Raw genomic sequence first — 177,360 nt, 5'->3', positions numbered from 1 at the left:
CTGCGCCAGTGCTGGTCTGCCATCCGCGACAGTCTGCGGGAGGGGACGTATCGGCCACAGCCGGTACGTCGCGTGATGATCCCGAAGCCTGGGGGTGGCGAGCGCGAGCTCGGCATCCCCACGGTGCTGGACCGCCTGATCCAACAGGCGCTCCTGCAAGTCCTCCAGCCGATCCTTGATCCGACCTTCAGCCAGCACAGCTACGGCTTCCGTCCTGGACGCGGTGCGCACGATGCCGTCCTTGCGGCACAATCGTTCGTGCAGTCCGGGCGTCGCGTCGTTGTGGACGTTGACCTGGAAAAGTTCTTCGACCGGGTTGACCACGACATCCTGATCGACCGTCTGCGCAAGAAAATCCCCGACCCCGGCGTGATCCGCCTGGTGCGGGCCTATCTGAACGCCGATATTGTCGATGGGGATGCGGTCACCAAGCGGAGCCGAGGCACACCGCAGGGCGGGCCGCTGTCGCCGCTTCTGGCCAATGTGTTGCTGGATGAGGTGGACAAGGAACTTGAACGGCGGGGCCATGCCTTCTGCCGCTATGCCGACGACTGCAACGTCTATGTGCGGTCGAGCCGAGCGGGCGAGCGGGTGATGGCTCTGCTGCGGCGCCTTTATGGCCGACTTCACCTGACGGTGAACGAGACCAAGAGCGCCGTTGCCAGCGTCTTCGGCCGCAAATTCCTCGGCTATGCCTTCCGCCAAGCCGGGGGTGTCGTCAAGAGACGGGTGGCCGGCAAGGCCATCAAGGCGTTCAAGGAGCGCATTCGCGAACTGACACCGCGCGTAACGGGGCGCTCCCTCAAAGCGGTGGCGGAACGGTTGCGCATCTTCGTGCGCGGATGGAAAGCCTACTTCCGGCTGGCGCAAACGCCTCGGGTCTTCAGCGACCTGGACGAGTGGATGCGCCATCGTTTGCGGGCTATCCAGCTCAAGCAATGGAAACGAGGCAGGACGATCTTCCGGGAACTGATGGCAAGAGGAGCAAAACTCGATGTGGCTCGGCAAGTGGCAACAAATGCCGGTCGCTGGTGGCGCAACAGCGCCAAACTCCTCAACGCCGTCCTCACGATCAAATGGGCAGACCAACTCGGAATGCCCAGACTTGCATAAACCTCAATCTCTCGAACCGCCCGGTGCGGACCCGCATGCCGGGTGGTGTGGCAGGGGTGCGATCACAGCGATCGCCCCCTATGCCGATTCTGACCAGTTTGGCTGGCTTTGGCTCAGTCGACGAACTCGACCGTCACGCCCGGCTTGACCATCTTGGCAAGCTCGGTGGCATCCCAGTTGGTCAGGCGGATGCAGCCGTGGCTCTGGGTGCGGCCGATCTTGGAGGGCTCGGGCGTGCCGTGGATGCCGTAAGTCGGCTTGGAGAGCGCCATCCAGACGGTGCCGACGGGGCCGTTCGGGCCGGGCGGAATGTTGAGGATCTTGTCGTTGGCGCCCTGCTGGAAATTGATCTTCGGATTGTAGGTATAGCCGGGATTGAAGGCGACGCGCTCGACCGTCACCGTGCCAGAGGGCGAGGGCGTGTCGGTGGAGCCGATCGATGCCGGGTAGGCTGCGAGCAGATTGCCGGCGCTGTCATAGGCGAAGACCTGTTTGCGGCCCTTGTCGGCGATGATGCGGGCAACCTCGCCGCTCTTCGGCTCGCCCGGATTGACGACCTTGATGATCGTGCCGGCAACGCTGAAATCGGCGCCGGGGTTCATCTCCTTGAGGAAGGCCTCGTCCATGTGGAAACGCTCGGCCAGCATTTCAGTGGTCGAGGTGTAGGCAAGCGACGGCAGCAGCGCCTTATGCGAATAGTCTTCCGGGATCTCCGCGACGAAGGGGCCGGCGGCATCGGCGGGCGTGATCGTATAGCTGACGACCGGCAGACCGCCGTTCATGCGCAGCTCTTCCAGAATGGCATCGGTGTCGTTGGGATCGAGCTTCGACCCGGTCATCTGGTCATAGGCATAGATGCCCTTGGTGACGTTCGAGCCCATATGGCCGTCGATGACGCCGGGAGAAATGCCGGCGCGGTCAAGGAAGACCTGCAGCGCGACGATCTCGGGCTTCGACTTGTTCTTCAGTGTGATGACGGGCTCTTCCGGCGCGGCCTTCGGCGCGTCGGCGGGTGGAATCTGCTGGTCGGGATCGATCGAGGCATAATCGTCGCCGGGTTGCGGATTGCCGATGCTGTTATCCTCGGGATAAGGCTGGCCATCGAGCGGCTGGCGTTCGATCGCCGCATCGCGCGGGATGCCCCCGGTGACAGCGCCGCGCTCGGAATAACGCGTATCGCCATCCTCAGCATAATAGGGGTCGTTGGCGCCCTGGTCGGCATAGACACCGCGGCCGGGCCGCGGCGGATAGTAGCCGCGGGCGCGCATCTCGGTGGCGACGATGTTGCCGTAGTCGTCGATCAGCACGCGGTTGCCGCTGCGGTCGCGGGCATAGATATAGCCGCGCGGGACGTAATCGAGGATTTCGCCGCTCGGCGTCACCAGCACGACATCGCTCTGACGGCGGTCGCGGAATTGCTGCGCGCCTGCTTCCGGCGCTGCAGCCGCAATGGCTGCCAGCACGGCCGCAAGCGAAAATGCCGACTTCAAAAAGCGATTCACGTCTCAAAACCTCGAACAGTGACTGGCAGACACACACCTGCGAATTTTGACGCTAGTGTGGAATTTATGAAAGCGTGCTGAACAAAATATGAAAATCCCTAAGATTTCCTTTTACTCATAAACGTTTGCGCCTCCGTGTCAGTTCCCCAAAATCCATGGTTGCGGCAAAAACACAAGATGCAGATGGTGCGGATTGACGAAGAGCGTTGGGAAACCTAACCCTAGCGCATCGCGCTGTCCGAAAATCGGGATCGATTTTCGGACAGCACGATGCGAGGATTGAAAGTGTGAGAGCGTCCTTTGTGCGGCCGAAAGGACGCACGGCGCTCCAGCGCCGCCGACAATTCCCTGAGGAGACCCCAGATGATCGAATTTGCCGCCGCAAGCGGGCCGCGCCTGATGCTCGATGAAACATCGGTGCTGGATGTCGGCGGATGCCTCGTCGAGGGCGTCGATATCGCACCGAAGCGCGCTATTCCCGACGATGGCGATCCACGAATCGATCACTCGCTCGAAGGCTTCCTCTTCACTTGCGGGCCGGACCATATCCGCCATCGCCAGCCGATCGCCGGCCGTGCCGACGGCAAGGTCTATCCGCTGCACGGATCGGCCTCCGGCCATGCGGCCAAGCTGTTGTGGACGAAGTTCGAGAACGGCAATGCCGAATGTCGCGCCGATGTCGACATCGTGACCGTCGAGGGATTGCCGCAGCGCATCGAGCGGCTGTGGCGGATCGACGGGGCGACCGGCGCGGTGCGGCTCGAGGACCGGGTCGTCAATACCAGCGACCAGACAGTGCCGACCTTTCTGATGTATCACATGAATATTGGCGGCAAATGGCTGGACGAGGGCACGCGGCTCGAAGGCCGGATGCTGGAAAACGGCGGCTTCCCCTGGACATTCGGCGAGGAGCCGGGCGGTATCTTCTGCGTGGCGGCGCCGGCGACGGAGGAGGGATTCGCGGAAATCCGGCTCGGGCCGATTGCCGCGATCGGCGGCAGGACGCTCAGCGTGCGCTTCCGCGCCGATACGCTGCCTTATCTGCAGGTGTGGCGGAACCAGAAGGCGCCGGCCCATATCATCGGCATCGAGCCGGTTTCGCATCGCTGGGTGTTACGTGACGAGCTTGAGGCAGCCGGCGAGTTCAACATGCTGGCGCCCGGGAAAAGCCGCAGCTATGCGCTGACCTTCGCCTTCCTGTGAGCGAAGTGTTGTTGACGCTCGGCGGCCTCCCGTCGTAGACCTTCAGCCCACGATTTTTGAGGAGACAAGACGATGGATATTCGCCAGATCGACGATGAATATTCGGTTTCGGGTCAGATCACGCCTGAAGATCTCGACGAGATCAAGGCGCTAGGCTTCAAATCGATCGTCTGCCACCGCCCCGACCATGAGAGCCCCGATCAGACGTCGTTCTCGGTCATCGAGGCGCGCGCCAAAGAACTAGGTCTCGAGATCACCCATGTGCCTGTCGGGCCGATGGGCGTGACCGAGGAAGCGGTGCAGGGCATGGTCGATGCACTCGATGAATTCCCGCGGCCGATGCTCGGTTATTGCCGCTCCGGCGCCCGCTCGACGGCAATCTACCAGAAGACCCACCATATCCGCAGCTAGACCCATTCCGGCTGCCGATTTCACGGCGCTGCGCCGCAGCGCCGCTACCGCCCATTCACTCAGGAGACTATGATGAGCATTAAGCGTATCGACGTCGGCGCACGCATGAGCGGCGCTGTCATTCACGGCAACACGGTCTATCTCGCAGGCCAGGTCGGCGAAGGCGAAAGCATTACCGATCAGTGCAAGTCGGCGCTTGCCGAGGTTGATCGTCTGCTTGCCGCTTCCGGCAGCAACAAGTCAAAGATCCTGCAGACCCTCGTCTATCTCTCCGACATTGCTTATTTCGCCGAGATGAACGCCGCCTGGGAAGCCTGGATCGACCCGGCCAACCCGCCGGCCCGCGCCACCAGCGAAGCCAAGCTCGCTGCGCCGAAGTACAAGGTCGAGTTCATCGTCACGGCTGCGCTCGACTAAGGTCGCGGCGGTTATGTCTCTGAAAGCCGGTGGGGGATCCTACCGGCTTTTTGTTTGTGCGATTTCCGACAGCGTCCGGGTCGGCGTGATCGCTTCCGGATCGAGCTTCACCTCGATGATCGCCGGCTTGCCGCTGGTGCGCGCCCGCTCGAAGGCCGGGGCGAATTCCTCCGTGCTTTCCACCGTTTCGCTGTGGCCGCCATAGGCGCGGGCAAGGGCTGCGAAGTCGGGATTGGTCAAATCGGTGCTGCTGACGCGGCCGGGATATTCGCGCTCTTGATGCATGCGGATCGTGCCGTACATGCCGTTGTTGACGACGACAGCGATGATCGGCAGGCCGTAGCGGATGGCGGTGGCGAATTCCTGGCCGTGCATCAGGAAACAGCCGTCGCCGGCAAAGCAGATGACCTCACGCTCGGGAAACAGCCGCTTGGCGGCGACGGCCGCGGGCAGGCCGTAGCCCATCGAGCCGGAGGTGGGGGCGGCCTGGGTGTTGAAGCGGCGGAAGCGATGGAAGCGGTGCAGCCAGGTGGCATAATTGCCGGCGCCGTTGGTGAAGATCGCGTCCGGCCCGGTATTGGCCTCCAGCCACTCCATGATCGGCCCCATATGGACGGCGCCCGGACCTGTCGCCGGCGGCTTCGACCAGGCGAGATAGGCCTGGTGCATGCGCTGCGTGCGCTCCGCCCAGTGCGGCTCGGCCGGCGCTTCCAGATCGGCCAGTGCCGCGACGAAATCGGCCGGTGCGGCGCAGATCGCCAGATCCGGGCGGTAGAGACGGCCGAGTTCGGACGCGTCGGGATAGACGTGGACCAGCGATTGCTGGGGGTAGGGGATGTCGATCAGCGTATAGGACGAGGAGGGCATTTCCGACATGCGGGCGCCGAGCAGGATCAGCAGGTCGCTCTCCTTGATCTCCGTGGCCAGCGCCGGATTGATGCCGATGCCGACATCGCCGGCATAACAGGGATGAAGATGATCGAACAGCATCTGCCGGCGGAAGGAGCAGCCGACGGGCAGTTGGAAGCGTTCGGCGAAGGCCTGGAAATCGGCAACCGCATCGGCATCCCATCGCGTGCCGCCGAGGATCACCATCGGCCGCTCGGCCTTCAGGAGACGCAGATAGAGATCGTCGATCTGGCTGCGGCCGGGATGCGCCTCGACGCTGGCATAGTGCCTGGCGCGGGGCGCCTCGACTTCGTCGCGCAACATGTCTTCCGGCAGCGTCAGCACGACGGGGCCGGGACGGCCGGAGGTTGCAATCGCAAAGGCGCGGGTGACGAACTCGGGAATGCGGGCGGCATCGTCGATCTCGCCCACCCATTTGGCGAATTCGGTGAAGGCGCGGCGGAATTCGACTTCCTGGAAGGCCTCGCGCTCGCGCGCTTCGCGCTGCACCTGGCCGATGAAGAGAATCATCGGGATCGAATCCTGCTTTGATATATGCAGGCCGGCGGAGGCATTGGTGGCGCCGGGGCCGCGGGTGACCATGCAGATGCCGGGTTCGCCTGTTAGTCTGCCCCAGCAATCCGCCATCATCGCCGCCCCGCCCTCCTGGCGGCAGACGAGAACGTCGATCTCGCTGTCGCGCAGTGCGTCGAGGACGGCGAGGAAACTCTCGCCCGGCACGCAGGACAGACGCTTGACGCCGTTCGCCTTCAGCGCCTCGACGATGAGTTCCCCACCCGTCTTTTTCATGACGATGCCTTTCTCTCGCACGCAGTGAGTTCCGCCAGAATTTCTGCTTGATGCTCGCCCAGACGTGGGCTCGGCCTGGTGTAATGCAAGGGCGTTTCCGACAGAACCACCGGCGTTCTGACCCCCGGAATGACGGTGCCGGCGGCATCGGCAAGGTCGATGCGCAGGCCGCGGGCCTCGATCTGTGGGTCGGCGAACATCTCCTCGATCGTGTTGATCGAGCCAGCAGGAACGGCATTTTCCTCGCAGGCCTTCAACAGATCCGCCTTCTGCCATTTCAGCGTTTCGGTGGCCACGAGGCGACGGACTTCGCCGCGGTTGGCGACGCGGGCCTTGTTGGTGGAAAAACGCTCGTCGCCTGACATCGTCTCCAGACCGAGGATGGTGCAGAGGCGGCGGAATTGGCCGTCGTTTCCGACCGCAAGAATGAGATAACCGTCCGCCACCGGCACGACCTCATAGGGCGAAATATTCGGGTGGGCGTTGCCGAGGCGGGAGGGTGCGGCGCCGGAGACCAGGTAATTCATGTTCTGATTGGCGAGCACGGCCGATTGCACGTCGAGCAGCGCCATGTCGACGAGCTGGCCTTCACCCGATTTAAGCGCGTGGACCAAGGCGGCCTCGATTGCCGCGACGGCATAGATGCCGGTGAAGATATCGGCGATCGCCACGCCCGCCTTCATCGGTTGTCCGTCCGGCTCGCCTGTGATCGACATGAAGCCGGACATGCCCTGAACGATGTAATCGTAACCGGCGAGGCTGGCATAGGGGCCGGTCTGGCCGAAGCCGGTGATCGAGCAATAGACGAGCTTCGGGTTCAGCTTACGCAGGCTGTCGTAATCCAGCCCGTATTTGACGAGGCCGCCGAGTTTGAAGTTTTCGATCAGCACATCGGCGGAGGACACGAGACGGCGGACGAGATCCTGGCCTTCGGGAGTCTTCAGATCGGCGGTGATCGAGCGCTTGCCGCGATTGGCGGCGTGATAATAGGCGGCCGAGAGGTTTTCGCCATCGGCACCTTCGACGAAGGGCGGTCCCCATTGGCGGGTGTCGTCGCCGCCGTCGGGATTTTCGACCTTGATGACGTCGGCGCCGAGATCGGCGAGCATCTGCCCCGCCCAGGGACCGGCGAGCACGCGGGCTAGCTCGATCACCCGGATGCCGGCAAGCGGCGGCTTTTTCGTCGTCTCCGTCATATTCCCTCGTCCGGTTCTACGGCGCCAGCGTCACCTCAGATGTATCGGATACCGGCTTTGAAGCAAAGCGGCGCTCGCGCCAGAGGATATAGAAGCCCGATGCCATGATGATCATGATGCCGAGCCATTTGATCGCATCCGGAAAGTCGCCGAAAACAAGCCAGGCAAAGATCGTTGCCGATACGATCTCGAAATATTGCAGCGGCGCCAGCGTCGATGCCGGTGCCGCGCGATAGGCATAGACGCCGAAGATGCCGGCGATCGCGGCCATGGCGCCGACGCCGGCGACGTAGAACCAGGCGCTGCCCACCGGCATGACCGGGTCGAAGAGATCGGAGCCGCTTCCTTCGCCGATAAAAAGCAGGAGGGCGCAGAAGAGCAAACCCCAGATGCCCATCTGGAACTGCATCGCCCAGGGATCTTCCCGGTGCGCGAGGACGCGGGTCATCAGCACGAAGACCGCGATGCAGAGTGCGCTGACGACGGGCAGGAGCGCGATGTAGCCGACCTCCTCGAAACTCGGCTGGATAATCAGCATCGCCCCGAAGAAACCGACGCCGCAGGCGGTGTAGCGGCGCCAGCCGATGGTCTCCTTCAGGAAAATGCCGCCGAGGATCGTCACCATGATCGGCTCGACGAAGAAGATCGCAATCGCATCTGCAACCGCCATATATTTCAGCGTGGTGACGAAAGAGATCATCGAGATGGTGATGATGGCGCCGCGGATGGCATGGAACAGGCTCTGGCGCCAGGAGAAATCGGCAAAGCTGCGCCGCCATATCACGATCGGCAGCATGCAGAGCGCCTGCACGACGAAGCGGCCGGCAGTGACCTCGGCAGAGGGGACGGTGACGACGGCAAGCTTGGCGAAAATATCGATGAGCGGCGAGAACATCACCGAAAGAAACATCAGCGCAAGTCCCGTCGTCACCTCGGAGGTGGACGAAGCGGGGCGGGCGGAGGTGCTGCTCATGATGGAATCTCTCTGGCTCAGGATCTGGCGACGGCCTTGTCGCACCAGTCCGCGAAGGCTGCGATCGCCGCGTCGGCGCCGATCTCGTTCAGCGTTTCGTGTCGCATATCCTGATATATCTGAGTGCTGATACGAGAGAAGCCTTGGGCTTTCAAATGGTTTGACAGCCAGAGGATGGCTTTTCCACGCTCGGTCGCCGGATCCTCTCTGCCGCCGACAAGATGGATCGGCATGTCGCGCGGCAGCCGGTCGAGATGGGGTTTTTGCGGCGCTCGAAAGGTCAACTCGAAGAGATCGAGCCAGAGCGAGACCGAAGCGTCGAAGCCGCAGAGCGGATCGGCGACATATTTATCGACTTCATCGGGGAGGCGGGACAGCCAGTCGAACTCGGTGCGGTGGCCCGAAATCGATTTGCCCCAGGCGCCGAAGGTGAGCTTCGGCAACAGGCCGCTCGGCACGTCGGAGCCCTTGAGCATGCGCTCGGCAAGCAGGATCGCCTGGGCGGCGCGGCCGGCAAGGCCGACGGCGAAATTCGAATTCCAGACGGCGACGGCGTCGAAATCGGCCGGCGCCGTGACGGCTGCATTGAGGGCGATAAGGCCGCCCATCGAATGGCCGAAGAGGATCACCGGCAGGCCTGGATGACGGGGAGCCGCATAGTTGCGCATGGCAAGGACGTCGCCGATCACTTTTTCGACGCCGTCGCGCCGGGCGAAACGGCCGATCGGCGCGTCGGGCGCCGTCGTCTCGCCGTGCCCGCGGTGATCATGGGCATAGACGTGATAACCGCGCGCCGACATTGTCTCGGCAAAGACGCGATAGCGTTTCGAATGTTCGGCAAGACCGTGCGATATCAACAGGATACCGCGTGGCGGGCCGGCGGGCTCGGCATGGTGATAGGCGAGCGACGCTCCCGGTACGGCAAGCCTCTGCGTTTCAGAAAACATGTGGGTCCTCCTTGCCGCAACAGACCAGATCGGCGTCCAAAAGCAACCTCGGTTCCCGGTTTATCCGATAACAAATTGCGTTTCTGTTGCGATTCAGGGTTGCGGTCTTTCGATCTTCGTGCTTATTTGTTCCTGTATTGTTCTTTTTTTGGGGGTTGAAATGAGCAGCATGCAGTTGCGTACCTTGACGTTCGCCGTGTCGATGGTTCTTGCCGGCGCCGCCGTGGCGCAGGAGGCCGGCGGGCGCACCCGTTTTATTCTTGCGGCAAGCTGGCAGCCCGCCTTTTGCCAGACGAACCAGAAGAAGGCCGAATGCGCCAGCCAGACCGGCGAGCGCCCCGATGCGACGAATTTTTCGCTGCACGGGCTCTGGCCGATGAGGCAGGACTATTGCGGCGTGAGCGCCGAGCAGAAGGCCGCCGACAAGGACGGCAACTGGAACACATTGCCCGAGGTGACGCTTTCGGCCGAGACGAAGGCGGCGCTCGCAAAGGCGATGCCCGGCACGCAATCCGGCCTGGAACGGCATGAATGGACGAAACACGGCACCTGCACGAAAATGAGCGCCGAGGATTATTTCGGCGTTGGCGTGCATCTTCTCGGCGCACTCAACACATCGGCGGTGCGCGATCTCTTCGCCGCCAATATCGGCAAGCCCGTTAACGCCGAGGCGATCAAGGCGGCTTTCGACAAGAGCTTCGGGCCGGGTGCCGGCGACCGCGTCAAGATGAGCTGCCGGCGGGTCGGCAATGTCAAGATGGTCAGCGGGTTGACGATCGGGCTTTCGGAGGCAGCCGGGACGGCGTCAGCGAAAAGCGCCGGCCTTGCCGATCTGATCCAGGGGGCGGGAAAAACCTCCTTCGGCTGCGACGAGGGTGTCGTCGACGCTGCGGGCTTCTGACCGGAAATCCTGCGTAAACCGGGTTTCGGCGTTGCCCGAAGGCGCTGTTTCGCCTACATAGCGGCACAATCGAAGTTTCCCGCCCGGAGCAGCGCAGCATGGCACGTCAGTTCATCTATCATATGTCCGGCCTCAACAAGGCCTATGGCAACAAGAAGATCCTGGAGAACATCCACCTTTCCTTCTACCCGGATGCCAAGATCGGTATTCTCGGGCCGAACGGCGCCGGTAAATCCACCGTGCTGCGCATCATTGCCGGCCAGGACAAGGAGTATACCGGCGAAGCCTGGCTCGCCGAAGGAGCGACGGTCGGCTACCTCGAGCAGGAGCCGCGCCTCGATCCCAACAAGACGGTTTTCGAGAACGTCATGGAAGGCGTTGCCTCGAAGACGGCGATCCTCGATCGCTACAATGAACTGATGATGAACTATTCCGACGAGACGGCGGAAGAGGGCGCCAAGCTTCAGGACGTCATCGACAGCCAGAACCTCTGGGATCTGGAAAGCCAGGTCGAGATGGCGATGGAAGCCCTGCGGTGCCCGCCGCGCGATGCCGAAGTCACCAGCCTGTCCGGTGGTGAGCGTCGCCGCATCGCGCTCTGCCGCCTGCTGCTGTCGCAGCCGGATCTGCTGCTGCTCGACGAACCGACCAACCATCTCGACGCCGAGACCATCGCCTGGCTCGAAAAGCACCTGCGCGACTATCCCGGCGCCGTGATGATGATTACCCACGATCGCTACTTCCTCGACAACGTCACCGGCTGGATCCTCGAACTCGACCGCGGCCGTGGCATTCCCTACGAAGGCAACTACTCCGCCTATCTGCAGGCGAAGGCCAAGCGCATGCTGCAGGAAAATCGCGAAGAGGCCTCGCGCCAGAAGGCGATCAGCCGCGAACAGGAATGGATCGCGTCAAGCCCGAAGGCACGTCAGGCCAAGTCCAAGGCGCGTATCAAGTCCTACGAGCAGCTGGTGGATGCCGCCGAGAAGCAGCGTCCCGGCGACGCGCAGATCATCATCCCGGTCAGCGAGCGCCTCGGCCAGGTGGTCATCGAGATGGAAGGCATCACCAAGGGCTTCGAGGGCCGCACGCTGATCAACGACCTGTCGATCAAGCTGCCGCCGGGGGGCATCGTCGGTATCATCGGCCCGAACGGCGCCGGCAAGACGACGCTGTTCAAGATGATCACCGGCCAGGAAAAGCCGGACAGCGGTTCGATCCGCATCGGCGAAACCGTGCATCTCGGCTATGTCGACCAGAGCCGCGATGCTCTTGCGGGCGATAAGACGGTCTGGGAGGAAATTTCCGGCGGCGCCGAAGTCATCAAGCTCGGCAAGTTCGACATGAACTCCAGAGCCTATTGCGGCGCCTTCAACTTCAAGGGCGGCGACCAGCAGCAGAAGGTCGGCAATCTCTCGGGTGGTCAGCGCAACCGCGTCCACCTCGCCAAGATGCTGAAGGCTGGCGGCAACGTTCTGCTGCTCGACGAACCGACGAACGATCTCGATACGGAAACGCTGGGTGCGCTCGAAAACGCGCTGGAGAATTTTGCCGGCTGCGCCATCATCATCAGCCACGATCGCATGTTCCTCGACCGTCTGGCGACGCACATTCTGGCTTTCGAAGGCGAAGGCCATGTCGAATGGTTCGAGGGCAACTTCGAGGATTATGAGCAGGACAAGATCCGACGTCTCGGCCCCGATGCCCTCAATCCGGGCAGCCAGGCCCATAAGCGCCTGACGCGCTGATCGCTCTTCTTTTCGTTTGAAAAAGCCCCGGTTCCGCCGGGGCTTTTTCATGTCCGGCCCTGTCGCAATTTGAGTAGGCAATTTCGCTTAAGTGCGAATTGCCGCTTGTCATCGCAGCCCAACTCACATAAAGATATCTTTATATCTTGATTGGATCGAAGATGAGCGAACCCTTGAAGCTTGGACTGGATGCGCTGGTGGACGTCTTGAAGGCGGCCGGTGAGCCCACGCGCCTGCGTCTTCTCGCGCTTCTCGACGGCGGTGACCTGACGGTGACCGACCTTACCGAAATTCTCGGCCAATCCCAGCCTCGCATCTCGCGACATCTGAAGCTGCTCGGCGAGGCCGAACTGATCGAACGTTACCAGGAAGGCGCCTGGGCCTATTTCCGCCTCAAGCAGGACGGCAAAGCGGCCATGCTGGTACGGGCATTGCTGAAGCATGTCTCCGAGAACGATCCGACCATCCTTCGCGACGGCGAGCGGCTGTCGTCGGTCAAGCGCCAGCGGGCCGAGCGGGCGCAGGCCTATTTCAGCCGCAACGCGGCGGAATGGGACGAGCTTCGCCGCCTGCACGCGGCCGACGAGGAGGTCGACGCCGCCGTCATCCGGCTGCTCGGCAGCCAGCCGATCGATTCGCTGCTCGATCTCGGCACCGGCACCGGCCGCATCCTCGAACTTCTTTCCGGGCTCTACCGCCGGGCGGTCGGCGTCGATGCCAGCCGCGACATGCTGAGCGTGGCGCGTGCCAATCTCGACAAATCCCGCATCACCAAGGCCACCGTGCGTCACGCCGATATCCTGAACCTGCCCTTCGAGGGCCAGGATTTCGATGTGGTGACGATCCATCAGGTGCTGCATTTCTTCGACCAGCCGGAGATTGCGATCGCCGAAGCGGCACGCATGCTGCGGCCGGGCGGCCGGCTCGTGGTCATCGACCTTGCGCCGCACACGCTGGAATATCTCCGCGACGAGCATGCGCATGTCCGTCTCGGTTTTTCGCACCAGGCGATATCCGACTGGCTGCACAGGGCCGGGCTCGACGTCGAGCAGGTCGTCGATCTTCATCCGGGTCAGCAGAGCGGGCAGGGGTTGACGGTCACCGTCTGGCTTGCGCGCGATCCGAGGCGCCTCATGGCTTCGCAGACCAGCGAAGGCGCCGAACCTACATTTGCCGGGAGAGTATGACATGGCTTTGAATAATGAGGCACGCGGCCGCAACATCGGGATTTCCTTCGAATTCTTCCCGCCGAAATCGGAAGAGATGGAAGGCCAGCTGTGGCAGACGGTCAGCGAGCTGCAGGACTGGGATCCGGATTTCGTCTCGGTGACCTATGGCGCCGGCGGCACCACCAAGGCGCCGACGCTCACCGCCGTCACACGTTTCCTGTCGCAGACGCCGCTTGCCACTGCGTCGCACCTGACCTGTGTCGGCGCGACGAAGGAAGAGACACATCAGATGATCGAGACCTTCCGCAAGGTCGGCGTGACGCATTTCGTGGCGCTGCGCGGCGATGCGCCCGGCGGCGCAGGCGCGCCCTATCAGCCGCATCCCGGCGGTTACGCCAATGCCGCGGAGCTGGTGGCCGGCCTCAAATCGGTCGGCGATTTCGAGATTTCGGTCTCCGCCTATCCGGAGAAGCATCCGGAAAGCCGTGATACGGCCGCCGATATCGAGATGCTGAAGCGTAAGGCCGATAATGGCGCCGACCGGGCGTTGACGCAGTTCTTCTTCGATAACGACAATTTCGAGCGCTACCTGGAGCGGGTGCGTGCTGCCGGCATCTCGATCCCGATCGTGCCCGGCATCATGCCGATCCAGAACCTGACGCAGCTGAAACGTTTCGCAGGCGCCTGCGGCACGATTATCCCGGCCTTCCTCGATGAGCGCTTCGCCGGCTTCGACGACAAGCCCGAGGAGCGGGCGAAGGTCGCTGCCGATGTTGCCGCCGAGCAGATCGAAGATCTCGTCCGGCGCGGCATCGACGAGTTCCATCTCTATACGATGAACCGTTCGCCGCTGGTTTCCGCCGTACTCGACAATCTCGGCCTCTCCCGCCGGCCAGCCAAAAGCGCCGGCGCGGCCGCCTGATTTTCTCTCGATCAAAAGTGAAAAAGCGCATGTCGGGCGGGACATGCGCTTTTTCATTGGCGGATTGATCAGGGGAGTTCAGGTACTACCAGTCATTACGTCTTCGTATCGGCTGCTCAGATGAAGAGCATGGACAAGACGAAAGCAAATGCTGCACTGACCAACAGAACATTCAAGGATTGCGTGAGTCCCATGTCTGTCTCCTCGCGTTAACCGGCCGATAATATGTCTGAAATATGTCGGTTGGAAAGAAGATTCGATGCTGCGCTGCGGAAGAGTCGGGCGGACAGGTTGAGCGCTGTGCTAGCAAGCTATTGAAGTAACTCGATAATTTTCGATAAATTTTTGTTCACAGATTTTAACATGCCGTTAAATCCGGCGAGTGTGCATTTACCTATGCGCCCAAAACATGGCCGGCCCGCAACTGGTTGAAAATATAGGGAAACTGCAACCGGCTTTCAGGCGGTGCGTATCAGCCGGCGATAGGCGCGGCCATCGAGAATGACGAGGCCTAAACCGATCAACGCCATGCCGATACATTCGCCGACGGCTAGTCTCTCGCTGAGGAAAAGCACGCCGAGGAGAATGGCGCTCGGCGGCACCAGCAGGGTGACCAGCGAGGCGTTGGTGGCGCCGGCCGCCGCCATGATGCGGAAATAGAGAATGTAGGCGAAAGCAGTCGATACCAGCGCCAGCGCCAGGATGGCGAGGAGGATATCGAGCCCCGGCAAGGGGAGCGTCCAGGGGCGATCGGCCAGGAGCGATAGCGGCAAAGTGATCAGTGAGGAGGCGGTCAGCTGGCCGGCTGCGGTGACGGGCGCGGGAACATTCTTGAAGCGTTTGCCGTAAGTGGCGGCGAAACCGTAGGAGATGGCCGCCAGCACCGGAAGCAGCAACGCCCAGAGCGGCGCCTCGCCACCGGCCGAGATGCCGGGGCCGATCAGCACGATCGTTCCGGCGAGGCCGACGAGGCAGCCGGCGATCTTTGCCGAGGACAGCTTCTCGTCCGACGTGAAATAATTGGCGATGAGCACGGTCCAGATCGGCGTCGTCGCGTTCAGGATCGCCGCAAGGCCGGCGCCGATGCGGGTCTGGCCGAAGAAGATCAGCGCATGCGGCAGGGCATTGTTGATCAGGCCGAGGATCAGGAATTCACGCCAGCGAGCCTTGAGGATCGAATAGATGTCGAAACGGCCGGCGATATAGAGATGCAGCGCCAGGGCCGCGAGCAGCAGCCGGAGGAAAACGAGGGTCAGCGGCGGCACATGCTGCACGGCGATGCGGGCAAAGAAGAAGGAGCCGCCCCAGATCAGGCCGAGCAGGACCAGCAGGCCCCAGGTCCAGGCATTCATTCTGCTTTCCACGCCGTTTCCTCCACCCCAAATCGTACCGCCGCCGGATCGTTGGTCGAAAACCGGCGGCGGCTCTTCATTGGGAGTTTTAGCGCAAGCGGGAAGCGTCGCCACCCGTTTCTTGCGAAGCGGGCGGCTGCGGCCGTCAGCTTATATCAGAGAGCGTTGAGAAGGGCGGGCGTAGCCCAGCCGTCGGCCGGCATGCCTAAGCGCTGCTGCTCCTTCTGGATCGCCACACGCGTACCGGAGCCGAGAATGCCGTCGATCTCGCCGACATCATGACCGAGCGACTGCAGCTTGGTCTGCAGCGTCTTCATCTGGTCGTTGGCAAGGCCCTGTTCAGGGGTTCCCTTGAGATAGGTCGGAGCGCCGGACAGGCGGGTCGCGAAATAGGCGGCCGAGGTCGTGTAGATGAACGACTTGTTCCATTCGAGATAGATCTTGAAATTGGGATAGGCGATGAAAGCCGGTCCCATGCGGCCCTGCGGCAGCACGAGATCGCCTTCGAGATTGCCGAAAGCGGTGTTGCCGTCGCGCGGCTTGACGCCGAGCGCGAACCATTCGCCGGCCTTCATCGTGCCGCCCAGGCCGGATTTCTCCCAGGGCAGGTTATCGGGCACGGTGACTTCCTGCAGCCAGGGCTGGCCGCGCTCGAAGCCGAGGTGCTGGATGAATTTCGCCGCCGTCAGGACGGCGTCCGGGCCGCTCTGCTTCACGTGGATATGGCCGTCGCCGTCGCCGTCCATGCCATAGGCGATGATATCGCGCGGCAGCATCTGCACCTGACCGATCTCGCCGGCCCAGGCGCCGGTGTTGGTCGCGGGGTCGAGATCGCCGTGCTCGACCATCTCGATGAGGGCGATCAGCTGCGGGCGGAAGAGTTCCGGGCGGCGGCAGTCGTGCGACAGCGTCACCAGGGCGTTGCGAGTGTTGAAATCGCCCTGGACGGCGCCGAAATCGGTTTCCATCGCCCAGAAGGCGGTGATGACGCCGGAGGGAACGCCGAATTCCTGCTCGGCGCGGGCGAAGACGTCGGCATGTTGCTTCATCTTCTGGCGGCCAATGTCGAGACGGGCCTGGCTGACGGTGCGCTGGGAGAATTCGAGGAAGGTCTGCTTGAAGACGCCCTGGGCGCGATCCCGGCTCAGGACCTTGGGATCGATCTCGGCTCCGGCAAGGGCCTCGTCGGCGGCTGCGGCGCTGGCGCCCGCGGCAACCGCATCGGCCTTGACGCCCTGGAGGAAGGCGGAGAGATCGCCGCCGCAAGGGGCTGCCGGGGCCGAGGCCGCGGGCGCCTGTTGGGCGGCTGCGCCGCCGGCAAGGGCGAGGGCAAACAGGAGGGCGAGTGCAGAGCGGCTTGCGAGCGAGCGGTGCATGAATGCGGTCCTTATATCAAACGGATGTCCGTCGCTTTCCCAGAGGAATGTGACGGAAGCAAGAAACATTGAAAGACGTTACTAAGAATTTCTATCCTTGGAAACGGCCGCGACCCAATTGTTCCAGTTCTTTGCGCTGCCGGCAAAGACGTTGATGTCGGTCGGCCCCTTGATGCCGGGAATAACGCCGGTCGAGGTATATTGCCAGAAGGCCCAGCGGCGGTCGGTATAGGTGACTTCGGGATGTTTCGCCACCGAGCGGACCCAGAAATGATAATCCTGGAAATAGCCGGCGAGATTGTCGCGGTGGAAATCCACCGAAGTGTAGATGATCGGGCGCTTGCCGTAGTAAGCCTCCAGCCGGTCCATGAAACGCTGCATTTCGGAGCGCACCGTTTCCGGGTCGGGACGATAGCGGCAAGTCTTCGATTCGCCGTTCCATTCGACGTCGAGCACCGGCGGCAGGCGCATGGCCTCCTTCGGCACGTTGCGGATGAACCAGTCGGCCTGCTCGTCGGCCGAGGAGCAGAAATAATAGAAATGGTAGGGGGCATGCGGGATGCCGGCGGCGCGCGCCTCGCGCCAATATTCGTCGAAGCGGGGGTCTACCCTGTCCTTGCCTTCCGTCGCCTTGATGAAGGCGAAGCCGACGCCGGAATTCCTCACCGTCGCCCAGTCGATATCACCCTGCCATTTGGAGATGTCGATGCCGTGGATCGCATTCTGCTGCGGATGCTTCGGGCCGAAATCCTGCGGATCGGTGTCCTGGAAGCGCGTCTTCGGTTTTATCGATGCTGTTTCGAGATAGTCGTGACCGGAAGAGGAACAGCCAGCCAACATGATGGCCAAAGGCAGAACGCAAAACAAAAGCCGGCGCATGGGTATCCCGTCGTGAACCGAATGATCTCTTTGCCCCACAGCCTGACCTTCGAGAAAAACGAGTCCAGCAGAGGAATAACCCTCTTTTCACCATATCAACGTAAAAAATCGGTTAGTTTCAAGCGAATTATGAGCGCTTGCTGATAATAGCCGCCCGCCAGGCATAACCGCCGCCGACAGTTTCAAACACCAATCTCGCGTTGTTTTCATGGGCTTGGGCTTCCACGACCTCGCGCAGATCAGCGCGCGGGGTGACGTGGAATTTCGTAAGCCAGGACTGCAGCATGCGGCGGAACCAGCGCGGCAGGCCTTCCTGCTGGCCGAAATCGACGATGTGCAACTGGCCGCCGGGATTGAGTGCGGCGATCGAGGCATCGACGGCGCGTTCCCAATCGGGGATCATCGACAGGGCATAGGAAATCAGGATGCGGTCGAAGCCGCTGACGCCGAATTCGCGCGGCGTGTACGCCGTGGCGTCGGCGACGCGGAATTCCGGGATTGTCGCCTTGGTGGCGAAGGTCTTGCGCGCCGAGATCAGCATTTCCTGGGAAATGTCGAGGCCGAAGAGCTTGGCGGTCGGGAAATGCCTATGAGCGAAGGCCATGTTGCGGCCAGTGCCGCAGCCGACCTCGAGCAAAGTGCCGCCGTCCGGCACGTCCAGATTGCGGATCGTGCTGTCGCGGCCGAGGAGGTAATATTTGCGGGTCAGGTCATAGATATGGCGCTGGTAGCGATACATGCCATCCATCAGGCTGGCATGTTCGTTGCTGTTTCCTACCGTCTCGGTCCCGACCTTGCTCACGCCTTCTTCCCGTAAATGTGGAAGCCGCCGTAGATCGCCGAACGGTCGAGCGCCGTCAGCTCACGCGACTGCTCCTCGAAATAATCCCACTGATCGCGGATCGAAGGAGACAAGCGGCCTTCGATGATGCTCTTTTCGGCGGCGGTGCGGAAGATCACGCGCGCACCTTCACGCGCCGTGCGGGTGATTTCCCGCCAGACGTCGTTCAGCTGCGCGTCGGTCATCCAGTCCTGCGCGTCGAGCAGGATGTAACGGTCGCGCGAGGCGGCCGGCTCGTGGGCCAAAAGCTCGGTGAAGCTTGCGTGGTGAACGTTGACGCGGTCGACATTGGCGCGGATCACCTCATAGTGCTCCGACTTCAGATAGGTCGGTAGCGGGCCTTCCTCTTGCGTGCCGTAGCGGCGGCCGAAGGCCTGCCAGGCGAAATAATTGTCGCGCATCGGGAAATGACAGGCGAGCTTTTCCAGGCGATGCTTCAGCACCGGTGCGATCGAATGATCAGCGGCAAGGCTTGCGAGCTCGTCATATTGCTGCGGCGGAATGCCGAGGCCGAAGAGTGAGCTCTTGCGGCCGGTGATCCAGCGCACGACCGGCTTTTCGAACAGCGGCGCGATCTGCTCTTCGAAGAACTGGCGCTGTTCGCGGATCGAGCGGGTCTTGGTCATTTCGCGCAGCTTGACGCCATGCAGGCGGGCCAGAAGATGGGCTGCGCCGATGAAGCGGCCGAGCAGGCCGGTTTCGTAAATGTTGCGGTCGAAGACCGTGACGCGGCGGCGGCCGAACTTGCGGCCGTTCCAATAGCTGCGGGTCGCTTCATCGAGCTTGGCAGCGAGATGCTGGTCATAAGCGCGGCTGTTCGACTTCTCGTTCGGCATCGCCAGGAAACGGACGAGATCGGTATGGCCGGGGAGGTGCTTGAAGGCGGCAAGCTTCAGGCGGTTCAGCGCGATGTGGTGCGGGTTGAGGTCGACGACATCGATCGAGGCCGGCGCTTTGGAGAGATAGGCGAGCATGTTGCAGCCGCCGGAGCCGATGGTGACGATGCGATGATTTGGCTTCAGCTCCATCGCCTGCATATCGAGATCCGGATCTTCCCAGATCTGCGGATAGACGAGACCGGAAAAGAGAAGGCCGAAGAGACGCTCGGAGAAACCTTCCTTCGAAAAAGCCTTGTGGCGGAGAAGGGCGTCCTTGAGTTTCCGGTTCTTGCGGAAGCCGGCATCCGGTGCAAATTCTGACATGAGTCTGTCACCTTTTTAGCGTTCAGGGCGTGTAGCGCGCCACTGCTACAGTTTGATGACGTGGGCTGTGGGCGCCGTTCTCCGGAGAGATCGTCCTCCTGGTAAAGTGATCGCAACGACGGCCCTTCTTCGGTCCGGCCCCTTTCCGGCGTGTGCGATTCCTGCTTCTCTCCCGCCATGGAGGAATGCCATGCGATTTGTCCTGCGTATTCTGAAGGCGTTTGCTCTCGTCCTTGTTCTCGTCATCATGGCCGGCGCCGGCTGGCTCTACGTATGGCCGCCGGAACTGCTGCGGGTCGGTGACGGCTATGCCGCCAAGATCGTCTGCTCCAACGTCTTCATTGCCGGCCGGGACGCCGACGATGTGCTCCATGACGATGTCCAGGCGCCCGGAAATCCGCTGCTGCGGCTGATGCGCGTCAGTGTCGATCGCGACAACGACCGTGTGACGGCGCGCTTCATGGGGCTGTTTGCGCCGAGTTATGCGCTCTATCGCGGCGCCTTCGGCTGCACGAGCGTACCGGACGGCAATTTCGAGGCGGCGGCGAATGCGGTGCCTTTCGATGCGCCGGCCAGAGTGGGGGCGACCGATGCGGTGTGGCCGCAGGGTGAGGGCGCCGGCGATCAGCCGGACGCTGAGATCGCTGCGCTGCTTGCCGATGCCCGACTTGCTGGCCCGGCCATGCGGGCGATCGTGGTCGTGCACCACGGCCGTATCGTCGCCGAGGCCTATGGCCCCGGATTTTCGGCAAAGACGCCGCTGATCGGCTGGTCGATGACGAAGACGGTGAATGCTGCGATCCTCGGCCGGCTGATGCTCGACGGCAAGATCTCCTTCGACGACGATCATCTGCTGGCGCAGTGGAAGAACGATGCGCGCGCCAAGATCAGGGTATCGGACTTGCTCGGCATGGAGAGCGGCCTTGCCTTCAACGAGGATTATGGCGACGTCGCCGATGTGACGCGTATGCTCTATCTCGATCCCGATATGGTATCGCTGCCGGCCAATGCGCCGATGGAGGCTGCGCCCGGCCAGCGTTTCCGCTATTCGAGCGGTACGGCGGTGCTCCTGTCACGCATCTGGATGGACAGGGTCGGCAATGCACAGGCCGCCTTCTCCTATCCGCACGATGCGCTGTTTGCGCCGCTCGGCATGACGAGCGCCGTGTTCGAGCTCGACGCGCGCGGCACGTTTGCCGGAAGTTCCTATCTCTATGCGACGGCGCATGATTGGGCCCGCTTCGGGCAGTTCCTGCTGCAGGATGGCGTGTGGAACGGCCGGCGGCTGTTGCCCGAAGGTTTCGTCGGCGCCATGCGTACGCCGACGGTAGCGTCGAACGGGCGGTATACGCAGGGCCAGGCCTGGCTCGCGCCGGGCGGCTCGAGCGCTCGGTTCGGGCTGCCCGAGGATACGTTCTGGCTGACGGGGCATGACGGGCAGAGCATGGCGATCGTGCCTTCAGCCGATCTGGTCGTCATCAGGCTCGGCCTGACACCGGGCTGGCTTGGTTATCAGCCGCAGACGCTTCTCAAGGCGATCCTGGCGGCCTTGCCGCAATCGGGGGCGCCGCAACAGCAGGCCGGGTCGCAGCAACAGGCGCAGCCACAGCCATAGGCTGGAGCCTCGATCGCCATTTTCAGCAATTGTCTGGCGTCAGTAGTTGCCCTGGGCGACGTCGGTCATCCCCTTGCGCTTGGCATCGTAATAATAGCCGCGCGCGTAGAGGCGGACGGCATCGTCTTCCTTGTTGTCGGAGACGAGCCAGGCGCCGCGCAGATATTTCGCGGCATATTTGATATTGGTTTCGGCGTCGAAGAGGCCGCCCGGGGCGCCATCATAACCCATGGACTTGGCGGTGTTGTACTTGATCTGCATGAGGCCGAAATAGCCGCGCTTGTTGTAAGCCTTCGGATTGTAGCGGCTCTCGCGATGGACGATTCGATGGAGCAGCGTTTCGGGAATTTCGTAGATCTTCGAATATTTCTGGATAAGCTTGGTGACGAAGCTCTTTTCGACCGTCGGCGCATCGTCTTTGTCGTCGTCGCTGAACATCGGCGGTGCCGTCGGCGGATCGATCGGCCCGGATTCGTCGAAACCGTAATCCATGCTGGCACGCGGCGTGGTGTCGACTGCGGCAAGTGCCGCAAGCGCGCTGTTTTGCGGTGTCGCTGCAAAGGCAAGCTGCGTTGTCGGCTGTGCCGGGATTCCCGGGCGCGGCGTCGGCACCACGGATTGGATGGCCGTCATCTCGGGCGTCAGCGGGATTTGTGCATAGGCGGCCGGCTGAATGCCTGCCTGCATGGTCAGATCGGCCGGCTGAGAGCCTGTGACTGCCGGCATCGCCGTTGCGGTCAGAGAGGGGGATGCCTGGGCAATGGCGGTGCCTGCCGGGCCAACTGCACCTTCGGCGGTCGGGATCGCCGCGAGGGTTGCATCCTCGCCCGGTTTCGGCATCGGCACTACGGTCTGGGCGGCTGTCAGTTCGGTCTGCGAGGTGTATTCGACGCTCGCGCATCCCGTCATCACACCGCAGAGTATCGTCGAAACGACAAGACTGCGTTTCAGGCCGGATAATCCGATCGCTACCATTCCGCCACTTTCGTGAAATCGCGCCGCCCCGGCAGCGTATAAAAGTTACTAAATACCTTAAGCCCTGACGACCCCATTAACCTATTCGTGGCATTCCGGCAACCACGGAATATTTTTAGAGCCTTTCCCGGTCAGATTGCAGCATTCTGTTGGCTCAAACGGAGTCGGATGGTCGACCGGCCGGCGCGCGTCGTAGCCCAGTTCTACGGCCAAGCCGGCCGGTCGGTCAGCCGGCCCGTTTCAGCCAACCCGAAGGGCCGGGCATCTTTCCGCCAGGATCAAAGGCGATCGGCTCGGACGTACCTTGGGGTATGCCCATCGCCAATCGCCTTTGCCCTGACGAAAACCTGCTCCGGCAGAATGCTGCAATCTGACCGGGAAAGGCTCTAAGCTGCAATACGGCGATACCCGGCCGTTACGGCGCCTGCAGCGATCAGCAGGGTGCCGCCGGTGCGGTTCACGGCGCGCTGGATGCTTGCCTTGCGAATCAGTCCGCGCGCGGTATGGGCGAGAAACGCATAGGTGGAGGCGTTGAGGATCGCCAGCACGAGGAACGTCGCTTCCATGATTGCCATCTGCCCGAAGAAGGGCAGGGCCGGATTGAGGAACTGCGGCACGAAGGCGACGAAGAAGATAATGCTCTTCGGATTGAGGGCGGTGACGATATAGGCGTGGAGGAAGATCTTGAGCGATTTTTCTTCCGGCAGGTTGTCGTTGTCGGCAACCGGTTCGCCAATCACCGGAGCCCGCCAGAGCTTGATTCCCAGCCAGATCAGATAGGCGCCGCCGATCCACTTCAAGACGGTGAAGAGGGTGGCGGAGGCGGCAAGGACGGCGCCGAGTCCGAAGAGAGACGCCGTCATCGCGGTGAAGTCACCAAGCGCCACGCCGCTGACCGTCGCAAGCGCAGTCCTGCGTCCATGACCGAGCGCATAGGAGACGACGAGCAGTATCGTCGGCCCCGGTATGGCCAGCATGATGGCGGATGCGGCCGCAAAAGCGAGCCAGGCTTCAACTGACATGGTGTCTCCTCCTATTCCTCAGGAACAAGCAAAGACATCATATTAACCATCCGTCAATCACGCTTCTTTGTATTTCTGGCCTATATTGTCCATGACTTCGGCAAACCATGCCGTAGAAAGGTCAAAAGCCTTGCCACCTTTGATGCGCGGGAATTCTATAGTGCGCAATTTACCATTCTGCGCTTCATCGTGACCGGTGACGCCGGAGACTTTGTTGAGCGCGCTTTCGACGGCGAGATCGACCATGCTCTGGATCAGCCTGAGGTCGTCGGTGTTGGCAGGCGCCGAGCGGGCGAAGTAGCCCGATTTCTGCACGAGAGAGCGTTCGGCGTTCAAGAGGCTGGCGAACTGCTTCTGGAACCAGGCGCCGACATTGATCGTATCGATTTTCACATGGCCGAAGGCATCGCGCTTGACGGTCTCGCCGGCGGCTTCGCGCTCGGCGACGATGGCGTCGAGGCAGGCGCCTTCGGAGACGAAGACCGTGGCGTGGCCGTTGCGGTCCATGCTCTCCTTCAGGCGGGCGGCCTCGGCGTCGAGGTCGAAGGCCATCTCCGGCAGGTAGACGGCGTCGATGCTCTTCAGATGCGCATCCATCATCAGGCCATCGACATACTGGTTGCGGCTGGTGCGCTGGAGATAGGCGCGGGCGGTCGCAGCCGTCAGCCAGCCGCAATGGCGGCCCATGACCTCATGGATGACGAGCGTGCGGGGGGCGGCGGTCTGTTCGTTGCCGACGTTGTCGAAGAAATGCGCGCCGACTTCGGCGGCCGTCCAGGCGCCGAGCGACTGGCGGATCGGCACGACGTCGTTGTCGACGGTCTTCGGCAGGCCGACGACAGTCAGATTGTAGCCGTTGGCGGCGAGATAGGCGGCGAGGTCGGCGGCCGTGGTATTGGTGTCGTCGCCGCCGATCGTGTGGAGAATGGTGATGCCGTCATTGGCAAGGCGTTCGGCGGCGATCCTGAGCGGGTTCTCGCCTTCCTTGACCAGGCCGCGCTTGACGCAGTCGGCGGCATTGGTGAGCTTGACGCGGCTGTTGCCGATCGGCGAACCGCCGTAACGATGCAGCAGCGGCGCCTTTTCGCGCATGGCGCGGGAGATCTCGATGCTGTCGCCGAGCAATACGCCCTGGTAACCGGACTTATAAGCGATGATATCGATCTCGGGAGCGACGTCGCTGTAGCGTTCGATGAGGCCGCCGACGGCGGAGGAAAGACAGGGCGCCAGGCCTCCGGCGGTCAGCATTGCAACTTTCTGCTTGGCCATGATCCCTCCTATGGCGTTTCGGTGCGGCGGCGTCGATGAAGGCGCATCACATCAAGCTTTGATTCAAGCGACGCGCTTTAGCCCTTTGTTTTTATGCATATCGTCATCCCGGAACCGCTGCACACTTCCGGTCGACATGCATTAGCGCATGGATGCGGCAGGGAAGTGGCCCTGTAAAGTAAAGAATTTACGAAAACGCGCCTTTCTGCCGGGTTGAACGGCAAAGGCGGCGCGAAGCGTCGATATAATCGTTTCAAGCCGGATCTGCTTATCGGGAACAGTTGTGGAAATCGATGGTTAGGCGTTGAGGAGGAGGGAGCGGGCGGTCCTCCCGCAGCCGATCAGGCGAAGCGGATCGATCGCTTGTTGCGATGCAATAATTACAGAATCGTGAAAACTGTGTTCGGCCCTACGACCAATAGTCGCCTTGCAAAGGCTACGATTCTTTGGTCAAGCTGTTTGCTATAAGTTGACAAGCATGTGCGAGATTTTCGATGTCCTTCTGGGAAAAACTGTTGAACGCCATTGGCAATACCGCGGGCAATGCGCTTTCCGCGGTGGTCGAGGCTATCCGAACGGTTTTCGAAGGCGATCCCGAGACCCGGCGCAAAGTGGCTTTCTCCGTGGCGATCATCGCGCTGTCGGCAAAGATGGCCAAGGCCGACGGCATCGTCAGCGAGAAGGAGGTCGAAGCCTTCCGCGAAATCTTCGAATTTCCCGAGGACCAGGCCAAGAACGTCGCCAGGCTCTATAATCTCGCACGCCAGGATGTGGCCGGCTACGAAGCCTATGCAGAGCGGCTCTCGACGCTCTGCATCACTTGTGCGGCCAATTGCACGGTGCTGGAAGACGTGCTCGACGGCCTCTTCCACATTGCCAAGGCTGACGGGCTGATCCACGAGAAGGAACTGATTTTCCTACGCCATATCGGCGAGATCTTCGAGATGAGCGAGACCCGCTTCGAGCAGATCGCCGCCCGCCACGTCTCGTCCGGCCGCGATCCCTATAAGGTGCTCGGCGTTTCGCCTTCGGATGATTTCCCGACGATCCGCCGCCGTTATCACGGCCTCGTCAGCGAGCATCATCCCGATCGGCTGATCTCGCGCGGGGTGCCGAAGGAATTCCATGTGATCGCCAATGAACGCATGGCGGCGCTGAACGACGCCTATGCTGCGATCGAGAAGGAACGCCGCGCCGCATGACCTCTTTCGAGGCCGACTTCAGAAGCGCCCGTGTGCAGCCGTCGCCGAACCATGGCGAGCGGGCGGACGGGCGCCGTCCAGACATGGTCCTGTTGCACTATACCGGCATGCCGACGGCAGATGGCGCGCTCGACTGGCTCTGCCGCGCGGAGAGCCAGGTCTCCAGCCATTATTTCGTGCATGAGAATGGTGAAGTGGTGCAGCTTGTGCCGGAAACGCGCCGAGCGTGGCACGCGGGAAAGAGCAGCTGGCACGGCGAAACGGATATCAATTCCCTGTCGATCGGCATCGAGATCGCCAATGCCGGTCATCCAGGCGGGCTTCCGGACTATCCGAAAGAGCAGATCGCCGCGGTGATCGAATTGTGTCGCGACTGTGTCAAACGTTGGTCGATCGCGCCGGAACGGGTCCTTGGGCATTCCGATGTCGCCCCTGTTCGTAAGGTCGATCCGGGCGAAAAGTTCCCCTGGGCCGAGCTCCACCGGGCGGGCATCGGACACTGGGTCGAGCCGGCAACAATCGCCGGCGGGCGCTTCTTCCAGCGGGGTGACGCCGGCCAGCCCGTCGAAGCGCTGCAGTCGATGTTGTCGCTCTATGGTTATGGCACTGAGATCACAGGCCAATTCTCCGAAAAGACGGCGGGCGACGTAGAAGCTTTCCAGCGCCATTTCCGGCCTGAACGGGTCGATGGAATCGCCGATTTCTCGACGATCGACACGCTGCACCGGCTGCTGTCGGCGCTGCCGCGTTATTCCTGAGCGATAGAGCCGGATATCCGGGCGGATTTCTCCCGGCCGGCGAGAAATCCCTCCCGCCACATCATTTCCCTATTATCTCCTCATTGCGATGGTCTAAGAACGCCCGCTGAACAGCGCTCGCGGCTTTTTCAAGTGTAACCATGAGCGCCAAATGAAACGATAAGAATTGCTGCGGAATACGATCAGTCCTTGATCGCGTATGACCGGATGACGGCGAGGCGCGCAGTCATGCAATCCTTTGGGTCGGAGTGAAGAGACTTTATGAAGAATATGATTGTTGGTGCTGCGGCATGCGTTGGCATGTTGCTGGCGGGATATAGCTTTGCCTCGGCAAATGATGACTGGGGCGTCAGGGCGCAAACCATCCCGCTGAAAACCGTCGATCGCCAGAGCGGCTATGCCATGCCTGATTTCTCCGCCAGCATTCCCTATGCTGCACTGATCAACAAATATGCGGCTGAATACGACGTGCCGGTCGCACTCGCACAGGCCGTCGTGCGGGTCGAGAGCAATTTCAATCCGAAGGCACGCGGCAGCGCCGGCGAAATCGGTCTGATGCAGATCAAGCCGGCGACGGCGCGGATGATGGGTTATGCCGGCACGCGGAAGGGCCTGTTCGATCCCGAGACCAACATCAAATACGGCATGAAATACCTGGCGGCCGCCCATCAGCTCGGCGGCGGGCAGACCTGCAACACCATCCTGAAATACAATGCCGGTCATGCCGCAACCCGCATGAACCCGGTGTCGAAGACCTATTGCGGCAAGGTCCTGGCGATGCTCGACTGAGCATGGCCTGATGCATCCGGGTGAAAATCCTTCCCGGGATTTTTGCGATATGAATCAGGACGCTTGCCGTGATATCCACCTTCGCGAAACGAGGTGGCCACCTCGATACGAGGTGGGGCCATCTCGAGACGAGGCGGGACATGGCAGTCGATTTCAGGTTCATCATCCTCGGACGCGGCATGATGGGTGCCGCTGCCGCACGACACCTCTCGTCGATGACCGACGGCATTGCGCTGATCGGCCCGCGCGAGCCGGAAGAGCGAAAGGCCCATCACGGCGTCTTCGCCAGTCATTATGACGAAGCCCGCATCACCCGCACCTTCGACGGCAATCTGGCTTGGGGAACCTTCGCCGCCCGCGCGCTCGAGCGCTACCGCGAGATTGAGGCGAGGAGCGGCATTTCCTTTTATTCCGAGGTCGGATGCCTCTTTGCCGGTCCGACGCCAAAGGATGAGCAGGATTATATCAACCGGGCGCTGACGGTCAGCCGGACGCTCGGCAGCGATATCGAGATCATCGCGCCGTCGAAACTTCGCGAACGTTTTTCCTATCTTGCCGTCGATCCCGATTTCACAGGATATTTCGAGGCCGAGCGCGCCGGCCACATCAACCCGCGGGCACTGGTGCAAGCGCAGGCAAGGCTTGCCGAACAGGGCGGCGTCTCGCTGATCGAGGCAACCGCGACATCGGTGCGCGACCTGGGCTCCCATGTCGAGGTGACGGCCGGCGACAGACGCTACAGCGCCGAGCGCGTGCTGGTCGCTGCCGGCGGTTTCAGCAATTTCCATGAACTGCTGCCGCGTCCCGTCGATACCAGGGTCATGGCGCGCACGGTGGTCTTTTATGAAATCGGCGAGCGTGAGATGGCGGTCTTCGGCGACATGCCGTCGACCATCGTGCTCGGCGACCGGGAGGAGGATCATATCTATATCCTGCCGCCGGTGCGTTATCCCGACGGCAAGACCTATCTGAAGCTCGGTGGCGACACCGAGGGGCTTTCCTTCGGCAGGTTGGAGGATGCCGGCGCATGGTTCCGTTCGGACGGCAGTGCCGCCGAGCGCGATCATCTCTGCCACATCGCCCTGCAATTGATGCCGGCGCTTGCCGGCTGCCCGGTCACGTCGGCGCCGTGCGTGGCGAATTTCACTTCGACCGGCTATCCCTATATCGGGTTCACGCAAGCGCCGCGCGTCGCGGTGCTGACCGGCGGTAATTTCGTCGCGGCGAAATCCTCCGACGAACTCGGGCGGCTGGGAGCGGTGCTTCTGGCGGAGGGCGCGCTTGAAGACAAGGACTTCGGCGGCGAACTGACGCCCGTTTTTTCTTGAGAGGAATATCATGGCAGTCGATTTCAAATATATCGTCGTCGGCCGCGGGTTGATGGGGGCTGCGGCTGCGCGGCATCTGGCGCGCCAAGCGGATGGCGTGGCGGTGATCGGCCCGGATGAGCCTGAGGATCGCAAGGCGCATCAGGGCGTCTTCGCCAGCCATTACGATGAGGGGCGCATTACCCGCACCATCGATCCCGACCGCAACTGGGCGCTGCTCGCCAACCGTTCGATCGGCCGGTACGGCGAGATCGCGAGCGACAGCGGCATCGACTTCTATCGGGAGGCCGGCTGCGTCGTCGTCGCGCCTGATGGAAGCGACTATCTCGAGAGAACCCGGCGGGCGGCTATTTCGCTCGGCGTCGAGACACGCTTTCTCGATGAGGCCGGTCTGAAGAAGGCATTTCCTTTCTTCACCTTTGCTGTCGGCGGCGCTGGCGTCTTCGAGGCAAAGGGGGCCGGGCATGTCAGTCCGCGCAAGCTGGTCAAGGCGCAGTCGCTGCTGGCGGAAAAGGCGGGTGCCGCCGTGATCCGCGACCATGTCGTCTCGATCGGCAGCGAGGGCGGGTCGGCTGTGGTCAGGACCGCCGGCGGTCTCAGCTATCGCGCTGAAAAGGTGCTGCTGGCAGCTGGCGGATTTTCCATTGCGGAGAATCTGTTGCCGCGTCCGGTTGCCATGACGGTTTATGCCCGGACCGTAACGCTTTTCGAGGTGAGCGAGGCCGATGCTGTCGGCCTTGCCGCCATGCCGTCGCTCATTCTCGATGTGCCCGGCACTCACATCTACCTGCTGCCGCCGATCCGTTATCCCGACGGCAAATTCTACCTGAAGATCGGCGGCGACCCGGACGATCTGGCGCTCGGCGACGAGGCGGCGATGCGTGCCTGGTTCAAGACCGAAGGGCGTGACAGCGTGCGCGCGCATCTTACCCGCATCGTTGAAGATCTCGTGCCCGACATCGTGCCGCTCTCGATTTCGACGGCTGCCTGCGTCGTGTCGCAGACGCAAAGCGGCTACCCGATGATCGGCTATACTTCTTCACCTGAGATCGCCGTGCTGACGGGCTGTGCCGGCACATCGGCGAAGAGTTCGGATGAAATCGGCCGGCTTGGGGCCGAGCTGCTTTTGGCAGGCGGAATCAGCCACCAGGGCTACTCCACGGATTTCACACCGCAATTTCGCTAACTCATAATCATTTATTCGATAGCAATTGCCATCTCTCTCGTTTATGGGAGCCCTGCCAGTTGGCTGGGCAGCCGCGCTTTACCAATGCCGAAAGGCGGTAGGGTGAGGAAAGTCCGGGCTCCACGGAAACACGGTGCCGGATAACGTCCGGCGAGGGCGACCTCAGGGAAAGTGCCACAGAAAGCAAACCGCCTGTCATGACAGGTAAGGGTGAAAGGGTGGGGTAAGAGCCCACCGCATCTCCGGCAACGGAAATGGCACGGTAAACCCCACCGGGAGCAAGACCGAATAGGGATGACGCGGCGGGCCGAAAGGCCTTCCGGCCGGTTTCCAGGCCAGTCATCCGGGTGGGTTGCGTGAGGCAGCGTGCGAGCGCTGTCCCAGAGGAATGGCTGCCACGTTCCGGTTCACGCCGGAGCCATACAGAACCCGGCTTACAGGCCAACTGGCGATTAACATCTGTGGCGCGATCAACCGCCGAATTACGGGATAATTTTCATATAAGCCGCTGAAATAAAACGCTTTCAAGCGGATGCTGATGCGTTCCTTCGGGCGAAAATTCTTTTTGTGAAAGTGCTATCTTCGCGCCTCTTGCGGGTGGTGATCCTAACCCTTTGTTAAACTTAACAGCTTATAAATTTTTGATCATGCGTCCATTGCAAACTGGGCGTATCCCATTGACGCCCATATGGTCCCATGCTATCCCAAATGTGCACTGCACCGGGGCAATCACCTGCCCACTCATCGCAAAGCAAAGGCGTCTTCCTCTCCGGAAGCGTCGGAGGGGTTTTTGCTCGTCCGGCTTGCGAAGCTGTGCCTGATATCGGGAGTTTCGGGCGTCTTTTGGTCCGGATCCCTGCGGGAACGGATGTTTCGTGTGATGAGCCGCTTCCTTTCGAACGCGACCAACAGGATCGATGCCAAGGGCAGGGTTTCCGTGCCCTCGGCATTTCGTTCTGTGCTGGCGCAGCGCAATGTTCAAGAGCTCTATTGCTTTCAGGACTTTGTGTTTCCGGCGATCAGCGTCGGCGGTCCGGATCTTCTCGAAAGATTCGAACGGCAGATTGCTGCGGGGGATCCGTTTTCGCCGGATGCGAACGAGATGTCGCTTCTCATTCACGGAGGCGGGGTCTTCATGAAGCTCGACGCCGAGGGGCGGCTGATGGTCACGGATTTCATTCGCGGCTTCACCGGCATCTCGGACGAGGTGACCTTCGTCGGTCGGGCGGATCATTTTCAGCTTTGGCAGCCGCAGGCTTTTGTGGCTGCGCAGGCGCAGGCACGAGGGGAGCGCAAGCTGGCGGGCAAGCGTTCCTGAAAGAGCGAGGGAACGGAATGGTGGCGAATCCTGGCGGAGGTTCAGCTGATGCCGGTGGTGGACCGGTTCGTCACATTCCGGTTCTTCTCGATGAGGTGCTTTCGGCGCTGGCGCCTGCACCCGGCAAGCTCATCCTTGATGGCACATTCGGCGCGGGCGGTTACAGCTCGGCCATTCTTGCGGCCGGCGCCGAGGTGATTGCGCTCGACCGCGATCCGAGTGCCATTGCCGCCGGCCAGGCGATGGTCGCCGCCCATGGCGGCCGTCTCAGGCTCGTTCATTCACAATTTTCGCATCTTGCCGATCATGCGCCGCAAGGCGGACTGGACGGCGTCGTGCTCGATATCGGCGTTTCTTCCATGCAGATCGACGAGGCCGAGCGTGGTTTCTCTTTCCAGAAGAACGGGCCGCTCGACATGCGCATGTCGGCGACAGGCGTTTCGGCCGCCGATGTCGTCAATCGCGCCAAGGTGGCCGACCTCATCCGCATCTTTCACTTCCTCGGTGAAGAGAGCCAGTCGCCGCGCATCGCGCATGCGATCGAGAAGCGTCGCGAGGAAAAGCCGTTCGAAACGACGCGCGATCTTGCCGGTCTCATCGAGCTCGTCACGCCGCGCAAGATGAAGGACAAGATCCATCCGGCAACGCGCGTCTTCCAGGCCTTGCGCATTTTCGTCAATGATGAGCTCGGCGAACTGGCGCAGGCGCTGTTTGCGGCGGAAGCGGCGCTGAAACCGGGCGGCCGGCTCGTCGTCGTCACCTTTCATTCGCTGGAAGACCGCATCGTCAAGAAATTCTTCTCCGACCGCGCCGGCAAGGCGTCGGGGTCGCGGCATCTGCCGGTCGCGCACGAGCGGGCGGCAACTTTTGCGGCGGTCGGCAAGCCGATGGTTTCGGCAAGCGAGGCGGAGGCGCAGATCAACCCGCGCGCCCGCTCCGCGAAGCTCCGAGCAGGTCTGCGGACGGATGCCGCTGCCGAGGCTGCGGATATGTCGCTCTTCGGGTTTCCCAATCTCGCCAGTCTCGGAAAGCTTGGAGGTTGATATGCTGAAAACGTTCGATCTCGTGCTCATCGGCGTCATGACGGCCACAGCCGCCGTGACCTATACGATCAAGCATCGCGCCGAATTGAAGCTTGAGGAGGTCCATCGCCTCGAAGCCGAGATCAAGCTCGAGGAGGATACGATCGACCTTCTCAAGGCCGACTGGGCGCTGCAATCGCAGCCGAACCGTCTGGAGCGGCTGGTCAACGCCTATAGCGACGAGTTGCAGCTGCAGCCGACGGATTCGACGGCGCTCGTGCATGCCAAGGAATTGCCGATGCTGAAATCCGAGGTTCCCGTGCCTGATGTAACGGAGGCCAAGGCCGGCGGCGCTACCGCAACCGGTGCCAAGGGCGCGACCGTCGCCAGCGCCAAGGGTGCGACCGCTGCTTCCAAGGCGCAGCCCGTTCCGACGCCTGCGTCTCGCGGCGCAGTGGAACCGCACGGCGCGGTGGCGCCCGACGGCGGAGCGGAGGATGACGCAGACGCAGACGAGATCGAAACGGGGTCGGTGGAATAATGTCGTTTCTTTCCCGCATCATGGTTTTGAAGAGCCAGGCGCATTTTTCCGCCGGCGTTTATAATCGTTTCGGCGGTCCTTCCGCCGGCGTGGCAATCGAGGGAACCCGCAAGAAGAAATCGGGGCAGGCAAAAAGCCGCGTCGGCCTGCTGATCCTCGGTTTCATGGGCGTCTATGTCATCATCGGCGGCCGTCTCGTCGAATATGCGATGAAGGATCAGGAGGTCGTCTCCAGCATCCTGCCCCCGGACCGGCTGATGGCTTCGCGCCCCGACATTCTCGACCGCAACGGCGAGGTGCTGGCGACCGATATCCGCACGGTCTCGCTGTTTGCCGAGCCGAACAAGATCGTCGATGCCGACGAGGCGGTGGAGAAGCTCGCAACTGTTCTGCCCGAGCTCGACGTCAGGGACACCTATAAGAAGCTCTCGGTCAAGACCTCGCATTTCGCCTGGCTGCGCCGGCAGTTGACGCCGAAGCAGCAGAGCCAGATCCTGGCGCTTGGCATTCCCGGCATCGGTTTCCGGCCGGAGAAGCGCCGCTTCTATCCGGGCGGGTCGACTGCCGCGCATATCCTCGGTTACGTCAATATCGACAACCGTGGCGTCGCCGGCATGGAGAAATATATCGACGACCAGGGACTTGCTGATCTCGCTTCGGTCGGCATGACCAGCGACCAGCCTCTCGAGCCGGTGCGGCTTTCGATCGACCTGCGCGTGCAGAACATTGTCCGCGACGCGGTCGTCAACGCCGTCAACAACTTCCAGTCCAAGGGGGCAGGTGCCGCTGTTATCGACGTGCATACGGGAGAAGTGCTGGCGATGGCGTCGGCGCCGGATTTCGATCCGAACGAGCCGCAGCAAGGCGCCAAGGACGGTTGGCTCAACCGGATGACCAACGGCACCTTCGAAATGGGATCGACTTTCAAGACCTTTTCGCTGGCCATGGCGCTCGACACCGGCAAGGTGAAGATGACCGACAGTTTCGATGCCAGCAAGTCGATCTATATCGGCGGCTTCACCATCCACGATTTTCACGGCCAGCGCCGCTGGCTGACCGTTCCCGAGATTTTCCAGTATTCTTCGAATATCGGAACGGCGCGCGTCATCGACATCGTCGGCATCGACGCGCAGAAGGATTATCTGACCAAGTTCGGCCTGTTGACGAAGATGCAGACCGAACTGCCGGAAGTGAAGATGCCGAGCCAGCCGCGCGTCTGGAAGAAGATCAATTCGATCACGATCTCCTTCGGCCACGGCGTCTCGACGACGGCGCTGCAGACAGGGGTGGCGGCCGCCGCTCTCGTCAACGGCGGCAAGCTGATCGAGCCGACATTCCTGCCGCGCACGCGCGAACAGGCCGATGAGATCGCGACGCAGGTGATCAAGAAGACGACCAGCGACGAGATCCGCTATCTGCTTGACTTCAACGGGTACAAGGGGTCGGGCCGCGTCGCTCGCGTGCCGGGCTTTGCCGTCGGCAGCAAGACCGGGACGGCCGACAAGGTGGTGAACGGGCGTTATTCGGCGACGCTGAACTTCAACTCCTTCATTGCCGCATTCCCCATCAACGATCCCAAATATGCCGTGATCACCTTCTGCGACGAGCCGAAGACCGGCGAAAAGCAATATGGCGGAACGATCTCGGCCGGCACCGCCGGCCCGATCGCCCGTGAGATCATCCGCCGCGCGGCCCCCATTCTCGGCATCGAGCCGAAATTCGGGGAGGGGGGCTCGGCCTTGCTGGTGTCTTATTGAGTGTGAATGAATAGCGGCACCGATTCGCGAGGGGTGAACCGGTTTCAACAGAGAAAAGTGCATTCGATGAAATTGCGAGACCTGGCCGGAGATCAGTTTCCGGAACTTGAAGCACAGCTCGAAGGCCCGGCAGGCTTGCTTGATATTTCAGGCCTGTCGTCGGACAGCCGCAAGGTGGAGCCGGGCAACGTCTTCGTCGCAGTCGCCGGCACCAAGGCTGATGGCGCGGGCTTCATCGCGGACGCGGCCGGCCGGGGTGCTGCCGTGGCGATCGCCTCCCAAGCCATCGATGCCCCCATTCCGGTGCTTGTGGTCAAAGAGCCGCGCCGTTTCCTGTCGATCGCCGCTTCGCGCTTCCATGGCAGGCAGCCCGAGATCATGGTTGCCGTCACCGGCACGGCGGGCAAAACCTCCGTCGCCTCCTTCGTCAGGCAGATCTGGGCGCATGCGGGCCATGCGGCGGCGATGATCGGCACGACGGGTGTCGTCTCGCCGACACGCAACGAATATGGCTCGCTGACGACGCCCGATCCGGTGTCGCTGCACAAGCTGCTTGCCGAACTTGCCGACGAAGGCGTTACCCATGCCTCGATGGAGGCTTCCAGCCACGGTCTCGACCAGTGCCGGCTCGACGGCGTGAGGCTGGCGGCGGCCGCCTTCACCAATCTCGGCCGCGACCACATGGATTATCATCCCACCATCGAGGACTATATGGCCGCCAAGATGCGGCTTTTCGATACGCTTTTGCCGAAGGGCTCGCCGGCGGTGATCTTTGCCGACGATCCATGGTCGGCACAGGCGATCAAGGCGGCGGCCGATGCCGGTCATGATGTGCGCACCGTCGGGCGCAAAGGCGATTATCTCACGCTGAAGCGCGTCGAGCATTTCCGCCACAAGCAGACGGCCGAGATCCATATCGGCGGCGAGATTTTCGAGGTGGATATTCCGCTGGCCGGCGATTTCCAGGTCGCCAACGCGCTTGTCGCGGCAGGGCTTGCGATGTCGACCGGCATCGAGCCGAAGGTCGCGATGGCCGCGCTCGAGAAACTCATCGGCGCGTCCGGCCGTCTCGAACTCGTCGGCCACACCAAGGACGGCGCGCTCGCCTATGTCGATTATGCCCATAAGCCGGATGCGCTGGAAAACGTGCTGAGTTCGGTCAGGCCATTCACGACAGGCCGCGTCGTCGTCGTCTTCGGCTGCGGCGGCGACCGCGATCGCGGCAAGCGGCCGATCATGGGCGAAATCGCCTGCCGGCTTGCCGATATCGTCATCGTCACCGACGACAATCCGCGTTCGGAGGAGCCGGCTTCGATCCGAGCGGAGATCGTGGCGGCAGCAAGCTGCGCCTCCGAGATCGGCGATCGCGCTGCGGCGATCCGCGAGGCGGTCGGCATGCTGAAATCGGGCGATACGCTGATCGTCGCCGGCAAGGGGCATGAGGAAGGGCAGACGATCGGCAGCGTCACACTGCCGTTCTCCGATCATGCGGAGGTGCGCAAGGCCTTGGAGGAACTGAAATCTTGAGCTGGCTCTGGACGACCGAAGACATGATCGCGGCGATGGCGGGGCGCCCCTTCGGCACTCTGCCCGAGGGCATCACCGGCATTTCCATCGACAGCCGTTCGATCGCTCCAGGCGAGGCCTTCTTTGCGATCAAGGGCGATCGCGTCGACGGTCATGATTACGCATCGATGGCGATGGCGAACGGCGCCGCGCTGCTCGTCGTCAGCGAGGCGAGGCTTCCCGCCATGGGCCGCCTGACGGTGCCGATGATCGTCGTCGAAGACGTGCTCGCCGCGCTCGGCCGGCTCGGCCTTGCCTCGCGCGAGCGCTCGCAGGCCCGGATCATCGCGGTGACGGGTTCGGTGGGAAAGACGACCACCAAGGAAATGCTGCGGCATGTGCTGTCGCCGTCGGGCAAGGTGCATGCCTCCGTCGCCTCCTTCAACAACCATTGGGGCGTGCCGCTAACGCTGGCACGCATGCCCGGGGATACGGATTACGGCGTCTTCGAAGTCGGCATGAACCATCCGGGCGAGATCCGGCCGCTGGTGGCGATGATCCGTCCCGATGTCGCCGTCATCACGACGATCGCGCCGGCCCATCTCGGCAATTTCAAGAGTATCAAGGAAATCGCCGCCGCCAAGGCGGAGATATTCGAGGGGCTGGAACCCGGCGGCCATGTCGTGCTCAACCGCGACAACGACCAGTTCAATTTCCTCGACCGCACGGCGCAGTCGCTCGGCATCCAGCATATCCACTCCTTCGGCCAGCATGCCAAGGCCGAATTCCGGCTGGCGGAATTCAACGGCTCGGATGAGAATTCGACGTTGTGGCTGACGATCGGCGGCGAGACGCTGGAGGTTGCGATCGGCGCCCCCGGCCGCCATATCGCCGAGAATGCTCTCGCCGCACTCGGCGTCGTCAGGATCGTCGGCGCGGACATGGAAAAGGCGATCGAAGCGCTTGCGACCCTGAAGCCGGAAAAGGGCAGGGGCAAGCGCCATCGGCTTTCGATCGGCAACGGCAGCTTCACGCTGATCGACGAGAGCTACAACGCCAATCCGGCTTCGATGCGCGCGGCGATCGCACTGCTGGCGGCCTCCGAACCGACCGGCCGAGGACGCCGTATCGCCGTGCTCGGCGACATGCTGGAGATGGGCGAGTATGCGCAGAAGGTCCACAGCGATCTCGCCGTGCCGCTGCTTGCGGCCGGCATCGAACATGTCTGGCTCACCGGAGCCGAGATGGCTGCGCTCAAGGAATCACTGCCGGAAAGCGTCCATGTCGAATATCGCGAGAACACCCGCGAATTGACGGACTATGTACTGGACTCGGTCGTACCAGGCGACGTGTTCATGGTGAAATCGTCTCTGGGCATCGGTTTCGGCAAGATCGTCGCCGCGCTCCTTGACAAGTTCCCACCATTTTCCGACACGCAACGCGAACTTTGATCGGGTAAACAAGGGGCCCTGAATGCTGATCTGGCTTGTCGAACTGTCGGAATATTTCAAATTTCTGAACCTGTTCAGATATATTACCTTCCGCACAGGGGCCGCTCTCTTCACCTCGGCGCTGATCGTTTTCCTGTTCGGGCCGACGATCATCAATTCGCTGCGCATCCGCCAGGGCAAGGGCCAGCCGATTCGCGCCGACGGGCCGCAGACGCATTTCAAGAAGGCCGGCACGCCGACCATGGGCGGGCTGATGATCCTTGCCGGCATCGTCGGGGCATCGCTGCTGTGGGCCGATCTTTCCAACGTCTATGTCGTCGCTACGCTGCTGGTGACGCTCGGCTTCGGCGCGATCGGCTTCTATGACGATTATCTCAAGGTGACCAAGCAGAGCCACAAGGGCTTCTCCGGCAAGGCGCGCCTCGGCATCGAATTCGTCATCGCCGGCATCGCCGTCTATTTCATGATGCGCACCGCCCTTGCCTCGGGGACGGCCGGTTCGACCTTCGGTTCCTCGATCGCCTTTCCCTTCTTCAAGGACTTCCTGATCAATCTCGGCATCATGTTCGTCGTCTTCGGCGGCTTCGTCATCGTCGGCGCCGGCAATGCCGTCAACCTGACCGACGGCCTCGACGGGCTTGCCATCGTGCCTGTCATGATCGCCGCCGCTTCCTTCGGCGTCATCGCCTATCTCGCCGGCAACGTGGTGTTTGCGAACTATCTGCAGATCAATTTCGTGCCCGGCACCGGCGAGCTTGCCGTCGTGCTCGGCGCCGTCATCGGCGCCGGCCTCGGCTTTCTCTGGTTCAATGCGCCGCCGGCGGCCATCTTCATGGGTGACACCGGTTCGCTGGCACTCGGCGGCACGATCGGCACGGTCGCCGTCGCCACCAAGCACGAGATCGTCATGGCGATCATCGGCGGCCTCTTCGTCATGGAGACACTCTCGGTGATCATCCAGGTCGGCTTTTTCAAGATGACCGGCCGGCGCGTCTTCCTGATGGCGCCGATCCATCATCACTTCGAGAAGAAGGGCTGGACCGAGAGCCAGGTGGTGATCCGCTTCTGGATCATCGCGGTCGGCCTTGCCATGCTCGGCCTGTCGACGCTGAAGCTGCGGTGAGGCGGCGATGATCCCGGTCACGACGCTCAAGGACAGGAAGGTTGCGCTCTTCGGGCTCGGCGGCTCCGGCCTCGCCACCGCCCGGGCGCTGGTTGCCGGCGGCGCCGATGTGACGGCCTGGGACGACAATCCCGACAGCGTCGCCAAGGCTGCGGCCGAGGGTATCAGGACCGAAGACCTTCATACGATCGACTGGAGCCAGCAGGCTCTGTTCGTGCTGTCGCCCGGCGTGCCGCTCACTCATCCGAAGCCGCACTGGACCGTCGATCTTGCACGCGCCGCCGGCGTCGATATCGTCGGCGATGTCGAGCTCTTCGTGCGCGAGCGCCGCGCCCATGCGCCGGATTGCCCTTTCATTGCCATCACCGGTACCAACGGCAAGTCGACGACGACGGCGCTGATCGCCCATATCCTGAAATCGTCAGGCTACGATACGCAGCTCGGCGGCAATATCGGTACGGCGATCCTGACGCTCGATCCGCCGAAGGCCGGGCGTTACTACGTCGTCGAATGCTCCTCCTACCAGATCGACCTGGCGCCGACGCTGAACCCCTCCGCCGGCATCCTGCTCAACCTGACGCCCGATCATCTCGACCGTCACGGCACGATGCAGCATTATGCCGATGTCAAGGAACGGCTGGTCGCCGGCAGCGATACGGCGATCGTCGGCATCGACGACAGCCATTCGGCGCTGATCGCCGACCGCGTCGAGCGGGCAGGCGTCAAGGTGGTGCGCATTTCGCGCCGCAACGTGGTGGCATCAGGCATTTATGCCGAGGGCAGCAAGCTCGTTCAGGCCGGCGGCGGCGCCATGCTGCCTTTCGCCGATCTCGACGGCATCCAGACGCTGCGCGGCAGCCACAATGCGCAGAACGCGGCCGCCGCGGTTGCCGCCTGCCTTGCGGTCGGCGTTTCCGCCGACGACATTCGCGCGGGCCTTGCCTCGTTTCCCGGCCTCAAGCACCGTATGCAGCCTGTGGGCAAACGCGGCCGCGTCGTCTTCGTCAACGATTCCAAAGCGACGAATGCCGATGCGGCAGCACCCGCGCTTTCGAGCTATGAGCGCATCTACTGGATTGCAGGTGGTCTGCCGAAATCAGGCGGCATCACGACGCTCGCGCCCTATTTCCCGCGTATCGCCAAGGCCTATCTGATCGGTGAGGCGGCGGCGGAATTCGCAGCTACCCTTGGCGAGGCCGTGCCGTACGAGATCTCCGGCACACTGGAGCGGGCGGTCGCGCATGCGGCAGCCGATGCGGAGCGTGACGAGAGCGGCTCTTCGGCGGTGATGTTATCCCCGGCTTGCGCAAGCTTCGACCAGTATAAGAACTTCGAAGTCAGGGGCGATGCCTTCGTCGGCCACGTGGCGGCACTTGACGGAATGACGATGCTGATCGGTCCTGTAGCAGGAGAGAAATGACATGGTAAGCCGCGCGGAACGTGGGCCTCTGGCCGATTGGTTCTGGACCATCGACCGCTTCTTCCTGGCGATGTTCATCTTCCTGATGGGCATCGGCTTCATGCTGTCCTTCGCGGCGTCTCCCGCGGTTGCCGAGCGCATCGGGCTCGAGCCCTTCCACTTCGTCAAGCGCCATGCCGCCTTCATGATCCCCTCGATCGGCGTGATGCTCGGGCTGTCGTTCCTGACGCCGCGCCAGGTGCGGCGAACCGCGATCCTGCTCTTGATCATCTCGCTTGCCATGATGGTGCTGGTGCTGTTCGTCGGCCAGGAGGTCAAGGGCGGCAGGCGCTGGATCTGGATCGCCGGCCTCTCCATCCAGCCTTCGGAATTCATGAAGCCCGCCTTCGTCGTGGTCTGCGCCTGGCTCTTTGCCGAACATGCGCGCCAGCCTGAAATCCCCGGCAATCTCTTCGCCATCATTCTGTTCGGCATTGTCGCCGCTCTTCTCGTCGCGCAGCCGGACCTTGGTCAGACCATCCTGACGACGGCCGTCTGGGGCGGGATGTTCTTCATGGCCGGCATGCCGTGGATCTGGATCATGCTGCTCGGCGTTGGCGGGGCCGGCGGCCTTGTCACTGCCTATTACGTCTTCCCGCACGTTGCGCTCAGAATAGACAAGTTCATGACCGGCGAAGGCGACACGTTCCAGATCGACACGGCGCGCGAGGCGATCATCCGCGGCAGCTGGTTCGGCCAGGGACCGGGTGAGGGCATCGTCAAGCGCATCATCCCGGATGCGCATACCGACTTCATTTTCTCCGTCGCGGCCGAGGAGTTCGGCATCGTCTTCTGCATGGCGCTCGTCGCGCTGTTTTCCGTCCTGGTGCTGCGCGGCCTCTCGCATGCCTATCGCGAGCGCAACGATTTCAACCGCTTCGCCGTCGCCGGCCTGGTGCTGCAGATGGGCATCCAGTCGATCATCAATGTCGGCGTCAATCTCGAACTGCTGCCGGCAAAAGGCATGACGCTGCCGCTGATTTCCTACGGCGGCTCGTCCATGGTGGCGATCTGCGTCACAGCGGGCTTCATTCTGGCGCTGACGCGCCATCGGCCGGAAAAACGTGCGCAGGACCGGAGCCTCTTCCGCGTCCCGCACGGCATGCCGGCGGAGTAAAAGATATGAGCAAAGGCATCGTGCTGCTTGCCGCCGGGGGAACCGGCGGCCATGTGTTTCCGGCGGAGGCGCTCGCCTTCAAGCTGAAGGAGCGCGGCTATTCGGTGCATCTCGTCACTGACAGCCGGGCCGAGCGTTATGCCGGCAAGTTCCCGGCCGAGGAGATCCATGTCGTGCCGTCGGCAACGATCGGTTCGAAAAAACCGATCGCCGTCGCCCGCTCGCTGTGGACGCTCTGGAGCGGTATGCGGGCGGCAAAGAAGCTGGTCCAGCGGCTGCGGCCGGTCATTGTCGTCGGTTTCGGCGGTTATCCGACAGTGCCGCCGCTGCTTGCCGCTACGCGGCTCGGCGTGCCCTCGATGATCCACGAGCAGAATGCGGTGATGGGCCGCGCCAACAAGGCCTTGGCCACCCGTGTGCAGGCCATTGCCGGCGGCTTCCTGCCGGAAGGGGGCGCTGCCTTCGCGGACAAGACGGTGACGACGGGCAATCCCGTCCGCCCGGCAATCATCGCAGCCGCCGAGGTGCCTTATACGCCGTCGCATGCAGGCGAGGCCTTCAATCTCGTCGTCTTCGGCGGCAGCCAGGGCGCGCAATATTTCTCCACGGCGCTGCCGACGGCGATCAGCCTGCTCGACGACGCGCTTCGCCTGCGCCTGCGCATCACTCAGCAGGTGCGCCCCGAGGACATGGAAAGGGTCAGCGGCTGCGTTGCCAAGCTGGAGATGGGCGCCGATATCGCCCCCTTCTTCACCGACATGGCCGAGCGGCTGGCGAAGGCCCATCTCGTCATCTGCCGCTCGGGCGCCTCGACGGTTTCGGAAATCTCCGTCATCGGCCGGCCTGCGGTGCTTGTGCCTTACCCGCATGCTCTCGATCACGACCAGGCGGCGAATGCTGCCGCACTGGCGGCCACCGGCGGGGCGAAGGTGATTGCCCAGTCGGAGCTTTCGCCCGAGAAGATCGCGGCGATCCTGACGGCTGTGATGAACGATCCGGAAAAGCTTGCGCATATGGCGGCGGCGGCGAAACTCGCCGGAAAACCCGATGCCGCGAACTTGCTTGCCGACATGGTTGAGGCTATTGCCGCCAAACGGACAATAGCGGAATTCAAGAGGACACGCGCATGAAACTGCCGAAGGCGATCGGTCTCGTCCATTTCATCGGCATTGGCGGCATCGGTATGAGCGGTATCGCCGAGGTGCTGCACAATCTCGGCCACAAGGTGCAGGGATCGGACCAGTCCGACAGCGCCAACGTCCAGCGCCTGCGCGACAAGGGCATCGAAGTGTTCGTCGGCCACCGGGCGGAAAACCTGGGTGACGCCGAAGTCGTCGTCGTTTCCACCGCGATCAAGAAGAGCAATCCGGAACTCATCGCCGCCCGCGAAAAGCTGCTGCCGGTGGTGCGCCGCGCCGAAATGCTCGCCGAGCTGATGCGCTTCCGCAATGCGATCGCCATCGGCGGCACGCATGGCAAGACGACGACCACCTCGCTGGTCGCGACATTGCTCGAAGCCGGCGGGCTCGACCCGACCGTCATCAATGGCGGCATCATCAACGCCTACGGCACCAATGCGCGCATGGGCGAGGGCGAGTGGATGGTGGTCGAGGCCGACGAATCGGACGGCACATTCCTGAAGCTTCCGGCCGATGTCGCCGTCATCACCAATATCGACCCGGAGCATCTCGACCATTACGGCAATTTCGATGCCGTGCGCGCCGCCTTCCGGCAGTTCGTGGAGAACGTGCCGTTCTACGGCTTCGGCGTCATGTGCCTCGACCATCCCGAAGTGCAGTCGCTGGTCGGCCGCATCGAGGATCGCAAGATCATCACCTATGGCGAGAACCCGCAGGCCGACGTGCGTTTCACCAATGTGCGCATCGACGGCACGCGCTCAATCTTCGATGTCGCAATCCGCCGCCGCCGCACCGGCCAGTTGATCGAGCTCAAGGGTCTGGTCATGCCGATGCCCGGGCGCCATAATATATCCAACGCGACGGCGGCGATCGCCGTTGCCAACCGGCTCGGCATTTCGAACGCCGATATCGCCAAGGGGCTTGCCTCCTTCGGCGGCGTCAAGCGCCGTTTCACGCTGACCGGCGAATGGAACGGGGTGCAGATCTTCGACGATTACGGTCACCATCCCGTCGAAATCAAGGCGGTGCTGAAGGCTGCCCGCGAAGCCTGCAAGGGCCGGATCATCGCGGTCCACCAGCCGCACCGCTATAGCCGCCTGGCGAGCCTGTTCGAGGAATTCGCCGCCTGCTTCAACGATGCCGACAGCATTTTCCTCGCGCCGGTCTATGCGGCGGGCGAAGATCCGATCGAAGGCATCGATTCGGTTTCACTCGTCTCGCGGATCAAATCCGGCGGCCATCGCGATGCCCGTTTTCTCGCCTCGGCGGAACTTCTGCCGCAGATGGTTGCCGAGGTTGCAAAGCCTGGCGATTTTGTGGTTCTGTTGGGGGCTGGGAGCATCACATCCTGGGCGGCGGCGCTGCCCAAGCAACTGGAAGGCCTATCGGGAAAGTCCGCATGAAACAGGTGAATGGGGAAAAGCTTCTCGCGTCTCTCGGAGACGGTGTAAAGGATATCCGCGGCCGTATCACGCCGGATGCTCCCATGGACCGCGTCACCTGGTTCAGGGCCGGGGGCCTGGCCGAGTTGATGTTCCAGCCGCATGACATCGATGATCTCGTCGCCTTCCTGAAGATATTGCCGGAAGAGGTGCCGCTGACGGTGATCGGGGTCGGCTCCAACATCCTGGTGCGCGACGGCGGCATTCCCGGCGTCGTGCTGCGCCTGTCGGCCAAGGGGTTCGGCTTTGTCGAGCTTGCCGGCGAAAACCGCATTCTGGCCGGCACCATCTGCCCCGACAAACATGTGGCGGCGATGGCGATGGACAATGGTATTGGCGGCTTTCATTTCTTCTACGGCATTCCGGGCAGCATCGGCGGTGCGGCGCGCATGAATGCCGGGGCCAACGGCGTGGAGACGCGCGAGCGGCTGATCGAGGTCAACGCCGTCGACCGCAAGGGCAACAAGCATGTGCTTTCCAATGCCGAGATGGGCTATTCCTACCGGCATTCCACAGCTCCCGCCGACCTGATCTTCACCTCGGTGCTGTTCGAAGGCTATCCGGAGGAGCGCGCCCAGATTCGCGCCGAGATGGACGCCGTTCGCAATCACCGCGAGACGGTGCAGCCGATTCGCGAAAAGACCGGCGGCTCGACCTTCAAGAACCCGGAGGGCCATTCGGCCTGGAAGCTGATCGACGAAGCAGACTGCCGCGGCCTCGTCATCGGCGGTGCGCAGATGTCGTCGCTTCACTGCAACTTCATGATCAATATGGGGCAGGCGACCGGCTACGATCTCGAATATCTCGGCGAACAGGTACGCCGCGAGGTCTTCGAGAAAGAAGGCATCAAGCTCGAATGGGAAATCAAGCGCCTAGGCGTCTTCATGCCCGGCCGCGAAGTGCGCCCGTTCCACGGCGTCACCAGCGAATAGGTTTACTTCACAGCAAGCTTCAGACCTTCGCGCGACGTGACGATGGGCGACCAGCCGAGAACGTTGCGGGCATGGGATATATCGACCTGCAGGGAGCCGCAAAGACGCTGGTAGACGGCGTCCTTGCCCGTGACTCTGGCGCCCAGCCGTAGCAGGGCGGGAGGGAAGGGGAGCAGCATCGGCTTGACACCCAAGCCTGCGGCAATCCCCTCGATGAGCCCGGGCGTTGAGAGATCTTCTCCGTCGCCGGCGAGAAAGGTCTGGCCGGCAGCGCGCGGATGCGTCATGCAGGTGATGATCAGATCGACGAGATTTGGAAGTGCAACCAGTGTCCGGCGGTTCTTCAGCGACGCGAAGGGGAGAGGTATTCTCTTACGGACAAGCCCGACGAGCAGGGCGAAGTTGCCCCTGGCGCCAGGCCCATAGACGAGGGGCGGTCGAATGACGACGACTTCGATGCCTGTTCGGGCGGCGATTTCATGCAGCCCGATTTCGCTTTCCAGCTTCGAAATGCCATAGGGATCAAGCGGCATCGGCGTGTCGTCGTGGCGGAAAGGCCGGTCGTTCTCTTCGCCATTGACCTTGATGCTGCTGATGAAAACGAGCCTTTTTACCCCCGCGCGAGCAGCCTGCTCGGCGAGGTTCAGCGTGGCGGCGGTGTTGATCCGGCGGAATTCGCTCAGCGGATCGGCTGCGCGGTCATTCATGATATGGACGCGGGCCGCGAGATGGACGACGACATCGACGCCGCCGAGCGCTGCCGTCCAGTCCGTTTCGCTTGTTATGTCGATAGGGAAATGCCGAATGTCTGCAGGGAAGCTTGCGGCTTCCGATCGCGTGGTGACCTGAAGCTCCCAGAGTCGCTCCTTCTGCAGTCTGTCGACGAGAGGCCCGCCGACAAAGCCGGCTGCGCCGGTAATGAGGCATCGCATGATCGGTTCCCCGGTTTACCTTCAAGTGCTCCGGTTAGCCGGAACTGCGCACCGCATCAATAAAAAAGCCGCGACGGTGGCTGTCGCCGCCTCAACTCCGAGAAAGCCTCCTCTCGTGTCGCCGATATCACAGCTCGAACCCACAGTTTCTCGATTCGGAGACGTGTTCGCTCTGACATTCCCGAGACGTGAGGAGAGAAAATGAAGTCCGCGGCCCGGACAAATGCCGCGCCTGGGCACGGACAAATCCCGCGCCTGGGAAGACGAAGTTAACGAAAGTAAACACTTCATTAACCATAATGATGCTCTAATGCATTCGCGTCGGACAAAGGCCCGAAACGGTGCCGACAGCTTCACGCAAGCCTCGATTTCGAGAGTGGAAGTTATTTTTGGGGGTGTTGATGAGTCGCAAGCATGTTGCTGTCCTGATGGGCGGATTTTCCTCGGAAAGGCCTGTCAGCCTTTCCTCGGGAAAGGCTTGCGCAGAGGCCCTCGAAGCCGAAGGCTTCAAGGTGACATGCATCGACGTGGCGCGCGACGTCTCCGAGAAGCTTGCGGCGCTGAAGCCCGACGTCGTCTTCAATGCGCTGCATGGGCCCTTCGGTGAAGACGGCACCATCCAGGGCATCCTCGAATATCTCGAAATCCCCTATACGCATTCGGGCGTGCTTGCCTCGGCTCTGGCGATGGACAAGGACAAGGCGAAGCTTGTTGCTGCCGCCGCCGGCATTCCGGTCGCCGAATCGCAGGTCGTCAATCGTTTCGCTTTTCCTTCGGTGCATCCGATGAGGCCGCCCTATGTGGTGAAGCCGGTGCGTGAGGGGTCGAGCTTCGGCGTCGTCATCGTCACGGAAGATCAGGCGCATCCGCCGCAGGTCGTCAGTTCGCCTGAGTGGCATTACGGCGAGGACGTGCTCGTCGAGCGCTATGTCTATGGCCGTGAGCTTACCTGCGGCGTCATGGGCGAGACGGCGCTCGGCGTCACGGAGGTGGTGCCGCAGGGACACAATTTCTATGATTACGATTCCAAGTACGCGGCAGGCGGTTCAAAACACGTCATCCCGGCGAAAATTTCACCGAATATTTACCAAAAAATACAAACATTGGCCCTAAGGGCGCATCAGGCAATCGGTTGTCGCGGCGTCAGTCGGTCGGACTTTCGTTACGACGATCGTTTCTCCGAAGACGGCGAAATCATCTGGCTGGAGGTCAATACCCAGCCAGGCATGACTCCAACCTCGCTCGTGCCCGAAATGGCCGGTCATGCCGGCTATTCCTTTGGTGAGTTTCTCCGGTGGATGGTGGAGGACGCGTCTTGTTTGCGTTGACGGTCAAGAAGATAGGGCGACCCAGCCATCATGCTGCGCTTCCGATGGTGGAAGCCGAGGAGCGATTCGTGCTGCCGCGCCCGCTGCGCCGCGTCACCCGCTTCCTGATCAGCCTCGGCAGCGGCCGTATCTACATCCCCGCCCATACGGGCACGGTTTCGGCGCTGGTTTTCCTGGCTGCCACCGGGCTTTACGGCATGTCGCTTGGCGGTCACACGGAAGCTGTCGCCCAGGCAACGACGACGGCGGCTGGTTTTGCCATCGAGGACGTGAAGGTTTCCGGCAATTCGGAGACCTCCGAAATCGAAATCCTGCAGCTGATCGGCCTCGATGGTACGACCTCGCTGGTCGCTCTCGACGTCGATGCCGCCCGCCGGAAGATCGCGCATCTCCCCTGGGTCGAAAGTGTCGAGGTCCGCAAGGTCTATCCGAAGACGATCGAGGTGAAGCTCAAGGAGCGTCAGGCCTATGCCATCTGGCAGCATGGGCAGGAGCTTTCGCTGATCGAAAAGAACGGCAGCGTCATTGCGCCTCTGCGCGACAACAAGTTTTCGGCGCTGCCGCTCGTCGTCGGCCGCGATGCGGAAACGGCAGCAGCCTCGCTCGACGATGCCTTCTCGAAGTGGCCTGACGTGAAGGCCCGCGTGAAGGCCTATGTCTGGATATCGGGCCGTCGCTGGGACTTGCACATGGATAACGGCGTCGTCGTCAAGCTGCCGGAAGACGGTATCGACCAGGCGCTGGCGACGCTGTCGAAGTTCGACAAGGAGCACCAGCTCCTGGAGCGGGACATTGCTGCGGTCGACCTCAGGCTGTCGGATAGAACCGCGATCCAGCTGACGCCGGAGGCGGCGGTCCGCAGGCAGGCGGCGGTGACGGAGCGTACCAAGGAATTGAAGAAGGCGGGGCAGAATATATGAGCTTGTTCGGTTCATCCCATTTCGGATTGCCGCGCCTGAAGCCGCTTTCGTCGAAGCGGTCGCATGTCGTTTCGGTGCTCGACATCGGCTCGACCAAGGTCGTCTGCATGATCGGCCGGCTGACGCCGCGCGAAGAAAGCCAGATCCTGCCGGGCCGCACGCACAATATCGAGATCATCGGCATCGGCCATCAGCGCTCCCGCGGCATCAAGACCGGCGTGATTGCCGATCTCGACGCGCTGGAAGGCGTCATTCGGCTGGCGGTCGACGCCGCTGAACGCATGGCCGGGCTGACCGTCGAGAGCCTGATCGTCAATCTGACGGCTGGCCGTCTCGGCAGCGACATCTACACCGCGACGATCGATCTCGGCGGCCAGGAAGTCGAACTCAACGATCTGAAGAAGGTGCTGTCGGCGGCCTGCCAGCAGTCTCTGCGCCAGGACCGTTCGGTGCTGCATTCGCTGGCGACCGGCTTTTCGCTCGACGGCGAGCGCGGCATCCGCGACCCGCTGGCAATGTACGGCGATGCGCTCGGCGTCGACATGCATGTCGTGACGGCGGAGCGCTCGGCGCTGAAGAATCTCGAACTCAGCGTCAACCGCGCGCATCTGTCCGTCGAGGGCATTGTTGCGACGCCCTATGCATCCGGCCTTGCGGCTCTCGTCGACGATGAGGTCGAACTCGGCTGCGCGGCGATCGACATGGGCGGCGGCACGACGACGATTTCGGTCTTTGCCGAAGGCAAGCTCGTTCATACCGATGCCGTCGGCCTCGGCGGCCATCACGTCACCACCGATCTGGCGCGCGGCCTTTCGACCCGCATCGAGGATGCGGAGCGGTTGAAGGTCGTGCATGCCACGGCGCTTTCGAACTCCTCCGACGAGCGCGAACTGATCTCCATCCCGCCGATCGGCGAGGATGATCGCGACCAGCCGTCGCAGGTGCCGCGGGCGCTGGTTTCGCGCATCGTCTCGGCTCGAATCGAAGAGACGATGGAACTGATCCGCGACCGCATCCAGCGCTCCGGCTTCAGCCCGATCGTCGGCAAGCGCGTCGTCTTGACCGGCGGCGCGAGCCAATTGACCGGCCTTGCCGACGTTGCGCGGCGTATCCTTGCCCGCAACGTCCGCATCGGCCGTCCGATGGGCGTCTCGGGACTGCCGACGGCGGCCAAGGGCCCGGCTTTTTCGACGGCGGTCGGCCTGATGATCTATCCGCAGGTCGCGGACATGGAAACACATGCGTCACAGAGCGGTCTGCTCATGTCGCTTGGGGGAAATAACAGCCGCATAGCCCGGATGGGCCAGTGGCTGAAGGAAAGCTTCTGAAATTTGCGTAATTGGCCGGCGTGGCGATGCGGCCAGAGAGAGAAGGAACAGGTACCATGACCATCAAGCTGCAAAAGCCTGACATCACAGAGCTGAAGCCGCGCATCACCGTATTCGGCGTCGGCGGCGGCGGCGGCAACGCCGTCAACAACATGATCACCGCCGGCCTCCAGGGCGTCGACTTCGTCGTTGCCAACACGGACGCCCAGGCGCTGACGATGACGAAGGCCGAACGAGTCATCCAGCTCGGCGCCAACGTCACCGAAGGCCTCGGCGCCGGTTCGCAGCCGGAAGTCGGCCGTGCAGCCGCCGAAGAATGCATCGACGAGATCATTGATCACCTGAACGGCACGCATATGTGCTTCGTCACCGCCGGCATGGGCGGCGGCACCGGAACGGGCGCTGCGCCCGTCGTCGCACAGGCCGCCCGCAACAAGGGCATCCTGACGGTCGGCGTCGTCACCAAGCCGTTCCATTTCGAAGGCGGCCGCCGCATGCGTCTGGCCGAGATGGGCATCCAGGAACTGCAGAAGTCTGTCGATACGCTGATCGTCATTCCGAACCAGAACCTCTTCCGCATTGCCAACGACAAGACGACCTTCGCCGACGCCTTCGCGATGGCCGACCAGGTTCTCTACTCGGGCGTTGCCTGCATCACCGACCTGATGGTGAAGGAAGGTCTCATCAACCTCGACTTCGCCGACGTCCGCTCGGTCATGCGCGAAATGGGCCGTGCGATGATGGGCACCGGCGAAGCTTCCGGCTCCGGCCGCGCGCTGCAGGCCGCCGAGGCTGCAATCGCCAACCCGCTGCTCGACGAAACCTCGATGAAGGGTGCCCAGGGCCTGCTGATCTCCATCACCGGCGGTCGCGACCTCACCCTCTTCGAAGTCGACGAAGCCGCGACGCGCATCCGCGAAGAAGTCGATCCCGACGCCAACATCATTCTCGGCGCCACCTTCGACGAATCGCTTGAAGGCATCATCCGCGTCTCGGTCGTCGCGACCGGCATCGACCGGGCGGTGAACGAAGCCGCCGAGCGCAATTTCCAGCCGGCCGCAAAGCCTGCTATCCGTCCTTCCGCGGCTGTTGCTCCGGCAGCGGCCGCTGTCCAGCCTGCCCCCGTGATGCAGGCACCGAAGGCCGTGGATCCGATCGCGCAGACCATCCGCGCAGCCGAGATGGAACGCGAGCTCGAAATCCCGGCCCCGCGTGCCGCCGCACCGCTCCAGCAGCCGGTGGTACAGCAGGAAACCTTCCGTCCGCAGAGCAAGATCTTCGCGCCTGCACCGGAAGCTCCGGTCATGCGTCCCCAGGTGCAGCAGCAAGCTCCGGCACCCGTGATGAGCCAGCCGGTCGTAAGCCAGCCCGTCCAGCAGCAGCCGGTTCGGCAGGAGCCGATCATCCGCCAGGCGCCTGAGCCGATGCGCATGCCGAAGGTCGAGGATTTCCCGCCTGTCGTTCAGGCCGAACTCGACCACCGCACGCAGCCGGCTTCCGCTCATGCGGCGGAAGAGCGCGGTCCGATGGGCCTGCTGAAGCGAATCACCAATTCGCTTGGCCGCCGCGAAGACGACGCCGTTGCCGCCGACATGACGGCAGCACCGCCGGCCGCTTCGCAGCAGCGCCGTCCGCTGTCGCCGGAGGCAAGCCTCTACGCACCGCGTCGCGGCAACCTCGACGACCAGGGCCGCGCGGTTCCGCAGGCCCGGATGATGCAGGAAGACGACCAGCTGGAAATCCCGGCATTCCTGCGTCGCCAGTCGAACTGAGGGGCTTCTTCAGCACCATTCATGCCCGGGATCGAGGTCCCGGGCATTGCTGTTTTTCAGCCTGTGATTCGCGAGCGATTTCAATCGCCTGACTTCGTAACAAAGCGAAAGAAACAGTGATTTGGATTGGAGCGCCGGCGCACGTAAGTATGGTGCAGGAAAACTGCCGTCGGAGTCCTCTGGATAAAGCTCCTTCTGCAGAATGAATGATAACCGCGCCGTGGCACCAACCACTGGAGCGGAAAAATAAAGGCAGATTTTATGGCTATTGGCTTGCTGGGTTTTCAAACGACGGTATCGCGTCCCGTGACGCTTTCGGGCATCGGGGTGCATTCCGGCGCTGATGTTTCGATCACCCTGAACCCGGCCGAATCGGGCACCGGCGTCGTTTTCCAGCGCCTGCATGACAATGGCGACATTACCGAACTCAAGGCCGTCTCCTCGCAGGTCGGCAATACCGACCTCTGCACCGTGCTCGGCTTCTCGCCGGCTCATTCGATCGCGACGATCGAGCATGTCATGGCCGCCATCTATGCACTCGGCCTCGACAATGTAGTGATCGAAGTGCAGGGTTCCGAAATGCCGATCATGGACGGCAGCTCGCTGCCCTTCGTCGAGGCGATCGAGCAGGTTGGCCTCGTCTCTCTGGGCGTCAAGCGCCGTTATATCCGTATCACCAAGCCTGTGCGCATCGAACACGGCGGCTCCTGGAGCGAATTCCGTCCCTATGACGGTACGCGCTTCGAAGTCGAGATCGATTTCGATTGCCCGCTGATCGGCCGGCAGAAGTGGGCCGGCGACATGACCGCCGCCGTCTTCAAGGCCGAGCTTTCCCGCGCCCGCACCTTCGGCTTCATGCGCGATGTCGAGCGGCTCTGGGCTTCGGGCCACGCGCTCGGCTCCTCGCTCGAAAATTCCGTCGTCATTTCGGACGACAATACCGTCATCAACGTCGAAGGGCTGCGTTACGCCAAGGACGAATTCGTCCGCCACAAGACGCTCGATGCCGTCGGCGATCTGTCGCTTGCCGGCGCCCAGTTCATCGGCTGCTACCGTTCCTATCGCGGCGGTCACAAGATGAATGCCAATGCGCTGAAGGCGCTGCTCGCCGATCCCTCCGCCTACGAGGTGGTGGAGACGTCGACTCGGCGCCAGCGCGTCGCTGCCCGCGAACTGATTGCGGTCAGCGCTTCGGAATTCGCTCCCTGGTCGGCATGACCTCCAGCATATTCTCAAGACCAGGCCGCCTCTTTCCCGGAGGCGGTTTTTTTATGTCGGCCCGAGGCTGCGGCGGCAGGTGTTTTATCGCAGTTGCTGAGTTGCCACAGCTTGCAGAGAAGAGGAAAAGCCGGCCATTCTGGCGGCTGCTGCCACAAAAATGCGTTAATGCCTTATCATTGCGTTGCTCTCGATGCACATTTGTGGATAGAAACGCCAGCGAGGCGTGGCTGCCGTGGAGCGAGCGGCGGCAGTGGGGTTCTTTCGAATGGGTTATGCAGGATCTGAAGGTATGATGAAGACAGCGCGCGCTTTGTTCGCATCGCTTCTGGTGCTCAGCGCAGGCGCCGTGATCTCGGGCTGCCAGTCGGACCCCGATATCGACATCACCAAGCTCGGCCTCGAAACCGATCCGCCCGACGTGCTCTACACCCAGGGCCTTGCCAACATGAAGGCCGGCAACATGGCGGAAGCGGCGCGCAAGTTCGACGCGATCGACCGCGAGAACCCGTTCTCCGAATGGGCGCGCAAGGCGCTCGTGATGAGCACCTTCGTCAAATACCGCCAGGGCCGCCTGGACGATGCGCTTGCATCAGGCAATCGCTACATGTCGCAATATCCGAAATCCCAGGATGCCGCCTATGTGCAGTATCTCATCGGTCTTACCTATTCCAAGCAGATCGTCGACGTGACGCAGGACCAGCGCGCCTCGGCAAAGACGATCGAGGCGATGCAGGCCGTCATCGACAATTATCCGAACTCCGAATATGTCGACGACGCGCAGGCGAAGATCCGCTTTGCGCGCGACCAGCTCGCCGGCAAGGAAATGCAGATCGGCCGCTACTACATGGAGCGGAAGGAATATCTCGCTGCGATCTCGCGCTTCCGCATCGTCGTCGAGAAATATCCGAACACGAACCAGATCGAAGAGGCCTTGGCGCGCCTCGTCGAGGCTTATTACTCGATGGGTATCGTCGACGAGGCGCAGACGGCCGCTGCCGTTCTCGGCCACAATTATCCCGACAGCCAGTGGTACGCCGATTCCTACAAGCTGCTGCAGACCGGTGGCGCCGAGCCACGGGAAAACAAGGGCTCTTGGATCGCTGCGGCAGGCAAGAAACTCCTGCTCGGTTCATAAGTCCAATGCTGATCCAGCTTTCGATCCGCGATATCGTCCTGATCGAGCGGCTGGATCTTGCCTTCGAGACCGGTCTTTCCGTGCTGACGGGCGAGACCGGGGCGGGCAAATCCATCCTGCTCGACAGTCTGTCGCTGGCGCTCGGTGGGCGCGGCGATGGTGGCCTCGTGCGCCACGGCGAGGACAAGGGTCAGGTGACGGCGGTGTTCGACGTCGGCATGGACCACGGCGCCCGCGCTTTGCTGCGTGAAAACGGCATCGACGACGAAGGCGACCTGATCTTCCGCCGCCAGCAATCGGCGGATGGGCGCACCAAGGCCTATGTCAACGACCAGCCGGTCAGCGTGCAGCTGATGCGCCAGGCCGGTCAGTTGCTGGTCGAAATCCACGGTCAGCACGACGATCGCGCCCTGGTCGACACCAATGCCCATCGCACCCTGCTTGATGCTTTCGCCGGCCTTGCCGATGAGGTTTCGGAGGTTTCCCGGCTGTATCGCCTGTGGCGCGACAGCGAGCGGACGCTGAAGAAGCATCGCGAGAAGGTGGAGGGTGCAGCGCGCGAAGCCGACTATCTGCGCTCTTCCGTCGAGGAACTCGAGAAGCTCTCGCCGCAGGATGGCGAGGAAGACGAACTCGCCGATCGCCGGCAGAAAATGATGAAGGCCGAGCGAATCGCCGGCGATATTGCCGAGGCGTCCGAATTCCTGAACGGCAATGCCTCGCCTGTGCCTCATATCGCTTCGCTGGTGCGCCGGCTGGAGCGCAAGAGCCATGAGGCGCCGGGCCTGCTCGAAGACACTGTGACGCTGCTTGATGCTGCGCTCGATCAGCTCTCCAACGCGCAGATGGAAGTCGAGGCGGCGCTGCGCAAGACCGAATATGATCCGAGGGAGCTGGAGCGGGTGGAGGAGCGGCTTTTCGCGCTCAGAGCCGCCTCGCGCAAATATTCCGTGCCGGTTACCGAGCTGCCGGCGCTCGCCGCCCGGATGTTTGCCGACCTTGCCGACCTCGACGCGGGCGAGGAGAAACTTGCGCGGCTCGAAGCCGAGCTCGGCCTGGCGCGCGAAAATTACGATGCGGCGGCCCGTTCGCTCTCCGACAAGCGCCATCACGCCGGCACCGCATTGGCCGCCGCTGTCATGGCCGAGCTGCCGGCGCTGAAGCTCGAACGCGCCCGTTTCATGGTCGAAATCACCACGGATGCGCAGGAGGCGCTCGCCGAAGGCATCGACGTCGTCGAGTTCCATGTCCAGACCAACCCGGGCACGCGGCCGGGCTCGATCATGAAGGTCGCCTCGGGCGGCGAACTGTCGCGTTTCCTGCTGGCGCTGAAGGTGGCGCTCGCCGATCGCGGATCGGCCCCGACGCTCGTCTTCGACGAAATCGACACCGGCGTCGGCGGCGCCGTGGCCGATGCGATCGGCCAGCGGCTGAAGCGGCTGTCCGAGCGGGTGCAGGTGCTCTCGGTCACGCACGCGCCGCAAGTGGCGGCACGGGCGGCGACGCATCTTTTGATTTCCAAGGGACCGGCGGCCGAGGGATCGGAAAAGATCGCCACGCGCGTGGCGGCGATGGCACACAAGGATCGCACCGAGGAGATCGCCCGCATGCTGGCCGGCGCTTCGGTGACCGAAGAGGCGAGGGCGGCGGCAAAGCGGCTGCTGGCCGGCAACGGCTGAATGCCCCGACCGTCCGCAAAGCGACGACAAACATTGCGCTTCGCGCTATGCGCATCATTCCGATCAGCGGCGATCCGTTGCCATGCGCCTTTTTCATTTCAGCGATGATCCCGATATCGCAGCCTTCGAGCCGCGCCCGGTCCGTATTCGCTCGGTCCGACAGGCGGGCTTGGAATGGCTGAATGGTCCGCTCGTCTGGGCGATCGATGGCGACCATGATTTCATGTATCTCTTTCCGCGAGACTGCCCGCGCATCCTGATATGGGCGACACCCGAGACGCCGCAGACGGAGCGGCGGCGCTGGCTCGGCGATTGGCGGGCAGCGGCTTTCATCGAGCGCCATTGGCTGGAAAGGCTCGAAGCGGAGACGATCCATCGCTATGAAATGCCGGCCGAGGATTTCGAAGACCTTGAAGATGCGGGCATGTGGGTGTCCCGCAGACGCGTCATTCCGATGGAGCGGATTGCCATGTCGTGGCTCGATCGGGAATTCGCGCCGCGCAAGGTGGATCTTCGGGTGGTCGACAGCCTCCGGCCGTTGAAGGGGCTTTGGAGTACCGGGCTGCATGTCAGCGGCATCCGGCTGCGCAATGCGCGGGATTGGGAGTAGACAGGTAGCCAATCTTCCCGATGCGAGGTGCGCCGGCACTCTTTTCATCCAGCAATTTTGCTCTAAAAACAATCCAGATTTCTTGGGCCAGATTCTCTGGAGTGATATTCCATGTCCACCGAAGGTGCCGCCGTCGACACGTTGACGATCGAAGAGGCTGCCGCCGAGCTTGAGCGGCTGGCAAAGGAGATCGCGCATCACGATGCGCTCTATCACGGCAAGGACCGGCCGGAGATTTCGGATGCCGATTACGATGCGCTGAAGCGCCGCAACGATGCGCTGGAAGTGCGGTTTCCGGAACTGATCCGTGAGGACAGCCCGTCGCGGCGTGTGGGGGCTGCGCCCTCCGTCACCTTCTCGCCCGTTGTCCATGCGCGGCCGATGCTGTCGCTCGACAACACGTTTTCGCAGGAAGACGTGCAGGATTTCGTCGCCAGCATCTATCGCTTTCTCGGCCGCCTGCCGGACCAGTCGATCGCCTTTACCGCCGAGCCGAAGATCGACGGTCTGTCGATGTCGATCCGCTACGAGAATGGCAGGCTGGTGACGGCCGCGACGCGCGGCGACGGCACGACGGGGGAGAATGTCACCGCCAATATCCGCACCATTGCGGAAATTCCGAATGAACTGCCGAAGGGCGTTCCGGCGGTGGTGGAGATCCGCGGCGAGGTCTATATGGCCAAGAGCGATTTCCTGGCGCTGAACCGGCAGATGGAGGCGGAAGGCAAGCAGACCTATGTCAACCCGCGCAATACGGCCGCCGGATCGCTGCGCCAGCTCGATGCCAAGGTCACGGCGAGCCGCAAGCTGAAGTTTTTCGCCTATGCCTGGGGCGAGATGTCTGACATGCCGGCCGATACGCAGTTCGGCATGGTACAGACCTTCAAGGATTGGGGTTTTCCGGTGAACCCGCTGATGAAGCGGCTGAATTCGGTCGCCGACATCCTGGCGCATTATGACGAGATCGGTCTGAAACGCCCGGATCTCGACTACGACATCGACGGCGTCGTCTACAAGGTCGACAGTCTCGAACTGCAGGCCCGCCTCGGCTTCCGCTCGCGTTCGCCGCGCTGGGCGACGGCGCACAAATTTCCGGCCGAACAGGCTTTCACCGAGGTCGAGAAGATCGAGATCCAGGTCGGCCGTACCGGCGCCCTGACGCCGGTGGCGCGGCTGAAGCCGATCACCGTCGGCGGCGTCGTCGTCACCAATGCGACGCTGCACAACGAGGATTACATCAAGGGTATCGGCAATAGCGGTGAGCGCATTCGGCCGGAGGACCACGATATCCGCGAGGGCGATACCGTTATCGTCCAGCGCGCCGGCGACGTCATTCCGCAGATCCTTGATGTGGTGATGGAAAAACGCACCGCAGAGGCTGGCTCCTACGCGTTTCCGAAGACCTGCCCGGTCTGCGGTTCGCATGCGGTGCGCGAGGTCAACGAGAAGACCGGCAAGACGGATTCGGTGCGCCGCTGCACCGGCGGCTTCATCTGCCGGGCGCAGGCGACCGAGCATCTGAAGCACTTCGTCTCGCGCAACGCTTTCGATATCGAAGGGCTGGGCTCGAAGCAGATCGACTTCTTCTTCGAAAACGAGGATTCGTCGCTGCAAATCCGTACGGCGCCCGATATCTTCACGCTGGAGAAGCGCCAGCAGCAATCGCTGACCAAACTCGAGAATATCGACGGCTTCGGCAAGGTCAGCGTCGGCAAGCTCTATGCGGCGATCAACGAACGGCGCAGCATTGCGCTCCACCGCTTCATCTACGCGCTCGGCATCCGTCACGTCGGCGAAACCACGGCAAAGCTCTTGGCGCGCTCCTATAACACCTACGAGGCCTTTGCGACTGCGATGAAGGAGGCGGCACCGCTTTCCGGCGAGGCTTGGAACGATCTCAACGCCATCGAGGGAATCGGCGAGGTCGTGGCGCGCGCCATGGTCGAGTTCTACAAGGAGCCTCGCAATATCGAGGTGATCAATCGCCTGATCGACGAGGTGACGCCGGCGGAGGCCGAACAGCCGGTGACGACAGGCAGCCCGGTCGCCGGCAAGACCGTGGTCTTTACCGGTTCGCTGGAAAAATTCACCCGCGACGAGGCAAAGGCGAGGGCGGAAAGCCTCGGCGCCAAGGTGGCGGGATCGGTCTCCAAGAAGACCGACATCGTCGTCGCCGGCCCTGGCGCCGGTTCCAAGCTCGACAAGGCCCGCGAACTCGGCGTGCAGACCATGGACGAGGACGAGTGGCTGGCGCTGATCAGCGGGTGATACATGCTTGATTTGTTCCCAAAATGGGAATATTCTCTTCCATGCAGGTGATCGCCAAGTCGACATTGCGCGCCTTTTGGGAGTTGCACCCGCAAGCCAGGGTGCCTCTTGGCGTTTGGCATGGCGTCGTCAGCAAAGCGGAATGGACGGGACCGGCGGATATCAAAAGGATGTTCGGTGCCAACGTGGATTTCGTTGGCGATAACAGGATAATTTTCGATGTCGGCGGCAACAAGTATCGCCTCATCGCGCATGTTGCATATGCTTACCGGCGCGTATTGATCAAGTTCGTTGGTACGCACGCCGAATACGACAGGGTCGATCCGGAGACAGTGTAATGGACATACGGCCGATCAAAAGCGATGGCGATCTCGAATGGGCGCTTGGCGAAGTCGCTCCATATTTCGACAATCCGCCGCCGCAAGGCTCAGCGGATGCGGACAGGTTCGACGTGCTCTCCGATCTGATTGAAGCCTATGAAAACCGGCATTTTCCCACGGCCGAACTGGAACCGGTTGATTTTCTGCAGGCCTTCATGGAGATGACCGGCCGCAGTCAAACTGACCTCGGCGAGGTCCTGGGTTCGCGCCCTCGCGCCTCGGAAATCCTGCACCGCAAGCGTGCTTTGACGGTCGATATGATTTTCAAGCTCAACGAGGCATGGGGCGTTCCCGCCGAATGCCTCGTCAAGCCTTATCGCTTGGCTGTCGCTTAAGCTCTCAGCCGTGCCATGGTAAAAGCGTCTACATATTCGCCGGCGCGGTAGCCGAATGCGCGCAGAAGCCCTTCTTTCTCGAAACCGAACTTCTCATAGAGACGAATAGCAACTGCGTTGTCGGTGTAGACGGTCAGTTCTAGACGTTTAATATCGAGCCAGTCGTCGGCGGCATCTACCATGGCGGCCATCAGGAAGGTTCCGAGGCCGCGGCCGGTGAAATCGTCGTGTACGCCCATACCGAGGCTAGCGGCGTGCTGACGCCGTCCTTCGAAGCGGTTCATGCCACCATTGGCGACGATCCTGCCGTCGAGTTCGACGACGAGGTTGAGCGCGCTAGGCGAGGGGGATTCCATGCGCTTGCGCACGGCATCGATACTTGTGAAGGGCGGTCGCAGGGTACCGGCCCGATAGCCCGGCAAATTTATGAGATCCGTGATCTCCTCGGCATCGGAAAGTCGGACGGCGCGGACGACGACGTCGTCCGGCAGGCGCGCTCGGTCGCGGGGTTCATTCTGTTCGTTTTCAGACCTGGGATGCTCTCCTTGGGTTTCAGGGAGGAGAGCCGGATTTTTCGAAAACCCTGCTCGCCTCGGCAGGGTTTTCGGGGATGATCGGACGGCTAGTGACGCACCATCGCTCCCGCGTACCCTGAAAGGGTCGTGGCGATATGATGCATGGTTGATGTCACAGAGTTGATCATGCGCAGAAGTTTCCCCATCCGCGTGCAGATGTCAACAGGCAGCAATTTGCCTTCGCCTGCGGCTATGATTATTCCGGTAGGGCAGACGATTCGGATTTTACCCTTGAAGACCATTGCCATCGATTTCGAGACAGCCAATGAACAGCGCGGCAGCGCCTGTTCCGTCGGGCTTGCCTGGATCGAGGAGGGCAGGGTTACGCGCGTCGAGGAACGGCTGATCCGGCCGCGGGAGATGCGCTTTTCCGGGATGAACATTGCGATCCACGGCATCCGGCCGGAGCATGTCGAGGATGCGCCGGAATTTCCCGAGGTGATGGACGAGTTCCACGAGGATATCAGCGGCGCGACGATGATCGCGCATAATGCCGCCTTCGATTTCAGCGTCTGGCGGGCGAGCCTCGATCACTACCGGCAATCCTATCCGGAACTGACCTATCTCTGCAGCCTGAAGATGGCGCAGCGGATCTGGCCGCATTTCCTTTCGCACCGGCTGAACCTGATCGCCGAGCATCTCGGCCTGCGTTTCGTGCACCACAATGCCGCCGAAGACGCCGCCGTCTGCGCAGCCGCGGCGATCGAGATGGCGAAGGCGGTCAAGGCCAACGCCGTCCACGCCATACCGGCGCTGATCGGCATGAAGCCCGGGCGGCTGACGGCGAGGGCCTACGAGCCCTGCACCTGCCGGAAAGGCTGATCGCTTCCGCCGGGGCGCCATTTCTTGCAAAGCATCGGCGCGCACTTATCTAGAATGCGGATCATTCAGGGAGCCGCCATGTCCAAGCTGCGCAATCTTTTCCTCGCTGCCTTTTCTTTCGCCGCCCTTTCCGCCGGCACCGTTTCGGCCGAAGTGGTCGGCAAGGTCGGGGTCGACTGGATCGGCAACGACATCATCGTTGAGGCGCTCTCTGATCCCGAGGTCAAGGGCGTCACCTGCCACGTCACCTATTTCGACCGCAGCTTGATCGATCGGTTCAAGAACGGCAACTGGTTCGAAGATCCCTCCAACAATTCCATCGCCTGCCGGCAGACGGGGCCGATCGAGATCGGCAATATCGACCTGTCCAAAGATGGCAGCGAAGTGTTCCGCCAGGGCATGTCGCTGATCTGGAAGACGCTGGTCGTCAACCGCATCTACGACAAGGCCAACGACACGCTGATTTACCTCGCCCATTCCAGGGAACTGACGGACGGCTCGGCGAAGATGTCGATCTCGACGATACCGCTCTATGGGCAGAATGTGACCTGGAAGAATGGGAAGCCGTAGGGCGGGATTCTCATCGTAAAAGACCGCCCAAAACCCCTCCCGCAAGGGTCCCTTGCGGGAGGGGTTGGGGAGGGGTTTTGCAAAGTCTGAACCATGCCCGCTCGCGCACAGTACGAACGAAAAAGCCCGGACGAGCCGGGCCTTCGCAATCTCTTTGGCGATAAAATATCAAGCCGCCTGATTCAGTTCGTCGGCGATGACGGTGTCGAGGTTCAGGAAGCAGACCATGGTCTTCTCCAGCGCGACGATGCCGCGGCAGAAGGCGCGCTGGGCTTCCGGGATGATTTCCGGCGGCGGCTGCAGGTCTTCGCTCTTGATGGTCATCATGTCGGAAACCTGTTCGACCAGCAGGCCGACCAGTTTGCCGGCGATGTCGGTGACGATGATCGCCGAGCGCTCGGAGGGCTCGGTCATTTTCATGCCGAGGCGGCAGGCCATGTCGATGACCGGGATGACCGCGCCGCGCAGGTTGATCAGGCCCAGCACGTAGGGCGGGGTGTGCGGCATCGGCGTCACCGGCGCCCAGCCGCGGATTTCGCGGATGGCCATGATGTCGATGCAGAATTCCTGATCGCCCAGATGGAACGAAACGATTTCGAGATAAGCACCCGACTGCTTGATGGCATTGTTGTTGTTCATGATCAGAATTCTTCCCAGTTGTCCCCGGCGGCAGAAGTGATGGCTTTCAAATATAGATGTGACGGCTTAAGTCTTTCCTAACGATATGTATTTTGCGATTGCCCGTCGTTCGAACGCCCGTCGCCCGGACATGCGCAGCGGAAGACAACGACGTGCAGGAAAACAAAACGCCAAAACTTGTCGCACGAGGCAAGTTCGATACGACGCGCTTTGAAGGCAAGCCATTGAAGCGCATGGCATTTTGGGTCCGTGCCGATTCCTTCAGGGATTTCGTCGCCCTGGCAATTTCTAGCGGCGAGACGATTCATCACAGCTTGGGAAACATATTCTTGAATTGCGCGCGTGCGATCGGAACTATAATCACGCGAGGCAAGGGGCGGACGGCAGATACCCGCCTGGATCGAGGATCATGCCAATGAAGACATTCCGCATCGCCGTCTGGGTCGGTGTCCTGATACTTGCCGGCATTCTCGGCGCGATTGAGTTCTTCCCCACTAAGTCCGGGGACGTCGTGGCGGAACCGCCCTTCGGCGTACCCTTCACCCTGGTTTCCCAGAGCGGACAGCCGATCACCGAAGAGGCGCTGCGCGGCAAGCCGACGGCACTGTTCTTCGGCTTCACCCATTGCCCGGAAGTCTGCCCGACGACGCTTTTCGAGTTGAACGGCTGGATGGAGAAGGTCGATCCCAAGGGTGACAAGCTGCAGGCCTATTTCGTGACCGTCGATCCCGAGCGCGACACGCCCGAGATCATGAACGAATATGTCTCCAATGTTTCCAAGCGCATCACCGGCATTTCCGGGCCGCCCGATAAGATCGCCGAGGTGATCAAGGGGTTCCGCGTCTACGCCAAGAAAGTGCCGGTCGACGAGAAGGATCCGAACGGGGATTATACGATGGATCATACCGCCTCGGTGTTTCTGCTCGATTCGGCCGGCCGGTTTTCCGGAACGATCGCCTATGGCGAAAACCCGGACACGGCGGTAAAGAAGCTGGAGAATCTCGTCAACAAGGGATGACGGCTTGCGCATGACAGGGCGTTGGCTCGATCGGTGGCGGGCAACGGCAACGGGAAAGACCGCCTATCGTGAGTGAAATCCGCCTTTACGTGACGACGACCGAAAGCAAGGCCGAAGAGATTCTCGACCTTCTGAGCGAAGTCTTCGGCGAAGAAGACTTTGCCATCGGCACCACCGAAATTGATGAGAAGAAAGATATTTGGGAAGCCTCGATCTATATGATGACCGAGGACGAGGCCGATGTGCGCTCCCGCGTCGAGGCCGCTCTCAAGAGCGCCTTTCCTGATGCCCGGTTGCAGCGGGAAGTCATTCCCGATGTCGACTGGGTGGTGAAATCGCTGGAGGGGCTGAAGCCCGTCAGGGCAGGGCGCTTTCTGGTGCATGGCTCGCATGACCGCGACAAAGTCCGCCCCGGTGATATCGCCATCGAGATCGATGCCGGCCAGGCCTTCGGCACCGGCCATCACGGAACGACGGCAGGCTGCCTCGAGGTGATCGACGCCGTCGTGCGTTCACGCCCGGTCCGCAATGCGCTCGATCTCGGCACCGGCAGCGGTGTGCTGGCGATTGCGGTGCGTAAGCTTAAGAACATTCCGGTGCTTGCCACCGACATCGATCCGATCGCAACCAAAGTCGCCGCCGAAAACGTGCGCCGCAACGGCATCGCCTCGGGTATCGTCACTCGAACCGCGCCGGGTTTCCATTCGACGGCCTTTTCCGAACACGGTCCTTTCGATCTCATCATCGCCAATATTCTCGCCCGCCCGCTGATTAAGATGGCGCCGAAGCTTGCGATGCATCTGGCACCCGGCGGATCGGTGATCCTTTCGGGCATTCTCGCCGCGCAGCGCTGGAAGGTGATTGCCGCCTATAGCGGCGCGAAGCTCCGTCATGTCAGGACGATCTGGCGGAATGGCTGGGTGACGATCCATCTGGATCGGCCTTGACGAAGGAGAGAGTCGGTTGATGGTCCGGCTCGCTCCCTCTTCGCCCCAGCAGGAGAAGAGGGAGAGCAGCAGACCTCAGTCGTTCCGACACTTCCAAAAACAAAAAGGCGGCGCCGATGGCACCGCCTTGGACCGGTCTATCCGGTCAATGCCCGCGAGCTCAAGGGGAGGAGGCTCAAGCGGGCTCTACTGCATTCCAATAGGCCGGTCCGGGAGGGAGGAAACGGACCGGCTTTCAGGCTTAGAACGCGTAGCTGGGGACGCCCTTGTGGCGTGCGGCGCGCTGTCCGGCGCCGAGCAGCTTGAGGCTGTCCTCATTCTGCGGGCGGCGGGCGCCGATCACGTGACGTACGGTCTGGCGTTCGCCAGCCTGCACCGGGCTGCCATATGCGAAGCGCGAGAGAGAGGCGGTCATTTCAAAAATTCCTTTGTTGCCGGTTCATCGCGAACCGTTCGATGGCGTCTATATAGCTATTCTGAAATGCGGAGGCAGAGGGTTTCGCTCATGGGAGCCATGCGGCTAATGCATAAAGCGTGCCAAATTAACTTTTGGCGTCACAGTTCTGTCAAAATGTTGAGGGGGCCAAGGGGTTTCGACTCGTTTCGTCGCTTTTTCTCCCCATCGGTTGAAATTTCGATAACATGGCCGGCATCCCATTAACCGGATTCGTCTCAACCATTCGGGTTTTCCAGCATGTTCCAGTCTTTCGAGGTCACTTCCACGCCGCATTTCGGCAGGGATCGCGTATCGGCGCTGCGCGCTGCTTTCGATTCGCTCGGCATCGACGCCTTCCTTGTGCCGCGCGCCGATGAGTTCAATGGCGAATATGTTCCGGCATGTTCGGAACGCCTGGCATGGCTGACGGGCTTCACCGGTTCGGCCGGCATTGCGCTGGTTCTGCGCACGCAAGCAATCGTCTTCGTCGACGGGCGCTATGTGACGCAGCTTGCCGAACAGGTCGACGGTTCGGTCTTTACGGGCGGCGATCTCGTCAACGAGCCGCCGCATCTCTGGCTGGGCGCCAACGGAGCCAAGGGCCTGCGGCTCGGCATCGATCCCTGGCTGCATTCAGGTGCCGAGGTGCGTCGTCTGGAAAGGGCGCTTTCGCAGATTGGCGGCACGCTGGTCTTCCTGCCGCACAACCCGCTCGACAGGCTCTGGAGCGACCGGCCGGCCGAGCCGCTCGGCGCCGTCGGCATCCAGAACGTCGCCCAGGCAGGCGTGCTGGCGAGCGACAAGATCGCGACGATCGCAGCCGATCTCTCGAAGAAGAACCTTTCTGCAGTGCTGATCGCCGATCCCTCCTCTGTCGCCTGGACCTTCAATATCCGCGGCGCCGATGTGCCGCACACGCCGCATCCGTTGGCGCGCGCCATCATCCATGCCGACGGGCGGGCCGAGCTTTTCCTCGACAAGCGCAAGACCGGCATCGAGCCCGAAGCCTATCTCGGGCAGATCTCTACGCAACTGCCGCCCTCGGCGCTCGAGGAGAGGCTTTCTGCCGTTTCCAGGGACGGCGGCCGCATATTGATCGATCCCGATATCGCCTCCTATGCGCTTGGCGAAATCATCCGCAAGGCCGGCGGCGAGGTGGTGGAAGGCGCCGACCCCGCCAAGCTGCCGCGCGCGGTGAAAAACGACGTCGAGATCAACGGCTCGGCGGCCGCGCACCTGCAGGACGGGGCGGCGATGGTGGAATTCCTCTATTGGCTGTCCCAGACGAAGCCCGGCACGGTGAGCGAAATCGCCGCCGCCGAACATCTCGAAGCGACGCGGGCCCGCGTCGGTCAGAGCATGCAGAACCCGCTGAAGGATATTTCCTTCGACACGATTTCGGGCGCAGGCGAACATGCCGCGATCATGCATTACCGGGTGACGACTGAGACCAATCGGAATATCGAGGCAGGCGAACTCTTCCTGATCGATTCCGGCGCGCAATATATCAACGGCACGACCGACATCACCCGCACCGTCGGCATCGGCGCTGTTTCGGAAGAGCATCGGCGCTTCTTCACACTGGTGCTGAAGGGGATGATAGAGATCAGCACGGCGCGTTTCCCGAAGGGCACGCGCGGCTGCGATCTCGATCCGCTGGCGCGCATCGCTCTGTGGCGGGCCGGCGCCGATTTCGCTCATGGCACGGGCCATGGCGTCGGTTCCTATCTCTCGGTGCATGAGGGGCCGCAGCGCATTTCCAGGCTTTCGACGCAGGAACTGCTGCCCGGCATGATTCTTTCGAACGAGCCGGGTTATTATCGGCCCGGCAGCTTCGGCATCCGCATCGAGAACCTGGTCTATGTGCGCGGGGCCGAGGAGATCGATGGCGGCGATGCGCCGATGCTCGGTTTCGAGACGCTGACCTTCTGCCCGATCGACCGCAGTCTCGTCATTCCGGAGCTTCTGACCCATGACGAACTGCACTGGTTCAACGACTATCATCGCCGCACATGCGAGGCGCTGATGCCGCTGATCCACGATCGCGATGTCAGGGCATGGCTCGAAAACGCCACGCTGCCGCTGGAGTATTAGGAGAATACTGGCTCAGAAGCCGCCGGCATGGCGCCAGATCATCACGACGATCCAAGCGGCAACCAGCATCCATGTATGACTGAAGCGCAGACCGACGAAGAGAGCGACGATCAGCGCCAGCTTCGATTCCCACCCGCCGATGAAGACGGCGGGTGCGACCAGCGTCGTCAGCACGGCGGCCGGCACGGCGTTCAGCGCCGCTTCCATGCGCGGCGGAATGTTCTTCATTCTGGTGATGAGGATATAGCCGCCGATGCGGGTGGCGAAGGTGGCGACCGCTGCGGCGAGGATGACGAGCGCCATGTGAAGATCGAATTCCATGGCTCAGACCTCGTGCATCTCGGATTGAAGGGCGTCGGCTTCGAGATCCAGCTCTTTCGGCGGCAGCAGGGCGGCGAGCACGATGCCGGCAGCAGCCCCCAGGCTGACATGCCAGGGCGAGCCGACATAGCGATAGGCGAGCACGGATGCCACGGCACTGACGAGCGCCACCGGCAGGAAATTGTCGCGCTTACGGAAGCCGAGGACGATGCCGAGGAAGTAGGCCGGCAGCAGGATATCGAGACCAATCGCCCTGGGGTCGCCGATGAATTTGCCGAGCATGCCGCCGGCGATGCTGATGAGAATCCAGGGAATGTAGATGATGATGCCGAAGCCGAAATACCAGGCAAAGGTCAACGGCCGGCCGCTTTCGCTGCGCTTCGCCGCTTCGGCAAATTGCGGATCGACGAGCAGGAAGAAGGTGAAGAACTTCTGCAGCGGCGTGAAATGGCCGATGTAGCGCGCCAAGGCCGCCGAATAGAGCACATGACGGAAATTGACGGCGAGGATCGATAGCACGATCAGCCAGGCATGAACATTGTGGCCGAAGAGCTCGATGCCGACCATCTGGCTGGCCCCGGCATAGACGGTGGCGCTCATGAAGGCGGCTTCTGCGAGCGACATGCCGTTTTCGACCGCCAGCGCCCCGAACAGCGCCCCAAAGGGCGCCGATGCCAGCGCAACGGCTGAGCCGCCCCGCAAACCTTCAACAAAGTCGGCGCGATTCATGTGGGTGATCCTGTTGGAAATTCAGGTTTTCCTTATGATCTAAGGCCCGCGGCGGCAATTGAATTTCGTTGATTGACCAATCGATTTCGCTGAAGCATCAACGTCCTGATCGCATCCGGCAAAGAGGCACGCATGAAGAAGATCGAATTTTCCAAAGAAGAAAAGGCTGAGCTCGTTTCGCGCATCCGCGCTTATTTCGACCGGGAACTCGATCCCATCGGCGCATTGCCGTCCGAATTCCTGCTCGATTTTTTCACCGAGGAGATCGGGCCGCACTTCTACAATCGAGGCTTAAGGGATGCCCAAGCCGCCTTGTTGGCGAGGATGGAAGACGTCGCCGAGGATATCGATCTTCTTGAGAGGGAGAAGAAAATCTAGCTCCCTAAAATCAACTCGGGCCTGCATTTAACGCCAAATTATTTCCGCGCCGATACGGTCGTCATGCTTTCGTCACTGGGGTGTGCGCTGCTTGGCCTTGATTGTGTCTACTATCGGTGAATCTCGATCCGCCAAGTTCGGCAAGGCGCTGATCTTTATGGCCTGGCTTGCGGTGGCGTCCGCGCTTTGCTGGTCCGAAACGGTCTGGCGTGACGAGGTTCGTGCATTGTCACTCGCCCTTCAGGGGGACAATTTCATCGATATGCTTCGCCAGATGCATGGCGAGGGTCATCCTGCTCTCTGGTATATCCTGCTGCGCGCCGGCTATGTCGTGGTCGGCTCACCTGTCGTCCTGAAGATCCTCGCGCTGACGATTGCGGCGGCTGCGGCTTATCTTCTTGTTTTCAGGCTGAAACTGCCGCCTTCCATCATGTTGCTGTCGTTGTGCAGCAGTTTTTCGATTTTCGACTATGCCGCGATGTCGCGAAATTATGGCATCAGCATGCTTGTCGTGTTCCTCATCGTGCTGAGTTGGGAGAAAGCGACACGCCACGGGTTATTGCTCGGTCTGTTGTTTGCCCTGCTGGCAAACACCAACGTCCATTCGGTCGTCCTCGTCGGTGGTTTCCTTGCCTATTGGTTTTTCGATTTGATTCTGGCGCGACCAAAGTCTTCCGTGACGGGATATCGGGCCTTGGCAACGGCCGCTGCCATCGCCGCGGTTGGAATTGTTCTATGTTTCCTGACGGTCTATCCGACCTTCAACGATACGGGGCAGAACGATCTCGCCGGCAAGAGTTTCGCTTTGCTTGCCCTTGGTGCTCTTGCCGCGCCCAGTTCGCATTTTATGGGGTTCTATCCCGACAGTATCCTTGGACTGATCGTGGCGTATCCGTTGGCTTACGGTATTTTCGCGACGTTGATGTCCGTGCTTGTCTACGGCAGTCTGTTGGCGCTGGCGAACCGGCCGCCGGCGATGATCGCAGCGGCACTGGTTCTTTTAGGGCTTTCGCTGCTTTTTACGCTGGTTTATCCCGGCGGATACAGACATCAGGCGCTCTGGCTGGTTTTCATGATCGCGATCACCGCCACTGCACACGTCCAGCGCGAAAAGGCGGGCGTTACCGGCGTGACGAATGCTGGCGGCATCGTAAAGTTGGGGCGTCTATGCTTCCTGATATTGTTGGCGCTACAGGTTGTGTCCGGTCTCGAGAAATTCAATCGGGCCTTCGTCGCCGAAATTCCCTTGAGCCGAAGCAAGGATTTCGGTGCGTTCATTCAATCGCGCCCCGATCTCAAGGATGCGATCATCATGGCCGATCCCGACTATCTCGTGGAAGCCTTGCCTTATTATATTTCCAATCGCACTTATCTGATGCGGGAGGAGCGGTTCGGCGCCATCGTGCGATATACCCGCAATGCGCGGCTTTCGCTCAGCCTGGCCGATGTTCTGCAGGCTGCACATCGATTGCAGCAAAGTGAGCACGTGCCCGTCGTTATTCTTCTTTCGCAGCGGCTTGATCGGGTTACCGCGCCCGTCGCAGTACATGAAAGCTATGTCTGGCAACTGTCCCTGACGCCGGAAGACATTTTGGCTTTCCAAGGTGCGACGACCCTGGTCAAGCGCTTGGGTCCTGTTGTCGGGAGCGATGAGACGTACGATGTCTACGTGCTGAAATAAGACCGCTTGTCAGCAGCCTATTCCCGCAACACGTCCATGCTGTCGATCACTGCGATGCCATGGGCGCGCATCTCCTCGATCGCGGCGGCAACACCTTCGGGCGAGATGCCGCGGCTGGCATCCTGGATGAAGCGGACGCGCACATGGGGCATCATTTCCAGCGCGTCGAGCGCAGAGAACTTGACGCAGTAATCGGTCGCGAGACCGCAGACGTCGAGATCGGTGATGCCCTGATCCTCGAGGAAGTCAGAAAGGCCGGTGGAGGCATCCCGGTCATTGTCGCGGAAGGCCGAATAGCTGTCGATCCGGGGATCTTCGCCCTTCTGCTGGATCAGGTCGATCTCTGCCGATTTGAGCGCGGGATGCAGTTCTGCATCGAGCGTGCCCTGGATACAGTGGTCCGGCCACATCATCTGCGGTTTGCCGGCGAGTTCGCCCATCTCGAAGGGAGCAGCGCCCTGGTGGGCGGAAGCGAAGCTGCCATGGCCCGGCGGATGCCAGTCCTGCGAGGCGACGATCAGGTCGTATTTGCCGCTGTCGATCAGGCTGTTTGCGATGGGGACCACTTTGTCGCCATCCGGCACCGGCAGATTGCCGCCCGGGCAGAAGCCGTTCTGAATGTCGACGAGCAGCAGCGCTTTCATCAAGGCCAATCCCTTCGCTTATTTCAGTGAGACGCCAAGCACATTGAGCGCATCAACTAGTGAATTTCCGGACGCGCACATGCAAGTGCTAATTCTGGTACTGGCGGTAGCAAACGGCTGAAAAAGCACATCCTAATGCAACCATTGGGTGATTTTGAGGCTGCTCTCGTGTCGGAATGGAGGGCAATGTTCGTATGGTGAGGGATCGCAGGCAGCGGCAAGCCGGCGACTGCCGCCACAGTCGGCTGCCTGACAAGGCGCTTTTCGCGGTATCGATGGGATCGAGGCTCCCCCGGCGGAGCCTCATCTCGGCCGGTTAGGCCGCGCTCACATCGTCGGTTGCCGTATCGGTCGCCGCGGCTGATGAGCCGTAGGTATTGTTGTAGGCCTGAAGGGCTGTCTGCATGTCGCCCAACACCTTGGTGAGCAGCGGATCGCTGTCGCCTGACGTTTTGATGCTGCTCGTATCGGCGGCGAGGAATTCGGACTCGGTCAATTTGCCGTCGCCGTTCGTATCCATCGAGGCGAAGACGCCCTTGGAAGAGTCGTCGCTCTGATCGCTGCCGTCGCTTTGATCGTCGCTGCCGTCGGTTTTCTGCATGGACAACATCAGCGAGAGGATGTCGGCGGTGATCTTCTTGACGATATCGCTGCTCTTGTCGTCGCTGTCGCCGGTCGAGGTCTTGCTCGCTGTCGAGGATTGGGAAGCGGCGGCGAGTTCGTCCGCCGAAATCACGCCGTCGCCATTTTTGTCGAGACTTGAAAGCGGAGACTGGTATTGGGTTAATGTGCTGCCGAGAGATGAAACACTGGTCACTTGAACCTCCTTCAAAAAGTTCGTCGTGAAGCCCGCCTTTCATGGACGGACAGTCTTCGGGCTAAGCTGATTTGCGGAAAGCGTCAAAGCGACGTTTTGACAGGGGAGAAGTGCGATTGACGAGGCCGGGCGACGCACGTTAACCTTCCGGTTACCAAAATTTTTTCATTGAAAATATTAGATTTTTTGGCTGTCTCCGTGTTCGCGGCCGTGCAAATTCATGCCTTTTCTCGGCTGAGATCGTGCCGGCGCCGCGGGTGGGACGAGCGATGGAGGATGCAGCCTGTCTTGTGCGGCTGCGGCATTTCGTCCGCCTTCTCAGCGGGCAATGCCGGATCGATCTTGCTCGCCGCCTCGATTTCTGCCTTTCTTGCGCAAAAGCAAGTCGGAACCGAAGCCATGTCCGAGCCTGGGCCAGACGAAAAGATCGATGCGACGTTCCGCAACGGATCGCTGACGGCGACCGGGATCATCCTCGGTTTCTCCCTCAACTTCATCAGTCTCTGGGTGTCCAATCCCAATGACTGGAGCCGTGTCGATCTGCTGCCGATGGCGTTCCTGACAGTCGGTATCGCCATTCAGGTGAAGGTTTTTGCCGACCTCTTGGCGCGCGACTCGCTGCTTGCGCTCAAATATGACAAGGCTCGGCGGCTCTTCCTGATCGGCTTGTCGATCGTTGCTGTCGGCATGGGGATTGCCCTGATCAACGATATTCTCGGGCTCGGAAGCATGCGGATGCTCGGCTGAAGAGGCGGGCGCCGCGCCGGCCTTGATAATCAGACGCGCTCGACGAACCCGTCCAGCACCCGCTTCTGGCCCGCGCGATCGAATTCGATCGTGAGCTTATTGCCTTCGATGCCGGTGATGTTGCCGTTGCCGAATTTCATGTGGAATACGCGGTCGCCGAGGGTGAACTTTGACGGTTCCGATGACGTCGATTTCGCCACCAACTCGCCGTCGATCGTGCGTCCCTTCGGGCCGCTTTCGCCATAACCGATGCGTTCGACGGCATGGCCGGAGCGGCTGCCCCAGTTGTCGCGGGTGGCGTCGTTCTTGTTGGCCTGGGCGCGTTTCCAGCCGGGAGTGGAATAGGAGTTGGCGAAGGGCTCGGCCTTGTCGAAGCGCGACTGGCCGTAGCCGCCGCGGCCGTAACCGCCGTAGCTCTGCTCCATCTCGGCGACCTCGACATGGGTTTCCGGCAGTTCGTCGAGGAAGCGCGAGGGCAGGGTCGATTGCCAGAGGCCGTGGATGCGGCGGTTGGAAACGAACCAGATGTGGCAGCGGCGTTTGGCGCGGGTGATGCCGACATAGGCGAGGCGGCGTTCCTCCTCCAGGCCGGCGCGGCCGCTCTCATCGAGCGAGCGCTGGTGCGGGAACAGGCCTTCTTCCCAGCCCGGCAGGAAAACGGTGTCGAATTCCAGGCCTTTGGCCGAATGTAGCGTCATGATCGAGACGGCGTCGAGGTTCTCGTTGGTCTCGGCATCCATCACAAGGGAAACGTGCTCGAGGAAGCCGCGCATCGACTCGAAGCTTTCCATCGAGCGGATGAGTTCCTTGAGGTTTTCGAGGCGGCCGGGGGCCTCGGCGCTCTTGTCGTTCTTCCACATGTCGGTATAGCCGGACTCTTCGAGGATTTGCTCGGCAAGTTCGGTATGCGGTGTGTTTTCAAGCAGTTCCTGCCATCGGCGGAAAGATTGAATCACGTCGAAGAGGGCTTTTCGCGCCTTCGGCTTCAGCTCGTCCGTCTCGATGATGTCGGCGGCCGCCGCCAGCATCGGAATGTCGCGGGCGCGGGCATAGTCGTGCAGTGCCCGCACCGTGGTATCGCCGAGACCGCGCTTCGGCGTGTTGATGATGCGCTCGAAGGCGAGGTCGTCGGCCGGCTGCGCCACCAGGCGGAAGTAGGCCAGCGCATCGCGGATTTCGAGGCGCTCGTAGAAGCGCGGACCGCCGATGACGCGGTAATTGAGGCCGAGGGTGACGAAGCGGTCTTCGAATTCGCGCATCTGGAAGGAGGCGCGCACCAGGATCGCCATGTCGTTCAGCAGATGTTTGTTGCGCTGGAGCTGTTCGATCTCCTCGCCGATGGCGCGGGCTTCCTCTTCCGAATCCCAGGAGGCGTGGACCTGGACCTTGACGTCGTCGGGATCGGCGCGGTCGGTGAACAACGTCTTGCCCAGGCGGCCCTCATTGTGGGCGATCAGATGGGCGGCCGCGCCGAGGATATGTTCGGTCGAGCGGTAGTTGCGCTCCAGCTTGATGACCTTGGCGCCGGGGAAATCCTTCTCGAAGCGCAGGATATTGTCGACCTCTGCGCCGCGCCAGCCATAGATCGACTGGTCGTCGTCACCGACGCAGCAGACATTCTGCGGCTCGCCCTTGGCCCGCTGGGCCAGAAGCCGCAGCCACATATATTGGGCGGTGTTGGTGTCCTGATACTCGTCGACGAGGATATAGCGGAAGCGGCCGTGATATTCCTTCAAGAGATCCGGGTTCTTGCGGAAGATCGCGATCGGATGCATCAGCAGGTCGCCGAAATCGCAGGCGTTCAGCGTCGTCAGACGCGCCTGATAGGCGAAATAGAGATCGCGGCCACGGCCATTGGCAAAGGCGCGGGCATCGCCCTCGGGAATATCGGCGGGGCCGAGGCCCTTGTTCTTCCAGGTGTCGATCATGCCGGCGAACTGCTTGGCCGGCCAGCGCTTGTCGTCGAGGCCTTCGGCCTGGATCAGCTGCTTGATCAGGCGCACGACGTCGTCGGTGTCGAGAATGGTGAAGCCGGAGCTGAGGCCGACGAGCTCGCCGTGGCGGCGCAGAAGCTTGACGCCGATCGAGTGGAAGGTGCCGAGCCAGGGCATGCCTTCGACGGCGCCGCCGACGAGCAGCGCGATGCGCTCCTTCATCTCGCGGGCCGCCTTGTTGGTGAAGGTGACGGCGAGGATCTGCGAGGGGAAGGCGCGGCCGGTGTTGAGGATATGGGCGATGCGGGTGGTCAGCACGCGCGTCTTGCCGGTGCCGGCGCCGGCGAGCACGAGGACCGGGCCTTCCAGCGTTTCGACGGCTTCGGTCTGCTCCGGGTTCAGCCCGGCGAGATAATCCGGCCGCTTGCCGCCGTCGCGGGCGGCCATGGCGCGGGCGGCGATGCCTCCTGCTGCTATGCTTCCCGTCGCAGGCGCCTTTCCCGACGGCGCCTGGGGAGGCTGCTGCTTGCGCGCCATCTCGCCCGGCTCTTCGTCGAAGAAGGGGATATCGTCGAAACTATTGCTCATGGCGCGTAATGTAGTGATTCGGGATGGAAAGACCAGAAAAGATGTTCTGCTTTCATTCCCGAACCGCCGCTATCCCAAGGGGTTTCCAGGCGCGGAAAGCGCGGCTGCGACCTCCCTCCAGCGGAGGCGGCCGAAAAATCCTGATGCAGCCTGTCGGAACCGATCCGGGGCGGCCGTCCTTGGAGCATCGGACAACAGTCCGGATCAACCGTCAACAAGGAGGCTGTTCATGCCGAAGGTCGTTTCGAATCTCTGGTTTGCAGAGGAAGCCCGCGAGGCCGTCGAATTCTACGTGTCGATCATTCCGAATTCCACGATCGGCCGCACCACCATATTGCCGGCGGAAACGCCGAGCGGGCCTCCCGGCAGCGTCGAGCTTATCGAGTTCACGCTTGGCGACCAGGCCTTCCTGGCGATGAAGGCCGGTCCGCTCGACAGTTTCAACCATTCCTTCTCGATCGCGATCCTGCTGGAGAGCCAGGCCGAGATCGATCGGGTCTGGGATGCCTTTCTCGCCAATGGCGGCACGCCGGAGGCCTGCGGCTGGCTGAAGGATCGCTGGGGTCTTTCCTGGCAGATCGTGCCGCGTGTTCTTTCCGAGATGATCGCCGACAACGACCGCGAGCGGGCGAAGCGCGTAACCGAGGTGATGCTCGGCATGGTCAAGATCGATATCGCTGCGCTGGAAAAGGCGTTCGGCGGCTGAATTATCTCGGTGGGCGCATGATTCGGCGGCGGGAATGCGCCCGCTTCCACCTGCCTGGGGCGCACTGGCACGTGCTGTCCAGCATCGACTTTGCGCAGATCTGGCTGCCAATCGTCGATTTTTCGAGAGTTCGAATCACGGGCGACATTGCACACCCTTTTCATCTTTCTGTCACGTCGCGAAATGTGCTGATATCGCGAAGGCACCCTTCTCAACTACAATAATGAACAGTTTCGTAGAGTTCAAAAAAGAACCGGTGCACGCACACTTTTGTGCATTGCTAGAAACAGCCGGTGGGCGTCGAATATATCTGCGAAATTATTGATTCTTAGGAACGCCGTGACCATCTCGATGGTTATACGGCTTAGAGCCTGCGGCATAACCTTAATGGAGGTACCATGCTGAGTGAATCCGTATTCGATGCGTTTACGCGCAGTTACGAAGCGCGCCGCGAAACCGATATGTCGGTGCAGGAGTATCTCGATCTCTGCAAAAAGGACCCGATCGCCTATGCCAATGCCACGGAGCGCCTGCTCGCCGCGATAGGTGAGCCGCAGATGGTCGACACTTCAAGGGATGCGCGCCTCGGCCGCATTTTCATGAACAGGACCATCCGCATCTACCCGGCCTTTGCCGGCTTCCATGGCATGGAAGAGACGATCGAACGCATCGTGTCGTTCTTCCGGCATGCCGCGCAGGGGTTGGAGGAGCGCAAGCAGATCCTCTATCTGCTCGGCCCGGTCGGCGGCGGCAAGTCGTCCTTGGCGGAGCGGCTGAAGCTCTTGATGGAAGTTCATCCGATCTATGTGCTGAAGGCAGGTGACGAGATCAGCCCTGTTTTCGAAAGTCCGCTCAATCTCTTCGATCCGGAGACGATGGGATCGTTGCTCCAGGAGCAGTACGGCATCCCACTGCGGCGCCTGAACGGGCTGATGAGCCCGTGGTGCCTGAAGCGGCTCGACGATTTCGGCGGCGATATTTCCCGCTTCCGCGTCGTCAGAGTTCAGCCTTCGCGGTTGCGCCAGATCGCCATCGCCAAGACCGAGCCCGGTGACGAGAACAATCAGGATATCTCCTCGCTGGTCGGCAAGGTCGACATCCGCAAGCTGGAGACCTATTCGCAGAACGATCCCGATGCCTACAGCTATTCGGGTGGGCTCAACCGCGCCAATCAGGGCATCCTCGAATTCGTCGAGATGTTCAAGGCGCCGATCAAGATGCTGCATCCGCTGCTGACGGCGACGCAGGAGGGCAACTATATCGGCTCCGAGAATATCGGCGCGATACCCTTCTCCGGCATCGTGCTGGCGCATTCGAACGAAGCGGAATGGCAGACCTTCAAGGCCAACAAGAACAATGAGGCCTTCATCGACCGCATCTGCGTGATCAAGGTGCCCTATTGCCTGCGCGTGATGGAAGAGCAGAAGATCTACGAGAAACTGATCGAGGGATCTGAACTCGCCGATGCGCCATGCGCCCCGGCAACGCTCGAAATGCTTGCCCGTTTTTCCGTGCTGTCACGCCTGCGCAAACACGAAAACTCGACGTTCTTCTCGAAGATGCGCACCTATGACGGCGAGAGCCTCAAGGAAACCGACCCGCGCGCCCGCAGCGTTCAGGAATACCGCGATGCTGCCGGCATCGATGAGGGTATGGACGGAATCTCGACCCGTTTCGCCTTCAAGGTGCTTGCCTCCACCTTCAACCACGACACGACAGACATCGGCGCCGATCCGGTTCACCTGATGTATGTGCTGGAGCAGTCGATCCGCCGCGAGCAGTTTTCCGACGACGTCGAGAAGCGCTATATGGAGTTCATCAAGGCCGATCTTGCACCGCGTTACGCAGAGTTCATTGGCAATGAGATCCAGAAGGCCTATCTTGAATCCTATGCGGACTACGGACAGAACCTGTTCGACCGCTACGTGGATTATGCCGATGCCTGGATCGAAGATGTGGACTTCAAGGATCCCGATACCGGCCAGCTTCTCGACCGTGAGCTCCTCAATCAGGAACTGACGAAAATCGAAAAGCCCGCTGGCATCGCCAATCCGAAGGATTTCCGCAACGAAATCGTCAAGTTCTGCTTGAGATCGCGGGCAGCCAACGGCGGAAAGAATCCGTCATGGACCAGTTACGAGAAAATTCGGGAAGTCATCGAAAAGCGAATGTTCTCGCAGGTCGAAGATCTCTTGCCGGTCATTTCCTTCGGATCGAAGAAGGATTCCGAAACGGAAAAGAAGCACAGCGAATTCGTCTCGCGCATGGCCGCGCGGGGTTACACCGAGAGGCAGGTTCGACGCCTTGTGGAATGGTACATGCGCGTCAAACAGGCAAGTTAATGCGGAGCCATTATGCACATTGTCGACCGGCGGTTAAATCCGCGCGGTAAAAGTCTGGAAAATCGGCAGCGGTTCCTTCGACGCATGAAGGGCGCCGTGCAGCAGGCGGTGAAACGCTCTCTGCAAAACCGCAACATCCGCGACGTGCTCGACGGCGGGGAGATCAGCCTGCCGATCGACGGAATGGCCGAACCGAATTTGCGCCGGGGCGGCGGCGGTATCCGCGATCATGTCCTGCCTGGAAACAGGGCCTTCGTCGAGGGTGACATCCTTCCGCGCCCGCCGGGGAGCCGGGGCGGAAAACCCAAGGATGCAGGCGAGGGCGACGGCGAGGACGGCTTCCGTTTCGTGCTGACGCGAGAAGAATTCCTCGACGTGTTTCTCGACGATCTGGAACTGCCGGACCTTGCCAAACGGCGCCTGGCCGAAACCGAGGAGGAAACGCCGTTCCGGGCCGGCTATTCCGTGTCTGGATCGCCGTCCAATATCGCGGTCGGTCGCACGACGAGGCTCGCGATGATGCGCCGTGTCGCGCTTCATCGTCCGCGCCGCGAAGAGATCGAAGCCCTGCAGCGGCAGATCGAGGAATGCGAGGACGACGAGAGCCGCGTGGCACTTGAGGCGAAACTCAAGACCCTGACGGATAAAAGCCGGCGCATTCCCTATATCGATCCGCTCGACGTCAGATATCGCCGCTTTGAAAACGAGCCGAAGCCTGTGGCAAAGGCGGTGATGTTCTGCCTGATGGACGTGTCCGGCTCCATGTCGGAACACATGAAGGACCTGGCGAAGCGGTTCTACCTGCTGCTCTATCTCTTCCTGTCGAAGCGCTACAAGAAAGTGGAGATCGTCTTCATCCGCCATACCGACAGGGCCGAGGAGGTCGACGAGGAAACCTTCTTTTACGGTCCGGCGACGGGCGGCACGCTGGTATCCAGCGCGCTGGCGGCGATGCGGGCGATCATCGCGGCGCGCTTCGATCCGGCGGAGTGGAACATCTACGGCGCCCAGGCCTCGGACGGCGACAACGCCCATTCGGACGGAAACCTCACCGGCCAGCTGGTGCGCGAGATTTTGCCGCTCTGCCAGTATTTCGCCTATATCGAGGTCGGGGAAGAAGGCGGCGACTCCTCGATATCCCGTTCGCCTCTCTGGATGCTCTATGACGGGATCCGCTCCGAACTGCTGCCGCTCTCAATGCGCAAGGTCTGCCGGCGAAACGAGATATTTCCGGTTTTCCACGATCTCTTCCAGAAACGTGACGCGCAATCGAAGGTAACGCCATGACCACGATGCTGAGGTCGAAAGAGCTGCTTCTGTTCGAAGGTGCCGATTGGGATTTTTCAACGCTGCAGCGGATCCACGATGCCTGCGAGTCAATCGCGCTCGGCGAACTCGGCCTCGACGTCTATCCGAACCAGATCGAAGTCATCACTTCAGAGCAGATGCTGGATGCCTATTCCTCGACCGGCATGCCGCTCTTCTACCGCCATTGGTCCTTCGGCAAGCACTTTGCCCATCATGAGGCCTTCTACCGCCGCGGCATGCGCGACCTTGCCTATGAGATCGTCATCAACAGCTCTCCTTGCATCTCCTATCTGATGGAGGAAAACACGGCGACGATGCAGACGCTCGTCATCGCGCATGCGGCTTTCGGCCATAACCACTTTTTCAAGAACAACTATCTCTTCAAGCTCTGGACCGATGCGGAAGGCATCCTCGACTACCTCGATTTCGCCAAGGGCTATATCTCCCGTTGCGAGGAACGCTACGGAGAGGTGGCCGTCGAGCGCACGCTCGACGCGGCGCATGCGCTGATGTCGCACGGGGTGCACCGATATGCCGGCAAGAACACTCTCGACCTCCGCCAGGAGGAGAAGCGGCTGCAGGAGCGCCGGGCCCACGAAGAACAGATGTTCAACGATCTGTGGCGCACGGTTCCCGTCGGCAAGGCCAAGAAGGCGGGCGACATCGGCTTGGAAAAGCGTCGCGCCGCCCTCGGCCTTCCGCAGGACAACATCCTTTATTTTCTCGAGAAGACGGCGCCGCGGCTGCAGCCATGGCAGCGCGAGATCCTTCGCATCGTCCGCCATGTCGCCCAATATTTCCATCCCCAGCGGCAGACCAAGGTGATGAACGAGGGAACCGCCACTTTTGTCCATTACCAGATCATGAACCGGCTGCACGAACGCGGGCAGATCAGCGATGGAAACATCCTCGAATTTCTGAAGTCGCATGCCAATGTGGTGTTCCAGCCGAATTACGACGACCGGCGGTTCTCGGGCTTCAATCCCTACGCGCTCGGTTTTGCGATGATGCAGGACATCGAGAGGATCGTGACGAAACCGACGGAAGAGGATCGTGCATGGTTTCCCGACATCGCGGGACGCGGCGATGCGATGGGTGTCCTGCGCGATATCTGGGCCAATTACCGCGACGAAAGTTTCATCAGCCAGTTCCTGAGCCCGAACCTGATACGGCAGTTGCGGCTGTTCCATCTCTATGACGATCCGGAACAGGCCGAGGGGGTGCTCGTTTCGGCAATCCACAACGAGCGCGGTTATCTGCGTATTCGCCGCCAGCTCTCGCGCGAATACGATATCGGCTGGACCGATCCGGCCATCGATATCGTCGATGTCGATCTCGCCGGCGACCGGCGTCTGCTGCTGCAGCACATCGTCATGAATGGCTGCTATCTCCAGGAGGACGATACGAAACTCGTCCTGCAACATCTCGCCGATCTCTGGGGCTATGACGTCTTGCTACAGGAAATCGACGGTTCGAACACTGTGGGAAGGGAACACACGGCGAGCCCGCGCAAGATCGTTCAGTGAGAGCGTTTTCTCTTGAGCCTGATTTGGAAGGCTCTGAAGCCGATGGTGAGTCGGTGAAGGGCACGATTCTGGCACCTCTGGACATGATGATTGCCGCTCATGCCGTCACGACCGCGGCAACCCTCGTCACGCGCGACAAGGTTTTTGCCCGCATGTCGGGGGCTTTGAGGGTCGACGACTGGGCGAGCGAAAGACGCTGAACCGGTACGCTCGGAAATGATCGATCGGCAATTATCGATAGCAACAAAGGCAAAGCCTTCGTAATCTGCGACCGCTGTGATCGCTCTGCCGATTTACTCAACCAGGTTCGGCCTTTGCAGCGATCTTTCCGGGATGGATAGCGCGGAGACGAAAGACCATGGGTGAAACGCGGCGCAAGCTGACGACGATCTTCTGTGCTGACGTGCAGGACTATACCCGGCTGATGGGGGCTGACGAGGAGGGGACGCTTGCGGCGCTGAAGCGCTGCAGGGAGGCGATGGGGCGCCTGATCGAAAGCCATGGCGGCCGCGTCATCAATACCTGGGGCGACGGGCTGATCGCCGATTTCCCGAGCGTGGTCGAAGCAGTGCGCGCGGCTGTCGATACCCAAAACGAACTTGCCGGCTTCAATGCCCGCCGCCCGTCCGACGGACGCATGCTGTTCCGCATCGGCATCAATCTCGGCGATGTGATCGTCGAAGGCGACGACATCTATGGCGACGGCGTCAACATCGCCGCGCGGCTGCAGGCTTCTGCTGCGGCCGGCGGCATCGTCATATCCAGTACCGTCTACGATCAGGTTCGCAACAAGGTCGCTGTCGGTTTCGAGTTTCTCGGGCCGCTGATGGTGAAGAACGTCGATGAAGGCGTGCCGAGCTATGCGGTGAGGATCGGCAATGCCAGGGACGAAACGCCGCCTGCCGAACGGTCAGCCTCCGCACGGCCCCAGCCGGTGGCTGAAATCGCCGAGGGAAGACCGGTGCCTGGCAGGCGCAGGCTGTTCGGTGTGCTCGGCGTCATCGCGGCCGTCCTGATCGCCATCAATCTTTTATCGTGGCAGGGCGTGTTCTGGGCGCGCTTTCCGGTGCTTGCGCTCGCCGTCGTCGCGGCGCTCGCCTGGAATCGCGACCAGACCCGGTTCAACCGCAAGATCACCTCGCTGGCGATCGTGGCGCTCGGTATTGTCGGCATCAACCTCTTCACCTGGACGGGGAAGTTCTGGGCCGTGTGGCCTATATTGGGGATTGCGGCCGTCATGGGCGTGCGATGGTCGATGCGTCGATAGGCATCCATCCGATATTGGTAGAGATTTCGTGCGGCATCCCGCCCGATAATCGGCGGTGTCCAAGACATGGCGAGGGTTCGTTCAAGCAAAAGTGAGCGGCCGGATTATTTCCATTCTTTGTTGATATTACAAATCGGTAATGCCGGCTGCTTATGCTTGCCGGTAAGCTGTAAACGCGCGATATTGTCGCACCATGGGATTGTGATCCGGCAGCGCCTCTTTCGACCGACCCTGGTCCAACCTCGAGTCCCTCCGGAGACGTGAATGGCTTTTTGGAAGCAGTTTATACTTTCGCTCATCGTCATTATTGCCGGCTTTGCCGCGTGGGTTTTCTTTGTGCCCGGGGCCGGCGATACGATGCGCCATGCAGGTATTCCAGACGGCATCGTTTCCAGGATCGCGCCGAAGGCTGAGGAGACGGCGGATGCCGACGCGCCCGCCCGGGCGCAGGGGCAGCAGCGGGGCGAAGGGCAGGGACAGAACCGCCGCAATGGCGGCGGGCGCAACGGCGCCACTCTCGTCGCGACGCAGGCCGTCGTCCAGGGCGTCGTCAACGACCGGCTGAACGCCATCGGCACGGGTGACGCGATCCGTTCGGTCGCGGTGACCGCACAGGCATCGGGCACGATCCGCGAAATCCTCATCAAGTCGGGCGACAAGGTCAAGGCCGGCCAGGTGCTTGCCAAGCTCGACAGCGAGGAACAGGTGATCACCCGCGGCCAGGCCGATGTGGCGGTCAAGGCCGCCGTCGAGAAATCCAATCTCTATCACAACATCAAGTCCAGCGTGTCACGCATGGACGTGTTCGATTCCGAGATCGCCGAGCAGGGGGCGCGGCTGCAGCTGCAGGCGGCCGAACTCAATCTCGCGCGGCGCAACATTATTGCGCCGATCGACGGCATCGTCGGCATCCTACCGGTCAATACCGGCGACAACGTCACGACAAGCATTCCGATCGTCACGCTCGACGACCGGTCGGAAATCCTCGTCGACTTCTGGGTGCCGGAGCGCTTCGCCAACACGGTGTCGGTCGGCCAACCGGTCGAGGCGATGTCGGTGGCAAAGCCCGGACAGGTCTTTTCGGGCACGGTCGAGTCTGTCGACAACCGCATCGACGCGGCAAGCCGCACGCTTCGCCTGCGCGCCAAGATCGACAATAGCTCGGATGAACTGCGCGCCGGCATGTCCTTCAGCGTCAGCATGAAATTTCCGGGTGACAAATATCCGGCCGTCGATCCGGTTTCCGTGCAGTGGGATTCTCAAGGATCCTTCGTCTGGCAGGTCAACGACGACAAGTCGCACAAGGTGCGGGTCAGCGTCGTGCAGCGCAACCCGGATTTCGTGCTCGTCAAAGCCGATCTCAAGGATGGCGACAAGATCGTGACGCAGGGCCTGCAGCGCGTGCGCGAGGGCGGGGCGGTGCGCGTCTCCGCCGACGTGGCCTCGAATGGGGAGGCCGTTACCCAATGAGCGTGACCGAGCTTCATCAAGACAGAGCCTCGGGCAAGCAGAGCTTCACCGCGCTTTTCGTGCGCCGGCCCATCCTGGCGCTGGTGTTCAATACGCTGATGGTCGTCGCCGGCCTTGCAGCCTATGTCGGCGTCGAAGTGCGCGAACTGCCGGATGTCGACCGTCCCGTCGTCACGGTGCGCACCAGCTTCGATGGTGCGTCGCCGCAGACCATCGACCAGGAACTGACCAAGGTGATCGAGGGGGCGGTCGCCCGCGTCAGCGGCCTGAAGTCGATCTCGTCGACTTCTTCCTTCGGCCAGAGCCGGGTGACGTTGGAATTCTCCGATGCGATCGACCTCGCGGTTGCCGCCAACGATGTGCGCGACGCGATCGGCCGCATCACCCAGAACCTGCCCGACGAGGCGGATGCGCCGCAGATCGTCAAGGCGGATTCGGATTCCTCGCCGATCATGCGCCTTGCCGTCACCTCGACCAGGCTCAACATGGACGACCTGACGCAGCTCGTCGAGAACGAGGTGATCGATCGTCTCGCCTCCGTCGACGGTGTCGCCGACGTCGAGGAATATGGCGATCAGGAGAAGGTCTTCCGCGTCGACGTCGACCAGGGCGCGCTTGCCAGCCGCGGGCTGACCATCGGCGATCTGACGAAGGCGCTCGACAATGCCGCACTCGACGTGCCGGCCGGATCGCTGAAGAGCAATACGCAGGATATCGTGGTGCGCGCCACCGCCAGCCTGCAGACGCCGGCGGATTTTTCCAACGTCATGCTGCAGGACCGCATCCGGCTCGGCGACGTCGCCACCGTGACGCTTGGGCCGCGGGACGGCGAAACGGCGCTGCGCTCCAACGGCAAGCCTGGCATCGGCCTCGGCATCATTCGCCAGGCGCAGTCGAACACGCTCAATATCTCGACCGGCATCAAGGCCGCCGTCGATCAGCTGTCGAAGACGCTACCCGAGGGAACGACGATCGCCATCACCAGTGACGACGCCGTCTTCATCCAGGGCGCGATTCACGAGGTGGTGCTGGCCTTGGTGCTTGCCGCCGTCATCGTCACCGCCGTCATCTATCTCTTCCTGCGCGACTGGCGGGCGACGCTGATCCCGGCGGTCAGCATGCCGGTGGCGCTGATCGGCACGCTGGCGGCGATCTATATGGTCGGCTTCTCGATCAACATCCTGACGCTGCTGGCGATCGTGCTGGCGACCGGCCTCGTCGTCGACGACGCGATCGTGGTGCTCGAAAACATCGTGCGCCGGCGCGCCGAAGGCATGGGTCCACGCGCGGCAGCGGTCCTTGGAACGCGCGAGGTGTTCTTCGCCGTCATCGCCACGACGGCGACACTGGCGGCCGTCTTCATTCCGCTCTCCTTCCTGCCGGGGCAGGTCGGCGGCCTGTTCCGCGAATTCGGCTTCGTGCTCGCCTTCTCGGTCGGGCTGTCGTCGATCGTGGCGCTGACGCTCTGCCCGATGCTTGCCTCGCGCATGCTGACAAAGCCGATGCTTGAAGATCACGGCGCGCTCGGCCGCTTCGGCGGGGCGCTTGCCGATCTCTATAAATGGGCGCTGCACGGCTGCCTCAGCGCGCCCTTCGTCGTCATCCTGTTCTCGGTGATCTTCGCCGGCGCGGCGGTGATTGCTTTTTCCACCGTCAAGAGCGAGCTGACGCCTGAAGAAGACCGGTCCATGGTGATGATGCGGCTGACGACGCCGCAGGGATCGAGCCTCGAATATACCCGCGACAAGATGCAGCTCGTCGAGGAATATCTGCAGCCGCTGGTCGACAGCGGCGACATTCGCAATGTCTTTTCGATCTCCGGGCAGGGCGGTTCCTTGAACAGCGGTTTCATGGTGCTGACGCTCGCCCCTTGGGGAGAGCGGCACAGGACGCAGGCGGAGATCGTCGGCGACATCAACCAGGCGGCATCAAAGGTGCCGGCACTGCGCGGCAACGCCATCTCATCCAACAGCCTGCGCATCCGCGGCGCCGGCAGCGGCGTGCAGATGGCGCTCGTCGGCAACGATCACGAAGCGCTGACGGCGGCGGCCGCCAAGCTGGTGCAGGCGCTCGACGCCACCGGCCAATACGACACGCCGCGCCTGACCAACGAGCCCAGCCAGGCGCAGGTGTCGGTGGCGATCGACCGCGAGCGCGCTTCCGATCTCGGCATCGACATATCAGGGCTTTCGACGGCGATCCAGTCGCTGCTCGAAGGGCGCTCGGTGGTCGACGTCTTCGTCGACGGCGAATCCTATCCGGTGCTTCTGACCTCGACGACGCGGCCGATCGACGATCCGACCGACCTCGAGAACGTGTTCCTGAAGACCGGTGACGGCAAGATCGTGCCGATGTCGGTCATCGCTACAATGACAGAAGGCTCGGTCGCGCCGCAGCTCAACCGCGAGCAGCAGCTCGCTTCCGTGGCGATCACCGCCGGCCTGAAGAACGGCATGTCGCTCGGCGACGCCGTCAAACAGGTGACGGAACTTGCCGCGCCGCTGCTGCCGGCAGGTTCGCGCCTGTTGCCGCTTGCGGAAGCCGCAACGCTCGAGGAGAATTCGAGCGGTATGACGCTGACCTTCGGCTTTGCCATCGTCATCATCTTCCTGGTGCTGGCCGCGCAGTTCGAAAGCGTGCTGTCCTCGCTGATCATCATGTCGACGGTGCCGCTCGGTCTTGCCTGCGCGGTCTTCGCGCTTGTGATCACCGGCTCCAGCCTCAATATCTACAGCCAGATCGGCCTCGTGCTTCTCGTCGGGGTGATGGCGAAGAACGGCATTCTGATCGTCGAATTCGCCAATCAGCTGCGCGACAGGGGCGAGGACGTTCGCTCCTCGATCGAGAAGGCCTGCGCGCTGCGCCTTCGCCCTGTGATGATGACGATGATCGCCACTATCCTCGGCGGCGTGCCGCTGGTTTTTGCCCATGGCGCGGGCGCGGAAGCGCGCGTCGCGCTCGGCTGGGTGATCGTCGGCGGTCTCGGTTTTGCGACGCTGGTGACGCTGTTCATCACGCCGGTCGCCTATCTCCTGCTTGCCCGCTTCGCCAAGCCGCACGCCCATGAGGAAGCGCGGCTGCACGAGGAGATGGCGATCGCCACGCGGCCGCGTGCCGCGCCTGACGATGAGCAGCTGCAGGCTGCCGAATAAGACCTTCATCCGATTTCGTAACGCCGCCAGACGCCCGTTTGGCGGCGTTTCCTATGGTTTATGAAGGCTTGAGAAATAAGCTAAATTACTTCTGAAGATTAGCCGTTTATTAAGCATAAAACGGCAATGATCGGTCGCAGGAACCGACTGGTCTTCGCCGTTCTTGAGGGCCGCAATGCGCTGGAAATCCAGCGACCCCGGACATGATTGTCTGCGCGGACGGTTCATTTCTTGTTCAGTTTGCGTTTGTTGTGTTTTGGAGTTTAGTCCCGTGAGTATTTACCAGCGCGTCTCCGTTGATGCGGCGCTCCATGTATTGCGCGATATCAACCGGAAGATGGATGTCACCCAGAACCACGTCACGACTGGCCAGCGTGTCGCCAAAGCCAGCGACAACGCCGTCTATTGGTCGGTCGCCACCACCGCGCGTACCGACAACAAGGCAATTTCCGCGGTACAGGATGCACTCGGCATGGCAGCGGCCACGATGGGCACGGCCTATACCGGCGTCCAGAACGTCATCGACGTCGTCTCGGAGATCAAGGCCAAGCTGGTGGCCGCGAGTGAAGACGGGGTCGACAAGGACAAGATCAACGAAGAGCTCAAGCAGTTGCAGGAGCAGTTGCGCAGCGTCTCGGAGTCGGCGACCTTCAACAGCGACAATTGGGTGGTCCTCACCAACGACGCGACGCCGACGCAGCCGCGCCAGATCCCGGCCTCCTTCATCCGCAATGCCGACGGTACGGTGTCTGTGGGCATGCTCAGCTACCATATCGACAACACGCCTGTGGGGGCCACGACCTCCAAGGATGCGCGTTACCTGATCGACGATCGCGCCACCGGTACGGGCGAGTACGGCGTCCTGACATCGGACCATTTCGCCACCGAACTCGGCGTCTCGCAGAACTACGTGCTGATGACGAGCAAAAACGGCACCACCACGGGACAGGTGGTGATCTCGCTTTCGTCCACCACGACGCAAGGACAGGTCGGCGAAATGATCAGTGTCGTCGACGCCGCTCTGTCGCAGCTGACGACAGTCGGCTCGGCTTTCGGTGCTTTGGAAAAGCGCATCAACCTGCAGAACGACTTCGCCACCAAGCTGCACGACAACAACACCGCGGGCATCGGCCGGCTCGTCGATGCCGATATGGAGGAAGAATCGAGCAAGCTCAAGGCATTGCAGACGCAGCAGCAGCTCGGGTTGCAATCGCTGAATATCGCCAATGCAACCTACGACACGGTCAGGCAGCTGTTCCAGAATTTCTGAGAGTTGATCATAACCATCCGCCCTCGTGGTTCGAGACGGCCCCTTGGGCCTCCTCACCATGAGGGCTTATCGTTGTACCTTCTACCCATAAGGCCGGCCCGGTTGCTAAAACTGGTGATATCAGCGCATTCCCGCAACATGGCTGCTGTTTCGGCGCCTAAAATTCCCCTATCAAGAGAACATCTTCATTTTCTTGCCGCAATCCTTGCCATTTGCTCGCATCAGTTTTGAACGGAGACCGTCCTGTCCATGATCAAGAAATTCCTACTTTTGGCTGTTGCAGCAAGCTATCTCAGCGCCTGCACGACGACAGATCCCTATACCGGCGAACAGAAGGTTTCCAATACCGCGGGTGGCGCAGCACTTGGCGCGATCGGCGGCGCTCTCGTCGGCGTGGCAGTCGGCGGCGGCGGCCACGGCAAGCGTAACGCAGCGCTGATCGGCGCCGGCGTCGGCGCTCTCGCCGGCGGTGCGATCGGCAATTACATGGATCAGCAGGAATCCGAGCTTCGCGCCCAGCTCCAAGGCACCGGCATTTCGGTGACCCGCAACGGCGACAACATCATTCTCAACATGCCGTCGAACATCACCTTCGACGTCGACCAGGACGCGGTGAAGCCCGGCTTCTATCCGACGCTGAATTCGGTGGCGATCGTGCTGCGCAAATTCAATCGCACGCTGATCGACGTCAACGGTCATACGGATTCGACCGGCAGCCTGCAGCACAATCAGGATCTGTCGCAGCGCCGCGCGCTTTCGGTTGCCGATTATCTCGGCGGCCAGGGCATCGATCAGCGCCGCGTCTCCGCCGTCGGCTTCGGTCCCTCCCAGCCGGTTGCATCCAACGCCAGCGAGGCCGGCCGCGCCCAGAACCGCCGCGTCGAGATCCAGATCGCGCCGATCACACAAGGCTGAGTCCGGCTCATGCTCCTTTAGGAAAGGCCGGGTCAGTCCCGGCCTTTCTCGTCAGTGCTGCATCGTCGCACCCTTGGTGATCTTGTCGACGATTTTCTTCTCGGCGCGCAGCGCGATGCCGACCACCTTGGCGTCGCCGGGTGCGAATTCGGCGAACACGGCACGGTTGGCCGCATCGTGGCCGGTCGCAAACATCTCCTCGATGAAAAGAGAAGCGGTGACATCGCGCTCCAGCGCACGGCGGTGGATGGTTGATATCGTCGCCTCATCGGCGGAGAGCACGATGATCGGCTGGATCGACAATGGATTGTAGAGATTGCCGGCGCGGTCCTTGTAGGGCTCACCGATGATTTCGGGATGTCCGCCGGCAACGCCGGTCATCAGGAAGGCGGTGACATTCAGTTTCTGCCAGCCGGCAAGATTGTTTCGCAGGACGACGGCAATTTTGGTATCAAACATCAGACATTCCTTCATCTAGCTATCGGAGTATCGGGCGCGTTGAGCCAGGATCTACATCCGCAGGCCTTCGAAGGTCTTGAACGTTTGTGCGCGGGACACTCCGGCAACGCCATACTGGCCGCGCCGGCCTTTCCCGGCATCGAGCGCATCGAGGCGCAGTTTTCAGGCAATGCCTTCGAACCGCACCGACACGATACCTATGCGCTCGGTGTGACGCTGAAAGGCGTGCAGACCTTCCGCTATCGCGGTGAACAGCGCTTCAGCCTGCCGGGGCAGGTGATCGTGCTGCATCCCGACGAGGAGCATGACGGCGGGGCGGGTACCGAGGACGGGCTGCAATACCGCATGCTCTACCTGGAGCCTTCGCTGCTTCTCGAATGCCTGGAGGCGGACGGGGTCGGCCTGCCTTTCGTCGACGAACCCGTCATTGGCGATTCCGCTCTGGCGGGCGTGCTGCTGGCGGCGCTCGGCGAACTCGACCGCGAACTGGACGAGCTTTTCGTCGACGATTTCCTGTCGCGGATAACAAGCGGGCTGTCCCTGCATGCGCATTCGCCGCGCCGGCCGCTCGGGACCCTGGCCTGGCGCCAGGCGCGGGCGGCACGGGATTATCTCGAGGCGCATACGACCCGAGCAGTGCGTTCCCTTGAGCTGGAAGCGGTGACCGGGCTCGATCGTTTCGCGCTGTCGCGGCATTTCCGGGCGGCCTTCGCCACCAGTCCGCATCGCTACTTGCTGATGCGGCGGCTGCAGCGGGCACGCGCGATGATCGGCGCGGGCGAGGGGATATCGGACGCGGCGGCGGCCACCGGCTTTGCCGACCAGAGCCATCTCAACCGGCATTTCAAGAAGGCTTATGGCATGACGCCCGGCCAGTGGGTCACGCTCAGACGGGATTTTCCGCAAGTCCCGAACGGCGGGCGATGAAGCGGGCGAGCGTCGGGCCGATCATCAGAATGACAAGAAAGCGGCCGGTCTGCATCGCCATGACGAAGGGCACGTCGACATCGCTCGCGGCGGCGATGATGGCGACGGAATCGGCGCCGCCGGGGCTGGTGGCGAGATAGGCCGTCAGTGGATCGATGCCGGCGAAGATATGAAGGGCGGCTGCCATGCAGCCGCAAAGCGCCATCAGCAATATGATGCAGGCCGACACTCTCGGCAGGGCGCGTGCCACATGCTCAAGGATCGTACGGGTGAAACGCAGGCCGATGCTCCAGCCGACAAGCGCATAGGCGATGGCGAGCAGCCACATCGGCAGCTCTATCTTCAAGAGGCCGATGCCCTGCAGGAAGGCGCCGAGGAAGAGCGGTACGATGATCGTGCCGCCCTGGATGCGCAGGCGGCGCACGCCATAGGCACAAATGGCCGCAAAGGCCATCGTCGCCGCAAAAGCCGGCCAGTCGACTTCGGGGAAGAGAATGAGCGATGGCGGCTCGGCGCCGTCGGCGGCCACCCACAGGCGCGAGATCACCGAGGCGCCGACAGCGACGAAGACGACACGCAGATATTGCATGAAGGCGACGAGGCGGGCATCGGCGCCATAGGCTTCCGACATAATGACCATGGCGGAAGCGCCGCCCGGTGAAGAGCCCCAGACGGCGGTCGTTCCCGGCAGCACCTGCCAGCGCGTCAGGAGCCAGCCGAGGCCGGTGGCAATGGCGATGACCGAGAAGATGAACAGCAGGAAAAGCGGTGCGTCCTTCGCCATGGTGCCGAGAATGTCGGGAGTGATAGTGCGCGCCATCATCAGGCCGACGAGAACCTGGGCGAACTGCAGCGGCCAGGCGGGAATGCGAAGTTTTCCCTTGCCGACGGTCAGCGCCAGCAGGATGGCCGCAGCCATCGGTCCGATCAGCAGCGAGGCGGGCAGGGCGAAGAGTTCGAGGAAGACGGTGAGAGCGGTCGAAAGTGCCAGCAGCAGCGCCCATTTCGGCAGGCCGGCATCGCGCAGAAGGCGGCTGGTGTCGTTGAATGACATGATCCCCGTATCTTTCCTGGCCGGTGCCAAGCCCTGAGGCTGAAGATGGGAGGGAAGCTCCGGCATGACGACGAGAGGCCGGCTGCAAGGAGCGGCCGGCGCGGGTTCGATATAGGTGGATGCGAGGCGCGCGGTCAATTGCGAAATCCGGTTTCTCGCCGCTCGGGGTTGCGAAACCGATTCATCAGGCCGCTTTAAGTCATTGTATGTATTATAGGCGTACATGGCCGGCGAGAAAATCGAGCAGGGCGCGCACGCGCGCCGGCAGCGGGCCGCCCTGGCCCATATAGAGGGCGAAGAATTCCTCGATATCGCCGGGATTGGCCGCTTCGAGCACCGGCACGAGGCGGCCGGCATCGATGTCGGCGCGCACGGTGAAGGCGGCAAGGCGGGCAAGGCCGGCGCCGGATAGTGCGAGATGCCGCATGGCTTCGCCGTCTCCGACCTGGATGCCAGGGGTGATCGGAAGCGTTACCGTTTCGCCGTCCTCGCGCAACGGCCAGCCTTCGATGGCGCGAGCATAAGAAAAACCGATGCGGCAGTGGCGGCGGAGATCGGTGACCGTGCGCGGTTCGCCGTGACGCTTGAGGTAATCCGGCGAGGCGACGATGATCTTGCCGGTGGCGCCGAGCTTGCGGGCGATCAGGCTGGAACTCTTCAACGGGCCGGTGCGGATCGCGACGTCTGCACGCTCCTCCATCAGGTCGACGATCCTGTCGGTATGAGAAATATCCAGCGTTACGGCGGGATGAAGCGCCATGAAGGCCGGCACGAGCGGTGCGAGCACATGATTGCCGAAGGAGCCGCTGGTGTTGATGCGGATGCGGCCGGCGGTTTCTTCGCCTGTCGAGGCCTGGCGTTCGGCCTCGGCGATATCGGCCAGGATGGCGACGGCGCGCTCATAGAAAGCGCAACCCTCCGGCGTCAGCTGCAGCTTTCGGGTCGAGCGGTTGACGAGGCGGGCGCCGAGGCGCGCCTCCAGTCGGGCGACGAGTTTGCTGACGGCCGACGGCGTCATGCGCCGGGCGCTTGCGGCAGCCGAAAAGCCGCCGCGCTCGACGACGCAGACGAAAACTTCCATTTCGCCGGAGCGGTTGATGTCCTGACGGCTCATGATGAATTCAAGTCACAGATGAAATGCTAGCAGGCAATCTATATCACCGAGTGACAAGGTCTATCTCATGGGAAATCGAAGGAGACAGATCCATGGAATACAGAAATCTCGGCGCATCCGGCCTCAGGGTGCCTGCTTTAAGTTTCGGCGCCGGCACATTCGGCGGCAGCGGTCCGCTGTTCGGCGCCTGGGGCAATACCGATGCCGAAGAGGCGCGGCGGCTGGTCGACATCTGTCTGGAAGCGGGCGTCAATCTGTTCGACACGGCCGACGTCTATTCGGGTGGCGCGTCCGAAGAGGTGCTCGGTCAGGCGATCCGCGGTCGTCGCGATGCCGTGCTGATCTCGACGAAGACGGCGCTGCCGATGGGCGAGGGGCCGCAGGACTGGGGAACGTCGCGGGCGCGGCTGATCCGCGCCGTCGAGGCTGCCTTGCGCCGGCTGGGAACCGACTATATCGACCTTCTGCAGCTTCACGCCTTCGACGCCTCGACGCCGGTGGAAGAAGTGTTGTCGACGCTCGACGGACTCGTTGCGGCCGGCAAGATCCGCTATACCGGCGTTTCCAATTTTGCCGGCTGGGAGCTGATGAAGTCGCTGGCCGCGGCCGAGCGCCACGGCCATCCGCGTTATGTCGCCCATCAGGTCTATTATTCGCTGGCGGGGCGCGATTACGAATGGGAACTGATGCCGCTTGGCGCCGACCAGGGTGTGGGTGCGCTCGTCTGGAGCCCGCTTGCCTGGGGACGGCTGACCGGCAAGATCCGCCGCGGCCAGCCGCTGCCTGAGGCAAGCCGGCTGCACGAAACGGCGCAATATGGCCCGCCTGTCGACGATGGGAAGCTGTTCGATATTGTCGAGGTGCTGGACGCCATCGCAGCCGAGACCGGCCGGACGGTGCCGCAGATCGCCATCAACTGGCTGCTTAACCGCCCGACGGTCTCGAGCGTCATCATCGGCGCCCGCAACGAGGAGCAGCTGAGGCAGAACCTCGGCGCGGTCGGCTGGAGCCTGTCGAAGGATGAGATCGAAAGGCTCGACGCCGTCAGCTCTGTCACGGCTCCCTATCCCTATTTCCCCTATCGGCGGCAGGAAGGTTTTGCGCGGCTCAATCCGCCGATCGTCTAGACGACGCATCGGCGTATAACAAAAGGGGAATGAAATCTTCCCCATTCTTAACTGGACAGCCGCTTTGACTTGCCGCATACCCAGCGAAACACGATATGGTTTCTGCGGAATGGCAGGGAGATCAAAGGGATGGCGCTCAAGGACGCGAAGGCCGGCATACGCAACGAGGCGGGGATATCAGCCGTGCTCGGCATTCTCAAACAGAGCTTCGGCGAGCGCTTCCAGACCGGTCAGTCCTTCCGTGAACAGCATGCCCACACGACCACTTATATCCCGCCGCAGTTGCCGGACGGCGTGCTGTTTGCCGAGAGCGCTGGGGATGTGAAGGCGGCTGTCAAGGTCTGTGCTGCCCACAAGGTGCCGGTGATCGGCTTCGGTGTCGGCACCTCGCTGGAGGGCCAGGTCAATGCCGCCAATGGCGGTATTTCGATCGATTTCAGCCGCATGAACCGGGTGCTCGAGGTCAATCCCGAGGATCTCGACTGCACCGTCGAGCCGGGTGTGACGCGCGAGGCGCTGAACATCCATCTGCGCGATACCGGTCTGTTCTTCCCGATCGATCCCGGCGCCAATGCTTCGATCGGCGGCATGGCCTCGACGCGGGCTTCCGGCACCAATGCCGTGCGCTACGGGACGATGAAGGACAATGTGCTTGCCGTTACCGCCGTCACGGCCAATGGCGAGGAGATCCGCACCGCCCGGCGTGCCCGCAAATCCTCGGCCGGCTACGATCTGACGCGGCTCTTCGTGGGCGCCGAGGGGACGCTGGGCGTTCTGACCTCGGTGACGCTGCGCCTGCAGGCGATCCCGCAGAAGATCGCCGGCGGGGCCTGCGCCTTTCCGAGCATCAAGGCTGCTTGCGACGCCGTCATCATGACGATCCAGATGGGCATTCCCGTGGCGCGCATCGAGCTGCTCGATACGGTGCAGATGCGGGCCTGCAATGCCTATTCCAAACTTTCCTACGCCGAAAGCCCAACGCTCTTCCTCGAATTCCACGGCACCGACGAGACGGTGCCGCTGCAATCGGCAGCCTTTGGCGAGATCGCCGCGGAGTGCGGCGGCGGCGAATTCCTCTGGACCGCCAATGCCGAGGAGCGGACGAGGCTCTGGAAGGCGCGTCACGATGCCTATTGGGCTGCAAGGGCGCTGGCGCCAGGGCTTGCCGCACTTTCGACCGATGTATGTGTTCCGATCTCGAGGCTTGCCGATTGCGTTTCGCAAACGCAGGCGGATATCGAGGAGCACGGGCTGCTGGGACCGATCGTCGGCCATGCCGGCGACGGGAACTTCCATGTGCTGCTGTTGTTCGACGACAAAAGCGCGGCAGACATCGCCATGGCCGAGAGCTTCGTGCAGCGGCTCAACCGGCGGGCGCTCGACATGGACGGGACATGCACCGGCGAACACGGGATCGGGCAAGGCAAGATGGCGTTTCTGGAACAGGAGCTCGGGGGCGCCGTGGATCTGATGCGACAGGTGAAACAGGCGCTCGATCCGGACGATATCTTCAATCCCGGCAAGATTTTCCACCATGGCTGAAAGCGCGGAATATTCTCATGAACTTGGGCCTTGCTCCCGGCATGAATAGCGCTAGAACAGGATTTGGATCTATGCCGATCGGGCATAAGTCCGAATCCTGTTCTCAATTAACGAGTTAGAGCATGATGTCGTCCGAAAATCGCGCACACTTTTCGGCATCATGCTCTAGTGTCGGCAACAGAATCCCGAATGGAGACTCCTTGCATTGGTAGGCCGGTTCCTCGTCTTTCTGGGGGGAGTGATCGTCGTAGTGCTGTTTATGGCGCTGCTTGCGCCGCTATTCATCGACTGGACGGATTTCCGCAAGAATTTTGAGGATCAGGCGAGCCGCATCATCGGCAAGAAAGTCACCGTTTACGGCACGGTGGATGCACGCCTGCTGCCGTTTCCTTCGGTGACGCTGCATGACGTGCGCGTCGGCCAGGAAGCGGACGGCACGCCGATCGTCAAGGTCGAGCAGTTCTCCATGGATGCGGAGCTCGCGCCCTTCCTGTCGGGTGAGGCGCTGATCTTCGACATGCGGGTCGTCAATCCGAAGGTGCGCCTGAGATTGCTCAAGGACGGCACGCTCGACTGGACGCACGGCAGCCGCGCGGAAATACCGGCAAAAACCGTCGTTCTCGAAAACGTGCATGTCAATGGCGGCGAAATCGAGTTCATCGACGATCAGTCGGGCCGCTCGCGCCGCATTACCGGCCTCAATGCGGAAATGTCGGCCAAGTCGCTGGCCGGCCCCTGGCGCATCGAGGGCGATGCGGCGCTCGACGGCGACCACGGCAAGTTTTCGATTTCCAGCAGCCAGCCGGACGAGAAGGGCGTGCTGCGCATGCGCACGAAACTTTCGCCGGACAAGCACCCCGTCAGCATCGATCTCGACGGAGAGCTGAAGCTCGTCGACAGCAAACCGAACTATCAGGGCCAGCTTTCCGCGGCGATCGAAAACCGCAATATGGCCAAGTCCGCCAACAAGAACGAGCAGCCGCCGCGCGTCAAGGGCCGTTTCGAGCTCACCAATGAACGCATCCGCATTCCCGAATACCGAATGGAGATCGGCCCGACGGACGATCCCTACGTGATCACGGGCGAGGCGACGCTCGATACCGGCAATGCGCCGGAATTCCTGTTGACCGCCGACGGGCAGCAGATCGACGTCAACCGCATCGGCAATCAGGGCGCATCCGGCAAGACGACGCGCGATGCGGCGGTTTCGGCACGCCAGCGGCTGAGTTCGCTGATCGATGTCATCGGGCAGGTGCCGATCCCACAGGTGCCGGGCAAAGCGAGCGTCAAGCTGCCGGCGATCGTCGCCGGCGATACGACGCTGCGCGACGTGCAGCTGGAGCTGGAGCCGGCCGGTACCGGCTGGATGATCGACAGCGCTACCGGGACGCTGCCGGGGCGTACGCAGGTGGAAGGCAAGGGCAAGCTGCTGCTCCAGGGCGACCCCTCGTTCAATGGCCAGATCGTGGTCGCCTCCAGCCAGCCGACGGGACTTGCCTCCTGGCTTGCCGGCTCGGTCGATCCGGCCATCCGGCAATTGCGGCAGGCAGGCTTTTCCGCCAATGTCAGCCTTACACACGAATTGCAGCGTTTCGAAAATCTCGAGATCGCCATCGGACCGGCGACGCTGAAGGGCCGCCTGGAGCGGCAGGCAATCTCCGGCCAGACGCCGACCCTGTCTGTGGCGCTGAACGGCGACACGCTCGATCTCGATGCGCTGCAGGCGCTGAGCGGGCTCATGACCGGCCAGGATGCCGGCGACAACGTGCTCGACCACAAAATCGCCGCCCAGCTCAAGGCAGACAAGTTCACGGCTTTCGGCGTCGATGCCGAGAATGTCGAGACCACCTTCACCATCGCCGACGGGGCGCTGGCCGTCGACCGGCTGTCGATCAAGAATATCGCGGGCGCCGAACTGACGGCAACGGGCAGGGCGGAAGGCTCGCTGCTCGACTATAAGGGCGCGGGCGAGATCACTTTCAAATCGGCCGATCCCGGCGGCTTCTTTACCATGCTGCGCGAGCACTTGCCGCATCATCCGGTGCTTGACCGGCTGGTGCGCAATGCCGGCTGGTACGGCAATACGGCACTGCGCGGCGCGTTGACGCTCGGCGGCGACGAGGGCAACGCCTTGACGGTGACGCTGGCCGGTGTGTCGAACGGCAGCCGCGTCAATCTCGACTACCGCATGTCCGACCTGCTGGCGCTGACCGGCAACGGCACCACGAGCCTCGAGGCGACGCTCGAAAATGCTGTGCCATCCATATTGTTCGGGCAGGCCGGGCTCGACCCGCTGCCGGTCGATGTCGGCGCCAACGGCCGCCTGACGCTGAAGGTAAAGGCATCGGACAACGATCCCGCCGATGCCGCGCTGACCTTTGCGACCGACCGGACCTCGTTCACCGCCAATGGCAAGGTCGATGTCCGGCCGGAGACTTTCATGAACGGCCAGATCGCGCTTTCGCTCGACAGCGCCGATATCGACCCCTATCTCATCATGAACGGGATCGCCCTGCCGCAGACGGGAGCTGGGCTGCCGTTCGGCCTGCAGGTCAATGCCGGCATCGATAGCGACAAGATCGTCTTTTCCGATCTCAAGGGCCATGCGGCCGACAACGAGTTTTCAGGCGCGCTGAGCTTCGACCGGAAGGCTGCGAAGACGACCGCCAGCGGTGAGCTGACGCTCTCCAAGGCGGATGCCGGCTGGCTTGGCGAGGCGGTGTTCGGCCAGATCGTCGATCCTGCCAATGGCGCGTTGACGACGGCGCCGCTCGGACTGCCCGTGTTCAAGGATCTCGACGTCAACGTGAAACTGACGGCCAAGCAGTTTTGGCCCGGCCTGCCGGAAACGGCGGTGTCCGACTTCACCAGCAACGTTGCCTACAAGGGCGATGAGCTTCAGCTCAACGACATGGCCGGCAATTGGGACGGTGGAAAGCTCTCCGGCAATCTGCTGTTCACCAATGCCGACGGCACCGGTTTCGTGCAGACGAAGCTTGCGCTTGCCGATTCCGATCTCTCCGGTGTCGTCTGGCTGCGCGACGGCGCGCCGATCGCCAACGGCAAGTTCGGCCTGTCGTTGTCGATGGAGGCTTCGGGCAAGACGGTCGGCGAAATCGCCAGCTCGCTCAACGGTTCGGGTGAGCTGAGGCTCGGCGATACCAGCATACGCGGGCTGAACCTTGCCATCCTTCCGCCGCTGCTTGCCGCGACCGATACGATGCAGGAGCAGATCAATGCCGGCAAGGTGCATCCGATCGTCGAGACGCTGCTCAGCAACGGCGAGGCGAAGCTGCCGCCACTCGGCATCCCCTTCAATATCACCGACGGGACATTGCGCGTGCAGAATGTCACGGTCGCCAACGATCTCGCCCGCATCACCGCCGATGCGCAGATCGCGCTGCCGGAGGAACGCATCAGCGCCACGCTGGGCGTCGGGCTCAATCCGGGCGCGGAAGTGCTTTCCGGCGCCGAACCGGCGCTCAAGCTGAATTTTTCCGGAATGCTGCCGTCGCCCGGCAAGACGATGGATGTGACCGATATCACCAGCTATCTGTCGCTGCGCGCCTTCGAGCGCGAGCGCCGGCGTGTCGAACGGCTGCAGGCGATCGTGCTCGAAAAGCAGCGGCTGCGCCGCGAGGCGGCGCTCTATCGCTTCAACGACGCCGAGCGTGTCAAGGCGGCCGAAATCGAAAAGCAGCGGCAGGCGGAGGAAGAGCGGCTGCGTGCATTGGCGCAGGCAGCGGCCGAACAAAAGGCAGCGGCCGAGGCGGAAGCCAAGGTGAAGGCGGAAGCGCAAGCCAGAGCCGCCGCGGAGGCAGAGGCGGCACGGCGCGGCGAGCAGGGACCGCCAGGCCAACTCAACTTCGACCAATTGCCGGGCGTTCAGGCGCAATAAATCGCGGCCGTCATGACTGGCCGCCGGCCTTTATCCAGGCGAGAACATGGAGCCGCAGCGCCGAGGACAGATTGCTGTCGGCAGGACGGTGATCGTCGATTTCGGAAATCAAGGCGGCAAGCGGTATCGAACGGCTTGCGGCGATCGTCTTCAACTCGTCCCAGAACTCGTCTTCCAGCGAAAAACTGGTGCGATGGCCGTGCAGTGTCGCCGAATGCTTGCGGATCATGAAGCGGCGTCACATCCCGGGTATGGGCCGGGTATGGGTTGGCAGATCGATTCAAGAAACCCGCTCAAGTGACTGATCGCAGAATCATTCCGGCTTTGAATTATGCCGTCGAGGAAGCCGTCACGCGCCGTCGTCATCCGTCTCGATCCGGCCATCGCGATGAGCCCTGTCGGCCTTTTCGTTCAGGCTGCGGGTCAGTTGCTTTTCGGCCTTGGTGCGGCCGAAGGATATACGGTTCTGCTCGGCCTGCTTCTCCTTTTCGGAGCGGGCCTGCTTCTTGCGGAACTGGCGCAGATTGACGATTTCGGCGCTCATGCGGTTGCCTGAATTCCTGATGAAAAAGGGAGGCTTGGCTGCCTCCCTGAGATCACTGCTTTTTGCGGAAAGAGTCGAGCGAGACGACGGAGCCTGGCTTCTTTTCCTCGCCGTCGGCGGGTTTTGCGGCCGCGGCCTCATCGGGCTTTCCTGCCGCGTCGACAGGATAGGCGGTGATCTCGCCTGACGGCAGCTCCTCGCCATCGGCAAGCGGCACGTCGAATTCGAGTTCGAAATTGACGGAGGGATCGTAGAAACCGCGGATCGCATTGAACGGGATGACCAGCTTTTCCGGAACGTCGGAGAAGGAAAGGCCGATCTCGAAATGCGTCTCGGTGATTTTTAGATCCCAGAACTGATGCTGGATGACGATGGTCATCTGCTCGGGATATTTCGACTTCAGGTGCTGGGAGATGCGAACGCCGGCAGCACCTGTGAGGAAGGTGATGAAGAAGTGATGGTCGCCGGGCAAACGGCCCGTTGCTCCGACTTCCGCCAAAACCTTGCGGATGACGCCGCGAAGTGCATCCTGTGCCAGAATGTCGTAGCGGATATGATCCTGCCCCATGCTTTTCCTGTCTTTCGTCGGTTCGGAAGTCTTTTCACACGGTTATATGCCACGTCCGGGCGCCTTGGGAAAGACCGGAGCCGAGTCACGTTTTTCAGCAGCATACATGATTTCGGCGGCAGGGAGAAGGTGAAGGCTTCTGTTGCCAGGTGCCTTCGGACCCCGCCTAGAGGTGCGAACCACTAGGGCTTGATTTGAAGTGTCACACTGCGATTAAGCAGCGAGACGAGCTTCCGCATAGTTGTCGTTTGCAACTACAATTTTAGCCCGATAACGGCGGTACAATGCCGAGCAAAAAGACGATCTTTACACCCTTGTCGATCCTGTTTCGCCCCCATCAAAAGCCGGCCTTCAAGGCCGCCGGTTTTTGGTGGAGGCGCCGGGTACCGCCCCCGGGTCCAATAGGCTTATTACACCGCTCATTTATCGCCATAGCCGGCCCGAAAGCCGGCAAGGCTGATATAGTGGTTTCCTCCGCCCAAGGAAAGGGCAAACGTCATAAAAGCGTTATGCTCTCCATCAGAAACATTGGGAAAATGCCGGCCGGTGATTGGTTTCCTGCCGAGGGAGGCTTAAATTAACCGAAACGGAATCAGCGCGACATGAAGCAATATCTCGATCTCCTCGCCCATGTGATGGAAAAGGGCTCCGACCGGGGCGACCGCACCGGCACTGGCACGCGCTCGGTCTTCGGCTACCAGATGCGCTTCGACCTCCAGGAAGGCTTCCCCGTGCTGACCACGAAGAAGCTGCATCTGCGGTCGATCATTCACGAGCTTTTATGGTTCCTCGAGGGTGAGACGAATATCCGCTATCTCAAGGAAAACGGCGTTTCGATCTGGGATGAATGGGCCGATGAAAACGGTGATCTCGGGCCGGTCTACGGCGCCCAGTGGCGCTCCTGGCCGGCGCCGGGCGGCGGCCATATCGACCAGATCGCCAATCTCGTCAAAGGTATCGTCAACAACCCGAATTCGCGCCGCCACATCGTCTCGGCCTGGAACCCGGCCGAGGTGGACGAGATGGCGCTGCCGCCCTGCCATTGCCTGTTCCAGTTCTATGTTGCCGACGGCAAGCTCTCCTGCCAGCTCTATCAGCGCTCGGCCGACATCTTCCTCGGCGTGCCGTTCAACATCGCCTCCTATGCGCTTTTGACGATGATGGTGGCTGAAGTCACCGGGCTGAAGCCTGGCGATTTCGTCCACACGCTGGGCGACGCCCACCTCTACCACAACCATTTCGACCAGGCGAAGCTGCAACTGGAGCGCCGGCCGAAGCCGCTGCCATTCATGCGCATCAACCCCGATGTGAAGGACATTTTCGGCTTCACCTTCGACGATTTCGAGCTGATCGGTTACGAGGCCGATGCCAGCATCAAGGCGCCGATCGCCGTCTGACCGGGATATTTCATGTCCGACATCCGCAGGACTATCATCGCCGCCGTTGCCCGCAACGGCATCATCGGCCGCGACGGCGACATGCCTTGGCGGCTTTCGAGCGACCTCAAGCGCTTCAAGGCGCTGACATTGGGCAAGCCCGTCGTGATGGGCCGCAAGACCTACGATTCGATCGGCAAGCCGCTGCCGGGGCGGCCGAATGTCGTTATATCAAGACAGGCGACGATAGACCACCCGGCTGTGCAGATGGCCCATTCGCTGCCCGAGGCGATGACGGCGGCTGAAAGGCTGGCGCGGGAAACCGGCGTCGACGAGATCTGCATTATCGGCGGCGGGCAGGTCTATACGCAGGCGATCGGCCTTGCTGACCGGATGTACATCACGCATGTCGAGGCCGATCTCGATGGGGATGCTTCGTTCCCGGCGATCGATCCCGATTTCTGGCGGGCAGGGGAGACCATCGCGGTCCCGGCCGGCGAGAAGGATACCTATCCCACGCGCTTCGTCGTCTATGACCGTCGACACGCCTGAAAATGAACTATTTTCCAATTAAATTGACCAAGTTTCTCACGTTGCGTTGAAAGCCGATGCGGCGATACCTATAACGGTCACCAACGCATCCACCGCTCAGCCCCCACGGTTCCGGATGCGTGGAAGACTTAACGAACAACGAGGTTTTGATGCCCTGGAGCAATCAGAATGGCGGCGGCGGCCCTTGGGGCGGCGGCGGCGGTAATAATAATCAGGGACCATGGGGCCAGGGGCCGAACCGCCCGCGCGGCGGCGGCAAGGGCGGACCGCCCGACCTGGAAGACATTATCCGGCGTGGACAGGACCAGCTGCGCAACATCGTGCCCGGCGGTTTCAACGGCGGCGTGGCGGTGATTGTCGTGGCGATCGTCGCCATCTTCTGGCTGATCCAGTGCGTCTACGTGGTGCAGCCGGACGAGCGGGGCGTCGAACTGCGGTTCGGTAAGCCGAAGGAAGAGATCTCGATGCCCGGCCTGCATTTCCATTTCTGGCCGATGGAAAGCGTCGAGACGGTCAAGGTGACCGTGCAACAGCTGAATATCGGGGCGACCTCGGCGTCGTCTTCGAACGGCCTGATGCTGTCCAGCGACAAGAGCGTCATCAACGTGCAGTTCGCCGTGTTCTATACGGTCAGCGATCCGAAGGCCTATCTCTTCAACGTCGAAAATCCGGCCGAGACCCTGCAGCAGGTTTCCGACAGCGCGATGCGCGAAATCGTCGGCCGCCGTCCGGCGCAGGATGCCTTCCGCAGCAATCGCCAGCCGATCGAAGTGGATGTGCTCAATATCGTGCAGGATACGATGAATCGCTATGGCGCGGGCGTGACCGTGACCGGCGTGACGATCCAGAACGTGGCGCCGCCGCGCGAAGTCGCCGATGCCTTCGAAGAAGTGCAGCGTGCCGGCCGGGACCGTGACAGCACGATCGAAGACGCCAACCGCTACACGAACCAGAAGCTCGGCCAGGCGCGAGGCGATGCGGCGCGAATCCGTGAAGATGCCGCCGCCTACAAGGACCGTGTCGTGAAGGAGGCGGAAGGTGAAGCCCAGCGCTTTACCGCGATCAACGACGAATATTCGAAGGCTCCCGAAGTGACCCGCAAGCGGCTGTTCATCGAAACGATGGAGCAGGTGCTGAAGAGCTCGAAGAAGGTCATCATCGATGAGAAGCAGGGCGTGTTGCCCTATCTGCCGCTCAATGAGCTTGGCAAGCCGGCGCAGCAGGGAGGTTGAACCATGACATCGAACAGACTTCCCATCATTCTCCTCATCCTCGCCATCGTGCTGATCGGGCTCTATTCGTCGATCTTCGTGGTGAATGCACGCGAGCAGGCGATCGTCGTCCGTTTCGGCCAGATTCAATCGGTCAAGACCGAACCCGGCATCTATTTCAAGCTGCCCTTCGGCTTCATGGATGCCGATCGCGTCCAACTGGTCGAAAAGCAGGCGCTGAGGCTCGATCTCGACAATATCCGCGTTCAGGTTCAGGACGGCCAGACCTTCGACGTCGATGCCTTCGTGATCTACAATATCTCGGATGTTCGCCGCTTCCGCGAAACGGTCTCGGGTGACCGCGAGGCCGCCGAAGCGCGGCTGAGGGCGCAGCTCGATTCATCGCTTCGCCGCGTCTACGGTCTGCGTGACTACAATGCCGCGCTTTCGGAAGAGCGTGTCGCGATGATGCTGGAGATTCGCGACGACCTGCGCACGGATGCCGAAAATCTCGGCCTGCATATCGATGACGTTCGTATCCGCCGCACCGACCTTTCTCCCGAGGTTGCGCCCAACACCTACAACGCCATGCGCTCTGAACGCCTGGCCGAAGCCGAGCGCATCCGCGCAGAGGGCAATGAAGAAGGTCAGCGGCGCCGGGCCGTCGCCGACCGCCAGGTCGTGGAACTGACCGCGGGCGCCCAGCGCGACGCGGAAATCCTGCGCGGTCAGGGCGATGCGGAACGCAACCGCGTCTTCGCCGACGCCTTTAACAAGGATCCGGCTTTCTTCGAGTTCTATCGCTCGATGGCCGCCTACTCCTCGGCGCTTTCATCGCAGGACACGACGCTGGTATTGTCGCCGAATACGGAATTCTTCCGCTATTTCGACAATGCCGCGGGGGCCCTTCGGGCGCCGGCAAATCCGGCGTCGGCAGTTCCTGGCGCGGCTGCTCCGGCAGCACCCGCTCAGCCGGCGAACTGACGCCAAGGATGCCATGCGCATCCTGACAATCCTGAAAGGGCCGGCCCGCGTGCCGGCCCTTTTTTCGTGGGATGATTGAGATGATCCGGCATTTGCGAGGCCACATCACATTGCACGGGGATTTCGCGAAAAGGTGATTTCACCCTCCATCATTCCGCCTTATGCTGGTGCTCAATGTGCGCATTTACCCCCTATGAGGAAGCTTGATGGCCCCCACGAATCGCTCGCCCTTCAGACGAACGCTCGCGCTTATGGCCAGCGCTGCAATTCTTGCGCATGCCGGCATGAATGGGGTCGCCTATGCGCAGGCCGCGCCTGAGACGACGGTGCCCGGGGTTGCTGCACCGGCTCCGGCTGCTCCCGTGCTGGCGCCGCCTGCACCCGCCGCACCGCAGCAGACCGCGCCGATGCAAGCCGGAGTGCCCGGCAACGGTCCGGCTTCGGTTGCCGATCTTGCCGAGGGGCTGCTCGATGCCGTGGTCAACATCTCGACCTCGCAGAATGTGAAGGACGACGAGGGCGCCGGCCCGGCGCCGCGTGCGCCCGACGGCTCGCCGTTCCAGGAATTCTTCAACGATTTCTTCAACAAACAGCAGGGCAACAAGGGCGGCAACCACAATGTCAGCTCGCTCGGCTCCGGTTTCGTCATTGATCCGACAGGCTATATCGTCACCAACAACCATGTGATCGAAGGCGCCGACGACATCGAGATTAATTTCGCCAATGGTTCGAAACTCAAGGCCAAGCTGATCGGCACGGATACGAAAACGGATCTTTCGGTGCTGAAGGTCGAGCCGAAGGCGCCGCTGAAATCGGTCAAATTCGGCGATTCCAGCACGATGCGCATCGGCGACTGGGTGATGGCGATCGGCAACCCGTTCGGCTTCGGCGGTTCGGTGACGGTGGGTATCATCTCCGGGCGCGGCCGCAACATCAATGCCGGCCCCTACGACAACTTCATTCAGACGGATGCGGCGATCAACAAGGGCAATTCCGGTGGTCCGCTTTTCAACATGAAGGGTGAGGTGATCGGCATCAACACGGCGATCATTTCGCCGAGCGGCGGCTCGATCGGCATCGGCTTCTCGGTGCCTTCGGAACTTGCCTCCGGCGTCGTTGAGCAATTGCGCGAATATGGCGAGACGCGGCGCGGCTGGCTCGGTGTGCGCATCCAGCCGGTGACCGACGATATCGCCGACAGCCTCGGGCTCGACAGCGCCAAGGGCGCGCTGGTCGCCGGCGTCATCAAGGGCGGACCGGTCGACGACGGCTCGATCAAGGCGGGCGACGTCATCCTCAAATTCGACGGCAAGACCGTCAGCGAAATGCGCGACCTGCCGCGCGTCGTGGCGGAAAGCACGGTCGGCAAGGAAGTCGACGTGGTGGTGCTGCGCGACGGCAAGGAACAGACCGTCAAGGTGAAGCTTGGCCGGCTGGAAGACAGCGATCAGGCGGCGGCACCCGGCGATGGTGATGGTTCGCAGGACGATGGCGTGATTACGCCGGATCCCGGCGAGAACAACGATATGGACCAGCCCGACGGCGGCGACCAGGCGCAGCCGGCGCCTGATACACCCGACCAGCACAAGGGCCAGGTGGCGCCGGATGCGGCCACGCCGAGGAACGTGCTCGGGCTGTCGCTCTCGCTTCTAAGTGCCGAGACGCGCAAGGCTTTCGGAATTGCCGAGAGCGTCGACGGCGTCGTCGTCACCGAAGTGACGCCGGGCTCCGCCTCGGCCGAAAAAGGGCTGAAGCCCGGCGACGTGATCGTCGAGGTGGCGCAGGAGTTCATGAAGTCACCGGATGCGGTCGCCGCCAAGGTGCAGGCGCTGAAGCAGGAGGGCCGCCGCAACGCCCAACTGATGATCGCATCGGCGAATGGCGACCTACGGTTCGTGGCTGTGCCGATGGAGTAAGCAAAAGGAGCGGTTAGCCGCTCCTTTTTTGATACTTGGCGACGTGCGTGCGTAGAGCGGCATTGATATCCGTCTGGTAGCCGCGACCGCCCGCATGGTCCTTGAACCAGTCCAGAATATCAGCATCCAGGCGGATGGTGACTGATTGTTTTAGCGGCCGGTACAAATTGCCCTTGCGAGCGAGGCGCCATTGTTCGTCGCGGATCTCAGGAATATCGCTGGTGTCGATATCCTCGTCGCGAAGGTTCTCCAGTGTCCGGAGTTCGGCCAGTTGCTCGTTAGTCAACGGTCGCTTGCTCATATCGTTTTCTTTCATGCGGCGTTGCCTTTCGAGCGCTGATCACTCGCATCGTCTCTTCATCCTCAGCATCATGGATGACATGGACGGCGACCAGTGCAGTCACTAAACCTATGACTCCGATCGCCATCCATCTTTGTTCGCCATCATAAACCGCGTCCGGAATGAGGAGATACTGGGGGTCATTTCAAATCAGACACGCTGTCGAAGGACACACCGTGCTTGGCCTTGTTGACGCGGTTCTTTTCGTCGTTCCATTCAAAGCGCGGCACGCCATATCCTACAAAATTGTACGTACAAATATGTAAGTTTCAAGTGGCTTGTCGATAAACAAAATCCGTCTTCCGATAGCCCTGGATATAGAGCAGCGCGGTCAGGTCGCCGTGGTTGATGCGCATCTGCGCTTCGGCAGCGACTGCCGGCTTGGCGTGGAGAGCGACGCCTGAGCCAGCGAGGTGCAGCATGCCGAGATCGTTGGCGCCGTCGCCGACGGCGATCGCATCGTTCGGCGAAATGCCGAGGCGCGCCGAAATTTCGTTCAGCGCATCGACCTTCGCCTGCTTCCCGAGGATCGGCTCGGCGACGAAGCCGGAGAGGATGCCGCCGTCTTCGAGCAGCGTGTTGGCGCGGTTCTCGTCAAAGCCGAGAGTGGCGGCAATTCGGCTGGTGAAGACGGTGAAGCCGCCGGAGACCAGCGCGGTGTAGTGACCTTTCGACTTCATGGTGGCGATCAGTTCCGGGCCGCCTGATGTCAGCGTGATGCGCTTGGCGATCACCTCATCGACGACGGATATCGGCAGGCCCTTCAGCAGGGCGACGCGCTCCCGCAAGGCAGGTTCGAAGGCGATTTCGCCGTTCATGGCGCGGGCCGTAATGGTCGCAACCTTCTCCTTCAGGCCGACTTCGGCGGCCAATTCGTCGATGCATTCCTGGCCGATCATGGTCGAATCCATGTCGGCGATCAGCAGCTTCTTGCGACGGGTCTCCTGCTCCTGGATGACGAGGTCGATCGGTACGCTCGCTATGACGGCAAGAATATTGGCTTCGGCCGCTTGCGCATCGGTGCCGTCACGCAGGGCGATATCGCAGGCGATGCCGTCGGCCAGCCAGTAGAGGCCGGAAGCATTGACCGCCTCGGCCGCCTGTTCGGCGATCTTGGGTGTCAGCACGGGATTTGACGGATTGGCAACAAGCGTGGCAACGAGGGCCATGATGGAAAACCTTCTGAGCACAGTGAACGCGATCCTGATAACCGGGCCGACCGCCAGCGGCAAGTCCGCGCTCGCCGTCGAATTGGCCAGGCGTCACGGAGGCGCGGTCGTCAATGCCGACAGCATGCAGGTCTACGACACGCTGCGGGTACTGACCGCACGCCCGTCGGAAGAGGAGATGCAGGGCGTGCCACATCATCTCTACGGACATGTGCCGGCGGGTGCGGCCTATTCGACCGGGGCCTGGCTGCGCGATGTCTCGGCGCTCTTGCCGAAGCTCAGGGCCGCCGGACAGCTGCCGATCTTCGTCGGCGGCACCGGGCTTTATTTCAAGGCGCTGACCGGTGGTCTCTCCGACATGCCCGAGATTCCCGGGGCACTGCGGGAAGAGTTGCGAACGCGGCTCGCGGAGGAGGGGCCGGACGGGCTCCATGCGGAGCTCGCCGAGGCCGATCCCGCCATGGCGGCAAGCCTCAACCGCCAGGACGGACAGCGCATCGTCCGGGCGCTGGAGGTGGTCAAAGCGACGGGGCGGTCGATCGCCGATTTCCAGGGGCGGTCAGGACCTGTCGTGATCGATGCCGCCGAGGCCCGCAAGATCGTCGTGCTGCCGGAGCGGGTCGTGCTGCATGCCCGCATCAACGGCCGTTTCGAAAAGATGCTGCGCGAAGGCGCGGAGGATGAGGTGAGGGCGCTGCTGGCGCTTAAGATGCCCACTGAGGCGCCTGTGATGAAGGCGATCGGCGTTTCGCAGGTCGCGGCGATGCTGAAGGGCGAGATGACCCGCGACGAGGTGATCGAAAAGGGAGCTGCGGCGACGCGGCAATATGCCAAGCGGCAAATGACCTGGTTCCGCAATCAGATGGACGAGAGCTGGGAGCGGCTGGCCATCTAGCAGGCCGCAATTCGTCAGCCGCCGCACTTGTGCTGGGCGTCGGGCAGGATCCAGCTTTCGCGCGTGCGGTCGTTGGTGACCAGGAACAACCGCCCGCTCTCATCGGGGCTGCAATCTCGATCGATCTCGACCAGGCACATGGTGACGGGATCGCCTGATTTCGAACCGATCAGCGCTTCCTCTCTGTTATAAGAGACCTGGTAGCCATCATTGGCATAGTCGATACCCGTGCCGCTGTCGAAGTCCGCATCCGTAGCCGGCGCACCGCCATTGTCGACACGGGGATGAACCTCGAGGACCGTCGTGGCCGCGCATTGCCCGACTTTTTCAGGGATCGCAGAGGTCTCGGGCAATCGGCTGCCTGTCAGGGATCGGGCCGAAATTCCTCCCATGAAATCGCTTTTGTCGGGCGAGATTTCCCAGAGGACGGCGAGATAGGCGCTTAGAATGCAGGATTTGTCGCCGCCGCAATCGTGCCGATCAGCCAGGAAATTGCGGGCCGTATGGACGATGTCCTCATCGGGCGATGCCTTTTTCGTTGCGGCATAACGTTCGTTGAAAAGTTCATCGAGGCGAGAAAGCGTGTTGTCGCCGCAGACGATCTTTTCGTCGGCGCTGCTCGCCTTGGAACAGTCGAAGCCGGCAGCTTCTGCGGCTGTGGTGAAAAGCATGCCGGCGCCGCAGACGACGATGATGTGCAAGATGGATCTCATGACGGCTCTCCCTGAAGGTCGGCAGTCTCCGATATCGTCATTGCGGATCGGTTACGATTTTCACGATTTCGGCGCAGCAAGCTTTCGTTCAGGCGGGGATTAGATCAGCAGCTTGACGAGTTCGCCGACTGCCGCCTGCAACTGCTCCGGCGGAAATCCGCCGAATCCGAGCATAAGGCCGGGGCGCGCCGGCTGCGCGGCATACATCCGTGAGATTGCGCGGACCGCGAGGCCGGCCGACAGGGCGCTGGCTGCGATTTTGACATCGTCGGCTCCTTCCGGCAGCCATAGGAGAATATGCATGCCCTGGTCGCTCGGTTGAACGCGGCATCCCTCAGGCAAGGCCTGCTCGAGTGCTGCCAGCAGGACGGCGCGCCGTTCGGCATAGAGTCCGCGGATGCGCCGGATGTGTGCTTCGAAGTAACCCTCCCTCATATAGGCCGCCAGAACATGCTGTTCCGATGTCGGCGAATGCCGGTCGAGAATGGCGCGGGCGCCGGCGAAGGCTTCTGCGAGCGGGGAAGGGGCGATGACATAGCCGAGGCGCAGCGCGGGAAAAAGCACCTTGCTGAAGGTGCCGAGATAGATGACACGTGACGGACGCAACCCCTGCATCGAAGGAAACGGGTGCCCGGCATAACGCAGTTCGCTGTCGTAATCGTCCTCGACGATCCAGGCGCGGTTTTGATCGGCCCAGGCGATCAGGGCATTGCGACGGGCCATACTGAGCGGCATGCCGATCGGATATTGATGTGAAGGGGTGACGAATGCGGCGCGCGCCTGGGGGTAGAGCTCGAGGCCGTGTTCCACGTTCATCCCCTGCGCATCGACCGGCAGACGGTGCGTCTTTACGCCGAGATCGTCGAGCACCGCCGTCAGGCCGGAATAGGCCGGGTCTTCGGCCCATACCTGATCGTCGCGGGACAGAAGGACCCGGCCCGCCATATAGAGGCCTTGCTGCGTGCCTGACGTGACGATGACCTGTTCCGGCTCGCAGCGGACGGCCCGCGCGCGGCGGACGTGGTCGGCAATGGCGATCCTGAGTTCGAGCACACCCATAGGGTCGTGGTAACCGGAGGGTGCGGCCTGTCTCGACGCGCGCACACGATTGCCGAGGCGGCGCCAGTTGTCGTCCGGCGCGATGCCGGAAGCCGGGACAGCGATGGCGAAGGGAACGGGTGGGTGAGGGGCAAGCGCACGGGCTATCGCCATCAGCCGGGCGGCCGGCGCAGGCAGGTCAATGGTATCAGCGGTCGGCGGCGCTGCCGGCGCAGGCGCGGGCGTTGTGTCCAGCAGTGCCGCGGCAACGCGGGTTCCTGCCCCGACCCGCGCTTCGAGATAACCTTCGGCGGTCAACTGATCGAACACTTCGACGACAGTGCCGCGGGCGATCTTCAGGGAGGCCGCGAGGCTGCGCGTCGAGGGAAGGCGTTCGCCCGGTCTCAGTTCGCCGCCGGCGATTGCGCTTCGGAGCGCCTGCGCCAGCTGGCGGCCGACATGGGCGGTTCGATCGATCGCATTGAGCGACGGGATTTCGATAGTGCTGCGCCGTTTGGACATAACTAAATGGTCTATAGGAATTCTCGGAAAATGGCGCTTCATGATGAACCAATTTTAAAGGAGAAGAAAGCGGATTGACGGGGGCCCCCAATCGGGGCCGTGCCCATGCGCCACCGGTTGAACTTCGGGAAAAAGCAGATGCAGGATCTTATCGTCGTCTACATCGCCTATGTGATCGCTGCCGGCAGCCCCGGACCAAGCAATATGGCGATCATGAACGTGGCGATGAGCCGGGGGCGCCGACCTGCGCTCGTCCTTGCCGCCGGGGTCGTTACCATGTCGACGTGCTGGGGTCTGATCGCGGTCACCGGCATCTCGACGCTGCTCGTGCGCTATGCCCATGCGCTGCTATTCCTCAAGATCGCAGGCGGCCTCTATCTTCTCTGGCTCGCCTGGAAAGCCGCCCGCTCGGCAGTTCGGGATGCGCCGGCAAGCGAGTTCGTCCGGCCTGCCGCTGAGTTTGGCGCGCTCTATCGTCGTGGGATTCTGATGCATCTCGGAAATCCGAAGGCGGTGCTCGCCTGGGTCGCGATCATGTCGCTCGGCCTCAAGCCCGGCGCTTCGCCTGAAACGGCTGTCATGGCTTTCGGTGGCTGCGTGCTGCTCGGGATTTCGATCTTCACGGGGTATGCCGTACTCTTCTCGACGGCGCCGATGGTGCGCGGTTATGCGCGTGCACGCCGCTGGATCGAGGGAAGTCTCGCATTGTTCTTCGCCGGCGCGGGATCGCGTCTCTTGTTTTCCCACTGATCGTTTTTCAGGATCGCATCATGTCTGCCACGTCTCCGTTTCATGGCCTCTCGGCCTTTCCGCCAACGCCTGCCGATCGGAATGGACGGGTCGATACCGAGGCCCTCGGCCGTCTGCTGGAACGCCTGTGCGACGCTGATGTCGCTTCCATCGGCCTTCTCGGCAGCACCGGGATCTATGCCTATCTCACGCGCGAGGAGCGGCTGCGGGCGGTCAGGGCGGCGGTCGAATGCGTGCGAGGGCGGGTTCCGATCCTCGTCGGCGTCGGCGCTCTGCGGACCGACCATGCCGAGGATCTTGCGAGGGATGCCGAAGCCGCCGGTGCGGATGCGCTTCTGCTGGCGCCCGTGTCCTATACGCCGCTGACCCAGGGCGAAGCCTACGAGCATTTCCTGGCGGTCACCAAGGCGGCGAAGCTGCCGCTTTGCATCTACAACAATCCCGGCACGACGCATTTCACCTTCAGCCGTGACCTCCTGCAGCGCCTGTCGGAGATCGAGACGATCAGGGCAGTGAAGATGCCTCTGCCGGTGGACGGCGATTTTGCCGGCGAGCTCGCGGCATTGCGGGAAAAGACCGATCTCGCGGTCGGATATAGCGGCGACTGGGGCGCAGCCGAAGCGCTGTCTTCAGGCGCTAGCGCCTGGTACAGCGTCATCGGCGGCCTGCTGCCGCGTACAGCCCTAGCCTTGACCAAGGCCGCGATGGCGGGCGAGGCCGGCGAAGCGCGCCGGCTCGACGATCTGCTCCAGCCGCTTTGGGCGATGTTCAAGGAATTTGGAAGCATCCGCGTGGTCTATACGCTGGCCGAACATCTCCTGGACGTCCCGGCAGAGCTTCCGCGGCCGCTGCTGTCGCTTGGGCCGGCGGAGCGGCAGCGCGTGCTCGAAGCCGCCCGGCCGCTGATCGCGCAGGAGCATCAATCCTTGTTGTAAAGGCTGCTCAGCGGTTTTTTCAGGATGCTTTCGCGCAGCGACGTCCCGGGCTCGCGGCGGGTGATTGCCGGCTGGTCGGTCGGCGGAGCGGGCCGGGGAAAGACCGGTTCTTCGCGGCGCATCTCGCGACGCAGCGCATCCAGCCGGGGATCTATGGCGGGCGGCGCGGCCGGGTCGAGGCGCGGCGCCTGCGGCAGCAGTTCGCGCCGGTAGGATTCGAGCGGTGCAGCAGATGGCGCAGGCGGGGCATAGGGCTTGTCGCGGAGATCTTCTTCGGCATCATCGGCCCCTTCGAAGCCCACCACGGATGCGGCCAGGCTCTGCTGGAAATTCGAAATGTCGGGTCCGACGGTTACCGCCCGCATGCGGGTGACGATCTTGCGCAGATCGACGCTATCCGGATCTTCCTCGCTGTGCTTGTTGTTGGCGTTGCTCGCCTTCGGCAGGAGGGTCTCGTCGACGCGGGAAAAGCGCATGCGCATCGGCACGCTGATCGCCTCGCCGAAGGCAATCGCCTCGCCGTTGCCGATCGAGGAGATGAAACTCGTCGTCGAGATCGACGAGTTCGGGATGGCCGAGCGGATGATTTCCTGGTCGCGGTCATTGGCAAGGCGCATGGCAAAGAGCGTCGAGCACTGTGACAGGATCGTCTGGTCGAGTTCGCCCGGCCGCTGGGTGATGATGCCGAGCGAGACGCCGTATTTGCGGCCCTCCTTGGCGATGCGGGCGATCGCCTGGCGCGTCGGCACGAAGCCGAGGCTGGGGTCGGAGGGGATGTAGCGGTGGGCCTCTTCGCAAACGACCAGCATGTGGATGGCGCCCTCGCTCCACAGCGCCACCTCGAAAGCCATGCGGCAGAGCACCGAGGCAACCGAATTGACGACCTCGGAGGGAATGCCGGCCAGTTGGAAGGTGCAGATCGGCCGGTTCTCGCCGGGGACCCGGAAGATCTGCGCGATGGTCTCGGTGATCGTGTCGCTGATCGTGTTGTTGGAGAACATGAAGTGATAGCGCGGATCGTTGATCGCGGCGATGAGGCGCATCTTCAGCGAGCGCAGGAAAGGCTTTTCCGCGCGGCCTTCCAGGCGGCCGATGCGTTCGTCGATCAGCGCCAGCAGATCGGCCATGCGGTAGGGAACCGGTGTATCGGCGGTGATCGAGCTCTTTTCCGTCGTGCGGCGCACCAGCGAATTGTCGCTGCCGCGGAAGGCGCGTTTGGCCTCCGGCATGATGTCGCGCAGCATGTCGAGTTCGTCCGGCACCGGCGGGCGGCCGCGAAAGACGACCTCGGCAAATTCTTCCAGCCGCATCAGCCAGAAGGGTAGGTCGAGTGTATCGGTGTCGATGGTGACGGCGTGGTTGGGAAAGGCGGCGGCGAATTCGTTGTGCGGATCGAGGATCAGCACCCGCAGTTTTGGATCTGCCGCGATCGCTTTGTGCAACAGCAGCGACACGGCCGTCGACTTGCCGACGCCGGTGGATCCGACGACGGCGAAGTGCTTGGAGAGCATCGAGGGGATGTGGATCGCCGCGTCGATGCTTTCGTCCTGCGTCAGCTTGCCGATGACGGCGGTCGTGCCCTCTCCGGCATCATAGATGCGCATCAGGTCGGCGGAGCGGATGCGGTGGGCGATGGCGCCGAGATAGGGATAACGCGAGATGCCGGTCGAGAATTCCTCGCTCCCGTCCTCGTCGACGCGGACTTCGCCGAGAAGCTCCGTCTCGATCTTGAAATAATTGTCCTCGCCTTCGCCCCAGGCATGGCTGCCGGTATTCATGGAGTAGACGAGGGCGACGACGCGGTTGCGGCCGACGCTGATCGAAATCAGCCGGCCGACGGACCAGAGTTCGGTGAGATCGGTGCCGCCCTGTTCGGCGACGGCAGCGATCGTCGCCCGCGATCCGCTGCATGCGACGACGCGGCCGAGAAAGCGATTTCCTGGCGCATGGCCATCGCGTCTATCGTGCTCGCCTGCCTTGCCAGACACGCGCAAGTCGTTGTTGAGCAACGGGCTACTCCCTGCAATAGGGGACAAGGATAAAGTCCATCCTTTAACAAATCCTTCAGCCTATGGATTTTCGGGGCTTGGGAGATTTCGGGAGGCTCGTGCGCGCAGGCAGTTTTTTATTGCGGCATGCGTTGACGCTGCGAAATTTTCTGTCTATCACTTCCGACCATGAAAATCGCAACGGCTCTTATCGTGGTGGGAAAGCGCATGGGCAGGATGGTGTAACCATCCGGCGGTAGCCACCCATGCGCTAGATGACAGGCTCCTCCGGGGCCTTTTTTTATGCCCGAAATTCGGGCTTCCGGCCACAAACGCAATCCCAGCATCAAACGGAAAAGACAGATGACCACGGACAATCAGGCGGCAGGCAATCGGATGACGGGAGCGGAGATCGTTCTCAAGGCGCTGAAGGACAATGGCGTCGAACATATCTTCGGCTATCCCGGTGGCGCGGTCCTGCCGATCTATGACGAGATCTTCCAGCAGGACGAGATCAAGCACATCCTCGTCCGCCATGAGCAGGGCGCAGGCCACGCGGCCGAAGGTTATGCCCGCTCCACCGGCAAGGTCGGCGTCATGCTGGTCACCTCGGGTCCGGGCGCCACCAATGCCGTCACGCCGCTGCAGGATGCGCTGATGGATTCGATCCCGCTCGTCTGCCTGACCGGTCAGGTTCCGACCCCGCTGATCGGCTCCGACGCCTTCCAGGAATGCGATACGGTCGGCATCACCCGGCCCTGTACCAAGCACAACTGGCTGGTCAAGGACGTCAACCAGCTCGCCGCCATCATTCACGAGGCCTTCCGCATCGCCCAGTCCGGCCGTCCGGGCCCCGTCGTCGTCGATATTCCGAAAGACGTGCAGTTTGCGACCGGCACCTACACGCCGCCCGCCGATTACGCGATCCAGAAGAGCTATCAGCCGAAGATCCAGGGCGACCTCAACCAGATTCATGCGGCGATCGAGATGATGGCGAATGCGCGCCGTCCGATCATCTATTCCGGCGGCGGCGTCGTCAATTCCGGCCCCGAAGCTTCCAAGCTGCTGCGCGAGCTGGTCGATCTCACCGATTTCCCGATCACCTCGACGCTGATGGGCCTCGGCGCCTATCCGGCTTCCGGCAAGAACTGGCTGAAGATGCTCGGCATGCACGGCTCCTACGAGGCGAACATGGCGATGCACGATTGCGACGTCATGGTCTGCATCGGCGCCCGCTTCGACGACCGCATCACCGGCCGTCTCAATGCCTTCTCGCCGAACTCGAAGAAGATCCACATCGATATCGATCCTTCCTCGATCAACAAGAACGTCCGCGTCGATATCGGCATTCGCGGCGATGTCGGCCATGTCCTCGAAGATATGGTCCGCCTGTGGCGGGCGCTGCCGAAGAAGCCGGAGAAAAACCGCCTGGAAGGCTGGTGGAGCGATATCGCCCGCTGGCGGGCGCGCAATTCCTTCGCCTATACGAAGAACAACGATGTCATCATGCCGCAATATGCGCTGGAGCGGCTGTTTGCGCATACCAAGGACCGCGATACCTACATCACGACCGAAGTCGGCCAGCATCAGATGTGGGCAGCACAGTTCTTCGGCTTCGAACAACCGAACCGCTGGATGACTTCGGGTGGCCTCGGCACGATGGGCTACGGCCTGCCGGCAGCCCTCGGCGTGCAGATCGCCCATCCCGAAAGCCTGGTCATCGACATTGCCGGCGACGCCTCGATCCAGATGTGCATCCAGGAAATGTCGACGGCGATCCAATACGATGCGCCGATCAAGATCTTCATCATGAACAACCAGTACATGGGCATGGTGCGCCAGTGGCAGCAACTGCTGCACGGCAACCGCCTGTCGCACTCCTATACCGAGGCGATGCCCGATTTCGTCAAGCTGGCGGAAGCCTATGGCGCGGTCGGCCTGCGCTGCGAAAAGCCGGATGAGCTCGACGACGCCATTATCGAGATGATCGAGGTCAAGAAGCCGGTCATCTTCGATTGCCGCGTTGCCAATCTCGCCAACTGCTTCCCGATGATTCCCTCGGGGAAGGCGCATAACGAAATGCTGCTGCCCGACGAAGCCACCGACGAAGCGGTCGCCAACGCGATCGACGCCAAGGGCCGTCAGCTCGTCTAAGACTTAATAATTGCGCATAATTCCTTTCCGAAAATCGTGGCCGATTTTCGGGGTTATGCGGCGAGAGGAAACCTAGGACCATGAACGCACACCTTCAGCCCACGGGCTCTGCCTATTTCATCTCACCGGAAACGACGGCGATCGAGAGCCATACGCTCTCGGTTCTCGTCGACAACGAGCCCGGCGTCCTTGCCCGTGTCATCGGCCTGTTCTCCGGCCGCGGCTACAATATCGAAAGCCTGACGGTCTCCGAGACCGAGCATCAGGCGCATCTGTCGCGCATCACTATCGTCACGCGCGGCACGCCTCACGTGCTGGAGCAGATCAAGGCGCAGCTCGAACGCATCGTGCCGGTGCATCGCGTCGTCGACCTGACGGTGCGCGCTCGCGAACTCGGCCAGGACCGGCCGATCGAGCGCGAGGTGGCGCTGGTGAAGGTGGTCGGCGAGGGCGAGATGCGTGCCGAGACGCTGCGCCTCGCCGACGCCTTCCACGCCAAGGTGGTGGATGCGACGGTCGGTCATTTCATTCTTGAAATCACCGGCAAGTCGTCGAAGATCGATCAGTTCGTGGCGATCATGAAACCGCTCGGCCTGATCGAGGTCTGCCGCACCGGTATTGCCGCTATGAACCGCGGCGCGCAGGGGATGTGAGTCCGCATTAGGAACGGAAACGGCACGGCATATCCTCTTCTCCCCAGCGGGGAGAAGAGGAAATCGCGAGCCGCTGGCGCTCACAGCATCTCCAGCGGCCTTTTCCCTGCCGGCGGCGGGAAGGCAATGTCCAGCGCCTCCCAGTCCTCATCGGTGATATCAAGCGAGATGCAGTCGCGGTTTTCGCGAACGCGTTCGGCATTGGAGGTCTTCGGGATGACGATGACGCCGTCGCGTGCGAGCAGGAAGGCAAGCGCCAGCTGGGCGGGCGTTGCCTGATAGGCCTTGGCGATGCGGATCAGTTCCGCATTGTGGAGGATATGTCCCTGCTCGATCGGGGAATAGGCCATGACGGGAATGTCGCGGCTCTGGCACCAGGGCAAAAGATCGAATTCGATGCCGCGGCGGGAGAGATTGTAGAGCACCTGGTTGGCGGCGACATTGCTGCCGTCGGGCACGCCGAGCAGTTCCTCCATGTCATCGGTGTCGAAGTTGGAGACGCCCCAGGAGCCGATCTTGCCGGATGCTTTGAGCATTTCGAAGGCGGCGACCGTCTCGGCGAGCGGATAGTTGCCGCGCCAGTGCAGGAGATAGAGATCGATACGATCGGTACGGAGCCGTTCGAGGCTGCGCTCGCAGGCCTCGACCGTGCCTTTCAGGCTGGCATTCCAGGGATAGACCTTGCTGGCGATGAAGACCTCGTCGCGCCGTCCCTTGATCGCCTCGCCGACGATCTCCTCGGCGCCGCCGTCGCCATACATTTCGGCGGTGTCGATCAGCGTCATACCGAGATCGATGCCGGCTCTGAGGCTTTGGATTTCGGCGCTCGCATGGCCGGCATCCTCGCCCATGGCCCAGCTTCCCTGGCCGAGTGCGGGCACTTCCGCGCCGTTCGGGAATGTGATCGATGGGATAGGGTCGTCCTGCATGGTCTTGATCCTAGAGCATGATGCCGAAAAGTGTGCGCGGTTTTCGGACGACATCATGCTCTAACTCTTTAATTGAGAACAGGATTCAGATTTTAGGCCAACGGGCCTAAAATCATCCTGTTCTCGACAGGAGATTGGGCTGTGCCGCTAACTTTCAAGTAATCCTGTCACCATGACAATGATGCAATGGCATCGGCGATTTAGGGCAATTATGCTGACCTAAATAAAGCGGGCTGCTGGAAAAGCCGGCTTCGGGAGGTCGCATGCCGCTGGATACGTTTCTCGCCCTCGTTCTGTTCGCCTTCACGACGTCGATCACGCCGGGGCCGAACAATATGATGCTCTTCGCCTCGGGCGTGAATTTCGGTTTCCGCAGGACGATCCCGCATATGTTCGGCATCGGTGCCGGGTTTTTCTCGCTGCTCCTCGGGGTCGGCCTCGGGCTCGGCGCGCTGCTGCATACGATGCCGGCGGTCTATACGGCGCTGAAATTTGCCGGCGGCGCCTATCTCGTCTGGATTGCCTGGAAGATCGCCTCTTCGCGGTCGCTCAGCGAAGGCAGGAGCGGCACAGAGCCGATGTCCTTTGTGTCGGCGGCGGCCTTTCAATGGGTCAATCCGAAAGCCTGGGTGATGGCGGTGACGGCGATGGCGACCTATACCAATCCGCAGCTTTATCTCGTCAGCGTGCTGATCGTCGGTCTGGCTTTTGCGGCGGTCAATGTTCCCAGCGTTTCGACATGGGCGGGTTTCGGCTCGGCGCTCCGGGAATGGCTTTCCGATCCCATACGGCTGAAATGGTTCAATATCAGCATGGCGGTGCTGCTGGTGGCGAGCCTCTGGCCGATGTTAAAATAGGCTGATCGACGGTTTCGTCAGCATCAGCCAGAGAATGCCGACGACGGCCGAAAAGGCCGGGAAGCCGCAGGCGAACCAGATGCGGTAGAGGCTGAAATAGGCCCGCGGCAAGGGGCTTGACGAGGCCACAGCGGCGCGGGCGAGATCGCGCAGCCGGATCTGGATCCAGACGACCGGCAGCCAGAACAGGCCGGTCAGGACATAAAGCAGCAGCGACAAGGCGATCCAGCCTTCCGACAGCTCCCAGCCGATAATGCGGGCGAGAAGATAACCGGTCACCGGCTGGAGAAGGGCAGCGGTCGCCGTGAAGACGGTGTCGGCGATGACGACGGTTGCGGCGACATGGGCGATCAGCACGGGATCACGCGTCCGGTGTGCCATCACCATGAAGAAGGCGATGCCGGCGCCGGTGCCGAAGAGCACGGTCGCACCGACGACATGGGCAAGCAGCAGCAATTCCTCGAGCATCAGCGTTCATCCAGGGTGGCAAGGGCCGTCAGCGTCAGCAGGATCGACGGCAGCACCTTGACGAGGACGCCGAGCGGATCGAGCCAGAGCGCCGGTTCGAGCAGACTGGCGCCGGTGAGATAGGCGACAGACACGGCCAGCATGCCGAGGAGGGCGCGTTTGGCGAGCGGACGGACAAGCACGGCGGTGCCGAGTGCCGCGTCGATCAGGCAGGTCGCAAGCGTCAACGTCGTTGCCGCCGCCTCGGGCATGAACGGCAGGAAGTGAGCCGATGTCTTCCCCAGCGCCAGCAGCGGGATCAGGCCGGAGAGCAGCCAGAAGGCGGAGAGGCCTGCTATGACGAGCGGCTTCAGGAGATAGAGGCGGGCAAACCAGAGATCCTGCACGCCGGAGGGATTGGCCGAGAGCGTTGCGGCCGCGGAGAGAGTCGTCAGGCCTGACGGTGGCGCGCGATCGATGCTGATACCTTCGGACATGACGGTCATGGCGGTGGAGCGTAGCGGCGAGCGCCAACCGACATGACCGGCCATATCCGCAAGCCATGTGACCGGCCTTGCAAGATCGGGCGGAATGGAAATGACTGGTGCATCCGGCAGGCCGAGCCAGGCGCGGTGGAGTTTGACGAGACTCGCGAGCGTGTGCCGTTCTTCGGTCGCCAGTTCGATATCGCTGCCGGAGGGGAGTGTACCAGAGATTGCGACTGAGACTGCGGCGGCGACATCTTCGACGGCCACGGTTTCGACCGGGCTGTCGGCATGGATGAGTGGCAGGAAGAGGGGGAAAGTAGCAAGGGAACGCAGCAGTGCCGTGCCGCCGTGGGCGTTTCGGCCGAGCACTAGCGCTGGGCGCAGTATCACGTAGGGGATGCCGCTTGCGGCAAGCGCCAAGTCGGCGGCGCGCTTGGTTGCTAAAAAGGGCTGGTCACGACCGGCGCCGTCAGTGCGCGCCGATATCTGGACGATCAACTTCACGCCGGCCATGCGCGCTGCTGCCTGCAGCGCGATCATCGCGCTTTTCTGCGTGGCGGCAAGGTCGTCAAAGAGGCCGTCCTGCAAGGCGCCAGCGCTGTTGACGACAATCTGCTGGCCTTCAAGCACCGACGTCCAGTCGGCCGCAACAGTCATCTTAGCCAGATTTGCGCTGATCCAGCGGATGTCGGGTTGACGGAGGCGCGCTCGGTCGGGATTACGGCCAAGCCCGGTGATGACGTGACCATCCTCTAGCAATCTTGCCGCGACCGCCGAACCGATAAAGCCTGTAGCACCGAGAATGAGGATATTCATAAGGAGGTTACCGAAAAATCGGAAATGGTCTTTTTGGGGTCAGGAGCCGTCGTCATGCTCGGCAAGGACAATAGATGTTGACCCTGATGCCTCAAGCAATTTTACGCGGATCGATTTTTGCCATGGGAACGGCGCATTCGGTGACGATCTGCGCCGCCAGCAGCGGCTCTATTGCTTGCTCGTCGATTGCGAAAGCAAGCTCGATCGCCATGCCGATCGCCAACGGCCGCCGTCGGACCGGGACATGGTTCATATCCAATACATGCAGAGCGATCGGCCAGAGGCGCCTGACGTAGCTGATGGGCAGGGCGCCGGGCTGGTCGCCATCGGTCAGCCGTGGCTTACCGAACTGCGGATCGCCGATGGTGGCCGCGACATGGCGAAACGTATCGAGGACCGTCTCCTGCGACAGAACCGCGCCCTGGTTTCCGGCGGCGCTATAGGTGAGCGCCAGCAGTGAATCATGGCTTTCAAGCAGGAAGGCATTCGTCAGATTGCCCGAGTAAAAGCGAGATCCATCCCTTGTTTCAATGATGATGAGATCGGCGCCGTCGCGGCATTGTCCTGCTTCAGCCACATTGAGGGCGGCAAGAACACAGGAGAATCCGCCGATTGATCCGAGCGCCGCCAGTAGATCGATCTTCCGAAAACGGCCGTCTTGGGCCATTTGCTGATGGATCCGGTCGAGGAGCGAGCGGGCCACGAGCCTCGGGCCATGCAAAGGATTGGTGGCTTCGTGCCGACGTGGATCGTCCCGCACAGCGCTTTGCGCATGGGTGTCCATTTCCTCCGGCTGAGGGGAGGCGGAAGAGGCGTGCGGAGTGGTTCTTCGGCCGAATGTCGGAGTTTTCATGCGGTGCAATCTGATGATGAAGCCATTAACGTTTGGTTATGTCGGCGGAGCGAAAGATGGTTTGCTTAACCAATCCCTATTCGCCAGGCCTCCTCTTGACGGGAAACGCACTTGGCGGCCGTCCGGCCAGCGCCTAAGATCAGGCAACCTATTCGGGAGGGCGTTATGCGGCACAGAGAAGATCATGCGGATCATGACCACCACCGCCACCATCACGACAATCACTATTCCGACATGCAAGCCCGCGTCAAAGCGCTGGAAACGCTGCTGACGGAGAAGGGGTTGATCGATCCGGCGGCGATCGATGCGATTGTCGAGACTTACGAGACGAAGGTGGGGCCGCGTAACGGCGCGCATGTTGTCGCCAAAGCCTGGAGCGATGCCAACTTCGCGGACTGGCTGAAACGCGATGCGACCGCGGCGATTGCCAGTCTCGGTTACACCGGCCGGCAGGGCGAGCATATGCGCGCCGTCTTCAATACGCCCGACACCCATAACCTCATCGTCTGCACGCTCTGCTCCTGTTATCCCTGGTCGGTGCTCGGCCTGCCGCCAGTCTGGTACAAGGCGCCGGCCTATCGCTCGCGCGCCGTCATCGACCCGCGCGGCGTGCTTGCCGAATTCGGGCTGGTGCTGACTGAGGAGAAGAAGATCCGCGTCTGGGATTCGACGGCGGAGTTGCGTTATCTCGTCATCCCCGAGCGGCCCAAGGGTACGGAAGGCATGGACGAAGCCGCATTGGCCGGTCTCGTCAGCCGCGATGCGATGATCGGGACGGCTGTTGCAGGCAGCCCGGAGGCTCTGTCATGAACGGACCGCATGATCTCGGCGGGCAGATGGGTTTCGGGCCTGTCGCGCCCGAGAAGGACGAGCCCTATTTCCATGCCGAATGGGAAAAGCGGGCGCTCGGCATCACGCTTTCCTGCGGCGCTTTCGGGGCCTGGACGATCGATGAAAGCCGGCATGCGCGCGAAAATATTCCGCCCGCCGATTATCTCGCGGCGAGCTATTACGAGATCTGGATCCGTGGCGTCGAAACGCTGCTCGAACGGCACGGCTTTGCGACGCGCGAAGAGCTTTCCAGCGGGCAGAAGCTGCAGGCGGGCTCCACGCCGAAGCGGGTGCTGAAGGCGGAGATGGTGCCGGCGGCTCTGGCCAAAGGCGGGCCTTGTGATCGTCCTGTCGAGGCCGCTCCGCTCTTCGTGGTCGGTGAGACGGTTCGGACGAAGAATTTCAATCCGGCCACCCATACGCGTCTGCCGCGTTATGCCAGGGCCAAGACCGGCATCGTCGAAGCTGTGCAGGGTTCCTTCGTCTTTCCTGACGACAATGCCCATGGCAAAGGCGAAAACGCGCAATGGCTTTATACCGTCGTCTTCGACGGCACGGAGGTGTGGGGCGAGGGCACGGACCCGTCACCGTCACTGACGGTCTCGATCGATGCATGGGAGAGCTATCTTGAGCGTGTGTGAAAACCCCTCTCAGCTCTCGCAATCGCCTGATCTGCCGAAGTCGCCGGAGGGCGATCCTGTTTTCCCTGAGCCCTGGGCGGCGGAAGCCTTCGCCATGACTGTGCAGCTGCACGAAAAAGGCCTTTTCACCTGGAGCGAATGGGCTGCCTCTCTCTCGAAGGAATTGCATCAGCCAGGTCGAGCGGAAGACGGCAGCGATTATTTCGACCGCTGGGTGGTGGCCCTTTCCGCACTCCTGGTCAGTCGCGGCGTGGCGGATGCCTCCGTCATCTCAGATCTGCAGAAGAGCTGGCAGCGGGCGGCCGAGGCGACGCCGCATGGCAAGCCGATCGAGCTTGCCAATGATCCGTTGCGAAAATCATGACGGGAACTGCCGGTAGCACTCCTCGGCCACCGCGCGCAGCGTTTCGCGGGAGATTTCGCCGGTGACGGCGTAGCCGAGTTCGCCGTCGATCCAGTAGAAGGTCTCGACATTGCCCGAGGAGGCGAAGCGGAAGCTGGTCGTGCGGTTTTCGGCGTTGCGGCCGACCAGGACGGTCAGGCGTTCGCCGGTCTGGTTCTCGTACATGAACATGGCGCCCGGTCGACCGTCGACCGGCAGCAGGCGGCCGCCGACCAGCTTGAAGCCGAGCGGCTGCAGGCTCGGGATTTTGAGGTTTTCGATTGCCAGGCGCTTGCCGAGCCAGGTGGCGAGGTGGGCCTCCTCGTCGGCAAAGACCTCGACGGGATGGCGAACTTCGGCGGCATAGACGGCAAACGCCGTCTCAGCCTGTTTCGGCAAGGTTTCGGAGCTGGCAAGCTGCAGTTCCGGCTTTTCCAGAAGGGAGGGGCCATAATGGCCGCTGACGGCGCCGAGCGCGAAGACGAGAAGGGCCGAGGCGGCGATCGCCCAGCCTTTGCGCTTTGACGACACGCTGTGCGGGGGAATGACGAGCAAGGGATCGATGTCTTTTGCCTTTTCATAACCTGAAAACAGCGACCGGATGCCCGTGTTCTGCGCCTGCCATTCGGCGACCATCGTCGCCTCGTCGGGATTGTCGGCGAGGTAGGCTTCGATGCGCGCGCGGGCCGTTTCCGGCAGTTGGCCGTCGGCATAGGCGTGGAGATCGGCTTCGGTGACGATCGGGTCGGCTTCGTTCATTTCGGTCTCCGAAGCGTAATGACGTTGTCGGCCTTCAGCCGCTCGGCGACGCGCTGGCGGGCGCGCGACAGGCGGGACATGACGGTGCCAATCGGGATATCGAGGGCGGTGGCGACCTCGCCATAGGTATATCCCTCGATGACCACGAGCATCAGCACGGCGCGGTGCTCCTCCGAAAGGCTGTTCAGTGCGTTGTCGAGCCGCGCGCGTTCCAGCGGATCGACCGGCGGTTCGGGTGCGGCGATATCGGCCGCGGCGTCGAACTCGACGAGGCCGTCGCGCGCCTTGCCGCGCCGGCCGTTGCGATAGAGATTGGTCATGATGGTCAGGACCCAGCCGCGCAGGTTGAGGCCGCGCCACTGGCCGCGGCGCGTCAGAATCTTCTCGACGCAATCCTGGAGCAGGTCCTCGCCATCGGCATCCGAGCGCGTCAGGCTGCGCGAATAGCGCCTGAGCGAGGGCAGGAGGGCCAGGATCTGGCCCTCGAAACTGTCGGGTGCGGGTGTTTTCACGCCAGCCGTTCTCTTTTGATCGAGGCCTGTGCCATCAAGGCCCCCGTGATCAAGGTTTGGCGAGTTCCCAGTTGCCGCCGACGCCGTCGCCGGTGATGTCGCCGGCCTTCTTGTCCTTGACCCAGTAGTAGAGCGGCATGCCGTCCTTGGCCCATTGCTTCTTACCATCCTTACGGTCGATGATCGAATATGCACCATCGGCCTTGGCATCGGAAGCGGCCATCAGCGGTGGCCAGTTCTTGGCGCAGTCGTCGTTGCAGTTGGAAACGCCCTTGGCGTCCTTTTTGAAGGTGTAGAGGGTCATGCCGTTTTCGCCGGCCAGCACCTTGCCCTTGGCGGATTCGACTTCCTTGACGGGAGCGGCTGCAAAAGCAGCGGTCGCGGCAAGGGCGGCGGCAGCCACGACGGACAGGAATTTCACGGATGTCATGATGTCTCTCCTTGGGTTGGGCACGCAATACTGCGATACCGGAGATGAGACACGGGACGAGGCGATTTTATTCCCGGCTGAGCGAAAGTTTTTCGCGGAAAATGGCGGGTTGCGGCGAGGCACACCGGGATGCGATCTGCTCGACGAAGGTGGACGTCTTCGCTGTCGCCGCCGGTTATTTACATCATGCTGATTTGCGGATATTCTATATCCTTAATTTGGTTCGCCGAACCAGCCATTACGAGTTGCTGAATGATCCTGAAAAGCCAGGTCGAGTGGGCGCTGCATTGTTGCGCCGTTCTCGCGGGCCTGCCCGAGGGCAGGTATCTCTCCACCAAGGCGCTCGCCGAGCTTCATGGTCTGCCGAAGGAATATCTCTCCAAGGCGCTGCAAAGCCTTTCGCAAGCCTCGCTCGTCGATACCACGCTCGGCCCGAGCGGCGGCTACAGGCTTGCAAGATCCTCCTCCGAGATCAATTTCCTCGACATTGTCGAGGCGGTCGAGGGAAAGGCGCGCAGCTTCACCTGCACGAATATCCGGGAGAACAATCCGTGCCGGCCAGCAGGCTATTGCGACAGCAAGCCTTGCGCGGTTGCACGCGTCATGTGGGAAGCTGACGAGGCCTGGCGCGATACGCTGAGGCGCGTGCGGCTCTCCGATCTCGTCGGCACCTTGTCCGAGGAGGTGCCGGCCGATATCTGGCAAAGCACGTTCCAATGGGTGCTCCAGCGTGCCGGCTGATCACGCCCTGAAAATGGTCCTGATGGTCTTCAGGATGGCGTGCGCGTTGTGAGCTTGTTCCGCAGGCCGGGCTGTGCCGTCGCGGAAGCGTTCGGCGCGGCCGGCGAGGGCTTCGGCGATCTCTTCGGCCAAAGCGGGGCGTTCGGTGAGCAGCGGCGCGAAGGCCTCCTGGTCGATTTCATAGACCGTCACCGGGGTCAGGGCCTCCAGGGCGCAGACCTCCTGCATGCCGGCAAGAAGGCCGGTCTCGCCGAAAAAATCGCCTGGCGCAAACCGCCCGCGCTCTTCGCCTTCGCGCCGCGCCACGATGATGCCGGCGCGCACCATCATCAGCGAGGGCAGCATCTCGCCCTCCCGCACGATCACATCGCCTTTGCGGAACTGCCGGACCGTGGTGGTCTCGGCGAGCTTCTGCTTCTCATCCGCCTTCAGTGTCGCAAAGACCGGAATGGCTTCGATCAGCGCAAGCGGCGTAACGCTCGGCGGCCTGGCGTTTTCTTCCGTCGGCAGATCGGTGGTCAGGACATTGGCCGCGGGTGGAACGGCCAGAAGCAGGCCGGCGGATTTGCAATGGCGATAGACGAGATCGAGCACCTCGTTTCGCGCCGGCACGCGCTGGCTGGGGCTCGTCACCCGGAACTGCAGCTCGACTTCGAGCGCGGTGGCATCCAGCCCCTTCAGCGCCACGACGGGCGGCGGCTCGCGCACGATCGAATTGCAGCTCGTGAGAGCAGAGAGCATGATCTGGCGGATCGATGCTGGCATCCGCGTCGGGGCGATCCGGATGGTAAGGATCAGCAGATGCGTCTCATCCGGCCGGCTGACATTGGTCAGGCCGAGTTTCGCCAGAAAGCTGTTCGGCAGGACGACGATATTGTTTGCGCTGGTCAGGATGTGTGTCGCGCGCCAGTTGCTTTCGACGACGCGCCCTTCCGTGCCGTCGCTCAACAGGATCCAGTCGCCGATGACATAGGGCCGGCCGAGCGTCAGCGCGATGCCGGAAAAGACGTCGGCGAGCGTGTTCTGGAGCGCCAGACCGAGAATGATGGCGACCACGCCCGATGTCGCGACGAGGGTTCCGATCGGCACGCCGAAAACGAAGGCGAGGATCGAGAGCGCCATGCCGATATAGACGACGCCGATGACGAGATCCTGGAGCAGGCGGGCCTCCCGAGGGCTGCCCTCCAGCACCAGATACAGCCTGATGAAGCCGATGACGGCCCATGCCAGGTGAACCCACCAGAGCGATTTCGCGAGAACGACGAGCAGGGCCTGCGGATCTTCCGAGTCATATCCCTGAAACCGGTGAGGCTCGATGCCGCTGCCGACGATGATCAGCGTCATCAGGCCAAAGAACAGGATCTGCACCACCAGCCGCGTCGTCGGCCGCTGGCGGGAGAGCAGATGCCAGACAACGATGCCGGCGAAGCCGACTATTATGAGCGATATCAGAGGCTTGCCGAAGAGCGCGTCGTAGATCATCTCTCTCTGTCTCCGGGAGGGCGGGCGGCACATGATTGAGCATGTCGGCCACCCGCGCAAGCGGCGGGCTCTGCGCGGGCAACTATTTGCGGAGCGTCAGTTCTGCAGCGGGAAGGTCAGTTCCTTCTGATTGGTGTCGACGACGAAGACGGCGAGCAGGCGGGCGGGCTTGGTCTCGCTGCCGTTGGCGCTGGCGCCATGACGGTCGCCCGGCATTTCCGAGAAACTCTCTCCGGCCTGATAGACCTTGACCGGCCCGTCATTGACCTGGCTGCGGATCGATCCTTCGAGCACGGTGGCGTAGATGAAGGCCGTGTCCGGGTGGGTATGGCCTTCGGAGAAGCCACCCGGGCCGTATTCGACCAGCACGCCCTTGATGCTCTTGCCCGGCACGTTCGGCAGTTCGTGCTCATAGACAAGCGTCACCTTCGCGGACTTGCTGCTGTCGTTGGCGGCGGCGCCGGTGGCTGTGAGAAAGGCGAGGGCGGCGGCGATGATCGATGCTCTGATCATGGGGATCTCCTTTGTTGCTGGGGTGAAGAGGATGTGCTCGGGCGGAGCGTCCTGAGACAAGCAAATCACTTCGACTGGGCTGATTTGGCGAACCACTCTTCGAAGGTGATCGAACCGAGCCGCGGATTGTCATCTGAGACGAGCGACTGATCGTTCAGTCTCGCGCCGAAATATCGCGCCTCGGCATCGGCCTCGACGGTTCTCGAGTCTTTTGTCGCCTTCAGGTAGCGGGCGACGAGTTCGCTGAGGCGGGCCCGTTCCGGACCTGCTATCTCGACCGTGGTGTTGGCAGGAGCTGAGAGCGCCACGTCGGCCATGGCGTCGGCCACGTCGTCGGAAGCGATCGGCTGGACATAGGCCGGCGACAGGCGGACCGTCTGGCCGACAGTGCCGGATTGGGCGATGCCGTTCAGGAATTCCATGAACTGCGTCGAATGCACGATGGTATAGGGAATGCCGGACTGTTTGATCAGCTTTTCTTGGGCGAGCTTGCCGCGGAAATAGCCGCTTTCCTGCAGGCGCTCGGTGCCGACGACCGAAAGGGCGATATGGTGCTTGACGCCTGCGGCCTTTTCGGCGGCGAGAAGATTGCGTCCCGAGGTCTCGAAGAATTCGAGCACGGCCTTGTCCTCGAAAGAGGGCGAATTGGCAAGGTCGAGCACGACTTCGGCGCCGGCAAGCGCTTCCGCCAACCCTTCTCCGGTGATCGTGTTGACGCCGGAGTTCGGCGAGGCGGCGATCACCTCATGGCCGCGCTTGCGCAGGCGTTCGACAGTCTTCGAACCGATGAGGCCGGTTCCGCCGATGACGACGATTTTCATAATGGATCTCCCTTCGCTGCCGGGCTGCGGCAGCGTCAAAACTGAATCTTCTCAATGAATTGCGAGGGTTAGTTCAGACCGGCCTTATCGAGGCCGTAGGCCTTGTCGGCCGTGCCGGGCACGGTCTTGAAGCCGACATTGACGCGGTTCCAGGCATTGATGGCCATGACGACGAAGGTCAGGTCGGAGATTTCCTTCTCCGAAAGCTGGCCGCGAACCTGTTCGTAGATCTCGTCGGGAACACCGCCCTCGGGAAGTTTCGTCAGGGCTTCGGTCCAGGCAAGGGCTGCGCGCTCGCGGGGAATGAACAGGTTCGATTCCCGCCAGATGGCGACGTGATAGATCCGCAGCTCGCTCTCGCCATGGATCTTTGCCTGCTTCACATGCATGTCGAGGCAGAAGCCGCATCCGTTGATCTGCGAAGCCCGGATTTCGACGAGCGCCTGCAGCTTCTCGTCGATCACGCTGCTCTTCAGTGCCATGCTGAATTCCATGAATTTCTTGAAAAGCTCGGGGGACTGCTGGGCGTAGTTCAATCGCTGGGTCATGTCTTTCTCCTCTGATTAAGGATATTTAATATCCTTATGGATAAAATATATCCGTAATTGCTGGACTGTAAAGCCATTCTCACCTAGTCTGGCGGCATAAAGCCTATGCGCAAAAGTATGAGGGGGCTGTCATGGATATCGTTTCGGCATTGCGGACCTTTCAGCGCGTCGTGGAGACGGGCTCGTTTTCAGCCGCCGCGCATGATCTCGACGTGACCCAGCCGGCGGTCTCGCGGCAGGTCGCTGCACTCGAAGGCCATTTCAACACGCGCCTTCTGCATCGCACGACGAGCGGCCTGTCGCTGACGGCGGAGGGGGAACGAATGCTGCCGATGGCGCTCAGGATTCTGGAAGCGGTGGAGGAGCTTGGCGATGCCACCGGATCGGATGGAGCGGTCGCTTCGGGCAAGGTCAGGCTCAGCGTTCCGGCACCGCTCGGCCTCTATCTAAGCGAGAGGCTGGGCGATCTTCTAGCTGCCCACCCGAAGCTCTCGGTCGAGCTGCTCTTCAGGGAGCAGAGTTCTCACATGATCGAGGAGCGCCTGGACCTCGAAGTGCGCCTTGGGCCGGTCGCCGACAGCAGCCTCGTCTGCCGGCGGATCGGCTGGACGACGGCCTTCCTCGTCGCCTCTCCCGCCTATCTCGCACGCAGGGTGGCGCCGCGCGCTCCGAAGGATATCAAGGACCATGAATGCCTGTGCTACGGCAGGGCAGGCGAGGCCAACATATGGTCCTTCTCGAACGGCTCGGAGGACATGACCGTCCGGATCTCGCCGCGGCTGACCGCCTGCAACGCAGTCGCCATTCACAGGGCCGCCCTTGCCGGCGCGGGCCTCGCGGTGCTCTCCCACATCATCGCCATGCCCGACATCGCCGCCGGCCGGCTCATCCCGGTGATGAAGGATTTCCAGCCGAGCCGGCTGCCGGTCACCGTCGTCTATCCCTCGCGACGCAACATGCCGCTGCGCGTCAAGACTGTTCTGGATTTTCTGATGAATGCGATGGCGCAGGATCCATTCATGTGCGCAAGCGGCGCGGACCGGGGCTGGAACGGATGAGAGCAGGGATCTGCCGCCACGGCCCTGGCGCATCAGTTTCCGCCTTGCCTAAGTCAGGCGAATCCTGCCAAGTCATGCAATCATGCAATTTGCGCCGCAACAAGACGAAGCCCTCAAGGCTGTTTCGAAATGGCTGAACGAAGGGCGCTCGCCGCTTTTTCGCCTGTTCGGCTATGCCGGAACCGGCAAGACAACGCTTGCCCGGCATTTTGCCGAGAATGTCGATGGCGACGTGCTGTTTGCCGCCTTCACCGGCAAGGCCGCGCAGGTGCTGCGCTCACGCGGCGCTTCCAACGCCAAGACCATCCATTCGTTGATCTATCGCCCGCGCGGCGAGGAGGCGGTCGAAGACGAGGAAACCGGCAAAACCTCGATCGCGCCGATGTTTGCGATCAACCGGCAGAGTCCGGTCGCGAAAGCGGCGCTGATCATCGTCGACGAATGCTCGATGGTGGACGAGGCACTCGGCAAGGATCTGATGAGCTTCGGCACGCCGATCCTGGTGCTCGGCGATCCCGGCCAACTGCCGCCGGTTTCGGGCGGCGGCTACTTCACCAATCAGGATCCGGATTACCTGCTCACCGACATTCACCGCCAAGCGCGCGACAATCCGATCATCAAGCTCGCCATGCAGGTGCGCGAAGGCAATGAGATCATGTATGGCGACTACGGCACGGCCAAGGTGATCTCGAAGAACGAGGTGACGCAGGATCTCGTGATGAAAGCCGATCAGGTGCTCGTCGGCACCAACCGGACGCGGCGCCGCTACAATCAGCGCCTGCGCGAGCTGAAAGGCTTCAATGCCGATTATCCGCAGACCGGCGACAAGCTCGTCTGCCTCCGCAACGATCCGGCCAAGGGCTTGCTCAACGGCTCGCTCTGGCAGGTGATGACCTCGTCCAAGGAAACGACCAAGCCCGGCATCAATCTGCTGGTGCGTCCCGAGGACGACGACATGGATCGCGGGGCGGCGAAGATCAAGCTGTTGAAGCAGGCCTTCGAGGATGTCGAAGGCGAGATCCCGTGGAATACCCGCAAACGCTACGACGAGTTCGACTACGGCTATGCGCTCACCGTTCACAAGGCGCAGGGTTCGCAGTGGGACGACGTCGTGCTGTTCGACGAGAGCTGGGCCTTTCGTGATACGCGGGAACGCTGGCTCTATACCGCGATCACGCGCGCGGCGGAGACGCTGACGATCGTTCGCTGAGCGGATTGGCGGGGAAGCGACGGTGGCGGCCGTCGGGGCGTGGTTCGTGCTTCAGGCTTGCACGATGCCGAGCAGAACGGCCTTGGCGATCGCCTGGAAGCGGTTGTTGGCGCGGAATTTCAGGATGATTCCGGCTTCGAGATCCCTGGTCTCGTCATGCTTCAGGTCGAGCGCCCGGGCGATGCGCTGGGTGGAATAGCCTTCTGCCATCAGTTCCAGACAGCGAAGTTCCCGCGGGGTGAGGCTGGAACTGTCCTGATTGTCGTTGAGCGGCTGAGTCTCGATGCTGTCGTCGAAATCGAGGAGATCGCCGACCTGCTGGAGCTGGCGGTGCAGCGTCGACATCTCGGCCGTCAGTTCGCGCTTGCGCGCCTGCAGGGCCTCGCGGAACATCGCTTCGGCCCTTTCCTGCGAATCGGCTTTGCGAAGTTCGTCCATCAGTTCCTGGATGACGGCAATCGGCATGCCCGTCTCGCGACAGACGGTAATGACCGCCATACGCATCACATCGTCTTGTCCGTAGACCCGCATCAGGCCGATGCGATTGGCCGAAATCAACCCTTTTTCTTCGTAAAAATGCAGTGTCCTGTGCGTAACGCCGAATGCGTTAGCCATATCGGCAATGGGCACGGGACCGTCTGGCAGATCCGGCGGCAGCGCGGCCGAAGGCAGAAACCGGTATTTCGACCGGGCCTCCGACGCAATACCGGCGGTAGCAAACAGGCGTTTGGAACCGTCTGGCATGAACCCTCCTAGGGCATCGTGTTGCACCTCATGCTGATTTGCCAGTTGCTTCCCAGGCGCGGCGAGTGGGGTTTTCCTCTAGGCATTCTATCGTGGGAAAGAAGCAGTACGCGGCGTACGTTTACGCGATACAATGTCCACGTTATGCGTGAACGATCTTTTTTATAAGTGCTAAAAATAATCTCTTTTAAATGGGATAGCAACGTGACGGCATATTTTACGCCGGTTGTCGGGTGTGCTGCAGCAAAATATCTGCTGCACTGCGGCATCTGCTGGTCGTCTTCAAAGGCGATGGGAATTACTATTTGCGGTACGCGCGGGTGCGCCCATCAGCGATCTTCATCGCATCCATCTGCGAATCTCGTTGGCCATCGCACGGCACTTGGCTTAAAAGCAGGCCTGTTATTTCCGTGACCGATGGATGCCCGCCATGCCCGCCAAGCTTTCCGTGAACCTCAACGCCATCGCCATGCTGCGCAACCGGCGCGATCTGCCCTGGCCGAGTGTCGAAGCGCTCGGGCGGATCGCCCTTGCAGCAGGCGCCAGCGGCCTGACGGTGCATCCGCGCCCCGACCAGCGCCATATCAGATTTTCCGACCTGCCCGTCATCCGCAACCTGATCGACGACGAATTCCCGAAGGCCGAATTCAACATCGAGGGTTATCCCACAGAGGAATTCCTCGATCTCTGCGCGGGTGCCGCGCCCGAGCAGGTGACGCTGGTGCCGGACGACCCTTCGCAGGCGACCTCCGATCATGGCTGGGATTTCCGCAAGCACCAGGCATTCCTCACCGATGTCGTCGCACGGCTGAAGACGATGGGATGCCGTGTCTCGCTTTTTGCCGACGGCGATGGCGATGTGGAAGCGGTCAAGATCGCCAAGACGGTCGGCGCCGACCGGATCGAACTCTACACCGGCCCCTATGGCGGCTGTTACGACGCTCCGGAACGCGCTGCGCCGATCCTCGAAGCACTGGGGAAGACGGCGGATGCGGCGCTGGCGACCGGCCTTGGCGTCAATGCCGGGCATGATCTGACGGTGGCAAACCTGCCTGATCTGGTGAAGCGTATTCCCGATCTCGCCGAAGTCTCGATCGGCCACGGGCTGACTGCGGATGCACTGGAATATGGCATGGCGGAAACGGTTCGGCGGTTCTGCAGGGCTTGTGGTCAGAAGGTTTGATTGAGGGGTAGCTTCCTTCGTGACGCGTCATCCGTGAGTGACTCATCTGAGGTAACGAGGTTTTCTCATTCAAAATCAGACCGCTCATCCCTGCGACAAGCGCAGGGATGAGCGGAATGTTCAATGGGCAGCGCTGCCAGCCGCCGTCAGCGCAGCCTTATGCGCCACGAAGAAATCCTTCAGCGGCTGCGGCTGCCTGCCCGTCAGCTTGGCGAAGTCTCCGGTGACGATTGCAAATTTGCCGGCGCGGGTGTTGGCGTCGGCGGAGACCAGCATGTCGGCGATGAAGCCGGGCAGGCCGGCGCCGCGGATGCCCTGGCCGAGCTGCTCGTCCGTGACGTCGACCACGTCGAGCGGCTTGCCTGATGCTTCGGAGACGGCGGCGGCGACCTGCCGGTTGGTCAGCAGCTCGGTGCCGGTCAGCGTATAGGTGGTGCTTTCGGAGGCGCCGGAGGCAAGGGCTGCGGCGATCGCCATGGCGCAGTCGTCACGCGCGATGGTCGCGATCTTGCCGTCGCCCGTGGCGGTGTACCATTTGCCGCCCTGCAGGTTGTGCGGCATCGCGTGCAGGTAATTGTCGTGATACCAGGCGTTGCGGAAAATCGTATAGGCGACGCCGCTTGCCTTGACGGCGTTCTCGCTGCCGAGGTGATCGGGTGCGAAGACGACGAGCGAATCATCCGGCGCCGGCATCGAGGTATAGGCGATGTGCTTGACGCCCGCCTTGGCGGCGGCAGCGACGGCAGCCTTGTGCTGGACGAGCCGTTTGCCGGGGGTATCAAGCGCGTCGGTGCTGATGATCAGCAGCCGGTCGACGCCGGCGAAAGCCTTCTCCAGGCCGGCCGCATCATCGAAATCGGCCTTGCGGGTGACGACGCCCTTGTCTGCGAGAGCGGAGAGCTTCTCGGGGCTGCGCGTTGCCGCGACGATCCTGCCCGGGGCGACCTTATAGGTCTCGATGAGGTGATGGATGACACGCTGGCCGAGCTGTCCGGCAGCGCCGGTGACCAGGATGGTTTCGCTCATACGTCATTTCCTTCTGCGTTTGATGGTGGTCTCAAAAAGAGACTAACACTAGAATAGGAATTGACTTGCCGGTGTAAAGGAGGCAGTTTTTCGGCTGCAAGTTACCAAAAGGGAACCACCAGATGAGCGGCGAGGTCCTCAGCCTCAAGAACAGGATGCCGGGCATGCGGCGCGAGATCGATCTCGCCGGTCTCGATTTTTCCAATTGCCCGGTCCGGGACATGATGCAGCACATCGGCGGCAAATGGTCGACGCTGCTGCTGGAAGTGCTGGCGGCCGAACCCCGCCGCTTCGGCGAGTTGCGGCGCCTGCTCCCCGATATCTCGCAGCGCATGCTGACGCAGACGCTGCGCGACCTGCAGAGGGACGGTTATGTCAATCGCGAAGTGTTCCCGACCAAGCCGCCGAGCGTCGAATATTCGATGACCGATCTCGGCCGCTCGCTCTACCAGCCGCTGTCGCAGCTTCTGAACTGGGCGGAGATGAACCACGAAGCGGTGCGTGACGCCCGCCTGCGTTTCGATTCCGACAACAGTTAGAGCGGCTTACTGCCGCGACCTTCCGTCAAGAACAGCAGGAAGGCGAGCGCCGGGAAGGCGAAGCCGATCCAGGCCGTCATCGTCCAGCCGCCGGTCGCATAGGCCCAGCCGCCGAGCGCCGAGCCGAGCGCGCCGCCGGCAAAGAAGGTGGCCATGAAGAGGCCGTTCAGCCGGCTGCGGTGTTCCGGGTTCAAGCCATAAATGGCGCGCTGGCCGCAGACGAGATTGGTCGTGACGCCGAAATCGAGCGTGATCGCGGCCACTGTCAGAAGGATCAGGGCGGTGAGCGAGCCGTCGCTTGCGAAATGGCCGATCAGGAAGGACGTCATGCCGAGCAGCATGGCGATGGTCGAGGCGATCTTCGTCATGCCGCGGTCGGCGAGCCGGCCGGCGATCGGAGAGGCGATGGCGCCGGCGGCACCGGCGAGCGCAAAGAGGGCGATGCCGTTCTGCGTCAGGCCGAAGGCCGGGCTTGCGAGCAGCAGCGGCGTCGTCGTCCAGAACAGGCTGAAGGCGCCGAACATGCCGGCCTGATAGAGGGCGCGGCGCTGCAGCACGCGCGAGGTCAGCGCCAGATGCGCCATGGAGGCGAGCAACTCACCATAACCGAGCTTCGTCTTCGGCAGGCGGACCGGCAGGTTGGCGCGCAGGACGGCGGCGAGCACGAGCATCAGCGCCGCCGTGACGTAATAGACCATGTGCCAGGAGGACGCCTCGGCGACGAAGCTTGCGAAGGGCCGCGCCAGCATGATGCCGCAGAGCAGGCCGCTCATGACATTGCCGACGACCTGGCCGCGCGTCGCATCGGGTGCCATGTTTGCGGCAAAGGGAACCAGAACCTGAACGGCGACCGAGGAGAGGCCGATACAGAGCGAGGCGGTGAGGAAGGCCGTGGGCGTCGACGACAGTGCCGCGCCGATCAATGCAACGGCAGAGACGGCGATCAGCATCAGTACCAGACGGCGGTTTTCGGTGAGGTCGCCGAGCGGCACGATGAGCAGCAGACCGAGGCCATAGCCGATCTGCGTCAGCGTCACGATCAGGCCGGTTGCGGCCGGCGTGAAGCCGAGTTCGGTGCTGATCGGGCCGGCAAGCGGCTGGCCGTAATAGAGATTGGCGGCCACCAGCCCGCAGGCGGCGGCGAAAAGGAAGGTGAGCCAGGGAGATAGCGCCCGTGGAATGGCCTTATCCGGCGTGGTGGCTGAAACGCTCATCAGAAACTCCGGTATGATTGAAAAATTTAGTGGCAAATCGTCCTGCCGCCACCCGTTTCCCGCCGGGGAAGTGCAGGGCACTCGGGGGAGTATCAGGTCACCAGCTTTATCGCGGCTTCGGCCGCCGCCGCCATTTGCTCACCGCTGCGTCCCGTCTTGCCGATGACGCGCATGCCCTTGGTGAGGCAGAGCAGGGCAAGTGCTACTCCCGATACATCGAGATCAGCCGAAATCGAGCCGTCGGACTGGCCGAGGCGGATGAGGTCGGCGAGAAGTGTCTCGTCGGTCGCAAAGGCGGTGGCGACCCGCTCGGCGGCCTCTTCGTCGAAGAGCGCGAGATCGCCGGCGCTGCCGACGACGAGGCAGCCCTGCCTGCCGATCTGCCCGTGCGAGGAGGAGGCAAAGAAGGTGATCAGTGCATGAAGCTTGTCGCGGCCGGTCTCGACGCCGGCAAGTTTCGCGTAGAGCAGGCCGCGGCGTACGGCGCGGTAGCGATCGAAGGCGGCCAGGAAGATGCCGCGCTTGTCGCCGAAGGCCTTGTAGACGCTGCCTGACGCAAGCCCCATGGCTTCTGTGAGTTCGCTGATCGAGGCGGCGTTGTAGCCGCGCTCGGAAAAGACGCGGAGGGCCGCGTCGAGGGCGGCGTCCGCGTCGAATTCCCGCGGACGGCCGCGGCCCCGGGGCTTATCTTGATGGTCGAGGGTCGTTGCTGTCATGTCCGCCTAATTAGGAAATGATCATTTCCAAATCAAGCGAAATTTTGCGACGCAGCAAGCCGGCGGGTGACGTCATAAGGCAAGAACCCAGTTTTGGCCGTTGGCCTCCGGACCGAACATCCGATGTCTCTCCTCGGAGACAAGGCGAAAGCCTGTTTTGACATAGATGGCGCGGGCGGTTTCCAGCATGTCGTTAGTCCAGAGCTGGAGCTCGCTGTAGCCCTTCTGCCTGCAAAAGCGGATGCACTCGTCGACCAGCAGCTTGCCGAGTCCAAGGCCGCGGGCTGATTTGTCGACATAAAGCAGCCGCAGCTTGGCGATGCCGTCGCCGCCATTGGTGACGAGGACGGAGCCGACATTGATACCGCCGCGTTCGGCAATCCAGCAATATTCGAGCGCCGGATCGAAATTGGCGAGGAACTTTCCGGCGACCTCGGCGACCAGCGCCTCGAAGCGCAGATCCCAGCCATATTCTTCGGTATAGAAGCGGCTCTGGCTCTGGATGATCCAGCCGATATCGCCGGCGCGGTGGGCGCGGATGATGGCGGGCGCCGGTTTTGCCGTGGGGTCCAGCAAGGCGCGGATCGTGTGCATGGCGGAAACCGCCGCTTCCGGTTCGCCGCTCGCCAGAGTGTCGAAACGGGCGGCGATCTGGGCATTGGCGCGGCGGCCGAGTTCCTCGAACTCCTCCCGTCCCCGGTCGGTGACATTGATGATTTGACTGCGCAGATCGGCCGGATCGGGATCGGTCCTGATCAGCCCCTCGGTGCGGAAACGCTTGAGGATGCGGCTGAGATAGGCCGGATCGAGATGCAGGTCGCCGGCAAGTGCCGTGGCGCTGACGCCGTCATGCGAGCCGATCTCGAAGAGGATACGGGCATCCGTCAGCGTATAGGGCGAGTCGAGATAGGCCTTGTTCAGGAGGCCAAGGAAATTGGTGTAGAAGCGGTTGAAATCGCGGGCGGTTTCGATGAGGGCAATGTCGGACATGGAGATCTCCAAAGGGAGATCTCGTCAGGTTGCTGACAAGGCCCGCCACCCACATCTCCGCCATGCTCGGGCTTGTGCCTTAAGCATCTATGCCGGTCGATGGGGCAGCAGATCCTCGGCACAAGGCCGAGGATGACGTCGAGTAAAGACGATGCGTGTCTACAAACTGACAAAAGTCTCCGATGAAGACTCTTGTCATGCATTTAGTTGACTGAGTCAACAAAATCAGCCTGCCTCAGGCGGCTTCCTCTTCCACTTCTTCCTCTGCGCCAAGGGCGAATTCGACCGCCGCGCGGGCATGGATCGTCGTGGTGTCGAAGCCCGGCAGCGGCAGGCGGGTGGGGTCGAGGATCAGGCAGATCTCGGTGCAGCCGAGGATGATGCTGTCGGCGCCGTCGTCGACAGCGCGGTCGATGATATCGATCAGCTTTTCGCGCGAGCTGTCGTGCACCCTGCCGGCGCAGAGTTCATTGAAGATGATGTCGTGCACGGTGGTGCGGTCGGCGGCGTCGGGCACCATGATGTCGATGCCGTGACCCTTCATGCGCTCGGCGTAGAAGCCGTGCTCCATGGTGTAGCGGGTGGCAAGCAGCAGCGGGCGCTTACGTCCGTCGGCGCGCAACGATTTTGCCGTCTCGTCGATGATGTGGATCAGCGGCACGGAGATCCGGGCTGCGACCTCATCGGCGATCAGGTGCATGGTGTTGGTGCAGATGAGGACGCAGCCGGCGCCGGCGCTCTGCAGGCGTTCGGCAACATCGCCGAGGCGGCGGGCGGCGCCATCCCAGTTGCCGGCCTTCTGAAGGGCGACGATCTCCTCGAAATTGACCGAATGCAGAATGAGTTCGGCCGAGGCGAGGCCACCCTTGCGGGCGCGCACCATCTCGTTGACGAGACGATAATAGACCGCCGAACTTTCGAAACTCATGCCGCCGATCAGGCCGATCGTTTCCATCTCTTCATGCTCCCATGCTTCGAGTTTCGAGAATGATGCCGCAATGCCGGCGCGACGTGTTTGCGTTGTTTGTCCTGCGCCTCCAATATGTGCTATTATTTTGCGTGATTTTGAGTAATTGCGCAAAACTGGGGCGGAAGGTTTATTTCTCACACATGCTGGATGATCGCGACAGACGCATTCTCGATATGCTGCAGAAGGATGCAGGCATCTCCGTGACCGACCTTGCCGAGCGCGTGGCGCTTTCGGTGTCGGCCTGCTCGCGGCGCATCCAGCGGCTGGAGGAAAGCGGCCATATCGCCCGGCGCATCATCGTGCTCGATCGGGAGAAAATGGGTGTGCCGACGACGGTCTTCGCACTGGTGAAGACGGCGCACCATTCCGACGAATGGACGGAAAGCTTCCGCAGGATCATCAGCGACATTCCCGAGATCGTCGAGGCGCACCGGTTGACCGGCAATCACGATTACATCCTGAAGATCGTCCTGCCGCGCGTCGAACATTACGATGTGATCTACAAGCAGATCGTGCGCAAGCTTGAACTCTTCGACGTCTCGGCGTCGATCTCGATGGAAGAATTGAAACATGGAATGGCGATACCCGTGGGCTACGCCCGGTAAATGTCATTTGAAAGGGGCGTGGGTAGTATGAGCGATAGCGATATTCGGAGCTTTTTCATGCCAGGGGAAAAGCTTCTTTGGTCAGGGCGTCCCGCCCAAGGTTTTCTTTTGACATCGCGGGATTTCCTCCTTGTTCCGTTTTCGCTTCTCTGGGGTGGTTTTGCGATCTTCTGGGAAATCACTGCCATCAGCACGGAAGCGCCCGTTTTCACAAAATTATGGGGTATTCCATTCGTGCTTATGGGCCTGTACATCACGGCAGGACGCTTTTTCGTCGATGCGGCGGTGCGGGCCCGGACGGAATACGTGTTGACCGACAGACGCGTGATCATTCGCAGAAGTGGGCTCTTTCGACATTTGTCCACCAATCAGCTCGAACTTCTACCGTCGATCAGTCTTGAAGAAGGCGGCCGCGGCAGGGGCACGATCAAGTTCGGTGTGCCATCCAACAGGAGGAAGAGCGGCTGGACACCCGGCCTCGCCGACGAGCCCCAGCTTCTGGGGATCGACAATGCGCGACAGGTTTACAGCCTCCTGGAAAAAGCAAGATCGGAATGCCGGAGCCGATAATCCTCAGCGCCATCGATAACGATTAATTTAACTCGATGTGGAACGTTTTTCGATATATTATGTTCACCTTTGGTTCAGGAGGAAGGGAGGATATTCCTCCTCTTGGAGGAAGAGGAGAACAGTCATGAGAAAGCTGGCAATCGTCACGTTAGGCTTGATCATGGGTGCCCCCGGTGTCGCGCCGGTTCAGGCGTTTCCGGCTATCAACCCACCCAGGATCGAAGCACAGCAGCAGGTAGAGCAAGTGCAATGGCGTGGCCATGGCGGTCATTGGGGTGGTGGTTATCATGGAGGCGGGTATTACGGCCATCATCACAATGGATCAGGCTGGGGCTGGGCGCTCGGCGGTCTGGCCGTCGGCACCATCATCGGCGGCGCACTGGCGCAGCCCTATTACGGTTCGTATTACGGGTCGCCCTACGGCTATTACGGCTCGCCCTACGGCTACTACCGCAGGCCTTACGGTTATTACGGCGGCTACTATGGCAGGCCCTACCGGGCCTATGCGTCGTCCGCCTATTATGGAGGGGGCGGCGGTCACGAGAGCTGGTGCTATGCCCGTTATCGTTCGTACAGGGCGTACGACAACACCTTCCAGCCCTATCATGGGCCCCGTCGTCAGTGCGTCGGTCCCTATTGATAGGCACTGACGCATCTGTGTTATGACTTGGTTCCAAGCCGCCCAACGTCTTGCAGGCCGTTAAGCGGCCTTTTCGGCTGCGATCGGCGCAGGGGAGACATGCCAAAACGGCGGTTGCAACCTTCGCGGCGAAGGCCACATTGGCTTTCAGCGAAATGGCGCAGAAGGGGCAGGTCATGAGCGATCATCATGTCGTCGTTGTCGGCGGCGGTTTCGGCGGGCTGCAGCTCGTCAACGGGTTGAAGGGCGCAGGGGTACGGATCACGCTTGTCGACCGGCGCAACCATCATCTCTTCCAGCCGCTGCTCTATCAGGTGGCGACGACCATTCTCTCCACCTCGGAAATCGCCTGGCCGATCCGCCGCCTCTATGCCGACCGACCCGACGTGACCGTGCTGCTCGGCGAGGTCTCCGATGTCGACAGCGGCGCGAAGACGGTTTCGTTACGCAGCGGCATGACTCTGGGGTACGACACGCTGGTGCTGGCGACCGGGGCGACGCATGCTTATTTCGGCCATGACGAATGGGAGCCGGTGGCGCCCGGTCTGAAGACGCTGGAGGACGCGACGACGATCCGCCGGCGCGTGCTGCTCGCCTTCGAGAAGGCGGAGATGGAGGCCGATCCGGCCGTGCGCGATGCGCTGCTCACCTTCACCATCGTCGGCGCCGGGCCGACCGGGGTCGAGCTTGCCGGCATCATCGCCGAGCTCGCGCATTTCACCCTGCCGAAGGAATTCCGCAATATCGACACGCGCAAGACCCGCGTCGTGCTGGTCGAGGCCGGCCCGCGCGTGCTGCCGACCTTCGCCGAGGAGCTTTCGGCCTATGCGCAACAGGCGCTGGAGAAACTCGGCGTCGAGGTGCTTCTCGGCAAGCCGGTGACGGAGTGCGGCGCTGACGGCGTCAGGATCGGCGAGAGCTTTATCCCGAGCCGCACCATCGTCTGGGCGGCCGGCGTCACAGCTTCGCCGGCCGCCCGCTGGCTCGGCGTGCCGGCCGACCGGGCAGGGCGCGTCGTCGTCGAAAAGGATCTGAGTGCGCGCGGCCTGCCCGGCGTCTTCGTCATCGGCGACACCGCCTCGGTCCTGCGCGAGGACGGCAAGCCGGTGCCGGGCATCGCACCCGCCGCCAAGCAGCAGGGCGGCTACGTCGCCAAGGTCATCCGCGCGCGCCTCTCGGGCAAACCGGCCCCCGCGCCCTTCAAATATTGGCACCAGGGGAGCCTGGCGACGATCGGCCAGAGTGCGGCGATCATCGATTTCGGCCGGATCAAGCTCAAGGGCTGGATCGCCTGGTGGATCTGGGGCATTGCCCACATCTACTTCCTGATCGGCACCCGCTCGCGCTTCTCCGTCGCCTGGAGCTGGCTGTGGATCTACTTGAGCGGCCAGCACAGCGCGCGGCTGATCACCCAGCGGGAGACGATGCGGGAGGAGGGGTAGGGTGCGTCTTGGGGCAGATCGCAGATAGTGGGAGAGGGGAGTGCCTCACGGCACGTCGTCACCGGAAACCAACCCGGCGCCACGCCGCGAAAGCGACACACCCAAGCTTGACACATCTCCCCACACGCCCTTAGCATCCCGCCCGCGTCTCCCCACCACCGGGGCCGCATCCAGCCGTAACAACGGACAGAGGTTCCAATGCGCCGAGTCACTTCTCACGAAAATCACATCCGAATTTCTGAGAAGTTGGTGGTTCATGCGCACTTTGAATCTGGGCATCCTCGCCCATGTGGATGCAGGCAAGACTAGCCTTACCGAAAGACTGCTTTTCAACGCCGGCGTCATCGACAAGCTTGGCAGCGTCGATACCGGCAATACACAGACGGACAATCTCGAACTCGAGCGGCAGCGCGGCATTACGATCAGGGCCGCGGTCGTGTCGTTTGCGATCGGCGACAGGATCGTCAATCTGATCGACACGCCCGGCCATCCGGATTTCATCGCCGAGGTCGAGCGGGTGTTGGGATTGCTGGATGCGGCGGTCGTCGTCGTTTCGGCGGTCGAGGGCGTGCAGGCGCAGACGCGCGTGCTGGTGCGGGCGCTGCGGCGGCTCGGCGTTCCCTTCGTCTTCTTTGTCAACAAGGTCGATCGCCCCGGCGCTCGCTATCAGGAGGTACTGGAGGCGCTTGCCGCGCAGCTTTCGGTCCGCCCGGTCGCCATGTCCTCGGTCATCGATGCCGGGAGAAAATCTGCCCGGGTCGAGGCGCTCGCTCCGAGAGACGAGCCGCTTTTTTCGGCGCTCTGCGAGACGCTTGGGGAAAATGACGAGGCGCTGCTCGACGATTATGTGCTCGCCCCCGATCGGCTGACTAGGGAAAGGCTCGGGCGTTCTCTGGCCGATCAGGTGGCGAGGGGGCTGGTGCATCCGGTCTTTGCAGGTGCTGCGATGACCGGCGTCGGCGTGCCTGCGCTGACGTCGGCGATCGCGACGATCTTGCCCGAGCGGCGCCCCGATCCGGACGGTCCGGTTGCCGGCAAGATCTTCAAGATCGAGCGCGGCTGGGGCGGGGAAAAGCTCTGCTACATCTACCTGACCTCAGGCACGGTCCGGCTACGGCAATATCTGGATCTGCCGAAAGGCCCGGAACGGGTAACCGCGATCCAGGTGTTCGAAGACGGCCGAGTTGATGGCGCCGAGAGCCTCCACGCGGGAAAGATTGCGCGTGTCAGCGGCCTGCCCGGCGCTCGCATCGGCGATACGGTGGGCGGCGGTCCGCTCGCAGGCGGGCGGGTGCATTTCGCGCCGCCGACCCTCGAAACCCGCGTTCTTGCCCGCCGCCCTTCCGAGAAGGCTGCGCTCTGGCTGGCGCTGAACCAGATGGCCGAACAGGACCCGCTGATCAATCTGCGCCGCAACGAGGAGACGGACGAGGTCTTCATCTCGCTCTATGGCGAGGTGCAGAAGGAGGTGATCCAATCGACCCTGCTCACGGATTTCGGCGTCGAGGCAAACTTGGAGGAAAGCACGGTTATTTTGGTCGAGAGGCCCGTCGGCACCGGAGCAGACCTGCAGCTCCTCTTCAAGGAGCCCAATCCGTTTCTCGCCACCATCGGCCTGCGCGTCGAGCCGCGACCGCCCGGGGCGGGCAACAGCTTTGCGCTTGAAGTGGATGTCGGCCAGATGCCGGCCGCCTTCTATCGGGCGGTCGAGGAAACCGTGTTCGACACGCTGAAGCAGGGCATTTCGGGCTGGCAGGTCATCGATTGCCACGTGGCGATGACGGCAGCCCGGCATAGTTCGCCGGCAAGCACCGCCGCCGATTTCCGCCAGCTGACCCCCTGGGTGCTGGCCGCGGCGCTATCGGCGGCGCAAACCGTGCTTTGCGAACCGGTCGACCGTTTTCATCTCGAAGCGCCGGCGGAAAGTTTGAGCGGTGTGCTCATCTTGCTTGCGAAAGCGGCCGCGATGACGACGGATTCCGTGATCGCCGATGGCGTCGCCCGGCTGGAAGGCACCATGGCCTCTCAGATTGTGCGGAATGTCCAGCAGCAATTGCCAGGCCTGACGAGCGGAGCGGGGACGATGGAAACCGTTTTCGATCATTATGCCCCGATGGCCGGCCCGCCGCGCTTGCGCCGGCGTTCGGGGCCAGATCCGTTTAACGGGGCAGAATATCTGCTGCGTTTGCGGGGGAGTGTGTGACGGGTGTCCCACGGCATGCCGGCCCGATTCCAGCTATGAGGCGGGTACTCCGGAGCAGCGCTTACGGGCGATGCTTCGAGGCGATCCTTGGGATCGCACCTGAGCATGAGGGAGGGGGAGTTTGCCGCTATAAAAAAGGCGGCCCTTTCGAGCCGCCTTCCATTTCCTCAAGCCGCCAGCGAGGCGATGTCGATGACGAAGCGGTAGCGGACGTCGCTTTTCAGGACGCGTTCATAGGCTTCGTTGACCTGATCGATGTTGATCTTCTCGATCTCCGAGACGATGTTGTGCTTGCCGCAGAAATCCAGCATTTCCTGGGTTTCCTTGATCGAGCCTATCATCGAGCCGGAGATGCTCTTGCGGCCGGGAACGATCGCGAAGGCATGCACAGGGATCGGGTTCTCAGGCACGCCGACGACCACGAAGGAACCATCCACCTTCAGCAGACCGAGATAGGCGTTCCAGTCGATCTCGGCGCTGACGGTGCAGATGATGAGATCGAAGGTGCCGGCGAGCTTGGTGAAGGTTTCCGGGTCGTTGGTGGCGTAATATTCCTTGGCGCCGAGCTTCAGACCGTCTTCCTTCTTGGAAAGGCTCTGGGAGAGAACGGTGATATCGGCGCCCATGGCCGAACCCAGCTTGACGCCCATATGGCCGAGGCCGCCCATGCCGACGATCGCGACCTTCTTGCCGGGACCGGCATTCCAGTGGCGCAGCGGCGAATAAAGCGTGATGCCGGCGCAGAGCAGCGGCGCGGAGGCATCGAGCGGCAGGTTGTCCGGGATGGACATGACATAGCCCTCCTTGACGACGATCGAGTCGGAATAGCCGCCCTGCGTCCTCGTCTTGCCGTCGGCTTCGAAGTCATTATAGGTGCCGCTGAGACCCGGCATGTACTGTTCGCGGTCGAGGTCGCGCTCGACGCAGCCGATGCAGGAATCGACGAAGCAGCCGACGCCGACGCGGTCGCCGACCTTGAACTTGGTGACGGCCGAACCGACGGCGGAAACGATGCCGGCGATCTCATGACCGGGCACGATCGGATAGACGGCGTTCTTCCATTCGTTGCGGACGGTGTGGATGTCCGAATGGCAGATACCGGCAAACTTGATGTCGATGACGACGTCATCGGGGTTCGGGTTGCGGCGCTCGAAGGTGAAAGGGGTCAGCGGCTTGGAAGCGTCGGTGGCGGCGTAGCCTCTTGCAATAGGCATGGGAACCTTCCTTTTCGTTCTGGGAGGGGTTGAGCGGGATGGCGGACTATTGCCCGGAACGGCGGGAGAGGGTTAGAGCGATCCTCTCAGCTTTTTGCACGATCCTGCAAAAGTGAGGCGCCTATCTGTTTGCGAAACGGCCGAGGCACTCTAGATAAGAGCGGTATCGACGGCGTCGGACAATCGACAGAAAGAGTTGCCGCATGACCTTGCCCTTCAGCCCCTATCAGGAAATCGTCGACATCGCGATGCGCTTTGCGCCCGGCGACGGTGAGTTCTCGACTGCCATCGGCAATCTTCACGTCAGCCGCCGGTCCAAGCCGAGTGATCCCCTGCACAGCAGCTACCGGCCCTGTTTCGCCTTCGTGCTGCAGGGGGCGAAGAGCCTGCAGCTCGGTACGGAGCAGATCAGCTACGGCACCGGCGATTATCTCCTGACCTCGCTCGACCTGCCGGTCGCCTGGCGGGTCACGGAAGCGAGCCCCGAGGTGCCGCATCTCTGTCTCGGGCTGGCAATCGATTCCGAGAAGCTCCTGGAGTTGCTCAGCCGCATCGACGTTCCGCGCCCGGCCGCCCATACCGACGGGCAGCGCGGGATGGTGGTGAACGTCGCGCCGCCGGAGCTGATGGATGCCGCCGTCCGCCTGCTGCGTTTGCTCGATCGTCCAGGCGATATTCCCGCCATGGCGCCGCTGATCGAGCAGGAAATCCTTTACCGGGTGCTGACCGGGCCGCACGGCGCGCGGCTGATCAACATCGCCACGGCAGACAGCCACAGCAACAGGATCGCCCGCGCCGTCGCCTGGCTGAAGGAGAATTTCGCGCGGCCGCTGCGCATCGAAGACCTTGCCGAGCGCGTCAATATGAGCGTGTCGTCCTTCCATCACCATTTCAAGTCGGTGACGGCAATGACGCCGGTGCAGTATCAGAAGCAGCTTCGCCTGCATGAGGCGCGCCGGCTGATGCTGGTGGAGCGGCTCGATGCCGGCACGGCCGGCCACCGCGTCGGTTATCAGAGCCCGTCGCAATTCAGCCGCGAATATAGCCGCCTCTACGGCGCGTCGCCGGCTCGCGATGTCGATGGTGTACGTGAGATCATCGCGGCGGAATAGCATTGAGGACGTCGGCGGTTGCCGGCCAGCCATTAAAGGATGTTTGACGTTTCCCGGCTAGGCTGGCGCTAACAATCAAGCAGGCACCGCCGTCCGCATGACGCAAGCACCGTTACTTTCCATCGTCGCGCCTTGTCACAACGAGGAAGAAGGCCTGCGTGAATTCTGCCGGCGGGCCGCCGCTGCCGCGCAGAGCGTCGCCGGCGATGCCTTCGAGCTCATTCTCGTCGATGACGGCTCGTCCGACCGCACCTGGGAGATCATTTCGGATCTGGCGGCAAAAGTGCCTGAGGTGCTCGGTGTTCGTCTCCTGCGCAATCACGGTCACCAGTTGGCATCGACCGCGGGTCTTTCCGTGTCGCGGGGCGAGCGCGTGCTCCTGATCGACGCCGATCTTCAGGATCCGCCGGAGCTGCTTTTGATGATGATGCCGATCCTCGAGCGTGGTGCCGACGTCGTTTACGGTCAGCGTACGCGCCGCGACGGCGAAACCTGGTTCAAGCTCGCCTCCGCTTCGCTTTTCTATCGCGCGCTGTCCAAGCTCGCCTCCGTGACCATTCCCCGCGATACCGGTGATTTCCGGCTGATGCGCCGGCGCGTCGTCGATATCCTGCTGGCAATGCCGGAGCGCGATCGCTTTATCCGCGGCATGGTCAGCTGGATTGGCGGCAGGCAGGTGGCTCTCCCCTACGAGCGTGACGCCCGTTTTGCCGGCACGACGAAATATCCGCTGCGCAAGATGATCAATTTTGCGCTCGACGCAATCACCAGCTTTTCGACGACGCCGCTGCGTATGGCCACATGGCTTGGCATGATCAGCGCCGGTGTCGCGATGGCGCTGCTCGTCTATACCTTCGTTCGCTGGCTGGAAGGCGAAACGGTCACCGGCTGGTCGTCGATCATGGCCGCGGTCAGCGCCTTCAGCGCCATCCAGCTGATCTGCATCGGCATCATCGGCGAGTATCTTGGTCGTCTCGTGCAAGAGAGCAAGAAGCGGCCGATGTTCATGATTGAGACGATCCTGCGCGGCAGCGAACACGCCGAGCTGTCGACAGTTTTTCCGGAGATGAGCGCCAGCGACAAGCGCACTGCGCTGGATGCGGCCTTTGCATCCGGTGAGCCGCCGCGGTCGCAAAAGAGCAGCCGGATAGGATAATGGATCATATCGTGACGCCTGCCGCGGTCGCAGCCGAGCCCAAGGAATCGATCGCCAGACAGGATTCCACCGTTGCGATCGTCGCTTTCGTCGGGCTTGCCGCGGCCCTGGTGATACTGTTTCCGCTTCCGCCGGTTCTCGATTACGCCAATCACTACGCCCGGATCTGGCTCCTTTCGGGCGGGATCGGCGAGCAGCCGTTTCCGCAAATCTATGCGATCGACTGGAACCGCACCTTCACCAATGTCGGGATCGACATTCTCGCCACTTGGCTGGGGCCGCTTGTCGGCCCTGACAGACTGGCGCGGACGTTGCTTTTCCTGGCGATCGTGCTGCCGCCGCTCGGCGCGGTCGGATTGCACCGCGCGCTTTTCGGAGGCCGGCACCACTGGCAGACCGCCATACTGTCGTTCGGCTGGTGCGCCACCATGATTGGCGGCTTCATCAATTTCCAGATCGGCCTCGGCATGGCGCTCGCCTTCGCCTGCGTCGACCTCCGACTGCAGGGCGGAAATCCCGCCATGCTTTTTGCCTGGCGTCTTGCCGCCGCGCTGCTGCTGACGGTGATGCACATCTTCTCGCTCGGCTTCTATGTGGCGATCGTCTGCGGCCTCGAATTTTCCTGGCGCTTCGATATCGTGCGATCAAAGGCGGGTCTGTTCAGGCTTGCCGGCCGGTTGGCACTCGCACTTGGCGCCTGCGTGCTGCCGCCACTCGTACTTTATCTGCGGACGCCGGCTTTGCCCGGCGGCGGTGGCGACGGCCTCGCCCTTGCCTGGAACGACGGCGTCGTCCTGATCGTCATGAATTTGCTCTCCGCCATCGTGACCTATATCCCGTTCGTGGATGTCGTGCTGGTTCTGCCATTGATCCTCATCTGCACGCGTGCCGCACGTGCCGGCGATATCCGCATTCATGCCGGGCTTGCGGTCGCCGCCTGCGGCCTGCTGCTGCTCTCTTGTGTTTCGCCCCGCCACATGCTCGGCACCGGCTGGATCAGTTGGCGCTTTCCGATCATGACGGCGCTCGTCGCCATGGCGATGGTGTGTCCCTTCGTCAATCTCACGCGCCGGCAAGCGGTATTGCTTTCGCTCGTCATCAATCTCGCCGTCTTCGGCCGTACCGGCTGGATCGGCTGGAACTGGTGGCTGGCACAAAATGACGTCGCTGCTGTCGAGACTGTACTGGAAAAGGTGCCGGCTGGTGCCGCCGTGCTGCCTCTTGGGCATGAGCCTGAAATAGCGAGCGACCTTGCTCACCCCAATCGGCATTTTGCCTGGGGACTGGATACCTTCCGGCACCTGCCGACGCTTGCGGTGCCCTTCTCGCATGCTTTCGTGCCGACGATCTTCACTGCAAAAGGCAAGCAGCCGCTATCGGTTCTGCCACCGTGGTCTGAAATCGCCGTTCCCGAGGGCAATCTGCTGTCCATCGCAGTGCTTTCATGCCCGGCAATGATGCAGGAATATAAGGGCTTCACGCCCTATCTGTCGGACTGGCGCAGCCGTTTCGATTTCATCCTTGTCGCCAATGCCGATCTCCCCGACCGCATCGTCGGCACCTTCATGCCGGCGGGCCTGAGGCTGGTCGAAGATGCCGGTTTCGCGAAGCTCTATGCGATCGACAAGGCAACGCCGGCAGAGCCTCTCGTGCCCCCCGCCGCTTGCGCTGCGGCGTCATAGATTGCCTGTGAATCGGGCATGATGGCGGCCGCCATCCGGTTCGGGTTATCCGCTGATCAGCCGGGAAATTTCAGCGCCTTGTCATTGCGGCATTTGGCAAGGGCAAGCTGGCGGAAGGAAAGGATTTTGGTGATGCGCTCTTTCCCATCCGTCTCCACACGCATGCAGGCGCAGGCATAGCCGTAATTGCCGTTGGTTTTCACGTAATCGTGTTCGGAGATGTCGGGGATCAGTTCCATGCCGTCCACCGCGTCGGCGTCCTCGCCCTGGGTCATGATCGTCCAGGTGTTTTCCGCATCCTCCAGCCACCAGTTGGCGGGCGTCGGGTTCTCGATCCAGCCGCAGCGGGTCTCGGCGGCCTGCGCATTCGCCGCGACGGCAAGGGCTGCGGTCATCGCCGCGACGGCGATCTTGTCTTTCATTGGCTTCCCCCAGCTGTAGATGTCAGTTGTTGATCGCGGTGATCGCCCAATGGCTTGTCTCGCAGGCGTCGTCCTCGCAGACCGCGCCCATCCAGACGGCGCCGTTCGCCAGCATGACGCCGTCGCTGTTGACAAAGAGATCGCCATATTGCTGGCGTCCGACGGCGCGGCGGGTCTCCGGTGTCACCAGATCGTCGAAATTGTCGACGAAATCTTCCGCATTCTCCACATCATAGGTCTCGCCGTTGGCCTTGACGGTCAGCGGATATTCGGCAAGCCCTGCGATGGTCTCGGCATCGCCCGTGCGCATCGCCTGGACGAGTTGGCGCAGCAGCCGGTCGAAACTCGCGGCATCGCCATGCAACTCCTCGATCTTGTTGTAGACCTCGTTTTCCGGCTGCGCGAAGGCGCCGGAGGCGACGAGGAGCGTTGCTCCGAGCAGGAGAAGGGCAGGCAGGCGCGACATCAAAGGCTCCCGGCAAATGGCGTGGCGTGACATTATGCAATCGTCCGGAGCGCGCCTATCCAATTCTGGTGTCTCATCGAGGTTTCCCGTATAAAAAATCTGTCGCGGCCTTCTTGACGGCCCGACCGGTTTATCGCATAAACCTCACGAACCGTACCGTACGGTACTTACCTGGGAGCCATGACCGTGTCCGTCGATACCGCAGAGCCGAGCGAATTCTCGCCGCGCCAGAACGCCGTTCTGGAGCAGGCGCTGCGGTTGCTCGTCGACGGCGGCGAGAAGGCGCTGACGACCTCGGGGGTGGCGCGCGCCGCCAACTGCTCGAAGGAAAGCCTCTATAAGTGGTTCGGCGACCGCGACGGGCTCTTGTCGGCGATGATCGCCTATCAGGCGAGCAAGGTGCGCACCTTCGAGCGCAACGGTGAGCGGCTGACGGCGGCGAGCCTGCACGACCATGTCGTCATCTTCGCACGCGATCTTCTCGAAGTACTCGCCGGCGACGTCTCGCTGGCGCTGAACCGCCTGGCGATCGGCCAAATCAACAAGACGGAGGCGAACCGCGACGGCTCGAAGCTCGGCAAGCTCTTGCTCGAACGCGGCCGCCGCCAGATCGACCGGCGCGCCATGGCGCTGATCGACGCCGGAAAGAGGGCAGGGCTGCTGCGCTTTGCCGACGCGGACGAAGCCTATCATACGCTTTACGGCCTTGTCGTTTCCGACCTGCATGTGCGCATGCTGCTCGGCGAACCCGGCCTCAAGGATACCGCGCGCCAGGCGGAGAGGGCGGTGACCGCCTTCCTCCGGCTCTACGGCACGGACAAGGTTCTGGCGGAGATGCCGGTTCTCGGCTGATCCGCTTTCATAACAGTCAACACGACAAGCAAAGGGAAGGAACTTCAAATGCGCGTCTATTACGATCGTGATGCCGATCTCAACCTCATCAAGGCCAAGAAGGTCGCTATCATCGGCTACGGCTCGCAGGGCCGTGCCCATGCGCTGAACCTCAAGGACAGCGGCGCCGGCAACGTCGTCATCGCGCTCAAGGCTGGTTCGCCCACAGTCAAGAAGGCCGAAGCCGACGGCTTCAAGGTCATGACGGTTGCCGAAGCCGCCGGCTGGGCCGACCTGATGATGATGGCGACCCCGGACGAGCTGCAGGCCGACATCTACAAGGCCGATATCGCTGCGAACATCCGCGACGGTGCAGCCATCGCCTTCGCTCACGGCCTCAACGTACATTTCGGCCTGATCGAGCCGAAGGCTTCGGTCGACGTCGTCATGATCGCGCCGAAGGGTCCGGGCCACACGGTTCGTGGCGAATACCAGAAGGGCGGCGGCGTTCCCTGCCTCGTTGCCGTTCATCAGAACGCTTCCGGCAATGCGCTTGAACTCGCTCTCTCCTACGCCTGCGGCGTCGGCGGCGGCCGTTCGGGCATCATCGAAACCAACTTCCGCGAAGAGTGCGAAACCGACCTCTTCGGCGAACAGGTCGTTCTCTGCGGCGGTCTGGTCGAACTCATCCGCGCTGGTTTCGAAACGCTCACCGAAGCCGGTTACGCTCCGGAAATGGCCTATTTCGAGTGCCTGCACGAAGTGAAGCTGATCGTCGACCTGATCTATGAAGGCGGCATCGCCAACATGAACTACTCGATCTCCAACACGGCTGAGTGGGGCGAATATGTCTCCGGTCCGCGCATCATTACCGCCGAGACGAAGGCGGAGATGAAGCGCGTCCTCAAGGACATCCAGACCGGCAAGTTCACCTCCGACTGGATGCAGGAATACCGCGCCGGCGGCGCCCGCTTCAAGGGCATCCGCCGTCTGAACGACAGCCACCAGATCGAGGAAGTCGGCACCAAGCTCCGCGCCATGATGCCCTGGATCGGCAAGAACAAGCTGGTCGACAAGAGCGTGAACTAAGCGGTTCCGATAAAATAAAGCGGAAGGCCGGAGTGAAAGCTCCGGCCTTTATCGTTCTGCGCTGGCGGTTAACCAGCGGGTCGGTTTGCCGTCATAACCGCTGCCGTCATGTTCCGCGATGGCGATGCTGCACCAGCCGCCTTTGGTCAAAAGCTCCCACAGCCATTGCGCGGAGGGATAGTTGTAGTAACGCCCGAGGCCGTCATAGCCTTCCGCAATTCCGGCCTTGAAACTTGCATGGACGATGCCGCCGATTTTCAGGGCGCGCCGGATGCGGGCGAAGACTTCAGGCAGCTCAGGCCTCGGGACATGGAGAAGGCTCGCATGCGCCCAGACGCCGTCGAAGGCGCTGTCGGCGTCGAGCTGTTGGAACAGCATGACCCTGACCGGCCTGCCGATCAGCACTTCCGCCTGTCTTGCAAGCTCGGGCGAACCGTCGGTCGGCGTCACGTCGAAACCCTGCGACAGCATATAGGCGCTGTCTTGCCCGCCACCGCAGCCGAGTTCGAGGATTGCGCCGCCCGGGGCAATCGCGGCGAGGAAGGCATCGAGCTGTTGCTTCGGCAGACTGCGTGCCCGATTGGCGTATATCTCGGCGTTTTCGTCATAGAAGGCGGCGGTCGTGTCACTGGGCATGCGGGCCGGCTGATCGTCGGTTGGATTGAAGGTGTCTGTCGGAAAGCCGGTCGGCGCCGATGATGTCGATGACGAGGATGCCGTCCGGTATTTCGCGGTAGAAGGCGACATGGCGCATGTGGAGGAGGCGGCGCAGCCCGGCGCCGAGCTCGTCGCACTTGTCTCCCATGGAAGGTACGCGTGAAAGCAGCACGAAAATTCTGTCCCAGTCGAGAAGATAGGCATCCGCCTGTGCCTCGCCGAAGTGCAGGCTGGCATATTCGTCGATGCCTGACAGCACGGCGTCTGCGGTTCGGGTCAGCCTATAGGTTGATGTCACGCAGTTTCGCCTTCGTTTCCAACAGGATGTCGGCAATGCGCCGGTCACTGATGCCGCTCTCCTCAGCCAGCCTCAGAATCTCACATATTTCGTCATCATCCAGCTTGCGATGGTCCTGGTCCTTCAGGATGAGTTCCGTCAGATATGTGCTGACGCTGCTGTATCTGCCGCTTGCGACACGGCGCGCGACGTAATCTGCCAGATTATCCGGAAGCGAGATCGTCATTTTCGCCATTGATTCAATACCGCCCGCACGTGCCGGTTTTCGGCCATCCCGAGGGCCGAACTGCCATTCCCCCACACTGTGATAGAAGCGTTGCGCGCCGCCGTCGAGCACCCGGGTCACATCAGGGCCGGTCTTTTTTATCGATGTCGATGACGCGCTCGAGATCCTTGAAACGGGCGTCGCAAGTCAGGGTATTCACCAGCCCGATGGCTTTGGGCGAGGCCGAGAGCGGCGCCCACCATGCCGGTGTCGGCGCCGCCACTCGCGTGGTCTGGCGTTCAGGCTGGGATGAGGCGCGTCCAGCCGTGCTCATCGTTGGTCACGCCCTTCTGCAGGCCGACGAGCTGCTGGCGCAGTTCACCGGTCAGCTTGCCGGTCTGTCCGTCACCGACCAGAAACTCGCCGCCGGCATGCCGAACCAGGCCGATGCCTGCCAGCACCGCGGCAGTTCCGCAAGCAAAGGCTTCGACGAGCCTGCCGCTGGCGGCATCCTCCTGCCATTCCGCGAAGGAGTAGGGACGCTGCTGCACGCGCAAGCCCTTTTCCTCGGCCAGCACGATGACGGAGGCGCGGGTAATGCCCGGCAGGATCGTGCCGCCGAGGGGCGGGGTCACGATCGATCCATCGTTCATCACGAAGAAGACGTTCATGCCGCCGAGTTCTTCCACCCAGCGATGCTCCGCGGCATCCAGGAAGACGACCTGATCGCAACCCTTCTTCGAGGCCTCGGCTTGCGCCACGAGGCTGGCTGCGTAGTTTCCGCCGCATTTTGCAGCGCCGGTGCCACCGTTGGCGGCACGGGTGTATTCGGTCTCGACCCAAAGGGAGACGGCCTTCGCGCCGCCTTTGAAGTAGGCGCCGACCGGAGAGGCGATGATGCAGAAGATATATTCCTGAGCTGGACGAACGCCGAGAAACGCCTCGTTGGCGAACATGAAGGGGCGGAGGTAAAGGCTGGCGTCGCCGGACGGTATCCAGTTCTTATCGACTCGGACCAGCTCTTCGACGGCCTTCAGGAAGAGTTCTTCCGGGACCTCAGGCATCGCCATGCGGGCTGCCGACTGAGCGAAGCGGCGGGCGTTTTCTTCCGGCCGGAAGAGCAGGATGCGGCCGTCGTCGGCCTTGTAGGCCTTCATGCCTTCGAAGATTTCCTGGGCGTAGTGCAGCACGGCGCTCGCCGGATCGAGCTCCAGGGGGCGGCGCGGCGTTACCTTCGCATCGTGCCAGCCCTTGTCGGCCGTCCAGCGCGCCAGCACCATATGATCGGTGAAGATCTTGCCGAAGCCGGGTGTTTCCAGTGCCTTGATGCGATCGGCGTCGGGGACGGGAGATTTGTGGAATTCAATTGTGATTTCGGGAGAGGTCGACGTCGCGGTCATGCTGGCACCTTGATAGTCCATTGAATAATGGGCGGCACACTACTGCCCCCAGGCCGGTTTTGGAAAGGTCTGAATCGGCCGGTTTCGGCTTTTGATCAGAGGAATAGTCGCCCGAAGCGGCAAATTTTCATGCGGCGGGCAGGTCATTTGCGTGAAACCTCCAACATGCGCCCAATTGGCCCGGGCTCTCGAATTCCGGATCGTCAAACTTTGTCTTAGTGACAAGAAAATAGGTCAGTATTGTTGACATAATTTCCGCCGCATGGTTTGTCGGCGGTATAGAAAATACGAGGAAACCTCCATGCTGAACTGGGACACCATGTTTGCGTCGCGCTCGTCGCGCATGCGCGCATCCGAAATCCGAGAGCTCCTGAAGCTTCTCGACCAGCCCGACATTATTTCCTTTGCCGGCGGCATTCCGGATCCGGCGCTGTTTCCGGCCGAGGAATTCCAGCAGGCCTATGCCGATATCTTCTCGGGCGCGGCGGTCAATTCGGCGCTGCAATATTCGCTCAGCGAAGGTTACAAGCCGTTGCGCGAATGGCTGGCCGGGCAGATGGGTGCGCTCGGCATTCCCTGCGATCTCGATAACGTCTTCATCGTCTCCGGCTCGCAGCAGGGGCTCGATTATCTCGGCAAACTCTTCCTGTCGCCCACTGATACCGCGCTCGTGACCTGGCCGACCTATCTCGGCGCGCTGCAGGCCTTTAACGCCTATGAGCCGGCCTACGACCAGTTGACCCCGAGCGGCAATCGGACGCCGGAGTCCTATCGCGTTGCCGCGGCCGCTGCCGGCGGCAAAGTGAAGTTCGCCTATCTCTCCCCCGATTTCTCCAATCCCACCGGCGAAACCGTCGATCTCGCCGGCCGCAAGAAGGTGCTGGCGCTCGCCGAAGAACTCGAAATCGCCGTCATCGAGGATGCGGCCTACCAGTCGCTGCGTTACGACGGCGATCCCATCCCGCCGATCCTGGCGCTCGAAATCGCCGAGAAGGGCCATATCAACAATACGCGCACGATCTATTGCGGCAGCTTTTCCAAGACGCTGGCCCCCGGCCTTCGCGTCGGCTTCATCGTCGCCAACGCGCCCGTCATCCGCAAGCTGGTGCTGATGAAGCAGGCGGCCGACCTGCATTCGTCGACGATCAACCAGATAGCGATATCGGATGTCGCCATCCGCGGTTTCGACAAGCAGGTCGCCAAGATCAAGGCAGCCTACAGCCATCGCCGCGACTGCATGCTGGCTGCGCTCGAGAAATATATGCCGAAAGGCACGAGCTGGACGAAGCCGGAAGGCGGCATGTTCATCTGGATCACCTTGCCCGAGGGCATGGATGGCGCCAAGCTGCTGGCCAAATCGCTCGAAACCGTCAAGGTCGCTTTCGTCCCCGGCAAGGCCTTCTTCGCCGACGGCTCCGGCGCCAACACCTTCCGCGTCAGCTTCTCTTGCGCCAATGAGAAGATGATCGAGGATGGGATTGGTCGGTTGGGGAAGTTGATTGCTGAGGAGATTGGCGGGTGAGTATTGGGAGTGGGTGCAACGATAACCGTTGAAGTGCAGCCCTGCACGGCACGCCCTCTCATTCTTCATTCCTGTCACATGCACAGCCGGAACGCCCCTCAAAAAATCGTCGTCCACCCCTCGTTCGCCGTCTCGCTCTTGCCATAACCGACACGGTCGGCCACCGCTCCGTCGCCGTTGCGCAGGATGATGTCGCCGCCTTTGTTGGCGAGTTGTGGGCCGCCGGCTGCGGCGTCGAGCGCGATGGTGCGCAATTCACCTGCGGCAAGCGTTCCCGACAGGGTCTGGATGCGGCCGTTGTCGTCCTCCAGTTTCCAGCCGTCGAGCGATGCCGATACGTCGGAGCGGTTGATGATCGTCACCGTCTCGTTCTCGATGCCGCCTTCGCCGTTTACCGGGTTGATCAGCGCGGCGATGATGCGCAGCGATGAAGCCACGACCGGCTGCGGCCGGCGCGTGCCTTCACCGCGGCCTTGGCCGCCGCGATCCTCGGCGACGGGATGACCGGTTACCGCATCGGTGTTCCAGTTCTGCGACTGGAAGCAGAGGAAGATCGCCGCCCATTCGCCGGTGTCGGTGAAATGGACGAGCAGCGCACCATCCTGGTTCGGGCCGTTGGTGGCCTTGAAGCCGCCATTGTCGCCCTGGTTCATATGGATGTCGTGGATGCCGTTGCCGGGTTCGAAGTGGAAATATTCGTCCGGCTTGTTGTTCTCAGGACCCCAGGCCTCGCCGAAGGCGTAGAAATGCACGTCGGAATCGGCGATGCCTTCCTGGACGATCGGCTCGATGAAATCGCGCAGATCGTTTTTCGGGCCGGACAGCTGGAAGGGCGCGACATTCATGTCCTCGCGCTCGATCAGCCCGCCGCGGACGAAATCGATCGCCAGCTCCGGACGGTCTTTGCGGATGTCGGTCAGGCCCATCGGCAGGGCTTCGAGCGCTTCGGTCAGCGTCCCGTGCTTGAAATCGACGATGTTGGCATAGAGCAGGTCGTGCGGCGATTCCTTGGAGCGGACGTTGAGCGCGATGCGGTAGCTGACGCCATTCGCCTCGATGCGGATCTCGATATGCGGATCGTTGTCGTCATCGAGGGCGAGCGCGCTCGCCGTACCCTTCAGCACCTTGTAATTCTTCAGCATGGAGAGCCTCCCTGGCGATGGCGGGATCTCACGATAGCACGGTGAGAGTGCATCTTTTGTGACGGATCACTTTCACCGTGCAATGCCGTAACTGCTGCTCTATTGCTTGAGATGCGGGCCGAAAAGTTCGAGATCGGCTTCGCCGAGCCTGTCGCTCGCGGTGTTCAGCTGGTGCCAGTAGGGATAGATCACCGGCGGCAGGCTGACGGCGTCGAGGCGGTTGCGTTCCTCATCCGTGAGCTTCAGTTCGGCGGCGGCGATATTGTCGCGGAACTGGGCTTCGGTGCGCCCGCCGATGATGACGGAGGTCACCGCCTTGCGGCCGATCAGCCAGGCGAGCGCCACCCGAGCCGCCGAAACGCCGCGCTCCTCGCCGATCGCGACCAGCGTCTCGACGATGTTCCAGAGGCGGTTCTCGTCGCGGATCGGCGGCTCCGTCCAGCCGGCGAACTGGCGCGTGCCTTCGGGCGCGGCCTGGTTGCGGCGGTGCTTGCCGGAAAGCAGGCCGCCGGCGAGCGGGCTCCAGACCAGCACGCCGAGGCCCTGGTCGATCGAGATCGGCAGCAGCTCGTATTCGGCCTCGCGCGCTTCCAGCGTATAGTGGATCTGCTGGCTGATGAAGCGCTGGTAGCGATGCTCGTTGGCGAGCCCAAGCGCCTTCATGATGTGCCAGCCGGAATAATTCGAGCAGCCGACATAACGCACCTTGCCCTGGCGGATCAGCGTATCGAGCGCTTCCATCGTCTCTTCGAGCGGCGTCTGGCCATCCCATTCGTGCACCTGGTAGAGGTCGATGACATCGGTCCTCAGGCGCTTCAGGCTCGCCTCGCATTCGCGGATCAGATGGTAGCGCGACAGGCCGCGATCGTTCGGGCCTTCGCCCATGCCGAAGCGGGCCTTGGTGGCGAGAAGCACGCCCTGCGGCCGCTTGCCGCCGAGCGCCTCGCCGATGATGTTTTCGCATTCGCCTGAGGAATAGACGTTGGCGGTGTCGATCAGGTTGATGCCGGCATCGATGCAGATGTCGATCATCTTCTTCGCCTCGGAGACGCCGAGATCGCCGACCATCTTCGCCCAGCCGACGCCGCCGAAGGTCATCGTGCCCATGGTCAAAGTCGAAACCTTCAGGCCGGAACGGCCGAGCAGACGATATTCCATTGAAACTCCTCCTTCATCGAAACGGGAATGACGTATCGCAAAGCGGGCGAATGGCAAGAGCCTGTTTGGCCCATGCCTGCCGCTGTTCGGTTAAAGACCTCGCCCCGGCAGTCGCTGCGCCTTGTCACATCCCTGTCAACGGCCCCCAATAAGGGAGGGGTGACGCAATTCCCGAGGGTCACACTCATGAAAACGATCGTTTCCGCTGCAGCCCTTCTCGCCGCGAGCCTCCTTGCCGTTCCGGCTTCAGCCGCAAACCTCGTTCTCTACACCAGCCAGCCGAATGAAGATGCGCAGGCGACGGTCGATGGCTTCATGGCCGCCAATCCCGATATCAAGGTCGACTGGGTGCGCGACGGCACGCCGAAGATCATCGCGAAGCTGCAGGCGGAGATCCAGGCCGGCAACCCGGTCGCCGATGTTCTCCTGATCGCCGACATGGTGACTCTGGAGCGCTTGAAGGAAGACGGCAAGCTGCTCGCCTACAAGTCGCCGGAAGCTGCGCAATACGATGCCAGCCTCTATGACGCCGACGGTTACTATTACTCGACCAAGCTGATCACGACAGGCATCATGTACAATACCTCGGCGGCGATGAAGCCGACGAGCTGGAACGACCTGACCAAGCCGGAGGCCAAGGGCCTCGTCACCATGCCGAGCCCGCTCGCTTCGGGTGCCGCGCTCATCCACGCCCAGACGCTAGCCGCCGTTCCCGGCCTCGGCTGGGATTTCTACAAGGCGCTCGCCGAAAACGGCGCGATCGCCGCCGGCGGCAACGGCGCCGTGCTGAAGTCGGTCGCTTCGGGCGAGAAAGCCTATGGCATGGTCGTCGATTACCTGCCGATCCGCGAGAAGGCCAAGGGTGCCCCCGTCGAATTCGTCTTCCCGAGCGAAGGCGTCTCGGCCGTCACCGAGCCGGTCGGCATCCTCGCCAGCACTAGGAATGCCGAGGCCGCCAAGAAGTTCGTCGATTATGTGCTCTCGGAAAAGGGCCAGGAAGGTTTCCTCAAGCTCGGCTATATCCCGGCCCGCAACGGCATGAAGCTGCCGGAAGGTTTTCCTGCGCGCGACACCATCAAGGTGCTGCCGATCAAGGCGGCCGAAGCTTTGAAGAATACCGATCAGGATCTGAAGACCTTCTCGGGCATTTACGGCTCGAACTGATCCTTTCATGCAAGGATATGTGAGACCGGGAAACAGCCAGCCCGCCTGGCTGTTTCCCTTTATCGTCATCGTGGTTCTTATCCTCAGCGTGCTGCCGCTCGCCCGCCTCGCCATGGTCGGGATCACGGCTTTCGCAAGCGGCGGCGTCATCGATGTGCTGAGCGAACCGTCGCTCTGGCAGGCCACCTATTACACCATCGTCACCGCGGTTTTGGGCACGATCATCTCGCTTGCCATCGGCTGCCTCTTCGCCTTCCTGCTGACGCTGACCGATCTTCCGGGTAAAGGCCCGCTCAGCTTCTTCTTCGTGCTGCCGATGATGATCCCGCCGCAGGTGACCGCGCTCGCCTGGGTGCAGATGTCGGGGCCGTCGAGCCCGCTGTTGAAGGCGCTGCATATCGCGCCGCCGCTGGGCTCGCCGCAGCCGCTTTATTCGGTTGCTGGCATCGCGCTGCTCTATGGCGTGCAGCATGCGCCGCTCGTCTATCTCGCGCTGCGGGCCGGGCTGATGACGCTGCCGCGCGACGGCGTCGAAGCGGCGCGGCTTTCCGGCGCCTCCAGCCTGCGGGTGTTTCGCGACATCATTTTGCCCTTGTCGCTGCCCGGCATCATCGCCGGGGCGGCGATCTCCTTCGTCTCCTGCACCGGCAATTTCGGCATTCCCGCCATTCTCGGCATTCCCGCCTCGATCTACACGCTGCCGACCTTGATCTTCACCAAATTCTCAGCCTTCACCAGCCGCACCTTCGGCGATGTCGCCGTGCTTTCAGCCATCATCGCGATGATCTCGGTCGCAGGCTTGATGATCCAGGACCGGGCGCTCAGAGGCCGCGACTACCGCGTCATCGGCTTGTCGGGCGCGAGCGCCGCCTTCGAGCTCGGCGCGTGGCGCTTCCTTGCCATGCCGCTCCTCTGGGCGATCCTGTTCTTCATGCTGGCGGCCCCCTTCTTCGCGCTCGTCGCCGGCGCGCTGGTGCCGGCCTATGGCGTGCCGCTCACTTTCAAGACCATGTCGCTGCATGCCTTCCAGGAGATCCTGTTCCGGCAGGCGGTGACGCGCACGGCCTTTATCAATTCACTGTCGCTCGCGAGCGCCACCGCACTCGGCCTCCTCGTCGTGACGGTGCTTGCGGCGTATGCGCTGACGCGGCGGAGAGATGCCGTCTCCCGCATCGTTTCCAGCCTGATCGAGATACCCTATTCGCTGCCCGGCATCGTCATGGCGGTCTCCTTCATCCTGGTCTTCGCAGCACCGATCCCCTTCCTGCATGTCTCGCTCTACGGCATGATCTGGATCATCCTGATCGCCTATTTCTCCTCCTTCTTCGCCGTCAGCCTGAAACCGGTGGTCAGCGCCTTCCACCAGCTCGATCCGGCTCTGGAGGAGGCCGCGCGGCTTTCCGGCGCCGGCTTTTTCCGCCGGCTTTTCGATATCATCGTGCCGCTGATTGCGCCCGCCGCCGGCGCCTCCGTCATCCTCGTCTTCCTGATCGCCTGCAACGAGCTGACGATCTCGGCGCTGCTCTGGTCGGCCGGCACCCAGACGCTCGGCGTCGCCATCTACAATCTCGACGACAGCGGCAGTTCCGACCTTGCCTCGGCGCTCTCAGTGCTCGTCGTGCTCATGGTCGTCGTCATGATGCTGCTTCTGGAGCTTCTGGCCAAACGCCTGCCGAAAGGGGTCGTCCCATGGCGAAGCTGATCCTCAACCGGGTGACCAAGGACTTCGGCGCCGGGCGCGCCGCCGTCAGTGACTTCTCGCTCGATGTGCGCGAGGGCGGTTTCCTGGCGCTGCTCGGGCCTTCCGGCTGCGGCAAGACGACGGTGCTGCGCATGATCGCCGGTTTCGAGACGCCCTCCGACGGCTCGATCCATCTCGGCGAGCGGCTGCTTGCCGACGCGGCGCAATCGCTGCCGCCGGAAAGGCGCAATATGGCGATGGTCTTCCAGTCCTATGCGCTCTGGCCGCATATGAGTGTCGCCGACAATGTCGGTTATCCCCTCAAGGTGCGCGGCATCTCGGGCGAGGCCTACCGGGCGAAGGTCGGCGAGGCGCTCTCCACCGTCCGGCTTGCCTGCTATGCCGGCCGGCGGCCGGCCGATCTCTCCGGCGGCCAGCGCCAGCGCGTGGCGCTCGCCCGCTGCCTGGTGACATCGCCCGATGTCGTGCTGCTCGACGAGCCGCTCGCCAATCTCGACCGGCACCTGAAGCAGGAGATGGAGGAGACTTTTCGCGAATTCCACCAGCGCTCGGGTGCCACGATGATCTACGTCACCCACGACCAGAGCGAGGCGATGGCGCTCGCGACCGACGTCGCCGTCATGTCGGAGGGCCGGCTGCTGCAGGTGGCGCCGCCGGCCGAAATCTACGCCCGGCCGGAAGGGCGCATCGTCGGCGGGCTGATCGGGCGCGGCGCGATCGTGACGCTGCCTGTCATGGGCGGCGAACGCCATGTGGAGTGGGACGAACTGCAGGATGCGCTGCAGGCGGCCAATACCGATGGCGCCGATATTTTGGTGCGGCCGGAGGATGTGATCATCGGCGGCGAGGGCGCCCGCGCGACCGTCGAATCCGTGCTGTTCGAGGGCGAGCGCTACGCCGTCAAGCTGACGCTCGGCAACGGCCAGACGCTGCGCGCCTATAGCCGCGTCGTCGTCGAGGCCGGTGAAGCCTTGCGCGTCGTCATCCGCGCGGGCTGGCGGCTTTGAGGCGAGGCAAGAGCCGCGTCTGGGCTGTAACAGGGGCGGTTGTCCGCATATTTCTTGGCCCGCCATCTTTCCCTGCGGTGATTGCCGGTTAAGGTACTGTCCGCAACCGGACCATTGCCATGTCGCTTCGTCTCGCCACCTTCAACGTCGAAAATCTGCTGACCCGTTTTGATTTCACCGGCTTCCGCAACCAGCTGCGCCAGGACCGCGTCATCAAGCTTTTCGAGGTCAATAGCGAGGGCGTCTATCAGCAGCTCGAGCAGGCGCGCGTGATCGCGGCGACCGACGACACCAGGCAGATGACGGCGCTGGCGATTGCTGATGCGGATGCCGATATCCTCTGCCTGCAGGAAATCGACAATATGGCCGCACTTCATGCCTTCGAATACGGCTATCTCTTCCGAATGGTCGGAAACGGCTATCGGCAGAAATTCCTGGTGGAAGGTAATGACAGCCGCGGCATCGATGTCGCGGTCCTGATGCGCGAGGAAACGCGCGACGGACAGAAGATCGAGGTCAGGGATATCAGAAGCCATGCGATGACGACCTATCGCGATCTCGATCTCTTCGACGAGGAACTGGCACCCACCAACCGCATCGACGACAAGATCTTCAAGCGCGATTGCCTGGAACTCGACCTTCTGATCGGCGGCCGGCCGCTTTCGCTCTATGTCGTGCATTTCAAATCGATGGGCAATCCGCGCGACGGGCTGGACGGGCGCCAGTCGACCATGCCGATCCGCCGGGCCGAGGCGCGCGCTGTGCGCCGCATCATCGAGGACCGCTTCGGGGTGGACCACGCAGCCTCGGAGAGCTTCGCCATTTGCGGCGACATGAACGATTATCAGGAGCGCGTCGATGTCATCGGCCGCCGCGGCACCGATTACCGCTTCGAGCATAGGCAAGAGGCCGAAAGCGCCCTCGACGTCTTCAGCCGCGACGGCTTTGCCGAAAACGTCGTGCGCCGCCGCGAGCCTCTCGACCGCTGGACGCTCTATCACTCCCGCGGGCCGCAGGAGCAGTGGCTCTGCCAACTCGATTATCTCTGGCTTTCGCCGGCACTTGCCGCCCATAATGCCGGCCGCCTGCCTGAAATCATCCGCAGCGGCCAGCCCTATCGCACCATCTTCCCGCCGGGGCAGGAGGTGGAGCGTTACCCGCGCACCGGCTGGGACCGGCCGAAGGCGTCCGATCACTGCCCCGTCGTCATGACACTGGATCTCCCCTGAAAGCGCACATGAAAACCAATTTGAACATGAATTTCCCGCACAGCGATTTTTCCGATGATTTCGCCGGCTGGCCGCCGGAGGCCACCGTCTTCCCGATCGCCGGCGTCGATCTGCGCGTCCTGCCCGGAACCCATCCACTTGTTGTCGCCGAGGAGACTGACATCCGCGAGAACTGGGCCAGGGAAACGGCCGCCAATCCGGCGCTGTTCGACGGGCGCCTGGTGTTCCAGCAGCAGCTGTCGCTTGGTGAAGACGGGATTTCGGGCGAGGGCTACGTCACTCCCTTTTCCGCTTTCATGTGGTGGCGCCGCCAGCCGCAGCGCCAGGGCGGCCTGCACATCTTCGCCTATCCCGTACTCGAAAGCGCCGATGGTGCGCTGGTGGCGATCCGCATGGGCGCCCATACCGCCAATCCCGGCCAGGTCTATTTCGCCGCCGGTTCGCTGGAGGCGGAGGATATCGTCGACGGGCGCTGCGACATCGAGGCCAATATGCGCCGCGAAGTCCATGAGGAGACCGGCTTCAACCTCTCCGATGCCGTGGCGGGGCAGGAGCTCTATGCCAGCCACGCCAACCGGACGGTGACGCTCATGCGCCTCTTCCGCTTCGACCTGACGGCCGACGAAATGGTCGAGCGGATCGAGGCCCACATGCTGGTCGCCGAAGACAAGGAGATTGCGGGTGCTGTGGCAATCCGCTCGGCCGATCATGCCGCCTATCCGTATAACCGGGCGATGCTGCCGGTGATTGATTGGTATTTCGGGAATAAGGGCGTGTAGGGTGTCCCACGGCACGCCCTTTTTTCCGTTCGCTGACACGCTCGTCGAACGCTCCCAAAAAACAAAAATCGATTTTCATTAAGCATCACGCGCAAATTCAAGACTACTGACGCCTCCCGCCGGACATGCGTTGTTGTTACCGGACTTACCGCCTTGCGCTCGCTCGCCCGGTCGGGCAGGTTGGCGGCGCGATGATCGATTCAAGGAGGCCGATGTGGCGCGAAGCTACAGCGTCTATGACGTGTTCACCGATCGAAAGCTTGCCGGCAATCCGCTGGCGGTGATCTTCGACGGAGACGATCTCAGCGACGAGGCGATGCAGGCGATTACTCGGGAGATCAATCTCTCGGAGACGGTTTTCGTGCAGCCTTCGAGCAATCCCGCCTATGCGGCCAGGATCAGGATATTTACCCCGGGGCGCGAATTGCCGTTTGCCGGTCATCCGACGGTCGGCACGGCGATTGCGCTCGCCGAACGGACGCATGGCGCCGTAAACCGCGATCTCGTCACCGTCATCGAGGAAAATGTCGGGCCGGTGCGCTGCGCCGTGCGGCTGAGGGAGGGCGAGGCGAGCTTTGCCGAATTCGACCTGCCGCGCAAATCGCAACAGGCCGTCATGCCGCTCGACAAGCTTGGCATGGCCGACGCGCTGTCGCTGAAGGTCACCGAGATCGGCTTCGAAAATCATGTGCCCTCGATCTGGAGCGCCGGCGTTCCCTTCCTGCTCATTCCGGTGCACGATGTCGGCGCCGCGCAGCGGGTGGAATTCGATCCGCAGCTCTGGGAAAAGATCGTGCCCTTCGTCGATGGCGCGCTTGCCTCGGCCTATGTCTATTGCCGCGGCGGCATCAACCACGTGGCGAAGTTCCATGCGCGCATGTTCGCAAGCGGCATGGGCATCGTCGAAGATCCGGCCACCGGTTCGGCGGCGGCGGCACTCTCCGGCGCGATCCACCATTTCGACCGGCTGACGGACGGGCATCACCCGATCATGATCGAGCAGGGCGTCGAGATGGGCCGGCCCTCCTTCATCCACCTGCATATCGATGTCGACGGCGGCGCGATTTCCAATGCGCGGATCGGCGGCCAGGCGGTAAGGCTGGCGAGCGGCACGCTCGACCTTTGATTTCGTCAGAGTGCCGCGCGGCCGAGAGGCCGCGCCACGGCGTTCTATGCGTTTGAATCTGCGGATAATCCTTTGCGAAAACCGGTTCCGATTTTCGGGGCTGGGTGCCACATTTCAGCCGTGCAGAAAAATCTTTGCAATTAACCAAAGAAATTTCGTCGATGTGCTGGACAAGCCTGCCGATCCTGTTTATACGCCCGGTCACACCGCGCAGCCAAGCGCGAACGGGTGATTAGCTCAGTTGGTAGAGCAGCTGACTCTTAATCAGCGGGTCGTAGGTTCGAGCCCTACATCACCCACCAAATCTCTTGAAAAGATTGATGGATTTCAAACCAGGCCGGATTTTCCGGCCTGCTGGAAATCGTTCCGGAACGCGGCGCCGTGGTTCGCCTTCTCAGAGCCACTGGCCGCATCGATCGGCTCGCCCTATCTTCCTCTGATAGACTGGAGGGGGCCATGAGAAGCGTCATTTTCGCTGTCGCCTTGTCTTTGCCGCTGCCGGCTTTTGCCGCCGGCGTGATGCAGGTCAAGGCGGGGGATCACAACTGCGGGGAGATTGCGCAGATCATCCGAGAAAATAAGAAGGTGTTTGTGCGTGTCGGTTTCGGCGGCCGCAGCTTCCGCTATCCGCCGGCCCAATGCAGCCTGGGCGACAAGCGCACCACGACCAGCTTTCGCGATGCGGCGGGCAAGCAGTGCGTTCTCGACTATGCCTGCGTCCTCGATCCCGCCTCGTCCTATAATTTCCCCTGATATTCGAAGGTCGGGATCTGCAGGCGCCTCAGTCGCGGTCGGTCGGCTTCATGCCGAGGAGCCAGAGGGCTCCGAGGATGAAAATCACCAGGGCCGCCATCGCCGCCATGGGCGGTGCGTATTCCGAGAAAGAGTAGGACTTGTCGAGCGCGGAGAAGTGAATGGCCGCAACGGCAAGCTTTGCGGCGATCAGAAGGGCAAGGGCGCCGTTTCTGCCGTATCGACCGATCCTGCGCCAGTCATAGGCCGCATCATTCCCAGGCGCCGGAGCGGTCTCGATCCGCTTTCGTTCGAGTAATGCTGGGCGCTCGGGTAATGCGGGGCGCCTGCGTCCAAAGGTCGGTTTCATGGCCGGCAGGATAGGTGATACATCTTAACGGATCGGGATGTACTCGGCATGATCGATCGTGCGGACAATTCCGTCCGAGCCGTTTGCAGGCTATCATAAGGCGTTGAAGGCTGGCGGCATGGATGCATGTGGCCTAGCTCTGCCCTTTCATGTTCAGGAGTCTCCATGAAAAGCCTCGTTCTGGCCGTCGCGCTGTTGCTTCCCTCCGCAGGCTTTGCCGCCGAGGCGGTGGAGGTCAATGCCAGGGATCACAGCTGCGGGCAGCTTGCGCAGATCATCCGCCAGGACAAGAAGGTCTTCGTGCGCATGGGTTTCGGTGGGCGCAGTTTCCGCTATCCGCCGGCGAGATGCAGTCTGGGCGATAAATACAACACCGCGAGGATCAAGGACGGCGACGGCAAGCTCTGCCTTCTCGACTATGAGTGCGTGTACGATCCGCAATCCTTCTACAACAGGATTCCCAAGTAATTCGTCGAGATTGCGACGGCCGAGCGGGTTTGGCGGCGATGATGAGGACAAGAAAAAAGGCCGGGCGAAACTCGCACCGACCTTCCTCGATTTGTCTCGACGACGGCTGCCAGTACATCCGTGGTCAGCCGTCGGAGACAAGCTCAATGATTGAAATATAAGGCTTGTTCCAAGAGGTTCAAGGGCTGGCGGTGAAAAGATGCCCCGTGCCGGCACAGAACTGGTTTCTCGTTCATGAGCCAATCAAAACCATGAACCATCCCTGGCGTGTCGGACACGGCGCGCCAGGGATGCTTCCAGCTTCTATGCGCCGAGCAGGGTTACTGCTGGGCAGGGGCAGCCGGCGGCGTGGCCGGCGTTGCGGGAGCCGGTGCGGGTGTTGCGCTGTTGTCGGTCGGAGCGATCGGCTTGGCCGGCGCCGGCTCGGATTGGGTCGTGGAAGCTGTCGTGTCCGGGGATGTGCCGGGGGTGCTCCACTGCGAATAGGCGAATGCAGCGACAGCGATCACGGCCAATGCAGCGACCCAGACAACCCATGTATTGCTGCTGCGCGCGCTCGGCGTGGTGCGCAGATCCAGATTCGGGTTCAGCGGGCGGTTCGGGTCGTTGGCATTATTGGGGTCGTACGTCATGGTACTTTCTCCTCTTTCGGTGAGAGAGAAATGGCCGAGTGGGCTTTTTGTTCCATTCTGGGGCCGAAGTGTTTGTGTTGGCGGGGTTTTTGGGATGTGAACGGCTCCTTGGGCAGCACACGAATGGCATTGCTGAGGATGACGCCGGACGAGATAGGACATTGTCATACGCACGGCACAGCCGCAGTGTAGACAGACATAACCGCAGCGGAAGCGTCGTCCTTGACAGGATGGCGTCTCTTTGCCAATGCTTTGGGTCTGGGGTTGCGATCACCCCACGAGGCGTCATGCTGAAGAATCGCGTCCGGTAAACCCGATCAACGGAGGACGCGTCATGCCGTCATTTCTCGAAATTTCTCCCGACAAGCTCAATCGCCTCATCGGAACTCCCGGTGCGCCTACCATCATCGATGTGCGTACGGAGGAGGATTTCGGGCTCGATCCGCGCCTGATTCCGGGCTCGATCCGGCGCGACCATACTGACATTGCATCCTGGGCCGATAGCATCGATGCCGATGCCGCCGTGGTGGTCTGCCAGAGGGGCGCCAAGCTCAGCCACGGTGTCGCCGCCTATCTCAGGCATGCCGGGATCGAGGCTGAAAGCCTCGAAGGCGGCTTCGAAGCCTGGGTTGCGGCAGGCGCCGTCGTGCCCGAGGCGAAGCTGCCGCGCCGCGACGGGCAGGGGCGCACCGTCTGGGTGACCAGGGCACGGCCGAAGATCGACCGCATCGCCTGTCCCTGGCTGATCCGGCGCTTCGTCGATCCCCACGCCGTCTTCCTGTTCGTGCCGGCGCCTGACGTCATCGCCGTCGGCGAGCGCTTCGGGGCCGTGCCCTTCGATATCGAGGACGTGTTCTGGAGCCATCGCGGCGAGCTTTGCACCTTCGACGTGATGGTCGAGGAGTTCGGGCTGGCGTCCGAACCGCTCCTGCACCTCGCGAAGATCGTCAGGGCGGCGGATACCGCAAGGCTCGATCTCGCGCCCGAGGCGTCCGGCCTGCTTGCCGCCTCGCTCGGCCTTTCCAGGATGTATTCCGACGATCTGGAGCAGCTCGAGGCCGGCATGCTTCTCTACGATGCCTTCTTCCGCTGGTGCCGCGATGCGACTGAGGAAACCCACAACTGGCCCGCGCCGAAAAAGAGGGCGTGAGATGGTCGAGATGACGGAGAATGTGCCCGCCGGGCAGGCGGGGCGGAAGGACGCGGGCGAGGGGCATCATCACGGCGTCTCGTTCGGGGAGGCCTTCCGGGTGTGGCTGCGCGTCGCCGCCTTGAGCTTCGGCGGCCCGGCCGGCCAGATCGCCGTTATGCATCGGATCATCGTCGACGAGAAACGATGGATCGGCGAGCACCGTTTCCTGCATGCGCTGAATTATTGCATGCTGCTTCCCGGCCCCGAGGCGCAGCAGCTCGCCGTCTATATCGGCTGGCTGATGCATCGCACATTGGGCGGCCTCGTCGCCGGCATCTTGTTCGTTCTGCCGGGCTTCCTGTCGATCCTCGCCCTCAGCTATATCTATGCGGCCTATGGCAGCGTCGGCATCGTCGCCGGGCTGTTCTTCGGGCTGAAGGCGGCCGTGCTTGCCGTCGTCGTGCAGGCTGTCATCCGCATCGGCGGCCGGGCGCTGAGGAATCGCGTCATGCTGGCGATTGCGGCCGCCGCCTTCGTTGCCATCTTCTTCTTCCACGTGCCGTTCCCGCTGATCGTGCTGGCTGCCGCCATCGCCGGTTTTCTCGGCGGCCGCTTCGGGCTCGAAGCCTTCAGCCCCGGCGGCGGCCACAAGGCCACAAGCGGCGCGGTGCTGTCGGATGCCGACTCGGCGCTCGGCGAGGGCATACCTGATCATGCGCGCCCCAATCTCGCCTGGTCGCTGCGGATCTCGGCGGCGCTGCTTGCCCTCTGGCTCGTGCCCGTCGCAGCGCTTTACGCGGCCTTCGGGCCGGGCGACGTCTTCAGCCAGATCGGTCTGTTCTTCAGCAAGATGGCGGTCGTCACCTTCGGCGGGGCCTATGCCGCGCTTGCCTATGTCGCGCAGGAGGCGGTGCAGCGTTTCGGCTGGCTGAGACCGGGCGAGATGCTCGATGGTCTCGGCATGGCCGAGACGACGCCGGGGCCGCTGATCATGGTGCTCCAGTTCGTCGGCTTCATGGGCGCCTACCGCAATCCCGGATCGCTCGATCCGATGCTCGCCGCCACGCTTGCGGCAATCCTGACGACTTGGGTGACCTTCGTCCCCTGTTTCCTCTGGATCTTTCTCGGCGCGCCGTTCATCGAAAAATTGCGCGGCAATGTCGCGCTCGCCGGAGCGATGTCGGCCATCACGGCGGCGGTGGTGGGCGTCATCCTCAATCTCGCCATCTGGTTCGGCCTGCACACGCTGTTTGCCGAGGTCGCGACCGTGCACCTTGGCGGTTTGCGGCTCGATATCCCCCTGCTGCAATCGGCCGTGCCGCCGGCAATGGCGCTGTCGGCCGCCGCCGCCGTCGCGATCTTCCGGTTCAAGACGTCGGTCATCACGACGCTGCTTGTCTGCGCGATTTCAGGAATGCTCTGGACGCTCGCTGTCGGCTAATGCTTGTCCCGGACATGTGCAGCGGTTCCGGGCGACAAGCATAAACAACGAAATTGAAGAGCGTGGCATGAAACAAGCTTGATGCGATGCGATCAGGCTTCCACTCCGTCCGCCTGGATGCGCGTTGCCAGCATCTTGTCGATGCGCATGCCGTCCATATCGAGCACTTCGAAGCGCCAGCTATCGAAAACGAAGGTTTCGCCGGCTTCGGGGATGTGCTGGAGCTGGTGCAGCGCGAAGCCCGCAAGTGTGTGGAAATCGGCATCCGGACGATCGCGCAGGCCCAGCCGCTCGAAGGCGTCGAAGGCCGGCATCATCGCATCGATCAGCAGCGATCCGTCTTCGCGCACAATGATGTCGGGCTCTTCGTTTGATCCAGGCAGGTCGCCAGCGATGGCTTCGAGCAGATCGGTCTGGGTGACGATGCCTTCCAGGCTGCCATATTCGTCGATGATAATGGCGAGCCGGACAGGGGAGGCCTTGAAACTGTCGAGCACGCGCACAACCGAGGTGCCCTCGTGCAGCACCAGCGGCTGCTTGATCACTGCCATCGGCCTGACCTTGCCGCCGTCGAGAACCTGATCGAGAAGATCCTTCTTCAGCACCATGCCGATCGGTTCGTCGATCGAGCCGCGGGCGACCAGCAATTGTTCGTGGGCACATTCGCGGATCGTCTTCAGGATCTCGGCCTCGCTGTCGTCGGCATCGAACCATTCGATATCGAGGCGCGGGGTCATGATGTCGGAGATCGGCCTGTCGCCGATGTTGAAGACCCGTTCGACAAGCTGCTGCTGCACCTGGTTCAAGAGACCGGCCTCCTGGCTCTCGGCGACCAGAAGCTTCAATTCCTGCGGTGAGTGGAACGATGATTCGCCCGTCCCGGCGCGAAGTCCGACGGCCCGGAGTACGAGGTTGCCCATGCCGTTCAGGGTGAAGATCGCCGGCTTGAACAGCACCAGGAAAAGCCCGAGTGGACGCACCACGGCAAGCGAGGTGGCTTCGCTGCGCTGAAGCGCCAGGCTTTTCGGCGCGAGCTCGCCGAGCACGATGTGCAATGCGGTGATGATAACGAAGGCAATGACGATGGCGACGGTATGGGCGCCTGTTGCCGCCCACTGTCCGGGCAGCCACGACAGCAGCGGCTCGATCAGGTGGGCAAGCGCCGGTTCGCCGACCCAGCCGAGGGCGAGCGAGGAGATGGTGATGCCGAGCTGGGTGGCCGCGAGGTTGGCGTCGAGATTGTCGACGGCGCGCTGCAGGGCGGAGGCATTCATGCGGCCTGCCGCGGCAAGTTCGGTGACACGGCTGCGTCTCACCGACACCAGCGCGAATTCGGCGGCGACGAAGAAGCCATTGGCAGCCACGAGAAGCAACACGGCTAGTATCCCGACATAGTCGAAGAGCCCGCCCGCTGATTCGGACATGTTTTTCCTACCTCTGCATTGATGCTGGTCCGAAACTACACGCTCGCACACAGGTAGCAAGGCGCAGCCGCCATTCTTGCGTGCGCAACGTCGATGCCGGCCTGCCGTCATCAGGATCCCGCGCGCAATTCAGTCGACGCGGGAGCATGACCGCTGCCGCGGCTTCATCCTTTCGGTGCTTCGAAGAGTTCGATCGGGTTTCCGGCCGGGTCTTCGAGCAGGATCTGCTTGCCGCCGATGCCCTGGACGATTTCGTTGCGAAACCGCGCGCCCGCCTGGCGCAGCGTGGCAACCTCAGCCTCCAGGTCTGCGACCTCGATCTGGATGCGATTCCATCCGCCCGGCTCCGGCGTTCGCCCGTCGGGCATTGCCTGGGACGCGCCGCCCGGTCCCACCATGCCGCTGACGAGCAGGCGAAAACCGTCCTTGGTCAGGATCGCAAAGCTGGGGGCGGGGTGAAGCGCGACCGTGAAGCCGAGATGTCTCGTGTAGAATTCCAGCGCAGCGTCGACGTCGTCGACGATATAACGCATGCTGATACCGGGCATGGTTTCCTCCATTGTTTTCCCCGCGCGATGGCCGACGAGGCCAGAAGGGATGCGGGAAGAGCGTTTTTGAATCTGCGCCTGATCCGGCCGAAAATCGAATCCGATCTTCGGGATCATGCGCCGAACGCTCAGCTCGGCTCTTGGCGGGGGAATATTGATGTCTGCGGCCACGCAAAACGGTGATCCGTCAGGGTGTGTAAGTTTAATCTAAAATATAAAATCAGGCCCGCAGACCTCGGATTTCATTACGAAAGTGTAATTTAACTTTCAGTTTCGGTTCATCTTTTCGGGCCTAATTTTCTCCCGTGCCCAACATGAGGAACACAAAATGAAACAGGTTTTTGCAGCTCTCCTTTCTGCTTCCTTCCTTCTCTCGCCCTTCGTGGTTTCCCAGGCCAGCGCCGATGATCTTCATCGTCCGCCGGTCGTCGAGAAGAAGGTGATCGTCGAAAAGACGGTCATCCGGCCGCATTGGAAAAAGGGACACCGCATCAACGCCAGCGAGCGTCGCCGGCTCCACGACGTCAACGACTACCACCGCTACCGTCTGACGCCTCCGCCGCACGGCTATCGCTGGGTCCGTGCCGACAAAGACTTCCTCCTGATCGCCGTCACCAGCGGCGTCATCTCCAGCGTCATCGTCGGGCGTTGAGTGGCGGATGGATGAGGGCGGCTGAGGCCGCCCTTTCCGGTTTTGAGACGCAGGTAGGAGAGGCCGTGCCGTGTGGCCCCCCCCCTTGCCCTGCCGGGCATCTCCCCCACAAGGGTGGAGATCGGCTGGGCGTGACGGCTTCCCCAAACAACGAAAGCATTGCGCGTGTCGATACCGGTTGAGGGAGGAGCTATGGCCAAGCCTCTTGCCGATCTCCACCTTTGTGGGGGAGATGGCCGGCAGGCCAGAGGGGGGTGCCAAGCCCACCGACACCGGCGGAAAGACGGCATGGTGTTTGCCAGCAATGCGCCATTCCCGTCACCCCTGCCGACGTGGCATCACCCGCTCCGCGATGATGCCGAGCAATCCCCAGGTCTTGCGCACCGTTTCCTCCGCAATCTCATGCGTCAGCGGATGCAGCCCCTCGATCGGCGGCAATGGATCGCATTCCTCGCAGATGCAGCGGTAGTGTCTGACTGCCGTCGCCTTCATGCCGCCTGGCGGCTCCAGCTGGCGAAGGGATCGGGCAAATTGCGCCAGCGCTCCGGCGTGAAGGTGTCGCTTTCTACCAGACAGGCGTCGAGTTCCTTCCTGATCCAGATCTCATCCATCGGGTCGGCGCCGATGAAGACGATTTCCTGGCGGCGGTCGCCCCAGACGGGGTCGAGATAAGGGCCGATGGCGCTGAGGAAGCCTGCTTCCTCTGGCCATTGTTCGCGCGGCACGGAAGCCCACCAGAGACCCATCTTGCCGGTGCGCACGATCGCGCCCGCCTGGCTGATCTCGCCGACGTGATGCGGCCGCGTCGCCAGCCAGAAGAAGCCCTTGGCGCGCACCACGCCCGGCCATGTCCTGTCGAGAAAGGCCTGCAATTTTGCCGGATGGAAGGGCCGCTTTTCGCGATAGACGAAGGAGCGGATGCCGTATTCCTCGGTCTCCGGCACGTGGTCGCGGAAGCCGTGCAATTCCTTGTACCAGAGCGGATGAGTCTCGGCCTTGTCGATATCGAAGCGGCCGGTGCCGAGCACGTCGGCGAGCGCCACCTTGCCGAAATTTGCTTCGATCAGCCTCGCATCCGGGTTGAGGCCGGTGATGATCTTGCGCGCGGCGTCGCGTTCCGCCTCGCTCGCCGTGCCGACCTTGTTCAGCACGACGACGTCGGCGAATTCGATCTGCTCGACCAGCAGGTCGACGATGGTTCTGTTGTCGCCGTCGCCTGCCGTCTCGCCGCGGTCGGCGAGGAAATCGGCGGAGGCATAATCGGCGAGCAGATTGGCGGCATCGACGACCGTCACCATCGTATCGAGCCTTGCGAGGTCGGAAAGGCTCTGGCCGTTCTCGTCGCGGAATTCGAAAGTCGTGGCGACGGGCAGGGGCTCGGCGATGCCGGTGGATTCGATCAGCAGATAATCGAACCTGCCTTGGGTGGCGAGATCACGGACCTCCTTCAAAAGGTCGTCGCGCAGCGTGCAGCAGATGCAGCCGTTGGTCATCTCGACCAGCTGCTCCTCGGTGCGCGAGAGATTGGCGCCACCGTCGCGCACCAGGCTGGCGTCGATATTTACCTCGCTCATGTCGTTGACGATGACGGCGACGCGCAGACCCTCGCGATTGGCGAGCACGTGGTTGAGCAACGTCGTCTTGCCGGCGCCGAGAAAGCCTGAAAGCACCGTGACCGGAAGTCTGTCCATGGAAACCTCATCGAATGGATATTACGTTATATCATTACATATGGTGAGCCGAAAAAAGGCGGAACGGGGGCATCCGCCTCTTTCCGCCTCGGCTCTCCCCAGAGCGCCGCGTGTCCGACAAGACGCGCGGAGCGGCACATCGTTTCATGCGCTGGAGAGACAAGCCTTCATGCTGTCGGCGATGCCGCGCATGAGGGTGAAGTAGAGATCGGGGCCTGCCTTGAGCGTCGCGGCCTCGGGATCGAGCACGCCGGATTTGGCCCGGGTGCCTTCGATGACGACATCGATCAGGCGCGGCTCGAACTGGGGTTCGGCGAAGACGCAGGTTGCGCCGAGTTCGCCGACCTTGCGGTGGATTTCCGAAACGCGCTCGGCGCCGGGAATGGTTTCCGGGCTGACGGTGATCGAGCCGGCGACGCGAATGCCGTAGCGGTGCTCGAAATACTGGTAGGCGTCGTGGAAGACTATGAAGGGCTTGGCCTTGACCGGAGCGACGGTGGCGGCAAGCTCCTTGTCGAGCGCGGTCAGCTTGTCGTCCAGTGCCTTGGCATTGGCCTGATAGGTCAGCGCATTGGCGGGATCGGCTGCGACCAGCGTCGTGGTGATCATCGTGGCCATGGCCTTGGCATTCATGGGGTCGAGCCAGAGATGCGTGTCGAAGGCGCCGTGGTCATGGTCATCGGCGGCATGATCGTGACCATCGGCGGAAGCAGCTTCGTGCTCCGCGGCATCTCCATCGTCATGCGGCTCGAAAGCGCCGCCCTCGCGGAACGGCAGTTTGGTCAGGCCGGGGGCGTTGTCGAGCTCGACGACGCTGGCATCCGAGCCCAGCGCCTGCAATGGCTTTTCGAGGAAGGCTTCGAGACCGGGGCCGACCCAGAAGATGACCTTGGCGTCCTGTAGCGCGCGGGCGTTCGAGGGCTTGAGATTGTAGGTGTGCGGCGAGGCGGCGCCATCGACGATCAGCTGCGGTTCGCCGACACCCTGCATGATCGCTGAGACCAGCGAATGAACCGGCTTGATCGAGGTGACGACGAGGGGCGCATCGGCAGCTCGCATGCTGCCGGCAAAGAAAAGGGCGGGGATCGCCAAAGCGGGGATGGCAAGGGCCGGAATTCTAAGGGCCAGGGTTTTCAGGGCAGGCCCCAGGGCGCGTTTCATTACAGGCTCCGCTTGAATTACAATTGTTATGTTATTACATCAATTGCGTTATGCTATAACGTGTGCGATAGCAGGACGCAACAGCACTTTCGGAAAATTTGATGCTCTTTCCCGCAAATACGAAGGGCGAACGGCTGGTTTCGCTCGATAATGTCGGCGTCCTGCGCGGCGGCCGCTGGCTGGTGCGCGGCGTCGAATTTTCCGTCTCACGCGGCGAAATCGTCACGCTGATCGGGCCGAACGGCTCCGGCAAGTCGACGAGCGCCAAGGCTGCCATCGGCGTGCTGAAGCCCGATGAGGGCAGGGTGGAGCGTCTGGCCGGCCTCAAGGTCGGCTATGTCCCGCAGAAGCTGTCGATCGACTGGACGCTGCCGCTGACGGTGCGCCGGCTAATGGCGCTGACAGGACCGCTGCCGGAGAGCGACATGCGCGCCGCACTCGAGGCCGCCGGCATCGACCATATGCTCGACGCCGAGGTGCAGCACCTCTCCGGCGGGGAATTCCAGCGGGCGCTGATGGCCCGCGCGATTGCCCGCAAACCCGATCTGCTGGTGCTCGACGAGCCGGTGCAAGGGGTGGATTTTTCCGGCGAGATCGCGCTGTACGATCTTATCAAGTCGATCCGCAATGCCAGCGGTTGCGGCATCCTGCTGATCTCGCACGATCTCCACGTCGTCATGGCCGAGACCGACACGGTCATCTGCCTGAACGGCCATGTCTGCTGCCGCGGCACGCCCGAGGCCGTCAGCCGCAGCCCGGAATATGTGCGGCTGTTCGGCAGCCGCGCGGCCCAGACGCTCGCCGTCTACAGCCATCATCACGACCATACGCATCTGCCGGATGGGCGCGTGCGCCATGCCGACGGCACGGTGACGGATCATTGCTTCCCTGAGGACGGGCATCACGCTCATGCCTCGCATGAGCATGCTCACGGTTCCCATGACCATGACCATGGGCACGGGCATGACCACGCTCATGGCGACCATCACGGGCACGATCATGCGCATTCCCATAATGGGGAGGGCCGCCATGCTTGACGATTTCTTCGTGCGCGCCATCCTTGCCGGTGTCGGGCTGGCGCTGACGACAGGGCCGCTCGGCTGCTTCATCATCTGGCGGCGCATGGCCTATTTCGGCGATACGATCGCCCATTCGGCGCTGCTCGGCGTGGCGCTGTCGCTGCTCCTGGAGCTTAACCTGACGCTTGCGGTCTTTGCCGTCGCCGCTCTCGTATCGGTGCTGCTGCTTTTCCTGCAGAAGCGCCAGGCGCTGTCGGCCGATGCGCTGCTCGGCATCCTCTCGCACGCGACACTGGCGATCGGCCTGGTCATGGTTGCCTTCATGAGCTGGGTGCGGATCGATCTCATCGCCTTCCTGTTCGGCGATATTCTTGCCGTTTCAACGACCGACATCGCGCTGATCTGGGGCGGAGGGCTCTTCGTGCTCGCCGCAATGGCCTGGCTGTGGCGGCCGCTGCTCGCGGCCACCGTCAATGCCGAGCTGGCCGAGGCCGAGGGGCTTAGACCGGAGCGGGCGCGGCTGTTCTTCATGCTTCTGATGGCGGTCGTCATCGCCATCGCCATGAAGATCGTCGGCATCATGCTGATCACCTCGCTGCTGATCATCCCGGCCGCAGCGGCACGCCGTTTTTCGTCGACGCCGGAGATCATGGCGGTGTTCGCCTCGCTGATCGGGGCGGTGGCCGTCGTCGGCGGGCTGTTCGGCTCGCTCACTTACGACACGCCCTCCGGTCCCTCGATCGTGGTTGCGGCGCTGATCCTGTTCATTCTCAGCCTGCTTCCCCGGCGCCACCGCCCGGTCATGCAAGGACAAGGCTCATGACGACACCGCAACTCACCAAGAACCAGTCGCTTGTTTTCGACGTGCTCGAAAAGGCCGAAGGGCCGCTCAGCGCCTACACCATCCTCGACAAGCTGCGTGACCACGGGTTTCGCGCGCCGCTGCAGGTCTACCGGGCACTTGAGAAGCTGCTCGAATATGGCGTCGTGCACCGGCTGGAAAGCATCAATTCCTTCGTCGCCTGCGCCCATCCGGGCGACGATTGCCACAGCCATGGCATCGTCGCCTTCGCCATCTGCGAAAGCTGCGGTCAGGTGATGGAGTTCCACGACCACGAGGTCGACCACCGGCTGATGGGGTGGGTGCGCGGGCAGAAGTTCAAGCCCGAGAAGACGACGATCGAGATCCGCGGTCTGTGCGAGGCCTGTGCGGCGTAAGGCGCGCTGGCCGGATCAGTCGCGTCACCTCCCTCATTGCTGCGCTTGTCGCAGCAAACTAACCACCGCGCGTCCGCGCGATGAATGGCTCCGATCTATGGAAAGGGTCTTCCCGCTATCTTCGTGAAAGTGGTGGAGCCGACGGAAACCCAACGCGACAAAAGATGAGGCCGGAAAACCGGCCTCATCTTTTGCGTTCTTTCGCCGGTCGAGTTTAATCTCCCGGCCAGCGTTAGGTCAGCCTTTGCCCTGGCCGCCATTGTCGCTCTTGCCGGAGCCGCCGTTATCGTCCTTGCCGGAGCCGCCATTGTCGCTCT

At 62.1% G+C, this 177,360-nt stretch carries 169 protein-coding genes, 1 tRNA gene, 2 other RNA genes and 1 pseudogene; 105 read left to right on the top strand and 68 right to left on the bottom strand.

Going from position 1 to position 177,360, the window contains the following annotated elements; genetic code table 11:
* On the top strand, positions 1-1,113 hold a 1,113-nt coding region (ltrA, locus tag GGD57_RS04910; protein ID WP_184467367.1), incomplete at its 5' end, for a group II intron reverse transcriptase/maturase.
* Positions 1,114-1,226: 113 nt separating this feature from the next.
* Here the strand turns inward: ltrA and GGD57_RS04905 are convergent.
* The gene (locus GGD57_RS04905; RefSeq protein WP_184467365.1) at positions 1,227-2,615 is read right to left on the bottom strand and encodes a L,D-transpeptidase family protein; all 1,389 of its coding nucleotides are present in this window, start codon (positions 2,613-2,615) and stop codon (positions 1,227-1,229) included.
* Between the two features lie 363 nt (positions 2,616-2,978).
* Here GGD57_RS04905 and GGD57_RS04900 point away from each other — a divergent pair, with 363 nt between their 5' ends.
* From GGD57_RS04900 to GGD57_RS04890, 3 genes are all read left to right on the top strand, one after another.
* Complete coding sequence (locus tag GGD57_RS04900) at positions 2,979-3,818, top strand: DUF4432 family protein (RefSeq protein WP_184467363.1); 840 nt, start codon at positions 2,979-2,981, stop codon at positions 3,816-3,818.
* A gap of 72 nt (positions 3,819-3,890) precedes the next feature.
* Positions 3,891-4,229, top strand: a complete 339-nt coding sequence (locus GGD57_RS04895) for a TIGR01244 family sulfur transferase (RefSeq protein ID WP_184467361.1) — start codon at positions 3,891-3,893, stop codon at positions 4,227-4,229.
* Positions 4,230-4,301: 72 nt separating this feature from the next.
* Entirely contained in the window at positions 4,302-4,646 is a 345-nt protein-coding gene (locus GGD57_RS04890) for a RidA family protein (RefSeq protein WP_184467359.1), read from the top strand.
* Positions 4,647-4,685: 39 nt separating this feature from the next.
* Here the strand turns inward: GGD57_RS04890 and GGD57_RS04885 are convergent, their stop codons facing one another.
* Genes GGD57_RS04885 through GGD57_RS04870 form a run of 4 tightly spaced genes read right to left on the bottom strand, consistent with a single transcriptional unit; the run spans position 4,686 to position 9,460 of the window.
* Positions 4,686-6,344 carry a thiamine pyrophosphate-binding protein gene (locus tag GGD57_RS04885; protein ID WP_184467357.1) on the bottom strand — a complete coding sequence of 553 codons (1,659 nt, stop codon included), beginning with the start codon at positions 6,342-6,344 and terminating at the stop codon, positions 4,686-4,688.
* Positions 6,341-7,540: a CaiB/BaiF CoA transferase family protein gene (locus GGD57_RS04880; protein ID WP_184467355.1), complete on the bottom strand. Its 1,200-nt coding sequence runs from the start codon at positions 7,538-7,540 to the stop codon at positions 6,341-6,343. The genes GGD57_RS04885 and GGD57_RS04880 overlap by 4 nt, the downstream gene beginning before the upstream one ends.
* 16 nt (positions 7,541-7,556) lie before the next feature.
* Positions 7,557-8,513 carry a DMT family transporter gene (locus GGD57_RS04875; RefSeq protein WP_184467353.1) on the bottom strand — a complete coding sequence of 319 codons (957 nt, stop codon included), beginning with the start codon at positions 8,511-8,513 and terminating at the stop codon, positions 7,557-7,559.
* Between the two features lie 17 nt (positions 8,514-8,530).
* A complete protein-coding gene (locus tag GGD57_RS04870; protein ID WP_184467351.1) occupies positions 8,531-9,460 on the bottom strand; it encodes an alpha/beta fold hydrolase in 930 nt (309 codons plus the stop codon).
* A gap of 160 nt (positions 9,461-9,620) precedes the next feature.
* Between GGD57_RS04870 and GGD57_RS04865 the strand changes: the two genes are divergently transcribed.
* The 4 genes from GGD57_RS04865 (at position 9,621) to metF (ending at position 14,200) form a co-directional block, all read left to right on the top strand.
* The gene (locus GGD57_RS04865) at positions 9,621-10,361 is read left to right on the top strand and encodes a ribonuclease T2 family protein (protein WP_184467349.1); all 741 of its coding nucleotides are present in this window, start codon (positions 9,621-9,623) and stop codon (positions 10,359-10,361) included.
* 98 nt (positions 10,362-10,459) lie between these two features.
* Positions 10,460-12,109: an energy-dependent translational throttle protein EttA gene (ettA, locus tag GGD57_RS04860; RefSeq protein WP_184467347.1), complete on the top strand. Its 1,650-nt coding sequence runs from the start codon at positions 10,460-10,462 to the stop codon at positions 12,107-12,109.
* A gap of 161 nt (positions 12,110-12,270) precedes the next feature.
* The gene (locus tag GGD57_RS04855) at positions 12,271-13,296 is read left to right on the top strand and encodes an ArsR/SmtB family transcription factor (RefSeq protein ID WP_184467345.1); all 1,026 of its coding nucleotides are present in this window, start codon (positions 12,271-12,273) and stop codon (positions 13,294-13,296) included.
* 1 nt (position 13,297) lies between these two features.
* Positions 13,298-14,200, top strand: coding sequence for a methylenetetrahydrofolate reductase [NAD(P)H] (metF, locus tag GGD57_RS04850; RefSeq protein ID WP_184467343.1), 903 nt, complete (start codon positions 13,298-13,300; stop codon positions 14,198-14,200).
* Between the two features lie 458 nt (positions 14,201-14,658).
* Here the strand turns inward: metF and GGD57_RS04845 are convergent, their stop codons facing one another.
* The 5 genes from GGD57_RS04845 to GGD57_RS04825 form a co-directional block, all read right to left on the bottom strand.
* Positions 14,659-15,564: an EamA family transporter gene (locus GGD57_RS04845; protein WP_184467341.1), complete on the bottom strand. Its 906-nt coding sequence runs from the start codon at positions 15,562-15,564 to the stop codon at positions 14,659-14,661.
* Between the two features lie 143 nt (positions 15,565-15,707).
* Positions 15,708-16,928 (bottom strand): lytic murein transglycosylase, encoded by a 1,221-nt coding sequence (locus tag GGD57_RS04840; RefSeq protein WP_184467339.1) that lies wholly within the window; start codon positions 16,926-16,928, stop codon positions 15,708-15,710.
* An 81-nt stretch (positions 16,929-17,009) separates the two neighbouring features.
* Positions 17,010-17,807: a glycoside hydrolase family 25 protein gene (locus GGD57_RS04835; RefSeq protein ID WP_184467337.1), complete on the bottom strand. Its 798-nt coding sequence runs from the start codon at positions 17,805-17,807 to the stop codon at positions 17,010-17,012.
* Positions 17,808-17,934: 127 nt separating this feature from the next.
* On the bottom strand, positions 17,935-18,609 hold the full coding sequence (locus tag GGD57_RS04830; RefSeq protein ID WP_184467335.1) for a methyltransferase domain-containing protein: 675 nt from the start codon (positions 18,607-18,609) through the stop codon (positions 17,935-17,937).
* Positions 18,606-19,850: a DUF3419 family protein gene (locus GGD57_RS04825; protein WP_184467333.1), complete on the bottom strand. Its 1,245-nt coding sequence runs from the start codon at positions 19,848-19,850 to the stop codon at positions 18,606-18,608. The genes GGD57_RS04830 and GGD57_RS04825 overlap by 4 nt, the downstream gene beginning before the upstream one ends.
* 190 nt (positions 19,851-20,040) lie before the next feature.
* Between GGD57_RS04825 and GGD57_RS04820 the strand changes: the two genes are divergently transcribed.
* Positions 20,041-21,465 (top strand): serine hydrolase domain-containing protein, encoded by a 1,425-nt coding sequence (locus GGD57_RS04820; protein ID WP_184467331.1) that lies wholly within the window; start codon positions 20,041-20,043, stop codon positions 21,463-21,465.
* A 39-nt stretch (positions 21,466-21,504) separates the two neighbouring features.
* Here the strand turns inward: GGD57_RS04820 and GGD57_RS04815 are convergent, their stop codons facing one another.
* The 3 genes from GGD57_RS04815 to GGD57_RS04805 all read right to left on the bottom strand — a co-directional run bounded on the left by GGD57_RS04815 (position 21,505) and on the right by GGD57_RS04805 (position 24,731).
* Entirely contained in the window at positions 21,505-22,440 is a 936-nt protein-coding gene (locus GGD57_RS04815) for a lytic transglycosylase domain-containing protein (RefSeq protein ID WP_184467330.1), read from the bottom strand.
* Between the two features lie 386 nt (positions 22,441-22,826).
* Entirely contained in the window at positions 22,827-23,462 is a 636-nt protein-coding gene (locus GGD57_RS04810; RefSeq protein WP_184467327.1) for a LysE family translocator, read from the bottom strand.
* A 57-nt stretch (positions 23,463-23,519) separates the two neighbouring features.
* Positions 23,520-24,731, bottom strand: coding sequence for a pyrophosphate--fructose-6-phosphate 1-phosphotransferase (locus GGD57_RS04805; RefSeq protein WP_184467325.1), 1,212 nt, complete (start codon positions 24,729-24,731; stop codon positions 23,520-23,522).
* Positions 24,732-25,225: 494 nt separating this feature from the next.
* On the opposite strand from GGD57_RS04805, the gene GGD57_RS04800 reads away from it, so the two are divergent.
* The 18 genes from GGD57_RS04800 (at position 25,226) to murB (ending at position 44,801) form a co-directional block, all read left to right on the top strand.
* Positions 25,226-25,933: a J domain-containing protein gene (locus tag GGD57_RS04800; protein ID WP_184467322.1), complete on the top strand. Its 708-nt coding sequence runs from the start codon at positions 25,226-25,228 to the stop codon at positions 25,931-25,933.
* Positions 25,930-26,691, top strand: a complete 762-nt coding sequence (locus GGD57_RS04795) for an N-acetylmuramoyl-L-alanine amidase (RefSeq protein ID WP_184467320.1) — start codon at positions 25,930-25,932, stop codon at positions 26,689-26,691. Before GGD57_RS04800 ends, GGD57_RS04795 begins: the two co-directional genes overlap by 4 nt.
* 261 nt (positions 26,692-26,952) lie before the next feature.
* Positions 26,953-27,480 carry a lytic transglycosylase domain-containing protein gene (locus tag GGD57_RS04790; RefSeq protein ID WP_184467318.1) on the top strand — a complete coding sequence of 176 codons (528 nt, stop codon included), beginning with the start codon at positions 26,953-26,955 and terminating at the stop codon, positions 27,478-27,480.
* 140 nt (positions 27,481-27,620) lie between these two features.
* A complete protein-coding gene (locus GGD57_RS04785) occupies positions 27,621-28,808 on the top strand; it encodes an NAD(P)/FAD-dependent oxidoreductase (RefSeq protein WP_184467317.1) in 1,188 nt (395 codons plus the stop codon).
* Between the two features lie 10 nt (positions 28,809-28,818).
* Entirely contained in the window at positions 28,819-29,994 is a 1,176-nt protein-coding gene (locus tag GGD57_RS04780) for an NAD(P)/FAD-dependent oxidoreductase (protein WP_184467314.1), read from the top strand.
* A gap of 55 nt (positions 29,995-30,049) precedes the next feature.
* An RNA gene (gene rnpB / locus GGD57_RS04775) (RNase P RNA component class A) lies at positions 30,050-30,447 on the top strand.
* 427 nt (positions 30,448-30,874) lie between these two features.
* Positions 30,875-31,312: a division/cell wall cluster transcriptional repressor MraZ gene (mraZ, locus tag GGD57_RS04770; protein ID WP_246713541.1), complete on the top strand. Its 438-nt coding sequence runs from the start codon at positions 30,875-30,877 to the stop codon at positions 31,310-31,312.
* 17 nt (positions 31,313-31,329) lie between these two features.
* Positions 31,330-32,355, top strand: coding sequence for a 16S rRNA (cytosine(1402)-N(4))-methyltransferase RsmH (gene rsmH, locus GGD57_RS04765; protein ID WP_184467310.1), 1,026 nt, complete (start codon positions 31,330-31,332; stop codon positions 32,353-32,355).
* 1 nt (position 32,356) lies between these two features.
* Entirely contained in the window at positions 32,357-32,875 is a 519-nt protein-coding gene (gene ftsL / locus GGD57_RS04760) for a cell division protein FtsL (protein WP_184467308.1), read from the top strand.
* Entirely contained in the window at positions 32,875-34,632 is a 1,758-nt protein-coding gene (locus tag GGD57_RS04755) for a peptidoglycan D,D-transpeptidase FtsI family protein (protein WP_085737795.1), read from the top strand. The genes ftsL and GGD57_RS04755 overlap by 1 nt, the downstream gene beginning before the upstream one ends.
* Positions 34,633-34,638: 6 nt before the next feature.
* Complete coding sequence (locus GGD57_RS04750) at positions 34,639-36,159, top strand: UDP-N-acetylmuramoyl-L-alanyl-D-glutamate--2,6-diaminopimelate ligase (protein ID WP_184467306.1); 1,521 nt, start codon at positions 34,639-34,641, stop codon at positions 36,157-36,159.
* Positions 36,156-37,589 carry a UDP-N-acetylmuramoylalanyl-D-glutamyl-2,6-diaminopimelate--D-alanyl-D-alanine ligase gene (locus GGD57_RS04745; protein ID WP_184467304.1) on the top strand — a complete coding sequence of 478 codons (1,434 nt, stop codon included), beginning with the start codon at positions 36,156-36,158 and terminating at the stop codon, positions 37,587-37,589. Before GGD57_RS04750 ends, GGD57_RS04745 begins: the two co-directional genes overlap by 4 nt.
* Before the next feature lie 22 nt (positions 37,590-37,611).
* Positions 37,612-38,712, top strand: coding sequence for a phospho-N-acetylmuramoyl-pentapeptide-transferase (gene mraY / locus GGD57_RS04740; protein WP_085737793.1), 1,101 nt, complete (start codon positions 37,612-37,614; stop codon positions 38,710-38,712).
* A gap of 7 nt (positions 38,713-38,719) precedes the next feature.
* The gene (murD, locus tag GGD57_RS04735) at positions 38,720-40,132 is read left to right on the top strand and encodes a UDP-N-acetylmuramoyl-L-alanine--D-glutamate ligase (protein ID WP_184467302.1); all 1,413 of its coding nucleotides are present in this window, start codon (positions 38,720-38,722) and stop codon (positions 40,130-40,132) included.
* 1 nt (position 40,133) lies between these two features.
* Positions 40,134-41,288, top strand: coding sequence for a putative lipid II flippase FtsW (ftsW, locus tag GGD57_RS04730; RefSeq protein ID WP_085737791.1), 1,155 nt, complete (start codon positions 40,134-40,136; stop codon positions 41,286-41,288).
* Positions 41,289-41,293: 5 nt separating this feature from the next.
* On the top strand, positions 41,294-42,418 hold the full coding sequence (gene murG, locus GGD57_RS04725) for an undecaprenyldiphospho-muramoylpentapeptide beta-N-acetylglucosaminyltransferase (protein WP_184467300.1): 1,125 nt from the start codon (positions 41,294-41,296) through the stop codon (positions 42,416-42,418).
* The gene (murC, locus tag GGD57_RS04720) at positions 42,415-43,830 is read left to right on the top strand and encodes a UDP-N-acetylmuramate--L-alanine ligase (RefSeq protein WP_184467298.1); all 1,416 of its coding nucleotides are present in this window, start codon (positions 42,415-42,417) and stop codon (positions 43,828-43,830) included. Before murG ends, murC begins: the two co-directional genes overlap by 4 nt.
* Positions 43,827-44,801, top strand: coding sequence for a UDP-N-acetylmuramate dehydrogenase (murB, locus tag GGD57_RS04715; protein WP_184467296.1), 975 nt, complete (start codon positions 43,827-43,829; stop codon positions 44,799-44,801). The genes murC and murB overlap by 4 nt, the downstream gene beginning before the upstream one ends.
* Before the next feature lie 2 nt (positions 44,802-44,803).
* On the opposite strand, the gene GGD57_RS04710 is transcribed toward murB, so the two are convergent.
* Positions 44,804-45,733 (bottom strand): UDP-glucose 4-epimerase family protein, encoded by a 930-nt coding sequence (locus GGD57_RS04710; RefSeq protein WP_184467294.1) that lies wholly within the window; start codon positions 45,731-45,733, stop codon positions 44,804-44,806.
* Between the two features lie 401 nt (positions 45,734-46,134).
* On the opposite strand from GGD57_RS04710, the gene GGD57_RS04705 reads away from it, so the two are divergent.
* From GGD57_RS04705 to GGD57_RS04655, 11 genes are all read left to right on the top strand, one after another.
* Complete coding sequence (locus tag GGD57_RS04705; RefSeq protein WP_184467292.1) at positions 46,135-47,061, top strand: D-alanine--D-alanine ligase; 927 nt, start codon at positions 46,135-46,137, stop codon at positions 47,059-47,061.
* On the top strand, positions 47,049-47,981 hold the full coding sequence (locus GGD57_RS04700) for a cell division protein FtsQ/DivIB (protein ID WP_184467290.1): 933 nt from the start codon (positions 47,049-47,051) through the stop codon (positions 47,979-47,981). Before GGD57_RS04705 ends, GGD57_RS04700 begins: the two co-directional genes overlap by 13 nt.
* Positions 47,978-49,309, top strand: coding sequence for a cell division protein FtsA (gene ftsA, locus GGD57_RS04695; protein ID WP_003565034.1), 1,332 nt, complete (start codon positions 47,978-47,980; stop codon positions 49,307-49,309). The genes GGD57_RS04700 and ftsA overlap by 4 nt, the downstream gene beginning before the upstream one ends.
* 56 nt (positions 49,310-49,365) lie before the next feature.
* Positions 49,366-51,081 (top strand): cell division protein FtsZ, encoded by a 1,716-nt coding sequence (ftsZ, locus tag GGD57_RS04690; RefSeq protein WP_184467288.1) that lies wholly within the window; start codon positions 49,366-49,368, stop codon positions 51,079-51,081.
* 261 nt (positions 51,082-51,342) lie between these two features.
* Positions 51,343-52,299, top strand: coding sequence for a UDP-3-O-acyl-N-acetylglucosamine deacetylase (gene lpxC, locus GGD57_RS04685; RefSeq protein ID WP_184467285.1), 957 nt, complete (start codon positions 51,343-51,345; stop codon positions 52,297-52,299).
* A gap of 268 nt (positions 52,300-52,567) precedes the next feature.
* Complete coding sequence (locus GGD57_RS04680; RefSeq protein WP_184467283.1) at positions 52,568-53,437, top strand: outer membrane protein assembly factor BamD; 870 nt, start codon at positions 52,568-52,570, stop codon at positions 53,435-53,437.
* 5 nt (positions 53,438-53,442) lie between these two features.
* The gene (gene recN / locus GGD57_RS04675; RefSeq protein WP_184467281.1) at positions 53,443-55,116 is read left to right on the top strand and encodes a DNA repair protein RecN; all 1,674 of its coding nucleotides are present in this window, start codon (positions 53,443-53,445) and stop codon (positions 55,114-55,116) included.
* 82 nt (positions 55,117-55,198) lie between these two features.
* Positions 55,199-55,726 carry a DUF6886 family protein gene (locus GGD57_RS04670; protein WP_184467279.1) on the top strand — a complete coding sequence of 176 codons (528 nt, stop codon included), beginning with the start codon at positions 55,199-55,201 and terminating at the stop codon, positions 55,724-55,726.
* 111 nt (positions 55,727-55,837) lie between these two features.
* A complete protein-coding gene (gene ligA / locus GGD57_RS04665) occupies positions 55,838-57,994 on the top strand; it encodes an NAD-dependent DNA ligase LigA (RefSeq protein WP_184467277.1) in 2,157 nt (718 codons plus the stop codon).
* A gap of 41 nt (positions 57,995-58,035) precedes the next feature.
* Entirely contained in the window at positions 58,036-58,332 is a 297-nt protein-coding gene (locus GGD57_RS04660; protein WP_184467275.1) for a type II toxin-antitoxin system HigB family toxin, read from the top strand.
* Positions 58,332-58,709, top strand: a complete 378-nt coding sequence (locus GGD57_RS04655) for a helix-turn-helix domain-containing protein (RefSeq protein ID WP_184467273.1) — start codon at positions 58,332-58,334, stop codon at positions 58,707-58,709. The genes GGD57_RS04660 and GGD57_RS04655 overlap by 1 nt, the downstream gene beginning before the upstream one ends.
* On the opposite strand, the gene GGD57_RS04650 is transcribed toward GGD57_RS04655, so the two are convergent.
* Positions 58,706-59,200 (bottom strand): GNAT family N-acetyltransferase, encoded by a 495-nt coding sequence (locus tag GGD57_RS04650; protein ID WP_246713549.1) that lies wholly within the window; start codon positions 59,198-59,200, stop codon positions 58,706-58,708. The two genes, GGD57_RS04655 and GGD57_RS04650, sit on opposite strands and share 4 nt — an antisense overlap.
* Before the next feature lie 315 nt (positions 59,201-59,515).
* Here GGD57_RS04650 and GGD57_RS04645 point away from each other — a divergent pair, with 315 nt between their 5' ends.
* Positions 59,516-60,106, top strand: coding sequence for a 3'-5' exonuclease (locus GGD57_RS04645; RefSeq protein WP_085737781.1), 591 nt, complete (start codon positions 59,516-59,518; stop codon positions 60,104-60,106).
* A 78-nt stretch (positions 60,107-60,184) separates the two neighbouring features.
* Positions 60,185-60,676 (top strand): CreA family protein, encoded by a 492-nt coding sequence (locus tag GGD57_RS04640; RefSeq protein WP_184467271.1) that lies wholly within the window; start codon positions 60,185-60,187, stop codon positions 60,674-60,676.
* Between the two features lie 168 nt (positions 60,677-60,844).
* Here GGD57_RS04640 and GGD57_RS04635 read toward each other — a convergent pair whose 3' ends face one another.
* Entirely contained in the window at positions 60,845-61,315 is a 471-nt protein-coding gene (locus tag GGD57_RS04635) for a chemotaxis protein CheW (RefSeq protein WP_085737779.1), read from the bottom strand.
* A 415-nt stretch (positions 61,316-61,730) separates the two neighbouring features.
* Between GGD57_RS04635 and GGD57_RS04630 the strand changes: the two genes are divergently transcribed.
* Both GGD57_RS04630 and GGD57_RS04625 read left to right on the top strand, forming a co-directional pair.
* Entirely contained in the window at positions 61,731-62,333 is a 603-nt protein-coding gene (locus GGD57_RS04630; protein ID WP_184467269.1) for an SCO family protein, read from the top strand.
* A 68-nt stretch (positions 62,334-62,401) separates the two neighbouring features.
* A complete protein-coding gene (locus GGD57_RS04625; protein ID WP_184467267.1) occupies positions 62,402-63,280 on the top strand; it encodes a 50S ribosomal protein L11 methyltransferase in 879 nt (292 codons plus the stop codon).
* Positions 63,281-63,521: 241 nt separating this feature from the next.
* Here the strand turns inward: GGD57_RS04625 and GGD57_RS04620 are convergent, their stop codons facing one another.
* Positions 63,522-63,695: a hypothetical protein gene (locus GGD57_RS04620; RefSeq protein WP_184467265.1), complete on the bottom strand. Its 174-nt coding sequence runs from the start codon at positions 63,693-63,695 to the stop codon at positions 63,522-63,524.
* 279 nt (positions 63,696-63,974) lie between these two features.
* On the opposite strand from GGD57_RS04620, the gene GGD57_RS04615 reads away from it, so the two are divergent.
* Entirely contained in the window at positions 63,975-65,810 is a 1,836-nt protein-coding gene (locus GGD57_RS04615) for an aminopeptidase P family protein (RefSeq protein ID WP_184467263.1), read from the top strand.
* 12 nt (positions 65,811-65,822) lie between these two features.
* Here GGD57_RS04615 and GGD57_RS04610 read toward each other — a convergent pair whose 3' ends face one another.
* Both GGD57_RS04610 and GGD57_RS04605 read right to left on the bottom strand, forming a co-directional pair.
* On the bottom strand, positions 65,823-66,131 hold the full coding sequence (locus GGD57_RS04610; protein WP_184467261.1) for an AzlD family protein: 309 nt from the start codon (positions 66,129-66,131) through the stop codon (positions 65,823-65,825).
* A 3-nt stretch (positions 66,132-66,134) separates the two neighbouring features.
* Positions 66,135-66,860, bottom strand: coding sequence for an AzlC family ABC transporter permease (locus GGD57_RS04605; RefSeq protein ID WP_184467259.1), 726 nt, complete (start codon positions 66,858-66,860; stop codon positions 66,135-66,137).
* 132 nt (positions 66,861-66,992) lie between these two features.
* Here GGD57_RS04605 and GGD57_RS04600 point away from each other — a divergent pair, with 132 nt between their 5' ends.
* Both GGD57_RS04600 and GGD57_RS04595 read left to right on the top strand, forming a co-directional pair.
* Positions 66,993-67,238, top strand: a complete 246-nt coding sequence (locus GGD57_RS04600; protein ID WP_184467257.1) for a DUF2164 domain-containing protein — start codon at positions 66,993-66,995, stop codon at positions 67,236-67,238.
* Between the two features lie 91 nt (positions 67,239-67,329).
* Positions 67,330-68,919 carry a hypothetical protein gene (locus GGD57_RS04595; RefSeq protein WP_184467254.1) on the top strand — a complete coding sequence of 530 codons (1,590 nt, stop codon included), beginning with the start codon at positions 67,330-67,332 and terminating at the stop codon, positions 68,917-68,919.
* A 17-nt stretch (positions 68,920-68,936) separates the two neighbouring features.
* Here GGD57_RS04595 and pncA read toward each other — a convergent pair whose 3' ends face one another.
* Both pncA and GGD57_RS04585 read right to left on the bottom strand, forming a co-directional pair.
* Entirely contained in the window at positions 68,937-69,563 is a 627-nt protein-coding gene (gene pncA / locus GGD57_RS04590; protein ID WP_184467252.1) for a bifunctional nicotinamidase/pyrazinamidase, read from the bottom strand.
* 316 nt (positions 69,564-69,879) lie between these two features.
* Entirely contained in the window at positions 69,880-70,380 is a 501-nt protein-coding gene (locus GGD57_RS04585) for an EF-hand domain-containing protein (RefSeq protein ID WP_184467250.1), read from the bottom strand.
* A 399-nt stretch (positions 70,381-70,779) separates the two neighbouring features.
* On the opposite strand from GGD57_RS04585, the gene GGD57_RS04580 reads away from it, so the two are divergent.
* Entirely contained in the window at positions 70,780-71,127 is a 348-nt protein-coding gene (locus GGD57_RS04580; protein WP_126908041.1) for a hypothetical protein, read from the top strand.
* 29 nt (positions 71,128-71,156) lie between these two features.
* Here the strand turns inward: GGD57_RS04580 and GGD57_RS04575 are convergent, their stop codons facing one another.
* Positions 71,157-73,649 carry an ATP-dependent helicase gene (locus GGD57_RS04575; RefSeq protein WP_184467248.1) on the bottom strand — a complete coding sequence of 831 codons (2,493 nt, stop codon included), beginning with the start codon at positions 73,647-73,649 and terminating at the stop codon, positions 71,157-71,159.
* 229 nt (positions 73,650-73,878) lie between these two features.
* On the opposite strand from GGD57_RS04575, the gene GGD57_RS04570 reads away from it, so the two are divergent.
* The 10 genes and pseudogenes from GGD57_RS04570 (at position 73,879) to GGD57_RS04525 (ending at position 87,605) form a co-directional block, all read left to right on the top strand.
* Positions 73,879-74,355, top strand: a complete 477-nt coding sequence (locus GGD57_RS04570; RefSeq protein ID WP_184467246.1) for a VOC family protein — start codon at positions 73,879-73,881, stop codon at positions 74,353-74,355.
* A 398-nt stretch (positions 74,356-74,753) separates the two neighbouring features.
* Positions 74,754-76,697: a PrkA family serine protein kinase gene (locus GGD57_RS04565; protein WP_184467244.1), complete on the top strand. Its 1,944-nt coding sequence runs from the start codon at positions 74,754-74,756 to the stop codon at positions 76,695-76,697.
* A gap of 12 nt (positions 76,698-76,709) precedes the next feature.
* Positions 76,710-77,984 (top strand): YeaH/YhbH family protein, encoded by a 1,275-nt coding sequence (locus GGD57_RS04560; protein WP_184467242.1) that lies wholly within the window; start codon positions 76,710-76,712, stop codon positions 77,982-77,984.
* Entirely contained in the window at positions 77,981-79,531 is a 1,551-nt protein-coding gene (locus GGD57_RS04555) for a SpoVR family protein (RefSeq protein WP_184467240.1), read from the top strand. The genes GGD57_RS04560 and GGD57_RS04555 overlap by 4 nt, the downstream gene beginning before the upstream one ends.
* Positions 79,532-79,587: 56 nt before the next feature.
* A pseudogene (locus GGD57_RS04550) lies at positions 79,588-79,731 on the top strand (PIN domain-containing protein); the annotation flags it as partial.
* 158 nt (positions 79,732-79,889) lie between these two features.
* Positions 79,890-80,798 carry an adenylate/guanylate cyclase domain-containing protein gene (locus tag GGD57_RS04545; protein ID WP_184467238.1) on the top strand — a complete coding sequence of 303 codons (909 nt, stop codon included), beginning with the start codon at positions 79,890-79,892 and terminating at the stop codon, positions 80,796-80,798.
* A gap of 264 nt (positions 80,799-81,062) precedes the next feature.
* Positions 81,063-82,268 (top strand): efflux RND transporter periplasmic adaptor subunit, encoded by a 1,206-nt coding sequence (locus tag GGD57_RS04540; RefSeq protein ID WP_184467236.1) that lies wholly within the window; start codon positions 81,063-81,065, stop codon positions 82,266-82,268.
* On the top strand, positions 82,265-85,420 hold the full coding sequence (locus tag GGD57_RS04535) for an efflux RND transporter permease subunit (protein ID WP_184467234.1): 3,156 nt from the start codon (positions 82,265-82,267) through the stop codon (positions 85,418-85,420). Before GGD57_RS04540 ends, GGD57_RS04535 begins: the two co-directional genes overlap by 4 nt.
* Before the next feature lie 271 nt (positions 85,421-85,691).
* A complete protein-coding gene (locus tag GGD57_RS04530) occupies positions 85,692-86,690 on the top strand; it encodes a flagellin (RefSeq protein ID WP_184467232.1) in 999 nt (332 codons plus the stop codon).
* A gap of 249 nt (positions 86,691-86,939) precedes the next feature.
* On the top strand, positions 86,940-87,605 hold the full coding sequence (locus GGD57_RS04525) for an OmpA family protein (protein ID WP_085737761.1): 666 nt from the start codon (positions 86,940-86,942) through the stop codon (positions 87,603-87,605).
* 51 nt (positions 87,606-87,656) lie between these two features.
* Here the strand turns inward: GGD57_RS04525 and GGD57_RS04520 are convergent, their stop codons facing one another.
* On the bottom strand, positions 87,657-88,064 hold the full coding sequence (locus GGD57_RS04520; protein ID WP_184467230.1) for a DUF2000 family protein: 408 nt from the start codon (positions 88,062-88,064) through the stop codon (positions 87,657-87,659).
* Positions 88,065-88,103: 39 nt separating this feature from the next.
* Between GGD57_RS04520 and GGD57_RS04515 the strand changes: the two genes are divergently transcribed.
* Positions 88,104-88,991, top strand: coding sequence for an AraC family transcriptional regulator (locus GGD57_RS04515; RefSeq protein WP_184467228.1), 888 nt, complete (start codon positions 88,104-88,106; stop codon positions 88,989-88,991).
* On the opposite strand, the gene GGD57_RS04510 is transcribed toward GGD57_RS04515, so the two are convergent.
* Together GGD57_RS04510 and GGD57_RS04505 are read right to left on the bottom strand one after the other, a co-directional pair.
* Positions 88,951-90,045 carry an AbrB family transcriptional regulator gene (locus GGD57_RS04510; protein ID WP_184467226.1) on the bottom strand — a complete coding sequence of 365 codons (1,095 nt, stop codon included), beginning with the start codon at positions 90,043-90,045 and terminating at the stop codon, positions 88,951-88,953. The two genes, GGD57_RS04515 and GGD57_RS04510, sit on opposite strands and share 41 nt — an antisense overlap.
* 211 nt (positions 90,046-90,256) lie before the next feature.
* Positions 90,257-91,159 (bottom strand): LysR family transcriptional regulator, encoded by a 903-nt coding sequence (locus GGD57_RS04505; protein WP_184467224.1) that lies wholly within the window; start codon positions 91,157-91,159, stop codon positions 90,257-90,259.
* Positions 91,160-91,251: 92 nt separating this feature from the next.
* On the opposite strand from GGD57_RS04505, the gene GGD57_RS04500 reads away from it, so the two are divergent.
* The 3 genes from GGD57_RS04500 (at position 91,252) to GGD57_RS04490 (ending at position 97,726) form a co-directional block, all read left to right on the top strand.
* Entirely contained in the window at positions 91,252-92,286 is a 1,035-nt protein-coding gene (locus GGD57_RS04500) for an aldo/keto reductase (protein ID WP_184467222.1), read from the top strand.
* A gap of 129 nt (positions 92,287-92,415) precedes the next feature.
* Positions 92,416-93,828 carry an FAD-binding oxidoreductase gene (locus GGD57_RS04495; protein WP_184467220.1) on the top strand — a complete coding sequence of 471 codons (1,413 nt, stop codon included), beginning with the start codon at positions 92,416-92,418 and terminating at the stop codon, positions 93,826-93,828.
* 205 nt (positions 93,829-94,033) lie between these two features.
* Positions 94,034-97,726 (top strand): AsmA family protein, encoded by a 3,693-nt coding sequence (locus GGD57_RS04490; protein ID WP_184467218.1) that lies wholly within the window; start codon positions 94,034-94,036, stop codon positions 97,724-97,726.
* Positions 97,727-97,736: 10 nt separating this feature from the next.
* Here GGD57_RS04490 and GGD57_RS04485 read toward each other — a convergent pair whose 3' ends face one another.
* The 4 genes from GGD57_RS04485 to ssrA all read right to left on the bottom strand — a co-directional run bounded on the left by GGD57_RS04485 (position 97,737) and on the right by ssrA (position 99,329).
* Positions 97,737-97,955 carry a ribbon-helix-helix domain-containing protein gene (locus tag GGD57_RS04485; RefSeq protein WP_184467216.1) on the bottom strand — a complete coding sequence of 73 codons (219 nt, stop codon included), beginning with the start codon at positions 97,953-97,955 and terminating at the stop codon, positions 97,737-97,739.
* A gap of 120 nt (positions 97,956-98,075) precedes the next feature.
* Positions 98,076-98,270, bottom strand: coding sequence for a DUF4169 family protein (locus GGD57_RS04480; protein WP_085738989.1), 195 nt, complete (start codon positions 98,268-98,270; stop codon positions 98,076-98,078).
* Between the two features lie 52 nt (positions 98,271-98,322).
* Positions 98,323-98,838 (bottom strand): SspB family protein, encoded by a 516-nt coding sequence (locus tag GGD57_RS04475; RefSeq protein WP_097610648.1) that lies wholly within the window; start codon positions 98,836-98,838, stop codon positions 98,323-98,325.
* A gap of 128 nt (positions 98,839-98,966) precedes the next feature.
* Positions 98,967-99,329, bottom strand: a transfer-messenger RNA (tmRNA) gene (ssrA, locus tag GGD57_RS04470).
* A gap of 111 nt (positions 99,330-99,440) precedes the next feature.
* On the opposite strand from ssrA, the gene GGD57_RS04465 reads away from it, so the two are divergent.
* The 5 genes from GGD57_RS04465 (at position 99,441) to GGD57_RS04445 (ending at position 104,877) form a co-directional block, all read left to right on the top strand.
* A complete protein-coding gene (locus tag GGD57_RS04465) occupies positions 99,441-100,235 on the top strand; it encodes a thymidylate synthase (RefSeq protein WP_184467214.1) in 795 nt (264 codons plus the stop codon).
* A gap of 12 nt (positions 100,236-100,247) precedes the next feature.
* A complete protein-coding gene (locus tag GGD57_RS04460) occupies positions 100,248-100,766 on the top strand; it encodes a dihydrofolate reductase (RefSeq protein WP_184467212.1) in 519 nt (172 codons plus the stop codon).
* Between the two features lie 149 nt (positions 100,767-100,915).
* Entirely contained in the window at positions 100,916-101,998 is a 1,083-nt protein-coding gene (gene hflK, locus GGD57_RS04455; protein ID WP_126908134.1) for an FtsH protease activity modulator HflK, read from the top strand.
* Positions 101,999-102,001: 3 nt separating this feature from the next.
* The gene (gene hflC, locus GGD57_RS04450; protein ID WP_184467210.1) at positions 102,002-102,961 is read left to right on the top strand and encodes a protease modulator HflC; all 960 of its coding nucleotides are present in this window, start codon (positions 102,002-102,004) and stop codon (positions 102,959-102,961) included.
* Between the two features lie 206 nt (positions 102,962-103,167).
* Positions 103,168-104,877 (top strand): DegQ family serine endoprotease, encoded by a 1,710-nt coding sequence (locus GGD57_RS04445; RefSeq protein ID WP_184467208.1) that lies wholly within the window; start codon positions 103,168-103,170, stop codon positions 104,875-104,877.
* A gap of 13 nt (positions 104,878-104,890) precedes the next feature.
* On the opposite strand, the gene GGD57_RS04440 is transcribed toward GGD57_RS04445, so the two are convergent.
* The 3 genes from GGD57_RS04440 to serB form a co-directional block, all read right to left on the bottom strand.
* Positions 104,891-105,193: a BrnA antitoxin family protein gene (locus tag GGD57_RS04440; protein WP_281423717.1), complete on the bottom strand. Its 303-nt coding sequence runs from the start codon at positions 105,191-105,193 to the stop codon at positions 104,891-104,893.
* Complete coding sequence (locus tag GGD57_RS29445) at positions 105,156-105,305, bottom strand: hypothetical protein (protein WP_348645951.1); 150 nt, start codon at positions 105,303-105,305, stop codon at positions 105,156-105,158. The genes GGD57_RS04440 and GGD57_RS29445 overlap by 38 nt, the downstream gene beginning before the upstream one ends.
* A 181-nt stretch (positions 105,306-105,486) precedes the next feature.
* Entirely contained in the window at positions 105,487-106,386 is a 900-nt protein-coding gene (gene serB / locus GGD57_RS04430) for a phosphoserine phosphatase SerB (RefSeq protein ID WP_184467206.1), read from the bottom strand.
* Between serB and miaA the strand changes: the two genes are divergently transcribed.
* Positions 106,385-107,281, top strand: a complete 897-nt coding sequence (gene miaA, locus GGD57_RS04425; RefSeq protein ID WP_184467204.1) for a tRNA (adenosine(37)-N6)-dimethylallyltransferase MiaA — start codon at positions 106,385-106,387, stop codon at positions 107,279-107,281. The genes serB and miaA overlap by 2 nt on opposite strands.
* A 14-nt stretch (positions 107,282-107,295) precedes the next feature.
* Here miaA and GGD57_RS04420 read toward each other — a convergent pair whose 3' ends face one another.
* Positions 107,296-107,994 (bottom strand): lysozyme inhibitor LprI family protein, encoded by a 699-nt coding sequence (locus GGD57_RS04420; protein WP_184467202.1) that lies wholly within the window; start codon positions 107,992-107,994, stop codon positions 107,296-107,298.
* A gap of 99 nt (positions 107,995-108,093) precedes the next feature.
* Entirely contained in the window at positions 108,094-109,554 is a 1,461-nt protein-coding gene (locus GGD57_RS04415) for a PLP-dependent aminotransferase family protein (protein ID WP_184467200.1), read from the bottom strand.
* A 138-nt stretch (positions 109,555-109,692) separates the two neighbouring features.
* On the opposite strand from GGD57_RS04415, the gene GGD57_RS04410 reads away from it, so the two are divergent.
* Both GGD57_RS04410 and GGD57_RS04405 read left to right on the top strand, forming a co-directional pair.
* Positions 109,693-110,304 (top strand): LysE family translocator, encoded by a 612-nt coding sequence (locus GGD57_RS04410; RefSeq protein WP_184467198.1) that lies wholly within the window; start codon positions 109,693-109,695, stop codon positions 110,302-110,304.
* 20 nt (positions 110,305-110,324) lie between these two features.
* Positions 110,325-111,239: a dihydrodipicolinate synthase family protein gene (locus GGD57_RS04405; RefSeq protein ID WP_184467196.1), complete on the top strand. Its 915-nt coding sequence runs from the start codon at positions 110,325-110,327 to the stop codon at positions 111,237-111,239.
* Here GGD57_RS04405 and GGD57_RS04400 read toward each other — a convergent pair.
* Positions 111,224-113,248 carry an ATP-binding protein gene (locus tag GGD57_RS04400; protein ID WP_184467193.1) on the bottom strand — a complete coding sequence of 675 codons (2,025 nt, stop codon included), beginning with the start codon at positions 113,246-113,248 and terminating at the stop codon, positions 111,224-111,226. The two genes, GGD57_RS04405 and GGD57_RS04400, sit on opposite strands and share 16 nt — an antisense overlap.
* Positions 113,249-113,590: 342 nt before the next feature.
* On the opposite strand from GGD57_RS04400, the gene GGD57_RS04395 reads away from it, so the two are divergent.
* Together GGD57_RS04395 and ilvN are read left to right on the top strand one after the other, a co-directional pair.
* Positions 113,591-115,381, top strand: coding sequence for an acetolactate synthase 3 large subunit (locus tag GGD57_RS04395; RefSeq protein WP_184467191.1), 1,791 nt, complete (start codon positions 113,591-113,593; stop codon positions 115,379-115,381).
* Positions 115,382-115,461: 80 nt separating this feature from the next.
* Entirely contained in the window at positions 115,462-116,034 is a 573-nt protein-coding gene (ilvN, locus tag GGD57_RS04390) for an acetolactate synthase small subunit (protein ID WP_184467189.1), read from the top strand.
* Between the two features lie 80 nt (positions 116,035-116,114).
* Here ilvN and GGD57_RS04385 read toward each other — a convergent pair whose 3' ends face one another.
* Positions 116,115-116,963 (bottom strand): aldo/keto reductase, encoded by an 849-nt coding sequence (locus GGD57_RS04385; RefSeq protein ID WP_184467187.1) that lies wholly within the window; start codon positions 116,961-116,963, stop codon positions 116,115-116,117.
* 263 nt (positions 116,964-117,226) lie between these two features.
* Between GGD57_RS04385 and GGD57_RS04380 the strand changes: the two genes are divergently transcribed.
* The gene (locus GGD57_RS04380) at positions 117,227-117,820 is read left to right on the top strand and encodes a LysE family translocator (protein WP_184467185.1); all 594 of its coding nucleotides are present in this window, start codon (positions 117,227-117,229) and stop codon (positions 117,818-117,820) included.
* Here the strand turns inward: GGD57_RS04380 and GGD57_RS04375 are convergent.
* The 3 genes from GGD57_RS04375 to GGD57_RS04365 form a co-directional block, all read right to left on the bottom strand.
* Positions 117,812-118,288 carry a DUF2269 family protein gene (locus GGD57_RS04375; RefSeq protein ID WP_184467183.1) on the bottom strand — a complete coding sequence of 159 codons (477 nt, stop codon included), beginning with the start codon at positions 118,286-118,288 and terminating at the stop codon, positions 117,812-117,814. The genes GGD57_RS04380 and GGD57_RS04375 overlap by 9 nt on opposite strands.
* Entirely contained in the window at positions 118,288-119,571 is a 1,284-nt protein-coding gene (locus tag GGD57_RS04370) for an SDR family oxidoreductase (protein WP_184467181.1), read from the bottom strand. Before GGD57_RS04370 ends, GGD57_RS04375 begins: the two co-directional genes overlap by 1 nt.
* 91 nt (positions 119,572-119,662) lie before the next feature.
* Complete coding sequence (locus GGD57_RS04365) at positions 119,663-120,355, bottom strand: hypothetical protein (protein ID WP_184467179.1); 693 nt, start codon at positions 120,353-120,355, stop codon at positions 119,663-119,665.
* A gap of 234 nt (positions 120,356-120,589) precedes the next feature.
* On the opposite strand from GGD57_RS04365, the gene nthA reads away from it, so the two are divergent.
* From nthA to GGD57_RS04350, 3 genes are read left to right on the top strand one after another with little or no spacing between them, the layout of a single operon-like run.
* The gene (gene nthA, locus GGD57_RS04360) at positions 120,590-121,234 is read left to right on the top strand and encodes a nitrile hydratase subunit alpha (RefSeq protein ID WP_184467177.1); all 645 of its coding nucleotides are present in this window, start codon (positions 120,590-120,592) and stop codon (positions 121,232-121,234) included.
* The gene (nthB, locus tag GGD57_RS04355; protein ID WP_184467175.1) at positions 121,231-121,896 is read left to right on the top strand and encodes a nitrile hydratase subunit beta; all 666 of its coding nucleotides are present in this window, start codon (positions 121,231-121,233) and stop codon (positions 121,894-121,896) included. The genes nthA and nthB overlap by 4 nt, the downstream gene beginning before the upstream one ends.
* Positions 121,883-122,260, top strand: a complete 378-nt coding sequence (locus tag GGD57_RS04350) for a nitrile hydratase accessory protein (RefSeq protein ID WP_184467173.1) — start codon at positions 121,883-121,885, stop codon at positions 122,258-122,260. The genes nthB and GGD57_RS04350 overlap by 14 nt, the downstream gene beginning before the upstream one ends.
* On the opposite strand, the gene GGD57_RS04345 is transcribed toward GGD57_RS04350, so the two are convergent.
* The 3 genes from GGD57_RS04345 to GGD57_RS04335 are packed head-to-tail and all read right to left on the bottom strand — an operon-like array spanning position 122,255 to position 123,979.
* The gene (locus GGD57_RS04345) at positions 122,255-123,037 is read right to left on the bottom strand and encodes an anti-sigma factor family protein (RefSeq protein WP_184467171.1); all 783 of its coding nucleotides are present in this window, start codon (positions 123,035-123,037) and stop codon (positions 122,255-122,257) included. The two genes, GGD57_RS04350 and GGD57_RS04345, sit on opposite strands and share 6 nt — an antisense overlap.
* The gene (locus GGD57_RS04340) at positions 123,034-123,549 is read right to left on the bottom strand and encodes a sigma-70 family RNA polymerase sigma factor (RefSeq protein WP_184467168.1); all 516 of its coding nucleotides are present in this window, start codon (positions 123,547-123,549) and stop codon (positions 123,034-123,036) included. The genes GGD57_RS04345 and GGD57_RS04340 overlap by 4 nt, the downstream gene beginning before the upstream one ends.
* A gap of 49 nt (positions 123,550-123,598) precedes the next feature.
* Positions 123,599-123,979, bottom strand: a complete 381-nt coding sequence (locus tag GGD57_RS04335) for a COG4315 family predicted lipoprotein (protein WP_184467166.1) — start codon at positions 123,977-123,979, stop codon at positions 123,599-123,601.
* 252 nt (positions 123,980-124,231) lie between these two features.
* Between GGD57_RS04335 and GGD57_RS04330 the strand changes: the two genes are divergently transcribed.
* Positions 124,232-124,720 (top strand): RrF2 family transcriptional regulator, encoded by a 489-nt coding sequence (locus GGD57_RS04330; RefSeq protein WP_184467164.1) that lies wholly within the window; start codon positions 124,232-124,234, stop codon positions 124,718-124,720.
* Here GGD57_RS04330 and GGD57_RS04325 read toward each other — a convergent pair whose 3' ends face one another.
* The 4 genes from GGD57_RS04325 to GGD57_RS04310 all read right to left on the bottom strand — a co-directional run bounded on the left by GGD57_RS04325 (position 124,721) and on the right by GGD57_RS04310 (position 128,084).
* The gene (locus GGD57_RS04325) at positions 124,721-126,202 is read right to left on the bottom strand and encodes a cyclic nucleotide-binding domain-containing protein (RefSeq protein WP_184467162.1); all 1,482 of its coding nucleotides are present in this window, start codon (positions 126,200-126,202) and stop codon (positions 124,721-124,723) included.
* A gap of 96 nt (positions 126,203-126,298) precedes the next feature.
* Positions 126,299-126,715, bottom strand: coding sequence for a cupin domain-containing protein (locus tag GGD57_RS04320; protein ID WP_184467160.1), 417 nt, complete (start codon positions 126,713-126,715; stop codon positions 126,299-126,301).
* Positions 126,716-126,780: 65 nt separating this feature from the next.
* Positions 126,781-127,536 carry an SDR family oxidoreductase gene (locus GGD57_RS04315; protein WP_184467158.1) on the bottom strand — a complete coding sequence of 252 codons (756 nt, stop codon included), beginning with the start codon at positions 127,534-127,536 and terminating at the stop codon, positions 126,781-126,783.
* Positions 127,537-127,604: 68 nt separating this feature from the next.
* Positions 127,605-128,084 (bottom strand): carboxymuconolactone decarboxylase family protein, encoded by a 480-nt coding sequence (locus GGD57_RS04310; protein WP_184467156.1) that lies wholly within the window; start codon positions 128,082-128,084, stop codon positions 127,605-127,607.
* Between the two features lie 131 nt (positions 128,085-128,215).
* Here GGD57_RS04310 and GGD57_RS04305 point away from each other — a divergent pair, with 131 nt between their 5' ends.
* Both GGD57_RS04305 and GGD57_RS04300 read left to right on the top strand, forming a co-directional pair.
* On the top strand, positions 128,216-129,142 hold the full coding sequence (locus GGD57_RS04305) for a LysR family transcriptional regulator (protein WP_184467154.1): 927 nt from the start codon (positions 128,216-128,218) through the stop codon (positions 129,140-129,142).
* 82 nt (positions 129,143-129,224) lie between these two features.
* On the top strand, positions 129,225-130,352 hold the full coding sequence (locus GGD57_RS04300) for an ATP-dependent DNA helicase (protein WP_010069524.1): 1,128 nt from the start codon (positions 129,225-129,227) through the stop codon (positions 130,350-130,352).
* 51 nt (positions 130,353-130,403) lie between these two features.
* Here GGD57_RS04300 and GGD57_RS04295 read toward each other — a convergent pair whose 3' ends face one another.
* A complete protein-coding gene (locus GGD57_RS04295; RefSeq protein ID WP_184467152.1) occupies positions 130,404-131,096 on the bottom strand; it encodes a MerR family transcriptional regulator in 693 nt (230 codons plus the stop codon).
* Positions 131,097-131,526: 430 nt separating this feature from the next.
* On the opposite strand from GGD57_RS04295, the gene GGD57_RS04290 reads away from it, so the two are divergent.
* Complete coding sequence (locus GGD57_RS04290; protein ID WP_184467150.1) at positions 131,527-132,279, top strand: pyridoxine 5'-phosphate synthase; 753 nt, start codon at positions 131,527-131,529, stop codon at positions 132,277-132,279.
* A 120-nt stretch (positions 132,280-132,399) separates the two neighbouring features.
* On the opposite strand, the gene GGD57_RS04285 is transcribed toward GGD57_RS04290, so the two are convergent.
* Positions 132,400-133,305 (bottom strand): SDR family oxidoreductase, encoded by a 906-nt coding sequence (locus GGD57_RS04285; RefSeq protein ID WP_184467148.1) that lies wholly within the window; start codon positions 133,303-133,305, stop codon positions 132,400-132,402.
* 122 nt (positions 133,306-133,427) lie between these two features.
* Here GGD57_RS04285 and GGD57_RS04280 point away from each other — a divergent pair, with 122 nt between their 5' ends.
* Positions 133,428-133,844: a winged helix-turn-helix transcriptional regulator gene (locus GGD57_RS04280; protein WP_184467146.1), complete on the top strand. Its 417-nt coding sequence runs from the start codon at positions 133,428-133,430 to the stop codon at positions 133,842-133,844.
* Here GGD57_RS04280 and GGD57_RS04275 read toward each other — a convergent pair.
* The 4 genes from GGD57_RS04275 to GGD57_RS04260 all read right to left on the bottom strand — a co-directional run bounded on the left by GGD57_RS04275 (position 133,841) and on the right by GGD57_RS04260 (position 137,719).
* A complete protein-coding gene (locus tag GGD57_RS04275; protein WP_184467144.1) occupies positions 133,841-135,058 on the bottom strand; it encodes an MFS transporter in 1,218 nt (405 codons plus the stop codon). The genes GGD57_RS04280 and GGD57_RS04275 overlap by 4 nt on opposite strands.
* 92 nt (positions 135,059-135,150) lie before the next feature.
* On the bottom strand, positions 135,151-135,774 hold the full coding sequence (locus GGD57_RS04270; protein ID WP_184467142.1) for a TetR/AcrR family transcriptional regulator: 624 nt from the start codon (positions 135,772-135,774) through the stop codon (positions 135,151-135,153).
* Positions 135,775-135,846: 72 nt separating this feature from the next.
* Positions 135,847-136,764 carry a bifunctional helix-turn-helix transcriptional regulator/GNAT family N-acetyltransferase gene (locus GGD57_RS04265; RefSeq protein ID WP_184467140.1) on the bottom strand — a complete coding sequence of 306 codons (918 nt, stop codon included), beginning with the start codon at positions 136,762-136,764 and terminating at the stop codon, positions 135,847-135,849.
* Between the two features lie 235 nt (positions 136,765-136,999).
* Positions 137,000-137,719 (bottom strand): aspartate/glutamate racemase family protein, encoded by a 720-nt coding sequence (locus GGD57_RS04260; protein ID WP_184467138.1) that lies wholly within the window; start codon positions 137,717-137,719, stop codon positions 137,000-137,002.
* A 155-nt stretch (positions 137,720-137,874) separates the two neighbouring features.
* Between GGD57_RS04260 and GGD57_RS04255 the strand changes: the two genes are divergently transcribed.
* The 5 genes from GGD57_RS04255 to GGD57_RS04235 all read left to right on the top strand — a co-directional run bounded on the left by GGD57_RS04255 (position 137,875) and on the right by GGD57_RS04235 (position 143,194).
* Positions 137,875-138,339 (top strand): Lrp/AsnC family transcriptional regulator, encoded by a 465-nt coding sequence (locus GGD57_RS04255; protein WP_184467136.1) that lies wholly within the window; start codon positions 137,875-137,877, stop codon positions 138,337-138,339.
* A 27-nt stretch (positions 138,340-138,366) separates the two neighbouring features.
* On the top strand, positions 138,367-138,909 hold the full coding sequence (locus GGD57_RS04250; RefSeq protein ID WP_184467134.1) for a PH domain-containing protein: 543 nt from the start codon (positions 138,367-138,369) through the stop codon (positions 138,907-138,909).
* Between the two features lie 124 nt (positions 138,910-139,033).
* Positions 139,034-139,549: a BA14K family protein gene (locus tag GGD57_RS04245; protein WP_184467132.1), complete on the top strand. Its 516-nt coding sequence runs from the start codon at positions 139,034-139,036 to the stop codon at positions 139,547-139,549.
* 176 nt (positions 139,550-139,725) lie between these two features.
* Positions 139,726-140,991, top strand: a complete 1,266-nt coding sequence (locus GGD57_RS04240; protein ID WP_184467130.1) for an NAD(P)/FAD-dependent oxidoreductase — start codon at positions 139,726-139,728, stop codon at positions 140,989-140,991.
* Positions 140,992-141,247: 256 nt separating this feature from the next.
* Positions 141,248-143,194 carry an elongation factor G gene (locus tag GGD57_RS04235; RefSeq protein ID WP_184467128.1) on the top strand — a complete coding sequence of 649 codons (1,947 nt, stop codon included), beginning with the start codon at positions 141,248-141,250 and terminating at the stop codon, positions 143,192-143,194.
* Between the two features lie 167 nt (positions 143,195-143,361).
* Here the strand turns inward: GGD57_RS04235 and GGD57_RS04230 are convergent, their stop codons facing one another.
* Positions 143,362-144,408 carry an NAD(P)-dependent alcohol dehydrogenase gene (locus GGD57_RS04230; RefSeq protein ID WP_184467126.1) on the bottom strand — a complete coding sequence of 349 codons (1,047 nt, stop codon included), beginning with the start codon at positions 144,406-144,408 and terminating at the stop codon, positions 143,362-143,364.
* A 203-nt stretch (positions 144,409-144,611) separates the two neighbouring features.
* Here GGD57_RS04230 and GGD57_RS04225 point away from each other — a divergent pair, with 203 nt between their 5' ends.
* From GGD57_RS04225 to GGD57_RS04215, 3 genes are all read left to right on the top strand, one after another.
* Complete coding sequence (locus GGD57_RS04225; protein WP_184467124.1) at positions 144,612-145,520, top strand: AraC family transcriptional regulator; 909 nt, start codon at positions 144,612-144,614, stop codon at positions 145,518-145,520.
* Positions 145,521-145,617: 97 nt separating this feature from the next.
* Entirely contained in the window at positions 145,618-146,676 is a 1,059-nt protein-coding gene (locus GGD57_RS04220) for a glycosyltransferase family 2 protein (RefSeq protein WP_184467122.1), read from the top strand.
* Positions 146,676-148,358, top strand: coding sequence for a hypothetical protein (locus GGD57_RS04215; protein WP_184467120.1), 1,683 nt, complete (start codon positions 146,676-146,678; stop codon positions 148,356-148,358). The genes GGD57_RS04220 and GGD57_RS04215 overlap by 1 nt, the downstream gene beginning before the upstream one ends.
* Positions 148,359-148,414: 56 nt before the next feature.
* Here GGD57_RS04215 and GGD57_RS04210 read toward each other — a convergent pair whose 3' ends face one another.
* Both GGD57_RS04210 and GGD57_RS04205 read right to left on the bottom strand, forming a co-directional pair.
* Positions 148,415-148,780, bottom strand: a complete 366-nt coding sequence (locus GGD57_RS04210; protein WP_184467118.1) for a DUF4087 domain-containing protein — start codon at positions 148,778-148,780, stop codon at positions 148,415-148,417.
* Between the two features lie 22 nt (positions 148,781-148,802).
* A complete protein-coding gene (locus GGD57_RS04205; protein ID WP_184467115.1) occupies positions 148,803-149,246 on the bottom strand; it encodes a hypothetical protein in 444 nt (147 codons plus the stop codon).
* Between the two features lie 180 nt (positions 149,247-149,426).
* On the opposite strand from GGD57_RS04205, the gene GGD57_RS04200 reads away from it, so the two are divergent.
* Together GGD57_RS04200 and ilvC are read left to right on the top strand one after the other, a co-directional pair.
* Positions 149,427-150,098, top strand: a complete 672-nt coding sequence (locus tag GGD57_RS04200) for a TetR/AcrR family transcriptional regulator C-terminal domain-containing protein (RefSeq protein WP_184467113.1) — start codon at positions 149,427-149,429, stop codon at positions 150,096-150,098.
* A gap of 48 nt (positions 150,099-150,146) precedes the next feature.
* Positions 150,147-151,166, top strand: coding sequence for a ketol-acid reductoisomerase (ilvC, locus tag GGD57_RS04195; protein ID WP_184467111.1), 1,020 nt, complete (start codon positions 150,147-150,149; stop codon positions 151,164-151,166).
* A gap of 48 nt (positions 151,167-151,214) precedes the next feature.
* Here ilvC and GGD57_RS04190 read toward each other — a convergent pair whose 3' ends face one another.
* The 4 genes from GGD57_RS04190 to GGD57_RS04175 all read right to left on the bottom strand — a co-directional run bounded on the left by GGD57_RS04190 (position 151,215) and on the right by GGD57_RS04175 (position 153,726).
* Entirely contained in the window at positions 151,215-151,802 is a 588-nt protein-coding gene (locus tag GGD57_RS04190; RefSeq protein ID WP_184467109.1) for a class I SAM-dependent methyltransferase, read from the bottom strand.
* Positions 151,792-152,121, bottom strand: a complete 330-nt coding sequence (locus GGD57_RS04185; RefSeq protein WP_085737708.1) for a type II toxin-antitoxin system RelE/ParE family toxin — start codon at positions 152,119-152,121, stop codon at positions 151,792-151,794. The genes GGD57_RS04190 and GGD57_RS04185 overlap by 11 nt, the downstream gene beginning before the upstream one ends.
* On the bottom strand, positions 152,105-152,356 hold the full coding sequence (locus tag GGD57_RS04180; protein WP_184467422.1) for a ribbon-helix-helix domain-containing protein: 252 nt from the start codon (positions 152,354-152,356) through the stop codon (positions 152,105-152,107). The genes GGD57_RS04185 and GGD57_RS04180 overlap by 17 nt, the downstream gene beginning before the upstream one ends.
* A 269-nt stretch (positions 152,357-152,625) precedes the next feature.
* Positions 152,626-153,726: a branched-chain amino acid aminotransferase gene (locus tag GGD57_RS04175; RefSeq protein ID WP_184467107.1), complete on the bottom strand. Its 1,101-nt coding sequence runs from the start codon at positions 153,724-153,726 to the stop codon at positions 152,626-152,628.
* A 301-nt stretch (positions 153,727-154,027) separates the two neighbouring features.
* Here GGD57_RS04175 and GGD57_RS04170 point away from each other — a divergent pair, with 301 nt between their 5' ends.
* Positions 154,028-155,248 (top strand): PLP-dependent aminotransferase family protein, encoded by a 1,221-nt coding sequence (locus GGD57_RS04170; RefSeq protein ID WP_184467105.1) that lies wholly within the window; start codon positions 154,028-154,030, stop codon positions 155,246-155,248.
* Between the two features lie 98 nt (positions 155,249-155,346).
* Here the strand turns inward: GGD57_RS04170 and GGD57_RS04165 are convergent, their stop codons facing one another.
* Positions 155,347-156,390, bottom strand: coding sequence for a DUF2278 family protein (locus tag GGD57_RS04165; RefSeq protein ID WP_184467103.1), 1,044 nt, complete (start codon positions 156,388-156,390; stop codon positions 155,347-155,349).
* Positions 156,391-156,489: 99 nt separating this feature from the next.
* Positions 156,490-157,548, bottom strand: coding sequence for an aldo/keto reductase (locus tag GGD57_RS04160; protein ID WP_184467101.1), 1,059 nt, complete (start codon positions 157,546-157,548; stop codon positions 156,490-156,492).
* Between the two features lie 186 nt (positions 157,549-157,734).
* Here GGD57_RS04160 and GGD57_RS04155 point away from each other — a divergent pair, with 186 nt between their 5' ends.
* The 8 genes from GGD57_RS04155 to GGD57_RS04120 all read left to right on the top strand — a co-directional run bounded on the left by GGD57_RS04155 (position 157,735) and on the right by GGD57_RS04120 (position 165,308).
* On the top strand, positions 157,735-158,712 hold the full coding sequence (locus GGD57_RS04155) for an ABC transporter substrate-binding protein (RefSeq protein ID WP_184467099.1): 978 nt from the start codon (positions 157,735-157,737) through the stop codon (positions 158,710-158,712).
* Positions 158,713-158,719: 7 nt separating this feature from the next.
* Complete coding sequence (locus GGD57_RS04150) at positions 158,720-160,414, top strand: ABC transporter permease (protein WP_184467097.1); 1,695 nt, start codon at positions 158,720-158,722, stop codon at positions 160,412-160,414.
* A complete protein-coding gene (locus GGD57_RS04145; RefSeq protein WP_184467095.1) occupies positions 160,402-161,421 on the top strand; it encodes an ABC transporter ATP-binding protein in 1,020 nt (339 codons plus the stop codon). The genes GGD57_RS04150 and GGD57_RS04145 overlap by 13 nt, the downstream gene beginning before the upstream one ends.
* A gap of 119 nt (positions 161,422-161,540) precedes the next feature.
* Complete coding sequence (locus tag GGD57_RS04140; RefSeq protein WP_184467093.1) at positions 161,541-162,650, top strand: endonuclease/exonuclease/phosphatase family protein; 1,110 nt, start codon at positions 161,541-161,543, stop codon at positions 162,648-162,650.
* Positions 162,651-162,658: 8 nt separating this feature from the next.
* Complete coding sequence (locus GGD57_RS04135; RefSeq protein WP_184467091.1) at positions 162,659-163,429, top strand: NUDIX hydrolase; 771 nt, start codon at positions 162,659-162,661, stop codon at positions 163,427-163,429.
* Positions 163,430-163,643: 214 nt separating this feature from the next.
* Complete coding sequence (locus GGD57_RS04130; protein WP_184467089.1) at positions 163,644-164,555, top strand: PhzF family phenazine biosynthesis isomerase; 912 nt, start codon at positions 163,644-163,646, stop codon at positions 164,553-164,555.
* Between the two features lie 226 nt (positions 164,556-164,781).
* Positions 164,782-164,857 (top strand) — tRNA-Lys (locus GGD57_RS04125).
* A 154-nt stretch (positions 164,858-165,011) separates the two neighbouring features.
* Positions 165,012-165,308, top strand: a complete 297-nt coding sequence (locus GGD57_RS04120) for a hypothetical protein (protein ID WP_184467086.1) — start codon at positions 165,012-165,014, stop codon at positions 165,306-165,308.
* 28 nt (positions 165,309-165,336) lie between these two features.
* Here the strand turns inward: GGD57_RS04120 and GGD57_RS04115 are convergent, their stop codons facing one another.
* Entirely contained in the window at positions 165,337-165,657 is a 321-nt protein-coding gene (locus GGD57_RS04115) for a hypothetical protein (RefSeq protein ID WP_210303707.1), read from the bottom strand.
* Positions 165,658-165,822: 165 nt separating this feature from the next.
* On the opposite strand from GGD57_RS04115, the gene GGD57_RS04110 reads away from it, so the two are divergent.
* On the top strand, positions 165,823-166,125 hold the full coding sequence (locus GGD57_RS04110; protein ID WP_184467084.1) for a hypothetical protein: 303 nt from the start codon (positions 165,823-165,825) through the stop codon (positions 166,123-166,125).
* A 320-nt stretch (positions 166,126-166,445) separates the two neighbouring features.
* Here GGD57_RS04110 and GGD57_RS04105 read toward each other — a convergent pair whose 3' ends face one another.
* Positions 166,446-166,757, bottom strand: a complete 312-nt coding sequence (locus tag GGD57_RS04105; RefSeq protein WP_184467083.1) for a hypothetical protein — start codon at positions 166,755-166,757, stop codon at positions 166,446-166,448.
* 334 nt (positions 166,758-167,091) lie between these two features.
* Between GGD57_RS04105 and GGD57_RS04100 the strand changes: the two genes are divergently transcribed.
* Together GGD57_RS04100 and chrA are read left to right on the top strand one after the other, a co-directional pair.
* Positions 167,092-167,907, top strand: a complete 816-nt coding sequence (locus tag GGD57_RS04100; RefSeq protein ID WP_184467081.1) for a chromate resistance protein ChrB domain-containing protein — start codon at positions 167,092-167,094, stop codon at positions 167,905-167,907.
* Between the two features lies 1 nt (position 167,908).
* Positions 167,909-169,330 (top strand): chromate efflux transporter, encoded by a 1,422-nt coding sequence (gene chrA, locus GGD57_RS04095; RefSeq protein ID WP_184467079.1) that lies wholly within the window; start codon positions 167,909-167,911, stop codon positions 169,328-169,330.
* Between the two features lie 92 nt (positions 169,331-169,422).
* Here chrA and GGD57_RS04090 read toward each other — a convergent pair whose 3' ends face one another.
* Positions 169,423-170,754, bottom strand: coding sequence for a hemolysin family protein (locus GGD57_RS04090; protein ID WP_184467077.1), 1,332 nt, complete (start codon positions 170,752-170,754; stop codon positions 169,423-169,425).
* Between the two features lie 164 nt (positions 170,755-170,918).
* Positions 170,919-171,302, bottom strand: a complete 384-nt coding sequence (locus GGD57_RS04085) for a VOC family protein (protein WP_184467074.1) — start codon at positions 171,300-171,302, stop codon at positions 170,919-170,921.
* A gap of 328 nt (positions 171,303-171,630) precedes the next feature.
* On the opposite strand from GGD57_RS04085, the gene GGD57_RS04080 reads away from it, so the two are divergent.
* Complete coding sequence (locus GGD57_RS04080; protein WP_184467072.1) at positions 171,631-171,954, top strand: RcnB family protein; 324 nt, start codon at positions 171,631-171,633, stop codon at positions 171,952-171,954.
* A 318-nt stretch (positions 171,955-172,272) separates the two neighbouring features.
* On the opposite strand, the gene GGD57_RS04075 is transcribed toward GGD57_RS04080, so the two are convergent.
* From GGD57_RS04075 to GGD57_RS04065, 3 genes are all read right to left on the bottom strand, one after another.
* Entirely contained in the window at positions 172,273-172,446 is a 174-nt protein-coding gene (locus GGD57_RS04075) for a hypothetical protein (protein WP_184467070.1), read from the bottom strand.
* Positions 172,443-173,645 (bottom strand): zinc metallochaperone GTPase ZigA, encoded by a 1,203-nt coding sequence (zigA, locus tag GGD57_RS04070; RefSeq protein ID WP_184467068.1) that lies wholly within the window; start codon positions 173,643-173,645, stop codon positions 172,443-172,445. Before zigA ends, GGD57_RS04075 begins: the two co-directional genes overlap by 4 nt.
* A gap of 144 nt (positions 173,646-173,789) precedes the next feature.
* The gene (locus GGD57_RS04065) at positions 173,790-174,806 is read right to left on the bottom strand and encodes a zinc ABC transporter substrate-binding protein (protein ID WP_184467067.1); all 1,017 of its coding nucleotides are present in this window, start codon (positions 174,804-174,806) and stop codon (positions 173,790-173,792) included.
* Positions 174,807-174,907: 101 nt separating this feature from the next.
* Here GGD57_RS04065 and GGD57_RS04060 point away from each other — a divergent pair, with 101 nt between their 5' ends.
* The 3 genes from GGD57_RS04060 to GGD57_RS04050 are packed head-to-tail and all read left to right on the top strand — an operon-like array spanning position 174,908 to position 177,043.
* Positions 174,908-175,843 (top strand): ATP-binding cassette domain-containing protein, encoded by a 936-nt coding sequence (locus GGD57_RS04060; protein ID WP_184467065.1) that lies wholly within the window; start codon positions 174,908-174,910, stop codon positions 175,841-175,843.
* Positions 175,836-176,648 carry a zinc ABC transporter permease subunit ZnuB gene (gene znuB, locus GGD57_RS04055; RefSeq protein ID WP_184467063.1) on the top strand — a complete coding sequence of 271 codons (813 nt, stop codon included), beginning with the start codon at positions 175,836-175,838 and terminating at the stop codon, positions 176,646-176,648. The genes GGD57_RS04060 and znuB overlap by 8 nt, the downstream gene beginning before the upstream one ends.
* Positions 176,645-177,043 carry a Fur family transcriptional regulator gene (locus tag GGD57_RS04050; protein WP_003564680.1) on the top strand — a complete coding sequence of 133 codons (399 nt, stop codon included), beginning with the start codon at positions 176,645-176,647 and terminating at the stop codon, positions 177,041-177,043. The genes znuB and GGD57_RS04050 overlap by 4 nt, the downstream gene beginning before the upstream one ends.
* Positions 177,044-177,360 lie beyond the last annotated feature (317 nt).

Source organism: Rhizobium esperanzae, from assembly GCF_014197615.1.
Taxonomy (GTDB): domain Bacteria; phylum Pseudomonadota; class Alphaproteobacteria; order Rhizobiales; family Rhizobiaceae; genus Rhizobium; species Rhizobium esperanzae_A.
Note: the sequence above shows the minus strand (reverse complement) of the source record. Positions and strands in the feature narration are given on the sequence as shown.

Excerpts from the sequence above, each read along its gene's own strand:
- GGD57_RS04900 (WP_184467363.1), top strand. The coding sequence starts at position 2,979 with ATGATCGAATTTGCCGCCGCAAGCGGGCCGCGCCTGATGCTCGATGAA.
- GGD57_RS04895 (WP_184467361.1), top strand. The coding sequence starts at position 3,891 with ATGGATATTCGCCAGATCGACGATGAATATTCGGTTTCGGGTCAGATC.
- GGD57_RS04890 (WP_184467359.1), top strand. The coding sequence starts at position 4,302 with ATGAGCATTAAGCGTATCGACGTCGGCGCACGCATGAGCGGCGCTGTC.
- GGD57_RS04885 (WP_184467357.1), bottom strand. The coding sequence starts at position 6,344 with ATGAAAAAGACGGGTGGGGAACTCATCGTCGAGGCGCTGAAGGCGAAC.
- GGD57_RS04880 (WP_184467355.1), bottom strand. The coding sequence starts at position 7,540 with ATGACGGAGACGACGAAAAAGCCGCCGCTTGCCGGCATCCGGGTGATC.
- GGD57_RS04875 (WP_184467353.1), bottom strand. The coding sequence starts at position 8,513 with ATGAGCAGCACCTCCGCCCGCCCCGCTTCGTCCACCTCCGAGGTGACG.
- GGD57_RS04870 (WP_184467351.1), bottom strand. The coding sequence starts at position 9,460 with ATGTTTTCTGAAACGCAGAGGCTTGCCGTACCGGGAGCGTCGCTCGCC.
- GGD57_RS04865 (WP_184467349.1), top strand. The coding sequence starts at position 9,621 with ATGAGCAGCATGCAGTTGCGTACCTTGACGTTCGCCGTGTCGATGGTT.
- ettA (WP_184467347.1), top strand. The coding sequence starts at position 10,460 with ATGGCACGTCAGTTCATCTATCATATGTCCGGCCTCAACAAGGCCTAT.
- GGD57_RS04855 (WP_184467345.1), top strand. The coding sequence starts at position 12,271 with ATGAGCGAACCCTTGAAGCTTGGACTGGATGCGCTGGTGGACGTCTTG.
- metF (WP_184467343.1), top strand. The coding sequence starts at position 13,298 with ATGGCTTTGAATAATGAGGCACGCGGCCGCAACATCGGGATTTCCTTC.
- GGD57_RS04840 (WP_184467339.1), bottom strand. The coding sequence starts at position 16,928 with ATGCACCGCTCGCTCGCAAGCCGCTCTGCACTCGCCCTCCTGTTTGCC.
- GGD57_RS04835 (WP_184467337.1), bottom strand. The coding sequence starts at position 17,807 with ATGCGCCGGCTTTTGTTTTGCGTTCTGCCTTTGGCCATCATGTTGGCT.
- GGD57_RS04825 (WP_184467333.1), bottom strand. The coding sequence starts at position 19,850 with ATGTCAGAATTTGCACCGGATGCCGGCTTCCGCAAGAACCGGAAACTC.
- GGD57_RS04820 (WP_184467331.1), top strand. The coding sequence starts at position 20,041 with ATGCGATTTGTCCTGCGTATTCTGAAGGCGTTTGCTCTCGTCCTTGTT.
- GGD57_RS04815 (WP_184467330.1), bottom strand. The coding sequence starts at position 22,440 with ATGGTAGCGATCGGATTATCCGGCCTGAAACGCAGTCTTGTCGTTTCG.
- GGD57_RS04810 (WP_184467327.1), bottom strand. The coding sequence starts at position 23,462 with ATGTCAGTTGAAGCCTGGCTCGCTTTTGCGGCCGCATCCGCCATCATG.
- GGD57_RS04805 (WP_184467325.1), bottom strand. The coding sequence starts at position 24,731 with ATGGCCAAGCAGAAAGTTGCAATGCTGACCGCCGGAGGCCTGGCGCCC.
- GGD57_RS04800 (WP_184467322.1), top strand. The coding sequence starts at position 25,226 with ATGTCCTTCTGGGAAAAACTGTTGAACGCCATTGGCAATACCGCGGGC.
- GGD57_RS04795 (WP_184467320.1), top strand. The coding sequence starts at position 25,930 with ATGACCTCTTTCGAGGCCGACTTCAGAAGCGCCCGTGTGCAGCCGTCG.
- GGD57_RS04790 (WP_184467318.1), top strand. The coding sequence starts at position 26,953 with ATGAAGAATATGATTGTTGGTGCTGCGGCATGCGTTGGCATGTTGCTG.
- GGD57_RS04785 (WP_184467317.1), top strand. The coding sequence starts at position 27,621 with ATGGCAGTCGATTTCAGGTTCATCATCCTCGGACGCGGCATGATGGGT.
- GGD57_RS04780 (WP_184467314.1), top strand. The coding sequence starts at position 28,819 with ATGGCAGTCGATTTCAAATATATCGTCGTCGGCCGCGGGTTGATGGGG.
- mraZ (WP_246713541.1), top strand. The coding sequence starts at position 30,875 with ATGAGCCGCTTCCTTTCGAACGCGACCAACAGGATCGATGCCAAGGGC.
- rsmH (WP_184467310.1), top strand. The coding sequence starts at position 31,330 with ATGGTGGCGAATCCTGGCGGAGGTTCAGCTGATGCCGGTGGTGGACCG.
- ftsL (WP_184467308.1), top strand. The coding sequence starts at position 32,357 with ATGCTGAAAACGTTCGATCTCGTGCTCATCGGCGTCATGACGGCCACA.
- GGD57_RS04755 (WP_085737795.1), top strand. The coding sequence starts at position 32,875 with ATGTCGTTTCTTTCCCGCATCATGGTTTTGAAGAGCCAGGCGCATTTT.
- GGD57_RS04750 (WP_184467306.1), top strand. The coding sequence starts at position 34,639 with ATGAATAGCGGCACCGATTCGCGAGGGGTGAACCGGTTTCAACAGAGA.
- mraY (WP_085737793.1), top strand. The coding sequence starts at position 37,612 with ATGCTGATCTGGCTTGTCGAACTGTCGGAATATTTCAAATTTCTGAAC.
- murD (WP_184467302.1), top strand. The coding sequence starts at position 38,720 with ATGATCCCGGTCACGACGCTCAAGGACAGGAAGGTTGCGCTCTTCGGG.
- ftsW (WP_085737791.1), top strand. The coding sequence starts at position 40,134 with ATGGTAAGCCGCGCGGAACGTGGGCCTCTGGCCGATTGGTTCTGGACC.
- murG (WP_184467300.1), top strand. The coding sequence starts at position 41,294 with ATGAGCAAAGGCATCGTGCTGCTTGCCGCCGGGGGAACCGGCGGCCAT.
- murC (WP_184467298.1), top strand. The coding sequence starts at position 42,415 with ATGAAACTGCCGAAGGCGATCGGTCTCGTCCATTTCATCGGCATTGGC.
- murB (WP_184467296.1), top strand. The coding sequence starts at position 43,827 with ATGAAACAGGTGAATGGGGAAAAGCTTCTCGCGTCTCTCGGAGACGGT.
- GGD57_RS04710 (WP_184467294.1), bottom strand. The coding sequence starts at position 45,733 with ATGCGATGCCTCATTACCGGCGCAGCCGGCTTTGTCGGCGGGCCTCTC.
- GGD57_RS04705 (WP_184467292.1), top strand. The coding sequence starts at position 46,135 with ATGAGTCGCAAGCATGTTGCTGTCCTGATGGGCGGATTTTCCTCGGAA.
- ftsA (WP_003565034.1), top strand. The coding sequence starts at position 47,978 with ATGAGCTTGTTCGGTTCATCCCATTTCGGATTGCCGCGCCTGAAGCCG.
- ftsZ (WP_184467288.1), top strand. The coding sequence starts at position 49,366 with ATGACCATCAAGCTGCAAAAGCCTGACATCACAGAGCTGAAGCCGCGC.
- lpxC (WP_184467285.1), top strand. The coding sequence starts at position 51,343 with ATGGCTATTGGCTTGCTGGGTTTTCAAACGACGGTATCGCGTCCCGTG.
- GGD57_RS04680 (WP_184467283.1), top strand. The coding sequence starts at position 52,568 with ATGGGTTATGCAGGATCTGAAGGTATGATGAAGACAGCGCGCGCTTTG.
- recN (WP_184467281.1), top strand. The coding sequence starts at position 53,443 with ATGCTGATCCAGCTTTCGATCCGCGATATCGTCCTGATCGAGCGGCTG.
- GGD57_RS04670 (WP_184467279.1), top strand. The coding sequence starts at position 55,199 with ATGCGCCTTTTTCATTTCAGCGATGATCCCGATATCGCAGCCTTCGAG.
- ligA (WP_184467277.1), top strand. The coding sequence starts at position 55,838 with ATGTCCACCGAAGGTGCCGCCGTCGACACGTTGACGATCGAAGAGGCT.
- GGD57_RS04660 (WP_184467275.1), top strand. The coding sequence starts at position 58,036 with ATGCAGGTGATCGCCAAGTCGACATTGCGCGCCTTTTGGGAGTTGCAC.
- GGD57_RS04655 (WP_184467273.1), top strand. The coding sequence starts at position 58,332 with ATGGACATACGGCCGATCAAAAGCGATGGCGATCTCGAATGGGCGCTT.
- GGD57_RS04640 (WP_184467271.1), top strand. The coding sequence starts at position 60,185 with ATGTCCAAGCTGCGCAATCTTTTCCTCGCTGCCTTTTCTTTCGCCGCC.
- GGD57_RS04635 (WP_085737779.1), bottom strand. The coding sequence starts at position 61,315 with ATGAACAACAACAATGCCATCAAGCAGTCGGGTGCTTATCTCGAAATC.
- GGD57_RS04630 (WP_184467269.1), top strand. The coding sequence starts at position 61,731 with ATGAAGACATTCCGCATCGCCGTCTGGGTCGGTGTCCTGATACTTGCC.
- GGD57_RS04620 (WP_184467265.1), bottom strand. The coding sequence starts at position 63,695 with ATGACCGCCTCTCTCTCGCGCTTCGCATATGGCAGCCCGGTGCAGGCT.
- GGD57_RS04615 (WP_184467263.1), top strand. The coding sequence starts at position 63,975 with ATGTTCCAGTCTTTCGAGGTCACTTCCACGCCGCATTTCGGCAGGGAT.
- GGD57_RS04610 (WP_184467261.1), bottom strand. The coding sequence starts at position 66,131 with ATGGAATTCGATCTTCACATGGCGCTCGTCATCCTCGCCGCAGCGGTC.
- GGD57_RS04605 (WP_184467259.1), bottom strand. The coding sequence starts at position 66,860 with ATGAATCGCGCCGACTTTGTTGAAGGTTTGCGGGGCGGCTCAGCCGTT.
- GGD57_RS04600 (WP_184467257.1), top strand. The coding sequence starts at position 66,993 with ATGAAGAAGATCGAATTTTCCAAAGAAGAAAAGGCTGAGCTCGTTTCG.
- pncA (WP_184467252.1), bottom strand. The coding sequence starts at position 69,563 with ATGAAAGCGCTGCTGCTCGTCGACATTCAGAACGGCTTCTGCCCGGGC.
- GGD57_RS04580 (WP_126908041.1), top strand. The coding sequence starts at position 70,780 with ATGTCCGAGCCTGGGCCAGACGAAAAGATCGATGCGACGTTCCGCAAC.
- GGD57_RS04575 (WP_184467248.1), bottom strand. The coding sequence starts at position 73,649 with ATGAGCAATAGTTTCGACGATATCCCCTTCTTCGACGAAGAGCCGGGC.
- GGD57_RS04570 (WP_184467246.1), top strand. The coding sequence starts at position 73,879 with ATGCCGAAGGTCGTTTCGAATCTCTGGTTTGCAGAGGAAGCCCGCGAG.
- GGD57_RS04565 (WP_184467244.1), top strand. The coding sequence starts at position 74,754 with ATGCTGAGTGAATCCGTATTCGATGCGTTTACGCGCAGTTACGAAGCG.
- GGD57_RS04560 (WP_184467242.1), top strand. The coding sequence starts at position 76,710 with ATGCACATTGTCGACCGGCGGTTAAATCCGCGCGGTAAAAGTCTGGAA.
- GGD57_RS04555 (WP_184467240.1), top strand. The coding sequence starts at position 77,981 with ATGACCACGATGCTGAGGTCGAAAGAGCTGCTTCTGTTCGAAGGTGCC.
- GGD57_RS04545 (WP_184467238.1), top strand. The coding sequence starts at position 79,890 with ATGGGTGAAACGCGGCGCAAGCTGACGACGATCTTCTGTGCTGACGTG.
- GGD57_RS04540 (WP_184467236.1), top strand. The coding sequence starts at position 81,063 with ATGGCTTTTTGGAAGCAGTTTATACTTTCGCTCATCGTCATTATTGCC.
- GGD57_RS04535 (WP_184467234.1), top strand. The coding sequence starts at position 82,265 with ATGAGCGTGACCGAGCTTCATCAAGACAGAGCCTCGGGCAAGCAGAGC.
- GGD57_RS04525 (WP_085737761.1), top strand. The coding sequence starts at position 86,940 with ATGATCAAGAAATTCCTACTTTTGGCTGTTGCAGCAAGCTATCTCAGC.
- GGD57_RS04520 (WP_184467230.1), bottom strand. The coding sequence starts at position 88,064 with ATGTTTGATACCAAAATTGCCGTCGTCCTGCGAAACAATCTTGCCGGC.
- GGD57_RS04510 (WP_184467226.1), bottom strand. The coding sequence starts at position 90,045 with ATGTCATTCAACGACACCAGCCGCCTTCTGCGCGATGCCGGCCTGCCG.
- GGD57_RS04505 (WP_184467224.1), bottom strand. The coding sequence starts at position 91,159 with ATGAGCCGTCAGGACATCAACCGCTCCGGCGAAATGGAAGTTTTCGTC.
- GGD57_RS04500 (WP_184467222.1), top strand. The coding sequence starts at position 91,252 with ATGGAATACAGAAATCTCGGCGCATCCGGCCTCAGGGTGCCTGCTTTA.
- GGD57_RS04495 (WP_184467220.1), top strand. The coding sequence starts at position 92,416 with ATGGCGCTCAAGGACGCGAAGGCCGGCATACGCAACGAGGCGGGGATA.
- GGD57_RS04485 (WP_184467216.1), bottom strand. The coding sequence starts at position 97,955 with ATGATCCGCAAGCATTCGGCGACACTGCACGGCCATCGCACCAGTTTT.
- GGD57_RS04480 (WP_085738989.1), bottom strand. The coding sequence starts at position 98,270 with ATGAGCGCCGAAATCGTCAATCTGCGCCAGTTCCGCAAGAAGCAGGCC.
- GGD57_RS04475 (WP_097610648.1), bottom strand. The coding sequence starts at position 98,838 with ATGGGGCAGGATCATATCCGCTACGACATTCTGGCACAGGATGCACTT.
- GGD57_RS04465 (WP_184467214.1), top strand. The coding sequence starts at position 99,441 with ATGAAGCAATATCTCGATCTCCTCGCCCATGTGATGGAAAAGGGCTCC.
- GGD57_RS04460 (WP_184467212.1), top strand. The coding sequence starts at position 100,248 with ATGTCCGACATCCGCAGGACTATCATCGCCGCCGTTGCCCGCAACGGC.
- hflK (WP_126908134.1), top strand. The coding sequence starts at position 100,916 with ATGCCCTGGAGCAATCAGAATGGCGGCGGCGGCCCTTGGGGCGGCGGC.
- hflC (WP_184467210.1), top strand. The coding sequence starts at position 102,002 with ATGACATCGAACAGACTTCCCATCATTCTCCTCATCCTCGCCATCGTG.
- GGD57_RS04445 (WP_184467208.1), top strand. The coding sequence starts at position 103,168 with ATGGCCCCCACGAATCGCTCGCCCTTCAGACGAACGCTCGCGCTTATG.
- GGD57_RS04440 (WP_281423717.1), bottom strand. The coding sequence starts at position 105,193 with ATGAAAGAAAACGATATGAGCAAGCGACCGTTGACTAACGAGCAACTG.
- GGD57_RS29445 (WP_348645951.1), bottom strand. The coding sequence starts at position 105,305 with ATGGCGATCGGAGTCATAGGTTTAGTGACTGCACTGGTCGCCGTCCAT.
- miaA (WP_184467204.1), top strand. The coding sequence starts at position 106,385 with ATGATGGAAAACCTTCTGAGCACAGTGAACGCGATCCTGATAACCGGG.
- serB (WP_184467206.1), bottom strand. The coding sequence starts at position 106,386 with ATGGCCCTCGTTGCCACGCTTGTTGCCAATCCGTCAAATCCCGTGCTG.
- GGD57_RS04420 (WP_184467202.1), bottom strand. The coding sequence starts at position 107,994 with ATGAGATCCATCTTGCACATCATCGTCGTCTGCGGCGCCGGCATGCTT.
- GGD57_RS04415 (WP_184467200.1), bottom strand. The coding sequence starts at position 109,554 with ATGTCCAAACGGCGCAGCACTATCGAAATCCCGTCGCTCAATGCGATC.
- GGD57_RS04410 (WP_184467198.1), top strand. The coding sequence starts at position 109,693 with ATGCAGGATCTTATCGTCGTCTACATCGCCTATGTGATCGCTGCCGGC.
- GGD57_RS04405 (WP_184467196.1), top strand. The coding sequence starts at position 110,325 with ATGTCTGCCACGTCTCCGTTTCATGGCCTCTCGGCCTTTCCGCCAACG.
- GGD57_RS04395 (WP_184467191.1), top strand. The coding sequence starts at position 113,591 with ATGACCACGGACAATCAGGCGGCAGGCAATCGGATGACGGGAGCGGAG.
- ilvN (WP_184467189.1), top strand. The coding sequence starts at position 115,462 with ATGAACGCACACCTTCAGCCCACGGGCTCTGCCTATTTCATCTCACCG.
- GGD57_RS04385 (WP_184467187.1), bottom strand. The coding sequence starts at position 116,963 with ATGCAGGACGACCCTATCCCATCGATCACATTCCCGAACGGCGCGGAA.
- GGD57_RS04380 (WP_184467185.1), top strand. The coding sequence starts at position 117,227 with ATGCCGCTGGATACGTTTCTCGCCCTCGTTCTGTTCGCCTTCACGACG.
- GGD57_RS04375 (WP_184467183.1), bottom strand. The coding sequence starts at position 118,288 with ATGCTCGAGGAATTGCTGCTGCTTGCCCATGTCGTCGGTGCGACCGTG.
- GGD57_RS04370 (WP_184467181.1), bottom strand. The coding sequence starts at position 119,571 with ATGAATATCCTCATTCTCGGTGCTACAGGCTTTATCGGTTCGGCGGTC.
- GGD57_RS04365 (WP_184467179.1), bottom strand. The coding sequence starts at position 120,355 with ATGGACACCCATGCGCAAAGCGCTGTGCGGGACGATCCACGTCGGCAC.
- nthA (WP_184467177.1), top strand. The coding sequence starts at position 120,590 with ATGCGGCACAGAGAAGATCATGCGGATCATGACCACCACCGCCACCAT.
- nthB (WP_184467175.1), top strand. The coding sequence starts at position 121,231 with ATGAACGGACCGCATGATCTCGGCGGGCAGATGGGTTTCGGGCCTGTC.
- GGD57_RS04345 (WP_184467171.1), bottom strand. The coding sequence starts at position 123,037 with ATGAACGAAGCCGACCCGATCGTCACCGAAGCCGATCTCCACGCCTAT.
- GGD57_RS04335 (WP_184467166.1), bottom strand. The coding sequence starts at position 123,979 with ATGACATCCGTGAAATTCCTGTCCGTCGTGGCTGCCGCCGCCCTTGCC.
- GGD57_RS04330 (WP_184467164.1), top strand. The coding sequence starts at position 124,232 with ATGATCCTGAAAAGCCAGGTCGAGTGGGCGCTGCATTGTTGCGCCGTT.
- GGD57_RS04325 (WP_184467162.1), bottom strand. The coding sequence starts at position 126,202 with ATGATCTACGACGCGCTCTTCGGCAAGCCTCTGATATCGCTCATAATA.
- GGD57_RS04320 (WP_184467160.1), bottom strand. The coding sequence starts at position 126,715 with ATGATCAGAGCATCGATCATCGCCGCCGCCCTCGCCTTTCTCACAGCC.
- GGD57_RS04315 (WP_184467158.1), bottom strand. The coding sequence starts at position 127,536 with ATGAAAATCGTCGTCATCGGCGGAACCGGCCTCATCGGTTCGAAGACT.
- GGD57_RS04310 (WP_184467156.1), bottom strand. The coding sequence starts at position 128,084 with ATGACCCAGCGATTGAACTACGCCCAGCAGTCCCCCGAGCTTTTCAAG.
- GGD57_RS04305 (WP_184467154.1), top strand. The coding sequence starts at position 128,216 with ATGGATATCGTTTCGGCATTGCGGACCTTTCAGCGCGTCGTGGAGACG.
- GGD57_RS04300 (WP_010069524.1), top strand. The coding sequence starts at position 129,225 with ATGCAATTTGCGCCGCAACAAGACGAAGCCCTCAAGGCTGTTTCGAAA.
- GGD57_RS04295 (WP_184467152.1), bottom strand. The coding sequence starts at position 131,096 with ATGCCAGACGGTTCCAAACGCCTGTTTGCTACCGCCGGTATTGCGTCG.
- GGD57_RS04290 (WP_184467150.1), top strand. The coding sequence starts at position 131,527 with ATGCCCGCCAAGCTTTCCGTGAACCTCAACGCCATCGCCATGCTGCGC.
- GGD57_RS04285 (WP_184467148.1), bottom strand. The coding sequence starts at position 133,305 with ATGAGCGAAACCATCCTGGTCACCGGCGCTGCCGGACAGCTCGGCCAG.
- GGD57_RS04280 (WP_184467146.1), top strand. The coding sequence starts at position 133,428 with ATGAGCGGCGAGGTCCTCAGCCTCAAGAACAGGATGCCGGGCATGCGG.
- GGD57_RS04275 (WP_184467144.1), bottom strand. The coding sequence starts at position 135,058 with ATGAGCGTTTCAGCCACCACGCCGGATAAGGCCATTCCACGGGCGCTA.
- GGD57_RS04270 (WP_184467142.1), bottom strand. The coding sequence starts at position 135,774 with ATGACAGCAACGACCCTCGACCATCAAGATAAGCCCCGGGGCCGCGGC.
- GGD57_RS04265 (WP_184467140.1), bottom strand. The coding sequence starts at position 136,764 with ATGTCCGACATTGCCCTCATCGAAACCGCCCGCGATTTCAACCGCTTC.
- GGD57_RS04260 (WP_184467138.1), bottom strand. The coding sequence starts at position 137,719 with ATGGAAACGATCGGCCTGATCGGCGGCATGAGTTTCGAAAGTTCGGCG.
- GGD57_RS04255 (WP_184467136.1), top strand. The coding sequence starts at position 137,875 with ATGCTGGATGATCGCGACAGACGCATTCTCGATATGCTGCAGAAGGAT.
- GGD57_RS04250 (WP_184467134.1), top strand. The coding sequence starts at position 138,367 with ATGAGCGATAGCGATATTCGGAGCTTTTTCATGCCAGGGGAAAAGCTT.
- GGD57_RS04245 (WP_184467132.1), top strand. The coding sequence starts at position 139,034 with ATGAGAAAGCTGGCAATCGTCACGTTAGGCTTGATCATGGGTGCCCCC.
- GGD57_RS04240 (WP_184467130.1), top strand. The coding sequence starts at position 139,726 with ATGAGCGATCATCATGTCGTCGTTGTCGGCGGCGGTTTCGGCGGGCTG.
- GGD57_RS04235 (WP_184467128.1), top strand. The coding sequence starts at position 141,248 with ATGCGCACTTTGAATCTGGGCATCCTCGCCCATGTGGATGCAGGCAAG.
- GGD57_RS04230 (WP_184467126.1), bottom strand. The coding sequence starts at position 144,408 with ATGCCTATTGCAAGAGGCTACGCCGCCACCGACGCTTCCAAGCCGCTG.
- GGD57_RS04225 (WP_184467124.1), top strand. The coding sequence starts at position 144,612 with ATGACCTTGCCCTTCAGCCCCTATCAGGAAATCGTCGACATCGCGATG.
- GGD57_RS04220 (WP_184467122.1), top strand. The coding sequence starts at position 145,618 with ATGACGCAAGCACCGTTACTTTCCATCGTCGCGCCTTGTCACAACGAG.
- GGD57_RS04215 (WP_184467120.1), top strand. The coding sequence starts at position 146,676 with ATGGATCATATCGTGACGCCTGCCGCGGTCGCAGCCGAGCCCAAGGAA.
- GGD57_RS04210 (WP_184467118.1), bottom strand. The coding sequence starts at position 148,780 with ATGAAAGACAAGATCGCCGTCGCGGCGATGACCGCAGCCCTTGCCGTC.
- GGD57_RS04205 (WP_184467115.1), bottom strand. The coding sequence starts at position 149,246 with ATGTCGCGCCTGCCTGCCCTTCTCCTGCTCGGAGCAACGCTCCTCGTC.
- GGD57_RS04200 (WP_184467113.1), top strand. The coding sequence starts at position 149,427 with ATGACCGTGTCCGTCGATACCGCAGAGCCGAGCGAATTCTCGCCGCGC.
- ilvC (WP_184467111.1), top strand. The coding sequence starts at position 150,147 with ATGCGCGTCTATTACGATCGTGATGCCGATCTCAACCTCATCAAGGCC.
- GGD57_RS04190 (WP_184467109.1), bottom strand. The coding sequence starts at position 151,802 with ATGCCCAGTGACACGACCGCCGCCTTCTATGACGAAAACGCCGAGATA.
- GGD57_RS04180 (WP_184467422.1), bottom strand. The coding sequence starts at position 152,356 with ATGGCGAAAATGACGATCTCGCTTCCGGATAATCTGGCAGATTACGTC.
- GGD57_RS04175 (WP_184467107.1), bottom strand. The coding sequence starts at position 153,726 with ATGACCGCGACGTCGACCTCTCCCGAAATCACAATTGAATTCCACAAA.
- GGD57_RS04170 (WP_184467105.1), top strand. The coding sequence starts at position 154,028 with ATGCTGAACTGGGACACCATGTTTGCGTCGCGCTCGTCGCGCATGCGC.
- GGD57_RS04165 (WP_184467103.1), bottom strand. The coding sequence starts at position 156,390 with ATGCTGAAGAATTACAAGGTGCTGAAGGGTACGGCGAGCGCGCTCGCC.
- GGD57_RS04160 (WP_184467101.1), bottom strand. The coding sequence starts at position 157,548 with ATGGAATATCGTCTGCTCGGCCGTTCCGGCCTGAAGGTTTCGACTTTG.
- GGD57_RS04155 (WP_184467099.1), top strand. The coding sequence starts at position 157,735 with ATGAAAACGATCGTTTCCGCTGCAGCCCTTCTCGCCGCGAGCCTCCTT.
- GGD57_RS04150 (WP_184467097.1), top strand. The coding sequence starts at position 158,720 with ATGCAAGGATATGTGAGACCGGGAAACAGCCAGCCCGCCTGGCTGTTT.
- GGD57_RS04145 (WP_184467095.1), top strand. The coding sequence starts at position 160,402 with ATGGCGAAGCTGATCCTCAACCGGGTGACCAAGGACTTCGGCGCCGGG.
- GGD57_RS04140 (WP_184467093.1), top strand. The coding sequence starts at position 161,541 with ATGTCGCTTCGTCTCGCCACCTTCAACGTCGAAAATCTGCTGACCCGT.
- GGD57_RS04135 (WP_184467091.1), top strand. The coding sequence starts at position 162,659 with ATGAAAACCAATTTGAACATGAATTTCCCGCACAGCGATTTTTCCGAT.
- GGD57_RS04120 (WP_184467086.1), top strand. The coding sequence starts at position 165,012 with ATGAGAAGCGTCATTTTCGCTGTCGCCTTGTCTTTGCCGCTGCCGGCT.
- GGD57_RS04115 (WP_210303707.1), bottom strand. The coding sequence starts at position 165,657 with ATGAAACCGACCTTTGGACGCAGGCGCCCCGCATTACCCGAGCGCCCA.
- GGD57_RS04110 (WP_184467084.1), top strand. The coding sequence starts at position 165,823 with ATGAAAAGCCTCGTTCTGGCCGTCGCGCTGTTGCTTCCCTCCGCAGGC.
- GGD57_RS04105 (WP_184467083.1), bottom strand. The coding sequence starts at position 166,757 with ATGACGTACGACCCCAATAATGCCAACGACCCGAACCGCCCGCTGAAC.
- GGD57_RS04100 (WP_184467081.1), top strand. The coding sequence starts at position 167,092 with ATGCCGTCATTTCTCGAAATTTCTCCCGACAAGCTCAATCGCCTCATC.
- chrA (WP_184467079.1), top strand. The coding sequence starts at position 167,909 with ATGGTCGAGATGACGGAGAATGTGCCCGCCGGGCAGGCGGGGCGGAAG.
- GGD57_RS04090 (WP_184467077.1), bottom strand. The coding sequence starts at position 170,754 with ATGTCCGAATCAGCGGGCGGGCTCTTCGACTATGTCGGGATACTAGCC.
- GGD57_RS04085 (WP_184467074.1), bottom strand. The coding sequence starts at position 171,302 with ATGCCCGGTATCAGCATGCGTTATATCGTCGACGACGTCGACGCTGCG.
- GGD57_RS04080 (WP_184467072.1), top strand. The coding sequence starts at position 171,631 with ATGAAACAGGTTTTTGCAGCTCTCCTTTCTGCTTCCTTCCTTCTCTCG.
- GGD57_RS04075 (WP_184467070.1), bottom strand. The coding sequence starts at position 172,446 with ATGAAGGCGACGGCAGTCAGACACTACCGCTGCATCTGCGAGGAATGC.
- zigA (WP_184467068.1), bottom strand. The coding sequence starts at position 173,645 with ATGGACAGACTTCCGGTCACGGTGCTTTCAGGCTTTCTCGGCGCCGGC.
- GGD57_RS04065 (WP_184467067.1), bottom strand. The coding sequence starts at position 174,806 with ATGAAACGCGCCCTGGGGCCTGCCCTGAAAACCCTGGCCCTTAGAATT.
- GGD57_RS04060 (WP_184467065.1), top strand. The coding sequence starts at position 174,908 with ATGCTCTTTCCCGCAAATACGAAGGGCGAACGGCTGGTTTCGCTCGAT.
- znuB (WP_184467063.1), top strand. The coding sequence starts at position 175,836 with ATGCTTGACGATTTCTTCGTGCGCGCCATCCTTGCCGGTGTCGGGCTG.
- GGD57_RS04050 (WP_003564680.1), top strand. The coding sequence starts at position 176,645 with ATGACGACACCGCAACTCACCAAGAACCAGTCGCTTGTTTTCGACGTG.